General features: G+C 55.5%; 195 protein-coding genes, 11 tRNA genes, 2 pseudogenes and 1 riboswitch (2 of these 209 cut by a window edge). Of the genes and pseudogenes, 127 read left to right on the top strand and 81 right to left on the bottom strand.

Going from position 1 to position 230,686, the window contains the following annotated elements; genetic code table 11:
- The 5 genes from HC757_RS02005 to HC757_RS01985 form a co-directional block, all read left to right on the top strand.
- Positions 1-294, top strand: the 3' portion of a protein-coding gene (locus tag HC757_RS02005) for an SCO family protein (RefSeq protein ID WP_169562591.1). 381 nt of this gene lie to the left of the window's left edge; only the last 294 of its 675 coding nucleotides appear in the window; the start codon falls outside the window, past its left edge; it ends in the stop codon at positions 292-294.
- A gap of 165 nt (positions 295-459) precedes the next feature.
- Positions 460-1,053: a hypothetical protein gene (locus HC757_RS02000; protein WP_169562589.1), complete on the top strand. Its 594-nt coding sequence runs from the start codon at positions 460-462 to the stop codon at positions 1,051-1,053.
- 229 nt (positions 1,054-1,282) lie between these two features.
- A complete protein-coding gene (locus tag HC757_RS01995; protein WP_169562587.1) occupies positions 1,283-1,660 on the top strand; it encodes a Tse2 family ADP-ribosyltransferase toxin in 378 nt (125 codons plus the stop codon).
- Positions 1,657-1,890, top strand: coding sequence for a hypothetical protein (locus HC757_RS01990; protein ID WP_169562585.1), 234 nt, complete (start codon positions 1,657-1,659; stop codon positions 1,888-1,890). Before HC757_RS01995 ends, HC757_RS01990 begins: the two co-directional genes overlap by 4 nt.
- Before the next feature lie 705 nt (positions 1,891-2,595).
- On the top strand, positions 2,596-3,165 hold the full coding sequence (locus HC757_RS01985) for a pyridoxamine 5'-phosphate oxidase family protein (RefSeq protein ID WP_169562583.1): 570 nt from the start codon (positions 2,596-2,598) through the stop codon (positions 3,163-3,165).
- 641 nt (positions 3,166-3,806) lie between these two features.
- Here HC757_RS01985 and HC757_RS01980 read toward each other — a convergent pair.
- From HC757_RS01980 to HC757_RS01970, 3 genes are all read right to left on the bottom strand, one after another.
- Positions 3,807-4,109, bottom strand: a complete 303-nt coding sequence (locus tag HC757_RS01980; protein ID WP_169562582.1) for a hypothetical protein — start codon at positions 4,107-4,109, stop codon at positions 3,807-3,809.
- Positions 4,110-4,681: 572 nt separating this feature from the next.
- Positions 4,682-5,974: a tyrosine-type recombinase/integrase gene (locus HC757_RS01975; RefSeq protein WP_169562580.1), complete on the bottom strand. Its 1,293-nt coding sequence runs from the start codon at positions 5,972-5,974 to the stop codon at positions 4,682-4,684.
- Positions 5,975-6,683: 709 nt separating this feature from the next.
- Positions 6,684-7,181 carry a hypothetical protein gene (locus tag HC757_RS01970; protein WP_169562578.1) on the bottom strand — a complete coding sequence of 166 codons (498 nt, stop codon included), beginning with the start codon at positions 7,179-7,181 and terminating at the stop codon, positions 6,684-6,686.
- Positions 7,182-7,406: 225 nt separating this feature from the next.
- On the opposite strand from HC757_RS01970, the gene ccoN reads away from it, so the two are divergent.
- The 11 genes from ccoN (at position 7,407) to ttcA (ending at position 17,543) form a co-directional block, all read left to right on the top strand.
- Positions 7,407-8,843: a cytochrome-c oxidase, cbb3-type subunit I gene (gene ccoN, locus HC757_RS01965; protein WP_169562576.1), complete on the top strand. Its 1,437-nt coding sequence runs from the start codon at positions 7,407-7,409 to the stop codon at positions 8,841-8,843.
- 12 nt (positions 8,844-8,855) lie between these two features.
- Positions 8,856-9,482 carry a cytochrome-c oxidase, cbb3-type subunit II gene (ccoO, locus tag HC757_RS01960; RefSeq protein WP_169562575.1) on the top strand — a complete coding sequence of 209 codons (627 nt, stop codon included), beginning with the start codon at positions 8,856-8,858 and terminating at the stop codon, positions 9,480-9,482.
- A 12-nt stretch (positions 9,483-9,494) separates the two neighbouring features.
- The gene (locus tag HC757_RS01955) at positions 9,495-9,671 is read left to right on the top strand and encodes a cbb3-type cytochrome oxidase subunit 3 (protein ID WP_169562573.1); all 177 of its coding nucleotides are present in this window, start codon (positions 9,495-9,497) and stop codon (positions 9,669-9,671) included.
- Positions 9,671-10,627: a cytochrome-c oxidase, cbb3-type subunit III gene (ccoP, locus tag HC757_RS01950; protein WP_169562571.1), complete on the top strand. Its 957-nt coding sequence runs from the start codon at positions 9,671-9,673 to the stop codon at positions 10,625-10,627. Before HC757_RS01955 ends, ccoP begins: the two co-directional genes overlap by 1 nt.
- A 108-nt stretch (positions 10,628-10,735) precedes the next feature.
- Positions 10,736-11,215 (top strand): FixH family protein, encoded by a 480-nt coding sequence (locus HC757_RS01945; RefSeq protein WP_169562569.1) that lies wholly within the window; start codon positions 10,736-10,738, stop codon positions 11,213-11,215.
- Between the two features lie 7 nt (positions 11,216-11,222).
- The gene (locus tag HC757_RS01940) at positions 11,223-13,685 is read left to right on the top strand and encodes a heavy metal translocating P-type ATPase (RefSeq protein ID WP_169562567.1); all 2,463 of its coding nucleotides are present in this window, start codon (positions 11,223-11,225) and stop codon (positions 13,683-13,685) included.
- Entirely contained in the window at positions 13,682-13,906 is a 225-nt protein-coding gene (gene ccoS / locus HC757_RS01935; protein WP_169562566.1) for a cbb3-type cytochrome oxidase assembly protein CcoS, read from the top strand. The genes HC757_RS01940 and ccoS overlap by 4 nt, the downstream gene beginning before the upstream one ends.
- Entirely contained in the window at positions 13,903-14,595 is a 693-nt protein-coding gene (locus HC757_RS01930; protein WP_169562564.1) for an urease accessory protein UreH domain-containing protein, read from the top strand. Before ccoS ends, HC757_RS01930 begins: the two co-directional genes overlap by 4 nt.
- A gap of 65 nt (positions 14,596-14,660) precedes the next feature.
- Positions 14,661-15,413, top strand: coding sequence for an electron transport transcriptional regulator EtrA (etrA, locus tag HC757_RS01925; RefSeq protein ID WP_169562562.1), 753 nt, complete (start codon positions 14,661-14,663; stop codon positions 15,411-15,413).
- A gap of 157 nt (positions 15,414-15,570) precedes the next feature.
- Positions 15,571-16,503 (top strand): universal stress protein UspE, encoded by a 933-nt coding sequence (gene uspE / locus HC757_RS01920; protein ID WP_169562561.1) that lies wholly within the window; start codon positions 15,571-15,573, stop codon positions 16,501-16,503.
- Positions 16,504-16,598: 95 nt separating this feature from the next.
- Entirely contained in the window at positions 16,599-17,543 is a 945-nt protein-coding gene (ttcA, locus tag HC757_RS01915; RefSeq protein ID WP_211164226.1) for a tRNA 2-thiocytidine(32) synthetase TtcA, read from the top strand.
- A 123-nt stretch (positions 17,544-17,666) separates the two neighbouring features.
- Here the strand turns inward: ttcA and HC757_RS01910 are convergent, their stop codons facing one another.
- Together HC757_RS01910 and HC757_RS01905 are read right to left on the bottom strand one after the other, a co-directional pair.
- Positions 17,667-18,287: a DUF2987 domain-containing protein gene (locus tag HC757_RS01910; RefSeq protein WP_169562559.1), complete on the bottom strand. Its 621-nt coding sequence runs from the start codon at positions 18,285-18,287 to the stop codon at positions 17,667-17,669.
- Positions 18,265-19,092: a glucosaminidase domain-containing protein gene (locus tag HC757_RS01905; protein ID WP_169562558.1), complete on the bottom strand. Its 828-nt coding sequence runs from the start codon at positions 19,090-19,092 to the stop codon at positions 18,265-18,267. Before HC757_RS01905 ends, HC757_RS01910 begins: the two co-directional genes overlap by 23 nt.
- Positions 19,093-19,302: 210 nt before the next feature.
- Between HC757_RS01905 and yvcK the strand changes: the two genes are divergently transcribed.
- On the top strand, positions 19,303-20,208 hold the full coding sequence (gene yvcK / locus HC757_RS01900; RefSeq protein WP_169562557.1) for a uridine diphosphate-N-acetylglucosamine-binding protein YvcK: 906 nt from the start codon (positions 19,303-19,305) through the stop codon (positions 20,206-20,208).
- A 95-nt stretch (positions 20,209-20,303) separates the two neighbouring features.
- Here the strand turns inward: yvcK and HC757_RS01895 are convergent, their stop codons facing one another.
- The 5 genes from HC757_RS01895 to HC757_RS01875 all read right to left on the bottom strand — a co-directional run bounded on the left by HC757_RS01895 (position 20,304) and on the right by HC757_RS01875 (position 23,810).
- Positions 20,304-21,497 (bottom strand): amino acid aminotransferase, encoded by a 1,194-nt coding sequence (locus tag HC757_RS01895; RefSeq protein ID WP_169562556.1) that lies wholly within the window; start codon positions 21,495-21,497, stop codon positions 20,304-20,306.
- 303 nt (positions 21,498-21,800) lie between these two features.
- Positions 21,801-21,887, bottom strand: a tRNA-Leu gene (locus HC757_RS01890).
- A 46-nt stretch (positions 21,888-21,933) separates the two neighbouring features.
- Positions 21,934-22,007 (bottom strand) — tRNA-Cys (locus HC757_RS01885).
- Between the two features lie 29 nt (positions 22,008-22,036).
- A tRNA-Gly gene (locus HC757_RS01880) sits at positions 22,037-22,112 on the bottom strand.
- A gap of 261 nt (positions 22,113-22,373) precedes the next feature.
- Entirely contained in the window at positions 22,374-23,810 is a 1,437-nt protein-coding gene (locus HC757_RS01875; RefSeq protein ID WP_169562555.1) for a glyceraldehyde-3-phosphate dehydrogenase, read from the bottom strand.
- Between the two features lie 257 nt (positions 23,811-24,067).
- On the opposite strand from HC757_RS01875, the gene HC757_RS01870 reads away from it, so the two are divergent.
- Entirely contained in the window at positions 24,068-24,850 is a 783-nt protein-coding gene (locus tag HC757_RS01870; protein ID WP_169562553.1) for a DUF2989 domain-containing protein, read from the top strand.
- A 256-nt stretch (positions 24,851-25,106) separates the two neighbouring features.
- The gene (gene gap, locus HC757_RS01865; protein WP_169562551.1) at positions 25,107-26,117 is read left to right on the top strand and encodes a type I glyceraldehyde-3-phosphate dehydrogenase; all 1,011 of its coding nucleotides are present in this window, start codon (positions 25,107-25,109) and stop codon (positions 26,115-26,117) included.
- Between the two features lie 299 nt (positions 26,118-26,416).
- On the opposite strand, the gene nadA is transcribed toward gap, so the two are convergent.
- The 5 genes from nadA to astE all read right to left on the bottom strand — a co-directional run bounded on the left by nadA (position 26,417) and on the right by astE (position 32,563).
- Positions 26,417-27,484, bottom strand: a complete 1,068-nt coding sequence (nadA, locus tag HC757_RS01860) for a quinolinate synthase NadA (RefSeq protein WP_169562550.1) — start codon at positions 27,482-27,484, stop codon at positions 26,417-26,419.
- Positions 27,485-27,623: 139 nt separating this feature from the next.
- Positions 27,624-29,198 carry a dihydrolipoyllysine-residue acetyltransferase gene (locus tag HC757_RS01855; protein ID WP_169562548.1) on the bottom strand — a complete coding sequence of 525 codons (1,575 nt, stop codon included), beginning with the start codon at positions 29,196-29,198 and terminating at the stop codon, positions 27,624-27,626.
- 9 nt (positions 29,199-29,207) lie between these two features.
- The gene (locus tag HC757_RS01850) at positions 29,208-30,185 is read right to left on the bottom strand and encodes a transketolase C-terminal domain-containing protein (RefSeq protein WP_169562547.1); all 978 of its coding nucleotides are present in this window, start codon (positions 30,183-30,185) and stop codon (positions 29,208-29,210) included.
- Between the two features lie 3 nt (positions 30,186-30,188).
- Positions 30,189-31,367 (bottom strand): thiamine pyrophosphate-dependent dehydrogenase E1 component subunit alpha, encoded by a 1,179-nt coding sequence (locus tag HC757_RS01845; RefSeq protein WP_169562545.1) that lies wholly within the window; start codon positions 31,365-31,367, stop codon positions 30,189-30,191.
- Positions 31,368-31,528: 161 nt separating this feature from the next.
- The gene (astE, locus tag HC757_RS01840) at positions 31,529-32,563 is read right to left on the bottom strand and encodes a succinylglutamate desuccinylase (protein ID WP_169562543.1); all 1,035 of its coding nucleotides are present in this window, start codon (positions 32,561-32,563) and stop codon (positions 31,529-31,531) included.
- Positions 32,564-33,061: 498 nt separating this feature from the next.
- Between astE and msrA the strand changes: the two genes are divergently transcribed.
- Positions 33,062-33,541 (top strand): peptide-methionine (S)-S-oxide reductase MsrA, encoded by a 480-nt coding sequence (msrA, locus tag HC757_RS01835; protein ID WP_169562542.1) that lies wholly within the window; start codon positions 33,062-33,064, stop codon positions 33,539-33,541.
- Between the two features lie 91 nt (positions 33,542-33,632).
- Here the strand turns inward: msrA and pgm are convergent, their stop codons facing one another.
- Both pgm and seqA read right to left on the bottom strand, forming a co-directional pair.
- Positions 33,633-35,276 carry a phosphoglucomutase (alpha-D-glucose-1,6-bisphosphate-dependent) gene (gene pgm, locus HC757_RS01830; RefSeq protein WP_169562541.1) on the bottom strand — a complete coding sequence of 548 codons (1,644 nt, stop codon included), beginning with the start codon at positions 35,274-35,276 and terminating at the stop codon, positions 33,633-33,635.
- A 148-nt stretch (positions 35,277-35,424) separates the two neighbouring features.
- Positions 35,425-35,964, bottom strand: coding sequence for a replication initiation negative regulator SeqA (gene seqA / locus HC757_RS01825; protein ID WP_169562539.1), 540 nt, complete (start codon positions 35,962-35,964; stop codon positions 35,425-35,427).
- 293 nt (positions 35,965-36,257) lie between these two features.
- Between seqA and HC757_RS01820 the strand changes: the two genes are divergently transcribed.
- The 12 genes from HC757_RS01820 (at position 36,258) to HC757_RS01765 (ending at position 44,295) form a co-directional block, all read left to right on the top strand.
- The gene (locus HC757_RS01820) at positions 36,258-37,037 is read left to right on the top strand and encodes an alpha/beta fold hydrolase (protein WP_169562537.1); all 780 of its coding nucleotides are present in this window, start codon (positions 36,258-36,260) and stop codon (positions 37,035-37,037) included.
- Between the two features lie 102 nt (positions 37,038-37,139).
- On the top strand, positions 37,140-37,361 hold the full coding sequence (locus HC757_RS01815; RefSeq protein WP_169562535.1) for a DUF2788 domain-containing protein: 222 nt from the start codon (positions 37,140-37,142) through the stop codon (positions 37,359-37,361).
- A 10-nt stretch (positions 37,362-37,371) separates the two neighbouring features.
- On the top strand, positions 37,372-37,644 hold the full coding sequence (ybfE, locus tag HC757_RS01810; RefSeq protein ID WP_169562534.1) for a LexA regulated protein: 273 nt from the start codon (positions 37,372-37,374) through the stop codon (positions 37,642-37,644).
- A gap of 61 nt (positions 37,645-37,705) precedes the next feature.
- Positions 37,706-38,233: a flavodoxin FldA gene (gene fldA / locus HC757_RS01805; RefSeq protein WP_169562533.1), complete on the top strand. Its 528-nt coding sequence runs from the start codon at positions 37,706-37,708 to the stop codon at positions 38,231-38,233.
- 210 nt (positions 38,234-38,443) lie between these two features.
- The gene (gene earP / locus HC757_RS01800; RefSeq protein ID WP_169562532.1) at positions 38,444-39,622 is read left to right on the top strand and encodes an elongation factor P maturation arginine rhamnosyltransferase EarP; all 1,179 of its coding nucleotides are present in this window, start codon (positions 38,444-38,446) and stop codon (positions 39,620-39,622) included.
- 45 nt (positions 39,623-39,667) lie between these two features.
- On the top strand, positions 39,668-40,228 hold the full coding sequence (gene efp, locus HC757_RS01795; protein ID WP_169562531.1) for an elongation factor P: 561 nt from the start codon (positions 39,668-39,670) through the stop codon (positions 40,226-40,228).
- 297 nt (positions 40,229-40,525) lie between these two features.
- The gene (locus HC757_RS01790) at positions 40,526-40,885 is read left to right on the top strand and encodes a cyanovirin (protein ID WP_169562530.1); all 360 of its coding nucleotides are present in this window, start codon (positions 40,526-40,528) and stop codon (positions 40,883-40,885) included.
- A gap of 395 nt (positions 40,886-41,280) precedes the next feature.
- Positions 41,281-41,691 (top strand): hypothetical protein, encoded by a 411-nt coding sequence (locus tag HC757_RS01785; RefSeq protein WP_169562529.1) that lies wholly within the window; start codon positions 41,281-41,283, stop codon positions 41,689-41,691.
- 235 nt (positions 41,692-41,926) lie between these two features.
- Entirely contained in the window at positions 41,927-42,604 is a 678-nt protein-coding gene (locus HC757_RS19000; protein ID WP_169562528.1) for a glutathione S-transferase family protein, read from the top strand.
- On the top strand, positions 42,591-42,824 hold the full coding sequence (locus tag HC757_RS18995; protein ID WP_169562218.1) for a MarC family protein: 234 nt from the start codon (positions 42,591-42,593) through the stop codon (positions 42,822-42,824). Before HC757_RS19000 ends, HC757_RS18995 begins: the two co-directional genes overlap by 14 nt.
- 257 nt (positions 42,825-43,081) lie before the next feature.
- The gene (locus HC757_RS01770; protein ID WP_169562527.1) at positions 43,082-43,642 is read left to right on the top strand and encodes a hypothetical protein; all 561 of its coding nucleotides are present in this window, start codon (positions 43,082-43,084) and stop codon (positions 43,640-43,642) included.
- Positions 43,643-43,917: 275 nt separating this feature from the next.
- Complete coding sequence (locus tag HC757_RS01765) at positions 43,918-44,295, top strand: hypothetical protein (RefSeq protein ID WP_169562526.1); 378 nt, start codon at positions 43,918-43,920, stop codon at positions 44,293-44,295.
- Positions 44,296-44,512: 217 nt separating this feature from the next.
- On the opposite strand, the gene HC757_RS01760 is transcribed toward HC757_RS01765, so the two are convergent.
- From HC757_RS01760 to HC757_RS01750, 3 genes are all read right to left on the bottom strand, one after another.
- Positions 44,513-45,484 carry a heme-binding protein gene (locus HC757_RS01760; RefSeq protein WP_169562525.1) on the bottom strand — a complete coding sequence of 324 codons (972 nt, stop codon included), beginning with the start codon at positions 45,482-45,484 and terminating at the stop codon, positions 44,513-44,515.
- Positions 45,485-46,103: 619 nt separating this feature from the next.
- Positions 46,104-47,483, bottom strand: a complete 1,380-nt coding sequence (locus HC757_RS01755) for a Na+/H+ antiporter NhaC family protein (RefSeq protein ID WP_169562524.1) — start codon at positions 47,481-47,483, stop codon at positions 46,104-46,106.
- 472 nt (positions 47,484-47,955) lie between these two features.
- Complete coding sequence (locus HC757_RS01750; RefSeq protein WP_169562523.1) at positions 47,956-48,156, bottom strand: hypothetical protein; 201 nt, start codon at positions 48,154-48,156, stop codon at positions 47,956-47,958.
- 25 nt (positions 48,157-48,181) lie between these two features.
- On the opposite strand from HC757_RS01750, the gene HC757_RS01745 reads away from it, so the two are divergent.
- The 3 genes from HC757_RS01745 to HC757_RS01735 all read left to right on the top strand — a co-directional run bounded on the left by HC757_RS01745 (position 48,182) and on the right by HC757_RS01735 (position 51,479).
- Positions 48,182-49,396, top strand: a complete 1,215-nt coding sequence (locus tag HC757_RS01745; protein WP_169562522.1) for a pyridoxal phosphate-dependent aminotransferase — start codon at positions 48,182-48,184, stop codon at positions 49,394-49,396.
- 158 nt (positions 49,397-49,554) lie between these two features.
- Positions 49,555-50,142 carry a 5'-deoxynucleotidase gene (yfbR, locus tag HC757_RS01740; protein ID WP_169562521.1) on the top strand — a complete coding sequence of 196 codons (588 nt, stop codon included), beginning with the start codon at positions 49,555-49,557 and terminating at the stop codon, positions 50,140-50,142.
- 8 nt (positions 50,143-50,150) lie between these two features.
- On the top strand, positions 50,151-51,479 hold the full coding sequence (locus HC757_RS01735; RefSeq protein ID WP_169562520.1) for an anti-phage deoxyguanosine triphosphatase: 1,329 nt from the start codon (positions 50,151-50,153) through the stop codon (positions 51,477-51,479).
- A gap of 87 nt (positions 51,480-51,566) precedes the next feature.
- Here the strand turns inward: HC757_RS01735 and HC757_RS01730 are convergent, their stop codons facing one another.
- Genes HC757_RS01730 through zwf form a run of 4 tightly spaced genes read right to left on the bottom strand, consistent with a single transcriptional unit; the run spans position 51,567 to position 56,247 of the window.
- On the bottom strand, positions 51,567-52,208 hold the full coding sequence (locus HC757_RS01730) for a bifunctional 4-hydroxy-2-oxoglutarate aldolase/2-dehydro-3-deoxy-phosphogluconate aldolase (RefSeq protein WP_169562519.1): 642 nt from the start codon (positions 52,206-52,208) through the stop codon (positions 51,567-51,569).
- Between the two features lie 21 nt (positions 52,209-52,229).
- Positions 52,230-54,056: a phosphogluconate dehydratase gene (edd, locus tag HC757_RS01725; protein WP_169562518.1), complete on the bottom strand. Its 1,827-nt coding sequence runs from the start codon at positions 54,054-54,056 to the stop codon at positions 52,230-52,232.
- Between the two features lie 9 nt (positions 54,057-54,065).
- Positions 54,066-54,764, bottom strand: a complete 699-nt coding sequence (gene pgl / locus HC757_RS01720; protein WP_169562517.1) for a 6-phosphogluconolactonase — start codon at positions 54,762-54,764, stop codon at positions 54,066-54,068.
- A 10-nt stretch (positions 54,765-54,774) separates the two neighbouring features.
- Complete coding sequence (gene zwf / locus HC757_RS01715) at positions 54,775-56,247, bottom strand: glucose-6-phosphate dehydrogenase (RefSeq protein WP_169562516.1); 1,473 nt, start codon at positions 56,245-56,247, stop codon at positions 54,775-54,777.
- Between the two features lie 302 nt (positions 56,248-56,549).
- Here zwf and HC757_RS01710 point away from each other — a divergent pair, with 302 nt between their 5' ends.
- Both HC757_RS01710 and pyk read left to right on the top strand, forming a co-directional pair.
- Entirely contained in the window at positions 56,550-57,404 is an 855-nt protein-coding gene (locus tag HC757_RS01710; protein ID WP_169562515.1) for a MurR/RpiR family transcriptional regulator, read from the top strand.
- A gap of 183 nt (positions 57,405-57,587) precedes the next feature.
- Positions 57,588-59,027, top strand: a complete 1,440-nt coding sequence (gene pyk, locus HC757_RS01705) for a pyruvate kinase (RefSeq protein WP_169562514.1) — start codon at positions 57,588-57,590, stop codon at positions 59,025-59,027.
- Positions 59,028-59,105: 78 nt separating this feature from the next.
- Here pyk and HC757_RS01700 read toward each other — a convergent pair whose 3' ends face one another.
- Both HC757_RS01700 and psrA read right to left on the bottom strand, forming a co-directional pair.
- A complete protein-coding gene (locus tag HC757_RS01700) occupies positions 59,106-61,382 on the bottom strand; it encodes an acyl-CoA dehydrogenase (RefSeq protein ID WP_169562513.1) in 2,277 nt (758 codons plus the stop codon).
- Complete coding sequence (gene psrA, locus HC757_RS01695) at positions 61,379-62,035, bottom strand: TetR family transcriptional repressor PsrA (protein ID WP_169562512.1); 657 nt, start codon at positions 62,033-62,035, stop codon at positions 61,379-61,381. The genes HC757_RS01700 and psrA overlap by 4 nt, the downstream gene beginning before the upstream one ends.
- A gap of 196 nt (positions 62,036-62,231) precedes the next feature.
- Between psrA and HC757_RS01690 the strand changes: the two genes are divergently transcribed.
- From HC757_RS01690 to HC757_RS01680, 3 genes are all read left to right on the top strand, one after another.
- A complete protein-coding gene (locus HC757_RS01690) occupies positions 62,232-64,091 on the top strand; it encodes a M2 family metallopeptidase (RefSeq protein ID WP_211164223.1) in 1,860 nt (619 codons plus the stop codon).
- 337 nt (positions 64,092-64,428) lie between these two features.
- Positions 64,429-64,998, top strand: a complete 570-nt coding sequence (locus HC757_RS01685; RefSeq protein ID WP_169562511.1) for a YybH family protein — start codon at positions 64,429-64,431, stop codon at positions 64,996-64,998.
- Positions 64,991-65,464 (top strand): YchJ family protein, encoded by a 474-nt coding sequence (locus HC757_RS01680; protein ID WP_169562510.1) that lies wholly within the window; start codon positions 64,991-64,993, stop codon positions 65,462-65,464. Before HC757_RS01685 ends, HC757_RS01680 begins: the two co-directional genes overlap by 8 nt.
- Positions 65,465-65,619: 155 nt before the next feature.
- On the opposite strand, the gene HC757_RS01675 is transcribed toward HC757_RS01680, so the two are convergent.
- Entirely contained in the window at positions 65,620-67,806 is a 2,187-nt protein-coding gene (locus HC757_RS01675) for an EAL domain-containing protein (RefSeq protein WP_169562509.1), read from the bottom strand.
- A 196-nt stretch (positions 67,807-68,002) separates the two neighbouring features.
- Complete coding sequence (locus HC757_RS01670) at positions 68,003-68,491, bottom strand: VC2046/SO_2500 family protein (RefSeq protein WP_169562508.1); 489 nt, start codon at positions 68,489-68,491, stop codon at positions 68,003-68,005.
- A gap of 125 nt (positions 68,492-68,616) precedes the next feature.
- Here HC757_RS01670 and HC757_RS01665 point away from each other — a divergent pair.
- The 4 genes from HC757_RS01665 (at position 68,617) to HC757_RS01650 (ending at position 70,372) form a co-directional block, all read left to right on the top strand.
- Positions 68,617-68,701 (top strand) — tRNA-Tyr (locus HC757_RS01665).
- A 41-nt stretch (positions 68,702-68,742) separates the two neighbouring features.
- Positions 68,743-68,827: transfer RNA gene (locus HC757_RS01660), tRNA-Tyr, on the top strand.
- Positions 68,828-68,853: 26 nt separating this feature from the next.
- Positions 68,854-68,938, top strand: a tRNA-Tyr gene (locus HC757_RS01655).
- Positions 68,939-69,310: 372 nt separating this feature from the next.
- Positions 69,311-70,372, top strand: coding sequence for a PLP-dependent cysteine synthase family protein (locus tag HC757_RS01650; protein WP_169562507.1), 1,062 nt, complete (start codon positions 69,311-69,313; stop codon positions 70,370-70,372).
- Positions 70,373-70,475: 103 nt separating this feature from the next.
- Here the strand turns inward: HC757_RS01650 and queE are convergent, their stop codons facing one another.
- Positions 70,476-71,144 carry a 7-carboxy-7-deazaguanine synthase QueE gene (queE, locus tag HC757_RS01645; protein WP_169562506.1) on the bottom strand — a complete coding sequence of 223 codons (669 nt, stop codon included), beginning with the start codon at positions 71,142-71,144 and terminating at the stop codon, positions 70,476-70,478.
- A 188-nt stretch (positions 71,145-71,332) separates the two neighbouring features.
- Between queE and queC the strand changes: the two genes are divergently transcribed.
- Both queC and rrtA read left to right on the top strand, forming a co-directional pair.
- Positions 71,333-72,013, top strand: a complete 681-nt coding sequence (gene queC / locus HC757_RS01640) for a 7-cyano-7-deazaguanine synthase QueC (protein WP_169562505.1) — start codon at positions 71,333-71,335, stop codon at positions 72,011-72,013.
- Positions 72,010-72,633, top strand: a complete 624-nt coding sequence (rrtA, locus tag HC757_RS01635) for a rhombosortase (RefSeq protein ID WP_169562504.1) — start codon at positions 72,010-72,012, stop codon at positions 72,631-72,633. Before queC ends, rrtA begins: the two co-directional genes overlap by 4 nt.
- A 52-nt stretch (positions 72,634-72,685) precedes the next feature.
- On the opposite strand, the gene uvrB is transcribed toward rrtA, so the two are convergent.
- Positions 72,686-74,695 (bottom strand): excinuclease ABC subunit UvrB, encoded by a 2,010-nt coding sequence (uvrB, locus tag HC757_RS01630; protein ID WP_169562503.1) that lies wholly within the window; start codon positions 74,693-74,695, stop codon positions 72,686-72,688.
- A 919-nt stretch (positions 74,696-75,614) separates the two neighbouring features.
- On the opposite strand from uvrB, the gene HC757_RS01625 reads away from it, so the two are divergent.
- The 13 genes from HC757_RS01625 (at position 75,615) to gloA (ending at position 83,745) form a co-directional block, all read left to right on the top strand.
- Positions 75,615-75,690, top strand: a tRNA-Asn gene (locus HC757_RS01625).
- 76 nt (positions 75,691-75,766) lie between these two features.
- Positions 75,767-75,842 (top strand) — tRNA-Asn (locus tag HC757_RS01620).
- A gap of 58 nt (positions 75,843-75,900) precedes the next feature.
- Positions 75,901-75,976 (top strand) — tRNA-Asn (locus HC757_RS01615).
- A 35-nt stretch (positions 75,977-76,011) separates the two neighbouring features.
- Positions 76,012-76,087 (top strand) — tRNA-Asn (locus HC757_RS01610).
- A gap of 35 nt (positions 76,088-76,122) precedes the next feature.
- Positions 76,123-76,198 (top strand) — tRNA-Asn (locus tag HC757_RS01605).
- Between the two features lie 253 nt (positions 76,199-76,451).
- Positions 76,452-77,030, top strand: coding sequence for an electron transport complex subunit RsxA (rsxA, locus tag HC757_RS01600; RefSeq protein ID WP_169562502.1), 579 nt, complete (start codon positions 76,452-76,454; stop codon positions 77,028-77,030).
- Positions 77,031-77,600 carry an electron transport complex subunit RsxB gene (rsxB, locus tag HC757_RS01595; RefSeq protein WP_169562501.1) on the top strand — a complete coding sequence of 190 codons (570 nt, stop codon included), beginning with the start codon at positions 77,031-77,033 and terminating at the stop codon, positions 77,598-77,600.
- The gene (rsxC, locus tag HC757_RS01590) at positions 77,594-79,855 is read left to right on the top strand and encodes an electron transport complex subunit RsxC (protein WP_169562500.1); all 2,262 of its coding nucleotides are present in this window, start codon (positions 77,594-77,596) and stop codon (positions 79,853-79,855) included. The genes rsxB and rsxC overlap by 7 nt, the downstream gene beginning before the upstream one ends.
- Before the next feature lie 3 nt (positions 79,856-79,858).
- On the top strand, positions 79,859-80,911 hold the full coding sequence (gene rsxD, locus HC757_RS01585) for an electron transport complex subunit RsxD (RefSeq protein WP_169562499.1): 1,053 nt from the start codon (positions 79,859-79,861) through the stop codon (positions 80,909-80,911).
- 12 nt (positions 80,912-80,923) lie between these two features.
- Positions 80,924-81,562 (top strand): electron transport complex subunit RsxG, encoded by a 639-nt coding sequence (gene rsxG / locus HC757_RS01580; RefSeq protein WP_342343025.1) that lies wholly within the window; start codon positions 80,924-80,926, stop codon positions 81,560-81,562.
- Complete coding sequence (locus HC757_RS01575) at positions 81,555-82,250, top strand: electron transport complex subunit E (RefSeq protein ID WP_169562498.1); 696 nt, start codon at positions 81,555-81,557, stop codon at positions 82,248-82,250. The genes rsxG and HC757_RS01575 overlap by 8 nt, the downstream gene beginning before the upstream one ends.
- A gap of 30 nt (positions 82,251-82,280) precedes the next feature.
- A complete protein-coding gene (gene nth, locus HC757_RS01570; protein WP_169562497.1) occupies positions 82,281-82,922 on the top strand; it encodes an endonuclease III in 642 nt (213 codons plus the stop codon).
- A 412-nt stretch (positions 82,923-83,334) separates the two neighbouring features.
- Positions 83,335-83,745, top strand: coding sequence for a lactoylglutathione lyase (gloA, locus tag HC757_RS01565; RefSeq protein ID WP_169562496.1), 411 nt, complete (start codon positions 83,335-83,337; stop codon positions 83,743-83,745).
- A 73-nt stretch (positions 83,746-83,818) separates the two neighbouring features.
- Here the strand turns inward: gloA and HC757_RS01560 are convergent, their stop codons facing one another.
- The 7 genes from HC757_RS01560 to HC757_RS01530 all read right to left on the bottom strand — a co-directional run bounded on the left by HC757_RS01560 (position 83,819) and on the right by HC757_RS01530 (position 94,944).
- A complete protein-coding gene (locus HC757_RS01560) occupies positions 83,819-86,368 on the bottom strand; it encodes a TonB-dependent receptor plug domain-containing protein (RefSeq protein WP_169562495.1) in 2,550 nt (849 codons plus the stop codon).
- 723 nt (positions 86,369-87,091) lie between these two features.
- Positions 87,092-88,096 carry a Holliday junction branch migration DNA helicase RuvB gene (gene ruvB, locus HC757_RS01555; RefSeq protein WP_169562494.1) on the bottom strand — a complete coding sequence of 335 codons (1,005 nt, stop codon included), beginning with the start codon at positions 88,094-88,096 and terminating at the stop codon, positions 87,092-87,094.
- A 15-nt stretch (positions 88,097-88,111) separates the two neighbouring features.
- Positions 88,112-88,729: a Holliday junction branch migration protein RuvA gene (gene ruvA / locus HC757_RS01550; RefSeq protein ID WP_169562493.1), complete on the bottom strand. Its 618-nt coding sequence runs from the start codon at positions 88,727-88,729 to the stop codon at positions 88,112-88,114.
- Positions 88,726-89,247, bottom strand: coding sequence for a crossover junction endodeoxyribonuclease RuvC (ruvC, locus tag HC757_RS01545; protein WP_169562492.1), 522 nt, complete (start codon positions 89,245-89,247; stop codon positions 88,726-88,728). Before ruvC ends, ruvA begins: the two co-directional genes overlap by 4 nt.
- 20 nt (positions 89,248-89,267) lie before the next feature.
- Complete coding sequence (locus HC757_RS01540; RefSeq protein ID WP_169562491.1) at positions 89,268-90,014, bottom strand: YebC/PmpR family DNA-binding transcriptional regulator; 747 nt, start codon at positions 90,012-90,014, stop codon at positions 89,268-89,270.
- Positions 90,015-90,102: 88 nt separating this feature from the next.
- Positions 90,103-91,905, bottom strand: coding sequence for an aspartate--tRNA ligase (gene aspS / locus HC757_RS01535; RefSeq protein ID WP_169562490.1), 1,803 nt, complete (start codon positions 91,903-91,905; stop codon positions 90,103-90,105).
- A 186-nt stretch (positions 91,906-92,091) separates the two neighbouring features.
- Positions 92,092-94,944 carry a transporter substrate-binding domain-containing protein gene (locus HC757_RS01530; RefSeq protein ID WP_169562489.1) on the bottom strand — a complete coding sequence of 951 codons (2,853 nt, stop codon included), beginning with the start codon at positions 94,942-94,944 and terminating at the stop codon, positions 92,092-92,094.
- A gap of 150 nt (positions 94,945-95,094) precedes the next feature.
- On the opposite strand from HC757_RS01530, the gene cmoA reads away from it, so the two are divergent.
- From cmoA to HC757_RS01490, 8 genes are all read left to right on the top strand, one after another.
- Positions 95,095-95,826: a carboxy-S-adenosyl-L-methionine synthase CmoA gene (gene cmoA / locus HC757_RS01525; RefSeq protein ID WP_169562488.1), complete on the top strand. Its 732-nt coding sequence runs from the start codon at positions 95,095-95,097 to the stop codon at positions 95,824-95,826.
- Positions 95,823-96,815: a tRNA 5-methoxyuridine(34)/uridine 5-oxyacetic acid(34) synthase CmoB gene (cmoB, locus tag HC757_RS01520; protein WP_169562487.1), complete on the top strand. Its 993-nt coding sequence runs from the start codon at positions 95,823-95,825 to the stop codon at positions 96,813-96,815. Before cmoA ends, cmoB begins: the two co-directional genes overlap by 4 nt.
- Positions 96,816-96,838: 23 nt before the next feature.
- Positions 96,839-97,600 carry an ATP-dependent zinc protease family protein gene (locus HC757_RS01515; protein ID WP_169562486.1) on the top strand — a complete coding sequence of 254 codons (762 nt, stop codon included), beginning with the start codon at positions 96,839-96,841 and terminating at the stop codon, positions 97,598-97,600.
- 8 nt (positions 97,601-97,608) lie between these two features.
- The gene (locus tag HC757_RS01510) at positions 97,609-99,114 is read left to right on the top strand and encodes a UUP1 family membrane protein (RefSeq protein ID WP_169562485.1); all 1,506 of its coding nucleotides are present in this window, start codon (positions 97,609-97,611) and stop codon (positions 99,112-99,114) included.
- A 2-nt stretch (positions 99,115-99,116) separates the two neighbouring features.
- Positions 99,117-100,073, top strand: a complete 957-nt coding sequence (locus tag HC757_RS01505) for an alpha-L-glutamate ligase-like protein (protein WP_169562484.1) — start codon at positions 99,117-99,119, stop codon at positions 100,071-100,073.
- Positions 100,036-101,844 carry a M2 family metallopeptidase gene (locus tag HC757_RS01500; RefSeq protein WP_169562483.1) on the top strand — a complete coding sequence of 603 codons (1,809 nt, stop codon included), beginning with the start codon at positions 100,036-100,038 and terminating at the stop codon, positions 101,842-101,844. Before HC757_RS01505 ends, HC757_RS01500 begins: the two co-directional genes overlap by 38 nt.
- The gene (locus tag HC757_RS01495) at positions 101,798-102,892 is read left to right on the top strand and encodes a DUF3541 domain-containing protein (protein ID WP_169562482.1); all 1,095 of its coding nucleotides are present in this window, start codon (positions 101,798-101,800) and stop codon (positions 102,890-102,892) included. Before HC757_RS01500 ends, HC757_RS01495 begins: the two co-directional genes overlap by 47 nt.
- A gap of 133 nt (positions 102,893-103,025) precedes the next feature.
- Positions 103,026-103,943: a LysR family transcriptional regulator gene (locus HC757_RS01490; RefSeq protein ID WP_169562481.1), complete on the top strand. Its 918-nt coding sequence runs from the start codon at positions 103,026-103,028 to the stop codon at positions 103,941-103,943.
- Positions 103,944-104,051: 108 nt separating this feature from the next.
- Here the strand turns inward: HC757_RS01490 and HC757_RS01485 are convergent, their stop codons facing one another.
- Positions 104,052-104,360: an Hsp20/alpha crystallin family protein gene (locus HC757_RS01485; RefSeq protein WP_342343024.1), complete on the bottom strand. Its 309-nt coding sequence runs from the start codon at positions 104,358-104,360 to the stop codon at positions 104,052-104,054.
- A 776-nt stretch (positions 104,361-105,136) separates the two neighbouring features.
- Between HC757_RS01485 and HC757_RS01480 the strand changes: the two genes are divergently transcribed.
- The 14 genes from HC757_RS01480 to HC757_RS01415 all read left to right on the top strand — a co-directional run bounded on the left by HC757_RS01480 (position 105,137) and on the right by HC757_RS01415 (position 121,185).
- Positions 105,137-105,568 carry a CBS domain-containing protein gene (locus HC757_RS01480; RefSeq protein ID WP_169562480.1) on the top strand — a complete coding sequence of 144 codons (432 nt, stop codon included), beginning with the start codon at positions 105,137-105,139 and terminating at the stop codon, positions 105,566-105,568.
- 163 nt (positions 105,569-105,731) lie between these two features.
- The gene (locus HC757_RS01475; RefSeq protein ID WP_169562479.1) at positions 105,732-106,100 is read left to right on the top strand and encodes an NADH-quinone oxidoreductase subunit A; all 369 of its coding nucleotides are present in this window, start codon (positions 105,732-105,734) and stop codon (positions 106,098-106,100) included.
- A gap of 4 nt (positions 106,101-106,104) precedes the next feature.
- Positions 106,105-106,746: a NuoB/complex I 20 kDa subunit family protein gene (locus HC757_RS01470; RefSeq protein ID WP_169562478.1), complete on the top strand. Its 642-nt coding sequence runs from the start codon at positions 106,105-106,107 to the stop codon at positions 106,744-106,746.
- A 1-nt stretch (position 106,747) separates the two neighbouring features.
- Positions 106,748-108,556, top strand: coding sequence for an NADH-quinone oxidoreductase subunit C/D (gene nuoC / locus HC757_RS01465; protein ID WP_169562477.1), 1,809 nt, complete (start codon positions 106,748-106,750; stop codon positions 108,554-108,556).
- 26 nt (positions 108,557-108,582) lie between these two features.
- Positions 108,583-109,140, top strand: a complete 558-nt coding sequence (gene nuoE, locus HC757_RS01460) for an NADH-quinone oxidoreductase subunit NuoE (RefSeq protein ID WP_244622999.1) — start codon at positions 108,583-108,585, stop codon at positions 109,138-109,140.
- Positions 109,141-109,194: 54 nt separating this feature from the next.
- Positions 109,195-110,526, top strand: coding sequence for an NADH-quinone oxidoreductase subunit NuoF (gene nuoF / locus HC757_RS01455; protein ID WP_169562476.1), 1,332 nt, complete (start codon positions 109,195-109,197; stop codon positions 110,524-110,526).
- A 22-nt stretch (positions 110,527-110,548) separates the two neighbouring features.
- Complete coding sequence (gene nuoG, locus HC757_RS01450) at positions 110,549-113,599, top strand: NADH-quinone oxidoreductase subunit NuoG (RefSeq protein WP_169562475.1); 3,051 nt, start codon at positions 110,549-110,551, stop codon at positions 113,597-113,599.
- A complete protein-coding gene (gene nuoH / locus HC757_RS01445) occupies positions 113,592-114,545 on the top strand; it encodes an NADH-quinone oxidoreductase subunit NuoH (protein ID WP_169562474.1) in 954 nt (317 codons plus the stop codon). Before nuoG ends, nuoH begins: the two co-directional genes overlap by 8 nt.
- A gap of 22 nt (positions 114,546-114,567) precedes the next feature.
- Entirely contained in the window at positions 114,568-115,083 is a 516-nt protein-coding gene (gene nuoI, locus HC757_RS01440) for an NADH-quinone oxidoreductase subunit NuoI (RefSeq protein WP_169562473.1), read from the top strand.
- Positions 115,080-115,733: an NADH-quinone oxidoreductase subunit J family protein gene (locus HC757_RS01435; RefSeq protein WP_211164221.1), complete on the top strand. Its 654-nt coding sequence runs from the start codon at positions 115,080-115,082 to the stop codon at positions 115,731-115,733. The genes nuoI and HC757_RS01435 overlap by 4 nt, the downstream gene beginning before the upstream one ends.
- Entirely contained in the window at positions 115,730-116,245 is a 516-nt protein-coding gene (gene nuoK / locus HC757_RS01430) for an NADH-quinone oxidoreductase subunit NuoK (RefSeq protein ID WP_169562472.1), read from the top strand. The genes HC757_RS01435 and nuoK overlap by 4 nt, the downstream gene beginning before the upstream one ends.
- A gap of 1 nt (position 116,246) precedes the next feature.
- Complete coding sequence (nuoL, locus tag HC757_RS01425) at positions 116,247-118,079, top strand: NADH-quinone oxidoreductase subunit L (RefSeq protein WP_169562471.1); 1,833 nt, start codon at positions 116,247-116,249, stop codon at positions 118,077-118,079.
- The gene (locus HC757_RS01420; RefSeq protein ID WP_169562470.1) at positions 118,076-119,632 is read left to right on the top strand and encodes a complex I subunit 4 family protein; all 1,557 of its coding nucleotides are present in this window, start codon (positions 118,076-118,078) and stop codon (positions 119,630-119,632) included. Before nuoL ends, HC757_RS01420 begins: the two co-directional genes overlap by 4 nt.
- A complete protein-coding gene (locus HC757_RS01415) occupies positions 119,629-121,185 on the top strand; it encodes an NADH-quinone oxidoreductase subunit N (RefSeq protein WP_211164220.1) in 1,557 nt (518 codons plus the stop codon). Before HC757_RS01420 ends, HC757_RS01415 begins: the two co-directional genes overlap by 4 nt.
- 3 nt (positions 121,186-121,188) lie before the next feature.
- Here HC757_RS01415 and HC757_RS01410 read toward each other — a convergent pair whose 3' ends face one another.
- The 3 genes from HC757_RS01410 to HC757_RS01400 form a co-directional block, all read right to left on the bottom strand.
- Positions 121,189-122,001: a tRNA-uridine aminocarboxypropyltransferase gene (locus HC757_RS01410; protein ID WP_169562469.1), complete on the bottom strand. Its 813-nt coding sequence runs from the start codon at positions 121,999-122,001 to the stop codon at positions 121,189-121,191.
- Positions 122,002-122,146: 145 nt separating this feature from the next.
- Positions 122,147-123,460: a CDP-diacylglycerol--serine O-phosphatidyltransferase gene (pssA, locus tag HC757_RS01405; protein WP_169562468.1), complete on the bottom strand. Its 1,314-nt coding sequence runs from the start codon at positions 123,458-123,460 to the stop codon at positions 122,147-122,149.
- A gap of 10 nt (positions 123,461-123,470) precedes the next feature.
- Positions 123,471-123,803 carry a DUF1904 domain-containing protein gene (locus HC757_RS01400; RefSeq protein WP_169562467.1) on the bottom strand — a complete coding sequence of 111 codons (333 nt, stop codon included), beginning with the start codon at positions 123,801-123,803 and terminating at the stop codon, positions 123,471-123,473.
- A 375-nt stretch (positions 123,804-124,178) separates the two neighbouring features.
- On the opposite strand from HC757_RS01400, the gene dacB reads away from it, so the two are divergent.
- Positions 124,179-125,780, top strand: coding sequence for a D-alanyl-D-alanine carboxypeptidase/D-alanyl-D-alanine endopeptidase (gene dacB, locus HC757_RS01395; protein WP_169562466.1), 1,602 nt, complete (start codon positions 124,179-124,181; stop codon positions 125,778-125,780).
- Positions 125,781-125,857: 77 nt separating this feature from the next.
- On the opposite strand, the gene HC757_RS01390 is transcribed toward dacB, so the two are convergent.
- The 10 genes from HC757_RS01390 to aroA all read right to left on the bottom strand — a co-directional run bounded on the left by HC757_RS01390 (position 125,858) and on the right by aroA (position 135,865).
- Entirely contained in the window at positions 125,858-127,615 is a 1,758-nt protein-coding gene (locus HC757_RS01390; protein WP_169562465.1) for an acyl-CoA dehydrogenase C-terminal domain-containing protein, read from the bottom strand.
- A 171-nt stretch (positions 127,616-127,786) separates the two neighbouring features.
- Positions 127,787-128,332: a DUF2058 domain-containing protein gene (locus tag HC757_RS01385; RefSeq protein ID WP_169562464.1), complete on the bottom strand. Its 546-nt coding sequence runs from the start codon at positions 128,330-128,332 to the stop codon at positions 127,787-127,789.
- Between the two features lie 56 nt (positions 128,333-128,388).
- Positions 128,389-129,192: an SDR family oxidoreductase gene (locus tag HC757_RS01380; protein WP_169562463.1), complete on the bottom strand. Its 804-nt coding sequence runs from the start codon at positions 129,190-129,192 to the stop codon at positions 128,389-128,391.
- A gap of 75 nt (positions 129,193-129,267) precedes the next feature.
- Positions 129,268-129,975 (bottom strand): orotidine-5'-phosphate decarboxylase, encoded by a 708-nt coding sequence (gene pyrF / locus HC757_RS01375; protein WP_169562462.1) that lies wholly within the window; start codon positions 129,973-129,975, stop codon positions 129,268-129,270.
- Positions 129,976-130,030: 55 nt separating this feature from the next.
- Positions 130,031-131,191 carry a lipopolysaccharide assembly protein LapB gene (gene lapB / locus HC757_RS01370; protein ID WP_169562461.1) on the bottom strand — a complete coding sequence of 387 codons (1,161 nt, stop codon included), beginning with the start codon at positions 131,189-131,191 and terminating at the stop codon, positions 130,031-130,033.
- A gap of 1 nt (position 131,192) precedes the next feature.
- Positions 131,193-131,468, bottom strand: a complete 276-nt coding sequence (locus tag HC757_RS01365) for a LapA family protein (RefSeq protein WP_169562460.1) — start codon at positions 131,466-131,468, stop codon at positions 131,193-131,195.
- A 122-nt stretch (positions 131,469-131,590) separates the two neighbouring features.
- Entirely contained in the window at positions 131,591-131,878 is a 288-nt protein-coding gene (ihfB, locus tag HC757_RS01360; protein WP_169562459.1) for an integration host factor subunit beta, read from the bottom strand.
- Positions 131,879-131,952: 74 nt separating this feature from the next.
- The gene (rpsA, locus tag HC757_RS01355; protein WP_169562458.1) at positions 131,953-133,620 is read right to left on the bottom strand and encodes a 30S ribosomal protein S1; all 1,668 of its coding nucleotides are present in this window, start codon (positions 133,618-133,620) and stop codon (positions 131,953-131,955) included.
- A 101-nt stretch (positions 133,621-133,721) separates the two neighbouring features.
- Complete coding sequence (cmk, locus tag HC757_RS01350) at positions 133,722-134,417, bottom strand: (d)CMP kinase (RefSeq protein ID WP_169562457.1); 696 nt, start codon at positions 134,415-134,417, stop codon at positions 133,722-133,724.
- Between the two features lie 167 nt (positions 134,418-134,584).
- On the bottom strand, positions 134,585-135,865 hold the full coding sequence (gene aroA / locus HC757_RS01345; protein ID WP_169562456.1) for a 3-phosphoshikimate 1-carboxyvinyltransferase: 1,281 nt from the start codon (positions 135,863-135,865) through the stop codon (positions 134,585-134,587).
- A 480-nt stretch (positions 135,866-136,345) separates the two neighbouring features.
- Between aroA and HC757_RS01340 the strand changes: the two genes are divergently transcribed.
- On the top strand, positions 136,346-137,536 hold the full coding sequence (locus HC757_RS01340) for an amino acid aminotransferase (RefSeq protein WP_169562455.1): 1,191 nt from the start codon (positions 136,346-136,348) through the stop codon (positions 137,534-137,536).
- A 259-nt stretch (positions 137,537-137,795) separates the two neighbouring features.
- Complete coding sequence (locus tag HC757_RS01335; RefSeq protein ID WP_169562454.1) at positions 137,796-138,017, top strand: hypothetical protein; 222 nt, start codon at positions 137,796-137,798, stop codon at positions 138,015-138,017.
- Between the two features lie 294 nt (positions 138,018-138,311).
- On the opposite strand, the gene HC757_RS01330 is transcribed toward HC757_RS01335, so the two are convergent.
- The 3 genes from HC757_RS01330 to HC757_RS01320 all read right to left on the bottom strand — a co-directional run bounded on the left by HC757_RS01330 (position 138,312) and on the right by HC757_RS01320 (position 142,268).
- A complete protein-coding gene (locus HC757_RS01330; protein WP_169562453.1) occupies positions 138,312-138,602 on the bottom strand; it encodes a YkgJ family cysteine cluster protein in 291 nt (96 codons plus the stop codon).
- 493 nt (positions 138,603-139,095) lie between these two features.
- Complete coding sequence (locus HC757_RS01325; RefSeq protein WP_169562452.1) at positions 139,096-141,171, bottom strand: protein-disulfide reductase DsbD family protein; 2,076 nt, start codon at positions 141,169-141,171, stop codon at positions 139,096-139,098.
- A 29-nt stretch (positions 141,172-141,200) separates the two neighbouring features.
- Entirely contained in the window at positions 141,201-142,268 is a 1,068-nt protein-coding gene (locus HC757_RS01320; RefSeq protein WP_169562451.1) for a TlpA family protein disulfide reductase, read from the bottom strand.
- A 287-nt stretch (positions 142,269-142,555) separates the two neighbouring features.
- Between HC757_RS01320 and pdxR the strand changes: the two genes are divergently transcribed.
- The 12 genes and pseudogenes from pdxR to HC757_RS01260 all read left to right on the top strand — a co-directional run bounded on the left by pdxR (position 142,556) and on the right by HC757_RS01260 (position 153,871).
- Positions 142,556-143,926, top strand: coding sequence for a MocR-like pyridoxine biosynthesis transcription factor PdxR (gene pdxR, locus HC757_RS01315; RefSeq protein ID WP_169562450.1), 1,371 nt, complete (start codon positions 142,556-142,558; stop codon positions 143,924-143,926).
- A gap of 1,273 nt (positions 143,927-145,199) precedes the next feature.
- Positions 145,200-145,520 carry a hypothetical protein gene (locus HC757_RS01310; RefSeq protein ID WP_169562449.1) on the top strand — a complete coding sequence of 107 codons (321 nt, stop codon included), beginning with the start codon at positions 145,200-145,202 and terminating at the stop codon, positions 145,518-145,520.
- Positions 145,521-145,665: 145 nt separating this feature from the next.
- Positions 145,666-146,385, top strand: a complete 720-nt coding sequence (locus HC757_RS01305; RefSeq protein ID WP_169562448.1) for a hypothetical protein — start codon at positions 145,666-145,668, stop codon at positions 146,383-146,385.
- Positions 146,386-146,493: 108 nt separating this feature from the next.
- Positions 146,494-147,039 (top strand): hypothetical protein, encoded by a 546-nt coding sequence (locus tag HC757_RS01300; RefSeq protein ID WP_169562447.1) that lies wholly within the window; start codon positions 146,494-146,496, stop codon positions 147,037-147,039.
- A 93-nt stretch (positions 147,040-147,132) separates the two neighbouring features.
- The gene (locus tag HC757_RS01295; protein ID WP_169562446.1) at positions 147,133-147,597 is read left to right on the top strand and encodes a hypothetical protein; all 465 of its coding nucleotides are present in this window, start codon (positions 147,133-147,135) and stop codon (positions 147,595-147,597) included.
- A gap of 79 nt (positions 147,598-147,676) precedes the next feature.
- The gene (locus tag HC757_RS01290; RefSeq protein WP_169562445.1) at positions 147,677-148,654 is read left to right on the top strand and encodes a transposase; all 978 of its coding nucleotides are present in this window, start codon (positions 147,677-147,679) and stop codon (positions 148,652-148,654) included.
- Between the two features lie 262 nt (positions 148,655-148,916).
- A pseudogene (locus HC757_RS01285) lies at positions 148,917-149,675 on the top strand (transposase); the annotation flags it as partial.
- 518 nt (positions 149,676-150,193) lie between these two features.
- A complete protein-coding gene (locus HC757_RS01280; protein WP_169562444.1) occupies positions 150,194-151,462 on the top strand; it encodes a hypothetical protein in 1,269 nt (422 codons plus the stop codon).
- 172 nt (positions 151,463-151,634) lie between these two features.
- Positions 151,635-151,721, top strand: a pseudogene (locus HC757_RS18990) (transposase); the annotation flags it as partial.
- A 265-nt stretch (positions 151,722-151,986) separates the two neighbouring features.
- On the top strand, positions 151,987-152,868 hold the full coding sequence (locus tag HC757_RS01270; RefSeq protein WP_169562443.1) for a sulfurtransferase: 882 nt from the start codon (positions 151,987-151,989) through the stop codon (positions 152,866-152,868).
- A 286-nt stretch (positions 152,869-153,154) separates the two neighbouring features.
- Entirely contained in the window at positions 153,155-153,505 is a 351-nt protein-coding gene (locus tag HC757_RS01265; protein WP_169562442.1) for a PDZ domain-containing protein, read from the top strand.
- Between the two features lie 150 nt (positions 153,506-153,655).
- Positions 153,656-153,871, top strand: coding sequence for a DUF6500 family protein (locus HC757_RS01260; RefSeq protein WP_169562441.1), 216 nt, complete (start codon positions 153,656-153,658; stop codon positions 153,869-153,871).
- 127 nt (positions 153,872-153,998) lie between these two features.
- Here the strand turns inward: HC757_RS01260 and serC are convergent, their stop codons facing one another.
- Entirely contained in the window at positions 153,999-155,096 is a 1,098-nt protein-coding gene (serC, locus tag HC757_RS01255) for a 3-phosphoserine/phosphohydroxythreonine transaminase (RefSeq protein ID WP_169562440.1), read from the bottom strand.
- Between the two features lie 85 nt (positions 155,097-155,181).
- Positions 155,182-157,887 carry a DNA gyrase subunit A gene (gene gyrA / locus HC757_RS01250; protein ID WP_169562439.1) on the bottom strand — a complete coding sequence of 902 codons (2,706 nt, stop codon included), beginning with the start codon at positions 157,885-157,887 and terminating at the stop codon, positions 155,182-155,184.
- A gap of 393 nt (positions 157,888-158,280) precedes the next feature.
- Here gyrA and ubiG point away from each other — a divergent pair, with 393 nt between their 5' ends.
- The 5 genes from ubiG to yfaE all read left to right on the top strand — a co-directional run bounded on the left by ubiG (position 158,281) and on the right by yfaE (position 163,953).
- Positions 158,281-158,991 (top strand): bifunctional 2-polyprenyl-6-hydroxyphenol methylase/3-demethylubiquinol 3-O-methyltransferase UbiG, encoded by a 711-nt coding sequence (ubiG, locus tag HC757_RS01245; protein WP_169562438.1) that lies wholly within the window; start codon positions 158,281-158,283, stop codon positions 158,989-158,991.
- Between the two features lie 22 nt (positions 158,992-159,013).
- The gene (locus tag HC757_RS01240) at positions 159,014-159,682 is read left to right on the top strand and encodes an HAD family hydrolase (RefSeq protein WP_169562804.1); all 669 of its coding nucleotides are present in this window, start codon (positions 159,014-159,016) and stop codon (positions 159,680-159,682) included.
- Between the two features lie 459 nt (positions 159,683-160,141).
- Positions 160,142-162,430 (top strand): class 1a ribonucleoside-diphosphate reductase subunit alpha, encoded by a 2,289-nt coding sequence (nrdA, locus tag HC757_RS01235; RefSeq protein ID WP_169562437.1) that lies wholly within the window; start codon positions 160,142-160,144, stop codon positions 162,428-162,430.
- Between the two features lie 67 nt (positions 162,431-162,497).
- Entirely contained in the window at positions 162,498-163,628 is a 1,131-nt protein-coding gene (gene nrdB, locus HC757_RS01230; protein ID WP_169562436.1) for a class Ia ribonucleoside-diphosphate reductase subunit beta, read from the top strand.
- The gene (gene yfaE / locus HC757_RS01225; protein WP_169562803.1) at positions 163,615-163,953 is read left to right on the top strand and encodes a class I ribonucleotide reductase maintenance protein YfaE; all 339 of its coding nucleotides are present in this window, start codon (positions 163,615-163,617) and stop codon (positions 163,951-163,953) included. The genes nrdB and yfaE overlap by 14 nt, the downstream gene beginning before the upstream one ends.
- Positions 163,954-164,090: 137 nt before the next feature.
- On the opposite strand, the gene HC757_RS01220 is transcribed toward yfaE, so the two are convergent.
- The 8 genes from HC757_RS01220 to HC757_RS01185 all read right to left on the bottom strand — a co-directional run bounded on the left by HC757_RS01220 (position 164,091) and on the right by HC757_RS01185 (position 172,629).
- Positions 164,091-164,372, bottom strand: coding sequence for a chemotaxis protein (locus tag HC757_RS01220; RefSeq protein ID WP_169562435.1), 282 nt, complete (start codon positions 164,370-164,372; stop codon positions 164,091-164,093).
- 108 nt (positions 164,373-164,480) lie between these two features.
- The gene (thiH, locus tag HC757_RS01215) at positions 164,481-165,605 is read right to left on the bottom strand and encodes a 2-iminoacetate synthase ThiH (protein WP_169562434.1); all 1,125 of its coding nucleotides are present in this window, start codon (positions 165,603-165,605) and stop codon (positions 164,481-164,483) included.
- Positions 165,602-166,378, bottom strand: coding sequence for a thiazole synthase (locus tag HC757_RS01210; RefSeq protein WP_169562433.1), 777 nt, complete (start codon positions 166,376-166,378; stop codon positions 165,602-165,604). Before HC757_RS01210 ends, thiH begins: the two co-directional genes overlap by 4 nt.
- Before the next feature lies 1 nt (position 166,379).
- A complete protein-coding gene (thiS, locus tag HC757_RS01205; RefSeq protein WP_169562432.1) occupies positions 166,380-166,583 on the bottom strand; it encodes a sulfur carrier protein ThiS in 204 nt (67 codons plus the stop codon).
- Between the two features lie 4 nt (positions 166,584-166,587).
- The gene (locus tag HC757_RS01200; protein ID WP_169562431.1) at positions 166,588-167,382 is read right to left on the bottom strand and encodes a HesA/MoeB/ThiF family protein; all 795 of its coding nucleotides are present in this window, start codon (positions 167,380-167,382) and stop codon (positions 166,588-166,590) included.
- Positions 167,373-169,046, bottom strand: a complete 1,674-nt coding sequence (locus HC757_RS01195; RefSeq protein WP_169562430.1) for a bifunctional hydroxymethylpyrimidine kinase/phosphomethylpyrimidine kinase — start codon at positions 169,044-169,046, stop codon at positions 167,373-167,375. The genes HC757_RS01200 and HC757_RS01195 overlap by 10 nt, the downstream gene beginning before the upstream one ends.
- 3 nt (positions 169,047-169,049) lie before the next feature.
- A complete protein-coding gene (thiC, locus tag HC757_RS01190; protein ID WP_169562429.1) occupies positions 169,050-171,041 on the bottom strand; it encodes a phosphomethylpyrimidine synthase ThiC in 1,992 nt (663 codons plus the stop codon).
- Between the two features lie 195 nt (positions 171,042-171,236).
- A riboswitch (TPP riboswitch) is annotated at positions 171,237-171,335 on the bottom strand.
- Between the two features lie 169 nt (positions 171,336-171,504).
- The gene (locus tag HC757_RS01185; protein WP_169562428.1) at positions 171,505-172,629 is read right to left on the bottom strand and encodes a hypothetical protein; all 1,125 of its coding nucleotides are present in this window, start codon (positions 172,627-172,629) and stop codon (positions 171,505-171,507) included.
- 306 nt (positions 172,630-172,935) lie between these two features.
- Between HC757_RS01185 and trhA the strand changes: the two genes are divergently transcribed.
- Positions 172,936-173,640 carry a PAQR family membrane homeostasis protein TrhA gene (trhA, locus tag HC757_RS01180; RefSeq protein WP_169562427.1) on the top strand — a complete coding sequence of 235 codons (705 nt, stop codon included), beginning with the start codon at positions 172,936-172,938 and terminating at the stop codon, positions 173,638-173,640.
- On the opposite strand, the gene HC757_RS01175 is transcribed toward trhA, so the two are convergent.
- Complete coding sequence (locus HC757_RS01175; RefSeq protein ID WP_169562426.1) at positions 173,637-174,182, bottom strand: DTW domain-containing protein; 546 nt, start codon at positions 174,180-174,182, stop codon at positions 173,637-173,639. The genes trhA and HC757_RS01175 overlap by 4 nt on opposite strands.
- Before the next feature lie 138 nt (positions 174,183-174,320).
- Positions 174,321-174,812, bottom strand: a complete 492-nt coding sequence (def, locus tag HC757_RS01170) for a peptide deformylase (protein ID WP_169562425.1) — start codon at positions 174,810-174,812, stop codon at positions 174,321-174,323.
- Positions 174,813-175,052: 240 nt separating this feature from the next.
- Here def and HC757_RS01165 point away from each other — a divergent pair, with 240 nt between their 5' ends.
- Both HC757_RS01165 and HC757_RS01160 read left to right on the top strand, forming a co-directional pair.
- The gene (locus HC757_RS01165) at positions 175,053-175,409 is read left to right on the top strand and encodes an MGMT family protein (protein ID WP_244622997.1); all 357 of its coding nucleotides are present in this window, start codon (positions 175,053-175,055) and stop codon (positions 175,407-175,409) included.
- 32 nt (positions 175,410-175,441) lie between these two features.
- On the top strand, positions 175,442-176,254 hold the full coding sequence (locus HC757_RS01160) for a DUF3108 domain-containing protein (RefSeq protein ID WP_244622996.1): 813 nt from the start codon (positions 175,442-175,444) through the stop codon (positions 176,252-176,254).
- 36 nt (positions 176,255-176,290) lie between these two features.
- Here HC757_RS01160 and HC757_RS01155 read toward each other — a convergent pair whose 3' ends face one another.
- Positions 176,291-177,070: a class II glutamine amidotransferase gene (locus HC757_RS01155; protein WP_169562423.1), complete on the bottom strand. Its 780-nt coding sequence runs from the start codon at positions 177,068-177,070 to the stop codon at positions 176,291-176,293.
- Between the two features lie 242 nt (positions 177,071-177,312).
- Between HC757_RS01155 and fadE the strand changes: the two genes are divergently transcribed.
- The 4 genes from fadE to HC757_RS01135 all read left to right on the top strand — a co-directional run bounded on the left by fadE (position 177,313) and on the right by HC757_RS01135 (position 184,949).
- Positions 177,313-179,763, top strand: a complete 2,451-nt coding sequence (fadE, locus tag HC757_RS01150; RefSeq protein ID WP_169562422.1) for an acyl-CoA dehydrogenase FadE — start codon at positions 177,313-177,315, stop codon at positions 179,761-179,763.
- Positions 179,764-180,138: 375 nt separating this feature from the next.
- Positions 180,139-182,073, top strand: coding sequence for a PrkA family serine protein kinase (locus HC757_RS01145; protein WP_169562421.1), 1,935 nt, complete (start codon positions 180,139-180,141; stop codon positions 182,071-182,073).
- Positions 182,074-182,132: 59 nt separating this feature from the next.
- Positions 182,133-183,401: a YeaH/YhbH family protein gene (locus HC757_RS01140; RefSeq protein ID WP_169562420.1), complete on the top strand. Its 1,269-nt coding sequence runs from the start codon at positions 182,133-182,135 to the stop codon at positions 183,399-183,401.
- A 9-nt stretch (positions 183,402-183,410) separates the two neighbouring features.
- Positions 183,411-184,949 carry a SpoVR family protein gene (locus tag HC757_RS01135; protein WP_169562419.1) on the top strand — a complete coding sequence of 513 codons (1,539 nt, stop codon included), beginning with the start codon at positions 183,411-183,413 and terminating at the stop codon, positions 184,947-184,949.
- A gap of 117 nt (positions 184,950-185,066) precedes the next feature.
- Here the strand turns inward: HC757_RS01135 and fadR are convergent, their stop codons facing one another.
- A complete protein-coding gene (gene fadR, locus HC757_RS01130; RefSeq protein WP_169562418.1) occupies positions 185,067-185,783 on the bottom strand; it encodes a fatty acid metabolism transcriptional regulator FadR in 717 nt (238 codons plus the stop codon).
- 306 nt (positions 185,784-186,089) lie between these two features.
- On the opposite strand from fadR, the gene nhaB reads away from it, so the two are divergent.
- The 4 genes from nhaB to HC757_RS01110 all read left to right on the top strand — a co-directional run bounded on the left by nhaB (position 186,090) and on the right by HC757_RS01110 (position 190,903).
- Positions 186,090-187,676 (top strand): sodium/proton antiporter NhaB, encoded by a 1,587-nt coding sequence (gene nhaB / locus HC757_RS01125; RefSeq protein ID WP_169562417.1) that lies wholly within the window; start codon positions 186,090-186,092, stop codon positions 187,674-187,676.
- A gap of 87 nt (positions 187,677-187,763) precedes the next feature.
- Positions 187,764-188,270 (top strand): disulfide bond formation protein DsbB, encoded by a 507-nt coding sequence (dsbB, locus tag HC757_RS01120; protein ID WP_169562416.1) that lies wholly within the window; start codon positions 187,764-187,766, stop codon positions 188,268-188,270.
- A 297-nt stretch (positions 188,271-188,567) separates the two neighbouring features.
- Complete coding sequence (locus HC757_RS01115) at positions 188,568-189,557, top strand: ABC transporter substrate-binding protein (protein WP_169562415.1); 990 nt, start codon at positions 188,568-188,570, stop codon at positions 189,555-189,557.
- The gene (locus HC757_RS01110) at positions 189,554-190,903 is read left to right on the top strand and encodes a sensor domain-containing diguanylate cyclase (protein WP_169562414.1); all 1,350 of its coding nucleotides are present in this window, start codon (positions 189,554-189,556) and stop codon (positions 190,901-190,903) included. Before HC757_RS01115 ends, HC757_RS01110 begins: the two co-directional genes overlap by 4 nt.
- 11 nt (positions 190,904-190,914) lie before the next feature.
- Here the strand turns inward: HC757_RS01110 and msrQ are convergent, their stop codons facing one another.
- On the bottom strand, positions 190,915-191,547 hold the full coding sequence (gene msrQ / locus HC757_RS01105) for a protein-methionine-sulfoxide reductase heme-binding subunit MsrQ (protein ID WP_169562413.1): 633 nt from the start codon (positions 191,545-191,547) through the stop codon (positions 190,915-190,917).
- Positions 191,544-192,575, bottom strand: a complete 1,032-nt coding sequence (gene msrP, locus HC757_RS01100) for a protein-methionine-sulfoxide reductase catalytic subunit MsrP (RefSeq protein WP_169562412.1) — start codon at positions 192,573-192,575, stop codon at positions 191,544-191,546. The genes msrQ and msrP overlap by 4 nt, the downstream gene beginning before the upstream one ends.
- A 255-nt stretch (positions 192,576-192,830) precedes the next feature.
- Between msrP and rmuC the strand changes: the two genes are divergently transcribed.
- The 9 genes from rmuC (at position 192,831) to HC757_RS01055 (ending at position 211,469) form a co-directional block, all read left to right on the top strand.
- A complete protein-coding gene (rmuC, locus tag HC757_RS01095) occupies positions 192,831-194,387 on the top strand; it encodes a DNA recombination protein RmuC (protein WP_169562411.1) in 1,557 nt (518 codons plus the stop codon).
- A gap of 75 nt (positions 194,388-194,462) precedes the next feature.
- Complete coding sequence (locus HC757_RS01090; RefSeq protein WP_169562410.1) at positions 194,463-196,382, top strand: transglycosylase SLT domain-containing protein; 1,920 nt, start codon at positions 194,463-194,465, stop codon at positions 196,380-196,382.
- An 80-nt stretch (positions 196,383-196,462) separates the two neighbouring features.
- Positions 196,463-197,371 carry an AAA family ATPase gene (locus HC757_RS01085; protein ID WP_169562409.1) on the top strand — a complete coding sequence of 303 codons (909 nt, stop codon included), beginning with the start codon at positions 196,463-196,465 and terminating at the stop codon, positions 197,369-197,371.
- Between the two features lie 11 nt (positions 197,372-197,382).
- Positions 197,383-198,477: a DUF58 domain-containing protein gene (locus tag HC757_RS01080; protein WP_244622995.1), complete on the top strand. Its 1,095-nt coding sequence runs from the start codon at positions 197,383-197,385 to the stop codon at positions 198,475-198,477.
- A complete protein-coding gene (locus tag HC757_RS01075; RefSeq protein ID WP_342343023.1) occupies positions 198,474-200,630 on the top strand; it encodes a transglutaminase TgpA family protein in 2,157 nt (718 codons plus the stop codon). The genes HC757_RS01080 and HC757_RS01075 overlap by 4 nt, the downstream gene beginning before the upstream one ends.
- Before the next feature lie 91 nt (positions 200,631-200,721).
- Positions 200,722-204,279 (top strand): exodeoxyribonuclease V subunit gamma, encoded by a 3,558-nt coding sequence (gene recC, locus HC757_RS01070; protein WP_169562407.1) that lies wholly within the window; start codon positions 200,722-200,724, stop codon positions 204,277-204,279.
- Between the two features lie 3 nt (positions 204,280-204,282).
- The gene (recB, locus tag HC757_RS01065; RefSeq protein ID WP_169562406.1) at positions 204,283-207,999 is read left to right on the top strand and encodes an exodeoxyribonuclease V subunit beta; all 3,717 of its coding nucleotides are present in this window, start codon (positions 204,283-204,285) and stop codon (positions 207,997-207,999) included.
- A complete protein-coding gene (gene recD / locus HC757_RS01060) occupies positions 207,996-210,047 on the top strand; it encodes an exodeoxyribonuclease V subunit alpha (protein ID WP_169562405.1) in 2,052 nt (683 codons plus the stop codon). Before recB ends, recD begins: the two co-directional genes overlap by 4 nt.
- Before the next feature lie 405 nt (positions 210,048-210,452).
- Positions 210,453-211,469 carry a D-alanine--D-alanine ligase gene (locus HC757_RS01055; protein WP_169562404.1) on the top strand — a complete coding sequence of 339 codons (1,017 nt, stop codon included), beginning with the start codon at positions 210,453-210,455 and terminating at the stop codon, positions 211,467-211,469.
- 108 nt (positions 211,470-211,577) lie between these two features.
- Here HC757_RS01055 and HC757_RS01050 read toward each other — a convergent pair whose 3' ends face one another.
- From HC757_RS01050 to yoaA, 11 genes are all read right to left on the bottom strand, one after another.
- The gene (locus tag HC757_RS01050) at positions 211,578-212,168 is read right to left on the bottom strand and encodes a GNAT family N-acetyltransferase (RefSeq protein WP_169562403.1); all 591 of its coding nucleotides are present in this window, start codon (positions 212,166-212,168) and stop codon (positions 211,578-211,580) included.
- 190 nt (positions 212,169-212,358) lie between these two features.
- Entirely contained in the window at positions 212,359-212,601 is a 243-nt protein-coding gene (locus HC757_RS01045) for a hypothetical protein (RefSeq protein WP_169562402.1), read from the bottom strand.
- A gap of 177 nt (positions 212,602-212,778) precedes the next feature.
- Complete coding sequence (locus tag HC757_RS01040) at positions 212,779-213,771, bottom strand: hypothetical protein (RefSeq protein ID WP_244622994.1); 993 nt, start codon at positions 213,769-213,771, stop codon at positions 212,779-212,781.
- Positions 213,772-213,877: 106 nt separating this feature from the next.
- Positions 213,878-214,093 (bottom strand): GDCCVxC domain-containing (seleno)protein, encoded by a 216-nt coding sequence (locus HC757_RS18985; protein ID WP_169562401.1) that lies wholly within the window; start codon positions 214,091-214,093, stop codon positions 213,878-213,880.
- Positions 214,094-214,357: 264 nt separating this feature from the next.
- On the bottom strand, positions 214,358-217,720 hold the full coding sequence (locus HC757_RS01030; RefSeq protein ID WP_169562400.1) for a hypothetical protein: 3,363 nt from the start codon (positions 217,718-217,720) through the stop codon (positions 214,358-214,360).
- 263 nt (positions 217,721-217,983) lie between these two features.
- Complete coding sequence (locus HC757_RS01025) at positions 217,984-218,778, bottom strand: hypothetical protein (protein ID WP_169562399.1); 795 nt, start codon at positions 218,776-218,778, stop codon at positions 217,984-217,986.
- Positions 218,779-218,920: 142 nt separating this feature from the next.
- Entirely contained in the window at positions 218,921-219,181 is a 261-nt protein-coding gene (locus tag HC757_RS01020) for a hypothetical protein (protein WP_169562398.1), read from the bottom strand.
- A gap of 990 nt (positions 219,182-220,171) precedes the next feature.
- Positions 220,172-220,477 (bottom strand): hypothetical protein, encoded by a 306-nt coding sequence (locus HC757_RS01015; RefSeq protein ID WP_169562397.1) that lies wholly within the window; start codon positions 220,475-220,477, stop codon positions 220,172-220,174.
- Between the two features lie 278 nt (positions 220,478-220,755).
- Positions 220,756-221,763 (bottom strand): lipase family protein, encoded by a 1,008-nt coding sequence (locus HC757_RS01010; protein ID WP_211164217.1) that lies wholly within the window; start codon positions 221,761-221,763, stop codon positions 220,756-220,758.
- 183 nt (positions 221,764-221,946) lie between these two features.
- On the bottom strand, positions 221,947-222,543 hold the full coding sequence (locus HC757_RS01005; RefSeq protein ID WP_169562395.1) for a DUF6795 domain-containing protein: 597 nt from the start codon (positions 222,541-222,543) through the stop codon (positions 221,947-221,949).
- 435 nt (positions 222,544-222,978) lie between these two features.
- Positions 222,979-224,904 (bottom strand): DNA repair helicase YoaA, encoded by a 1,926-nt coding sequence (gene yoaA, locus HC757_RS01000; protein WP_169562394.1) that lies wholly within the window; start codon positions 224,902-224,904, stop codon positions 222,979-222,981.
- Between the two features lie 515 nt (positions 224,905-225,419).
- Between yoaA and hisG the strand changes: the two genes are divergently transcribed.
- The 6 genes in view from hisG to hisA are tightly spaced (at most 58 nt apart) and all read left to right on the top strand, a layout consistent with a single transcriptional unit that may run on beyond the window.
- Complete coding sequence (hisG, locus tag HC757_RS00995; protein WP_169562393.1) at positions 225,420-226,319, top strand: ATP phosphoribosyltransferase; 900 nt, start codon at positions 225,420-225,422, stop codon at positions 226,317-226,319.
- 2 nt (positions 226,320-226,321) lie between these two features.
- Entirely contained in the window at positions 226,322-227,641 is a 1,320-nt protein-coding gene (gene hisD, locus HC757_RS00990) for a histidinol dehydrogenase (RefSeq protein WP_169562392.1), read from the top strand.
- A 46-nt stretch (positions 227,642-227,687) separates the two neighbouring features.
- Positions 227,688-228,767, top strand: a complete 1,080-nt coding sequence (gene hisC / locus HC757_RS00985) for a histidinol-phosphate transaminase (protein WP_244622993.1) — start codon at positions 227,688-227,690, stop codon at positions 228,765-228,767.
- A gap of 58 nt (positions 228,768-228,825) precedes the next feature.
- On the top strand, positions 228,826-229,905 hold the full coding sequence (gene hisB, locus HC757_RS00980; protein WP_169562390.1) for a bifunctional histidinol-phosphatase/imidazoleglycerol-phosphate dehydratase HisB: 1,080 nt from the start codon (positions 228,826-228,828) through the stop codon (positions 229,903-229,905).
- Positions 229,906-229,913: 8 nt separating this feature from the next.
- On the top strand, positions 229,914-230,621 hold the full coding sequence (gene hisH, locus HC757_RS00975) for an imidazole glycerol phosphate synthase subunit HisH (protein ID WP_169562389.1): 708 nt from the start codon (positions 229,914-229,916) through the stop codon (positions 230,619-230,621).
- On the top strand, positions 230,618-230,686 hold the 5' end (the start) of the coding sequence (gene hisA / locus HC757_RS00970; protein WP_169562388.1) for a 1-(5-phosphoribosyl)-5-[(5-phosphoribosylamino)methylideneamino]imidazole-4-carboxamide isomerase. Its footprint extends 669 nt past the window's final position; only the first 69 of its 738 coding nucleotides appear in the window; its start codon is at positions 230,618-230,620; the stop codon falls past the right edge of the window. The genes hisH and hisA overlap by 4 nt, the downstream gene beginning before the upstream one ends.

Raw genomic sequence — 230,686 nt, 5'->3', positions numbered from 1 at the left:
GCTTTCTTCGGCGACAAGATCACCGGTATTCGCCAGGCGCGGCTGCCCTTGGCGCAGGTATTCGAGCAGGCGCTCGGTATCAAGGCCCAGATCCGGGTGAATAATGCCGGCCCAGAGGAATACAGGGTCAGTCATGGGGTGACCTTGTACCTCATCAACCCCAGGGCCGAGCTGCAGGCGGTGTTCACCCCGCTGAAAACGCCGCTGGGAGTGAGCCATTTCGATCTCGAGCGCCTCTTCGAAGACTACCTGACGGTGCGCAGGGATTACCTGTCCGAGACAGGAAAGAGCTGACAAGGGAAAGCCTTGATATTGCCGCTATGTATTCCATAATCTGACTGAATAACTTTCAGTGGATAATTTTCACTGGTTATTATTTACTGGAGATGATTCACTGAAGCTTGTCAGGACGCCGGTCATAAACTTTATTATTTCTTCATTAGACTAAGGAAGGTACCAATGAAACAGCTCACGTTCGCCGCAATGGCAATACTCCTCTCGGGTTGCAGCAATAGCTATAACGCGCCGGGCAGCACAGATGGCTCCCGTATGGCCGACACCAACAAGATCACTCAATGCCCGGGCACCACGGCATTGCCGCCGGCCTTGGCCGATAAGTTTATCCCAGTCGACGACCCCGAGCTGTTGGCGCAATCCTTGGGGGAAACAGATCAAGGCAAGCTCTGCCAGGGCCAGGTTTACCGGGTCAAGGAAGACACTGAAATCCCCCTGTATCGTGCCTGGAACAGCACCAATCCCAACAGCAAGATGGGGAACTGGTGGGCCTTCAGTGTGCCTGCCGGCTCATCGAGTCAATATCGCCAGCAGTATGAGATCTGTTATCAGTGGTCACCGCTGGATCGCATGAGCAGCTGCACCCTGAAAGCCAATACCAAGGTCGTGGTCGGCACTGGGCAGAGCGCCACTTGCTCGGAATACCTGACTTATCCCACCTCGGTCGAGCAACAGATCTACATCGACCAGGCCGACACAGCCCTGGAAGAGTGCAATACCTTCACGGGTCATTTCGACTGGCAACCGATGCCGCAATAGCGACAACGAGAATTCATTGCCGCCATTCTCAAGGGCCCACAGTTGTTAAGGGCCCAGCATTCTTTAAAAAATAGCCATCGGAGATGGGCCCATGCCTGTTTCGCTTTGTGTTTCAACAATGCATGAGACATGGGCAATCTGGGGCTCCTGAGTATAAGAACAGGGTCAGCCTGGCTGATTGCTGATTAGCTTAAACGTTAACTTTTTTATCAACGATATGGAGATCATTATGTATCCAAAGGAATTTTACATCCTACCCGAAGAGCTTTTCCGTCTGGGAAATGCCTCAAGTCCTCGTTTATCTAATGTTCGAGCTCGCGATGTTGATGTTACAATCATAAATGGAATTAAGGTTATCATCGCGAACGGAAAAGGAATCAGCGTGTTCGACAGGGAAGGCATCAACAACGCTCCTATGACAGGTTGGATTTGGAGGTTTCCGCCGAACACCCAGCCTCCTCATGGATTAAAAATGGTTCAAGATAAGCCTCACCATTATTGCATTTCTCCCGCTCAGAACATGCCGGTGGATAAGTTCAAGGGATTGCTCGAAGAAATGGCTTTGAAAGCATCTCGTGTGTTCAAGAAAGAAGGAAAAATTGTATGAGCCAGTTCAAGCTTGAACTTGCAGAATCAGAATTGAAGTACGTGCTTGAGGGCCTTATGGCGCTTGAGCTACAAATGGCCGAAACCTGTGAAACCTCAGATGATCCAGATGAGATTGCAGATGTCGGCAATGACCTAATTGAACTGCGCTTGTTACTCACCCCACTAAAAGAAAAGGCTATCAGCCAGTTCGGAGCAGGTATCACTGATTTTTCGCGAGACGAGTTATAAGTTAACAAGGCCGTGAAGGGCGCTTTGCGCCATGGGATGGCAACTACGACATGGCGGAGCTGCTGTTGCCACCCCTTACGGCAGCGTTGATATTATTCTCCCTGTCAATAGGTACAAAGGTGTCCGTGCCGGACATTAAAAAAGCAGGCAAGGACATCCTGATGAAGTGCCTTTGGCGAGTAAGTGTCGCGGTTGACCTTGCATTCTCTGCGGACACTAGTCAGCGGGTTTGGGTATACGCCGGATGTAACACAAATCTTGTTTGCGCAGTTGGAGCTTGGCTTTGATGGCGATAGTGCCGCAATAGGTTACAGTATCGCCAAATAGTGTCAGAAACCAGAGCAACATCAGTCGTTTCCTTGTGTACGTCCAAACGGCGTTGTTGCCTAAATAGGTGAACCTTCTGCTCCTGATGCGATCAGATCCTGTGAATAGCACACCGGAACCGATACAAAATGGGCAAATCCAAGCATCGCAAATGCTAGTCAAGAGCCATTTCCTCCCAACTCTTGTGGGCGGCACTGTCATTTCCGAAATGCACTATATGCGCCGTATCACGTCAATGAATAGAATGGGTCGGGCAGGGGAATGAGATTAGGTTTAAATTCACAGCTTTAGTGTGGGGAGATACTGAATCGAGGTATTGAGTCAAAAGTAATAAGATGAGCATGATGCCTTTTATCAAAAAATAGGGAGATTAATCCGATGGGAAAGCAATTTTCAGAACTCTCAAGTAAACACATAGCATTTATCGAGCAGCAAAAAATCTACTTCGTCGGCACTGCTGCCGAAACCGGCAGTGTGAACTTGTCACCCAAAGGCGGTGATTCATTACGAGTCATCAGTCCAACAAAGATCGCTTGGCTAAACCTGACAGGCAGTGGTAATGAATCTGCTTCCCATGTGCTCAAAAATGCGCGTATGACCATCATGTTTTGTGCATTTGAAGGCTCGCCGCTCATTCTGCGTGTCTATGGCCAAGCTGAGGTGTTGCATTCCAGGGACGCAGATTGGGCGCAATATTCTCGGCTTTTTCCCGAAAGTGTCGCAGCCCGGCAAGTCTTTGTATTGGATATTGCCATGGTTCAAACTTCATGCGGCATGGCCGTTCCTTACTTCACATACGAAGACGATAGAGACGATCTGGCTAAATGGTCAGAGAAGCGAGGCTCCGAGGGCATTGAGAAATACTGGCTTAACAAGAATCAACAAAGTATCGATGGCTTTGCTACCGAGATAGCCGAGCGCAGTGGCATCACAGAAGCTGCAAGCTGAACCGCAACACTGGCATAAGTGGTTAACTCATAAACGGGTCGAAACCGAAAGTCCTGCAGCAATCACCAAAGGGCTGTCTTGGCATTAAGCCTTGCGTAAGCTAATGGCAAGGATAGGGAGTAGTGGCTGCGCCGGTACGGGTAAAATCTCACATGCGGCACAGTCTCAACTGGAATGGCAGCGGCCACCAAGCATGCAGCCTATCCGATAGCCATAAACCTTATTTAACATAATATACATTGTGCGCATAAAGATGTTTATGTTAAACAATGCTGGGGATTAGCGGGATTACCTGGCATTTGTTTAGCGCTAGCCGAGCCTGCCATAAACCCGGCAAGCATACAACTAGCGCATGCCATGGTCTCAGTTGCCATATTTTACAATCCAACACTTCAACACTTTCTCTGATAACAAAGTATGAGTTTAACTGTGCGCCGAGGAACGTTCGATAAAAAAGTTTCGCCATCTAATGTGCTTTCCAGAGCTGGCCGGCTTCAGACATACCGCCAAATGACAGCAAGCCGATCGTATCGCAGCCGATGGATTAGCTATTTAAATTGATAGCCTGAACTCTGAACTGCCAGCAACCTTGGGCTGCCAGTGGCTTTAACTGTCAGCGGCTTGAGCTGATGAAGCAATAGCTACTTGAGTTTGATGCTGACTTCGTTGCCAGTCGGAACCGAATCCAAGACGACCGTTTTTCCCGGGTTCGATTTCATCAGTGCCGCGGCTTTTTCAACATGCAGCCCTAACAATACACTCTCGATAACCCAGGCATTGTGGGTGATTTCCAGACGATAATTGCCGCCACAATAGGCAATACCGAAGCAAACCGGGTCTTCCCGCAGCGGATCATAGGGATCCCGCTCGAATGTGACCGGGTAGAGTTCCTGATTGAGCAAGGCAATGTGCTTGTCTGCTTTCATTTGCTCTCTGGTTTCCATAAACAACTCCGTCTAGCCAAGGCCGGCGTGTGTAGAGCTAGAGTATAGCAAGCAAATCCGATCCGCCTCTTGATGCCGATAAGTCACATTATCGGCATTAACCCATGCCGCTTCCCGAGCAACCCAAACATGGCAACTGCAACCAATTTGGCGCTATTTACGATTCATCCTGGCCCGAACATCCAAGCATCAAACCATCCAATGTTTGCTATGCTGCCTGATATTGCGCTTCAGCCATTGAGGACAGAATATGAGCCTTTGTACTGCAAGGCTGATTGCTATCATAGAGCTGGTATCGACATACCATCCGAGTGGCGAACAACAAGATGAAGCGCAATTGGGTTGGTTTAGCACCCTGGATATTGTGAATTGAAGACAGGCTCGATAACATCCCCCCTTCGATTGAAGCACTTAATCAATTGCTGGAACCATTGACTAATTGCATACGCCAGTCAGCTACAGAGTGGGAAAACCAGAGAAAACGGCCTGAAACCACCGCTATTGCCCGAATAGTAGCTCGCGTTTGGGCTCATTCGGCAGTATCAAGAATACTACGTCATCACCCTCCCCCATCAATCTATCCCCTGCAGCCTATCCAGGGGTTTGCCGTAGGCGCTCTCGTGCCTCTCTATCTGGCTGGTATGCAGGTATTGCGAAGTGGTGTCTATGCTCTCATGGCCGGCATCGGCCTGCACATGGGACAAGGGGCGGCGGTTGATGTTGATGTCGTGGGTGATCCCCGTGTGACGCAGATTGTGGGCGGTCAGCTTGCGCATTTCTATCGCGTCCTGCACGAAACCATCGGCTTCGGCCTGAGCGGCCGCCAACAGAATAAGCTGCTGAATTTCCTCTCTTATCTGCCGAATCCCAAGATTGGCGTTCAGCAGCCCGGCATCACGGCCCCGCCCCGCCGCTCTGTGACGCACGAATAATGGCTGTTGTTCGTTCGCCGCTGGATAGTCGGACAGGCCGAGGAAGCGACGGTACTCGACCAGGCCGTCGAGCAGCGCCTTGGAGATGGCGACGCTGCGGCGTTTCCCGCCCTTACTCTGGGGGATGTGAAAGCTCCAGATGCCTGTGTCGCGATTCTGCCGGAACTGGCTCATCACAGGGGCATAACCGGCGCGGGCCGAGACATCTGAGACCCTCAGGTAACAGCAATAGATGAGCTTCACCAGAAACAGGCTGCGCTGATGCAGTTCCGGCTCCTGCTCGGCCAACTGCGTCACGCAGGCGATCACATAGGACCATTGCAGCTGAGTAAATGCCTGGCAGTTGTCTTCGTCGTCGGGGGCGCGAAACTGACGCTTGCCGGAGAAACGGCTGTGATTGAGCCAGATCTGCGCCGGATTGCGCTCGCAGTATTCCTCGCCAACCAGGTAGCTATAAAAGGAAGAAAGGATCGCCATCTTGGTCTTGAGAGCATTGTCGCTCAGGCTGTACTCCTGTTCCTGGCCGAGGATTTTCTTGCCGACGAAGGGCCGCCATTGGGGATTGGGGCGTCTGTCCCTGGTCTCCTTGTCGTCTTTGAACTGGGCCACGTTGAAGTAGCCGATGAGCGCTTGTGGCGGCTGGCGACAATAATCCACGTAGCGACCCATATCCTTGCGGGTCAGCGCCGTCGGCGACATGGCGGCAACATCGAAGCACCAATGCAGGAAAGTCGTCAGCTCACTCCTGTAGGCCTTGTAGTTGTTTTCATTGTGTTGCTGCTCATACAACCAGTCGGTGGCGTGCTCCATCACCAGGCCGGCATCTGTCACCTTATTGAGGCTGACTTGGGTCAGATATTGATTCACATGGCAGTTGCCCAGTTGAATGCTGTCGACGGTATCGAACAGCGGCATGACGGGTGGGTATGACATAATAAGATGGATGGGCCTTAGCGATAGCATGATTTATAAGCAAGCATTTTCAATATGATAGCCCTTAATAATCCAGAGCGATAAGCATATTTTGGCTATGCCCCTGAGTCTGGCATGGCCCGGCCCGGATAACCGGGCTAGGCGATGCGGGAGGCGTGATGATAACGTTGCGTATCATGGGCCCCTGGGTTCTTGTCAGGGATTGTGTCATGACGCCGGTGAGCCGGGTCATGCTCACAAGCACCACAAAGGTCACATGCTCCCAACTGCCGACAGTGGTTGAGGCACATCTGCCATACCTGGCGCTTGGATCCTGCGTCGAGACAACCAAAATCGGCGGCACACAAGTGTCCCTGGGCAATTAATCTGGCGAGTGTATCCGCCGCTATGCTTAAGTTGACCCTGGTTTGCATCGCGCTGCCCTCCCTTTTCCCTGAAAAAAGCCCTTAAGATGAGTCATGAAAACAAAGCTCTGAAAATGAGCCCTGAAAACGTGTCCTGAAAAGAGCCCTCAGAATGAGTCCTGAAAATGAGGCCAGACAATCAATCCTCAAAATAAGCTCTGCCCTCGGCCCAGATAATAAGATACCTTAATGAGAATAATTATCAATAGCGACGATGCGATTTAGTGGCGCTGCATGGGGTGAATGCGCCGGTTAGGGGACATAAATGAGGAAGGTGCAAAGTCGTCAACAGATTTACGCCGGGGTCAGGCGTCATTGTCCGCGAGGAAGTCAAACACCAAGGTATGCATCTTCCCCCGATAGTCGAAGCTGATGAATGCCGACCACACCATATAGCCACTGCTGCAGGAGCCGTAGATCACATCGGCACTGTATTGGGTCCCGGACACTTGTTTCAGCTTAACAGGAATGATCCCCATGAACATGTCGCGGCCTTCGAGTCGTACCTGCACCGAGGTTATTGGCTCTGATGCCGTCAGCGACAACTGCAGCGGCCGTTCGCTCGGCGCATCGACGGGGGATAGTGCCAGTTGCAATTCGACCCCGTCCAGGTTTTTGCGACAGCTGCCGGTGGCAAATTGGCAGAGTGAAGGATCGCTTATTTTCGTGTCGGCGATCGCATTTTCAGTCGCTTCTTGAACCCGGTCACAACCCCCGGCAGACAGCAATAATGATGCATAAAAAATCGGCAAAAAAAATCGGTTAAGCACAAAAAATGACCTTATATGGCAACGTGTTAACATTCTATGTAGCCGCTTGATCCAGATCAACTTTCTATTGGCCTCTCAGGTATCTTTTTCCATGGGTCTACAGTATTATTAAGCGTCCTTAGGCTCACCCCAGAACCTACGGATTATCGCTTTGGCACAGGAACACCACTTATTTGAGTGGCTTTTTTGTACCATAAATAACAGGTAAAGCCCGTCTTTACTAAAACTATATGTAAAAGTAATAAGCAGTGGAAGCAAATGATGAACCATTCCCAGCCTACAGGCGCTGATTACAATTACACCGTTGTCCGCCAATTTGCCTTAACCACAGTTCTGTGGGGCATTGTTGGTATGTCAGTCGGTGTGTTAATTGCGGCTCAGTTAATCTGGCCACAGCTGAACTTCGATACACCTTGGTTAACGTATAGTCGCCTGCGACCATTACATACCAATGCGGTGATCTTCGCGTTCGGTACATCAGCCCTTTTTGCCACATCCTATTATGTTGTTCAACGCACCTGTCAAACCCGACTCTTTGCACCCAAATTGGCTGCATTTACGTTCTGGGGCTGGCAAGCCATCATTCTCGCGGCAGCCATCACTTTACCTCTGGGTATCACCCAGGCTAAAGAGTATGCCGAACTGGAATGGCCCATAGATATCGCAATCACCATAGTGTGGATTTCCTACGCAGTGGTGTTCTTCGGTACCATCATCAAGCGAACCACGTCGCATATCTATGTGGCTAACTGGTTCTTCGGTGGATTCATCATCACCGTGGCCGTATTGCACATAGTGAACTCCATGGCGATTCCGGTCAGCCTGTGGAAGTCATACTCAGTGTATGGCGGCGCCGTAGATGCCATGGTGCAATGGTGGTATGGCCACAACGCGGTAGGCTTCCTGCTGACTGCGGGCTTCCTGGGTATGATGTACTACTTCGTGCCTAAACAAGCCGGTCGCCCCGTCTACTCATACCGTCTGTCTATCGTTCATTTCTGGGCGTTGATTGCATTGTATATCTGGGCCGGTCCACACCACTTGCATTACACCGCCCTGCCAGACTGGACTCAGTCCCTGGGTATGGTGATGTCACTGATCCTGTTCGCACCTTCTTGGGGTGGCATGATCAACGGTATCATGACCCTGTCGGGTGCCTGGCATAAACTGCGTACCGACCCTGTGCTGCGCTTTCTGGTTGTCTCTCTGTCTTTCTACGGTATGTCTACCTTCGAAGGCCCTATGATGGCGATCAAGACGGTTAACGCCCTGTCACATTACACAGACTGGACCATAGGCCACGTACACTCAGGCGCGCTAGGCTGGGTTGCCATGGTCTCTATCGGTTCTCTGTATCACCTGATCCCGGTACTCTTCGGCCACGGCCGCATGTACAGCACTAAGTTAGTCAATGTGCATTTCTGGTTAGCGACTATCGGCACAGTGCTGTATATCGTTGCCATGTGGATCTCGGGTGTGATGCAAGGTCTGATGTGGCGCGCGGTTAACGCCGACGGCACCCTGACTTACAGCTTTGTGGAAGGATTGGAAGCCTCTTATCCATTCTACTTTGTACGTTTCATCGGAGGATGTTTCTTCCTCACAGGTATGCTGATCATGGCATATAACGTGATCCGTACAGTTAAGGCCCCTGATAATACGCTGCCAGCATTGGCTGAAGCAGAAGCGGCATAAGGAGCAGACTCGATGAAATTTAATCATGAGATAGTCGAGAAAAACATCGGTCTGTTAGGGATTTTCACCGTTATCGCTATCAGTTTCGGTAGCTTGGTGGAAATCACCCCGCTGATTTTCCAGAAAGATACCACTGAGCCCGTCGAAGGCTTGAAGCCTTACACTGCCCTGCAGATCGAAGGCCGTGACATCTATGTTCGTGAAGGTTGTTACAACTGTCACAGTCAGATGATACGTCCGCTGCGTGCCGAAACAGAACGCTATGGTCACTACTCAGTTGCCGGCGAGTCCGTTTGGGATCACCCTTTCCAATGGGGTTCCAAGCGTACGGGTCCGGATCTGGCACGTGTCGGTGGGCGTTACAGCGACAAGTGGCATGAAGTTCATCTGATAGATCCCCGCGCCGTTGTGCCTCAGTCAAACATGCCAGGTTTCCCCTGGTTGGCCGAGAACAAGCTCGATGGCAAGTTGACAGGTGACAAGATGACCATACTGCGTAACCTGCATAAAGGCGGTTACAAGGGACATGATCTCTACACAGATGAAGAAGTTGCTGGCGCTCAGAAAGCTGTCGAAGGCAAAACAGAGCTTCAGGCCCTGATCGCTTACCTGCAGTCTTTGGGTCTTGCACTCAAATAAGGAGGCAAATTTATGGATTACGGCACATTGCAAGGAATTATTACCATCATTGTAATGCTGACCTTCGTCGGTATATTTGCTTGGGCATACAGCTCGCGTCGTCAGAAACAATTCGACGAAGCGGCTAACCTTGTGTTTTCTGATGAAGAAGGCAGCAAGGCTACTAAGGACTCAGGAGAGCATAAGTAATGACCAGCTTCTGGAGTATTTGGATTTCCGTTCTCAGTTTGATCGTCATCGCCGGTTGTCTGATTCTGCTCAGGTTGTGTTCCAAGAACACCACGGGTGTAGAAGAAGGCAAGTCGATGGGTCATAGCTTTGACGGCATCGAAGAACTGAATAACCCACTGCCTAAATGGTGGAGTTATATGTTCTACATCACGATAGTTTTCGGTTTGATCTATCTGGCCCTCTATCCGGGTTTGGGTAACTACAAAGGCCTGCTGGGCTGGAGCAGTTCCAACCAGGGTGTGGTGTCGATAGCAGAATCGAAGGCCGCTACCGAGTCAGCCACTAAAGATGGCCGTTGGGTGCAGTATGACCAAGAAGTCAAACATGCTAACGACAAGTTTGGTCCTATCTTTGCGGCCTACGCGGCAACCCCGCTGGAAGAGTTGGTCAAGAATGAAGAGGCGCTGAAAGTCGGTGGCCGTTTATTCCTGCAAAACTGTGCCCAGTGCCATGGTTCAGACGCGCGCGGCAGCAAGGGCTTCCCTAACCTGACCGACAGCGACTGGCTCTATGGCGGTGACCTGGCAACCATCAAGACAAGCATAATGAATGGTCGTCACGGCATGATGCCGCCCAAGGGTGGTTTACCTATCGCCGACAGCGAAATTCCAGCCCTGACTGAGTATATCGTTAGCTTGTCCGGTCGTGAACACGATGCGGCCAAGGCGGCACAAGGCCAAGCCTCCTTCATGAAGGGGTGTTTCGCCTGTCATGGTATGGACGCCAAGGGCAATAAGTTCATGGGTGCCCCTAACTTGGCGGACAACATCTGGTTATATGGCGGCAGCCGCGGCATCATCGAAGAGACCATTATCCATGGTCGTGGTGGTGTGATGCCTGCGTGGAAAAACGTTCTCGGTGAAGAGAAGGTTCACGTGATAGCTGCTTACGTATATAGCTTGTCAAACAAGTAGTTACACTTGAGTAACATAAAGGCCTCGACTGTTCGGGGCCTTTTTTTTAAGTGCTAATCCCCCCCATTAACGGTAAAATGCTGCCACTTACAACTATTGGTATCGAACATGAGTCAACAACAAGCCTGGTATAAGCAGTTCTGGCCTTGGTTCTTAATTATTCTCCCCGCCTGTGCCGTCGTCGCCAGTTTAACCACCCTGAAAATTGCCTTGGATAATTCAGACTCCCTGGTGGCCGAGGAATACTACAAGGATGGTAAAGCCATCAACATGGATCTGCGTAAGGTCAAGTATGCCCAGCAGCTGGGAATGCAATACTCTATGGAATTGAAGGGCCAAGAGATACTCCTGTCACAGGAAGGCGGCCCCGTCTACCAGGCAGCACTGGACGTGCAGTTCTACCATCCGACCCAGGCCGAGAAAGACTTCCAGCTCAAGGCCACCGCCGACGCCAAGGGTGTCTACCATATTCAGCTGGACAAGCCGCTAGCGGGAAATTGGGAAGTGCGACTGGAAAGCTATGACAGCAAATGGCGCATCCATAAGCGTCTCAACTTGAAAGACGCGACCCAATACTGGTTAAACTGAGAAGGCCATGACCCAAGTCAGCTGTTTTCACTGTGGTGAGCCGGTATTGACCGGCACTCAGTTCGTTACCCGTATCCAGGACGATGACAGGGCCATGTGCTGCCCCGGTTGCCAGGCGGTATCCCAGGCGATCCTGGATGCCGGGCTCACGAGTTATTATAAGTTCCGCACCGAACCCGGTGCCCGCCAGACCGCGCTGGTGCCCGACGCCCTCAATGCCTTCAGCGGTTATGATCTGCCCGAGGTACAGCAGGACTTCGTCCACAGCGAAGCCGGGATGGACTCAGTCTCTCTGTCTATCGAAGGCATAACCTGCGCCGCCTGCGCCTGGTTGATTGAACATAAGGTCAAGCAACTTAAGGGGGTCCAACAGATCTTGGTCAATTCCACCACCCAGAGGGCATTGATCAGCTGGGATAAACAGCTCATTAAACTCAGTGATATTCTCGGGCAGATAAGCCGCATAGGTTACCAGGCTGCGCCCTATCAGCTCGACGACCAGGAAACACTCAGCAAGCAGAACAGCCGTAAGTTTCTGCTGCGCCTGGGGTTGGCAGGCTTTGCCACCATGCAGGTGATGATGTTCGCCCTGGCACTCTATACCGGCTACTTTACCGATCTCGATACCGAGATCCGCGACTATTTCCGCTGGGTCAGCCTGCTGTTCGCCGCCCCCGTGGTCTTCTACTCGGCGCAGCCCTTCTACTTCAGCGCCATCCGCAGCCTGCTCAGTGGCCGGCTGAACATGGATGTGTCCGTCTCCATTGCGATTTGCGGCGCCTATATTGCCAGCGGCATCGCCACCCTCAACGGCACGGGGGAAGTCTATTTCGAATCCGTGTCCATGTTTACCTTCTTCCTCTTGCTCGGGCGTTATTTCGAACAAAATGCCCGCCAGAGCGCTTCGGTCAGCTCGAGTAACCTGCATAAACTGGTGCCTTTGACTGCCCATCTGATGACGGCCACGGGCTTGGAGGCCATTCCGGCCAAGAAGTTGAAAGTCGGCGATATCATTCTGGTCAAACCGGGTGAAGCCATTGCCGCCGATGGTGAGATCCGTGCCGGTCACTCGAGTATCAACGAGGCCATGCTCACGGGTGAACAGCTGCCGATTGAGAAACGCAGCCAGGACAAGGTATATGCCGGCACCATCAACCTGGAGCAACCCCTGGAAGTGCGCGTCACCGCCCTGGGGCAAGATCAATTGGTGGCCGAAATCATTCGCCTGCAGGAGCTGGCGGCCGCCACCAAGCCAGGCATCGCCCTGTTGGTCGACAAACTGGCGCGCTATTTTTCCGCCACAGTGCTCAGCATCGCCGCCCTCACCTACCTCGTCTGGCACCAGCTGGCGCCCGAAGATGCCTTCTGGGTTACCCTGTCCGTGTTGGTCGCCACCTGCCCCTGCGCCTTGGCATTGGCGACACCGACGGCCGTTACCTGCGCCAATGCCATCTTCACCCGTCTGGGGATCATCACCCGCAAGGCCGGGGTATTTGAGAAGTTGCCGACCATCACCCATGTGGTATTCGACAAGACAGGCACCCTCACCTGCGGCAGCCTGTCGCTGCAAGGTGTCACCCTGTTGGCCGAGCTCGGCGAGCCCGAGGTGCTGGCGATCGCCGCCGCGCTCGAGGCAGGCTCCCTGCATCCCATCGCCCAGGTGTTTGTCCCCCACAGGGATAACGCCCTGACAGTGACTCAGGTGCATCATGAGGTAGGCCAGGGGATAGCAGGCAAGATTGCCGGCGTGTCTTACCGCATAGGCAAGGCCGACTTTTGCATGGCCTCGGCGGCACAATCCCCCGGCGCTTCGCCCCAGCTACATAAGTCACAGGCTACTCAATCACAGGCTTCTCTGTCACAAGAGTACCAGTCACAAGAGTATCAGACTGTCTTTCTGGCCGACGCCAGCCGGCTGATAGCCACATTCGAGATAGCCGACACAGTGCGTCCCGACAGCAAGAGTACGGTAGCGGCGCTCAAGCGCCGTGGTTGCCAGGTCAGCATTGCCAGCGGTGACAACTCGGCGCATGTACAGCAACTGGCCGCGAGTCTGGGCATAGACCAGGTGCATGCCGGCCTGAGCCCGGCAGATAAACTGGCGCTGGTAAAACGCCTGCAGCAAGAGCACACTGTGGCCATGTTTGGCGATGGCATCAACGACGCCCCTGTGTTGGCCGGCGCCGACATCTCGATCGCCATGGGCAGCGGCACCGCCATTGCCAAGAACAGTGCGGATCTGATCCTGCTTGGCGATCATCTGAGCCGTTTTACCCAGGCACTCGACGTCGCCCAGTTCACGACCCGCATTATCCGTCAAAACCTGCTCTGGGCATTGGGGTACAATCTGCTGATTCTGCCCTTGGCGGTCACGGGCCAAGTGCCCCCCTATATTGCCGCCATCGGCATGTCGGCCAGCTCACTTATCGTCGTCAGCAACAGTCTCAGGTTACTTAGGATACGTCTATGAGCATTATTTATGTGTTGATCCCCATTGCGATGATTTTCGTGATAATTGGTATCGGCGTCTTCTTCTGGGCGGTCAAGTCTGAACAATTTGACGATCTCGAACGTCAGAGCATGTCTATCTTGTTCGATGAAGATGCCCCCAAGGCCGTCAACCCGCTCGAGCCGGCGTCAGCCAAAGCGGCAGCCCCCCAAACCACAGCCTCTGAGGTGAACAAGGGGTGATAGAATACAATGTGACAGGGGCATTTCTGGTGGGACTGATGGGCGCCGCCCATTGTTTCGGCATGTGTGGCGGCCTGGTGGGCGCCTTCTCGACCCAGTTGCCCAAAGCTAGCTCGGGCAATGCCCTGGCCCATCAACTGGGTTTCTTGCTCAGTTACAATCTGGGACGGATCTTGAGTTACAGCCTGGCCGGCGCCTTGGTCGGCGGCTCGGCGGCGGCCCTGGGACAGCTGTTCGATATCGACACCTATCTGTTGGTGCTCAGGGTGCTTGCCGGCTTGATGATGATAGCCACAGGGCTGTATATCGCCAAGATCTGGGGCGGCGTAGTACAAATAGAGAAAGTCGGCCAGCTCATTTGGCCCCACATCAAGCCCTTGGCGCAGAAGGTGCTGCCGCTGCAACGCAGGCGTCAGGCCCTGGTGGCCGGTCTCCTGTGGGGTTGGCTGCCCTGCGGCCTGGTCTACAGCACTCTTACCTGGTCTGTGGCCTCGGGGTCGGCGTTAACCGGCGCCTTGATCATGCTGGCCTTCGGCCTGGGTACCCTGCCGGCCCTGCTCAGCGCAGGGATCGCCGCCAGAACCCTGGCAAACTGGGTGCAGAAACGGGCCGTCAGACTGGCCAGCGGCCTGCTGCTTGTCGCCTTTGGTGTACAAACCTTGGTTATCGCGCTGGCACAACTCGACTGACACGACTGGCCCTGGCGGGATAATTGTTTTAACATGAGCGATAACATCTCGTTACGGGTATGAAAATGTCTATAGTTCAGAACAATAAACCACGTACAGCCTCCGGCGGTTGCGCCATTCATTGCCATGACTGCAGCATGAGCACCCTGTGTATTCCCTTTACCCTGGATGCCGGGGAACTGGACAAACTGGATGATATTATCGAGCGCAAGAAGCCTATCCAGAAGGGAGAGCTGATCTTCAAGTCGGGGGATCCGCTCAAGTCTCTGTTTGCCATACGCGCCGGCACTGTGAAGAGTTTTACCATCACAGAGCAAGGCGACGAACAGATCACAGGCTTTCATCTGGCCGGCGACGTCATCGGCTTCGACGGCATTCATGCCCACACCCACCAGAGTTTCGCCCAGGCATTGGAAACCGCCATGGTGTGTGAGATCCCCTTCGAGACCCTGGATGACTTATCTGGCAGCATGCCGAAATTGCGCCAGCAGATCATGCGCCTGATGAGTAATGAGATCATGAGCGACCAGGAAATGATCTTGCTGCTGAGCAAGAAAAATGCCGAAGAACGACTGGCGGCCTTTATCAGCAACCTGGCGTTCAGGTTCGGCAGCCGAGGTTTTTCCGCCAAAGAATTCCGCCTCACCATGACTCGGGGCGACATAGGCAACTACCTGGGCCTGACGGTCGAAACCATCAGCCGCTTGCTCGGACGCTTCCAGAAATCGAATTTTATCGAAGTGAATGGCAAATACATCATCATTACCGATGCGCCGGCACTGGCCGAGTTGGCCGGCAATGCCAGGATCGCCCGCTAACAGTCCACATCGAATTCACCGCCGGCCCTTAGCCGCTAATGGGCCGGCAGCCAAAATAAGTCCTCTACATGTAGTTAAGTGCAAATTGATCTAGCACAAAGCAAATCATAGGCATAAGCTCAATATAGTGTTAACAAACTACATTAGGAGCATTTCCATGAAGGACTTTCAAAAAATACTGGTGGTCGCCGACCCTACTGCCGAGCATCAGGTTGCACTGGCCCGGGCGGTGGAGTTAGCCACCAAGAGCCAGGCCAAGATCACCGTATTCTTGTCTATTTTTGATTTTTCCTACGAAATGACCTCGATTCTCTCCAGCCAAGAAAGGGAAGCCATGCGCCAGGGGGTCATAGACCAGCGCAACGCTTGGCTACTGGACGTGGTTGCCGCCTATAAGGACAGAGGTCTGGAGATTAACACCCAGGTGGTATGGCATAACCGTCCCTTCGAGAGTGTGATCAACCAGGTCATAGCCGAACAGTACGATCTCATCGTCAAAGGCACCCATCATCACGGTAAGCTCAAGGCGGTGATCTTCACCCCAACCGACTGGCATCTGCTGCGCAAATCCCCGGTTCCCGTGCTGATGGTCAAGGAACATGACTGGCCGGTTGCCGGCAAGATCCTCTGTGCCGTCAATGTCTCAACCGAAGACGAAAGCCACCAGGCGCTCAACGGCAAGATCATAGAACACGGCAAGGCCCTGGCCGAAAAATTTGCCGGCCAGGTTCATCTGGTCAATGGTTTTCCCGGCACCCCGGTGAACCTGGCAATCGAGTTACCGGATTTCGACGCCCACAGCTACAACGAAGCCATCCGCATGCAGCACGAGCTCAGGGTCAACTATCTGGCCAACGAATACGGTATTCCCATCAACCAGTGCCACGTCAAGGAAGGCTTACCCGAAGATGTGATCCCTGAGCTCGCCGAGCAACTGGACGCCGAGCTGGTCATCCTGGGCACAGTCGGCCGTACCGGCTTTTCCGCCGCCCTGATCGGCAACACGGCCGAGCATGTGATCGACAGCCTGACCTGCGACTTGTTGGCAATCAAGCCGGATGACTACAAATCCCCCTTGGATGAGTCCTGATCTTACACCTTAACCTTTACCCAGAGTCTGTTAGCTGGAATAATACGCGCCCTGAAACTGTGTGTTAATGGGCGTCTATTCTAATGTCGGAAGTTATGTCAGAAGCTTTATCGGAAGAAATCAGTAAGAAACAAGTGACCCGTCTCAATAAATTGCAGAAACGCCTGCGTCGTGAAGTCGGCAGTGCCATCGCTGATTACAATATGATTGAGGAAGGCGATAAGATCATGGTCTGCCTGTCTGGCGGTAAAGACAGTTATGCCATGCTCGACATTCTGATGAACCTGCAACAGCGGGCCCCCATCCGGTTCGATATCATAGCCGTCAACCTGGATCAGAAGCAGCCTGGCTTTCCTGAGCATGTGCTGCCCGCCTATCTGGATAAGCTCAATGTGCCCTATCACATACTCGAAAAAGACACCTATTCGATAGTGAAGGACAAGATCCCCGAGGGCAAGACCACCTGTTCCCTCTGCTCACGCCTGCGCCGCGGTACCCTATACGGCTTCGCCCAGCGCATAGGCGCGACCAAGATAGCCTTGGGTCACCACAGGGATGACATAATAGAAACCTTGTTTCTGAACATGTTTTTCGGAGGCAAGATGAAGGCCATGCCGCCGAAACTCTTGTCGGATGATGGTGCCAACATGGTGATCCGCCCTCTGGCCTATTGCAGAGAGAAAGACATTGCCGAATATGCCCAGTTGAAGGAATTCCCCATCATTCCCTGTAACTTGTGTGGCTCGCAAGAGAACCTGAAGCGGGCCGCAGTGAAAGACATGCTCAAGCAATGGGATAAGCATTATCCCGGGCGTATCGAAACCATATTCACCGCCATGCAGAATACCGCGCCGTCACAGGGCGTCGACAGGGAACAGTTCAACTTTGTCGATTTGCAACGTAACCCGGATGCGCCCATGAAGGGTGACGTCGCCGAAGCGGATCTGCCGGCATTCGACTTCCTAGATATCGCCAACAATGGCCATATCGACCTGGATGCGGCCCAGCGCATCGACATAGTCAACAGCTATCAGCCTTGAGGCCTTTGCCTCAACCCCGGCTAACTAGATGAAACAAAAAAATCGGCAATGCCGATTTTTTTGTTTGTGCCCGGGTTCAGCAACCGTCCGTTGACAGCAGCTTATGATACCCGGGCATATTTATCATTGTACCCAAGGACTGACGACCTTGGGGATCAGGTTGAAGCTCAGGCTCTTGAGCTCGTTCAGGGCTTGCAAGCTCAATTGAAAACTCCCCCGAGTCTCGGTGCGCACGCCGTCTAGGGTCACGGTCACGGGAGCCTCAGCGGCGAACTCGAAATTGAGTCCCGTGATAGGGGCGCGGAAATAACGCATGGGAAACCCTTGCATCGCATCGAGCAAGTTGTCCATCTCTTGCCTTATCTGGATTAACTCTGCCTGGGAATAATCAGTCTGAGTCTGCTTGGTCCTGAGCTGCACCGCTATGCCACAGTCTTTGGCGTCACCTTCTATGTCGAGCTTGACCAAGGCCCGCTCCGTCTTGAGTGCATCATCGAAGGGAATAAACAGCCGCTGGTCTTCGGTATAGGTGAGTGGGTATTGAACCGACTCTGTGGCTATGTTGCCGCCGAGCAGGCGGCACCCGGCCGTCTTGGGCACACTGAAGGCAAGCTCAACCAATTGATAATGGCCCTTGTTGACCGTTTTCAATCGACCATAAAAATCACCATAGCCGAGGGAAACTTCGGCGGCGCCGGCCGTCGCCGACAGCAGGAGTAAACTAAGCAGCAGGGGTTTGTGCATGGGTATCCACCAGGAATTGTTCATTGTGACGTAACATATCGAGCAGCTCATCTACGTAAGCCTCTTGCCGCTCGGAGTAATTGACCAGGCCATAGATAAGCTGTTCAGCTTCCGGTTCTATATTCTGGGATCTGAGATCGGCACGAATAGAGCGGAACAGTGAATAAGCGGCGTTCGAATTCAAATTGCGCATGTAAGAGGCCACCGACGCTTCGACCGTGTTAAACACTTTCACCTCATGGTTCATGTTGTCGTTGCGCGACAAAGGTACCAGACCGCAGCCGCTGCTGAAACACCATTGGCCGAAGAAATTCAGTCCTTCCCTGGCGAAGCGTGAACTGCCCCACCCCGTCTCATTGGCGGCCTGGATCAATACCATGGCCTCGGGGATGATATCGACCCGCTTGAGCAAGCGCGTCAGCGTCTTGGCATCGTAGAATTTGCTGCTGTACTGGTATTTGGCGGCAATTTTGCGGATCCTGAACTCTTCGGCCTCGGTCAGCGGATGCGCGTTCTCCAGATTGGCCAAGCTAGACTCGAGGAAACGCCGCTCGTCGGCAATGATGGCATTTTGTTGCCTGACGGTCGGCCTTAGGAAGTCGAAGAACGCCTGTTTCTTGGCGGCGACATCATTTATGGCCGAAAAATCCGGCATTAATCCGGGATTGGGCCTGTTCTTGGTGATGAGCGCGACGGTCGTGTCGGGTTTGTTGTCGGCAGGGATCAACCACACCCGCAACGAGAAAACAGCACAGATCACTATTGCGAGTGCCAGTGTAAAGGAGCCTATTCTTCCAATTTTCAAATACTTATCCTTCTTTATAGCCACAGACTCCATGCATTGAGCCGGCGCATCGGCCGCAATTATATGTCAATTTGTCATTTTTATGAAATCAGTCGCAGATCTCGGTTACAGTTGAGCTACAATTGCCAGCGCTGCGGTCATCCTGGCCGTAGCGCCATTAGCTTAACCGACACAAGTTTAGCCTTGGGTATTCAGGGAGGAAGGGCCCGCATGCAACATCATAACTTGAATCAATATCATAAGATCGTCGCCATAGGTGGCGGTCATGGCCTTGGACGGGTATTGTCGTCACTGGCCTTCCTGGGGTCACGGGTCACTGGCATAGTCGCCACCACGGACAACGGTGGCTCGACCGGTCGCTTGCGTGCCAACCAAGACTGTATCGCCTGGGGGGATCTGCGCAATTGCCTCTCGCACCTCGCCGGCCGCCCTTCCATAGGTTCCCTGTTGTTCGAGTATCGCTTCGAAGGCGACAGTGAGCTCAGCGGCCATAACTTGGGTAACCTCATACTGCTGGCACTGGATCAACTCTGTGTCAGGCCATTGGAAGCGGTAAATCTGATCCGTAACCTGCTCAAGATAGAAACCCGCTTGATCCCCATGTCGGAGCAACCCACGCACCTGGTCGCCCTGAGCACCCGTGGTGACAGGATTTTTGGTGAGCTCAATGTCGATGGCATGAGCGAAGCGCCGATCGCCCTGTCACTGGAGCCCCAAGTCGATGCCACCTGTGAAGCCTGCGTGGCGGTGCAACAGGCGGATCTCATCATTCTCGGCCCAGGCAGCTTCCTGACCAGTGTGTTGCCGCCACTGCTGATGCCCAAATTCGCCCAGCAACTGGCTGCCAGCCGCGCCGAAGTGATCTTCATAGATAATCTGGCACAGGAGTGTTCCCCCGCAGGGACCATAGACCTAGAGCAGAAACTGGCATGGTGCCATCAGCTCATAGGCAAGCCGGTGATCACTAAGGTGTTGTGCCATGGGGAACAGATACGGATGGACGGTAAGATAGGCTATTTCCCGCTGCGGAGCAAACATAGCCCTGGACTGCATGACAGGGCCGCACTGGCCGATGCCATCGCCGCCCTGGTCACCAGCCCCCGTCTCATCGCCTGACACCCGCTTGACGCCGAATGCAAAGAAGCAAATGAAAGGCCAAATGAAAAAGGACAGCCTGGGCTGTCCTTGATGCTTTCATCACCCCAGGCTCCTTAGAGCACGCAGGCGATCGCCTTGCAGATGGCATCCATGTTGGACTTGGTCATACCTGCGACACTGATCCGCCCTGAGCCCACGATATAGACCCCAAACTCGTCCCGCAGCCGATTGACCTGTTCCTTATTCAGGCCCGAGAAACTGAACATGCCATTCTGCCTCGAGATGAAACTGAAGTCCTGGGTCACGCCATGGGCCTTGAGACTGCTCACGAACAGAGTGCGCATCTCGGCGATACGGTTGCGCATCTCGGCCAACTCGGCTTCCCACTCATTCCTGAGCGCCGCATCCGTCAGTATGGTGCTGACAATCAGGGCGCCGTGCGCCGGCGGATTGGAATAATTGCTTCTTATGGTACGTTTGATTTGACTGAAGGCGGTGACAGCCGTCGCCTTATCCTTGGCAACCAGAGTCACGGCACCTATGCGCTCATTATAGAGGCCGAAGTTTTTCGAGAAGGAATTGGCCACAAGCAATTCAGGCACCAAGGCGGCGACCAGGCGCAGTCCTTGGGCATCTTCTTCGATGCCGGCACCGAAACCTTGATAGGCAAAATCAAACAGGGGCAGCAGTGATCTGTCGCGGCATAGCTCGGCGACGGCCTGCCATTGAGCCGCATTCAAATCTATGCCGGTCGGGTTATGGCAGCAGCCATGCAGCAAGACTACATCCCCGGCGGCCGCCTGGCTGAGATCTGTCATCATGGCGTCGAAATCTATGTCATGGCTCTCGGCGCGATAATAGCCGTATTCCTTGACGGTCAAGCCGGCGGTGTCGAAGATATTCTGGTGATTGGCCCAGGTCGGGTTGCTGATCCAGATATTGCGGGCGTGGGTATTGCGCACCAGGAATTCGGCAGCGATCCTCAAGGCACCCGTTCCCCCCGGCGCCTGGGCCGTCATGGCACGCTCGGCGGTGACCAGCGCACTGCCGGTGCCAAACAGCAAGGTCTGCACCGCGCCGTTGTAGGCCTGCACCCCTTCGATCCCCAGGTAATTCTTGGTCGTTTCTTCGGACAATAACTTAGTTTCGGCCTTTTTTACCGAATTGAGCACCGGAGTCTGCCCCGCCTCATTCTTATAAATACCCACCCCTAGATTGACCTTATCGGCGCGGGGGTCCGCTTTAAAGGTGTCTGTTAAGCCTAAAATAGGGTCGGCCGGCGCCAAGGCTACCTGAGAAAAAATCATAGAAACTGTCCTAATGTGTGCTGACGGGAAAATTCGCCTATTTATACCATTGTCATAGGAACGCGAGTAGCGCAATTCCCGGATTATTGTTGAAATTATTGCGTGATTGACGAATGTTGAAAAAAGCCTGGCGCTAGCGGCGGCATCTGCAAGCCATGGGCCGTTTCGGCCTTCAAACCCGCCGGGTAACAGCGATGGGCGAGCAGCGACAAGCTGTAACAGCTGGCCAACATCGCTGGATATGGTCATTTAGCGAATTGCGGATACAAAAAAGCCCCAACATAAATTGAGGCTTAACTGTAATGGTACCCGAGGCCAGACTTGAACTGGCACGCTGTTACCAGCGAGGGATTTTAAATCCCTTGTGTCTACCGATTCCACCACTCGGGCAAACTCTGTATCTCAACGACGGGAATCGTGTCACTGAGATTTAATATGGAGGCGCGACCCGGAGTCGAACCGAGATCGACGGATTTGCAATCCGCAGCATAGCCATTCTGCCATCGCGCCATGTGTTTAACACTTAGGAGAACTAAGATTGGAGCGACATATCGGGTTCGAACCGATGACCTATACCTTGGCAAGGTATCGCTCTACCAACTGAGCTAATGTCGCCTACCTATTAAAACACCGCATCGTCATCCGAAAGCGACTCGCTTTCCCTGACTGCGGATTGGCATTCTACCGATTTAAGCCCTAGTGTCAATCTGATATTCTCAAATCCCGGCTAAATCCAACGCGTTTGCTGGATAATTCGGCAGCAGCCGAAGTTCTGGGTAAATAGCGTGCGAAAATATGCAGTTAGCTGCAGTATTCCTCTCGCTTGGCAAATAAAAAACGCCCCATGGGGGCGTTCTATTATTCGGCCTACTGAGCTTAGGCGTTCGGCAAGGACAGATACTCAAGTCCCAACATCTTCTGCATCACACCTACTACCTGGCAGCTGTAGCCAAACTCATTGTCATACCAGACATAGAGGATGGCCCGTTTGCCTTCGGCAATCGTCGCCTGAGAGTCTACGACTCCGGCGTAACGAGACCCTACCAGATCGCTGGAGACTATTTCGGTCGACTCGGTGAAGTCGATCTGATTCTGCAGGGCGGACTGCAGGGCGACATCTTTGAGGTATTCGTTGATATCGTCTTTGCTGGTCTCTGTGTTCAGGTTCAAACTGATGATTGCCATAGACACGTTAGGCGTTGGCACGCGAATAGCATTGCCCGTCAGCTTGCCGGCCAGTACAGGCAAGGCCTTGGCCACTGCCTTGGCGGCACCGGTTTCCGTGATGACCATGTTCAGGGGCGCACTGCGACCGCGGCGATCGGCGGTATGATAGTTATCGATCAGGTTCTGATCGTTGGTATAAGAGTGAATCGTCTCAACATGACCATTCTCGATACCATACTTGTCGTTCACCGCTTTCAGCACGGGAGTGATGGCATTGGTGGTACAGCTGGCCGCCGAGACGATGGTGTCTTGTGGCAGTATGTCACCCTCGTTGACACCATAGACAATGTTCTTGATGGCGCCTTTGGCCGGCGCAGTCAACAACACCTTGGTGGCACCTGGGCTCTTGAGGTGCAGGCCCAGACCCGCCTCGTCTTTCCATATGCCCGTGTTGTCCACGACCAGCGCATCGTTGATGCCATATTGGGTGTAATCGACTTCATCGGGTGAGTTGGCGTAGATCACCTGGATGTAAGTCCCGTTGGCTATGATGGCATTGTTCTCTTCGTCCACTTCGACCGAACCATTGAAGGGACCGTGTACCGAGTCACGACGCAACAGGCTGGCACGCTTTTCCAGGTCACCCTTCTTGCCACCACGCAACACTATGGCACGCAATCTGAGCTTATTGCTCTTGCCTGTCTTCTCAATCAACAGACGCGCCAGCAAACGACCTATGCGACCGAAACCATAGAGCACCACGTCGCGCGGAGCCACATCGTCGCCGTAGCCGATAGCGCTGGCCAAGGCCTCTGCCATATAAGCTTCAATGCCCGAGGCATCGCTATTGTCACGCCAGTAATTTACCGCTAACTTCCCTATGTCGACCTTGCACTGCTTAACGGCCAGTTTGCTCAATGCTTCGACAAAGGGAAAGCTTTCACGCAAACGTAATTTTTCACCCACATGACGGCGCACCAGACGATGTGCTTTAATGATTTCTATGGTGGAGGCGTTTAACAGGGGCTTACCATATACAACAACCTCTACGCCTTGGTTTCGATACAGCTTCCCCAGCATAGGTTGCATGGCTTCAGCCAATTCGAAACGTTCTTGCCAGCTTTGCAGGTGTTTATCAGCGCTCATTTGTAGATCCTTTATCTCACATTTCGACAATTTTTTGCAGAAAGGTTTGAGTAACAAAAAGAAAAGACCAATAATCGATAAAATATCAGGGATTAAGCCCTTTTGGTCGGCGCCATTGTAATGAAATAATGGCTTTCACACCAGCAAGATGTTTTTGGTAAATCTGTAATTTTATTAGAGAAAATACCAATTTGGAGCGGGTTTTGCGGTCGAATTTTGTAATAATTACATCATTTAGTCTGATTCTGTGCACTTCCATGCTTTTCGGTTGTGATTACAGCGGAAATAGCGACGCCATTTGTAAAAATAATCCTGAAATTTGTACCGATTTGCACCACGATAGCTGGTGTTTCTACGAAAAAGGCGACCTGATCCGCCAGCGCTATGAACTTAAACACACCCCATCACCGACCGGCAAGCAAGTTTACCGCCAATTGACCCTGCTCGAAGACTATAATCACTGCATAGAATTGGCCGCCGGCGTGAAGCATATCATCCACAAGGAACGCACCAACGACAGGGCCAGAGCCTTCGGCTTATCCTCCCAGAGTTTGGCACGGCTGCAAGAATCGATTCAGAACAGTCAGGATCCCTACCTGGCCTATTATCGTTGGTCACGCTTCAACGATCAGGCGGCGCTCAACCTCTTGTTGACGGCGCAGGCCGAAAGTAAGATCACAGATCCTCAACTCTTGGCGCCAATGGCTGCCTATTACCTCAAGTCTGACCCTGCCAAAGCCAAGGCCCTCTATCTCGAGATATTCTCCATCGCCAGTCCCAGCGAGTTCGATCCCGATTGGTTGTTGGGGCTGGCCAGCCTGTATCGTCAGCAGCAAGATCTGGAGAAGACGTACCTGTTGTCCAAGGCCAATGTCCTGATGAGCAAGCAGAAAGTGTCCCAGCCGCAGATGCTGGCGTTGCTCAACGGCAATAAGGAGTTGGCCCAGATGCTGGATCAAGAGGCGCAGCAGCTGGTCGACAGCATCGGCAGCGGCGACTTCAAGCACAGTCGTTTCCTGACCCTGCTTGCCAAGGATTGAAGCAGCAAGCATGTCTGCTGCCTGGCTTTGGGTACATGATAATGGGTATAAGATAATGGGTACAGGATCGGGGCAGCAAAGTTAACCCGGCATGGCGTGGACTCGGCTAAAATAGTACTAAAATGTCAAAAATGCGCGCTATAGTGAAATCAAGACCAAAAAATACCGTAAAATAGCGATATAACTTGACGAACACTGTCATTTTGGTAATTTTACTACCATATTAATCTTTTCAATATCACCAGAGGGATAAGAGATGACTATCCGCGTTGCAATTAACGGCTATGGCCGTATCGGCCGAAACGTCTTACGTGCGCTGTATGAAAGTGAGAAAGCTTACCCAATCAAGATCGTTGCCATCAACGACTTGGGTGATGCCGCCATCAACGCTCACCTCACCAAGTATGATTCTGTCCATGGACGCTTTGCAGCCAAGGTCGAACACGATGAGGAAGCGATTTACGTTAACCAGGATAAGATCCTCACTTTCCAGGAGCGGGATCCGGCCAATCTGCCATGGGCCGAGCTGAACGTCGATGTGGTCTTCGAGTGTACCGGTATTTTCACCTCCAAAGAGGCGGTACAGTCGCACCTGCAGGCAGGCGCCAAGAAAGTCATCATCTCGGCACCGGGCAAGAACGTCGATGCGACCGTGGTCTACGGGGTCAACAACCAGGTATTGACCTCAGACATGACAGTCATCTCCAATGCCTCTTGCACCACCAACTGTCTGGCGCCTATCGCCAAGCCGCTCAATGACGTGCTGGGTATCGAATCCGGTCTGATGACCACAATTCACTCTTATACCAACGATCAGCGTTTGTCGGACGTGTATCACACAGATCTGCACCGCGCCCGCGCCGCCGCCCTGTCGATGATCCCGACCAAAACCGGCGCCGCCGCCGCAGTCGGTCTGGTGGTTCCCGAGCTGCAGGGTAAGTTCGATGGCCTGGCCGTGCGTGTGCCTACTGCCAACGTGTCTTTGGTCGACCTGTCTTTCATCGCGGCACGCGATACTACGGTAGAAGAAGTCAACGCCATCATAGAAAATGCGGCCAACAGCGCGCCTATGAGTGAAGTGCTGGCGGTGAACAAGGAGCCCTTGGTATCCATCGACTTCAACCACAACGCCTTTTCATCCAACTTCGATGCCACCCAGACCCGCGTCATAGGCCGCATGGTGAAAGTCATGTCCTGGTATGACAACGAATGGGGCTTCAGCAACCGCATGCTGGATAACGCTGTCGCCCTGATGACGGCGAGATAACCCTTCATCATTAAGAAGCCCCGCCCTTGCGGGGCTTCTTGTTTCTATGCCCTATTGGTTTCTGCGTCCAAAATCACTTAAATCACTTAAATCACTTAAGTGACCTACATGATCTAATGATCTGAGTTGCTTGAGTTGCTTGAGTTACTTGGGTTATTTCAGCGATCCCGCGAGCCTATTGCGTTAGCCAATAAAAATCCCTGTGCTCTTACGAACCCAGGGATTTTTTGTACTGCGCCTTTATGAACGGCTCGTGCCCGCCTAAAGCTTAAGGGCTTAAGGCTTAAACTCCAGCAGGTTTAAGCGTTGCCCTTGACTTGCATGTTCAACTGCTTGGCGAAGTCCAACATACGGGTCAGCGGTACCAAGGCGTCGACCCGCAGGGCGTCATCGACGAAGATCTCATGCTGACTCTTGTCGGCATCACTGAGTGCGGCTTCGATCGCCTGCAGGCCATTCATCGCCATCCAGGGGCAATGGGCACAGCTCTTACAGGTGGCGCCGTTGCCGCCGGTAGGGGCTTCTATCAGGGTCTTGCCCGGCGCCGCCTGTTGCATCTTGTAGAAGATACCGCGATCCGTGGCGACGATGAAGGTCTGATTGTCCATGGTCTGGGCCGCCTTGATCAGCTGGCTGGTGGAGCCTACGGCATCGGCCATCTCAACCACACTGGCGGGAGACTCGGGATGCACCAGCACCGCGGCCTCAGGGTATTGCAGCTTCAATTCCCGCAGCGCCTTGGCTTTGAACTCGTCATGCACTATGCATTCGCCCTGCCACATCAACATCTCGGCGCCGGTTTGCTTGGCAATATAGCTGCCCAGGTGTCTGTCCGGTCCCCAGATGATCTTCTTGCCTTCACTGTCCAGGTGTTCAACGATTTCCAGCGCTATGCTGGAGGTCACTACCCAGTCGGCACGGGCCTTGACCGCCGCCGAGGTGTTGGCATATACCACCACTGTATGATCCGGATGGGCGTCACAGAAGGCACTGAACTTATCTATGGGGCAGCCGAGATCCAGCGAACAGGTGGCTTCCAGTGTCGGCATCAGCACGGTTTTTTCCGGGCTGAGGATTTTCGCCGTCTCGCCCATGAACTTGACCCCGGCGACGATCAACGTCTTGGCCGGATGATCCCGGCCGAAACGGGCCATTTCCAGTGAGTCGGACACACAGCCACCGGTTTCTTCCGCCAGCGCCTGGATCTCAGGATCCGTGTAATAGTGGGCGACCAATACGGCGTCCTTCTCCAGCAGTAACTGCTTGATCCTGGCCTTGTATTGGGATTTTTCCAGATCGGAAAGTAACGCAGGTTTTGGAGGAAACGGGTATTCTATGGTTTCTATGCTTGGTGCCAACAGACTCATAACAGGCTCAACAATCTATCTAGGTCCAGGAATTATACGAAATTGCGACCAAAAGATTAACCCATTTTTTTAGCCAATAAAAAAGGACGCCGGAGCGTCCTTTCTCTGCCTGCCAGGCTAATCAGGCTCTCTGACCCATTTAGTGCATGGCCAGCAACATTTCCTGTGGTTGTTCCAGGTAATGTTTCCACAGGTTGCAGAATCTGGCTATGGTGCCACCGTCGATCACCCTGTGATCCCCTGACCAGCTTACCTGCATGATCTTGCGGGCTTCAACCTCACCCTTGGCATTGAAGCGGGGCAAGACCTGCAACTTGCCCAGCGCCACGATCGCCACCTCGGGTTTGTTGATGATGGGGGTCGCCACTGTGCCACCGAGCGCGCCTATGTTGGAAATCGAGATGGTGCCTTCCTTGAGATCCGCAGGTGACACCCGGCCACTGCGGGCGGCCTGAGTCAAGCGGGTGATCTCGGCGGCGATCTCCAGAATAGACTTATCCTGCACATTTTTAACATTAGGCACCAACAGGCCGACCTTGGAGTCGACCGCCATGCCTATGTTGTGGCTCGCCTTGTAGGTCAGTTCGCTGCAGTCGGCATTCACCTGAGTGTTGAGCACAGGGAACTCTTTCAGCGCCAGCGACATGGCTTTCATGAAGAAAGGCATCATGGTGAGCTTAAGCTCATCGCTGGAGTATCTGGCCTTCATGCTCTCACGCAGGGCAACCAGGTCCGTCATGTCCAGCTCTTCACAGTAGGTGAAGTGCGGAATGGTGGAAACGGACTCTGTCATCATGCGCGCCATCACGGCCTGGACGCCGCGTATGGGCTCGACCCTGTCTGCGACGCCGCCAACACTTGGCTGCGCCACAGGCGCCTGGGTTGCAGCCGTCTTGGCCGGAACCGCTTGGGCCCCTGCCTGGTGGCGCTCGATATCTTCCTTGTAGACACGGCCATGCTTGCCGCTGCCGGCCACCTGGGCGATATCTATGTCCAGGGCTCTGGCCATGCGCCGTACCGCGGGGCTCGCCAACGCCTTGCCCTGAGGCACGGGCGTTGCAGGAGCCTGGGTGTTGCTTGTCTGAGGCGATTGCACTTGGGCCTCTGTGACGGCCGCAGTCGCAGTGCCTTCGACTTCGATGGCGAACAGCGGCTCATGCACTCGTGCCAATTGTCCCTTGCGATAATACAGCTTGGTGATCTTGCCCGCCTTGATCGCCGGAATTTGCACTAAGGCCTTGTCCGTCATCACATCGGCTATGGGTTGATCTTCAACGACCGTATCGCCCTCGGCCACCAGCCATTCGACCAGCTCACATTCGACTATGCCTTCGCCTATGTCCGGCAACAGGAACTCTTCTATCTGACGGCCGGCTGGCTCGGCTTGAACCGGGACTGCCGCTTGGACCACAGGCGCAGCGGCTTGCATCTCGGGCGCTGCAGCTTGGGCCACAGGCGCCTCGTTGCCGCTCTCATCCTGCAACTCGACCGCATACAGGGGCGCATGCACCTTGGCGATATCGCCCTTGGCGTAATACAGCTTAGTGACTTTGCCAGCGTGGGGGGCCGGGATCTGCACCAGGGCCTTGTCCGTCATCACGTCGGCTATGGGTTGATCTTCAACCACGGTATCACCTTCGGCCACCAGCCATTCGACCAGCTCGCACTCAACCACACCCTCGCCTATATCAGGCAAAATGAAATCTTTAATCATCCCAGGCTCCTAAAACTTGACTGACGCTTTGATGGCTTCGAAGGTCTTGAGCGCATCTGGCATGTATTCTTTCTCGTGGATCAAGGGGTATGGGGTATCCAGACCGCAGACCCTGGCGATGGGTGACTCCAGCGACAGGAAACATTCCTCTTGGATGGTCGCGGCAATTTCACCGGCGAAGCCACCGGTCAGCGGGGCCTCATGGTTGATCAGCAAACGTCCCGTCTTGGTGACGGACTTGGCGACTGTGTCCACATCCCAGGGAGACAAGGTCCGCAAATCGATGATCTCGCAGGAAATCCCTTCTTTCTCGGCCATATCGGCGGCCTTCTCGAGGATTTCCATCTGCGCGCCCCAGGCGAGCAAGGTGATGTCTTTACCCTGGTGTATCACCTCGGCCTTGCCCAGCTCAAGCTGGTAATCGCCGGCGGGCACTTCGCCCACGGAAGCACGGTACAGCCGCTTGGGTTCGAAGAAGATCACCGGGTTGGGATCGCGGATAGCGGCCAGCAACAAACCTTTGGCCTGTTCCGGATTGCGGGGCACGACCACTTTCAGTCCGGGCGTCTGGGTGAAATAGGCTTCCGGTGACTGGGAGTGATAATGGCCGCCGGCGATGCCACCGCCATAGGGGGTTCTGAAGGTCAAACCACCGACGTCGAACTGGTTACCGCTGCGATAGCGGAACTTGGCACTCTCGTTGACTATCTGATCGAAGGCCGGAAAAATGTAGTCGGCAAACTGAATTTCGGCGACCGTTGTCATGCCGTTGGACGCCAGACCATTGGCGAAACCGGCAATCCCCTGCTCCGTCAACGGGGTGTTGAAGCAGCGCTCACGGCCAAACTTCTCCTGCAGACCCGAAGTGGCGCGAAATACCCCACCGAAGTGGCCCACGTCTTCGCCAAACACCAACATACGCTCATCGGCTTCCATCGCGATCGACAGCGCATCATTGATGGCGTGTAACATATTCATTTCTGCCACGGCTTATAGCCTCCCTGCGCTTTTGGGATAAGATTGCGGATATTTTTTGACATGCTGTTTGAGCTCGGTCAGCTGCTTCTTCAGCAGCGGCGTTGGCGTGTCGTAGACATCTTCGATGATCTCGTCGAGCATGGGCACGGGCAGCTTCTCGGCCACCTTCACCGCTGCCAGCACTTCTTCGCGATAGCGCTCCTGCAACTTGGCATCCGTGTCTTCCGCCAGCCAGCCCTTGTTCTGCAACCAGAGCTTGAAGCGTTTGACCGGATCGTGTTGTTGCCACTTGGCCTCCTCGTCCTTGGAGCGATACCCCGAAGGATCATCGGAAGACGAGTGGGCGCCGAGACGATAGGTCATGGCTTCGATGAGCACTGGGGCGTTATGTTCCAGCGCATAGGCACGGGCCTGCTGGGTCGCTGCCAATACCGCCAGCATGTCGTTACCGTCGACGCGTATGGTATGCATGCCATAACCCACACCGCGACTGGCGATGCCATTGCCGGCATACTGCTCTTCGGTCGGGGTGGAGATGGCGTAACCATTGTTGCGGCAGAAGAAGATGGTCGGGCTCTTGAGCACGGCTGCCATGTTGAGTCCGGCATGGAAGTCTCCTTCCGAGGCAGCTCCTTCGCCGAAATAGCAGATGGCGACGTTGCGCTTGCCCTGCATCTTGAGGCTGTAACCTACGCCCGTTGCCTGGGGGATCTGCGTGGCCAATGGCGAGGAAATGGTTTGATAATTCAGCTCGGCGGTGCCGTAGTGGATAGGCATCTGCCGACCCTTGCCCAGATCTTTCTCGTTGCTGAACATCTGGTTCATAAACTGTTCTGTGGTGAAGCCCCTGAATCTCAGGGCCGCATGTTCGCGGTACTGAGCCAGGATCACATCACCCGGCTCCAGTGCGGCGCAGCTGCCGACGATGGCGGCTTCTTCGCCGGTACAGGTCATGTAGAAACTGATCCTGCCCTGACGCTGGGCGCCGAGCATGCGCTCGTCCAATACCCGGGTAAACACACAGGTATCATAAATTTTTTCCGCCAGCGCCTGGTCAATGACAGGTAACACGGCGGTTTCATAGGTGGTACCGTCGGCCTGAAGGATTTTTAGGGTAGGAATATGTAGCGATTCCTTATCTAAAAAGCTGACACGGTGCACTGTTTCTGTATTCAGTGTTGCGTTGCTCATATTCTGCTCTTGTTATCTCGTGGCGGCCGGAAAGCATCGGCCAGCCCAATTTATGCTAATATGCAGGCGAACATTACGTTAACGTAAACTACCTATCAACTGTTACATCCCCGCTTCGCGCAAGTTAGCCCTCATCGCCTTGTATATATTGGTTTACAAGCTTAGCGCACATCGGCGTTGGTGGCGGGTATAAGGCAAATCACAGTACGTTGCCCCACAGGCACCTTGGCGTTGGGAAAGACTATCGCTTCGCTGTCATGCTCGACTTTTATCTCCTGCCCGCCGTCGCGTGCCAGCACATAGCCCTTGGGAAATGCACGGAAGTTCTCCACATCATCGGCGAAGGTAAACTCGAAATCCTCATGCTGCTTATTGATCACCCGGCAGACCTGATACAGGTTAACCTGGGTAGCGTCGAAGCGCGCCAATTCCAGCGGCCGATCACAGATGAGCCGTGAAAGCATTTCATAGGTGGCCACGAAACGCGTCATGTCATTCTGTCCCATGGGATAAACCTTACCCAGCTCTATGGTGAAGGCATCGGCACCATAGAGGTTGGCCGAGGCGTAACTGAAAGTGGTTGTCGGCTCATGATGGAACAACACTGTATCTACCCCGCTGGCGGCGAGAAACATGATCTGTTCCGCACTGTAGGCCCTGTCCGGGGTATAGGGGTAGATGGCGAACTTTTCATGTTTGGAGGCGCGGATGGCGGTATGCAGATCGTAATGAATGCGCTGGCAGCCGGCTTGGCTGTCGTTAAAGAAACGCGCGACATAGGCTTCCAGTTTCTTGGCCCTGACTCGCTCAGGGTTCACCAGCCCAGGCCCGGTGGAATGCGCGCCACTGAACAGGCGGTTCATGTTTTCTTCGACTATGCGGGTGCCATTGTTGATCGCATCCGGGTTGCCGAACAGGAACATGACGCGCTGTTTTGCTATGATTTTTTCTGATAGCAACTCGGCTATCAGGCGATTGCATAACTCTATCGGGGCCGTCTCGTTACCATGCACCCCGGAGGACAATATGATGTCTTTCCTCTGGCGCTCCTTGGGCTCGAACACTATGACGCCCGTGTCCCAAATATCTACCCGGGTATGCTGACCCAAGGCGAAAGACAGAGGCTGGTCCAGTTGCTCAGGGTTGGCCAGGGTGAGTGCTAAAAAATCCTTCGATGCTAGCAGGGTTTGTAACACGGCATGCTCCTTAATCTTATTCTGGTTCCTGTGTGCGTCGCTTTGTACGTAGCTTTTGCATAGCTTAACTCAGGCTCTGCCTGAGTGCCGCCGCAGAAGGCTTTACACCATGAGTTCGGGGATCCGATATCCCCAAAACTGCCGCTAATACTAACACATGTTTTTCAAGAACATCTCAGGCAAATGTGCTATCCGCTAACGGCGGTTTATCTTTGGCGATGAGGATCTGTGCAATCCCCTAGCCTGCTGCCGGCGGCGCAGTTCTATTTACTGCGAAGCCCTATCTACTGCAATCTTCTATCAACGGCGCTGTGCCTGTTCATGCCAGAGCACCGGCTAGCGCCGTTTTGGGTGCGAGCCAGAGCCACAGGTGCAAACATAAACCCCAAGCTCGACAGTCTTTGAGAATTATTGGTTCTCGATAGCCTTTTAGGGCTTGCTTTTATGGCGGAGTTAAATCACAATCTTTAGCCATCTAGACTTCTATATTGGTGGATTATGGCGTTAGCAACTTTCGGTGCCGGTTGTTTCTGGGGCGTGGAATATTTTTTCAAGCGGGTCGAGGGCGTCAGCCGGGCGACCTGTGGCTACATGGGCGGCAATGATCAGGCGACCAGCTATCAGGAGGTCAAGACTGGCACTACGGGTCATGCCGAAGTGGTGCAGGTGGAATTCGACCCCGAGCGGGTCAGCTACGACAGCCTGTTGCAGGTCTTCTGGCAGAATCATAATCCCACCAGCCTGAACATGCAGGGGGGTGACATAGGCACTCAATACCGCAGCACCATTTTCTTCCATGACAAGGAGCAGAAGGCGCAGGCCGAAGCCTCCAAGCTGGCACTGGCCCGCAGTGGCAAATGGGGCCAGAGGCATCTGGTGACCGAGATAGTGCCACTGCAGCAATTTCACGAGGCCGAAGAATACCACCAGGATTATCTGGACAAGAATAACCTGCCCAGTTGCCACCTGAGCTATTGAGTGGCATACGGGCATTGAAGCTGCCTGCGTAAGCCGATAAACATAAGGCCCTCATTCGAGGGCCTTATTGCATTAGACTAACACAGCTACCTCACCCCTTGAGAGCGGCGCCAATCAGCTCCTGGGCTTCACTCAGTAACAGTTCCAGATGGGTCTGACTGATGAAGCTCTCGGCATAGATCTTAAACAGGGCTTCCGTGCCCGATGGCCGCGCCGCAAACCAACCGCTCGCCGTGGTGACCTTGATGCCCCCTATGGCGGCGCCATTGCCGGGTGCCTGGGTCAGCACATTCTCTATCTTCTCACCGGCGAGACTATCGGCATTCAAACTCTCGGCATTCAGACCGGCAAATTTTGCCTTCATCTTGAGGCTGATGGGACTGTCTATCCTGCGGTAATAGCTGGTGCCAAATTGCGCCGCCAAGGCCTGGTAACGCTCGGCCGGAGTCTGACCCGTGACCGCCAGGATCTCCGCCGCCAGCAGCGCCAGGATGAAACCGTCCTTGTCTGTGCACCAGGTGCTGCCGTCACGGCGCAGGAAGGCCGCTCCGGCACTCTCCTCGCCCCCGAAGGCCAAGGTGGCATCGCCCAGGCCGGCGACGAACCATTTGAAGCCGACAGGCACTTCCACCAGCTTACGCCCGTGATGGGCACAGATCTTGTCGATCAAGGCACTGGAGACCAAGGTCTTGCCTATGCCCAGCTCGGGTGACCATTGAGGCCTGTGGGTCAGCAGATAGTCTATCGCTACCGCCAGATAATGATTGGGATCCATCAAACCACTGCCGGGGCAGACTATGCCATGGCGGTCGTAATCGGGATCGTTGCCGACGCAGAGATCGTATTCATCCTTATGGGTCAGCAGGCCCGCCATGGCATAGGGCGAGGAGCAATCCATGCGAATTTTGCCGTCTTTATCCAGCGGCATGAAGCCGAAGCAGGGATCTACACTGTCGTTGACCAGACTGATGTCCAGGCCATAATGCTTGGCTATCGGCTGCCAGTAATAGATACCCGAACCGCCGAGGGGATCCACCCCAAGGCGCACCTTGGCAGCGGCTATCGCCTGCATGTCTATGACCTGCGCCAGGTCCTCCACGTAGGGAGTCACAAGATCGCTGGCCTGCACCAGGCCTGTGCCCATGGCGATACCATAGTTGACCTTGCGTACCCCATCGAGCTGCCGCTCCAGGTAATGATTGGCGCGCTGCTCTATCCAGGCGGTGATCTCCCCTTCTGCCGGGCCGCCATGGGGAGGATTGTATTTGATGCCGCCATCCTGTGGCGGGTTATGTGATGGGGTGATGATAAGCCCATCACATAAGCCAGCTTTGTGCTCCCGATTGGCGCACACTATGGCGTGGGATACCACAGGCGTTGGGGTGAAACTTTCCCCCTGCTGCACTATCACCCGAACCTGATTGGCGCACAGGACTTCGATGGCGGAGATATAGGCGGCATAGGACAGCGCATGGGTATCCATGCCCAGCACCAGCGGCCCAGTGATCCCTGCGTTATGTCGATAATCCACCACGGCCTGGACTATGGCCCAGATGTGTTGCTCGTTGAAGCTGGCGCTGAAGGCCGAGCCCCTATGACCCGAAGTCCCGAAGCTGACGCGCTGGGTTACTTCTTTGGGATTGGGAACAACCCGAAAATAATGGCTCATCAGCTTAGGAATATTGATCAGATCCTTCTGTAACGCCTTTTGTCCCGCTCTTTGATGAATGGTCACCGTCTGCTCCTGTATTATCTGCAACCTTGATGCACTGAAGTTTGTTGTTCGAACCACATACCTGGACTGGAAAGCAATGAGGGCAAGCCTGCCGGCTCGCCCTCGTCTATGCCAGCAATCCAGTGGCAACCCGTCTAACCAGAGACGATTAGATCTTGGCCGCCAGCTGTTCAGCCGTCCCGGCATCACAGCCAAACTGCACTAACACTTCCGATAAAATGGTGCGCTTCTTGGCGGTATTATTATTGGTCGTCACCCAAAAGCCACTCTGGCCAATTTCTTTAGGGTTCGCCGAAGGGCTGGCCTCGAGCAGGGCCTGCTTGGACTGGCCGAAATACAACCTGCCGCGGCCCTGAATGTGCAGCACCTGGGCAAACTGCTCCGGTACCCTGGCATGCAGGCTCTCCAGCATAAACAGGAAACGCCCCACGGCGCCTTTCTGCTGGCTCAGGGCATTGTCATCCATAAAAGTATTGAAATCGTTCAATGGCGCAGACGCCGGGACGCCGACAACAGGGGTGACCTTTTCCAGGCTGGGCTCACTGACGGCCAGCGGCGTGGTCTGCACCACAGGCTCGACACTCAAGCCGAGTAAACGGCGGATAATATCGGACGCGCTCTCACCTATCCGCTCCGTCTTGCCGGCAATATAACGATAGAGCTCTTCATCGACCTCGATATATTTCATACCTTTATCTATCCTTCCATTCGCTAATGTCTCGATTCGGGAAAGTCTATCACAGAGTGCGGCAGATCCCTGAATTTATCATTGCGCCCAGTGTATGCTATCTATAGGCGTTTGATAAGGCGACATTAATCTAAAATCGACCAAAAATCCCCTGCGCCAGCCCTCTGTGGCGGTAATTGCTGTAAAAGCGTACAAGCCGGTTCCCGGAAAGGTTTCATGGCTTGTCACTGGCCCGCAATTGCAGGACAATTCGCCCAAGAGTGAAATTGGGCGCGCGTCGCCAGGAAATCTTTATGCATTATGTTTCTTCCGGTCAAGGCTCTGCCGTCGTCTTGATCCACGGTCTCTTTGGCAACCTGGACAACCTCAAGGCCCTGGGGCAGCTATTGGAGCAACGCCACAGGGTCATACGCATAGATGTCCCCAATCACGGCTTGAGTGAACATTGGCAACAGATGGATTACCCTGGGTTGGCAGCCGCCATGACGGCCCTGCTCGATAGCCTGGACTTGCCCAGTGCCCACCTGGTCGGCCATTCCATGGGCGGCAAGATAGCCATGGCCACGGCGCTGGCGGCCCCCGAACGCGTCAGCAGTCTGGTGGTCGCAGACATTGCCCCAGTAGCCTATTCTCCCAGGCACGATACCGTCTTCGATGGCCTATGCAGCTTGCCCTTGCAGGGGCATAGCGACCGCCGCTTCGCCTTGAATCACTTGCTCAGTGCCGGCATAGACGAAGCCACGGCACAATTCTTGCTGAAAAACCTGCAAAGAACAGACACAGGCTTCGGTTGGAAAATGAACCTGGCGGGCCTCAAGGCCAACTACCCAAAACTCATCGGCTGGCATAACAGCGACAGCAGTTACTCTGGCCCCAGTTACTCTGGCCCCAGCCTCTTCGTTCGCGGTGGCGACTCGGATTACGTGACCGCCGCCCATAGGGAGACGATTTTGGCTCAGTTCCCCGGGGTGCAAGCCAAGACCATAGAAGGTACGGGTCATTGGTTGCATGCACAAAAACCGGCGATCTTTAATCGTATAGTGTCTGAATTTATTGACAAACAAGAGGTTTGAGTCAGCTCACATAGGAAGGTAAAGCATATGGCAGAGCCAGGGGCTTATGTGGTATATTCGCGCCTCTTTTGGCCTTAGACGATTCTGGGGAATAGAAAAAGTATGTTAGCTCAGTACATGGAACAAATTGAAACCATAGGGTTAAACCTGTTTTTTGCCGCGATATTTTTCTTTATCGGCATGGCCATCCACGATGTGCTGAAACAGGGCAGTGTGCCTAAATTTGGTCGATATATTGTTTGGTTAGTGTTATTCCTCGGCTGTGCCGGGTTTATTGCAAAAGGTATTATCCAAGTGTCCTGGGAAGGCTCGGGGCTCGGATAAACAATAAGAAATGGCAAAAGAAACAACTGACAGAACCACCATTGACCTTTTTGCCAATGAGAAGCGCCGGGGCCGGCCACGCAGCAATCCCCTGTCCCGCAGCCAACAGCTCAAGGTCAACAAGCGTAATCAGATCCAGCGTGATAGAGCAAACGGATTGAAACGAGTAGAGTTGAAAGTGTCACTAGATCTATATGACGCCTTGAACGAGCGAGCTTCGGCCAGTAACATCAGCCGCAGCCAACTAATCGAATTGATCTTGCAACAGCAAATTCAAGCTTAGTCCCTGGACTGGCGAGGTTTGTATACAAATTAAGTTCAGCATGACAGATAAAGGATAGACAATGGCAACTGTAGGTCTTTTTTTCGGTAGCGACACAGGCAACACCGAAGCCGTCGCCAAGATGATCCAGAAGAAACTGGGCAAGAAGATGGTTGAGGTGAAAGACATCGCCAAGAGCACCAAGGAACAAATAGCCGAGTACGATCTGCTGTTGTTCGGCATTCCTACCTGGTATTACGGCGAGGCTCAGTGTGACTGGGACGATTTCTTCCCCGAGCTGGAACAAATCGATTTCACCGACAAACTGGTCGCTATCTTTGGTTGTGGTGATCAGGAAGATTATGCCGAGTATTTCCTCGACGCCATGGGCATGGTAGGTGACATAGTCCAGGCCAACGGCGGCATCATCATAGGCCACTGGCCGACAGAAGGTTATCACTTCGAGGCCTCTAAGGGCCAGATCGACGATAAACACTTCATAGGTCTGGGCATAGATGAAGATCGCCAGCCCGAGCTGACCGAAGAAAGGGTTGATGCCTGGGTGAAACAGATTTACGATGAGATGTGCCTGGCCGAATTGGAAGATTAATCTTCACTGCCAACGCAAGGAAAAGCGGTCTCTCTGAGCCGCTTTTTTTATCTCTTGCAAAGCCTATCCTCGGGCGCTGGCAAGAGGCGGCGATGTGCAACTTAAGATGAAAAGTAACTTAAGATGAAGAGTCGCTTAAGATGAAGAGTCACTAAAGATAACAGTTGAACTCAGTTAAACCACACTCAGTTAACCCACAAGTCCGAACCTATGACACCAACGCAAGCCTCCAGCCATTGGGACATCTTCTGCACCGTCGTCGACAATTATGGCGACATAGGTGTCACCTGGCGTTTGGCACAACAGCTCGCCGGCGAATACCGGATTAGCGTCAATTTGTGGGTCGACGATCTGCATAGCTTTTCACACATATTGCCGCAACTGGATCCCGGGTTAAGCTCGCAGACGTTCGCCGGCGTCACCATATTCAAGTGGAATACCCCGCTGGATATTGGCTTCACGCCGGGTGCCGTGCTCATCGAGTCCTTCGCCTGCGAGCTGCCCGAAAAGATCAAGGCGCAACTGCTGGCCCAACACCAATCTGCCGAGCAGGCCCCGCCGCTGTGGCTGAACCTGGAATACCTGAGCGCCGAAGACTGGGTAGACAATTGCCATGGGTTACCCTCACTGCAGGCGAGTGGACTAAAGAAATTCTTCTACTTCCCCGGGTTTACGCCGAAAACAGGCGGGCTTATCTGCGAGAAGAATTTATTGACGCAGCGGGCGGAATGGCAATCCTGTGCCGACAACAGGCTCGGGCTGTTTGCCGAACTTGGCCTGACCGGCATAGCGCCCCAAGATAAGGTCATCAGTGTGTTCAGCTATGAAACCCGCGCGCTGGCGGCGCTGTGTCAGCTGTGGCAAGTGTCGATGCCCAGGGTGCACGCGCTGATCCCCAAGGGGCGCAGCCTGAACAGCCTGACCCAGTTGTTGCCCTGCCCCATTGCCGACCTGGTCCCGGGACAACGGATAGTGCATGGCAACTTGACCCTGCATATCCTGCCCATGACAGATCAACAAGCTTTCGATCGCTTGCTTTGGAGCTGTGATTTTAATATTGTGCGGGGTGAGGACTCTTTCTTACGCGCCCAATGGGCTGCCAAGCCGTTTATTTGGCACATTTATCCGCAAGAAGATGATTATCACCTGGTAAAATTAGAAGCTTTTATGTCGCTTTACTGCGATAATCTGACGCCAGAAATTGCCAAGCCTTGGGCTGAATTGAATCTTGCATTCAACCAGGAGCAGCAATCCGCCGTGAACCTTCACTGGCAAGAACTTGATTCTGTTGATTTGCCTTTGTTGCAACACGCTCAACAATGGCCAATTGATGCATTAAATGATGCAGATCTCGCTAGCCGACTGGTTCAATTCGTCAAAAATAGCTAAGATACTGCACTGAAACAGAAATATCCAAACATAGGAAAATTAGTAATGAAAACTGCTCATGAAATCCGTCCTGGTAACGTGATCATGTTGGATGGCAGCCCATGGGTTGTTCAGAAAACTGAAACAACTCGCTCAGGCCGTAACGCTGCTATCGTTAAACTGAAGTTGAAAAACTTGCTGCTCGACTCTGGCACCGAAACCACCTTCAAGGGTGAAGACAAGCTGGAAGACATCATCCTCGAGCGTCTCGACTGCACTTATTCATACTTCGCCGATCCTATGTATGTCTTCATGGATGCCGAGTACAACCAGTACGACGTGGAAGCCGAAAACCTCGGCGATGCAGCGGCATTCATAGTCGACGGCATGGAAGAAACCTGTCAGGTGACTTTCTACAATGAGAAAGCCATCTCTGTCGAACTGCCAACCACTATCGTACGTGAAGTGACCTACACAGAGCCTTCTGCCCGTGGCGACACTTCAGGTAAAGTCATGAAGCCTGCGACCATCACAGGTGGCGGCACCGTCACAGTGGCTGACTTCGTTAAAGTCGGCGACAAGATCGAAATCGACACCCGTACCGGCGAGTTCAAGAAGCGCGTCTAACCGCCCTTCCCAAGCCAGTAACGAGTCAGTAAAAAGGCCAGCGCAAGCTGGCTTTTTTATTGCCGAAAATCTCCTGTCTATCGGCACAGACGAGTCATGGTCATGGCAAAGTCTGTCATCGCCTCAGCGTCTTTTGTCTTTTCGTTTGCCTTGTCGGGCTCTTTTGTAGTCTGCATCCTGTAATGGCGTTGTAATGGCAATGACCAGCCAATCGACTACCCTCTATAGGGTATGCGAAGCCTGGCATCACCTGGCTTGAGCATACGATGGACTTCAACGTGAAAAAAGGACTTGAACATGAGCCAATATGTACCGGAAGGAAGCTTCACAAGAACCTCACGCAATATTAAATCCACCCTGTATGCTCAAGCGCAGAAAAGGGATCAAAGCTGGATCCCTGCAGGCCTTGACATCACTAACTTGAACTCGGCAGAAGTCACCAATCTGGATGGTTTTTTGGTCAATACCGGCAACCATGGTGCTCCCAGTGGTTATGTGCCCTCGGGCAGCTACACCAAAACATCCCGCGAGATCACAGTTATTCTGTCGGCCGAATGCCAAAAGAGAGACCAAAGCTGGCAATACTCAACCTTAGTGATCAGCAATCTGGAAAATGTCAGCATTTCCAATATCGATGGTGTGCTCACCCTAGACTAAGCTGACGAGTATCAACCAATGCCAGGATTTGACATTGGTTGATACCCCTCCCCCAGGCAAGGTGGCGCAATCGCTTGGCGATGCTCACCCTGCCCCAACTCTCCCCGGTTCTGCCCGGTATCACCATCAGCAGTGTGCCTATGGGGCTCGACGTCGACGAAATACCTCCATGCACAAGTGCCAGCTCGCCATGCCGCCAAGGGTACTGGCACAACAGTGTTTGCTTTGGAATAACTATATATCCCTAATAGGGAGGTACAAACGCGCATTGCACTAAAACTGAACTTAATGCTTTATACAGCAGCAACTTGTGATAATGGTTTGCATTGGACTAATGTATAGATGCGCATACGGGCAGCGCTGTTGCCGCTCAACAAACCTATGCAGGTGAGAATATGGAAGTTCAATCAATCGAAATAGTAGCACTGGTAAATATAACATTTGAGTTTGTTCATTTTGTGAACACTTTTTGGGGAGTTTTTGCTACTGTGTCAATCGCGTTATTAGGTTGGATTTTCACTAGTACTAAACCTTGGGGGATAATACAAAGACTGTCACTATCCATATCCTATTTAACCATTGCCGCCATAAATTGTTTGGCTCAACTGCGTTTTAATGGGCTAATAAACGCAGCTTTATTAGATATAAACTGTGCTGCTAAAAATGTGAGCAACATTCCCCATTTAGCTAAACAGCTGGACAGTGTTTCTACACTACCAACACCAGCTGTAGTGTTAATATACGTCTTTATTAGTGCAGCAATAGTTACTATTGTTCTTAGACATAATAAGTTATCTTCTAAGTAACTTTGCCTAAAGATTGGCTTCGCTATTCATGGTCATGGCAGTTGGTCGCCGTCCCTCTTTCCCGAGCCTGACGCGCGACTGCACGGCTTTGGCATCACTCGACGTATCACGCAGCATCACGCAATGAAATGGCACCCGTTATAATGTTCAGGTGAGATGTCGATTTACGCTTTCAGCGTTCGACTATTGATTGGGTGTTACTGCGCAAGTTACTGCGAAATTGACCAGGAGGAATATGATGCTCCCAACCATAACGGCCTTTGCACAGTCACCCGATCGTGGCCAGGGACTGGCGCGTGATACAAGGGTACGCTGGGCACTTGAAGAAGTGGGTCAAGCTTATGAGGTTCGCCTGGTTTCATTCCGTGAGATGAAGGAACCCGCACATCTGACGCTTCATCCTTTCGGCCAGATCCCAACTTATGAGGAAGGCGCTTTAATACTTTTCGAGTCAGGAGCGATCATTTTCCACATAGCAGAACGCCATGCAGGCCTGCTGCCAGACGATGCCAATGCCCGCGCCCGTGCGCTCATGTGGATGTTTGCGTCGGTCAACACTGTGGAGCCGCCGATACTTGAACTCGCAAACGCCAGGTTGCTGGAGAACGACAGGCCCTGGAATACGCAGCGCTTGCCTTTAGTCGAGGAACCCGTCCGAAATCGTTTGCAACAACTTTCCGCTTACCTTGGCAAGGCCGACTGGCTCGACGGTGCATTCAGCGCGGGGGACTTGATGATGGTGTCAGTGCTACTGCGATTGAGATCATCCGGCATTCTGGATGAATATCCAAATCTCTCGGCCTATGTCGCCCGCGGCGAAGCGCGGCCCGCCTACCAACGGGCTTTTGCCGCTCAGTTGGCGGTTTTCACTGGTAAGCATCCCAACCAAGAAGCAGGAGATGACGAAGAATGACAACCTGGCTTTCTGGCTTTCTGGGACCTATGCAGCTTTGCAGCTCCTCTGCTTCATAACCTTTATTTGTTTTGTATCCAGCTCGGGAATCGTAGCCAAAATAGGTGAAAACGGTCTGGGGATAGTCACCCGCCTGATGGGGCTTATTCTGGCCGTCATAGGGGTACAGATGCTGATCTTTGGGGTGACTGCCGCCTTGCCATTTGACACTCGGGGGTAACATGACCTCGATGCCTGCCCTCGCCTCTCTCACCTCAGGGCCAGGATAAAGCCGAATGGTTCGTCCTTAAGAGCTCGTCCTTAAGATGAACAAATGTGACATGCCGGTCTGACAAGCACCTATAATAAAAAATAAGCCAGCAACGACGAAATCATTGGCTAACAAGGCATTGTTCCCTCAGCCGTTTTTCTCTAAACACCAAACCAGCCGCTAAGCGCTGTGTTAGCCCTCTTAAGCCAGAGAAGGAGAATGACATCATGTTCAATAATGAGCAGTTTATCCAGGATTGCATCGAGGCCATGGCCGAAGGGAAAGAGGCTGTGCGTGAGATTGTCGCAAAAGCCGTTTCCGATACTGCAAGCCTCCTGTCTGTGCTTGGCGAGCAAGAACATGCCGGCATATACCCACTGTACCGATCGCCTGAACTCACCATAATCAACTTCACCTGGGCCCCGTGCATGTGTCTGATGCCGCATAACCACCAGATGTTTTCAGTCGTTGGCATATATTCAGGCAGGGAAGACAATATATTCTGGCGAAGAACGGAAACCGGCATTGAAGCGGCCGGGGCCAAATCTCTTGGCGCCGGCGACGTAGTTGCACTCGACGACAGCAGCATACATTCGGTGCTTAACCCAATTGGCAAGATGACAGGTGCAATACATGTCTACGGTGGGGACTTTTTTGCCCCCCATGAACCCAGGAGCCAGTGGGATCATGAAACACTGATAGAACAGCCCTGGAACATAGAGATGGTAAAATCACTGTTTCGAGAGGCAGAGGCCAGATTCAACTCCACCTCACACGTCATAGTCTAACTAGCTGTTCCGAATTACAGATACTTGCTAGGACGAGCAGGGTATCGCCAAGCAGGCCCTCTGCACCAGAGATGGCGCGCTGTAGCCTCAGGGAAGAGTTCATGGCGAGCCTGCGTGACTGTGCGGTTGTTGCCCCCCATAGGTTGGGTTGGCCTAATTGTTGGTGGCGTCGCTGTAGCAGGCTACGCAGCAGCAACATCAATTGGGGGAAATCAAATAGTTAAAGAAGATGCAGGTGAGATTTATGACTCAATAATGAAACTGGTTGGCTCATTATGACGGATAGGGCTGTTTACGTCGGCATTCTGATCGTTGCCGCTGTCCTGGTGAGTATGCTCTATATTGCATTTGGCCAGCTGACGGTAAAAAGGCTTAGAAAAAACCCAAAAACTAAAGACGCGCTCGGCTTGGAATATGTGAGTGGTTGGGACATTATTAATGTTGCTCAGGCTCTAGCCTTGCCCAGAAATTGGAGTAAGAAGCTTGAAGAAAGATCACGTTATTTTATGCACGCAAAAGCGAGTTTGCTGCTGGAAAATACTAACAAGTTTGATCGTCTTCTTGGGTCTGTGTTCTATTGGCTATTAATTATTACAGGTCTTTCCTCTGCCTTGTTAGTTCTACTGAATTCAATCGGTATTTTCCGGCAGTGATGCCTGGAAAAAGGCTACCCAGTAACTATCACCGGCATGGCGAGGGCTCCCCTATTCCCATCGAAACGGTTTGGAGCAGAGCAGATAACTTCGCCTTTAAGCGCCAGTCACCACAAAGACAGGGGCGGTACCATTAGCCGCCCCGAACATTCGCGCCAGATCCGGTTGCCGGGTACCAAACCCAGGCAACCGCACTCTTGTCAGCCCTCCCCGGCTCCTATTGCTTGACCATGGTATTGATGGTGACATGGGGCCAGGTGATGAGATTGGTCGGATCCTCCTGACCGAACTTGAGGTGGAACGCCAAGTCGATGATCTGGGTATATTGCAGCTGATCGAATTCCTGGCCCGTGTTGTTGTTGCGCACCTTTTCGAGCCAGAACACCGCCTGCATCCGGGTTGCATTGGCGTGGTGCACGATAAAGGGAATGTTGTTAATGGCCCCTGCGTTGTTCGAATCCAATATCAGGGTCTGGGTCTGCAATATTTCAAAGCCTTCGCCTGCCTGCAGCTCGAGATCCCTTCTCAGGTTGGCATTCGGGTTGCTGACGTTGATCTCGGGGTTCGGCACCAAATAAGGATCCAGGTAACCCAGGGGAGCCGGCGAGCCGATATCCGGTGGCAAGGTGGAAATATCCGGAATATCCGGTGCTCCAGCCTCGGTGAGCGGCAGCTTGCTGAGCAGCATGATCGAATCCCCGTGGGGTATGGTGCCACTGCGAGCGACACTGTATTCGGGTAAGGGTTGGTTCTGATTATTGTTGTTGACGATTTCGGACAGGTTCATGAACATGCCATTTTCGACGTGCAGCCCCTCACCTGTGTCGCGGTTGAACACCCTCTGCTGGTATTTCAATGCCGCAACAAACTGATCTACGCTGCCGCCGCGGTTGCGCGCCGGTGCGCCGGCATCGATGAAGCTGAGGGTTTCCGCGTAAGGGGCGACCAGAAGTTTAAAGTCGCCCTTGCTGGTCGGGGTCGAACCCTGGGACGGCACGGCTATGATGTTCCACCCCTTGCTGCCGAACCAGTCGCCTTGCAGATCGTTGAAAAACTGGGTGGTTTGCTGCTCAGGGGTCAGGCTGGCCGACGGGGTTTTCTCCAACAACGCCTGGCCGGGATCGTGGCGCAGGCGTTTGCTCGATGCACCACTGAGGCGCTGAAACTCATTGATATCGAATTTTTTCATGATTAATTCCCTTTATTTCAGATCGACGTAGAAAGGTTAGCCGAGCCGGGCATAGGAGCCGGCCATAGCGTGACCCACGACCAAAGCCTGCATGGCTTAGCTGCACTCCCTCCTCCGGGCAAGATGCCCTTGAGGAAGCTCCCGGCAAGGGTGTTGAATGAAGCGATACACTCCGTTTTTGAATGGATACAAGCGCTTAATATAGCAGCCGAAATCGACCTCGCCAGGATCCAGGCGGCACAAAACCCGCAGTCTTGGCTAGTGATTTGATTTCCAAAGTGATTAATATTTCATTACGGCTGCGGTCCTGCACAGGGCCGTCGGCTGAGTTTCACTACTCGTCGCAGCTGGGCAGCTAGGCAGCGAAAAACACCAACCGGGATGAATGACAGGGTATGAAGAGGAAGATATCGAAGGTTGTCATGTCCCATGGCCGAAAGGCGAGCCTCTACTGCGTAGCCCCGGTCGCACTTCGACATTCGATATTTGACATTTGGAGTTAGTAGTTTGGGGTTAGGAGCTGGGCGCGCTGCAATGGCTGCATAGCGCCCATGGCCATTTTTCCTGCAGTCATGCCTGCGGCCTTCCATGGCCAGCAGGCATGACTGCAGGAACATCCTCAGGCGATGAGGATAAAACCGACGAAGGCCAGAGCCGCGGCGATCAAGGCATAGGGCAATTGCGTCACTGCATGGCTCATCAAGTTACAGCCCGAGCCCTGAGCGGCCAGCACGGTCGAGTCAGAGTAGAAACAGGCCTGGCTGCCAAAGGAGGAAGCCGACAGCAAGGCGCCAATCACCAGGGGGATATCGGCGCCGACCGATTGTGCCAGTGGCATGACTATGGGTATGGTCACGGCGAAGATGCCCCAGCTGGATCCCGTGGCGAATGCCAGGATCGCCATCGCCAGGAAGACCACCGCCGGCAGCAGCTTGGGGGTCATGAAGGGACTGAGGGACTCGATCACATATTGGGGCAATAACAGCTGATCGCATACCTCCTTGAAGATAAACGCGGCGATCACCGTGCCTATGGCAGGCAGCATGCTCTTGAAGCCGTCGATCATCTGCTCCATCATTTCCGCCAGCGGCATCAGCCGCTGCACGCCATAGTATGGCAAGGTGATGGCCAGTGTCGCCAACAGCCCCTTCCACACATCGATATCGAAATAGACGGTAAAACCGACCAAAAGCACTATGGGCACCAGGAAATTATGCAACTTACCCTGATGATCCGCATGTTCGAACTCTTCCTCTATGGCTTTGACCCCATAATCGTCCGGGGTCTGCACCTGTTCCGGGGCGGACTCCAAGGCGGGGATCCCCTGGGCCGCCAACTGCTGGGCCTTCTTCATCGGCCCCAGCGCCGGCACTATGCCAAGCACCACCAGCAGCACCATGCCGACGGCCAGCCAGGCGTAAAGCATATAGGGGATCGCCTGCATATAGACGGCAATGCCCTGGCCTTCGGCGGCGACACCATTGTCCACCAGCAGGCCACCGAAAAATACCGCCCAGGTCGACAGGGGCACGAGTACGCACACGGGCGCCGCGGTAGAGTCCACCACATAGGCCAGCATCTCACGGGAGATCTTGAACTTATCCGTCACCCGCTTCATGGTCTCCCCCACGGTCAGGGCATTGAGATAATCATCGATAAAGATCACTATCCCGAGGACAAAGGTCATGAACAACGAAGACTTGGGCCCCTTGGCCAGGGACAAGGCGTTGCGGCCAAAAGCCAGCGCGCCGCCGGTACGCACCAGCAGCGCGATCAGGGCACCGAAACTGCCACAGACCAGGATGAGCCAGCCTATGGTCTCGTCGGCCATGACCTTGAGCGAGGCCGAGGCAAAGTTGTTCAGCACCTGGCCCGCGTCGAGCAGCAACAAGCCGGCTATCGCGCCTATGATGAGGGAAAGTATCGGGCGGCGCAGCCAGATGGCTAACACCAGAACCACCAGAGGTGGAACCAGACTCAAGGCAGTCGCTTCAGACATGCATTCAGGTCCTCTATAAATAGCCTATCCAGGCAAAAATGAGAAAGATGTCTGCTACCCATGGCGGCAACACACCCTACTGCTGTTTTATTATTGACATAGAGCATCTCTACCAGGATTGACTCTGGCTCATGCCGGCGTCGCGCCAAAACATCGGCGCTGAAAATAAAGCGCATCCAATAGTGAGTCAACCTTAAATTAACATTCAGCCAAAAATTTCTGCCAAAAAATAAGCAAAGTGGCTATAACACTGTTTTCTATACGGCTATCTGGCACATTTGCAAAGCTGAACCTGGGGCGCAGCAAATATTCATGCACTCTATCCAGCTAAATCCAGCCAAGCATCCCCGCGGCTCTCCGGGACATTTAGCCCAGCTTCCGGCTTGGATACCGTTGCCCTGTTGGAGCAAGCTGTTTGGGTAAGCTGTTGGCGCAACCCGGCCCTTGGCTCTGGGAAACCAATAGCCGCAGTTCACGCTATGACAGAGACAAAACCCAAGAGCAAAACATCAAAAACCAGAGCGCAAACAAAATAAAATGCCAAACCGCGAACAGATAACGGCACCAAAAAGAGGAATAAGCTGGATCTGCTTGAAAAAAAGTTGGGTTTTAACGCCGCCGGGCCTTCCTTATCTTGGGTAATTTCGATATGGTTCGCTAACTTATGTTTCATTCTTCCAGCGTATTTTGAGGTATAGATGCGGCCTATCATTAAATCGAATAAATTAGATTCAGTCTGTTACGACATTCGGGGGCCGGTACATAAGGAAGCCAGACGCCTGGAAGACGAAGGCCACCGCATTCTCAAGCTCAACATAGGCAACCCGGCGCCCTTCGGTTTCGAAGCCCCGGAAGAGATAGTCAGGGACGTTATCCTCAACCTGCCCAGTGCCCAGGGGTACTGCGAGTCCAAGGGGCTGTTCTCGGCCCGCAAGGCCATAGTGCAACATTATCAGGCCCAGGGGATCTTCGGGGTCGACATCGAAGACATCTACATAGGCAATGGGGTGTCCGAACTTATCGTCATGGCCATGCAGGGCCTGCTCAATACCGACGATGAGATCCTCATCCCCTCGCCCGATTACCCCCTGTGGACCGCGGCGGCCAACCTCGCCGGCGGCAAGGCGGTGCACTACCGTTGCGATGAGGAGGCCGATTGGTTTCCGGATCTGGATGACATCAAGCGCAAGCTCAGTTCCCGTACCCGCGGCATAGTGCTGATCAACCCCAATAACCCCACGGGTGCGGTTTACAGCAGGGAACTGCTGCTGCAAATCGTCGAGTTATGCCGCCAGCACCAGCTGATCCTGTTTGCCGACGAGATTTACGACAAGATCCTCTACGATGAGGCCAGCCATATCCCGGCTGCCAGCCTGTCGGACGACATCTTGACCGTGACCTTCAACGGCCTGTCCAAGACCTATAGGGCGGCGGGTTTCAGGGTGGGTTGGATGATGCTCTCGGGGAATCTGAAGGCGGCCAAGAGCTATATCGAGGGCCTGGAGATGCTGGCCTCCATGCGCCTGTGTGCCAATGTGCCCAATCAGCACGCGATCCAGACCGCACTCGGGGGCTATCAGAGCATCAAGGAGCTGTTGCTGCCCAATGGGCGTCTGACGGTGCAGCGCGATGCCTGTTATGAGCTGCTCAATCAGATCCCCGGGGTCAGCGTCACCAAGCCCAAGGGGGCGCTCTATGCTTTCCCCAAGCTGGACATGAAGAAGTTCAACATACGGGACGATGAACGTCTGGTGCTGGACTTGCTCAGGGATAAGAAGATCCTGTTGGTCCAGGGCACGGCATTCAACTGGCCAGAGCCGGATCACTTCAGGGTGGTGTTTCTTCCCCATAAGGAAGATCTCATCAGGGCGCTGTCCGAGTTTGGCGACTTCCTGACCGACTATCGCCAGTAACTTGGCGCCGGCCCCATTTTATAAGCTCTTCTATAGCAAGCTTAAAAAGATGTTCAACAGCGACCCCAGGGTCGCTTTTTTTGTCTGGAATATTTGCCGTCGCCCCCCGGCCCTGTGCTAAGGTAGCAAGGCAAAGGCTAAATTATGGAAGTATGTTTATGAGTCACCTGTTCGCCCATCTGGCCAGAATGAAACTTATCCAACGCTGGCCGCTGATGTATAACGTTCGCCCCGAGAATGTGCAGGAGCATTCGCTGCAGGTCGCCATGGTGGCCCATGCACTGGCGATCATCAGCAATAAGAAATTCAATACCTCGCTGGACCCCAATCAGGCCGCTACCATGGCCATATTTCACGATGCCAGTGAAATTCTCACGGGCGATCTGCCTACACCTGTGAAGTACTTCAATAAAGAGATCGAAGCCGAATACAAGAAGATCGAGGCCATCGCCGAACAGCGCATGCTGGAGATGGTGCCGGAGGAGTTCAAGGACGACTATCGCAGTCTGTTCGACAGCCAGGCGGCCGATCCCGTCTACAAGACGCTGGTCAAGTCGGCCGATACCCTATGTGCCTACCTCAAGTGCCTGGAAGAGAATCGCGCCGGGAATAGCGAGTTCAATACCGCCCGCAAGCGCCTGGAAGCCATGTTGGAAACCAACCCTGAACCTGCGGTGAGGTATTTCATCGATTGCTTCATCCCCAGCTTTAAACTCAATCTCGACGATATCAACAAGATGTTTTAAGGATGGCTATGACAACACCAGTGTGGCAGGAACGCCGCTTAGGCGAGGATAAACACAGGCGGGACGATCACCGCAGCCCTTATCAGAGAGACAGAGCCAGGATCTTGCATTCCGCCGCCTTCCGGCGCCTGCAAGCCAAGACTCAGGTGCTGGGTGTCGGCATGAATGACTTCTATCGCACCCGTCTGACCCATTCACTGGAGGTGTCACAGATAGGCACAGGCATAGCCGCCCAACTGAAACAGAAATTCCCCCAACACAGGCATCTGCTCGGCTCCATGAGCCTGCTGGAATCCCTCTGTCTGGCCCACGACATAGGTCATCCGCCTTTCGGCCACGGCGGCGAGATCGCCCTCAATTACATGATGCGCCTGCACGGCGGCTTCGAAGGCAACGGCCAGACCTTCAGGATCTTGACCCGGCTGGAACCTTATACCCTGGACTATGGCATGAACCTCTGCCGCCGTACCCTGCTGGGCATTCTCAAGTATCCGGCGCCCTATTCCCAGCTGCATATCCCGGGGGATACCGCCGCCATCACCAATCATAGGCAGCTAAAACCCGCACAATGGCCGCCGGTTAAGGGTATTTTCGACGACGATCGCGACATTCTCGATTGGGTGCTGGAGCCTCTGTCGCTCGACGACAAGATGTTATTCCAGAGCCACTATGACACCCAGAGTCATCACCGTACCCGTTTCATTTCCTTCGATTGCTCCATCATGGAGCTGGCCGATGACATAGCCTATGCGGTCCACGATCTGGAGGACGCCATCGTCATGGGGATCGTCAGTGCCGGACGCTGGCAGCAGGACGTGGCCCAGGTGTTGGCGCTCAGCCAGGATGCTTGGATCAGCAAGGAATTTGCCGCCATAGGGGATAAGTTATTCTCCCACCAACATCACCTGAGAAAAGATGCCATAGGCACACTGGTCAATGGCTTCGTGACCGCCATTTCCGTGGTCGAAAATACCGAGTTCAACGAGCCTCTGCTGCGCTGCAACGCCTGTCTGGCGCCGGCCTTTGCCGAGGCGCTGCAGGTGTTGAAACAATTCGTGTTTAAGTACGTGATCCGTAAGCCGGAAATCCAGATGCTCGAATACAAGGGACAGCAGCTGGTGATGGAGCTGTTCGAGGCCTTCGCTTCGGATCCCGAACGCCTGTTGCCGCTCAATACCCAGGAGCGCTGGCGGGAAGGCCAGGAAGCGGGCTTGAACGGGCATAGGGTGATAGCAGATTATATTTCCGGCATGACGGACGAGTTTGCCGGCCGGCTGCATCAACAGCTCTTCAGCCCCAAATCCGGTGCCATCATAGACCTGAGCCGGGAACTTTAGCCACCAGGCTCAACCCGGCGGCAAGAAAAAAGCCACCCTGGGGTGGCTTTTTCATTGGCTCTAAAGCCCTGTGTATCGAAAGCCAACTCAGAGCCCTTCGATGGCTTCCTTGCATAGGCGGGTGATCCTGTCCCAGTCGCCCTGCTCCATCGCATCCGTTGGGGCTATCCAGCTGCCACCGATACAGTCGACATTCTTCAGCGCCAGATAATCCTTGTAGCTGCTCGGGGTGATGCCGCCGGTCGGACAGAAACGTATGTCCGCCAGGGGACCCGAGAACGCCTTAAGCGCATCGACACCGCCGGAGGCTTCAGCCGGGAAAAACTTGAAGTTGCGATACCCCAGCTCCATGGCCGTCATCACCTCTGAGATGCTGGCGACGCCTGGGATCAAAGGTACAGTGCCCTTCATCGCCGCCTTCAGCAGCTCTGTGGTCGCCCCCGGAGTGATGATGAACTGGGCACCGGCGGCAACCGCCTGCGCCAGTTGCGCCTCATTCAACACAGTGCCGGCGCCCACCAGGGCCTCGGGCACTTCCTTGGCTATCTTGGTGATGGCTTCCAGGGCACAGGGGGTGCGCAGGGTCACTTCCAGGACGCTGATCCCGCCGGCAACCAGGGCCTTGGCCAGCGGCACAGCATGCTCTATCTTATTGATAACCATTACAGGAACAATAGGGCTGCGATTAAAAATATCTTGTGGCTGCAAAGACCAGTTATTCTCAAACATTGCGTCATTCTTCCTTAATAATTAGTAAAGTTCGTCGATGGCACTGGTGCTTCGTGCACCCGTCTCAGGACTGCTTAGGTTCGCCCTGAGCGCACCGAACAACTCGCGGCCCATGCCGTAGCGGGAGTGATGCAGATCGACAGCTTCGGCCTCCCGGGTCGCCAGTTCGGCCTCGGACACCAGGAGTGTCAGTTCGCCAGTCATGGCATTGACCCTGACTATGTCGCCGTCCCTGACCTTGGCGATCAAGCCGCCATCCAGCGCTTCGGGAGTCAAATGTATGGCCGCAGGCACCTTGCCCGAGGCACCGGACATGCGGCCATCGGTCAACAAGGCAACCTTGAAGCCCTTATCCTGCTGACTGCCGAGCATGGGGGTCAGTTTATGCAGTTCTGGCATGCCGTTGGCCTTCGGCCCTTGGCCCTTGACCACCACCACACAGTCTCTGTCCAGGGCTCCGGCCTTGAACAGGGCATCGAGTTTATTCTGATCGTCTATCACTATCGCCGGTGCTTCGACAATCCTATGCTTTTCCTGTACCGCAGACACCTTGATCACCGCCCTGCCCAGGTTACCCTTGAGCAGTTTGAGACCGCCGTTGCTCTGGAATGGCGCGGCGACGCCGGTCAAGACATCGGTATCCAGGCTCTGTGTCGGACCATCGACCCAGCGCAGTTCCCCGTCGAGCAATCTCGGCTCCTGGGTGTAGCGCCTCAGGCCCATGCCTGCCACTGTGTTGACATCTTCATGCAACAGGCCGGCATCGAGCAATTCCTTGATCAGGAAGGCCATGCCACCGGCGGCGTGGAAGTGGTTGATATCGGCCTGACCGTTGGGGTAGACCCGCGCCAGCAGAGGCACGGCATCGGACAATTCGGAGAAATCATCCCAGTTGACCAGGATACCGGCTGCGCGCGCGGCGGCGACGATATGCATGGTCAGGTTGGTGGAGCCGCCGGTGGCCAGCAGCGCCACTATGCCGTTGACCACGGACTTCTCATTGACGACTTCGCCTATGGGGGTGTACTGACTGCCCATCTCGGTCAGACGGCATACCTGTTTGGCGGCCACCGAGTTGAGCGCGGCCCGCAGCGGATCGTCCGGATTGACGAAGGAGGAACCCGGCAATTGCAGGCCCATGACTTCCAGCATGAGTTGGTTGGAATTGGCCGTGCCGTAGAAGGTACAAGTGCCGGCGCTATGATAAGACTGAGACTCGGCTTCGAGCAGCTTAGCCCTGTCGACCTTGCCCTGGGCGAATTGCTGCCGCACCCGTGCCTTTTCCTTGTTGGGAATACCGGATCTCATCGGCCCGGCAGGCACGAACAGCATGGGCAGATGGCCGAAGCTCAGGGCACCGATCAGCAGTCCTGGGACTATCTTGTCGCAGATCCCCAGCAACAGGGCGCCATCGAACATGTTGTGGGACAAGCCTATGGCGGTCGACATGGCGATGATCTCGCGGCTCAACAGGCTCAGCTCCATCCCGGGTTGTCCCTGGGTCACCCCGTCACACATGGCAGGCACGCCACCGGCGACCTGGGCCACGCTGCCGACTTCATGGCAGGCCTGCTTGAGGATAGCCGGATAGTCGCCGTAGGGCTGGTGCGCCGACAACATGTCGTTGAAGGCGGTGACTATGCCTATGTTGGCCTTGGTCAGATGACGCAGGGTGTTTTTATCATCCGGATTACAGGCGGCAAAACCATGGGCCAGGTTGCCGCAACTCAGGGAGCTGCGATGTACGCCCTTGGCTCTGGCATCGCCGAGCGCCTTCAGATAACGTTCACGGGGACCCTGGCTGCGGGCTATGATTCTGTCGGTAACAGCTTGGACTACTGAATGCATTGTGACTCCTTAAGCGCTCCAGAACACATCGACCGGGGTCTTGTGTTGGGCTAGTACGGCTCGGATTGGCATGGCTTTCACATCGTCACTCTCCAGGGCTTGACGATACACGGCAAGTTTTTGCTCCCCCACCAAGTGCAGGTAAATCTGCCGGCTATTCAAGATCCCGCTCTTGGAGAGGGTGATCCGCGGATGGGGCGCAGTGCTGGGATTAACGGCGGCGCAGAGGGCCTGGGTCGACAGCGCCAGCTCCAACTCGGCGGCGCACGGGAACCAGGAACAGGTATGGCCGTCATTGCCCATGCCCAGCACTACCACGTCGAAGGGCCGCGGGAAGTTGGCCAGGGACTCGGCGGCCATGTCACAGCCCAGCTCAGGGGTGGCAAACATGTTCTTCAAGCCACGAAACTTGGCATTGGCGGCTCGGTTCTGCAACAGATGCTCACGCACCAAACGCTCATTCGAATCCTGGGCATCGGCCTCGACCCAACGCTCATCGGCGAGGGTGATATAGACGTCACTCCAGTCTATGGCCTTGAGGCTCAGCTGTTGGAATAGCTTCAGCGGCGTCGAGCCCCCCGAGACCACCAGGCTGGCCTTGCCCCGGGCGTCGACCGCATGTTGCAGCTGACGGGCAATCCGCTCGGCCAGATCCTGCTCGAGTGCGGCGGGATTGGCGAAGGATTTAAAGACGGTTTCTTTTGGCATGTTCGGCTCCTTACTCATCCCAGGAACGGCCATCTTTGGTGATCAGGGCGACGGACGCCACGGGTCCCCAGGTGCCGGCAGGATAAGGTTTAGGCTTTTCATTGCTGGCTTCCCATGACTGTATGATGCCATCGACCCAGGTCCAGGCTTGCTCCACTTCATCGCGGCGCACGAATAACGCCTGGTTGCCCAGCATGGCTTCCAACAGCAGACGCTCGTAGGCGTCGGCGATACGCTCATTCTTGAAGGTATCCGAGAAACTCAGATCCAGCTTGGTGGTTTGCAGGCGCTGTTTCTGTTCCAGCCCAGGCACCTTGTTCATCATCTGGATCTCGACCCCTTCATGGGGCTGCAGACGTATGGTGAGCTTGTTCGGCGGCAGATTACGGTAGCTGGAGCGATACAGGTTATGGGGTGGATTCTTGAAATACACCACAATTTCCGAACTCTTGAACGGCATGCGCTTACCGCTGCGCAGGTAGAAAGGCACCCCGGCCCAGCGCCAGTTGTCTATGTCGACCCGCAGCGCCACGAAGCTCTCAGTGTTGGATTGCGTGTTGGCGCCCTCTTCTTCCAGGTAGCCAGGCACAGGGCTGCCCTTGAGGAAGCCGGCACTGTACTGACCGCGAACCGTATTCTCGTAGACGTTGTCGGCCGTGATGGGACGCAGCGACTTGAGCACTTTGACCTTCTCATCGCGGATGCTGTCGGCATCCAGATTCACCGGCGGATCCATGGCCACCAGGGTCAGGACCTGCAGCAGGTGGTTCTGGATCATGTCGCGCATCTGCCCGGCCTTATCGAAATAGCCCCAACGGCCTTCGATGCCCACCTCTTCGGCGACCGTGATCTGCACATGATCTATGGTGCGGTTATCCCACTTGGAGGCAAACAGGGAGTTGGCGAACCGCAGGGCGATCAGGTTCTGTACCGTCTCTTTACCCAGGTAATGATCGATGCGGTAAATCTGGCGCTCGCTGAAATAGGTCGACACCTGGTCGTTAATCACCCTGGAAGACTCGAGATCCGAGCCTATGGGTTTTTCCAGCACGACCCGGGTATCGCTGTGAATGAGATTCTGCTCATGCAGGCAACGGCCTATGTCGCCGAATATCGAAGGTGGCGTGGCGAAATAATTGACCATGACGCGCTTGGATGGCTCGAGTAACTCATGGAAGGCGCTGTAGCCGGCAGATTCGGTGAAGTTGGTGCCGATATAATGGCAGCGGGATAGGAAACGTTGGAGTGTGTCTTCGCAGAGAGATTCCTTGACGAAGGTGTTTAAAGCAAGCACCACTAACTCTTTGAACGCTTCCTGAGTAAACTCGTCTTTGGCGACACCTATGACCTTGGTGTCTACATTGAGTAACCCGGCTTTATCCAGCTGGTATAGAGAAGGTAACAACTTACGCCGCGCCAGGTCACCCTTGGTACCAAAGAGTACGAAGTCACAAGCTTTGGCTCCCGATGTTGTTTTGCCCATTGCTTTAAACTCTCCTTTTATTACTGCCCTGCTTCATCACAATGAAGATAAGCACACTTTTGTTGTAATATAACAACAGAAATTGTTAAATGCATCTAGAATTTGAAATTATTCATGCCGGGCTAAACTAGGCATTATCGGCATAAATCTGATATGCTTTTTGTGCTTAAATTACGATATCCGGTCAAAGCTTAGATAGAAAAGTTACTACATTCAGTTTTGGCCAGGTGTTTTTTACACTGCCTTGGTTTAATCCGAATTAATAAATAAAACAACAACTCGATTTCAGCGGACGTATGCGTATGAATACCTTAGAAAAGGTTCAAAAAAGCCTCACCCATTTCAGTAAGTCAGAACGCAAAGTTGCGGAAGTGATCCTGGCGTCACCGCAAACTGCCATCCATTCCAGCATAGCCACTCTGGCCAAGATGGCCGATGTCAGTGAACCCACAGTGAATCGCTTCTGCCGCCGCCTGGACACCAAGGGCTTTCCTGATTTTAAATTACATCTGGCACAAAGTCTTGCGAACGGCACTCCCTATGTGAGCCGCCACGTCGAAGAAGACGACTCCACAGACTCATATACGACAAAAATATTCGAATCTTCAATGGCTTCGCTCGACACTGCCAGACAGAGCTTAGACACGGCAGCAATAAACAAAGCCGTTGATATTCTGACTCAAGCTAAGACGATTTCCTTCTTCGGCCTGGGCGCCTCGGCCTCGGTCGCCCACGACGCCCAGAACAAATTTTTCCGTTTCAATGTCCCCGTCATTTGCTTCGATGATGTGCTGATGCAGCGCATGAGCTGCATCAACAGCAACGAAGGTGACGTCGTGGTGTTAATCTCCCACACAGGTCGAACTAAATCATTGATTGATATAGCAAGATTGGCGAGAGAGAACGGCGCTGCCGTCATAGGGATCACGGCGCGCAATTCACCTCTGTCGATGGAGTGCACCCTGCCCGTCACCATGGAAGTGCCGGAAGACACGGACATGTACCTGCCGATGGCGTCACGCCTGGCACAGCTGGTGACCATAGACGTGCTGGCGACCGGCTTTACCCTGCGCCGCGGCCCGCGTTTCAGGGACAACCTCAAACGGGTTAAGGAAGTGCTGAAAGAGTCCCGCATCAATAAAGATCCGATACTGTAATTCACTTTCCGGGCGTTAAAGCGCGGCTGTCATCGACGACAGCCGCTTTTTTTCGACTATTTTTCCCGTCATGACGCTAAAAATTTCCCGCTCGTGAAGATCATTTTGTTTGTAACTTTCCTACAAAAAGCGCTATTGTCTGCTAGTATATAAACAGAATTTTAAAAACTAACGGAGTATCCCATGTTCCGCAGAACCAAAATCGTCACTACCTTGGGTCCAGCGACCGATCGTGATGACAATCTACGCCGCATCATAGCTGCCGGCGCCAACGTTGTACGCCTCAATTTTTCCCACGGCTCACCGGAAGATCACCTGCAAAGGGCCAACCAGACCCGCGCCATCGCCAAGGAGCTGGGAGTGCATGTGGCCATTTTGGGTGACCTGCAGGGCCCCAAGATCCGGGTTTCCACCTTCAAAGACAATAAGAAGGTGCAACTGGACTTGGGCCAGGCCTTTATTCTCGATGCCGAATTGGCCAAGGGCGAAGGCGATGAGACTCAGGTGGGCATCGACTACAAAGAGTTACCCGATGATGTCAGGATAGGCGATATCTTGATGCTGGACGATGGCCGGGTGCAACTCAGGGTCGAGCGGGTCGAAGGCCGTAAGGTGTTCACCACGGTAACTGTAGCCGGTCCGCTCTCCAATAACAAAGGCATCAACAAGCAAGGCGGCGGCTTAACCGCACCTGCGTTGACCGAGAAAGATAAGGCCGACATACTCACGGCCGCGATGATCCAGGTCGATTACCTGGCCGTGTCCTTCCCGCGTACCGGTGCGGATCTCGATCTCGCCCGCGGTCTGGCCGAAGCTGCCGGCAGCAAGGCTCTGATAGTCGCCAAGGTGGAACGCGCCGAGGCTGTCGCCACGGATGCCGCCATGGACGATGTGATCCTGGCATCCGATGCCGTCATGGTGGCCCGTGGCGATCTCGGCGTCGAGATAGGCGATGCCGCGCTGGTGGCCGTGCAGAAGAAGCTCATCAGCCGCTCGCGTCAGCTTAACAAGACGGTGATCACCGCCACCCAGATGATGGAGTCGATGATCTCCAGCCCCATGCCGACCCGCGCCGAAGTGATGGACGTGGCCAACGCGGTACTCGATGGCACAGATGCCGTGATGCTGTCGGCCGAAACCGCCGCCGGTGATTTCCCCGAGGAAACCGTCAAGGCCATGGCCAATGTGTGCATCGGCGCCGAGGCGCACCCGAGCGTCAAGGTGTCCAAGCATAGAATGGATCAGAGCTTCACTTCGGTGGAAGAAACCATCGCCATGTCGACCATGTACGCCGCCAACCACCTCGAAGGCGTCAAGGCGATCATCGCCCTGACGGAATCGGGCGCGACGCCACTCATGATGTCACGCATCAGCTCGTCACTGCCGATTTTCGCCCTCTCCCGCCACCAGACGACCCTGGCCAAGATGGCACTCTATCGCGGTGTCATGCCTGTCTATTTCGACACCACTGTCCATGCGGCCGAGGAAGTGGCCCAGAAGGCGCTCGACTCATTGTCCGAGGCGGGTTTCCTGCAGAGCGGTGACATGGTGCTGATGACCAAGGGCGACGTGATGGAAACCATAGGCGGCACCAACACCTGCAAGGTGCTGATCGTTGCCTGATAGCCGGCTCGCCAGCTAGACCGCTGCATAAAAAAACCACCTCAATCGAGGTGGTTTTTTGTTTCTCAGCTAGGGCGATTACAACTTATCGAAATCGTCCACCAAGATGGCCGCCAGGCGCAGGGCATCGGCCGCCAGCAACTGTGTATGTTCTTCCTCTGTGATCACCGCCTGCTCCAGCGCAACGTCGAACAGGGTCAACATGGGCACTTTCGCCGGCAGCGCGCCACTGCGCTGGGCCTTCTTCAACTTCTTGTGCAAGCCCCTGCTGGCGTACTGGGCCAGGAAAGCCTGTTCCACCTCGGCTACGCCACCCGTGTCACCGGCAAAATCGGGACAGAGGAAAGTGAGCCTTTCTCTGGCGGGTCCGGGTTTCATCATCCCCTGGACCAACTCTGTCACTTGCTTGTCCGACGGGGCATTGAAGTGGTTGCCCAGAGGGAAGATCAGCACCCTCAACAGCCAGGCCACCGGGCGATTGGGGAAGTTGCGGATAGTATCTTCCAGGGCCTTGGCCGCCAGGTGCAGCCTCTGGGTCATGACATAACGCACCGCCGGCAGATCATCCTGTTGACGGCCATTGTCCTCGAACAGTTTCACCGTTGCCGAGCCCAGGTACAGCTGGCTCAGCACGTCCCCCATGCGGGCCGACAGCATTTCCTTGCGCTTGAGATCGCCGCCCATGATCAACATGGACGTATCGGTCAACAGCGCCAATGCAGCCGAGATCCGCGACATGTCTTTATAATACTGCCGCGTCTCGCCGCATACAGGGGCCGAAGCGAAGCGGCTGCCGGTCAAGGCGTTGGCCAGCGCGGAAAAGGCATTACGACAGGCATAACCCATATGGCCCAGCAGCAGCGCATCGAATCTTTCCTCGGCCTGCTCCTTATCCTCCATTGCCGCCGCTTCCATTTCGGGCAAGACGTAAGGGTGGCAGCGGGTTGCCCCCTGGCCGAAGATCATCAGGGAACGCGTGAGTATGTTCGCGCCCTCGACGGTAATAGAGATGGGGTTGGACATGTAGGGATGGCCCAAATAGTTCTTCGGTCCCAACTGAATGCCCTTGCCGGACTGGATATCCATGGCATCGTTGATCACATCCCGGCCCAGTTCCGTCATATGGTACTTGGCGATGGCGGTCACCACAGAAGGTTTAACCTTGAGATCTATCCCTGTGGTGGTCAGGCGGCGTGCCGCCTCCAGCTGATAGGTATTGGCAATGATGCGCGCCAGGGCTTCCTGCACCCCTTCGAAATGACCTATGGAGAGACCAAACTGCTGACGCACATAGCTATAGGCAGTCGTCGTCTTGGTTGCCATGTGGCCGGACGCCGTCGCCAGCGCCGGCAGGGAAATGCCGCGGCCGGCCGACAAACACTCGACCAGCATACGCCAGCCCTTACCGGCAAACTGGGGCCCGCCGATGATCCAATCCAGGGGAATGAAGACTTGCTCACCCCGGGTGGTGCCATTCATGAAGGCCATGTCGAGCGGATTATGCCTGCGGCCTATCTCGACTCCCGGGTGATCTGTGGGGATCAGCGCGCAGGTAATGCCCAGATTCACCTTATCACCCAACAAGGCATCGGGATCCTGCATCTGGAACGCCAATCCCAGCACAGTCGCCACCGGGGCCAGTGTGATATAGCGTTTGTCCCAGGTCAGTTTGAGGCCGAGCATCTCTTCACCATTGAAGCTCTCGCGACACACGATACCGACATCGGGAATGGCGCCGGCGTCCGAGCCGGCTTCGGGGCCGGTCAAGGCGAAGCAGGGAATCTCATCACCCTTGGCCAGCGCCGGCAACCAACGCTCCTTCTGCTCAGTGGTGCCATAGTGGGTCAGCAGCTCTCCCGGACCGAGCGAGTTGGGCACCATGACGGTCACCGCCGCGCTCACGCTGCGACTGGCCAACTTGCTGACAATGGTCGAGTTGGCATAGGCAGAGAAGGCCTTGCCGCCATACTTCTTGGGGATGATCAGGGCGAAGAAGCCTTGCTCCTTAAAGTATTGCCACAGCTCAGGCGGTAAATCCTTGCGATTATGCACTATGTCGAAATCGTCTATCATGGTGAGCGCTGTCATCACCTGATTGTCGATGAAGTCTTTCTCTTCGGCCGTTAGCGCCGGCTTGCCATAGCTATGCAGGGTATTCCAGTTGGGTTTGCCGCGAAACAGCTCCCCTTCCCACCAGACATCGCCGGCTTCCATGGCTTCTTTTTCCGTGTCAGACAGGGGCGGCAGCACTTTCTTGAAGAAAGAAAATACCGGCCGGGTGATCACTTGCATCCTGACGGCTGGTACGGCAAACACTATCACTATGGCTAACAATACAAGCAGTAGGATACTCATAGCAGACCTTTTTCATTGTTGATGACGGGAACGGCAACACCGGCTGCCATGTAGGGGATCACTTTTCTGATCACGGCTTCAATATCATTATGTTCGCCAAAATCGGCGGCAGCAATTTCGGTCAGGGCGTCGGCCGAGGCCATGGTAAAGACCACAGTGCCCAAGGTGAAATGCAAGCGCCAGAACATCTCGGCCGACGGAATATGGGGGACACTGGCCTGTACTGCCTTGACAAACTTGGCCAAGGGCTCGCCATAGTGAGTCGTGATAAACCAGCGCAGATGGCCCTGGCTCTCTATGTAACCCCGTCCCAGCAGCTGCAGGAAGATAGTCGTGCCTTCGGCGCGCAACTTGTTGAGTTCGAGCAGTGGCGCCACCAGCGCGGAAAAAATCTCATCGAGCGACGCCTGATTCGGCGCCGTATGCAGCCGGCTGATTTCTTTGGCCGCCGCCGGCATGAAGACATCCAGATAACGGGCCAACACGGCACGGATCAACTCTTTCTTCGAGCCGAAGTGATAATTGACCGATGCCAGATTGACTTCTGCCTTGCTGGTGATCAGCCTCAGGGAGGTCTCGGAGAAGCCCCGCTCGGCGAACAGTTTCTCTGCCGCATCGAGTATTCTTGTTTTTGTATCGGATCGACTTGCCATTCACAGCCCTTGAATTGATTTAAAACACTCGTTTAAATTAAACATTGCCACAGCATAAGTCAAACTAAAAATCCCTGTAACAACTGAGACTCACCGCCATAAAATGCGTGGTTTTCAACTAAGACTGGGGCGCCAATGTACAAAACTGCCCTGGCTTGGCTACACTGGACAACACCAAAACCCACAAGGACGAATAATGATAACCCTCTCTTCCCCTGCCACTTCCAAGCTGGCGCTGCTGGTGGCGCTCGCCCTGGGCTTAACCGCCTGTAACCGGGACAGTGCCGAGCAGCCACAGGCGGCCAAGCCCATGGCCGTCAAGCCCGTCGACCAGGCCGAAGCCTTAAGCTTCATCAGGGATGCCGAAACCGATCTGGCACAACTCTCCATCGAAGCCAACCGGGCCGAATGGATCTACAGCAATTTCATCACCCAAGATACCGCCGCCCTGTCGGCCGTCGTTGGCGAGAAACTGACGGCCAGCTCGGTAAAATATGCCACCCAGGCGGCCAAATACGCTCAGCTGCCACTGGATCCTGTCAATGCCCGCAAGCTCAAAATCCTCCGCAGTGCCCTGGTCCTGCCGGCCCCCCTGGATCCGCAAAAGAATGCCGAGCTGGCCAAGATCAGCTCGGAACTCAATGGCCTCTATGGCAAAGGCAAGTATTGCTTCGGCGATGGCCGCTGCCTGACCCAACCCGAGCTCTCCAGCATCATGGCCGAATCCCGGGATCCGGCGCAACTGCTCGAGGTCTGGCAAGGCTGGCGTAACATAGCCAAGCCCATGCGCCCGCTGTTCGAACGTGAGGTAGAGTTGGCCAATCAAGGGGCTCAGGATCTGGGTTATGCCAACTTGTCCGAATTGTGGCGCAGTCAATATGATATGCAGCCGGACGACTTCTCTGCCGAACTCGACAGGCTCTGGGGCCAGGTCAAGCCCCTGTACGAGTCCCTGCATTGCTATGTGCGCGGCGAGCTCAATGCAAGCTACGGTGATGAGACAGTGCCCAAGACAGGCCCTATCCCGGCCCATCTGCTGGGCAACATGTGGGCCCAGCAATGGGGTAATATCTACGACATGGTCGCCCCCAAGGACGCAGATCCCGGCTATGACGTCACCCAACTGCTGGCAGAGCATGGCTATGATGAACACAAGATGGTCAAGCAGGCGGAAAGCTTCTTCACCTCCCTGGGCTTCGATGCCTTGCCTGACAGCTTCTGGACACGCTCGCTATTCGTGCAACCCAGAGACAGGGACGTCGTCTGCCACGCCTCCGCCTGGGATCTGGACAATGAGGAAGATCTTCGTATCAAGATGTGTATCCAGAAAACGGCCGAAGACTTTAGCGTCATTCACCACGAGCTAGGGCATAATTTCTACCAGCGCGCCTATAAGGATCAGCCCTTCATCTTCAAGAATAGCGCCAACGACGGCTTCCATGAGGCCATAGGCGATACCATAGCCCTGTCCATCACCCCGAATTACCTCAAGCAGATAGGTCTGCTCGATGAGGTGCCCGATGCCTCCAAGGACATAGGCTTGCTGCTCAAGCAGGCGCTGGACAAGATAGCCTTCCTGCCCTTCGGCCTGATGATAGATCAATGGCGCTGGAAGGTGTTCAGCGGTGAGATCAGCCCGGCTCAGTACAACCAGGCCTGGTGGGAAATGAGGAATAAGTATCAGGGCGTGAGCGCGCCCGTTAGCCGCGATGAGACAGACTTCGATCCAGGGGCCAAGTACCATGTGCCGGGCAATGTCCCCTACACACGTTATTTCTTGGCCCATATACTGCAGTTTCAGTTCCATAGGGCCCTGTGTGATATTGCCGGCGATACAGGCCCGGTGCATCGCTGCAGCATCTATGGCAATAAGGACGCCGGTGCCAAGCTCAACCAAATGCTGCAAATGGGTCAGAGCCAACCCTGGCCCGACGCCTTGGCCACTGTGACCGGCAAAAAGCGCATGGATGCCGAGGCGGTATTGGATTACTTCGCGCCACTGCAGACCTGGCTGGATGAGCAGAACCAGCAGGCCAAACGTCAATGTGGCTGGTAGCCCTGCGGCCAGTCGGCTAAGGTCGGGAAAGCCACGACAGGCCTGGTTGTCATAGTCAAAACGCCCTCTGAGGGCGTTTTTTATGGGCGGTCAAGCTGGATCCTGAGCTCAAGACTCGGGCTCAAGTTACAGGCACAGGTTACAGGCTCTGGTTACAGATCCAGGCCCCAGCCCAAGTCGTGGAAAGCCACGCCCAGTGACCGGCTTAAGCTCATCCCCGGGCCGCAGCAGGCCCCGCCAGGCCGTGATGGAACACACTTTGTAAACATTCAATACTTTAGTTAATCAGGGTCATACATTATAGTTGCCCCTACGATAGCCAAGCAGACCCCATTTAATGAGATTTTTGTTACTCACCCTTAGTTTGTTACTCTGTTCCCTGGTGGTTGCCAAGGCAGCCCCCCCTTTGTCGGAAGATGATCAGGCGCTGAATCTCAACTATGACCAATTCGTGCTCGCCTTCAGTCAATTGGAGCCGCAAATCATAGAGAAGCTCTATGCCGACAACGCTTGTTATGTATCGGAAAACCAAGATAAAGGTATTGTAGAAGGCCGGGAAAACATACTGGCACTCTACAAGGCATTTTTCGGCAAGATCCGCGCCAAGAACGCCCAGATAGACATAGACTTCCGGGTGGTGAACCGCCAGATCGAAGACAAGAGCGCCACGGATGTCGGCTATTACCTGGTCAGGTTTTACCCCGCCGCCGAGACGGAAGAACCTGTGAGTGAATTTGCCGGCAAGTTTGTGATGATGGCCAAGAAACGCCCGGATGGAAAATGGCATCTGACGGTCGACACCAACAATCGCGCCGAACCCAGCTTCTATTTCAGTGCCAAGCCCAGTCAAAATTGGTATTTTGGTCGCCAATTCTCCCCCTTACCCCCCGCAGCAAAACATGATTAACCCAGATAAAAATTGCCCTTGCGGCACAGGAAAGCCTTACAACCTCTGTTGTCAGCCGTTCCATTCGGGCGACAGCCTGCCCCAGACGCCAGAGCAACTGATGCGTTCACGCTACGCCGCCTTTGCCTTGAAAAAATTTGATTACATCCTCGCCAGCCAGCACCCGGAGTTCCTTGGCGGCCTGACGCTGGCGGAATTGGCGCGGGAGCCATCACCCAGCTGGCTGGGCCTGGATGTCCTAGACTCGAGTCAGGAGCAAGATAGAGGCGAGGTCAGCTTCAAGGCCTGGTATCGGCTCGATGGCCGTCTGGAAGTGATCCATGAGCATTCGCTCTTCGTGCGCGAGCAGGGACGTTGGTATTACACCCAGGGGGAGCAGTTGGCGGCCAAACTTCCGGGTCGCAACGATCCTTGTGTCTGCCACAGCGGCAAGAAATTCAAACAATGTTGCGCCCGCACAGACTAACTGCACTTACTAACCTGCGCATACTAGACTGCATTTACTAAAAGTGACGCCCGCAGCTCCTGGCAACAGCGGCCAAGGCTTAGTGACAGCAGGAGTGCCAAGGCATCTGACTCTGATGCAATATGAGCGGTTCAATGAATAGTTCTATCGGTAGCTCAGTGGGTCGTTGCCGCCAATCGGCTGTTGGACTGAAACAGGAACTGGGCAAACTCTGGCTCGCGCAGGGCCGGACTGTACAGGAAGCCCTGGGCATGGTGACAGAGGTTATCGGCCAGGAATTTCTCCTGCTCCAGGGTCTCCACCCCTTCTGCCGTCAGGGAAATATTCAGCGCCTTCGCCATGGCAATGATGGCACTGACGATTTCCCGGCTTTCCCTGCTGACACTCAGATCTGAGATAAATGACCTGTCTATCTTGAGCTTGCTGATGGGGAACTGCTTGAGATAGCGCATCGAGCTGTAGCCTGTGCCGAAATCGTCTATGGCCAGCCCTACCCCCAGCTCAGACAATTCCTGACATAAATTAGTGGCATACCTTATGTCTTCCATCAGCTCTGTCTCGGTGATCTCCAGGATCAGGCTCTGGGGCTTGAGACGATAACGATTCAGCAGCTGCCACACCTGTTCGTACAGGTTACCGCTGAAAAACTGCCTTGCCGATACATTCACATGCATGGCCATATCCACATTATGCCGCTGCCACTGATCCAGCTGACGACAGGCGGCCTCGAGCACCCAGGCGCCTATGGTATTGATCAAACCGGACTGTTCGGCGATGTCGATGAACACCCCGGGATAGAGCACTCCTCGCTTGGGATGATGCCAACGGATCAAGGCCTCTGCCCCTATATAGGCATGGGTCTTGAGATCCATCAGCGGCTGATAATACAACTCAAACTGCCGGCCGCGTATGGCCCAATGCAGATCTTTCTCTATCTGGGCATCTTCTTTAAACGCCCTGAAGAGATCGCTGTTGAAAATCTGAATCGCGCTGCTCTGCTTCTTCTTGGCGTATTGAATGGCGATATCGGCGCAACTCAAGGGCGCAAACAAGCCGACCACTGAGGCGATATCGACTATGGCGATGGCGGGTTTGGGGTCGACCTGCTCACGGCCTATGAGCATGGGCACCGACAGCTGCTGGTGCAGACGAGCCGAGAGGACATCCAGCTCCAGGGCACTTATGTCACTTGGCAACAAGAGGGCAAACTCGTCACTGCCCACCCTGGCGGTCTCACTGGCTTTATTGAGTTCGGCAAAATGCCGCAAACGGCGCGCTATCTCACACAGCAAGGTATCCCCTTGCTCATGACCATAGGTATCGTTGAAGCGTTTGAAGCCCATGAGATCCACCAAGATCAGTGAGCCTTGGGCACTGCGGTCCAGCACCCGATTGAAATGCGCCCTGTTATAGAGGCCGGTTAAACTGCAACGCCAGGCCAGACGTTCCAACTCAGCCTGATACCTGTGCTCGGCGCTGTTGTCGTTACTGGTGACCAGCAGATAATGGCTGCCTCTGTCGGTAATAAAAGGATTGGCGTTGAACTTGATCCAATAGCTGCTGCCGTCCTGACGGCTCAGCTGCACCTCACCCCTTGCCATTTCGCCGCGGTGAATTTGGGCCAGCGACTGCTCGGCCAACTCAGGATGTTGCTTAAAATACTCCAATTCATGTAAACGACACCCAAGGACACTGTCGGCCGGCACCCCGGTAATGTCACTGTAAGCGCGGTTGATGTATTCCACAGTTTCGGTATGCAGGTTGATCAGCATGGTCACCTGCGACGACTGCTCGGCGGCATTACGGAACAGGGTCAGACTCTCGTCTTTGTCATGGGCATGCTTGGTCGCCAAGGTCAGTGCCAGTTGGTCCGCGAGCTGACAGGCGAGATGAATTTCACCCTCGCTCCAACGCCGGCCGCCCCTGAGCCGCTCCAGACATAAGACACCTTCAAGATGGCCATTGATCCTTATCGCCACTTCCAGGCTGGATTGAATTCCCCTGGGTTTAAAATAACCCGCATACAACTCGCTCAATCTGCTGTCGGTACTGGTATCTAAGGCATCGATGAAACGATGGGATCTGAGTTCGGCCAGATACTCGGGGAAGTCGATGATGTGTGCAGGACGGCTGGTGTCGTGGGTCAAGAGGGTGCCATAGTGGGCCGCGAGGATCTGCATCTGTTGATCGTCTGAAAATGACCACACGGCCACATCAGTGACCTGCAGATGCTGACTCAGGAGCTCGGTGATAAGCTCTGCCGTTTTCAAGAAGTCCCCCTGCTGCTTGGCAACAGAGTTGACTACGAGCGTTAGTATTTGTTGCTGCTGATGTCGCTTCACACTCACCCCCAAAAAACTGCAGTCCTGGGTGCAGACTTCCCTAAACACAGTAACAAATTGATTAATTTGGAATAGTGCTTTATTTACCCGAAAGGTTCAGCAGAATACACCATAGATCAATAAGTACGCAATATAAGCAACACTGTCTTGCAGCCCGGAGGCTGCATTAACACTGGTACAAGCTGTGGCGCCGGGTTTACAGCAGGTTAACCCGCTGGCCCCACTGCCGCTGCATGGTCAGCAGCTCGGCAAGATCCACAGGCTTTGACGCCGGCATGCTGAGTGCTGCCTTATGCCGTAAGCGGGTCAGGTGACCACAGTTGTTGAGGGCATCATTCAGCCCGGCCTCCCTTTGACCACGTATCACCAGCGCCTCGGGCGTCAGTGCCTGTTGCAACTGAAATCCCTTGATGCCATCGGCGCCGAAGACCCTGGCATTATCCACCACGGGCTGCTCGGCAGACAGATCCGCGACCAGCACCTCGGCCGGCGGCAACTGGAAGCTGCGTTGCAGTTTCTGTTGCTGATCCAATTCGGCTTGCCAATGAAACTGCGCCATGTCCCTCGCATCGGTCGACAACAAGGCCAACAGCAGGCCGAACTCACCACGACGGTCGGATTCGACCGCTAAGTTGAGTCGGCTGCCTATTTGGGCTTCGTTGACTAAAGGGACATCAATTTGCATATAAAAACATCAGGAAAACAATTCGTTGTTAGTTAATCGACCAGTCGATACATAACTTTAGGATTATTTTCATATTCGCCCTTTACATACAAATCTTTTGTGACTACTATTGCCGCCGCAATTGAGGAGGGGTTCCCGAGTGGCCAAAGGGATCAGACTGTAAATCTGACGGCTCAGCCTTCGAAGGTTCGAATCCTTCTCCCTCCACCATTTGCGAAGAAAAAATATGTTGTGCGAATAAAGATATTCGTGGAGGGGTTCCCGAGTGGCCAAAGGGATCAGACTGTAAATCTGACGGCTCAGCCTTCGAAGGTTCGAATCCTTCTCCCTCCACCATCTTTACTCTCATCTCATATATCAGTGGAGGGGTTCCCGAGTGGCCAAAGGGATCAGACTGTAAATCTGACGGCTCAGCCTTCGAAGGTTCGAATCCTTCTCCCTCCACCATTTTCTCCCTCGCTCCATTCCAGGCGTCAACGCCAGAATCCTTGTCATTGACAAAATCCCAGTTATCGTCAAAATCCTAGTTATTGCCAAAATCTTAGTTATCGTCAGTGCCTGGTTATCAGTGCCGATATCAGTATCAATAGCAGTACCAGCATCCACATCCAGTCTTTGCCTATATCCCTTTTCTGTCTCTCAGTTCATTCCATAGCGCTCGCACTGCATCCAAGCTCAAACTCTCGCCATGCATCTCCCTGCAAGCAGATCTGCTCTCATTAACGCCAAAGATTGCGGCCCGCCGCCAGCTTTCGCTACCCTTACTCATGCTTTTTAATTATGATTTATCTCTTTAAGTTATATCTCAGCGGAGACAACATGATCGAGCCATGGGTAAATCAAGCCATAGCGAAAATTGACGCCGACTTTCAGCGCAGCGCAGATACCCACCTGATTAAGCTGGAGCTGCCCGCCTTGCAGGGCATAGATCTCTATCTCAAGGATGAGAGCACTCACCCGACCGGCAGCCTCAAGCACAGGTTGGCACGTTCACTCTTCCTCTACGCCTTGTGCAATGGTTGGATCAAGGAAGGCACGCCTATTATCGAGTCATCTTCCGGCAGCACGGCCATCTCCGAGGCCTATTTTGCCCGTCTGCTGGGCCTGCCCTTCATCGCCGTGATGCCCAACTCGACGGCCAAGAAGAAGATAGAGCAGATCAGCTTCTATGGCGGTCAATGCCATTTCGTCGAACACTCGAGTCAGATCTATGCCGAATCTGAACGCCTGGCCCGTGAACTGAATGGCCATTATATGGATCAGTTCACCTATGCCGAACGCGCCACCGACTGGCGCGGCAACAACAACATAGCCAATTCCATCTTCGATCAGATGTCGCATGAGCCTCATCCCATTCCCAGCTGGATAGTCATGAGTCCGGGCACCGGCGGTACCTCGGCCACCATAGGGCGTTACATTCGCTACCAGAGGCTCAACAGCCGGCTGTGCGTGGTCGATCCGCAAAACTCTGTGTTCTTCGACTATTACCACAACAGGGATGCGGGTATCACCTGCTGCAATGGCAGCAAGATCGAAGGCATAGGCAGACCCAGGGTCGAGCCGTCTTTCATTCCCGGTGTCGTAGATCATATGTTGAAAATTGCCGATACCGCTTCGATAGCCACCATTCAATGGCTGGAACAGCTGCTCGGCCGCAAGACAGGCGCCTCCACAGGCACTAACCTCTACGGCGCCCTGTTGTTGGCGGCCGAGATGCAGGCCAAGGGACAGACAGGCTCGATAGTGACACTGATCTGCGATTCGGGTGAGCGCTACCTGGATACCTATTACAATCCCCAGTGGATAGCGGAGCAGCTAGGGGATCTGGGTGAGTATCAGGCCAAACTGGCCGAATTCAGCCGCAGCGGCAAGTTAACCTAGGGGTTGCTCCATAAATACAGCGGCATAAGCCTAATAAAAAACGCCGAATGCAGGACATTCGGCGTTGCTTTTATCAGGCCAGTGAGGCTGGGCCATGGCAGGTTCAGTCTATGTCGAGATACTTATGGGTCTGGATCGACAGCCGCCAGTTACGGGCGATGCACACCCGCATCGCCAGTGCCGTGGCCCTGGGCTTTTGGCTGATGGGCTGCAGGCATATGGTCTTGTCACTCAGATCTATCGGCGCCAACAAGGCATCCAGCTCGTCCAGGTGTTTTTCGGTGGCAATCGGATGCTTGATCTCATTGGCGCGTTCCAAGGCCTGGGTCAGCACCTTATAGCCGCCTTTCATATTGATCTTGGGAGAAACTGTCACCCAGGTCTCGTCGGCGCAATGCACTTCGAAGGTGCCACTGGTTTCTATCTGGGTCTGGTAACCTGCCGCATGCAGCGCCCGGGTCAGGTCGACAAGATCGTACAGGCAGGGTTCGCCGCCGGTGATCACCAGGTGACGGGCAGTGAAGCCCTTGGCCCCGAATGCGGCGATCAGGCTCTGGGGGGTGTGCTCGGCCCAACGGCCTATGCTGCCATCGACCCGGATCACTTGCTCCGGGCTCACCTTGTTTGCCGGCAGCAGTTCCCAGGTTTGCTTGGTATCACACCAAGCACAGCCGACGGGACATCCCTGCAGACGTACGAATATCGCCGGCACCCCGGTAAAGACGCCTTCGCCTTGTATGGTCTCGAATACTTCATTTACCGGATATTTCATGGGTTACCTTCAACACCTTCAACTATTGCACTTCTATTGCACTTCAGTCATGCGCCTGCGCATTCGTGGGGCGGCATTTATAGAGGATTTTATCAGGTGCTGCAAGTTTTTACGCCCTTTCCCTCAGGTTTAAAAGCCCCCGCCTCTGGGTTACACTAGAGATCCTTATGATCCTGTGATGCAAAATTATGTCAAAAGCTGTCGTTGTGTTTAGTGGTGGTCAGGATTCGACCACTTGTTTGATCCAGGCCCTTGGCCAGTATGATGAAGTCCATGCCATCACCTTCGACTATGGTCAGCGTCATAGTCAGGAGATCCAGGTCGCCAAGGACCTGGCCGCAGAACTGAAGATCAAGAGTCATAAAGTCATGGATGTCAGCCTGCTCAACGAGCTGGCGATCTCGGCATTGACCCGGGATGCCATTCCCGTGTCCCATGAGCTGATGGACAACGGCCTGCCGAACACCTTCGTCCCTGGCCGCAATATTCTCTTCCTCACCCTCGCAGGTATCTATGCCTATCAGCTCGGCGCCGATGCCATCATCACTGGGGTGTGTGAGACAGATTTCTCGGGTTATCCCGATTGCCGTAATGACTTCGTCAAGGCGATGGAATCGGCTCTGGTCCAGGGCATGGACAGAAAGCTTGAGATAGTCACCCCGCTGATGTGGCTCAACAAGGCCCAGACCTGGGCCTTGGCCGACAAGTATCAGCAACTGGAATTGGTTCGCAACCGGACGCTGACCTGTTACAACGGCGTCATTGGCGATGGCTGCGGCGATTGCCCCGCCTGCCTGCTCAGGCGACGTGGATTGGAAGACTATCTGCAGGATGCCCAGGCGGTGATGGCCTCGTTGGCACGCCAATGAAGGCTTTGTCCCGGCACCTGAACAGCCCCTATATGGCGGCCATCTTGCTGAGCCTGGTATGCCTGGGGCTGTATCTTGCCGGACTCCATTTCACCGGCTTGGATGCCGGGCTTGCCTACCGCAGATCCGAGATAGCCCAGGGCCAGTGGTGGCGACTCATCAGCGGTAATTTACTGCACACCAATCATTGGCACCTGCTGATGAACCTGGCCGGCCTGTGGGTGCTGCTCTTGCTGCACCATTTCCATTACCGGCTCAACGGCTTGCTCTGTCTGCTCGCCAGTCTCTGTCTGCTCGAAGGCCTGGGGTTATACCTCTTCTACCCAGGCCTGCTGGCCTATGTTGGCCTCAGCGGCATGCTTCATGGGCTGTTCGCCTATGGCGCCATCCAGGACATACGCACGGGCACCAAGTCGGGTTACCTGCTATTGCTCGGGGTGATAATAAAGGTCGCGAATGAGCAATTGTTCGGTGCCCCCGCCGACGTCAGCGCCATGATAGGCGCCAGGGTCGCGACCGAGTCGCACCTTGTCGGCCTGGTGTGCGGTCTAGGCTGTGGCGCCTTGGTCCTGGTCTATGGCCGCTGCAGAGCCGCTGCCATCATAAAAAAAACCGTCTGAGCGCTTAGCGCTCAGACGGTGTTCATCGCAAGTTAAAAGGGCCTGAGCCACATCAGGCCTTCATCAGCAGCTCACTCAAGTGTTTCACCTCATCGCGCAGCGCCGCCGCCTGCTCGAACTCCAGGTTGCGGGCATGCTCGTGCATCTGCTGCTCGAGCTTATCTATCCTATGGCTCAGATCGCCTATATCCAGTACCTGGTAGCTGGCCTGAGACTCTGCGACTCTGCCGTAGGGCTGGCGTTTGCCCTGCTTGCTATCGCCGAGATCCATCACATCCGTGATACGTTTCACCACGCCCTTGGGTACTATGCCATGCTCCAGGTTATACTGCCGCTGCTTCTCTCGGCGGCGTTCGGTTTCGCCCATGGCTTTGGCCATGGAGTTGGTTATCCTGTCGGCATATAGGATCACCTTACCGTTCACGTTACGGGCGGCACGCCCTATGGTCTGGATGAGTGAACGCTCGGAACGCAGGAAACCTTCCTTATCCGCATCCAGGATGCACACCAGGGAGACTTCGGGCATGTCCAGCCCTTCCCTGAGCAGGTTGATGCCGACCAGCACATCGAATACCCCAAGACGCAGATCGCGGATGATCTCGACCCGCTCGACCGTGTCTATGTCCGAATGCAGATAGCGCACCTTGACCCCATGCTCATCCAGATATTCGGTCAAGTCCTCCGACATGCGTTTGGTGAGCGTGGTGACCAGGACGCGTTCGTTGACCGCCACCCGCTTGGCAATTTCCGACAGCAGATCATCCACCTGAATGGCGACCGGACGCACTTCCAGCTCGGGATCCAACAGCCCGGTCGGTCGCACCACCTGCTCCGCCACTTCACCGCCACTCTTGTCCAGCTCGTATTGGCTGGGGGTGGCAGACACGAAGATGGTCTGGGGCATCAACTGCTCAAACTCCTCAAATTTCAGCGGCCGGTTATCCAGGGCCGACGGTAGGCGGAAACCGTATTCCACCAGGGTGGTCTTGCGGGATCTGTCGCCCTTATACATGGCGCCTATCTGCGGCACTGTCACATGGGACTCGTCGATGATCAACAAGCCATCGGCCGGCAAATAGTCCAGCAGGGTCGGTGGCCCCTCGCCGGCGGCGCGACCGGACAGATAGCGGGAATAGTTTTCTATGCCTGAGCAATAGCCGAGCTCGACCATCATCTCGAGATCGTATTGCACCCGCTCGCTGAGGCGCTGCTCCTCGACCAGCTTATGCAGCTCCAGCAGTTGCTGTTTGCGCTCACGCAGCTCGACCTTGATATGCTCCGTCGCCTCGAGGATCTTCTCTCTCGGGGTCACATAATGGGTCTTGGGATACACAGTGGTGCGGGCGATGCGTTTGTTGATATGTCCTGTGAGGGGATCGAACTCGCTCAGGCGCTCAATTTCATCGTCGAACAACTCGACTCTAATAGCGTCCCGCTCGGAATCCGCGGGGAAAATGTCTATCACCTCGCCGCGCACCCTGAAAGTACCACGCTGCAATTCCATGTCGTTGCGGCTGTACTGCAGTTCGCTCAGACGCTTGAGAATGTCGCGCTGGCCCATGGTATCGCCCTGGCGCAGATGCAGTAGCATCTTGAGGTAAGAGTCGGGATCGCCCAGGCCATAGATGGCGGATACCGAGGCGATCAAGACGACGTCTTTGCGCTCCAGCAATGCCTTGGTCGCCGACAGCCGCATCTGTTCTATGTGGGCGTTGACCGAGGCATCCTTCTCTATGAAGGTGTTGGAGGCCGGCACATAGGCCTCGGGTTGGTAGTAGTCGTAATAAGAGACAAAATACTCCACCGCATTATGGGGGAAGAACTCTTTCATCTCCCCATAGAGCTGTGCCGCCAATGTCTTGTTGGGGGCCATGATGATCGTTGGCCGGCCAAGCGTCTGAATGACATTGGCTACTGTGAAGGTCTTTCCCGAACCGGTAACGCCGAGCAGGGTCTGGCTCGCCAATCCTGACTCCAGGCCTTCGACCAGCTGTTTGATCGCCGCGGGTTGATCACCGGCGGGGGCAAATTGGGATTCGAGTTGGAATACTGATGCTGACACTCAAGCTTATCCTTTATATGACTTATGTTGAAACATGGGGCCTAGCCTATTCTGCCATGCTTGCCCTGGCACTGGAATGCCGAGCCGCGCATGTCAAACCCTACTGCAACTTGAGCCCATGATACCTTAATCCGGCCCTTGGCGATAAGTCCCCAGGCAATAGGTGGGCAATTGCCGGCCAGAGTTGCCCTAAGCGCCTGTCCTATGCTCCAGCGCGCCACAATGAAACTTTGCCACAGAAAGCGACAAACAGGATAAAGGTGCGTAAATCCCCCGCAAAACCATTGAAAATGCCAAATTAATACACAAGAGACTCAGCGCCAGGGTTACCATTTTGCAACCAGGATAACTTTGTTAGATGCGTCCTGGGCTTGAATTTTATCTATTTGTATTTACTTACTTTTATTTTAGACCCTCAAAATGGTGCAAATTAACTCCGGCGCCCTCCCGGCAAGGGTTTGCCGGCCGAAATTCGCCTTAACCCACAGGCTTATCCACAGATTTAGTGGATAAGTCGACACAAGCCAGAAACCACGCGGGTTAGCGGTCGGCGCCGTTCCGACTCCGGCCTCGACCTGGCTTTGGTAAGTTTATTACATTTGAAAGTCGCCGCCCTTGGCCCTTTATGCCCGCTATTTATGCTCCCTATTTATACCCCCTATTCGTGTCCTCTATTGCGCCGTCCGTGACAGGGCGAACGCCATCCCAGGCCGCAGTCGCCTGAATTTACTGGAAGAAATAATCCACGCCACAGCGTCATTTCCCTGATTTGCAGGGCAAAATGCCGCTTTCTGCAGCACCATGCACATTAGATGAGCACTTAACACTATAATTACACTTTTTTTTATAACTCGAGTTGACTCGTCTGAGCGGGCGTTTTACTATGCGCTCCGTTCTCAACGACAGGTTGCGAAACGATTCCCCAGTAGTTCAGTCGGTAGAACGGCGGACTGTTAATCCGTATGTCACTGGTTCAAGTCCAGTCTGGGGAGCCAATTTATTACATTGCTTAATATAATCAATGAAATAAACGCAAAACTGTATTAAGAACATTGAATGTTAATTGTGTATTCCCCAGTAGTTCAGTCGGTAGAACGGCGGACTGTTAATCCGTATGTCACTGGTTCAAGTCCAGTCTGGGGAGCCACACAAATTAATACTCAACTTTGTTTGTGACATGAATGAGTTCAGGTCAAAAAATTAATTCCCCAGTAGTTCAGTCGGTAGAACGGCGGACTGTTAATCCGTATGTCACTGGTTCAAGTCCAGTCTGGGGAGCCAATTTTTAACAAGCAAAACAGCAGCAATATCTCTATTCCCCAGTAGTTCAGTCGGTAGAACGGCGGACTGTTAATCCGTATGTCACTGGTTCAAGTCCAGTCTGGGGAGCCAATTTTTAACAAGCAACACCTCAGCAAGATCCCTACTCCCCAGTAGTTCAGTCGGTAGAACGGCGGACTGTTAATCCGTATGTCACTGGTTCAAGTCCAGTCTGGGGAGCCAATTTATCGAACCATACCCACACCCGTTTGCTTCCCTATTTCCCAAGCCATGGCCCAGGCCACCTCAACGCCACTGCGCCATCTCCCAGCCTATTGGTCCTATAACCCTGCCCCCGGCTCCTCTCCCCTGAGTCTTGGTCTCTGGGCCATAGCTGCAATTTGCGCCAAAGATAGTTAACCCTGCATTCTATATGTTGTTTATGGCGTCGGAAAAGCCGATAATACCGCTAAGATCGGATTAGAAAAGTATCGGGATGAGTGAATATCTCCTGTTGTTGATAGGTACCGTGCTGGTTAACAACTTCGTATTAGTAAAATTCCTTGGGTTATGCCCCTTCATGGGCGTGTCGAGCAAGCTGGAGTCTGCCATTGGCATGTCCATGGCGACGACCTTCGTGCTGACCCTGGCCTCAATTCTCAGTTATTTAGTCAATGAATATCTGTTGCAACCTTTCGGTCTCAGTTATCTGCGCACCATGAGCTTCATCCTGGTGATCGCCGTAGTAGTGCAGTTCACCGAGATGGTGGTGCAAAAAACCAGTGCCTCGCTGCACCGCGCCCTGGGGATCTACCTGCCGTTGATCACCACCAATTGTGCCGTGTTGGGGGTCGCCTTGCTCAATGTCAATGAAAAGCATGACTTCATCCAGTCGGCCGTCTATGGTTTCGGTGCTGCCGTCGGTTTTTCATTGGTATTAATTCTGTTTTCCGCCATGCGTGAGCGTCTGGCGGCGGCTGACGTACCGCTTCCTTTCAGAGGGGGCGCCATCGCCATGATCACCGCCGGCCTGATGTCACTGGCCTTCATGGGCTTCACCGGATTGGTGAAGTAGATGTCCGAGATGTTTATCGCCGTTAGTCTGTTGACCCTGCTTGCGCTGGTGTTTGGGATTTTACTGGGTTTTGCCGCCCAAAAGTTTAAAGTCGAAGGCAATCCCATTGTCGATCAAATAGATACTCTGTTACCTCAGACCCAATGTGGTCAGTGTGGCTACCCTGGCTGCAGGCCCTATGCCGAAGCCATAGCCAATGGTGACAAGATCAACAAATGCCCGCCCGGCGGCACTGCCACCATGGAAAAACTCGCCGAACTCATGGGCGTCGATCCCGAACCTTTGAATGCCAGCGCCGAGACACAGGTCAAGAAAGTCGCCTATATACGCGAAGATGAGTGTATCGGCTGTACCAAGTGTATTCAGGCCTGCCCTGTCGATGCCATCATAGGTGCCGGCAAACTGATGCACACAGTGCTGACCTCAGACTGTACGGGTTGCGACTTATGTGTCGAACCCTGCCCGGTCGACTGTATCGACATGATCCCCGTGACACCTAATCTCAAGAACTGGAACTGGCAGCTCAACGCCATTCCGGTCACGCTGTTGGATGAGGAAAAGCCGTGCTGACCTTATTAGATCAACTCGACCAGGGTACCCTTTGGCGCTCACCCGGTGGCATACATCCACCGCAAGAAAAATCCCTCTCCAACACCACAGCCATCGCCAGGCTCGCCTTGGCGCAGCAATATCTGGTGCCCGTGCCTCAGGTCGGCGAGAGTTGCACCCTGAGCGTCAAGGTCGGCGACAGGGTACTCAAGGGCACGCCCCTGACCCAAGGCACCAGCCTGCAGCACTTGCCGGTACACGCCCCGACGTCGGGCACCGTCATCGCCATAGAGCCGCGCCCGAGCAATCATGCCTCGGCCCTGCCGGTCAATACCTGCGTCATAGCGGCCGACGGCCAGGATAGCTGGTGTCCCCTGCAGCCGAGTGATCCGGCCGAACTTAGCCAACAGCAGATACTCGATAAGGTGCGCTCCGCCGGCATAGCGGGTCTGGGTGGCGCGGCATTTCCGAGTCATATAAAGCTCAACCCCGTCAGTGAGATAGAGTTGGTCATCATCAATGGTGTCGAGTGTGAACCCTATATCACCTCGGACGACAGGCTGATGCGTGAGCATAGCGATGACATCCTCGCCGGCATCGCCATCATTCACAAGCTGGTGCAGCCGCAGCGGATAGTGATCGCCATAGAAGACAACAAGCCCGAAGCCGCCGAGGCCATGACCCAGGCAATTGGCCGCAGTCAATTACCGGTCGGCAGTACCAGGGTCACTGTCATTCCGACCAAATACCCTTCCGGCGGCGAGAAACAACTGATCCAAATCATCACGGGCAAGGAAGTGCCCGCCGGTGCCATCCCGGCGCAACTCGGGGTCCTGGTGCATAACGTCGGCACTGCCTATGCGATTCAGGCGGCGGTGCTGCAAGGTCAACCTCTGGTCGAGCGGGTGGTGACTGTGACGGGTCAGAGTATTGGCCGGCCGGGGAACTACTGGGTGCCTATTGGCACGCCTGTGACACATCTGCTCGAGGCCAGCGGCTCCACGGCTTTTGCGGGACAGAAGATTATCGTCGGCGGTCCCATGATGGGCCATGCCTTGCCGCAGACGCAAGTGCCCGTCCTCAAGGGAACCAACTGTATCCTGGCACCGGGTGCCGCGGAACTGGCCACTGAGGTCGAAGAGAAGGCCTGCATCCGCTGCGGCGAATGCGCCCAAGCCTGCCCGGCACAGCTGCTGCCCCAGCAATTGTTCTGGCATGCCAAGGCGGAAGAATATGATAAGGCGGCCGGCTTTAACCTCAAGGACTGCATCGAATGCGGTTGCTGCAGCTATGTCTGCCCGAGTGACATTCCCCTGGTGGAATATTATCGGGTAGCCAAGTCGGCATTGCGCCAAGCGGCGGAAGATAAATTGCAGGCCGAGCGCGCCAAGCAGAGATTCGAAGCCAGATTGCAGCGACTCGAAGAAGAAAAACTCGCCCGCGAGGCCAAGGCTAAGGAAGCCGCCGAACGCCGTAAGGCCAGCATGAGCCCCAAGGACAAAGACGCAGTCGCCGCCGCCATGGCCCGCATTCAGGCCAAGAAGGCTGCCACAGAAACTGCGGCTGTTAGCCCGGATGCCCAGGCCACAGAAGCGGCCGGCGGCAATAAATCCGCCGCAGTCGCCGCCGCAGTCGCCCGCGCCAAGGCCAAGAAGGCCCAACAAGCCCAGACGGATAGCCCGGCCGCAGTACGGACAGAAGTGCAAACCGAAGTGCAGACAGAAGTGCAACCTGCCGCAGCCGACGACAAACAAGCCAAAATCGCCGCCGCAGTCGCCCGCGCCAAGGCCAAGAAGGCTCAACAAGCCCAGGCGGATAGCCCGGCCGCAGTGCAAACTGAAGTGCAGGCAGAAGTGCAGACGAGAGTGCAGACAGAAGTGCAACCGGCCGCAGCCGACGACAAACAAGCCAAAATCGCTGCCGCAGTCGCCCGCGCCAAGGCCAAGAAGGCTCAACAAGCCCAGGCGGACAACCCGGCCGCAGTGCAAATAGAAGCACCAACAGAAGTGCAGACGAGAGTGCAGACCGAAGTGCAACCGGCCGCGGCCGACGACAAACAAGCCAGGATCGCCGCCGCCGTTGCCCGCGCCAAGGCCAAGAAGGCCCAACAAGCCCAGACGGACAACCCGGCCGCAATGCGTACAGAAGTGCAAAACGAAGTGCAGACAGAAGTGCAACCGGCCGCAGCCGACGACAAACAAGCCAGAATCGCCGCCGCCGTTGCCAAGGCGAAAGCCAAGAAAGCCGCCTCGGCAGCAAAGCAAGATAAGGAATAATAGATGGCGTTCAAAATAGCCTCATCCCCCCATGTCAGCCGCAACCTGCATACGGCGACCGTGATGCAGAGAGTGATCTTATGCCTGCTGCCCGGCTTGGTGGTCCAATGCGTATTTTTCGGCTGGGGAACCCTTATCCAAGTGATGCTGGCGATTGCCGTTGCCCTCGGCAGCGAAGCGGCCGTCATGAAGTTGAGACGCAGGAATCCTGCCGCGGCCCTGGGTGATAACAGTGCCATGTTGACCGCTGTCTTGCTCGGGGTCGCCATCCCCCCCCTGGCGCCTTGGTGGCTGATAGTCATAGGCACAGTGTTCGCTATCGTGATTGTCAAACAGCTGTATGGCGGCCTGGGACATAATCTGTTCAATCCGGCGATGGCCGCCTATGTCCTCTTGCTCATTTCCTACCCGGTGCAGATGACCAGCTGGGTCGCACCCAGCACTGTGGCACAACAGGCCCCGGATCTGCTGGCGAGCCTGCAGGCCATCTTCGGCAGCCTGGCAAGCAGCGAACTCAAGCTCTATAGCCTGGGCATAGACGGCGTATCCATGGCGACGCCACTGGATACCTTGAAGACAGATCTCGCCTTGGGCCTGACCAGCAGTGAAAGCCTGAGTAAGCCCATATTCGATGGCAGCACGGGTGTCGGTTGGTTCTGGGTCAATCTGGCCTATCTGGCGGGCGGCTTGGTTTTGCTCAAGCTCAAGGCGATCCGCTGGCAGATCAGCACGGGAATATTGGTGGCGCTGTTTGTCTGCGCCAGCGTCGGCTGGATGCTCGGGCCGGATAACCACGCCAGCCCACTGCTGCACCTGTTTTCCGGCGCCACCATGCTGGCGGCATTTTTCATCGCCACAGATCCCGTCACCGCGGCGACCAGCAATCGCGGCCGCTTCCTCTTTGGCGCCCTGATTGGCATGCTGGTGTATTTCATCCGTACCTTCGGCGGTTACCCGGATGCCTTCGCCTTCGCCGTCTTACTGGCGAATCTGTGTGCCCCCTTTATCGATTATTATGTTCGTCCCAGGACTTATGGCCACAGGGCCGGCAGCTAGCAGGAGACAGATGTGAAGAATGCTATGATGAAAAATGGCCTGCTGCTCGGCCTGTTTGCCTTGCTCTGCACCGGCCTGGTGGCACTGGTTAACCAGCAAACCGCCGCCAAAATACAGCAACAACAGAAGCATGAACTGATGCGGGTGTTGCATCAGATAATCCCGGACGCCATGCACGACAATGAACTGACATCCCAGTGCACCTTGCTGCAGGACAAGGAGGCGCTGGGCACCGACAGTCCCCTGCCCGCCTATATAGCAACTCAGGCAGGCCAGGCCGTCGCCATTGCCCTCGAGACCATAGCGCCCGACGGTTATAACGGCCAGATAAAGCTTATCGTCGGCATCTCAGCCGAGGGTACTGTGCTCGGGGTAAGAACCCTATCCCACCAGGAAACCCCTGGTTTGGGTGATAAAATAGAACTGAGAAAATCCGGTTGGGTATTGAGTTTCGCCGGCAAGGAACTCGGCGACGAAGCCGATGAGCGTTGGCGGGTCAAGAAAGATGGCGGGAGTTTCGATCAATTTACCGGCGCCACCATCACCCCCAGAGCCTACGTCAAGGCAGTAAAGCGGGCCCTCTGGTACGTTAAGCAGCATCAGCAAGCCATCTTCAGGCAACCACGCAATTGTGAGGCACAGCATGACTAATTTCCGCGAAATCGCCTGGCAGGGACTGTGGAAGAATAACCCTGGTCTGGTGCAGCTACTTGGGCTATGCCCCCTGCTGGCCGTCACCGCCACTATCACCAATGCCCTCGGGCTCGGGCTGGCGACCCTGCTGGTGCTCATAGGCTCGAACGTGCTGGTGTCCCTGGTACGCGACTTCGTCCCCAAGGAAATACGCATTCCTGTGTTTGTGATGATCATCGCCGCGCTGGTGACCGCGGTACAACTGCTGATCAATGCCTATGCCTATGGTCTCTATCTGTCGCTGGGGATCTTTCTGCCGCTGATAGTGACCAACTGCGTGATCATAGGCCGCGCCGAGGCCTTCGCGTCACGCAATAGCCTCATCAGCTCTGCCTTCGACGGCTTGATGATGGGGCTGGGGTTCACCTCCGTGCTGGTGGTGCTGGGCACGGTACGTGAACTCTTGGGGCAAGGTACCCTCTTCTACGGCGCCGAGCAGCTGCTCGGTCCCTGGGCCGAATCACTCACCATTCAGGTTTGGCAGGTAGATACCCCCTTCCTGCTGGCCATGTTGCCACCCGGCGCCTTCATCGCCATGGGTTTGCTCATCGCCCTGAAGAATGTCATCGACAGAAAACTGGCGGAAAGACAGCCTAAGATAGAAACCGCCACTGTGACCCGGGCGCGGATCACTAAGGTCAACTGAGCATGATGGCCAGGAACGAGAGTCAGACTTATGAACAATGAAAAACGGCGTCAGATCTTAACCCGACTGCGTGACAACAATCCCCATCCACAGACAGAGTTGCACTTCTCCAGTCCGTTCGAACTCCTGGTCGCCGTGACTTTGTCGGCACAGGCGACGGATGTCAGTGTCAACAAGGCGACCGCTAAACTCTTTCCCGTCGCCAATACCCCCAAGGCCATCTATGCTCTGGGCGTCGATGGGCTTAAGGACTACATCAAGACCATAGGCCTCTATAACAACAAGGCCATAAACGTCATCAAAGCCTGTGAGATCTTGCTGGAAAAATATGACGGCGAGGTGCCCGAAGACAGGGAAGCCCTGGAGTCTTTACCCGGTGTTGGTCGCAAGACCGCCAATGTGGTGCTCAATACCGCCTTCGGCTGGCCGACCATAGCGGTCGACACCCATATTTTTCGCTTGGCCAACCGCACCAAGTTCGCCCCCGGCAAGAATGTGCAAGAGGTGGAAGAGCGTATGCTCAAGGTAGTGCCGGCCGAATTCAAGGTGGATGTCCACCATTGGTTCATACTCCATGGCCGTTATACTTGCCTGGCACGCAAACCCCGTTGTGGCAGCTGTATCATAGAAGATCTGTGCGAGTTCAAAGACAAGGTCTACCCGGAAGAATAGCCTTAGGGCTGAAATGCCGGCCAGCCCTCTCCCAAACAACTGGGAACAAGCCTAAAACATCATAAAAAAGAACACACTCAGGCCTAAGGCGATGATCAGGCTAATCGCCAATGCCATCTTAAGTTCGGTATTCATGTTTGCTCTCCATGTGTGACGTCCCTCGTGTGCCCCAGCGTGGGCAGCCAGAGTCTGCCTCTTCAGATGGCCACTCTCTGTTACTCTACCTTAATCCCTGCAACTTGGGCCAGCCTAGTGCATCTGGCTGTCGCCGTTATCCCCCTACTGCAGGCCATGCTATGTGCCGGCCCAGGAGCCCTATTTTCGCCCCCCCTCACCAGAAATTTGCTATAATGCCAAAGCCTTAACGCCTCCAGCTCCATGAGGCCCATTTCAGCCCCAAGATGAGAATCCTATGTCACAACTCTTACATACCATGCTGCGTGTCGGCAATCTGGAACGCAGTATCGCCTTCTATACCCAGGTTATGGGCATGAAACTGCTGCGGACCTCGGAAAATCCTGAGTACAAGTATACCTTGGCCTTCGTAGGTTATGCCGATGAATCCTCCGGCCAGGCCGTGGTCGAGCTGACCTATAACTGGGGTACCGAGAGTTACGACCTGGGCACCGCCTTCGGCCATCTCGCCATAGGCGAAGACGACATCTATGCCCGTTGCGAGGCGATCGCCGCCGCCGGTGGCAAGATAGTCCGCGCCCCTGGTCCCGTTGCCGGTGGCCGCACGGAAATCGCCTTCGTCGAAGATCCGGACGGTTACAAGATAGAGCTGATCCAGATGAAGTCTGCCTCGAACGGCTTGGGCTGATCGCCGGCATATTGAAGCCCACACACAAAAAAAGCGCCTTACGGCGCTTTTTTATTTTTAGGCTACAACAAGCTTAGAACTTGTAAGTCACGCCACCATAAATTTGACGACCTATAGTGTCGTAAACTTCTGGTACTGTGCCGCCATCGCTGCCGTTACTCACTGTCGATGGCTTCTCGTCTGTGAAGTTCTTCACGCCGACGCTCACTGTCAATGCATCCGTTGCATGGTAAGTACCGGAGATGTTGTGATACAGCACTGAGTCAGACTGACGAACCGCGGTAAATGGCTCATCGTTGGCGTCATAATCCGTGTAGATATCATCCATGGAATCGATGAAGCGGTTGAAGTAAGTGACACTCCAATCGCCCTGCCCCGCCTGAATGCTGAAGTTATTACGGATCTTGGCGTAGGCACCGAAGTTGCCGTCAACAGTACCAGTGTAGTCTTCGCTGTCTTGCTCGAAGTTGAGCAGATAAGTCATGTCGTTGCTGATTTTCCAATCCAGACCCAAGGCTTCGAAACCATAGGCCAGGTTGAAGTCGATACCACTGGTATCCTGAGTCCCTACGTTGGTCAAAGGATTGGTGAAATCGTCCAGGTTACCGTCCAAGGTGATCTTGAAGGTTTCACAGGCTGTAGCATTGCCGGCGAAACACTCGTTCAGACCGGTTTGCGCGTCCAGACGCGTGATGGCGTTAGTGACCTTGAAACGCCAGTAGTCCAGCGTCACAGACATGCCATCGATGAAGCCAGGTGAGTACACCAGACCCGCGGTGTAAGACTCAGACTCTTCAGGCTTCAGATCCGGATCCGAGGTGTAGTTAACCTTGATCTGTGGATCTTGCTCATTGCCCCAAGGATCGTCTAGGTAGTCGAATGAACCTGTGTTACCGCCGAACAGCTCGCTCACGTTAGGTGCGCGGAAACCGGTCGCAGCCACGGTACGAAGCATAAGCTCATCGCTCGCTTCATAGGTCAGGCCTATCTTCCAGGTGGTCGCCTTGCCGAAGGTAGAGTAATCGTCGAAACGCAAGGCAAATTCACCGGTCAATTTCTCGGTGAAAGGCACGCTCACTTCCTGGTAGAAAGAGATAACGTTGTAGTTGCCATCGGTAGGATCTTGCTGGGCTGAGGTGCTGTCACCGGCAACAACCACAGGATCCGGGTTGTAATAACCGCTCTCACGACGGTATTCGGCCCCGATAGCGAAACCTACGGCACCGGCGCTGAGATCGAACAGCTCACCGTTCAACACGCCGGCAACTGTGTGTTGCTCGTTGCCGCCATCGGCTTGCTGGAAGTAGCCTATATCACCCATGATGTCTTGAGTCAGAGGCTGACCGCTGAACCAGGCATCCTGGTTGGCGTAGACAGATTGTTCCATCTTGGTGGCATTGATCGAGTTGTCGACCGTGGACGACGCCTTGTTCTTGCCATAGGTGTAAGACACATCCCAGTTCATGCCTGTGTTGATATCCAGCGAACCGGCTAAGTCTACTGAAGCGCGGTAAGTATCTGTATCCTGCGAGCTGATACGCGGACCCACATCGTTGGTACGGCGACGGTATTCTACCCGGCCTGTCTTGTCGGCCTCAATGCCGCCGGCTGTCATGGCGCTGTCCAGGGTGATGCACTTGACGGCATCGGCACCAGGCGCACCACAGACGTCCAACATCACAGAGGCAGGCTGAGCCGCCATCTGTTGATTGGATTTACGCTTGGTGTACAGTATGTCACCTGTCAGCACCAAGTCGTTGCCCAGATCTTGGGTCATGTTGGCAAACAGACTGTAGCGCTCGCTTGGCGTCTGATAATAGCTGTCTTGGGTGAAGTCATAACCTGTTGTACGCTTAACCCAGTTGCCGTTGGCATCTTGTACCTTGCCGCCCAAAGTGCCGGTTGGGATGTAAGAGCTGCTACCCGCTTCGGTCCAGGCACGGTCAGATTGGATCACACTCTTGCGGTCCGAGTAAGCGGCACCCAAGGTGTAGTTACCAGAATCTGTGTTGACACCATACAGGGCGCTCATCTCGGCTGTTTGGCCGTCGCCTCTGTCGGTGCCGCTGCCATTAACGTCCAGCAACAGACCGTCGAAGTCTTTCTTGGTGATGATGTTCACCACGCCGGCGATAGCGTCGGATCCGTAAACGGCAGATGCACCGTCTTTAAGGATTTCAACCCGGGCAATCATGGCAACAGGGATGGAGTTCAGATCCACGGCGCTGTCGGCACCCGTGCCTGAGCTGACCATGCGGCGACCGTTGAGCAGTACCAGAGTACGCTCGGCACCCATGCCGCGCAGATCGACCTGAGCCGAGCCACCTGAGCCGTTGTTGGAAGTGGAGCCGATTGCGGCACCCGCCATGGAAGTTTGGGCCTGCAGCAACTGGTCGACTGAGGTGAAGCCTTCGGCGCGAATGGCGCTGGCGTCGATCACAGTCACAGGCGATGCCGTTTCCATGTCCTGACGTTGGATACGTGAACCTGTCACTTCGATGCGTTCAACTTTGGCTTCGCCTTCGGCGGCGACAGCAGTTTGAGAGGCAACGAAGGCTGAAGTTGAAAGCGATGCGATTAAGCCAAGCTTAACGGCATCGGCCAATTTGGTTTTCTTGATCATAGATAAAACTCCCTTACTACCTAGTTTATTTTTCTAATCATTCGACGTCTTATTAGTGCGTTAGCGCACGACGTTGCACGATACTGAAGTTTCACCTTTGCCCCGTCAATGACCCCAACCTTTAACCTGCGGAGAGCATTTTGTTACTAAAAAAGCTTCAATTTGTTAATCGACGAGAAACAGCCCGGCCTCACCTGGCTATTATTCATACGTCTCAGCATAAAGAGTCAGCCTATCTCTAAAAATGCAGTGATTCCTGCTTGTTAAAAGCCAACGAGTACGCAACATTGTAAAATGATGAAAACGTGACATGCGTCACAAAAAAATGCCATTTATCGAATGCGTCACTCGAAAAAACTGCATAAATAACCATCGAATAAGCTTTTGATACAAGGCGTTTACTTTCCCCCTGACAAGCCTGTGCCTGCCAGGCCAAGGCCCTGTGCGGCGCCAAGCCGGGGAAGCGATACCTTTGTTAATTTTTTGTTTACCGATTGAAGTGTGGAGGATAGGAAATGGCTGACAGACGTTATGCCAATACCCAGGCATGCACTATGAATATGCCTGCATGATAGGTATCTATAATAATGGGCAGCTACAGATGATGGAGACTGTGCTTAATGGGCATGGGATGCTAGCCGGCCGCTTGCCGGAAACAAGAAGAGAGCCTAGGCTCCCTCAGTCTTGCAACTCGACAATCCCCATCGACGCCTTGGCGGCCTGCTATTCCGGCTTGATTATCTCGAAGTGTTGATAGGCCCGCGAAGTGGCGATACGTCCCCTGGGGGTACGCTGCACGAAGCCCTGCTGAATGAGGAAAGGCTCCAATACATCCTCTATGGTTTCCCGCTCCTCACCTATGGCGGCGGCCAGGTTATCCAACCCCACAGGGCCACCACCGAACTTGTCTATGATGGCCAGCAAGAGTTTCCTGTCCATGTAATCGAAGCCCTCGGTGTCGACATCCAGCAAGTCCAGCGCCTGCTCGGCGACAAACTGGCTGACCTTGCCCTGGTGCTGCACCTCGGCATAGTCACGCACCCGGCGCAGCAAACGGTTGGCAATACGCGGCGTGCCACGGGCACGGCGGGCAATCTCCGTGGCCCCGCCGGCATCTATCTCCAAATCCATCACCTGGGCCGAACGGGTCACTATGGTGGTCAAATCCTTGAGGTTATAAAATTCCAGCCGCAGCGGTATGCCGAAGCGGGCCCGCAGCGGAGAGGTGAGCGCGCCGGCTCTGGTAGTCGCACCGACGAGGGTGAAGGGGGGCAAATCCAGCTTGATCGAGCGCGCCGCCGGCCCCTCACCTATCATTATGTCCAGCTGATAGTCTTCCATCGCCGGATAGAGGATTTCTTCCACCACTGGGCTCAAACGGTGTATTTCATCGATGAAAAGCACGTCACCGGCTTCCAGGTTGGTCAGGAGCGCCGCCAGATCGCCGGCCTTTTCCAGCACAGGACCCGAGGTGGACTTGATGCTGACCTCCATCTCGTTGGCAACTATCATCGCCAGGGTGGTTTTACCCAGTCCGGGAGGGCCGTAGATCAGCATGTGATCCAAAGCCTCGCCGCGATTCCTGGCCGCCTGGATGAACACCTTGAGCTGCGCACGGGTGTCGTCCTGGCCCGTATATTCATCGAGCAACTTGGGGCGCATGGCCCTGTCGATGGATTCGTCCAGGCCTATGCTCTGGGGCTGGATCAGTCTATCTGCCTCTATCATGCCGATTCCTTATGCCTACAACATTGACTTGAGTGCGGCTTTGATCAAAGTTTCGCTGTCCATGCCTTCCTTGAAGGCCGCGGACACAGACTTGCTCGCCTGTGGCGGCTTATAGCCGAGGGAAATCAAGGCCGCTATGGCATCCTCTTCGGCCGTATTGACAGTTTGAGCCGGGGTAAAGTTGGACTGCAGCACAAACTCACGCTCGGAGCCTTGTGATGCCGCCATCAGGCTCTTGAGCTTATCGCGCATCTCGACCAGCAAACGCTCGGCGGTCTTCTTGCCGACACCCGGCAGCTTGACCAGAGTCGCTATATCATCACGCTCGACGCAGCCGACAAATTCGCCCGCTGTCATCCCGGACAATATGGTTAAGGCCAACTTGGGGCCGACACCGTTGGTCTTAACCAACAAGCGAAATAGCGCCCTTTCCTGCTTGGTGATGAAGCCATAGAGCAGCTGGGCGTCTTCGCGCACCACGAAATGGGTGTAGAGCACAGCCGGTTGATTGATCTCCGGCAGCTCGTAGAAACTGGTGAGCGGCATCTGCAGCTCATAACCCACACCGCCGACATCCAACAATATTTCCGGCGCCTGTTTTTCCAGCAACACGCCCTTGAGTCTACCTATCATTTATACCTTCCGTATGTTCTGCTTCTCGCCCTGCCGCTCAACGCCACCAGGCTCTGGCCGGTATGATAATGGCATACCGCCACTCCGAGTGCATCGGCGGCGTCGGCCTGGGGGGCTGCGGGTAATTTCAACAACTGTTGGATCATATGCTGTACCTGGGCTTTTTCCGCCCGCCCAGTGCCCACCACTGCGCTCTTGATCTGAGTGGCACTGTATTCCGCCACAGGCAGATTGGCAACTGTGGCCGCCACTATGGCGGCCCCACGGGCCTGGCCCAGCTTCAACGCCGAATCGGCATTCTTGGCCATGAACACACGTTCGATGGCGAACTCATCGGGCTGGTACTGGCGAATAATTTCGGAGAGACCATCGAAGATCTGTTTCAGCCTGCCGGGAAGTTCATCGGAAGAGGTGCGGATACAACCACTGCCTAAATACAACTGGTGTCGTCCCTGGCATTGGATCACCCCGTAGCCTGTGATCCTGGATCCCGGGTCGACCCCTAAAATAATGGCCATAGGTTCCTTAATGACAGCCGCTATTCCAGGCTGTCCATGATTTCATCGGAGATCTCGGCGTTGTGATAGACTTCCTGCACATCGTCATGCTCCTCGAGGGTATCAATCAAGCGCAGAAACTTGGCCGCGGTATCGGCATCCAATTCCGCCTTGGTCGAGGCTATCATGCTTATCTCGTCGTGGGCAGGCACAAATCCTGCCGCCACCAGCGCATCCTTGACGCTGTAAAAATCGGCCGGTGGGGTAAACACATCGATAGACATGTCGTCGTTGGTGACCACATCCTCGGCACCCGCCTCCAATGCGGCGTCCATCAGGGCATCTTCATCGACGCCGCTCTCGTAGGAAAGCACCCCAAGTTTGGTAAACAGGTAGGCAACCGAGCCGTCTGTGCCCAAGTTACCGCCGGACTTGTTGAAGGCATTGCGCACCCCAGTCACAGTGCGGTTGCGGTTATCCGTCATGGTTTCGACCATCACGGCCGTGCCACCCGGGCCATAACCTTCATAGATGATGGTTTCCAGCTGCTGGCCTTCCAGCTCACCGGCGCCACGCTTGATGGCCCGCTCGACGGTGTCGCGGGTCATGTTGCCGCCCAGCGCCTTGTCTATCGCGGTACGCAAACGGGGATTGGCATCGGGATCCGAGCCACCTTCACGGGCGGCGACGGTCAACTCACGGATCAGTTTAGTAAACAGCTTGCCGCGTTTGGCGTCTTGTGCCGCCTTGCGGTGTTTGATGTTGGCCCATTTACTGTGACCTGCCATAATCATTCTCCTCTGTATCCCCTGTTGTCGACACTATTAACAGGGATAAAAACAGACCGAGGCTTGCGCCCCGGTTTATTTACACTTATCAGTCTTGGTGCTTCTGGTCACCCTGCTCATCGCTGGCAGCGACTTTTTTGACCACCTCTATGCCCAAATCGGACAACTGCAGCGGATTGGCAAATCCGGGCGCATTGGTCAGGGGACAGGCTGCCGTGGTGGTTTTCGGGAAGGCCATCACATCACGGATTGAGGTCGCCCCCGTCATCAGCATTATGATGCGATCCAGACCGAAGGCCAGACCCGCATGAGGCGGAGTACCGTAGCGCAGGGCTTCGAGCAGGAAGCCAAACTTCTCTTTGGCTTCTTCGTCGCCGATCCCCAGGATGCGGAATACTGCACTCTGCATATCCTGATTATGGATACGCACAGAGCCGCCACCGAGTTCACACCCGTTGAGCACCATGTCATAGGCATCCGAGACACGGTTGGCCGGATCCGCTTCCAGTTCTGCCGCCGTCACGCCACGTGGGGCGGTGAAGGGATGATGCACTGCGTGGAAGCAGCCATTGATCTTCTCGAACATGGGGAAGTCGACCACCCATAACGGCCGCCATTCACCTTCGAGCAACTCAAAATCTTCACCTGCCTTCAGACGCAGTGCGCCCATGGCTTCGGCAACCACCATGGCCTTATCCGCACCGAACAGCAGGATATCGCCACTCTGGGCGCAGGTACGCGCCAGGATGTCGCTAACGATCGACTCGTTGAGGAACTTGAGCACAGGCGACTGTATGCCTTCCATGCCGGCGGCCAGATCGTTGATCTTCATCCAGGCCAGACCCTTGGCGCCATAGATGCCGACGAACTTAGTGTACTCATCGATTTGCTTGCGCGACAGTGAGGCGCCACCCGGAATGCGCAGCGCAGCGACCCGACCCTCAGGGTCGTTGGCCGGACCGTTGAACACGGCAAACTCGACCTCTTTGAGCAGATCGGCAACGTCGACCAGTTCCAGCGGGTTACGCAAGTCCGGCTTGTCGGAGCCGAAGCGGCGCATGGCCTCGTCGTAACTCATGCGCGGGAACTCGCCCAGGTCCACATTCAGCAGCTCGAGGAACAGGCCGCGCATCATTTCTTCCGTCTTGGCCATCACCTGCTCAGAGGTCATGAAGGATGTTTCTATGTCTATCTGGGTAAATTCGGGCTGACGGTCGGCGCGCAAGTCTTCGTCACGGAAACATTTAACGATTTGATAGTAACGATCGAAACCTGACATCATCAGCAATTGTTTGAACAGCTGTGGCGACTGCGGCAGCGCGAAGAACTGCCCCTTATAGGTACGGCTGGGGACCAGATAGTCACGGGCACCCTCGGGAGTCGCCTTGGTCAGGATAGGAGTTTCTATGTCCAGGAAACCATTGCCATCGAGGAAACGTCGCACGGCGCTGGTGACTTTTGCACGGAAAATCAGACGCTCGGCCATCTCAGGGCGACGCAGGTCCAGGTAACGGTACTTGAGGCGTTGCTCTTCACTGTTATGCTGATGTTGGTCCATGTTCAGCGGCAACGGATCGGCGGCATTGATTATGGTTAACGCCTTGCCCAAGACTTCGATCTCACCGGTCTTCATCTGGGCGTTGACTTGGCTGTCGGGACGGGCGCGCACCAGGCCTTTGACCTGGACACAGAACTCACCGCGCAGCGTGCTGGCGACTTCGAAAACCTCAGGCAAGTCGGGGTCGTAAACGACCTGGATCAACCCTTCGCGGTCGCGAAGATCCAAAAACACCACGCCGCCGAGATCGCGACTACGGTTCACCCAACCCACCAGGGTAACTTCTTCTCCAACGTGAGACTTATTGACGTCCCCACAATAATGACTGCGCATCTAGCCCTATCCTTTGTTCCTGCAACCTGTGCTCTGGAAATGATCAAAACGAGATAAAAGCGGCATTATAATGAAATAATGCCGATTACCAAACTACTTAACGCTTAGGCGGCGAAGTATCAGACAGTTTTTTGTCCTTGGCCAGCGCCCGAGGCGGCCAACCCCAACGAGCGTTCAAAAAAACAGCTAACCGACCCGATAACAGCTGCCGCCACTCTCCTTGGCCAAGGAGCTGAGCTGCACCGCCCGCTTGAGGATGTCGATGGCGGTGTCGCCGTCCTTGGGATAGAAGGCCACACCTATGCTGGCCGAAACGGCATCCTTTCCCTGCAATAACTCCGCCGCCGTCGTCAATCCATGCAACAGGCTATCGACCAGCTGATACACTTGGTCGCGGCCATGGATCCTGTTGAGGATCAGCACAAACTCCTCGGTGCCGAAGCGAGCGACCGTATCCGACTCCCTGACCGCGTCCTGCAGCAAGCCGGTGACTATCAACAGTATCCTATCCATCTCCTTGGCGCTGCGGGCCTTGGTCAGGCGTTTAACTTCATCCAGCCCGACAAATACCAAAGCGAAACTTTCCTGCTCACGCCCATGCAGCAACACCGCCTGCTGCAACCTGTCATCCAATAAATTACGGTTTGGCAAACCCGTCAGGCTGTCGTGGTTGCCCAAGAGCTGCAGCTGTTTCTCTAACTTGCGCCGCAGTTGCGCTTCGGCGCCGTGACGGCGATAGATGAGTAACCCCACCAGGGCCAGGCCCAGACTCAAGAGGCTCACCAGCAAATAACTCAGCCAGCCTGGGATCTGTAGCGGCCGATGCCCGGCATCTGCCGTCAGCCAATGCTCGTAGATCCGCTGTTGTCTGGGTTTATCCAGCATGCCCAGCGCCATATCGATCAGCGGCACCAGCTCGGCATGCTTGGGGTTGATCCCCAAACGACTGTGCTGATCGGAAAAATCGGCCAGCAAAGACAACTTGAGTTCCCCGAAATGCCCCCCTTGCAGGCGCTGAGCCAGGGTGACCACCTTGTCGATAAACACATCGGCCTTGCCGCCGGCAACCGCCGCCAGACCGGCATCCGAGTCGGCCACCAGCACCAACTTGAGCCCGGGTTGCAGACTCATCAACAGGGGCACCAGGTGGTAACCTTCCACCACGGCGAGCCGCTGGCCCGAGAGTTGTTCCAGGTTAAAAACCGACACCTGCTGCAACCGGCTGACCAGGGCCCAAGGCGATGGCCAGTAGGGGGCACTGAACGCCAGGCTCTGTTTGCGCTCGGCCGTTTCGGCAACGCTGCCGGCAAGGTCTATGTCGCCGCGGAGCAACGCCTGGATGAGCGACTGCCAGTCATCGAAGGCCTGGGGCACTAGCTTGAGACCCAGCTGCTCGGTCAGCAGCTTGGCGACATCGCTGTTGATACCGGCGAACTTGCCGGCATCATCTGTGAATTCCATCGGCGACCAATGCTTGAGATAACCCATTTTCAGCTCGCCCAGACCGGCAAGATAGGCTTGCTGGCTGTCGTTGAGCGCCACCCGCTTGTCTGCCCCGGTGAAAATCAGATCCTGGGGATTCAACATCCACTTGCGTTCGATCGCCGCCAGTTCCTGCAGACTTATGCTGTTGAAGCCCGAGGCGACCCGTTGCGCCAGGCCCTTCTCATCTTCGCGGGTCAACACATAGTTATGGGTGCTGAACTCCAGCATGGACGCCTGGTGAAAATCCCCCCAGCCCTGGGTCAGCAACAGGTAATGTGACGTCAGCGCACCTGAGGCGACAAAGCCAGTGATGTCGCCCTTGCGCGCCGCCGCCGTCATGGCCGCCATGCTGTCGTAGAAACGGATCTGGGTCTCAGGCAGGGCCTGGCGCAACTGTGCCAGGTAGGGCGAGGTAGGAAACACGCCTATGCGTTTGCCCTTGAGCTCGCCCAAGTCCGTCAGTGACTGCTGGTACACGAACAACCGGCTCTTCATGGTATAGAGGTTCCATACCCGCTGCAGCCCAGAGTTGAGTTCATCGTTTTCCGGGTAACCTATCTGCACGTCCGCTATGCCATTGCGTACGTCTTTGAGACTGCCATTCATGTCGCTGGCAACGAAGTCGATGCTGATGCCGGTTTTTTCAGACCAGAGTTGCCAAATGTCGACGAACAGTCCGTGTGGCTGGCCATCCAGCCCAAGATCCCCGTAGGGCTCGGCCCCGAGCGGCATGGCTATGCGGATCCCCGCCTGTTGGCGCTGGTAACCCAACCAACGCCGCTCGGCTTGCTGAATGAAGCCCTTATCCAGTCGCGCAAAGCCTGAGTCGATCTGCGCCAGCAACTTTTGCTCGCCTTTGCGTACCGCCGCCCGGATTGGGGTCTTCTTGATGGCAATACGGATATTGGCCGGAAAGCCGTTCATTATGTCCTGCTGCAGCCCTTGATCCCTCAGGTAGCCTTCCATGCCGGCGAAGATATAGAGATCTCCCCTGGACACAGCCTCCAGCAGGGCCTCGCGACTCGGGTAGGTCTTGAGCATCAATCCGGGTTGCAAGCGTTGCAACTCTGGAATATGGGCCGAATCTGCCACCACGCCTATCTGGTAGGGCAGCAAATCCTTGAACTGTTTCTTGTCCTTAAGGCTCTTATGCAGGTAGAGATAGGTGCCGACTTCTGAGATGGGAGCGGAGAAATCAAACTCGCTGCTGCGTTGCACCGTTTTCCCCAGGCCGATATGCACCTGGGCGTGCCCTTGCCTGAGCTGCTCCATGGACTCGGACCAATGTCTGACCACGAACACCACAGGGGTCGCCGTGACCCTGGACCACTCCTGCCAGAGTTCGATCAACAAGCCGGCAACCTCTCCCCGCTCGTCAAGGAATTGAAATGGATAACTATCTTCCCCGGCAACTATGACGAGGGGCGGCGGATTGTGCCCGGCGTTGCCCTTGGCAGCGTCTATGGCAACATCCATGGCAGCAGCTTTCGCCGTGCTCTGCAGCACCAGCAAGAAGGTGCAAAAGATAACAACCAAGTGAATTACTCGCTTCAAGCGCTGTCCCTAGTACCCTAAGTACCTGTAAAAAATTTGTTGTTTCCAAGGTATTAGACAAAAATTTATCGCAAATTACCAGCAGGATACTTGCTGCTCCTCGACCTGATTGGCTAAAATGCCTAATTGAACCCACCCAATAACGCCCAGATGAACTCTACTCAAGATACTCTCTACGCTCAAGCGAGCGAACACATCAGTGACTTTCAGTTTGATAATAGGGTGGCCGGTGTATTCAGTGACATGATCCGCCGCTCGGTTCCGGGTTATACCCAGATCATCAATACCCTGGGCGACTTCGCCAAGAATCTGGTCACCCCCGACAGCCGAGTCTATGATCTCGGATGCTCACTCGGGGCAGCCACCCTGAGTATACGCCGGCAGATCCAGGGCAGAAACTGCCGCATCCTGGCCGTGGATAACAGTCAGTCGATGATCGAGCGCTGCCGGGAAAATCTCAACGCCTATGTCAGCGATACCCAGGTGGATCTCATTTGCGGTGACATACGGGATATAGAAATCGAAAACGCCTCCATGGTAGTGCTGAATTTTACCCTGCAATTTTTGCCACCCGAGGATCGCGATGCCCTGATTACCAAGATCTATCGGGGACTGAATCCCGGTGGTCTCCTGGTCCTGTCGGAAAAGCTATGCTTCGACGATGCCCCGATCCAGGCACTGCTGGAAGAGCGTCATCTGGACTTCAAACGCGCCAACGGCTACAGCGAACTGGAGATCAGCCAGAAGCGCAGCGCCCTGGAGAACGTGATGAAGCCCGATACCCTGGCCACCCATGAGCAGAGGCTCAAGGCCCAGGGTTTCAGCCATTTCAGCCTCTGGTTTCAATGTTTTAACTTTGCCTCTATGGTGGCCATCAAGTGATCAGCTTCAGTTCATTCTACCAACAAATCGCCGACTCCAATCTGCAGCACTGGCTGGAAACCTTGCCCTCACTCTTGGGGGAGTGGCAACGGGAACATAAACACGGCAACTTGCCCAAATGGGAAAAGGTGCTCAACAAGCTGCACTACCCGGAGGCCGATAGCCTAGACTTAGTCGACAGTGTCACCATAGGTTCGGGCAGGCAGTTGGCGGCGGGCCAGCAGGAAAAACTCGAGAATTTATTGCGCTTGTTTCAGCCATGGCGCAAGGGGCCATACCATATTCATGGCATACATATAGACACAGAGTGGCGCAGCGACTGGAAATGGGACAGGGTCAAGCCCCATATCGCCCCCCTGACCAACCGTACCGTGCTGGACGTGGGTTGTGGCAGCGGCTACCACATGTGGCGCATGCTCGGCGCCGGAGCCAAACGCGTCGTGGGGATAGACCCATCGCCGCTGTTTCTCTGCCAGTTCGAAGCGGTCAAGCGCCTGGCCGGTCAACAACATCCGGTGCACCTCTTGCCTCTGGGGATAGAGGCATTGCCACCGCTGGACGCCTTCGACACAGTATTCTCCATGGGCGTGCTATACCACAGGCGCTCGCCCATAGATCATTTGTTGCAACTGAGAGATCAATTGCGTACCGGCGGTGAGTTAGTCCTGGAAACCTTGGTGATAGACGGTGATGAGAACGCCGTTCTGGTACCCCAGGATAGATATGGCAAGATGAATAATGTATGGTTCATTCCTTCGGTTGCCGCTCTCATCCTCTGGTTGGAGAAATGTGATTTCACCGATGTCCGTTGTGTTGATGTCGATATGACCTCGCTCGCCGAACAACGCCGAACCGATTGGATGCCGAACGAATCGTTAGTCGACTACTTAGATCCAAATGATGTCAGCCGCACGGTAGAAGGTTATCCGGCCCCCAAGAGGGCGACCATAATAGCGGTAAAAAACCAACCGAATCATGACTTGATCTAGCCGGAATGCAAGAAGGAAAGACTATGTTAAAGCAGATGATCGCTATCGCTGTCACCGCCGGCCTGGCTAGCGGCTGCACCAGCACCCAGGCGCCCCCACAAGCCCCCATCCCCATAGATGCCGCCGCCTTGGAGACCGCCCTGACAAAGCAACAGAACGACATAATAGAAGAGGTGCAGCAGCACTGTCAGTCAGATCTTGGCCCCTTGAGCACTCTGACACAGGACGTACAACAGCAACTGAAAAAGTTGCAACGACAAGTCACCCAGTTGCAGAACACCCCTAAACCGCCCGAACTCGCTGTGCCGGACCAATGCGAAACCTCTCCCATCGGCGAGAAGTTTCTCTTGGGTGAAGTAGAGAGTGTGATGGTCGATGAGCTCGATGCCTATTTTGCGACCCGCATAGATACCGGCGCCGAGTCATCTTCCATCGACGCCCGCAACATAGTGGTGTTCGAACGCGACGGTCACAAATGGGTCCGCTTCGATGTTCTGACCCAAGGCAATGATGCGCCGCCGCAGACCTTCGAGTCCAGGGTAGTGCGTTTCGTGCGCATCAAACAAGACGCAGACACGGACGATGATCGCCGTCCCGTCATCCATGCCCATCTCAAGATAGGCAAGTATGCCGCAGAGACAGATCTCAACCTGACAGATCGCAGCCACCTGGACTATCCGTTGCTACTCGGGCGGAAATTCATGAAGGATATTGCCGTGGTCGATGTGGGTCAGAATTATGTCCATGGTAAAGCGAAGAACCAAGTGACATCGGCATCACAATAGGAGCCAGCATGCATTCACGTAAACCCTTTTACCTCTTCGTGGCACTGCTCTTCGCCCTCGGGCTCAGTGCCAGCATCTACCGTGGCATAGAGCATCACGTCCCCTTCCTGCCCGGCGAACAGGTGCAGAGCTGGACGGTCGATGCCAAGGTGAGCTTTCAGGGCAAGGGGGTACCGGCCGAAGTCTCCTTTTCCTTGCCACAGGACCCGGCATTCGAGATCTTGGTCGAAAATACCACCTCCCCTGGCTATGGCCTGACCATAAGCAATAACGAACACGACAGGCGCGCCGTCTGGTCGACCCGAGACGCCATAGGCAAACAGGATCTCTACTATAAGGTAACGCTGATCCCTACGGGTCAAATCCAGATAGCCGCACCGGACACACCGCCAGCCGTGGAAGAGTATCTGTGGCCGGCGACCGAACAGACGGCGGCCGAAAAAGTGATCGAAGAAGTCTGGAGCCGCAGCGCCAGCAACCTGACCTTCGCCCAGCAACTCATGGCGGTGATCACCGGCAAGGACAGAAGCCAGAACGTGGAGTTACTGCTCTCGAGCCAGAGTCCAACCAAGTTGTTTGTCCGTATGCTGCACAGCAAAGGCATTCCGGCGATGGAAGTCAACGGCTTGTATTTGGAAGATCAGCGCCGACGCCAGCAATTGTCCAGTTTCGTCGAGGTCTATCATAAGCAGCAATGGGTGCTGTTCGACCTGAATAAAGGGACCCAGGGCCGCCCCAACAACCTGCTGTTATGGGAACGCACCGGCAGGTCGGTGCTCGATGTCATGGGCGGGGTCAATTCCCTGGTGAATTTCTCCATGTTACAGGACACACGTTCGGCGCTCGCGACCTCCATAGATCTGATGGTCAACAAGAATGCACTGGACTTCTCCCTGTATCAGTTGCCGCTGGAAGAACAGAGCCTGTTTAAGAGCATATTGCTGATCCCCATAGGGGTGCTCATGGTGGTGTTTTTGCGCGTCATCATAGGGATCAAGACCTCGGGCACCTTCATGCCTGTGCTGATCGCCCTGGCTTTCATCCAGACCACCCTCTTGACCGGCCTGATAGGTTTCCTGCTGATCGTCTCCTTCGGCCTGATGATCCGCTCCTACCTTTCTTACCTGAATCTGTTGCTGATCTCACGCATCTCGGCGGTGATCATAGTCGTGATAGGCATCATAGGCCTGTTCACCATGCTGGCCTATAAGTTTGGCCTGAGCGAAGGCGTGACCATCACCTACTTCCCCATGATCATCCTCGCCTGGACCATAGAACGTATGTCGATCCTCTGGGAGGAGCAAGGTCCCAAGGAAGTCGTCATGCAAGGCGGCGGCAGCCTGTTGGTCGCCACCCTGGCCTACCTGGCGATGAGCGCGACCTGGGTGCAACATTGGGTATTTAACTTTCTCGGCATGCACTTGGTGATCCTCGCGCTGGTGTTGCTCATGGGTCAATACACGGGCTACCGCCTGCTCGAACTCAAGCGCTTTAAACCTTTGGCGGGAGAATAAGCATGAAATACGCCTGGCCCTGGCAGTTGCGCCGTAATGGCGTGCTCAACATGAACATGCGCAATATCAATTATATTGGGCGTTATAATCCGCGGAAATACTATAAACGGGTCGATGACAAGCTGCTCACCAAGCAGCTGGCACTGGCCAATGACATAGCGGTGCCGGATCTCATCGGCGTGATACGTGAACAACACGAAATTGCCGACATTCCCGAAATGGTCCGCGGCCGCAGTGGTTTCGTGATCAAACCCGCCAAAGGGTCGGGTGGCAAGGGCATACTGGTGATCACCCATGTAGAACATCACCGCTATTACAAACCCAATGGCCATGAGATCACCCCGTCCGAAGTCGACCGCCATGTTTCCAACATTCTCAGCGGTCTATTCTCCCTCGGCGGCAAGACGGATGTCGCCATAGTCGAGGGGCTGATCGAGTTCGATCCCGTGTTCGACGGTTACAGTTACGAAGGTGTGCCCGACATTCGCCTCATCGTCTTCAAAGGCTTTCCCGTGATGGGCATGCTCAGGCTGTCGACCACGGCCTCGGACGGCAAGGCCAACTTGCACCAGGGCGCCGTCGGTGTCGGCCTGGATATCGCCACAGGGCAAGGCTTGCATGCGGTCCAGTTCGATTGCCCGCTCGAGCATCATCCAGATACAGGCAAAAGACTCATAGACATCAAGGTGCCCCACTGGGATACCCTGTTGCATACGGCCTCGAGTACCTATGAGATGTGTGAATTGGGTTATCTGGGTACCGACATGGTGTTGGATCAGCGCAAGGGTCCCTTGCTGCTGGAACTCAATGCCCGTCCGGGGCTGGCCATTCAGATAGCCAACGGTAAGGGTATTTTACCCAGGCTGAGACACATAGAGGCCATGAGAGGCCCCAGCATGTCACCAGAGGAAAGGGTGGCTTATGCCAAGACGCATTTTAGCAGCAGTTCTGTATCTTAGTCTGCCTGCGGTGGCCCAGACCACCAGCACGCCCATCAGCCTGCTGGTCGAGCAGTGTCTGCAACTGCCCCAGGAACTGCCCCCCGTCACTCCAGGGGCGGATCCCGACCGGCTGGCGCTGGCGTTCGAACGTCAGACCCTGGCACTCAATAATGTCAACGACAGGCTCAATTATTACCGAGGTTACCGACTCTCCCCGGACGACAGTCAGGCGCTGCTGCAATGTCAGCTGTTCCTCGCCGACACACTCCAGGGGCTGCTCGCGAGCCATGAACTGACTGATTTGAGCCTGGCGCTGGCTGAGGGTGATCAGGCCCAGCGCCGGCTGGGCAAACATCTGGCCTTGCTGCAACAGCAAAGCTGGCCGCGGGAGCGTAAATCGCAGCTGCATACGGCTCAGACAGGCATAAGGCAAAACCTCGACAGCCAGGATCTGAGTCTGGTGATCGCCGCCGAGCAATGCCAGTTACCTTCGCCTGTCCCCTCAGGCCCGGCGCCAGAGATGGCCTCAACCGCCGAGCCCCCGGCTGCCGATGCCCCCCAAATGAGCAAGCAGGTGAGCAAGCAGGCGAACAAGCCCAGCTTAGATGTCAGCATCGCCGCTTATCTCATGCATCAGAGCGATGACCTATGCCGCTTCAGGGTGTGGCAGGCTTATCAAACGCGGGCCACTGAGCGTAACCGCCAGGCGTTCGAGCGCATCCTGGCGCTCAGTGCCTCCCAGGCCGAGGAAGCGGGATTCAGCGACTTCAGCACTTATCGCCTGGCAGGACAGCAACTGCATACCCCGGCACTGGTCAAGGCCTTTCTCGATGGCCAAACCCGGCGGTTAACCGTCAGCCCCTGGGATCTCGGACGGGCACTGGCAACAGCCCCCAAGGCAAATCCGGCCGGGTTGCAGGAGAGCACGGGACAGGGCCTGCTCGAACAGAGCTTCGAGGCCATGAACGCCCTGGGGCTGAGCTTCGAGCCTGTGGCCGAGCGGCTCATCCGCGTCTGGCATAGGGGACGCTTATTGGGCGAGCTATTCCTGGCGCCTGACGCGAACAGCCAAGACAGCAACAGCTACCGGCTGATGCGTCAGGGGGTGCTGGGGCAACAATTCGGTCAAGGGTCACTCAGCCTCAAGTCCAACCTGTCCTCGCTCAGGGATAGGCGCGCAGCCCTTGCCGCCATAGCCCAGGCGGTGACGGCGCTGGGAAAGAGCGGCCATGCCTATCTGCTCAATGCGCAGGGCAGCTCCCTGGACAGCAACCATGTCCCTGCCCTATGGCTGCAATACTACCTGGAAGCGGCATTGGGCCTCTCAGCGCCGGCTGAGTCCGCCTCCGAGCCCAGCCGTGAGGCATTGGCGCTGAGCTATAGCGAGCAGCTGAACGTATTTCGCGCCAAGGTGGCACTGAGCAGCTATCAGGCGGATGCGGCCAAGAGCTACCCGGATCTGGCGGCGCAGTTCAGCGCCAGTTTCGCCGCAAACTGGCCCTCGGTCGAAGATTATCCCTACAGTTTCAGTGCCATCGCCTTCGAGGGGCCGCTCTATTATCAGCGTCTCTGGCAACCGGCACTGGCCAAGCTTATTTATACCGAGACCAAAGAATGTCTGGAACCGGCCCGGGTCTTCGCCATCCTGACCATCAACGAGCCCGGTCTGTCCCTGGAGCAACAACTCGGCAGCTTGATAGGTGAGCCCGTCGAGCCTGCATCCTTAATAAGGAGAGTCAACCATGTTTCAGCCAATCAAAACAGTCAGTCTGGCACTTGCCCTCATTAGCTGTGTCGTGTGTGCCGAGCCGCCACAGAGGATGCTCCCGCACGACCCAACCCCCGTCTATAAACAGATCCAGGCCAATCTGGAGCAACACCTGTTTCAACTGCCTCCCAGGGTGCAGGGACATTATGGCATTCGTCTCTATCGGATGACCGGCGATCCTCAATATGCCAATGCCGCGCTGGTGGATTTGCTGGCGGTGACCGAGGCGCAAAGTTACTACGCCTGCCAGTTGGAAAACCCTGAGTTCGTCCGCCGCGAGGCCGCCGCCGCGATTGCCGCCCTGGGGGATGATCCCAGAGGCGTCGCCCGCAGACAGGCGATGGCTCCCTTCCCCGAGTTCATCTTTTATACCGAATTCTTGTTGCGCTTCGCCAGCCGCACCCAGGCGTTGGGCTTCACGGGGCCATGCCATGACAAGTTGCTCAGCGCACTCAAGCGAACCGACTTAACCCAGGGACTGACGGACGAAGCCATGATCCGGGCCTGGGCGGCACAACTGGTCAACTACGCCTATTGGGCGAAGCAACTCGGGGTGGGTGATTACCTCGCCGACTATAAGCGGGCCTTCATCGCGACCTACCCAAACGATGACGACATACACTTGTCCCAGGCGCAATTTCGCAACAAGCTCTATGGCATGACCCACTTCATCTTCGCCGCCAGCGAATATTACCAGCATACGGTTGACGCCAAGGAGTTCGCCTGGATTCTGGATTACTTCAGCGGGAACATAGAGCGCATTCTCAAAGATGCCACCGAAGATATCATCGCCGAGGTCGGGATCTGCTTCCTGCTGGCTGAGCGCTACGACAGTGAGACAGTGACTCAAACCCGGGACTTTATCACCAAGGCATTCGTGCCCGGCAGCCGGATGATCCCCTCGCCGACGGGGGATACAGATCTTGCCAAGGGCGAACACAGAAACGTATTGGCCATGATGTTGCTCAACTGGCCACAGCGACTGCATCCAGGCCCCTACCTGAGCCGGCTGCCTGTCACTCAAAAAAATCTGCCCAAGCAAGTCACGCCACTGGAGGCCGCCCACTGAGGCCCGGCTAAGGGGCTGGTTCCGACTCGCCTGCCATCCCTGGCCGCGAGCGGACAAAAGGTTTGAAAAAATCGTAAGAAAGCGCCATTATCTTGCTCTACCCGGCCATTTTTTAAGACAATCATTCATCACTATGACCCGAGCCAAATCTACCTTAGAGCAATGGCGCATCCTGCAGGCCGTCGTCGATCATGGCGGCTATGCCCAGGCGGCGGAACAATTGAATAAGAGCCAATCGTCACTCAATCATGCCGTCGCCAAGTTACAGCACCAGCTGGGCATCCAGCTGCTGGAGGTCAAGGGGCGTAAGGCCTATCTCACCAAACAGGGTGAAGTCCTGCTCAGGCGTTCACGCCACCTGACCCAGGCCGTCGGCGAACTGGAGCAATTGGCCAGCAATCTGGAGCAAGGTTGGGAGCCGGCACTGACCATAGCCAGGGAGATCATCTATCCCATGGAGATGCTGGTGGCAGCGCTCAAGGCCTTCCTGCCCGACAGCCGCGGCACCCGGGTCACAGTGCTGGATTCGGTAATAAGCGGTACCCAGGAACTGATACTGGCGCAGAGCGTCGACATCGCCATCAGCGCCAGCACGCCCAAGGGCCACATAGCCGAGCCCTTGTGTGAACTGGAGTTCTATCTGGTATGTCACCCGTCCCATCCACTGGCCGAGGGCGGCGGGATCGAAGATGATAAGCTACTGGCACAACATCTGCAGTTGGTGATCAAGGACACGGGGCCGCGCTCGGATACCGACATAGGCTGGCTCAAGGCGGAACAGCGCTGGACAGTATCCAACTTTCACGAAGCCAAGGTGATCCTCGGCCAGGGCATAGGTTTTTGCTGGATCCCTGCCCCCATGGTTGAAGCCGAGCTGGCCAACGGCAGCCTGAAGCGACTCAAATTACAGGGCAGCAGCAGCCGTAAGTTGGTGCTCAGCCTGGTTGTCCCCAACAGAGACAGGCAGGGGCCGGCATGCAAGTTGTTGGAAGAGCTGATCCTGCAGCAACACGGAGGCGGCGGTGCTGCCGGCAGCTGTGACTTGGTTTAACTGGCTCAGCGACTGTTGGTATGCTGTCACTGAGGGAGGTCATCGTCGGCGATACGCGCAATAAAATACGAGGACCTAATGGCATAGGCCCTCGCCGTCTGAACCAAGTTATTTAATGGCGATTCTGCGTTTCTCTTCCGCTACGGGGTGAGCCTTGGGCGCAGTCAGCTTCAGCAGACCATTGTCGAAACTGGCGCTGATTTCATCGGCGGTAACATTGGTGCCTATATTGAAACTACGGCTGAAGTAACCGATTCTGCGTTCTTTACAGATAACTTTATCTTTTTCAGAGGTTTTTTCTTCGACGACTTGTGCTTCTATGGTCAACACACCTTCTTCTAACTGTGCGTTAATGTCGTTTTTCTGCCCCCCTGGCAGCTCGGCAATGATTTCGTAATGATCCTCTTTCTCAACCACATCGACCCTTGGCCGGAAAAAGTTGGCATCGTCACCATTGCGCTTCAGAGTCAGTGGCAGTGGTAGAAAATTGTCAAAGATGCGATCTACAGCTAGCTGGGGATCAGGTTCATGTTGTCCTCCTTATTCTTGTTGATTGAAGCTCACACCGAACTGAAGGAAAACACCTCCTTCACTCCTAACAATAGCCCGAATAGTCCTGGGCAAGCCGGCAAAAAGCGGCCAGCTGTAGATTTTATTGTACAAAAATAGCCGCCAGGCAAAGGCCATCCGAGCGCCAAGTTGACAGGCCTTGCAGGACTAAATCTCGAGGTGCAATTTTGTTGGCCTGTGCCCTGAGGAGAACAAAAACACGGCTCAGTGCGCCCCTGCGTAAAAAACAAGCTACAACCCGACTGACAGCCTTGGCGTCACCGACACCCAAGCCCGGAGGTGGCTCTTGCCCAAGATGCCGGCAACTGACTGGTGATGACACATGAACTGCCTGCCCGGCCATGTCTTCATAGGCCGGTCACCTGCCCTGGGGCGGTTTCCAAGCCGCGAATCTGACGGCAAGATAGCGCCGGGCCTGAGGCCATTGTTTCTGTTTAAATATTTTTCATTTTTTGTCGAACAAACGAAAAAATCCCGTCTAATCTTAATATTAACTCTGGGACTGAGACATCACACCATGGATGTCACACCATGGACGCTACACATGAACCTACACTTGGTTCGAATCGCCGGCCCGACTCAGATGGCGTCTGAGTGGACTTATTGCAATGCAGGAGATGGGTATGGAATCGCTCAAAATATCCGACTATATGAATAGACATCCGGTCACCTTCACCACCGACATGACGGTGGCCCAGGCCGTTGAACTGTTTCTGAAGGCCAAACAGATAGGCGGCCCTGTTATCGACGAGCACAGGCATGTGATCGGCTTCCTGTCGGAGCAGGATTGCCTCAAGAAGATGATCGAGGCCACTTACCTCAACGAATACCATGATGTGGTCGGCGACGTAATGCACCTGGAGCCCTTGACCGTCCACGCCAATGGCTCGGTATTGGATATCGCCCAACAGATGACCCACGCCAAGCCGAAGATTTACCCGATACTGGATGAGAATGAGCAATTGATCGGGGTGATCAACCGCTCGGATGTCCTCAGGGCGATAGATAATCAACTCAAATCCATGTATGAGAAGGGCCATACCCGCATGGTATGAAGGACTGCGGTTTGGCCCCGGTACAGGTTTGAGACTGTGGCTCCAGGGCAAAGGCCGACAAAAAAACCATAAAGTCAATTATCTACTATGCTTTAGCCGAGCGCGTTAGTTGCATCATGCGTTGCTATTTTGGGAAAGGACACTATCAAGAAGGCGCGAATTCATGCTCCCAGCCAGCTTTGTGTTTTATGCGGTTGCCATCGTTATCCTGACGCTAACCATGTTGTTGGTATCCCATGTGCTGAACCCCCTTACACCAACCAGAAGCAATAATTACCCGTTCGAATCGGGCATAGTCCCTGTGGGCAACACCGACATACGTTGGAGCGTGAATTACTTTCTGATCGCCATCTCCTTCGTGATCTTCGACATAGAGGCGGTGTTCCTCTATCTATGGTCGCTGGTGGTGTTGGATACGGGCTGGCCAGGGCTATTCACCGCGCTCTTCTTTATCTGTGCCCTGCTCATCGCCCTGCTCTATGAAACCAGGCAACACGCCTTCGACTGGGGAAAAAGGATGACAGGAGTATAACAAGATGCGCTGGCAGCTCACTCAACCCGAGATAATCCCGACACACACGGAAACCCTGCAAGAAGTGATCGAGAAGAATATTCTGGTCACTCGCCTGGAAGACTTAGTCGCCTGGGGCAGAAGCAACTCGCTCTGGCCGTTCAACTTCGGTCTGTCCTGCTGTTATGTCGAGATGGCCACGGCCTTCACCAGTCGCCACGATATCGCCAGGTTCGGCGCCGAAGTCATACGGGCCACGCCCAGGGAAGCGGATCTCATCGTCATCTCTGGCACGGTGTTTCTCAAGATGGCACCGGTTATCAAACACTTGTATGACCAAATGCTCGAACCCAAGTGGGTCATCAGCATGGGCTCCTGTGCCAACTCAGGCGGCATGTACGATGTCTACAGCGTGGTACAGGGCGCGGACAGCTTCCTGCCGATAGACGTCTATGTCCCTGGCTGCCCACCAAGACCCGAAGCGCTGATGTACGGCCTGACCCTGCTGCAGCAGGCGATAAGAGAGGGCTATTCGAGACAGCAAAGACCGCTGAAACGGGTCGTGAGTGCCGAAGAGATCCAGGCCTTCGCCTGTCGCAGCCTGCGCGACGAGAAAACGCCGCAGCGCGTCCGGGCCGACAAGCTGGCACCACCGGATGGAGTCTGAGATGCGGCCAGCCAAAGCGGAAGTCTCCCAAGCAGGTACGTCCCAAGTTCGGCATGAATGGCGCCAGGAGCTGACCCTGGCCGATCTCCCCGAACTCGAGCGGCTGCTCGGCGACCGCCCGCCCCGGCAGCAGAGCACAGCGGATAAGATACTCACCCTCTGGATAGCCAAAGACCAACTGCTCGCCGCCATGCAATTGCTCAAGACCCAGAGCGGGCCGTTCAACTTCCTGTTCGATCTCTATGGTGTCGACGAGCGGCTCAGACAAGATCGTCAGCTGCTACCGGCGCAGGACTTTACCCTCGTCTATCATCTGCTGTCGCTCGAGCGCAACCAGGATCTGCGACTCAAGGTCGCGCTCGAGGAAAGCGAGCTGCATATGCCCAGCCTGTGTGCCATCTGGCCTTCGGCCAACTGGTACGAGCGGGAAGCCTGGGATCTGTATGGCATAGTCTTCGATAATCATCCCAACCTCAGGCGCATCCTGCTGCCGCCGACCTTCAAGGGCCACCCGCTGCGCAAGGAATTCCCCTGCCGGGCGACCGAGAATGCCCCCTTCGCACTGGATGAACAGCGCCAGAGCGACGAGCAAGCGGCGCTGAAATTCGATCCCCGGGACTGGGGCATGACGGCCGAGAAGGCAGATCATGACTACCTCTACCTCAATCTCGGCCCCAATCATCCCAGTGTCCACGGCGTATTCCGTATCGCCCTGCAGCTCGATGGCGAGCACATAGTCCAGGCGGTACCCGACATAGGCTTCCATCACAGAGGGGCGGAGAAAATCGCCGAACGCCAGACCTGGCATGGCTTCATTCCCTACACCGACAGGATAGATTACCTCGGCGGGGTGATGAATAACTTCCCCTATGTGCTGGCCATAGAGCAATTGGCGGGCATACGGGTCTCGGCGAGAGTCGAATGCATCCGGGTCATGCTGGCCGAATGCTTTCGCATTCTCAGTCACATGCTGTTTTTCGGCACCTTCGCCCAGGATGTCGGCCAACTCTCCCCCATCTTCTACCTGTTTATCGACAGGGAGAAACTGTTCGCCATCATAGAAGCCATCACGGGTGCCCGCATGCATCCGAGCTGGTTCAGGATCGGGGGGCTGGCCCAGGATCTGCCGAACGGCTGGCATACCCAGATGCAGGAATTTGTCGACTACTTCCCCAAGCGCCTGGACGAGTACCAGGTGATGGTGATGAACAACAGCATACTCAAGCGCCGTACCAAGGGCATAGGCCAATACAGCACGGCCCAGGCGCTGGAGTGGAACATCTCGGGCGCAGGCCTGAGGGCCACGGGCTTGAGTTGGGATCTGCGCAAACAGCGGCCCTATTCAGGCTATGACAACTACCAGTTCGAGGTGCCAACGGCAGAGGGCGGCGACGCCTACGATCGCTGCCAGGTGCGGGTCGAAGAGATGCGCCAGAGCATCAAGATAATACAGCAATGTATCACCCATATGCCTGCCGGCGACTATAAGGCGGATCATCCGCTCACCACCCCGCCCGACACCCGCCGCAGCAAACAGGACATAGAAACTCTTATCCAGCACTTTCTCAACGTCAGCTGGGGCCCGGTGCTCCCCAAGGGTGAGTCCTGTTTCGCCGTGGAGGCGACCAAGGGGATCAATGCCTATACCCTGATCAGCGATGGCAGCAACAGCAGCTACCGCACCCGGATCCGCACCCCCTCATTCCCCCATCTGCAGATGATCCCTGTGTTGGCGAAGGGGCTGATGGTGGCCGATCTGATCGCAATACTCGCCAGCATAGATTTCGTGATGGCGGACGTCGACAGATGAGTTAGCGACAAGGAGGCAGGAGAGAGATGACGTCAAAATATGCGCAATACCAGCCGATCCCGATACGCCAGCTGCCGATGGATGAGGCGACCGGTGAGCTGTCGCCCCAGGAGAAACACCAGCTGGATCTGCTGCTGGCAGCGGCGCCGCAGCCATCGGGGATCAGCATAGATGCGCTCAAGCTGCTGCAGGCCAGCCGTGGCTGGATAGGCGACGATACCCTGCTGGCTCTGGCCGAATATACCCGGCTCCCCCTAGCGGCACTCGAAGGCGTCGCCACCTTCTACAACTTGATCTTCCGCCGCCCCGTCGGCAAGACGGTATTGCACCCCTGCGATGGCATCAGCTGCGATCTCATGGGCGGGGCCGGCTTGCGCCGTCGCCTGAGCCTCTACCTCAACCTGGTTGCCGGCGAAACCACGGCAGATCACAAGTTCACCCTCATTCCCTTGCCCTGTCTCGGGGCCTGTGACAAGGCGCCTGTGATGATAGCCAACCAAATCTTGTTCGAGCGATTGAACGAACAGGAGATCCCGGCGCTGCTCGAGACATTGGCCGCCGAGCAGGGGGGCGAAACCTTATGAGTACCTCTTATGAATGATGAGCCTGTGAGCAACGAGCCTGTTAGTGATGAGCCTATGAATAATGCGCCAGTGGATACCGCGCCGCCAACCAAGCCCCTGACCCGCTTCATTCGTCCGGGTGAGGCCTGCTGGACCTTGGCCGCCTACCTTGCCCAGGGCGGCTATCGGGGACTGGAGAAGGCGCTTGGCCAGAGCCAGGAGCAGCTGCTGGAGCAGATCACCGCCTCCAAACTCAGGGGCCGGGGCGGCGCCGGTTTCCCCACAGGCCTCAAGTGGAGCTTCATGCCCAGGGGAGCCTCCGCCCCCAGTCCAAAATACCTGATAGTCAACGCCGACGAGATGGAACCCGGCGCCTTCAAGGACAGGTATCTGCTGGAACAGACGCCCCACCAGATCATCGAAGGCCTGTTGATCGCCGCACAAACCCTCGACGCCGACACGGGTTACATCTTCCTCAGGGGCGACTATTACCTGGCGCAGCAGCGGCTCACAACCGCCTTGGCCGAATGGCAGGCCCATTGCCTCGAAAACCCGGCCCTCGGTCCCCTTAACGCCAAGTTCAAGATCCATATCCACACCAGTGCCGGGCGTTACATCTGCGGCGAGGAAACCGCGCTGATCAATGCCATGGAAGGCAAGCGTGCCAATCCCAGGGCCAAACCGCCCTTCCCCCAAGTCGCCGGCCTGTGGGGCAAACCTACCATAGTCAATAATGTCGAAACCTACTGCAACCTGCCCCACATCATCAATTTCGGTGTCGACTGGTATCTGAGTCTAGGGCTGGGCCAAGACAGCGGCACCAAGATCTTCGGTGTCAGTGGCAGGGTCAAACGCCCTGGACTGTGGGAACTGCCCATGGGCACCCCCATCCGCGAGCTCATCGAAGTCCATGCCGGCGGCATGTGTGACGGCTACTCGCTCAAGGGCTATCTGCCCGGCGGCGGCTCGACCGACTTTCTCACCCAGGCGCATCTGGACACCCCCATGGATTATGATGCCGTCGGCCGTCAGGGCAGCCGTCTGGGCACCGGCACCCTGATAGTACTGGATGACAGCTATTGCCCGGTCGCCATGGTGCTCAACCTGATCCGTTTCTTCGCTCAGGAATCCTGTGGCTGGTGTACCCCTTGCCGTGACGGCCTGCCCTGGGCCGAAGTACTGCTCAATAAGCTGGAATCCGGCCTGGGCGAAGCCAAAGATCTCGACCAACTCGAGGCCTTATGCCGTTTCGCCGCGCCCGGCACCACCTTCTGCGCCCTCGCCCCGGGCGCCGTCGAGCCGCTGCAGAGCGCCCTCAAGTACTTCAGGGCAGACTTCGAAGCCCACATCACCCAGGGTTGCTGCCCCTATAACCATTCTGCCGCGGGGGAACAGCACTATGGTTGACAAACACAAGGTTGACAAAAGCATGGCCGACAACACAAAGGCCGACCGGGTCGGCATCATAATAGATGGCTGCCGCTATGAGGTAGATGCCGGCGAAAACCTGTTGCAGGCCTGTGTCAGCCTGGGCTTGGACTTGCCCTATTTCTGTTGGCACCCGGCGCTGGGGTCGGTCGGCTCCTGCCGCCAGTGTGCCGTCATCCAATATCAGAATGACGAAGACGACAGCGGCCGGCTGGTGATGGCCTGCATGATCCCCGCCAGCGAAGGGATGCGCGTCTCGCTGCAACAGGAAACGGCGCGCCAATTCCGCAAGACCAACATAGAAGCCCTGATGACCAATCACCCCCATGATTGCCCCGTGTGCGAGGAAGGCGGTAACTGCCACCTGCAGGACATGACACTCATGAGCGGCCACATCAAGCGCGGTTATCCAGGTACCAAGCGTACCCATAAAAACCAGCAGCTGGGGCCCTTCCTCAACCATGAGATGAACCGCTGCATCGCCTGTTACCGTTGCGTGCGCTTCTACCGCGACTATGCCGGCGGCACGGATCTGGATGTCTTCGGCTCGAAAAACCACCTCTATTTCGGCCGCGCCGAGTCTGGGGTGCTCGCCAATCCCTTCGCCGGCAATCTGGCGGAGATCTGCCCGACCGGGGTGTTCACCGACAAGCCCTATTCGCGCCACTATGTGCGCAAGTGGGATCTGCAGACGGGCGCCGCCATCTGCAGCAACTGCAGCCTGGGCTGCAACATCAATGTCGGCGAACGGGACGGTCTGGTCCGAAGGATCAGCAACAGATACCACGCCGCCATCAATGGCCACTTCCTCTGTGATCTCGGCCGTTTCGGCTACGAGCATGTCAACCTGGGCCGGAGACTCGAGCAGCCGCTGCAACGCAACAACGCCGAACGGGCGACCGAGAGACTCGGCGCCAAGGCCGCCAAAGCCTTGCTTACCGAGATAATCAATCAAAATAGTTCACACCAAGGTGAAACAGATAACACCCAGACCAAGGCGGGCTGCATCGCCCTGGGTTCGGCGCGCAGCGCCATAGAGAATAACGCCGCCCTGTTGCGACTGGTGGGGAAAGACAACTTCTACCTCGGGGTGCCTGATGCCCAGGCCGCCATGCTGAGGCAGCTCTGTGACGCCTATAGCCAAGGACGGGTCAAGCCAACCAGCATGAAAGATATTGAAGCCTCGGATGCGGCCTTCATCATAGCCGAAGACATAAGTCATACGGCCCCCAGGCTGGCTCTGACGTTGCGGCAGATGAGCCGCAACGCCGGCAAGGCCAAGGCTCTGACGTTTGGGGTGCAGATATGGCAGGACGATGCGGTGCGCAACCTGACCCAGAGCCTGCGCTCGCCGCTGCATATCCTCGCCAGCCACGAGACAGAGTTGGCCGATGTCGCCACACAAAACTTAGTCTTGCCACTCGAGGGGCAGCTAAGGCTGTTGCGGGCCGTGTTGGCGCTGCTGACGCAGACGCCCCCTACGGAAACCCATACAGAAACTCAGATTGACCCGGATCCACTGTCCGGCCAGGCCGGCGAGATAGTCGCAGATCTGCTCGCGGCCCGAAGGCCTGTGCTCATCTGCGGCACCCAGAGCAACGAGCCGGAACTGCTGCGCCTATGCCTGGAGATTGCCGAGCGGCTGCAAGCGCGGCCGCAACATGACAAGGACCAAACGGGTTTCTATGGCGTCACCCGGCACGCCAACGATCTCTTCCTCGGCCTGATAGCCCAGGCCCAATCACTGACGCCAAGCCCCCTGGGCATAGATGCCCTGTTGTCCCGACTCGCCGACGAACCGATTGAGACGCTGATCATACTGGAGACAGATCTCTATCGTTACTGCGACAAAGACCGACTGGATAAGCTGCTGGACAGGGTAAAACAGCTGATAGTCATAGAGCAGCAGCTGACGCCCACGGCGCAGATGGCGGATCTCCTGTTGCCCGCCAGCTCGTTCGCCGAGTCCCAGGGCTGCTGGCTGAGCGCCGAAGGCAGGTTGCAATTCTCCTTCGCTGCCATGCCGGCCATCGAGGGCCGCGCCCAGGCCTGGCAATGGCTCAGCGAGGCACGGGAGCAACAGGCACACACTCAGACACAGACTCAGACACAGACTCAGACTCAAACACAAGCTCAGGATGAGCCGCGCGGCAGATCTGAACTGATCGCCTGGGTGGCACAAGCACTGCCGGCATTGGCCGCCATCAATGCCTTCGCCGCCCCCCTGGAGTTCAAGACGCTGTCGCCCTTTCCCATCGCCCGCCAACCACTGAGAGCCAGCGCCAGAACCGCGATCCATGCCGGCCAGCATGTCAGGGAGCCGCAACCCCCTGCCGACCCAAACAGTCCCTATGCCTATTCCATGGAAGGGGTCGCAGGTTTTCGCCAGGCGCAGACGCAAATCATCTCTGTGTTGCCGGCCGATGCCTGGTCCCCCAAGTGGAACTCGGATCAGGCGGGCAGTCTCCGCACTGCACTGCTGCAAAGCCCCCAAGATAGCGGCCTCGGCCTGTCCGAAGGGCCGCCGGAACCAGGGACAGTTCCGGCACCGGGTGCAGACCCGGGAGCTGATGCCCAGGCAAGCGACTGCTGGCGCCATGGCATCTGCATTTTCAGTCAAACAGAGCCGGGGTCCATTCCCGTCACAGTGTCAGCGCCTGAGGCAACCACTGCCGCCCAGTCTGTTGCCGCTCAGTCTGCTGACGTTCTGCCCGCCGGTGTCTGGCCGCTGGCACCCGATGCCAATCGTTATGCCGACGCCGAGCTGGCCTGCCTGGGCGACGCCATCCGCGCCGCCATGCCCGAGGCCCGTGTCCGTCTGCATCCTGAGTCTGCCGACAAGCTGGGCCTGGTCCAGGGCGATGACATACGCCTGAGTCGCTATCCGAGTCCCGAGGACTGTGAGTCGGCCGACGTCTGCCTGAGCTGCACCTTGGATGCCGCCGTGGCCAGGGAGCAGCTGTTGGTGCCGACCCCCGTCTTCATGCGACTGGGGCACCTTGCCAGGGTCATTGCGGGTCCCCATGGGACACAGGGAGGCGAGCATGACTAGTCTGAGCCAATTCATCCCCCCACTGGTGATCTTAGTCTTGCTCCTGCTGGCGGCGGCCTGGTCGACCTGGCTGGAACGACGCATCCTGGGACTATGGCAGGACAGACTCGGACCCAACAGGGTCGGCCCCTTCGGCCTGCTGCAGGTCGTCGCCGACATGATAAAGATATTTACCAAGGAAGACTGGATCCCGCCGTTCGCCGACAAGGTGGTGTTCGTGCTGGCACCCATGATCCTGATGATCAGCATGCTGCTGGGGTTCGCCATCATTCCCTTCGCCCCGGACATACAGATCGCCAGCTTCGACAATGCCCTCTTGTTCGTGCTCGCCCTGAGTTCGATCTCCGTCTACAGCGTCATGCTCGCCGGCTTCTCCTCCAACAGCAAGTATGCCCTGCTCGGGGCTCTGAGGACCGCGGCGCAAATGCTGTCCTATGAGGTCTTCATGGGACTGGCGCTGATGGGCATAGTCGTTCTCAGCGGCAGTTTCAGCCTGAACGAGATAGTCGCGGCCCAGGAGGAGCAATGGTTTATCCTCAGTCAGCCCCTGGGCTTCGTGCTGTTTCTCATCGCCGGTGTCGCCGAGAGCCACAGGGCGCCCTTCGATCTGCCGGAGGCCGAAACCGAGATAGTCGCCGGCTTCCACACTGAGTATGCCAGCATGAAGTTCGGCATGTTCTTCATCGGTGAATACCTGGGGGTGATCTTCGTCTCGGCCTTCATCAGCACCCTCTATTTAGGCGGTTGGCAAGGCCCCTGGCTGCCGCCACTGGCCTGGTTCATCCTCAAGACAAGCCTGTTCGTCTTGCTGTTCATCCTGCTGCGGGCGGCACTGCCCAGACCCAGATACGATCAGCTGATGCGTTTCGGCTGGTCCGTACTCCTGCCGTTGGCGCTGGTCAATCTGCTGCTCAGTGCCCTGTGGCAACTGTCTGTCGGTCATTGAGGCAAATCATGAGGAGCGATTTATGTTAAGCCAAATCAGAACCTTAATTACTGTCTTCAGACATACCTTCACCAAGGCTGATACGGTCCAGTACCCTGAGGAAAAGCCCTACCTGGCCCCCAGATACCGGGGCCGCATCGTCTTGACCCGGGATCCCGACGGCGAGGAGCGCTGTGTCGCCTGCAACCTCTGTTCGGTCGCCTGCCCCGTCGACTGCATCTCGGTGCAGAAGACCGAGGCCCCGGATGGCCGCTGGCTGGCCGAGAGCTTCAGGATCAACTTCTCCCGCTGCATCCTCTGCGGTCTCTGCGAGGAGGCCTGTCCGACCCATGCGATTCAACTGACCCCGGACATCGAAATGGCCGAATACGACAGACAGAACCTGGTGTACGAGAAGGAACACCTGCTGATCAGCGGGCCTGGGAAATACCACGACTATAACTTCTATCGTCATAGCGGCAAGGCCATCGCCGGCAAGGGAAAGGGCGCCGCCGTGGGTGAGCGGGCCCCGATAGATACCCGGAGCCTGTTGCCATGATGGAGTCCTTGTTTATTGTCGCCGCCGGGCTCGCCCTGCTGGCCGCCTTGCTGACCGTCAGCGCCCACAATGCCGTGCATGCCCTGCTCTACTTGCTCACCATGATGCTTGCCCTGGCATTGATCTTCCTCATGCTGGGCTCGCCCTTCGCCGCGGCGCTGCAGGTGATCATCTATGCCGGCGCCATCATGGTGCTGTTCGTTTTCGTCACCATGATGCTGCACAGGGGTGAGCTCAGCCTGTCCGAGGAACGCAGGCTGTTTTACTTCAACATGGCCCGTGGCCCTTTGCTGCTCTCGGCAGTCTTGCTGCTGGAGCTGCTGGTGGTAATCACCCAGCTGCCCCCCGAATATGGTATGCAGGCACAGGCAACTGGCGCCCTGAGCGACGGGGCCGGCGCCACCAGTGCTTTGGTGGCGCCTGGCGACATCTCCGTCAAGGCCCTCGCCCGGCTGCTGTTCGGTGACTATCTGCTGCTGGTTGTCCTGGCGGCACTCTTGCTGTTAGCGGCGCTCGTGGCGGCCATACATGTCTCCCGCCTGCCACAGGCGGCCCCGGAGACAGCGACCGTAGCCGAGCCCCGGCCGATGCCATGCACTGGCACTGACACTGGCACTGGCAAGCAGACCAGCGACGAGGAGCCAAGATGAGCATAGAGAGGGTCTTATTGCTGAGCTTCGCCCTGTTCGCCATCGGGGTCTTTGGCCTGCTGAGCCGGCGTAACTTGATCTTCATGCTGATCTCCATCGAGATCATGCTCAATGCCATCGCCCTGCTCTTCATCGGCGCCGCCGGCTATCACGGCAACAACGACGGCCAGATCTTGTACCTGCTGGTGCTGACCCTCGCCTCCGCCGAAGTCACCCTGGGACTGGCATTGGTGGTACGCATGCACCGCCAACAGGTCCATGGCCGCCTCGGCCTCTCGAGCCTGGATGTCGACGCCCTCAATGAACTCACGGATGCCGCAGCCCAGGATTCGGGCGGAGTCTCGGACATGCCAGGGCCGGCACTGCCACAGACTGCCATGCCGGCTGGGCGCCTGTCTAAGGCAGACGCCATAGCCGCAGGCCCAAAGGTCGCTCCGGACATCATGAGGCCAAGAGCCACGGCACCGGACCCAGACCCAGACCCACAGAAAATGTCCCAGACGAGGAACTGATATGGACACTATGTTGCTCGCCATCCCCCTCTTGCCACTGCTGAGCTCACTGGCCCTGGTCTTGCTGCAGCCCGGCAAACGCACCACGGCTATCCTGGGCGTCGGCTCTGTGATGCTCAGCGCCATCCTGGTCGTCGGCCTGCAGCTACTGCTGTGGCAACAGACGCGCTTCGTCGAGACCGCCTCCTTCGGCACCTGGCTAACCACAGGCAGACTGGAGATAGGCCTGGGCCTGTACCTGGATGCCCTGTCGCTGGTGATGATTTCTGTGATCACCGGGGTCGGCGCGCTGATCCATCTCTTCTCCGCCAGCTATATGCGCGACGATCCCGACTACAGCCGCTTCTTCGCCTACCTGAACCTATTCGTCGCCGCCATGCTGATCTTGGTGCTGGCCGACAACTTGCTCCTGCTGTATCTGGGTTGGGAAGGCGTTGGCCTATGCAGTTATCTGTTGATCGGCTTCTGGTACAAGGTGCCGGCCAATAACGCCGCCGCCAACAAGGCCTTCCTCATGACCAGGATCGGCGATACCGCGCTCATGTTGGGGCTATTCCTGCTCTTCTATCGCTTCAACAGCCTGAACATCGCCGAGATCCAAACTGCAGCCACCGAGCTCCTGGGTGCCGGGGCCACAGGGGAGCCGCTGCTGGGCCTGAGTTGCCTGCTGCTATTCGCCGGCGCCGTCGGCAAGTCGGCACAGTTGCCGCTGCAATCCTGGCTGCCCGATGCCATGGCGGGCCCCACCCCGGTCAGCGCCCTGATCCATGCGGCGACCATGGTGACCGCGGGTGTCTACTTAGTGGCCAGAAACTACCCCCTATTCGAGCTGGCCCCGGCCGTGCTGCTGCTGATCGCCACCATAGGCTGCCTGACCCTCTTGCTCGGCGCCGGCTCGGCGCTGGTGCAAACGGATCTCAAACGCGTGCTGGCCTATTCGACCATGAGCCAGCTGGGCTACATGTTCCTCGCCTTGGGGATCGGCGCGCCCGCCACGGCGATCTTCCACCTGATGACCCATGCCTTCTTCAAGGCCCTGCTCTTTCTGGCCGCGGGCTCGCTCATCTACAGCCTGCAGCACCAACAGAACATCCTCAAGATGGGCGGCCTGTGGAACAAGCAGCCGCTGCTGCTCGTCGCCTTCGGTGCCGGCTGCGCCGCCCTGGCCTCCCTGCCTATGACCTCGGGATTCTTCAGCAAGGAAATGATCCTCGAAAAGACCGCCGAGTCGGGTCATCCTCTGCTGTGGCTGGCGGCGGTGACTGGCGCCTTCATCACGGCGCTCTACAGTGCCAGACTCTTCTACCTCATCTTCTTCGGTCGCCAGCAGACCCAGCTCAGCCACGACTTGCCCGGGAGCATGACCTGGGTATTGCTGATCTTGACGGCGCTGGCGCTCCTGGGGGGCATAGAACCCCGGGGCTTGAGTGTGCTGCTGCCGGGATCGATTGCCACCCCAGAGGCACAGCTTGGCCCGCTGCAGCACTGGCTGCCGCTGCTACTGCCGCTGCTGGGGATAGGACTCGCCTGGTGGCTGTTCAGCACTGGGGCGTTCACGCGTCCGAGCGGCCCAAGGCTGACACCCTGGGTGCTATTCCTGCGCGGTGGCTGGGGCATGGATACCCTCTACTTGAGGCTGTTTGTCGATCCCTTCGTGCGCCTCAGCCACCTCAATCGCCATGATGTCATCGACAAAGGCTATGGCCTGCTCGCCGGCACTACCTGTGCCTTGCACCGCCTGGCCGGTCGTTTGCAAACGGGCCAACTGCGCGGCTACGCCGCCAGCATCATTCTCTTCTGCCTGGCCGGCATAGCTTGGGGGATACTGGGATGATCTTACTCTGGCTCATTTTGCTCCCACTCATGGGTGGCGCCCTGGCCTGGTATGCCGAGCGCTTCGACGCCAGGCTGCCGGCCTGGATAGCCCTGGTTTCCCTGCTGTCATGCCTGGGGTTGCTGTTGCCGGAAGTGCTTGCCGACCCTGCGGCCGGGCTGCGGTATGGCCTTTGGCTGCAGGATGTCGCCTGGGAGTGGATCCCCAGGTTTAACATCCAGCTGCACCTGGCATTGGACAACATAAGTCTGCTGCTGGTGTTGCTGACGCTGTTGATGGGCCTGGTGGCCCTATCCTCCGCCTGGGAAGAGATCGTTGAGTATAAGGGCTTCTTCTATTTTAACTTTCTCTGGAGCCTGGCCGGGATCCTCGGGGTATTCCTGGCGATGGACATGCTGCTCTTCTTCCTGTTCTGGGAGGTGATGCTGGTGCCCATGTATTTCCTGATCGCCATCTGGGGTCATGAGAATCGCCGTTATGCGGCCATCAAGTTTTTCCTCTTTACCCAGGCCGGTGGCCTGCTGATGCTGCTGAGCATCATAGCCCTGGTGTTGGTGCATTATCAGCAAACGGGTCTGCTCAGCTTCGACTACCAACGCCTGCTGGCCGCGCCCATCACCTCGGCATCGGCCAGGTGGATCTGCCTCGGCTTCATCCTGGCCTTTCTGGTGAAATTGCCCGCCTTCCCCTTCCATTCCTGGCTGCCCGATGCCCATACCCAGGCGCCGACCCCGGCGAGCGTCATCCTGGCCGCCGTGCTGCTCAAGACTGGCGGTTATGGCCTGCTGCGCTTCGTGTTGCCCCTGTTTCCCAGCGCCAGCCACTACTTTGCCCCGCTGATGCTGACCCTGGCGGTCATAGGCATAGTCTATGGCGCCGTGATGGCCTTCAGCCAGACGGATATGAAACGCCTGGTGGCCTATTCGAGCGTCAGCCACATGGGCTTCGTGCTGCTGGGATGCTTCTCTTTCAATCTGCTCGCCCTGCAGGGGGTGATGCTGCAGATGCTGGCCCATGGGGTGAGCACCTCGGCGCTGTTCGTGTTGGTGGGCATGGTGCAGCATAGGCTGCATACCCGGGATCTCAATAAGCTCGGGGGCCTATGGCAATGCCTTCCCAGGCTCAGCGCCATGGGACTCTTCTTCGCCATCGCCGCCCTGGGGATGCCTGGGTTGGGCAATTTTGTCGCCGAGTTTCTGGTGCTGCTGGGCGGATTCGAGCAGCATGCCGGCTTCAGCATACTGGCGGCATCCGGACTGGTCCTGGGCGCCATCTATTGCCTGCGGATGATCAGTCAAAGTTTCTGGGGCCAGCTGCTGTTGCCCAGGGCCGCCGGGGCGCTGGCCTCGACCGGTCCCGACTCACAGACGCCGCCCAGCGGCACTTTGGCCGCGGCTGCAGGCACAAGCGCCATCCCGGCGGATCTCAACGCCAGGGAAGCCATGACCCTGGCGATGATGGCATTGGCGCTGCTGGGGCTTGGGCTGCATCCTCAGCCCCTGTTGAGCGAACTGAACGCCGTCCTGTCGGCGCTGCTGGAGGCTGCCTCATGAGTATCGAGCTGTTCACCTATCTCAGCCAGGAAACCGGGGCAGGAATCACGCCCCATTACCTGCCGGGGATCATCATCACGGCCGCCTCGCTATTGTTGTTGCTAACCATCTCGGTCAAACGCTCCCATGCACTGGCGGCTGCCATCACGGGCGCCGGACTCGTCCTCGCCGCCCTGGCACAACTTGCCCTGCTCCAGGCCCCTGCCGCTTCGGGTAGCCTATTCCACTTCGACGCCATCAATACCCTGTTGAGTCTGCTGCTCTTGTTGCTGCTCATCTTTCTCTGGGCGCAAATGCCCGGCTGGTTGGCGGGCCAGGAGGAACCCAAGGAGGAATATTATCTGCTGTTTCAGCTCGCCGGCCTCGGCGGTTGGGCCATGCTGGCCAGCAATCACTTTGCCAGCTTCTTCCTGGCGTTGGAGCTGATGAGCCTGTCGCTGGTGGGCTTAATCTCCTACAGGGCAAGCCTGTCTGACAGCCTGGAGGCCGGGATCAAGTATCTGGTGTTGTCCTCGCTCGCCTCGGCGCTCATCCTCATGGGCATGGCACTGCTCTACCTGCAGAGCGGCAGCCTGGCGTTCGACGCTGTTTTCACGCCTGTGTCGCAGGAGCCACAGGTATCGGCCTATGGCATCACGGCAGCCGTGTTCATCATCACGGGGCTGATGTTCAAGCTGTCTTTGGTGCCATGTCATCTCTGGGCGGCGGACATCTTCGAGGGGGCGCCATTGCCCAGCACTGCGCTGCTGGCCGTGCTCTCCAAGCTGGCGAGTTTTATTCTGCTGTGGCGCCTGTTCGGTATGGCGTTCTGGTATGACAATCCCTTGCTGATGCAGCTCATCGCCCTGGTGGCCGCCGCCTCCATGCTGCTGGGCAATATCTTGGCATTGCAACAGCGGCAGTTGCTCAGACTGCTGGCCTTTTCCTCCATCGCCCATTTCGGCTATCTGCTGCTGACGCTCTTGCTGCTCGGCCGCCCCGAGTCGGCCGGCCAGGCGCCAATAGCGACCTCACCCCTGCATGCCGGCTCAGGCATCAATGCCGGCATGGGCCTGGTGACCGAGGCACTGCTCTTCTATCTTATCGCCTACCTGCTGACGCTGACGGCGACCTTCTCGCTCCTGTTGCGTCTGCGGCACATCAGTCGCCTGGAGCAGCTCAGTGGTTTGTTCTGGTATAAGCCCTTGACCGCCGCGGCGCTGGCGATCCTCATGCTATCCTTTGCCGGTGTGCCCCTGACCCTGGGATTCGTCGGCAAGTTTTACCTGCTCAGTGCCGCCGTCGCCGGGCAGCTCTGGTGGCTGCTGTATGTCCTGGTCATCGCCAGCGTCATAAGCCTCTTCTACTACCTCAGGGTGATAATGGTGATGCTCGAGCGCCGGGGTGAACCCCGGGATCTCGGGAAGGCAGCGGCTGCCTATGGGGTGAGCCTGCCCATGAGGCAGACCGGCCTGGCAGAAACCTTGCTGAGCAGCCTGGTGATACTGCTCATCGTCGGCCTGGGCACTTTCCCAGGCCAACTGGCCACTTATCTCAACAGCCTCATCCCCTGAGCCCTATCGTGCCAAGGCATGGGCCTCTTGTGCCGTGGCATGGGCCTGTTCGAACGCCTCTATGTACTCTGTCAGGGGCTGCAACTGGGCATGGTTGCGCCTGTTGCGGCATAACAGCGAGGTCTCGATAAATAAGTCGAACCAGGCGTTCAGTGCCCTGGCGTTAGCCGCTTCCCCCATGACCGCCAGCGCCATGGCGGCCACTTCGGCGGTACCGAACTGGAAGTCACGACTGCCCTTGCGCAGCGCATAGGCCGCCACTGTGCCGGCATCGAAAGACAACATGGGCAAGTGCTGCAGATAAGGGCTCTTGCGAAACATTTTTATCGCCTCGCGCCAGCTGCCATCGAGCATGACAAACAAGGGCCGGGACACGGCCGAGTCTGTTGCAGGCCCTGTTGCAGGCTCTGTCCCCGACGCCGCAGCACGGGGCGCCGGCAGCCGGCTCAGCACAGGCTGATCTGGGTGGGCATATTCGCCGGGAAACACCAGGTAGGGCCGATATTGGGGATCTTGCAGTATCGCCAGCAGCTCAGGGGCAATTTGGGTCCGCGACCAGATGAAGGCGTGGGTATCGGGGATCAAGTCTGCGATCAGCCTGCCGCTGTTGCTCGGTTTCAACACCTCATCGTCATACATGATCAACAGGAAACTGGCGCCGCTGAGCAGCGGCTTGCGATGACTACAGATGCAGAAGGCCTGGCCCATCAGGCATTGCTGGCAACGGACCAGGTTTTTCCCCCTGGCGCCATAGGGCTTGGTCGACAGCGCCTTGCGATGCTGGTAGAGGCGATGAACCGAGTGTGCTGCTGCCATGTTGGCCTTCTATGTCACTGAATCTATGTCACTGAATCTATGTCACTGAATGTGATGCTGTCGATCTATTCGCTGTATTCAACAAGCATAGCCAAACTGCAGGCACCGCGGCGCTCAAGGGCCGCAATGCCGGAATGCACTTGGGTCAGAGGATGCGACGCAGCAGAAAATCCGCCTTGAGCCGCCGAATGCGGTTCATCAGCTTCTTCACCGGCGCCGGGTAGCTCTGCAGCGTCTCTATTTGGCTGTAGTGATACAGGCGCTGGGTATGCTCCAGTATATGGGCCTGCTCCTCGGCGAACCCCTGCCGCCAGCTGCCGGTTTCGTCCTGCAACAGCAGGCCATTTTCCAGATCCAATGCCCAGGCCCTGGGATTGAGGTTGGAGCCTGTGATCAGGTGTTTGTTGCCGTCGGCACTGATGCCCTTGAGATGGAAACTGTTCCTGTCATGACGCCACAGGTGGATGTTGAGCTGCCCGGAATCGACCGCCCACTGGTGCCGCTTGGCGAACTTTCGCAGCGACTGCTCATACATATAGGGCAAGGCGCCTATGGTGGAAAATTCCCGCTCCGGCGGAATATAAAAATCATTCGCCGTCTTGTCACCCACCACTATGTCTATGCGTTTTCCCTTGCGCAGATGCCGGGCCAACGCCCGCACCAGGATGTAAGGCGGATTGAAATAAGGAGTGCAGATGAACAGTGACTCCCTGGACTCGTCGATCAAGGCCAGCACGACCCTGTTCAGTGCATTGTGCTTGCGCCCCAGTCCCAGCAAGGGGGTGACTCTGTTGCCCGAGTGCGCCGCTTCGAAGTCATAATGCACCTGGGACAAGCGCAACTTAAGGCTGCGCACCTCCTGTTTGGGCGGCAGGACTTCATCGGCGGCGCTCTGGGTCAGGGAACTGACAGCCGTATCTTGCACCAGATGGGTCTGGACCATGGCGCGCATGCTGGCGGCGAGTTCGGCCGACTCGAGCAGATGATAGCGATCGAACCTGTATTTATCCTGTTGCTGCAGATAGATGTTGTTCAGGCTGGCACCGCTGTAGATCACCGCATCGTCTATGATGAAACCTTTAAGGTGCAGCACCCCCATGAATTCACGGGACTTCACCGGCACCCCCAGGATCTCGATCGGGTGCTCGGCCGCCGCCATGACACTGCGGTACATGAGATAGTTACCCGAATCGCCCTTATGGCCGATCAGACCACGACGGGCACGGTGAAAATCCACCAACACCTTGATGTCCAGCGCCGGATTGGCAGCCTTGGCAGCCATCAAGGCCGCCAAAATCTCCCGCCCCGCCTCATCATCTTCGAGATAAAGGGCGGCCAGGGTGATGGCCTTGGTTGCCTTGGCGATGCGCGCCAGCAGCTCGGCCTTAAATTGGCCCGGTGTTAACAGCCAGTTTAATGCACTGGCCTGTATGGGTATTCCACCTAGCTTCTCGAGCAAGGTATCCTCCTTAAAAATGCTGACCGTCTCGGTAGTAGGCACTGGGATCCAGGGTGACAAACATCACCGCCAGGCGTTCGAGTCCGGGATGCGCCCGGCCGACCGCCTGTCTGATAACCTGCTCCACCCTGTGATGTGTTTGCCTGTCTTTGGGAAACCAGAGCACTTCGACTTGGGTGAAGCCAAGCTCAAGCTCGCCGTGGCGATAACTGCGGCTGGGGATCCACTCCAGGGTAAAATTTTCCGCCTTGGCGCCACACAGGCTCGCCAATTCATCCAACAGATGCCGGCTGATGCCTGCGACCGCCTCTTCAGGCAAACCACGCATTCGTATATGGGGCATGAAACGTTTCCTTAGGCGCAGGCACAGGCTCTAGCGTGGCCGTCACCGACGTCGTCGAATAGAAAATCACTACCGAGAATCATGAGGGGATAGAAATTACCGACTTCACCGGCCGCGGGCAAGGCTTTTCTCGCTAAAGCGCAGGATAAGACCGTGGTTTTGCTTGTAAAATAGCCATGCCGCCCGCCGCAGTAGCCGGATGGCCCCAAGTTGAGCCGCCGCCGGCGTCCGGGTAAGGAAAATGTCACTCTCCCGGACGGGCATTTCAGGCTACACTCAAGGCATTCGACCCAGGGAAACTGAGATAACAATGACGCCGCGCCAATCGGCAACAGACCAGCCGGCATGACATAACAAACCAACAGGGACAATAATGTGACTCCAAAGCATCCCCGGACTCTGGCCTCGGCCTGCATCCTCGGCTGGGCACTGAGCAGCGGCTGGGCGTCTGCAGGCTCGACCCCGGATTTAAGCCGGTTATTGAGCGCCATCAATCCCCCCCAGTCGCAGACGGCACTCCTGGTAAGGCCAATGGCAGCCGGACACAGTGAAGCCATTCTCAGCCAGAATGCCGACACTCTGCTGCTGCCCGCCAGTACCCAGAAGCTGTTGACCGCCGTGGCGTCCATGGCGCAGCTGGGGAGAAACTTTCGCTTTCAGACCCAGATCTATGCCGATGCCCTGCCGAGGAAAGGCATACTCGAGGGTAACCTCTACATCAGTTTCAGCGGCGATCCCAGCCTGACCCGCGAGGATCTGCGGTTGCTGCTCAAACAAGTCACAGGGCCAAGGAGCCAGACTCCGACACCTGCACTGGCACCGGCTCTGACACCGGCCCTGAAACGCATCCAAGGCAATATCTATCTGGTCGGCAGCAAGCAGGCACAACTGCAGGCGCCGGGTTGGGTATGGGACGATCTCGGTATCTGCTTTGCGGCCCCTGTGTCGAGCTTCATCATAGACAAGAACTGCATCCAGGGACAGCTGCAGCCCAGCCATGGCGGCGGTCAGACCGGCAGTCCGGCCAGCCTTCCAAGCAGGGTGAGATTCGCCGACTATCTGCCGGTGCGCATCAGCAGCGATGCCGTGTTCGACACCCAGGCCAGGCGGCCCTTCTGCAACCTGGCGCTGCAGCGACTGGCGAACAACAGCTACCATATCGGTGGCTGCCATAAGGGCCGGCAACCCCTGCCCCTGGCGATCGCCGTCACAGATCCCGGGGTGTTTGCCCAGGAAACCCTGCTGCAACTGAGTCAGGCTCAAGGACTGAGCTTAAGCGGTCAACTGGGATTGTTGCAACGCCTGCCCAATGACGTCAGCCTGCTCGCCAGTCATAGCTCGGCGCCGCTGCCCGAGCTGCTCGATACCATGCTGCTCGATTCGGATAACCTCATCGCCGACAGTCTGCTGAAACAATTGGGCGAGAGTGTCTACCATCAGGCGGGAAATTTCGACAACGGCGTCGCCGCCATGCGCAAGATACTCACGGCCCTGGGCATAGATCTCTCCGGCGCCCAGCTCGTCGATGGCTCGGGCCTGTCGCGCTATAACCTGCTCAGCGCCAGCCAACTCGCCGCCGTGCTCGGCCTCATGTACACAGACGCCCGCTTCAAGGACTTGCTCGATTCCTTGCCTGTGGCCGGGGTCAGCGGCACCCTCAGATACGGCAGGCATTACACCAGGGCGCCGTTGAAACAACATGTCATCGCCAAAACGGGCTCCATGCAGGGGGTCGCCAATCTCGCCGGTTTCGTGCGCTTGGGGGCCAACAGAGATTATCTGGTGGTGGTGCTGGAGAATGGCCTCAGCCCCCAGGCGAAGCAGCAACAGCAGGCCCCATTCGGCGCCTTATTCCTGCAGGGGTTGATCGACTCGTTGGAGCATGACGATGGACATGACAGACGTCTTGGCAAGGTCGAAGCCGAGCGCCCAGGCAAGGCGCAAGACAAGCAACTGGGTCAGCCGGCGGCCGAATGACCCAGCCAACAGCGCCAGCCGCTCACGCCGACATAAAAAAGCACTCTAACGAGTGCTTTTTCGGTCAGGGCCAAAGATCAGAAGAATTCTGCCGGCATCGCCATGATGGCGCTGTCGCCCGCATTGACCTGAGCCAGATGCCAGTCTGCCTTGGGCAATAGCTTGTCGAAATAGAAATTCGCCAGATAGCGCTTCTGCGCGCCGAAGTCGGGGTCCGGATGAACCGCCGCCGCATCCGCCATCAGCAGCCAGTAGAAACCGTACAGGCTATAACCGAAGGCGTCGAGAAAATCGACGGCGCAGGCATTCACCAATGCCGGCTGGCTGCGCTTATGCCGATTGATATAGTCGGCGGCAGCGAGCAGGCTATCCAGGCGTTCAGTCACTGCCTGCTTGTGGGCCGGCTCGACCCGGCTGAGATCGCCAATCTGAGTCCGCAGATCGCCAACGAAGGCCGTCAGGGCCGCCAGATCGTCACCCGTGGTCTTGCGGCCGAGGAAGTCTATCGCCTGGATGCCGTTGGTGCCCTCATAGATCTGCGCTATGCGGGTATCACGCACCAGCTGTTCTATGCCTGTCTCGCGAATATAGCCATGGCCGCCAAACACTTGCTGCGCCATTATGGTGGCATCCAGGCCCCGATCCGTGAGGAAGGCCTTGGCAACCGGTGTCAGCAGGCCGACATTCGCCGCCGCCCTGGCCTGCAGCTCGCCTTCGCCATACTTGGCCAGATCCAATTGCTGGCCGGTATAGACGGCCAGCGCCCGACCGGCCTCGGTCATGGCGCGTATGGTCAACAGCATGCGCCGCACATCGCCATGCACCAGGATAGGATCCGAGGTGCTGCCGGTGGGAGAGCCGCCGGCGGCAATCCCTTGTTGTCTTTCCTTGGCGTAATCTGCCGCCATCTGATAGCCGGCCTGGGCACTGCCGAGCCCCTGGATACCTATCGCCAGACGCTCATAGTTCATCATGGTAAACATGCACACCAGGCCGCGATCCGCCTCGCCTATCAGGTAACCCCTGGCATCGTCGAAGTTCATCACACAGGTGGCCGAGGCTTTCAGGCCCATCTTATGTTCTATGGCGCCGACACTGACGCCGTTGCTGCCGCCGAGCTCACCCTTGGCATCGACGGTCAACTTAGGCACCAGGAATAGGGAAATGCCCTGAGATCCCGGCAATTTTGCCAATACCAGGTGGATCACATTGTCTGTCAGGTCATGATCGCCACCCGTGATGAAGATCTTGCTGCCATTGATGAGATAACTGCCATCGTCCTGGGGCACGGCGCGGGTGCGTATGTTGCGCAGATCCGAGCCGGCCTGGGGCTCTGTCATGTCCATGGCACCCGACCATTCGCCCGAGTAGAGCTTGGGCAGATAGGTTTGCTTGAGTGTCTCGCTGCCATGGGCCTTGATGCAGAGGGCGGCGCCCGCCGTCAGCGAGCCGTACAGGGTGAAGGCGTTGCAGGCGCTGTAGGCCATCTCGTCGACCAGGACGCCGAGCATCTTGGGCATGCCCATGCCGCCGAATTCCGGCTCGCCGCACAGGCCGACCCAGCCGCCCTGGGAATATTGCTCATACACGGCCTTGAAACCATCCGGGGTTATCACCTTATCGCCCTGATGCAACACCCCTTGCTCATCGCCGCTGCGATTGAGTGGGTGGATCAGCTCGCTGCTGATCTTGGCCGCCTCCTCCAGGATGGCCAGCGCTGTGTCCAGGTCGACGGCTTCGGCAACGGCGGGCAAGGCCGCCCAGGTATCGGGCGCGGCGAAGACCTGTTCTAACAGGAAACGCATGTCGGTCAATGGGGCTTGGTATGGATTCATCCTTCGGCTCTCAAACGGGAGATTTAAACAGTTGTTTTAATTTATACCAGTTCAGTCCATAACGCAATCCGGCAAGCCGCACAGAATGAGCCGCGCTAAAAGAAAAGCCCCGGGGAATACCCGGGGCTCGAGAGACACACTTACTGCATCAGCCTCATATGAGGCGGCGTCTTACCACATGAGATCGTCAGGAATGGCATAATCTGCATAGGGATCATCTTCGACCACTTGGGCCTGACTGTTATCCTCCTGGGTCCAGAGATAACCGCACCACTGAGGTACCAACAGCTTAACCCGCTCCGCCAATTTATGGGGCACCAGGTAGCTCTTGTCTTCATACCTGACTATGCCCAGCTGCCCCTTGAGCAATTCGCCTTGCAACTTGTCATCCAGATAGACGGAGTAAATCTTATTCTCCAGGGTATAGTTGAACTTGACCTCGGCATGACTGGGGAGCTTGATGGCAAACTTGGTGAATTCTGTGATGAGTCCCCGCACCTGGCCCTTCTCGCTCGCCTCGCGGAAACGTTGTTCGTTGAGCGCCTTATCTTTCTCGGCCTGCTGCTGCTTACGGGCGGCAATTTCCTGCTTCAATGCCGCCGAGCCATCGTCGACCTTGGATTTCTTGTCACGGCGTTTCTGGGTCTTCACGTCCCGTGCTTTCTGTTTACTCGCCAGCCCAGCCTTGAGCAGCTGTTCCTGTAATGCATTGGCCATCTTTATTACCTATCTCAATAAACTATTTGTGTCCGCTGTGCGCTATTTTATCACAGTTATTTGGCCGCCAAAGCCCCCAATGCCGCCATGGCACTGCTGGCGCCACCCAAAGACCAGCCGCCGTCGACCGGCACCACAGCCCCCGTGATATAGCTCGCCAGATCCGATGCCAGAAACAGCGCCGCATTGGCTATATCATCCCCTGTGCCGTTGCGTTTGAGCGGCACGCTCTGGGCCACCTGAGCTTGCAATTTCTCACCCGGCGCCAGGCGATTGAAACCTTCGGTCCCGGCAATGGGGCCAGGCACTATGGAGTTGATGCGCAAGCCTTCGGCGCCCCACTCCATCGCCAGGGTGCGGGTCAGCATGTCGACCCCGGCCTTGGCGGCACACACATGGACCTGCATCGGCATGGCGATGAAAGCCTGGGGCGCCGAGATCTGTATTATGCAGCCCTTGGGCCGCCTGAGTAGGGGATAGGCCTGCTTGAGCACCTGGAAACTGCCGAGCAAGTCTATGTCCATCACAGACTTGAAGCCATTCTCCGACAGGTTGGCCGCGCTCGCGGGAAAGTTGCCGGCGGCGCCGCTGACGAGCACGTCTATGTGGCCGAAGGCCGCGGCTATGTCGGCAAAGCCGGCCTTGAGGCCCTCGAGATCGCGCACATCCAAACTGACCCCGAGATGGTGACCGTTCGGATTCGCCAGTTGCAACTGGGCTAAGGCGGCATCGACCTTGGTCTGGCTGCGACTGGCCACGGCGACGCTGGCGCCGGCCCCGGCGAAGGCCAATGCGATGGCGAGGTTGATGCCGCTGGTGCCGCCTATGACGACAACTTTCTTACCTTGGTAATCAAACATCTCAGTCTCCTTGTCCCTTGTCCCTACCGCCAGCTATGAGTCTAGCGGCCCAATGCCCTGACCGACAGCGGCTGCCTAACTCAATGATCTATGTATGGCATTCAATGCCGCCAGTGGATCGGCTGCCTTGGTGATGGGCCTGCCTATGACCAGATAATCCGAGCCTGCCGCTATGGCCTGTGGCGGCGTCATCACCCTATGCTGATCACCCACCTCGCTGCCCACGGGACGGATCCCCGGGGTGACGAGCTTGAACTCACGGCCAAACCGGGATTTCAGCAAGCTCGCTTCCTGCGCCGAGCACACCACGCCGTCGAGCCCGGCCTGCTGGGTCAAACCCGCCAGTCTCAGTACCTGCTCCGCGGCCGGCACTTCGATGCCGATAAGCTTGAGATCGGCATCGCTCATGGAGGTCAGCACAGTGACGGCGATCAGCAATGGCGCGTCTTTGCCGTAAGGTGCCAAGGCGGCCTTGGCCGCCTGCATCATGGCCAGGCCGCCGCTGGCATGGACATTGGTCATCCAGACGCCAAGCTCGGCCGCGGCCGCTACCGCCTTGGCGACGGTATTGGGAATGTCATGAAACTTGAGATCCAGGAACAAGTCGAAGCCCCTGTCATGAATGTCTCTGACCAATTGCGGCCCAAACAGGGTGAACATTTCCTTGCCAACCTTGAGACGACACATGGCAGGGTCCAACTTGTCACACAACTGCAAGGCGGCCGCCTTATCATCATAATCCAGGGCTACCAGAATGGGCTTGTCTGTCGTCTTGTCTATCATCTTGTCTCCAGCGGGATATCTTGTATGTTGTCGTTAATTGCAGGCATGTCTTGCGCTATTCACCATCGAGTCCACGTATTCGCTTGATACTGCCCCAGTTCTTGCAGGAAGGACAATGCCAGTAAAGCGCATGGGATGGGAAACCACACTCCTTACAGCGATAACCAGGACGGTACTTGATCTGTTGCTCGACCAAGTGTTCAAGCATAGTCAAACTTTGCTTGGCCTGGCCATCTTCCGCCTGACGCAGGTGCATCTGCATCAGGTGCTGAAACCCCTTCATGGTCGGGTGACGGTAGAGAGAGTCCAGCACCAGGGTCTCGGCGGCCTTGGGCTCGCCCTTGGCGATCAGGTGCTGCGCCAATGCCACCACCACAGAAGCGCCGGCGCCGGCAACCATGGCAGCGGCCAATAACTCCTGATAACCTTCGTCATCCTGAGTGTCACGGTAGACCTGTTTGGCCGTGGCCAAGGCGTCGCCGAACAGATCTATGTCGGCACTCTTGAGCGCCTGCAGCATCTGCTTGCACTGGGTGTAGTCTTGGCTCTCCAGGCACGCCTTGGCCAGGGACAACAGGGCCCGGCCACAGGCGGCATCCTGTTTCAGCGCCAGTTGCAGCTTCTTCAGCTTGTCGGCCTTATCCGTCGCCTCATCGGCCAGCTGGCAGTAGAAATGCGCCGTGATGGGCTTGAGGGTCTGTTGCCGCTTGCGGCTCAGCCGCTTGGTGATGTCTATCGCCTTCTGCCATTCCTTGGTGACCTGGTAGATGGCGATGAGTTGGGTCTCGGATTCTTCGCTGTGATCTTCCTGGCTGACCAGGTTGAGAAAGATTTCCTCGGCCCTGTCGTAGAAACCGGCGGCCAGGTAATCTTTGCCCAGCTCCATCATGGCGACATCGCGCTGATCGTTGGTCAGGCTGGGTCTGGCGATCAGGTTTTGGTGGATCCGGATGGAGCGGTCGACCTCGCCACGCTTACGGAACAGCGAGCCGAGGGCAAGGTGTGTGTCTATGGTCTCGTCGTCGACATCCAACATGCTGATGAAGAGGTCGACGGCCTTGTCCGATTCGTTGGACAGAAGGAAATTCAGACCGGTGAAATAATCCCGGCTGAGCTTTTTACGCTGATTGGTCTGATTCTGTCTTATGCTCCGTCGCCCCATATACCAGCCATATCCGGCGGCTATGGGTAACAACAGAAAGAGGATCTCTAGCATATTAAGCTGCCGTGTCCTTGGGATCCTTAGCCTCTAAGACTTGGATTCTTTTCCTGGCGGCCCTCAATGCCAGCTTCATGCGGGTGATGTAATAGAAGGCGAATAACCAACTGATGGCGAAGCCGGCCAGGAAGACACAGGCGAGCACCACGGGTAATCTGTACTCTCCCTGAGCGACAAAGTAACTGATGGTCACCAGCTGCTCGTTGCGGGCGCCGAAGATCAATGCCAGAAAGAATAACAAGGCCACCAACACAGTTGCGACAAATGATTTCACGCCACACTCCCTACACGCGTTTCAATACGATGATTATCCAAGAAATTTACTGAGCTGACCAGCTTTGCCTTTCAATAGGCACAAAAAAGCCCCCTGACGGAGGCTTTTTTTATTGGCATTAATCACTGATTAACAGCATCAACCCGTTCGCGCAGTTCTTTGCCTGGCTTAAAGTGCGGGACATACTTGCCATCCAATTCGACAGAGGTACCTGTCTTGGGATTGCGGCCGGTACGAGGTGCACGATAATGAAGCGAGAAGCTACCAAAGCCACGGATCTCGATACGATCTCCGCCTTCCAATGTCGTCGCCATTTGCTCCAACATCTCTTTGATGGCCCCTTCAACCTCTTTCGCCGACAGTTGCGACTGCCTGGTGGCGAGTTTTTCGATCAGTTCGGATTTAGTCATCCTAGCTATCCCCTATTATCAAGCCAAACACAGTCGCCTAAATGGGGAGAAGTCTCTCCCCACACGACAGGCGATTATTTACGGGCTGCTTTAAACGCTTCAGCCATTGCATTGCTGATAACGGCATCGTCTTGTTTGTTCAGAGTCGCCATTACTTCTTTCTCTTCAGCTTCGTCTTTCGCTTTGATTGACAGGCTGATAGAGCGGTTCTTACGATCAACACCCATGAACTTGGCTTCGATCGCATCACCTACATTGTAGACGGTAGATGCATCTTCGATACGCTCACGTGAAATGTCGGCTACACGGATGTAACCTTCAACAGTGTCGGCCAGTTCAACAGTCACACCTTTGGCATCAACAGCAGAAACAGTACCGTTTACGATGGTACCTTTCTTCTTGTCGGCCAGGTAAGCGTTGAATGGATCGTCTTCAGTTTGCTTAACACCTAAGCTGATGCGCTCACGCTCTGGGTCAACAGACAGAACCACGGCGTGGATTTCGTCGCCTTTCTTGTATTCGCTAACAGCGTCTTCGCCGGTACCGTTCCAAGAAATGTCAGACAGGTGAACCAGACCATCGATGCCGCCGTCCAGACCGATGAAGATACCGAAGTCAGTGATTGACTTGATCTTACCGGAGACTTTGTCACCTTTGTTGTAACGAGTTGCGAAATCATCCCATGGGTTGGTCTTGCATTGCTTCAGACCCAGAGAAATACGACGACGCTCTTCGTCTATGTCCAGAACCAGAACTTCAACTTCATCACCTAAGTTAACCACTTTAGATGGGTGAATGTTCTTGTTAGTCCAATCCATTTCAGAAACGTGAACCAGACCTTCAACGCCTTCTTCGATTTCGACGAAGCAACCGTAATCAGTCAGGTTAGTAACGCGACCAGTCAAACGTGTGTTTTCTGGGTAGCGCTTGCTGATTTCCAACCATGGATCTTCGCCAAGTTGTTTCAGACCCAGAGACACACGAGTGCGCTCACGATCGTACTTCAGTACTTTAACGTTGATTTCGTCACCAACATTGACGATTTCAGATGGGTGCTTAACACGCTTCCACGCCATATCTGTGATATGCAGCAGACCGTCAACACCACCTAAATCTACGAATGCACCGTAGTCAGTCAGGTTCTTAACGATACCCTTAACTGCTTGGCCTTCTTGCAGATTTTCGAGCAGTGCATCACGCTCAGCGCTGCTTTCAGACTCGATAACAGCACGACGAGAAACCACAACGTTGTTGCGCTTCTGGTCCAGCTTGATAACTTTGAATTCTAATTCTTTGTACTCTAAGTGAGCGGTGTCGCGAACTGGGCGCACATCAACCAGAGAACCTGGCAAGAAGGCACGGATACCGTTTAATTCAACAGTGAAACCGCCTTTAACTTTACCATTGATGATACCGATTACAGTTTCAGCATCTTCGTACGCTTTTTCCAGAACGATCCAAGCTTCATGACGTTTCGCTTTTTCGCGAGACAGTTGAGTCTCACCGAAGCCGTCTTCAACAGAGTCGAGGGCTACGTCAACTTCGTCGCCAACTGCAATTTCCAAAACGCCTTGAGCGTTTTTGAACTGTTCAGCAGGGATTGGGCTTTCAGACTTCAGACCAGCGTCAACCAGTACCATACCGTTTTCGATGGCAACAACAGTACCACGAACGATAGAACCTGGACGGAACTCCAGAGTTTGAAGGGATTGTTCAAATAGATCAGCAAAAGATTCAGTCATGTTTAGGTTACTTTCTTTAATAAACCACTGTTCATCCTGAACGTGGAGTCAGTCAAATTATCCGTATCATCCTTAATACGAATACCACCCGATAAACCGGCCTACTGGCCGATCCCGGATATCTTGGTTTCGATGTGTTTGAGCGCTAACTCGAGCACTTCGGTGATGCCTTTACCGCTGGTATCTATGACCAACGCATCCTCGGCCGGGACTAGAGGAGCCACCGGGCGATTCATATCGCGATCGTCACGTTCGATAATTTCGGCTAAAAGGCGTTCGATGTTAACATCGAAGCCCTTGTCCTGCAACTGATTATAGCGCCTCTGGGCCCTTTCCTCAGCCGAAGCGGTTAAAAATAATTTGGCCGGTGCCGTGGGGAAAACCACTGTGCCCATATCCCGTCCATCGGCAATCAGACCCGGGGTGGTCTGAAACGCCCGCTGACGCCTGAGCAAGGCTTCCCTCACCCGCGGAAATGCCGCCACTTTAGAGGCGGCGTTGGAGCACTCCTGGCTACGAATACTGCTGGTGACATCTTCGCCTTCGAGTACGACCTTGATCGCATCCTTGTCGTCACCCGTTAAGAATTGCACATCCAGATGTGCCGCCAACAAGGTGATGGCTTCTTCGTTTTCCAGCTCAACATCGTGATGTATAGCGGCTAGAGCAAGCACACGGTATATGGCACCACTGTCGAGCAATTGCCAGCCTAAATGCTGAGCCAATAGCTGACTGATTGTACCCTTACCCGCACCACTTGGGCCGTCGATTGTGACTACAGGAGCCCGTTCAGACATAAATTCCTCCGCAAAAAATAACCATCTTCCCTGTGTCCCCCTGTTGGAGCCACCGAAAATGAGCGCGCGGTATTGTACATCACAAGCAAGTAAAGATCCGTGGAAATTTTCACAGCCGACCGGACCGCCATCCGGCGGCCCGGTTTTTAACCTACGGGGTGGGAGGACTAACCCGCCAGGGCGGCAAACTGGCGGAAGTAATCGGGGAACGTCTTGGAGGTGCAGTCGGGATCATTGATTGTGATGCCGCAAGCGGCGAAGGCCAGCATGGAGAAACACATGGCCATGCGATGGTCGTTGTAGGTGTCTATCTCGGCCGTGTTGAGCACGACAGGCGGAGTGATGCAGATATAATCCTGCCCTTCCTCGACCTCGGCGCCGACCTTGCGCAGCTCGGTGGCCATGGCGGCCAGGCGGTCGGTTTCCTTGATGCGCCAGTTATAGATGTTGCGGATACGGGTGGTGCCCGTGGCAAACAGCGCCGCGGTGGCGATGGTCATGGCGGCATCCGGGATATGGTTCATGTCCAGGTCCACAGCCGTCAAGGGTGCGCCGCGGGCTATGATGTAATCGTCGCCCCATTCTATCTCGGCGCCCATCTGCGCCAGCACATCGGCAAACTTCACATCCCCCTGGATGCTCAGGCGACCGACACCTGTGACCTTGACCTCGCCGCCCTTGATGGCACCGGCCGCCAGGAAATAAGACGCCGACGAGGCATCGCCTTCCACCAGCACCTTGCCCGGAGACACATAGGCTTGGCCGGCAGGAATTTCGAAGCGGCCATAGTCGTGGTTGATCACGTCGACGCCGAATTGCGCCATCAGCTTGATAGTGATGTCGATATAGGGCTTGGACACCAGCTCACCCTTGATATTGATATTCACCGCGCCCTTGGCGAGCGGCGCCACCATCAGCAACGCAGTCAGAAACTGGCTGGACAGATCGCCGGCAATCTCGACCTCGCCGCCGTCGAGGCCGGTCGCCGTGATGGTCAGTGGCGGAAAGCCCTCGTTCTTGAGGTAATCGACCCTGGCACCCAGTTGGCGCAGGGCATCGACCAGATCGCCGATGGGGCGCTCTTCCATGCGCGGCTCGCCCGTCAGGGTGAACTCGCCCTGCCCCAGGGTCAAGGCGGCGCACAGGGGACGCATGGCGGTGCCGGCATTGCCCAGGAACAGGGTCTGTGCCTGGGTGGCAGACAAGGGGCCGCCGAGGCCTTCGACCTCACAGACAGTCTTGCAAGCGGACAACTGATAGCCGACACCCAGTTGTTTCAACGATGCCAGCATGTGGCGGATATCATCCGAGTCGAGCAGATTGGTCAGGGTCGTTTTCCCTTTGGCCAGGGTGGCCAGCAATAAGGCCCGGTTGGAGATGCTCTTGGAGCCGGGAATGTTTACCACCCCGTTGACACTTTGAATTGGCTCGAGACGTAACTGTTTCATTGACTGGGTCTTCTTCCATTTAGGCGCCGAGTGTGTGTCGGTCGCAAGTTGATCTACGCTGATAGCATAAAGACAGTGGCAACCTGACGCTACATGGCGTCAAGTTAACATTCCAAAATTGAGGTTATTCAGACAGAATTGGCTGGTCGTGGTGATAAAGTTACCCATTGTCCGCCAGGATTCAACCGTTTTTTCGGCTAAATGCGGCATTTAGTCGAAATTTTCACCCTGATTTGGTACAAAAATGACAAAAACATAAAAACCACGCCGTTTTCTTGGGTTTTATGGTGCATTTCGGCAGTTAAATTTGCCGCCCCGGCCCGGGATAAATACATCATTTGTCTTTAATAAACGCCGGCATTCACGTTATGCTAACGGACAACTCGCAAAAACAGCTCACTGACCATCAATGGGTCGCCCTATCCGACACCAAGACGCAATCCATGGGTCACAGCAACTGATAAGAAGGTAGATGGAGCCATGTTTAACACCCTAACCGCTATGCCTGCAGATCCCATTCTGGGTTTGTTGACCAAGTACCGCGAAGACAGTCACCCCAACAAGGTGGATTTAGGCGTCGGTGTCTATAAAGATCCCCAGGGCCACACGCCTATCCTCAGTTGCGTCAAGAAAGCCGAACAATACCGCCTGGATACCGAAGACACCAAGGTCTACATAGGCCCTACCGGCTCGGCCGCCTTCAACGAGTTGATGACCCAGCTGGCCTTCGGCACTGATCATCCCGCCCTGCTGGCCAACCGCATCCGCACCGTATCTACCCCGGGCGGCACGGGCGCATTGAGGGTCGCCGCCGACTTCATCAAACGTTGCAATCCCAATGCCGTGCTCTGGGTCAGCGATCCGACCTGGGCCAACCATACCGGGCTGTTCGAAGCGGCGGGCATCAAGGTCAAGACCTACCCTTACTATGATTACGACAGCAAGAGCCTCAAGTTCGACGAGATGCTGGCCACCCTGACGCAGATAGGCGCCGATGACGTGGTGTTGCTGCATGCCTGCTGCCATAACCCCAGCGGCATGGATCTGTCCACGGAGCAGTGGGATAAGGTCGTAGAAGTCACCCGCCAGCAGGGCTTCACCCCGCTCATCGACATGGCCTATCAGGGCTTCGGCGACGGCGTGGATGAAGATGCCTATGGGGTGCGCAAGATGGCGGCGGCCGTCGACAACATGATCCTCTGCAGCTCCTGCTCGAAAAACTTCGGCCTCTACCGTGAGCGTATCGGCGCCTGCTCCATCATAGCCAGAGACAGTGCCACGGCCAACGTGGCCCTGTCGGTGCTGCTGTATGTGGTGCGTTGCATCTACTCCATGCCACCGGCCCATGGTGCGGCGATAGTGGAAACCATCCTTGGCTCGGCCGAACTGAAACAGGAATGGCTGGACGAGCTCAAGGTCATGCGCGATCGCATCAACGGCAACCGCGCCATGCTGGTCGACAGACTCAAGGCCAAGGGCGTCGACCGCGACTTCAGCTTCATCGCCCGCCAGAAAGGTATGTTCTCCTTCCTCGGCGTCAATCCAGAGCAGGTCGCCAGACTGCAGAGCGAGTTCAGCGTCTACATGGTAGGTTCCAGCCGCATCAGCATCGCCGGCATCAGCGAAGCCAACGTGGATTACCTGGCAGAGTCCATCGCCAAGGTACTCTAAGCGCACAAGACTCAGTGCTGGGCACTGAAAGTGGTAAGTTGTAAATTGTAAATTGTAAATTGTGAGCCTTAAGCACTGAGGTCGACTGGAATAAAAAAGCGAATGCCCAGGCATTCGCTTTTTTGTCCACACTTGCACATTGTGGACAATATTTCCAAGCAAAGCCCCGGGAAAGGCCAAGTCTATCGGACAGGTGCGAGCACTCATTTTGGCACGCCACGATCTCTCACCCTAGTCACCTTCCCGGCATATTCAGCGTATGAGAACACTCTATCGTGAACGCCGGGAATTAACCGCCAGAGTCTTTAACCAAGTGTCAGGTGCCAAGATCTCTATTGAAGCCCAACCTGGCGGCATGCACATGCTGGTAAAACTTATCGATCCAAGTATTGTTGATGCCGAACTCGCCAATAAGATGGTGCAGGCCTGTTTGCCCAGAGGTTATCTCAGTGGTCATCAAGACCCGTTCACCCGAGCTTAATTCTCAGCTTTACCAATATCGGCACCGAAGAAGCATGCCGGGAATTGCTCTTCGCTTAAAAAATGTCATGGATAAGTGTCAGCTCCCCTATGATGAATAGGTCTTGCCCTAAAGAGTTTGGGTGACTATGCGTAACCTAGATCTCAGCAATATGTGACACAGCTATCTAACTATGTTGGTGTCTACGTTGGTGTCTACTACATAGGCACAAGTTCGCCGTCGGCTTGAGCAGCAAACCATGGTCATCATAGCTGACAACCAATTAATTTAAATTGAAAGTTAATGCCACCAAACTCACATCAACTCTTTCCTTTCATCGCGACATTCGTATGAACCCATTGCAAATTCTCGACAAATCCAAGGTCGATTTTCATAAATGGTACACATCAACGTTTCTCTGTCTAACGCGGAGCACCAACCATCGTCTAGGCGCAACATGGTTTCACCACCTCGTTCATCGAAAGCGATATGCTGCTCAGGAACGCCTGTGTCAGTAATGAGCATCACCTCTAAACGACAGCAACAAGCCTGACAATTTGAACAAGAAATTTCAGGGTTGGTTAAATTTTTAATGGGAATAGTCATGGGAATCTACAATCAGTGCGATTGCAATATAGTACTCCAAATTGAGTAATTTTATCAGAATGCCTGAGCCCTTCACTTCGGGAGCCATAACCTTCCTACCTAAGCGTCAACCAAGTAACAATTTTAAATTCAATGTGATAGGCAATGAGTGGGACATATATGGTCACCTCCAGCCGCATCGCCGGGATCAGCGAAGCGAACGTCGACTACCTGGCAGAATCCATCGCCAAGGTGCTGTAAGCGTTCAGGTTTAAAACATAAAAAAAGCGAATGCCCCGGCATTCGCTTTTTTGTCTGTAGCGGAAAATCAGCACAGTGAAAATCAGCATTGTGAAAATGAGTGCGAGCACCCGCTGTGACGGTCGCTTAAGGTAGTGCAACTCAGCCAGCTTCTTGGCATTTCCCCATTTTAAAGTGCTGTTCTGGCTCAAGGTGTTGAAACAGCTAAAGTCTCACTGTCAGCATGCAGTACCCAAGATCCCCCCGCCTGTGGCTAGCTTTCGGCCAGGTCGATCAGTATCGAGGGTGACAAGATCTGCGGCAGCACTATGGGCTCATCTGTGCCCTTTTTGTACCACAAGTACAAAGGGACACCCGAACGCTGATGTTGTGCCAAGAACTCGGTGATCCGGCTGTCACCCCGGGTCCAATCGCCAATCAGGGTCGCGACATTGTGTTGTTTAAACGCCGCTTTGACTTCTTGGCGCGCTATCGATGTTTGCTCATTCACCTTGCAGGTTAAACACCAGTCGGCCGTAAAATACACAAACACATCCTGTTGCGCAGCTAACAATTTGAGCTGTTCCTTATTAAAGACAGTCACTTCCGAGGCATCTTCCGGCCCATGCTGTGGAGCCGTATTCGCCTGTGGAACCCAGTAAATGAGGGCCAGCAGAGGCAATAGGGTCAATAACAAGCCCGGCCACCACTTGCCTTTATGCTGCGAGTGTTGCCACAGACCGGTAAGCCACAGACCAAAGGTGGATAACATGGTGGCTGCAAGCACAGACAAGACATAAGCATCGTTTGATTGACGCATCAGAATCCACACCAGGCCTAACGCAGTAATGAACATGGGCAAAGCGAGGATCCGCCTTGCGGTGACCATCCAGGCCCCGGGCTTGGGCAAGCACGTACGTAATGCCGGGATATAACCCACCAACAGAAACGGCAAGGCCATGCCGAAACCCAAACCGGCAAAAATCATGAATGCCACCGCCGTCGGTAATACCAGGGCTGCGCCTAAGGCCGTCGCCATGAAGGGGCCGGTACAGGGGGTAGCGATGAATGCCGCTAGCACCCCGGTCCAGAAATCCCCCATGGGACCTTTCTGATCTTGCAATCTGGAGCCTGAGGTTAATGTCCCTATTTCGAATAAGCCCGCCAAGTTAAACCCGATTGCGCTCATCAAGAGGATCAAGCCGGCAATCACGGCGGGGCTTTGCAACTGGAATGCCCAGCCGACTTGATGCCCCCAGGCTCTGAGACCCAATATCACACCGCCCAAGCAGACACTGACCAACACGGCACCCAAGGTATAGGCAACCGAGCCCATTCTGGCGTCTTTCTCCGAGCCTGAGTGTGACAGGCTCAAGATCTTCAGGCTCAGGATAGGGAACACGCAGGGCATGACGTTAAGCAATAAGCCGCCTAAAACCGCGCCGAAAAAAGCCGTGATACCCACCACAGTGACACTGGGGGACCAGCTGCCCTGACTGCCGGAGTGCTGTTCCTTTATCGATGGCGCGGCAAAGGCGCTGGCGTCAGTTTTATGGGCATCGAAGCTCAGTGCCGTACCATCGCTCAACACCAAGACACCCTGAAACAGTGCCACCGACGCATCGCCCGCTTGAGTCTGCATACTAAGCACATCGCCTTCATGGGTCAGTGTCTGCTTGGCATTGTTTACCAAGGTATTATTGACGATGGGGTAGATATGCGCATCACTGCTATCGACCGAGGCGGGCAGCGGCAAAGCAAGCCTGAATACCTTGTCTTCGATTGCAAACCGGCCATTAACAGCCAATGGCCTGGGCAACATTTGCCGCCATTGGCTAAATTGCTGCTGCTCATCCAGCCCAACCTTGGCATCACCCAGGGTGAAGTGTTGCGTGATAATTTGTTGCTCTGGTAAACAACTGGTGGGATCACACACCAGATAGCCGATATCGAGTGTTATGGGCAGCGAAGTGCCAACGGCGATGCTGTTATCGACGGTGACAGGTGCAAGCAAGGTATATTCGCCGTGATAAATGTAATTCATGATATCACGGGTCACCAGCCGACTCGGGGCCGGGTATTGCACCTCTCCTATCGTCACACCCTTTGGCAGCTGCCAATTGAAACGTGTTGGGAAACCTGCATCTCCCGGATTCAGCCAATACCCATGCCAGCCCTTTTGTGGCCTCATGGTGATGGCCAATTCCCGGGTGCCTGTGACCGTCTTTCCGGACGCCAGCATCATGGAAATGGCAATCAGGTGCTGCTTTTCATTAACCTCATCGGCAATGACCTGCAATGAACTTATCAGGATAATCAACCCGGCAACAAACTTAATTAACTGCTTCATGTTTAACCTTTGGTTTCAAGATGGCGGGCTTATTTCAATGTTGAAATTGCGTGTAAGGCGGCATCGAAATCCTCATCCTGAATCGAAGATTTCAGGCTAACCTTACCGTCGGCATCGATTAAGGTAATGCTCGGCACTTGATTAACACCAAATTGCTTGAATAAGTCCCCTTCCTTATCGAACACTATTGGCATGCTGGTGCCATAGCTTTTACGGTAGTCATCAAGCTCGGCAACCGATGACCATAAATTGGTCGATACCGTCACCCATTGCACCGAGGCCGCTTGGGATTTTTGCTCAAGCAGCTCACGCACTTGAGTACAGGCCAGCGAGGTCTTGGGCTCCGTTTTCTCCAAATACCATTCACACCAAGGGCCGAAGAACACCAGGGCCAGTTTTTTACTGCCGTCGGTATTAAATGTAAACTTGAGCGGCTTTTCATCTATGGTTGAGAAAGCAAGCTCCGGCACTGTATCACCCAGGTTATAGCCTGAATCCTTAGCGACAAAGGTCGGATTGGCTAAAGGCTTGCCACTGGCTTTTTCGGCGATAACCTTATCCAGAGCCTGATGGAACTCTGTATCATCCCTATGGCCGAAATAGGCAAATTTACCATTTTTATCAATCAGCAAATGTTGAGGGGTAACACGCAAATGAAACGCACGAGCCAGCTTGCCATCGTCTATGGTAATGGGCATGGACAATCCCATTTTCTTGCTGAACTCGGTGACGGATGTTACGGAATCGCTGATCCCTGTGTTCACCGCGATCACTTGGATCTTGTCAGCATATTTCTTATTGATATCTTCGAAGCCAGGCATTTGTTCACGGCAGGGTACACACCAGGTTGCCCAGAATTTAATATAAACCGGCTTTTTACCATAAAGCTCGGCAAGATCTATGGTCCTGCCATCAAGGGTTTGGAACTGCATTTGAGGGGCCGGCGTCCCCACTAAAGACTCCCCTGCCGATTTTGCTCTTCGTTCCCCCTCGGCCGAATAGTCATCGTCCGCGCCGTGGGCAACTTGAGCCAAGGTCAATAAACATAAAAATGCGATCAATGGCGTTTTTAACAAGGTGTTAAAGCCTGTCTTCATAACAATTTTCCTATCGTGATTTTTACTGCAAGAATAAAAACTGAAAGAGTAAAAACTTTAGAGGTTGAGGAGGCTGGCTGTTGCGGGCTGCAGTTGATCACTAAAACGTTCATATTTTCACCCTACAGATAAGCACTGGCATGTACCGGTTTCACCCTTTGCGCCGATATGATACAAATAGCCATGGCTCACAATAAGATCCATAAATTGACTATTTTTATAGACCATTCTTATAAACCACAGCGACAGATGCATGTCGCTCATACCTTGGGCCCGGGAGCAGATAAATGACTAAAGTCTTGGCCTATAAGCAAGTCTATCAACGAATTCATACGGCAATTATGCAAGGGATACTCAAGCCCGGAGAGCGGCTCCCCTCGGCCCGTACCCTGGCCAAGGAAATGGGCGTCGCCCGCGGCACGGTAGAGGAAGGTTATGCCATCTTGAAAGCCGAAGGCTACATTGAGTCTAGAGGCCAAGCCGGCACCTTGGTCAGTCAGCACTTGTTCGAACCCTCCAAGCTCAAACCCAGTCAGGTAAGCACACGTCAACCCGGCTTTGACACTGAAGTAGAAACCTCCGTCGTCCTCCCCTTTCAATTGGGTATTCCGGCGTTGGATGCTTTTCCCAGGCAAGCCTGGGCAAGGATGGCGGCAAGGTGTGCCCGCAACATCAACCTTGATGATCTGACTTATCCTTCCGTTTATGGCAGCCCGCAACTCAGAATCGCCATAGCCCAGTATTTGCAACTTGCCCGTGGGGTTCAATGTGAGCCCTCCCAAGTGTTTATCACCTCCGGATATGTCCATTCCATTAACTGGATAGCCCATGTACTGCTCAGGCCACAAGCCAAGGTCGCAGTGGAAGATCCAGGTTACCCCCTGACCCGGAAAATCCTCGCCAATCATAACGTCAATATTGTGCCGATAGCTGTCGATGGCGAAGGCATCAATCTGCCGCCGAACACCCAGGCCACTGCCGTGATAGTGACGCCGGCGCACCAGAGCCCAACCTGCGTGTCCTTATCACTTCAACGCCGGCAGGTATTACTCGATTGGGCCGAGCACAACCAAAGCTGGATCATTGAAGACGACTATGACGGCGAATACCGACACACAGGGCAGCCACTGCCTGCATTAAAAAGTTTGGATACACAGGACAGGGTTATCTATTCGGGCACCTTCAGTAAGGTGCTGTTTCCCGGTTTGCGCATGGCTTATATAGTGGTGCCAAAAAGCCAAATCCCGGCATTTGAGCAATGCTCCGAACTCTATGGCGGCAATGTATCTGGATTAACTCAAGCTTGCGTGCAGGCCTTTATGCAGGAAGGTCACTTTTCCCGGCATATTCAGCGTATGAGAAAACTCTATCGTGAACGCCGGGAATTAACCGCCAGAGTCTTTAAGCAAGTGTTGGGTGCCAAGGTCTCGATTGAACCCCAACCCGGTGGCATGCACATGCTGGTAAGGCTTACCGATCCAAATATTGTTGATGCTGAGCTCGCCGATAAGATGATGCAGGCAGGCCTGTTTGCCCAGGGGTTATCCCAGTGGTCATCGAGACCCGTTCACCCGAGTTTAATTCTCAGCTTTACCAATATCGGCACCGAAGAAGAATGCCGGGCATTGGCTATTCGCTTACGAGATATCATGGGTTAACCCCAAGTACCTCTGCATTGCTGAAGACATCAAAGGAAGCAGCGCCGTCCTGGTCGACAGACTCAAGGCCAAGGACGTCGACCGCGACTCCGGCTTTATCGCCAAGGTGCTGAGCACACACAGCTAAACTCTGCGATGCTCTCCCTGCCGCCAACGGTCCCTGACGTGACAATGCCTGTACTTGTGTCCCATGTGGCATCAAAGTCCAACCCAAGGTGACCATATATGTCCCAACTCTCCGTCCCAACTCTCCATATCCCAGCTCTCATGCTCTATCTCCACGCCACTACTTGTTAAGCCACTGTTATTTCTGTAATCTTGATCCCGGTTGTGTGCGGCCGGCGTCCGCAGACATAAGGCCAAGGACACAGATTCAGGGAAGATAACCAACAAAACTGCCAATCCCCCCACGTCTTTGTCCCGCCACGCAGCCGCCCTGTTGCAGGCCGCCTTCACAGCTTGCCGACAAAAATGCCTTAACCGCTGATTGTTAAAAATCCAGATGCCATGCAATAACCATGGCGTCCTGCGGTAGCCATGGCCTCCGGTTTTGCCTTTCTCGTGTGACCTGACTCAGCAGAGACTGGCCGGCCGACTGACGCTACCGTCATAATGCTGCCGATAGATGCTAGGTTGCAGCCTTGGGCGTGCTCATCAATGTATCGCGCATGCGCTCTGTTCAGGATGTTTTATGACAGGGCAAGAGTGTTTAAGCTGTCTTTATCCTTTTACATGATGTCGGTTCGCCAGGTAGGACAGAAATGCCATGACCTCCGGTGCCCCCATAGTGTCAGGATGCTCAAAGACAATGGAAACGTATCTAGCATGTGATCCAATACAGGTAGGTTTTTCTGTCCGCAGCCAGTAGCCCCGCAATCTGAGACTCTCACTTATTTGAGTGAGAAAGCGGCTCTTGAACATAAAATTTATTCGCATGAGTTATTGCACTGGAGTACTGGATGTTTATCCAGTTGATTTTTTGGTTTTAGCCTAAAACTGCCGCGTTTGCATGAAAAAGTATCTGAGCGATGCGCATTTGCACAAGAGTGTCACGAAATAACTATTATAATTCAGTGTGTTACATGAATACTGTATTGGAATAACGAGATCTCGTTATTTGTGTAAACGCGCATGCGCGTTTAGCCGGAAGACATTGGACTAAAACCAAACCTAATGCTTTACACAACAGTAACTTGTGATAACGTGGTTTGCATTGGACTAATGTACATATGCGCATGCGCACTATTAAAATGTTAACTATCAAAGGAATAATATGAAGTATTTAGTGGTATTTTCATTACTATTAGTAAGTTCTCTATCATGGTCAGAGAGTTACTCCAATGTATCAATAGTCAAGGGGCTAACGATTGGAGCAACGCATGCGCGCGTGCAGCTAGAGTCAATGAAACTCGCGGAAGGGTGTTCAAACATTAAATTTTATTTTCTAGATATACAAAATAATAAGGAAATGTTTTCTTCAATATTAGCCGCAAAAGCGAGTGGGCAGAAAGTATCTTTCCAGCTTTTAGGTTGTGAAAATGATACAGCTAAAATATCGCATGTATATTTATGTGATACACAATTTTGTAGCTAATAGTTAACAAAGCTAGCCATGTTCACCAGCTAAAGCTGGTTGGACCTCCGCTGCGTCGCTTGCTTTGTGCTGAATAGCACAACGCAATCAACTACGCTACGGCCCATGCTAGCGGCGTTATACATGCTAGGAGCAACGTCCCACAGTGTCTGAAATTTGGCTTAATCCAGTATTTTTAAAGTGGCCTTCTTATGATGCGAGTGGAGCCTACTTCGATGGTACCTTTACAAGATCGTATGAGCTACTTGAAAGAGCTGGCTCTTTTATTCAGTCGGATAGCTCGTGTGAATTTGATCGAGGAGATTGCATTTCTTGGCTAAAGCGGTCATTAAATGCCAGGCTTCAACTCATTGAGAAAAGCTATAATTTAAGTTGTATTCCCAACACAAAAGTTAAAGGTGCAATCGAGCTTCTGGAGTGTTTTGGGCTTGTTAAGCCCATGATGCTAAAAGAACTTCTTATTATTCGAAATAATATTGAACATAATGATGTTACTCCACCCTCCATAGAGAAGTGCTCAGAGTGGTTAGAGTTAATTTGGTATTTTTTACGTTCAACAGATGAAATCGCTAAAAATCTCAAAAATATAGTTAGTTTTGACTGTTATGACGATCATAGCCCCAAAGATACTCTAGAAATCGAAATAGAATTTGGCCAATCACCAATGTTTAAAGTTCATGGTGAATTAAGTCAGTTTAACTACAGTAATAAAGTTAATAATGAATGGCCCTGTGTAAAACTTTCAAAGAAAATGGAGCTACATATAAGTGTAGGTCAGCAACTAAGCTTCAACGGGGAGTTATTTATTAAAGATCAACATAGAGTTAACCTCGTAAAAGCGGCTTTAGTTGGGTCGCATGTATAACAATCTGTTTAAAGCGGACAAAATTACGTTGGCTTGGTTTCGCTCCGCTTCACATTATAGCCAACTAAATTTTGCCCATTAACAAGGGCGTTAGACGAATTTATAGCCATGGCATCTATCAACCTAAATTGGAAATGGCTCTATTGGAGCTACGGATTTACTTGGGCAAATGACTTACTGCCTCAAATACTAGAAAATGGCTTAAAAGAAAATCAACTAGATAGATCTGTCTATGTCATTCGACTGAATGGGCCATTTGCAATTCAGTACCCTTACAGAGCCACATCGCTTTTATATATCGGCGAAGGAAATTTTAAGCAGAGAATAAACTCCCACACAAAGGGGTGGTTAAATGACCTCTGGGAAATCATAGAGAACCATGGATTGACCATTGGAGTGGCAACACCACGTGTTCGAAATAATTTATCGGCCTATAAAGATGTAGAGGCCGCATTGATCCATGAGTTCTCAAATCTCTACGGCACAGCACCGATTAACAACAAGCAGTATGAATACAGTAGGCTTGATCATAACTTTGAGGTCAAAGAACTGCGTGAAGCACTAACAATTGGCCGAGGAATCAAACATAAGTGGGCAATTTCCCCGATGAAGGCAAACAAGTTCTATCATCACTACCATAGAACCCACGTCTAACAAATGGTTCAAATCGTTCGCTTCGCTCACTGAGACCGGCTAAAGCCGGCCCCTTAACCAAACGTTATATGCTTTTCTTACTTTTGGAGTCACATGGAAGTTTTTTATAATTTAATGATGAATCAGGGCTGGGGCGATATTTTAGCCAAAGCGAAATCTGATCAAACTAACTTGAGAAAAAACTCTGCTGAATGGACAAATATTTGTTCGATACTGCAAAGTGAATTCATCAAATACGCTACAGATGAAAAGCCTGTACTTGTTTCAAAATTATGCTTTGAATATCTTAAACTAAAAATGGCTGGTTACATTACCCTAACTGACGAAAATACCTTAGCAATTGAAGAGCTAGGGATTAAGGCTTTTGAGGCACAAGAAAGTCCTGAATTAAATTCGTTTATTGAAATTTGTCAGTTTTCACCTTTAGCTCAACAGATCACTGAAAGTAACTCTTCAACTGAAGAAACTAGTAGTTCAAATACCCAAAGAAGAATCAAACACCCGAGGACTGATTGGTTAAATCCACTCTTTAAAAGTGCTGAATCAGGCAAGTGCTGAATCAGGCCACCCACAGTAAATGGCGTGATCCAGCGGCCTCTCCTAGACTGAGATAAATTGTCGATGTTGGAGTCTTGCCATGCCGCGTCCCAGAAGAACTCAGATCAGTGTCGAAGACACCCCTTTCTACCACTGCTGCAGCCGGGTGGTGCGTCGCGCCTTCCTCTGTGGGGATGATCGATACTCGGGTAATAACTATGACCATCGCCGGGGCTGGGTAGAGTCATTGCTGTTTGAACTTGAAGCGGTGTTTGCCATTGATGTGGCTGCTTTTGCGGTGATGTCGAATCACCTGCATGTGGTGTTGCGAATTGATCTCGACACGGCCAACCGTTGGAGCGACGCAGAAGTGCTTGAGCAGTGGCATAAACTGTTTAAAGGCGATGAATTAACCCGTAAATTTGCCCAGGGTGGGCTGGTTGAATCTCATGAAGTGATCCATTTAAAGCACTCCATCGCGACCTATCGCAGCAGGCTATGTGATATATCGTGGTTTATGCGTTGCCTCAATGAACCGATAGCCAGGCAAGCAAATCAAGAGGATAACTGCTCAGGCAGATTCTGGGAAGGCAGGTTTAAGTCGCAGGCGTTATTGGATGAGGCCGCAGTATTAACCTGTATGGCCTATGTCGATTTGAATCCCATCAGAGCCAAGATGGCGGCTACCCCAGAGCAATCCAATCACACCAGCATTCAACTGCGAATTCAGGCAGCCTTGAAAGGCGAACAACCACCAAACCTACTGCCTTTTATTGGCAACGAACGCGATAATCAGCCCAATGGCATCGTGTTTTCGCTCCAGGATTATCTTGAATTGATTGATGATACAGGGCGTATTATTCGAGATGACAAGCGTGGTGCTATCGGAGAGAACAGCGCTAAGTTACTAACAAGATTGAATATCGAGCAAGAGAGTTGGTTAAAAATCACCACTGAATTTGGCAAGCTGTTCCATGGTCCCGTGGGAACGCTGCAAGAACTCAGCAGCTATTGTGAACATTTAGAGAAGCGACGACGGCATTTCTCCGCCTGTTGTCAGCACCTCAACGCAGGCTGACGTTAACTTCATTGTTTAAAGCGATACCTTTCAGGACCCTATGAATGGAAATGGGTTGGGTAACTGACGCCAAAAATCACTGTTTTTGAGTGAAGTAGACCTGTTTTATCAATCCTCATCCATTTTGCATCATGTCCTGTCGACTCTTTATCGGTTAAATCACTTTCCCTAGCTTGAGCCCTAACTGAAAGTGCATTATGTTATTGTTTTAACATGGCTGGCCTGATTTGTGTGTTCATGGCTGGCCTGATTTGTGTGTTGTGTGGTGTTGCGAATTGATCTCGACACGGCCAACCGTTGGAGCGACGCAGAAGTGCTTAAGCAGTGGCATAAACTGTTTAAAGGCGATGAATTAACCCGTAAATTTGCCCAGGGTGGGCTGGTTGAATCTCATGAAGTGATCCATTTAAAGCACTCCATCGCGACCTATCGCAGCAGGCTATGTGATATATCGTGGTTTATGCGTTGCCTCAATGAACCGATAGCCAGGCAAGCAAATCAAGAGGATAACTGCTCAGGCAGATTCTGGGAAGGCAGGTTTAAGTCGCAGGCGTTATTGGATGAGGCCGCAGTATTAACCTGTATGGCCTATGTCGATTTGAATCCCATCAGAGCCAAGATGGCGGCTACCCCAGAGCAATCCAATCACACCAGCATTCAACTGCGAATTCAGGCAGCCTTGAAAGGCGAACAACCACCAAACCTACTGCCTTTTATTGGCAACGAACGCGATAATCAGCCCAATGGCATCGCGTTTTCGCTCCAGGATTATCTTGAATTGATTGATGATACAGGGCGTATTATTCGAGATGACAAGCGTGGTGCTATCGGAGAGAACAGCGCTAAGTTGCTAACAAGATTGAATATCGAGCAAGAGAGTTGGTTAAAACTCACCACTGAATTTGGCAAGCTGTTCCATGGTCCCGTGGGAACGCTGCAAGAACTCAACAGCTATTGTGAACATTTAGAGAAGCGACGACGGCATTTCTCCGCCTGTTGTCAGCACCTCAACGCAGGCTGACGTTAACTTCATTGTTTAAAGCGATACCTTTCAGGACCCTATGAATGGAAATGGGTTGGGTAACTGACGCCAAAAATCACTGTTTTTGAGTGAAGTAGACCTGTTTTATCAATCCTCATCCATTTTGCATCATGTCCTGTCGATTCTTTATCGGTTAAATCACTTTCCCTAGCTTGAGCCCTAACTGAAAGTGCATTATGTTATTGTTTTAACATGGCTGGCCTGATTTGTGATGATAGAACGGTGTGTCTTCCTGACTCACCAGGCAACATCTCGGCCTTGGCATGGCTTCCTTTCCTCTTTCAAAGACTCCAGTAAAGCCTAAACAAACGAGCCAAAAGCTGCCAATAATTATGAGTGTTTCACTTGTTCATCCGTTTAGCCGAAAGGCATTGGACTCAAATCGAACTTAATGCTTTACACAACAGTAACTTGTGATAACGTAGTTTGTATTGGAACCTAAGTTATACATATTTACAACTTGCGCAACTACCTAAAAATTAGAAGGATCTACCTACATGTGTATAAATAACAAGTTACTGTTAATGCGAAAAAGATATTTATTTTCTCTTATATTGTTAGTTTATACAAATCACTTATATGCTAAAGAACCAAGCGAGTTAGGTTTTTTGTATAAGCAAGTAATAGATGCGCCAAAAAACAAATCATACAATGATGCAATAAGTAGAGTAATTGAAGTAAAGGATAAATATAAAGGTGATCAGCAAAGCCAGTTTGCCGTAAATCAACCGTTAGCAACGTTATATTCATATGTGGGTCAATATGAAAAGGCAATAAGTTCTCCAACTGATGCCCCAATTATTTCCGAAGACGTCATTGACAATCTTTCTCCTATATCGGCAGTTGACAAAATTCAAACAATGTCCAAAGAAACTCAAATTGTTATGATAAATGAGGCTCACCACATAGCTCTTCATCGCACTTTAACAGTTTCTTTACTGCAAAAATTATGGAGTAGTGGGTATCGTTATTTAGCAATTGAAGCTCTATCAAAGAGAGATGTTGATATCAATATTCGAGGGTATGCTATTGAACGCTCTGGTGCATATTCTAACGAACCCATATATGCCGAAATGATCAGAACAGCTAAGAAACTTGGTTATCAAATTATAGCGTATGATGATTCTGGTAGTGAAAGGGAGAAGAAAGCAGCTGAAAATATATTTAATGCTACTTTTTCTATTAACAAAAATGCCAAAGTTATAATACATTGTGGCTATAGTCATATTTTAGAAAAAAATATTAAAGACAAAAGAATCTGGCTAGCAAACGAATTGGCTAATCTTACCGGTGTCAATCCGCTTACAATTAGTCAAACTAATTTAATGGAGTCGAAAGCGACAGAATTTGAAAATCCTATTTACAACAAAATTTTAAACAAATTCAACCCGAAAGAGCCCATTGTTCTAACTGATGATTTTGGGGCTGTATGGTCAACCATGCCAGGACAGCATGATGTTGATGTCATTTGGCCGAGAACGACATACACGAATACTCGACCAGACTGGTACATTAAAAATTACGAATTAATTTCATTTGAAGGTAGATGGTGTAGAAATAAATATCCATGCATTATTGAAATAAGAAGAGAAAATGAGTTAAACGCTGTACCATTTGACCGACTACGTATTGAGGTAGAGCCAAACAAAAAAATCGCATTACGTTTACCTTCCCATAAAGCTGTTATATTTGGTTTCAATGAAAACGGAGAGCAAGCCTTCAAAGAAAAAACAAATCTTAGTAATGTCAGCGGTGATCTTAAATAGATTTGTCGCAGCTTAAAACCCGAATTAAAACATACCACTCAATCATGGTTAACGCTATATATGTTTAAAATTCATTTAATATCAAGTATATGAGAACATCCAGGCCTTTTTGCGCTTTTTGGTCTGTCTGGCCAGGCTGTGGGATATCCCCTTTTGCCTGTCGAGGCTTGCCATGACCACAGCCCATCGCCAGTTAATTGATGCCGAAAGTACGCCCTTCTACCACTTGATTAATCTCTGTGTCCGAAGGGCATTTTTGCGGTGACTGAGGTTTATCAGGGCACTCGTGCACTCAATCTTTGGCACATCAGCCATCTTAATCCCCGACAATCTTAGCTTTGATGCGTTTGCTACCCCGTGACCTATATGATCTATGAATCAGTGACTGACGGACTCTGTTCAGGACGTGTTATTACCGGGCGAAAGAGTTTAGCTGTCCTTAATAGCTCTTGTCCTTATAGCGCTTGTTATAATTCCTTATAGTTGGCGTTTAGACACTGGCGCGGAACCACTGGGAGATAGCCATGAGTGAGTTCAATCTGCAGGCAGCCGAGACGAGTGCCCTCCACCCGCTCGTCGAACCCGAGTGGCTGGAGAAACACCTGGACGACCCGGACCTACGCATAGTGGATGCAACTGTGCAAATCAAGCTCTGGCCATTCCCGCGTATCAGGAGTGGTAGGCGTGAGTTTAAGCGAAGCCACATCCCAGGCGCCACATTTGCAGATCTCCTGAAAATATCGGATCCGGGGCGACCTTCCCATACCTTTACTATGCCGACCGAAGAATGGTTCGCCGATCACATGGGCCGGCTTGGCATAGGAAAAGGCACACGTGTCGTGCTTTACGATGGGCGGGAGAACATGTGGGCCACGCGATTGTGGTGGATGCTGCGCACCTTCGGGTTCGACGACGCGGCGGTCCTTAACGGTGGCTGGACGGCCTGGCGGCTTGAAGACCGTCCTGTCTCTTCGAAACCTTGCGTGTACCCTGCTGCCACCTTCACCCCGCATGTCAGATCTGGGCTCATCGTTGGCAAAGAGGAGGTGTTGAGTGCAATTGAGGACTCGAAAACCTGCATAGTGAATGCGCTGGGCCGCCGCCAGCATCGTGGTGAGCGTAAAGAATATGGGGGACGTGGGCATATTCCAGGCGCAAAAAACGTGACGGCATGGGAAATCCTCGACCGGGAGACGATGCGCTATCGTCCGGCAGAAGAGCTGCGCAAGCTGTTTCGCCCAATGTTGGAGGCCGAGCGCGTTATTACCTACTGTGGCGGTGGCATTGCCTCTTCGAGCGATGCGTTTATCCTCCACTTGCTGGGGCATCAGAACGTGGCCGTTTACGACGGGGGGCTCATCGAGTGGTCGGCAGATCGCAGCTTACCCCTTGAACTCGGAGAATAGGACAGCCCAACCTTTTGGTACTTTTTGACCATTATTACTGGGCTTGAGATCTCTGGAATTCACCTCATAACTGTAAGCCATGCTCTTAGTGAATCAAAATTTAATGGTGAACCTTTATCAGCGCAATGGGTGCCCAGCCGGAAGGTTTAGCGGGACTGAGCAAACAGAATGCTTTACATAACAGTCTCTTGTGATAACCTGTTTAGCATTTAAACCATGTACATATGCGCATACGTACTATTAAGCCAGTTCGACGTTAACCCAGTTCGACTTACAAGGAAAGTTGATGAAAATATTCAAGCTATTAATTGTCCTAATCTCTGTCACGTCATTCGCTGTCCTGGCTAAAGAACCAATAAAAATCGGGATATTAAGTGATATTGAAACTGAAGGCTTTTTCAGCTCCACACTCACGTCCTTCACCATCCAGAAAGTGACCCCCAATTCTCCTGCTGAAAAAGCTGGGATCATTGCAGGTCAAAAAATCATTGCAATTGAAAACTGCCATATCCCTGGATGTGCCACAAGTGAGGCCAAGAAATTAATGAAAAAAGAGTCTGGAGAAACTCTAAACTTACTCTTGGAAAACAAGGATGGGAGCCATGTTCCCGTCAAAGTTGCTTTTAACGCTGGGTAAATTTAACAAGCCAAGTCTGCGGCTTTTACTCACAGGTCTCCGGCCAAAGCACTCGCAAGCCGCGGTTTGCAAAGCTGAAAACGTCTTCAAGGGGCAGTCTTTGGTCCGCCAAGGCGTTTTAAGCGTAAACAATGAAGTAATAAGGAATCGATGAGAGCAAGTTTAAGACAAAAAATCATCTCTGTGTGCGAGCAGAAAATAGCCAGCAAGGGCCCGAATGTTGGGCTGTCGTTCTATGCCTTTTTCGCCAATAAAAATGATGATCCTGCACTGCTCATGGAAGCCGCCGAGTGGTGGATAGAGACGCAGCGACTGGACCACTTCGAAAAAGCCGTCAAGATCAAGGCGCTGGTGCAGGCAGACTGATGCTTTAATACGACAGGTAAAAACAGGCAACGGATCGGACGAACCTGGGGCGAGCAGCCCCCCCTCCCCCCCCAAAAAAAAGCGAATGCCATGGCATTCGCTTTTTTGCTTTAGTCCAGCTGGGGTATCAAGCCTGGTTATGCTTGGCGGCAAACTCGTTCATGAAGTTCACCAGCACCTGCACGCCTTCGAGCGGCATGGCGTTGTAGAGGCTGGCACGCATGCCGCCGACTATCCTGTGGCCCTTGAGCGCCACCAGACCTGCGGCCTCGGCCTGCTTCAGGAACTCGGCATCCAGTGCCGGGTCGGCCAACTGGAAGGTCACGTTCATCCGTGAGCGGTTGGCGAGTTCCACGCCATTGCGGTAGAAGGCATTATTGTCGATGCAGGCATACAAGAGCTCGGCCTTGCGGCGATTGACGTCGGCTATGTGGGCCACGCCGCCAACGGACTTGAGCCAGGCGAAGACTTCGGCCGCCAGATACCAGGCGAAGGTCGGTGGGGTGTTGAACATGGAGTCATGCTCGACCGCGATGCGATAATCCATCACGGATGACTGCGGCAGCGACGGCAGTTTGAGCATGTCGTCACGCACTATCACCAACGACAGCCCGGACGGACCTATGTTCTTCTGGGCGCCGGCATAGATGAGGCCGTAACGGCTGACATCGATTTCGTGGGACATGATGGTCGATGACATGTCGGCGACAACAGGCCAAGGGCTGTCCAGCTCATCGAAAATTTCTATGCCATCGACTGTCTCGTTCGGACAATAGTGCACATAGCGGTAATCGGCATCGATTTTATGCAAGTCAGGCAAGACCACGGCGTTGAGCCCATTGTGTTTTTCAACAATGTTCAGGCTGTCGATCTGCGCCTCACCCGCCAGTTTCTTCGCCTCGGCTACCGCCGCCGAAGACCATTGACCGTTGACCAGATACAGGGCGCGGCCGTTGTCACCGAGGAAATTATTCACCACGGCGGAGAACTGACCGCGACCACCGCCATGCATGAAGAGCACATGGTAGTTGGCCGGGATCTGCATCAGCTCGCGCAGATCCGCTTCGGCTCTGGCCGTCAGCGCGATAAACTCTTTGCTTCTGTGGCTGATCTCCATCACGGAGACACCCAGACCATTCCAATCCAGTAATTCCTGTTGTGCTTTCTTCATTACGGCCTGAGGCAACATGGCAGGACCGGCACAGAAATTATAAATCGCGCTCACTTCTCTACTCCTTCAGCATCATAAATATTTGAATGGGGCTAAAAAAACGAGCGTCCAAATGGACGCCCGTTATCATGACACTCGCTTAGTCTTCGTCTTGCTCATCGTCAACAAGCTCGTCTTCATCTTCGTCCGGCTCTGCCTCTTCCTCGATATCATCATCGAGCGGCTCGTCGGCCAATTCGCCTTCGCTGACCGCCGCGGCAATGGCGACGGGCACTATCGGCAAACCATTTTCATCCAGCTCAACCTCATCGTCATCGCTCTGTATCTCATCGATACGTTGCAAGCCGACCACGGTTTCATCGCTGGCGGTGCGGATAATGGTCACGCCCTGGGTGTTACGACCTATGACAGACACGCCCACAGCCGGGGTACGCACCAGGGTGCCCTTGTCGCTGATCAGCATGATTTCATCATTCTCACCGACCTGCACCGCACCGACCACGGCGCCGTTACGCTCGCTGACCTTGATGGAGACCACGCCCTTGGTGGCACGGCTCTTGGCCGGGTATTCTTCCAGCAGGGTACGCTTACCGTAACCGTTTTCGGTCACGGTCAAGATGGCGCCATCTTCTTTCGGCACTATCAGGGAGACCACGCTCTGACCGTCTTCAAGCTTGATACCGCGCACACCCGTGGCCGTACGGCCCATGCCACGCACTTGATCTTCGCTGAAACGCACTACCTTGCCTTCGTCCGAGAACAACATGATCTCGTTGCTGCCATTGGTGATGTCGACGCCGATCAGCTGATCGCCGTCTTTCAGGTTCACGGCTATGATGCCGTTGGCACGCGGACGACTGTATTCAATCAGCGAGGTCTTCTTCACTGTACCGTGAGAGGTTGCCATGATGACATACTTCTCGGCGTCGTATTCACGCACCGGCAATATCGCCGTGATGCGCTCACCGTCGGTCAGAGGCAAGAGGTTGACTATCGGACGGCCACGGGCGGTACGACTCGCCAGCGGCAGTTGATACACCTTGAGCCAGTACATCTTACCGAAGTCGGAGAAGCACAGTATGGTGTCATGGGTGTTGGCGACCAGCAGCTTCTCGACGAAGTCTTCGTCTTTCACCTTGGTCGCGGCCTTGCCCTTGCCACCGCGGCGCTGGGCCTGGTAATCGCTCAAGGGTTGATACTTGGCATAACCCAGGTGCGACAGGGTCACTACCACGTCTTCTTCGTTGATAAGATCTTCCAGACTCATATCGACTTCGTTGGCATTGATCACTGTCCGGCGGGCATCACCGTATTCTTCGAGTATGAGTTCCAGCTCTTCCTTGATGACTTCCATCAAACGCTCTGGGCTGCGCAGAATAAACAGCAGGCCGGCGATGAATTCCAGCAACTCTTCGTATTCGGCGATGATCTTGTCATGCTCGAGACCTGTCAGGCGGTGCAGGCGCAGTTCCAGAATCGCCTGGGCCTGTTGCTCGGTCAGGAAGTACTGGCCATCGCGAATACCGAACTCGGGTTCCAGCCATTCAGGACGGGCGGCATCGTCACCTGCCTTCTCCAGCATGCCCTGCACATGACCCAATTCCCAACCCTGCTCGACCAGCTTGGCCTTGGCATCGGCCGGGGTCGGCGAGGCCTTGATGAGGGCGATGATGGGATCTATGTTCGCCAGCGCCACCGCCAATGCTTCGAGTATGTGCGCCCGCTCGCGGGCCTTGCGCAGTTCGAATACGGTACGACGGGTGACCACTTCGCGGCGGTGCAATATGAAGCATTCGAGCATTTCTTTGAGGTTGAACAGCTTGGGCTGACCATTGGTCAGGGCCACCATGTTAATCCCGAAAGAACACTGCATCTGGGTATGGGCATAGAGGTTATTGAGTACCACCTCACCCACTTCGCCACGCTTGATCTCGACCACGATGCGCATGCCGTCTTTGTCAGACTCGTCGCGCAGGCCGCTGATGCCTTCAATCTTCTTGTCTTTGACCAGTTCGGCTATCTTCTCGATAAGCTTGGCCTTGTTCACCTGGTAAGGGATTTCCGAGACTATGATGCGCTCGCGGCCATTGTCTTCGGTCTCGACGGCGGCCAGGGCGCGCATCACGGCGCGGCCACGGCCGGTCTTATAGGCGTCTATGATGCCCTTGCGGCCGTTGATGAGTGCCGCGGTCGGGAAATCCGGCCCCGGGATATACTCCATCAACTGTTCGATCGACAGTTCAGGCTCTTCAATGAGCGCCAGACAGCCCTTGACCACTTCGGTCATGTTATGGGGCGGAATGTTGGTGGCCATGCCGACCGCGATGCCCGAGGAGCCATTGATCAACAGGTTGGGCACCCGGGTAGGCAATACCGCAGGAATTTGCTCTGTGCCGTCATAGTTGGGAACGAAGTCGACTGTCTCTTTTTCCAGATCCGCCAGCAGCTGGTGCGCCAGCTTATCCATGCGGATTTCTGTGTAACGCATGGCCGCCGCCGAGTCGCCGTCGACCGAACCGAAGTTGCCCTGACCGTCGATCAGCGGGTAACGCAAGGAGAAGGGCTGCGCCAGACGTACTATGGTGTCGTAGACGGCAGAGTCGCCGTGGGGATGGTATTTACCTATGACGTCACCGACCACACGGGCCGACTTCTTGTAAGGCTTATTCCAATCGTTCTTCAATTCACTCATGGCAAACAATACGCGGCGATGCACTGGCTTCAAGCCGTCGCGTACGTCTGGTAATGCACGACCCACGATGACGCTCATGGCGTAATCCAGGTACGAATTCTTTAGTTCGTCTTCGATATTAATTGGCGAAATAGATGATGCCAGATCAGTCATAAACTGCTCGTTCCCCTGAAAAATAGCCGACAACACAGATTCCGTGTCATTGCCCGGCCCAAAAACGTGATTTGGCATTCTAACACAGTTATTTAATGTCGCCAGAGCTATCATTAATGATTTAAATAAGCGCTCGGGACAGCGGCCCTCGGCGCAGCAATTCCGAGCTATCTAGCTGAGTTGGCAGCAAAAAATCCAGGGCAATTCTGCCCGGCGATGGGGATTATTGGCTTTCTCGGCCGAAAAACCGCGGGAGTGGCCGTTTATTTGTGCAGCAATAACCCGGGTTATGCTGTTTTTTCAAACAAGTATCACCAATTGGGCCCGCCTGACTTTGCTTATCTGCACCGATCGTTATAATAGCGCCACAATCACAGCGCATCAGGTTATCCCATGCATCAGAATCAAAACGTCGATCCCCAGGAAATTGCCAAGTTTGAACGTATGGCGGCCACCTGGTGGGATCCCAATGGTGAGTTCAAGCCACTGCATCTGTTGAATCCCCTGCGTCTGAACTATATAGACAGCACCGCCGGCGGCATATTCGGCAAGAAGGTGCTGGATGTCGGCTGTGGCGGCGGCATCTTGTCCGAGAGCATGGCGCGCATAGGGGCCGAGGTCGATGGCCTGGACATGGGCGAAGAGCCGCTGGAAGTGGCCCGGCTGCATGTGCTCGAAACCGGAGTCGAAGTCAGGTATCTGAAAAATACCGCCGAGGCCCATCGCGAAAACCACAGGGACTATTATGACGTGGTGACCTGCATGGAGATGCTCGAGCATGTACCGGATCCCCAGTCGGTGATCCAGGCCTGTTGCGACATGGTCAAACCCGGCGGCACCGTGTTCTTCTCGACCATCAACCGCAACATCAAGTCCTATGTGCATACCATACTGGGCGCCGAATACCTGCTGAAGATGTTGCCGGTCGGCACCCATGACCATAATAAGTTCATCAAACCGTCCGAACTCATGGCCCTGATAGACAACACAGATCTCATCTGCAAAGACGCCCTGGGCATAGGCTACAACCCGCTGACCGGGGTGTTCAAATACACTCCCAAGGTAGACGTCAATTATATGCTGGCCACGGTTAAGGTCGACTGACATGCCAGCGACCCAGGATCCCCTGACATTGACCGGCGTTGCCGGGGTGCTGTTCGATCTCGACGGCACCCTGGTCGATACCGCCCCGGATCTGGTGCAGGCGTTGAACCTGGCCTTGGCGGATGCGGGCTTCGACAGCCAGCCGCTGGCGACCCTGCGTCACGCCGCATCCCACGGCAGTCTGGCGCTGGTCAGGGCCGCCCTGCCCCATGCCGAGGCAGACATGCAGCATAGGGTGCAGACGGGCTTGTTGGCCCACTATCAGCGCATCAACGGCGATCACAGCAGCCTGTTCGCCGGCGTCCCCGAGCTGCTGGCATTGCTGGAGCAGCAACAAAGGCCCTTCGGTATCATCACCAACAAGCCTGCGCGCTTTACCCGGCCCCTGCTCGACAAGCTGGCGCTGACCCCCAGACTCGACTGTATCATCAGCGGTGACAGCACCCGCTTCGCCAAGCCCCACACGGCGCCCATGCTGCTGGGGGCACAGCAACTGGGACATGCCCCAGGACGCCTGCTTTATATAGGCGATGCCGAGCGGGATCTGGTCGCGGCGCAAAATGCCTGCATGCAGGGGGCGATCGCCCTCTGGGGCTATATAGGCGCAGGGGACGATCCCCTGAACTGGCCGGCGATCGCCCGCTTCGCCCGGCCACAGGCGGTGACGACGGCACTCAGCTTCAAGGACTGAGCCCTGGACTCTTAACTCTGGGTCTCAGTCATGGGTCTCAGCCATGAGCCGGGACTGACAAGCTCGAGCGATCCCCCGGCGATCGCTGCTTATTTTGGCGATCGATTCGGGCCCATGATACTGAGCAAAAAACACCCTGACGGCTGCAGCGCCACCCAAATTTGGGCTCTAGGGTTAGCCACTACTAACGCCGGGCGTTATCCTCAAGATATCCACAAGATATCCCTGAAATTGATACTTGCAAAAGCCCCTCAACCTCACTATCTTGTAGTTAAGATTAAATTAAACACCATATCTTGTGTATAGGTAACAATCAGACACACTAGAAGTTCTCCGTTTAACTTAAGTGTTTTTTACAATACTTGGCGTCGTTAGCGGTATTTTGGTTGATTGTTTACAAGGAAGCGTACGGTGATCTAGCGTCACCCGAATAGATATTAGAACCAAGGCCTCTCTTCAATGAATAGCAATATGACAGTTACAAAGCGCTGTGGTGATCGCGAGCCGATCGATCTCGAGAAGATTCATCGCGTAATTACTTGGGCAGCCAAGGGATTGAAAAACGTTTCTGTATCTGAAGTTGAACTTCGCTCACACCTGCAGTTTTTCGACGGCATTCCAACGGAAGCCATCCACGAGACCATCATCAAAGCCGCTGCGGATCTGATTTCACCCGAGTCGCCGGACTACCAGTTCCTGGCAGCCCGCCTGGCCGTGTTCCATCTGCGCAAGAAGGCCTTCGGTCAGTTCGAGCCACCTGCGCTGTACGAGCACGTCACCCGCCTGGTGGAATTGGGCAAGTACGATCAACACATATTGCAAGACTACAGTCGTGAAGAGCTGGCGCAGATGAATGATTTCATCGACCACTGGCGCGACATGGATTTCTCCTACGCGGCGGTCAAGCAACTCGAAGGCAAGTACCTGGTGCAGAACCGGGTGACCCATGAGATCTACGAGAGTGCCCAGTTCCTCTATATTCTGGTGGCGGCCTGCCTGTTCGCCCGTTACCCGAAAGAGACCCGCCTCAAGTATGTCAAAGACTTCTACGATGCTGTGTCGACCTTCAAGATCTCCTTGCCGACCCCCATCATGGCAGGCGTGCGTACCCCGACACGTCAGTTCAGCTCTTGTGTATTGATCGAATGCGGTGACAGCCTGGATTCCATCAACGCCACCGCCTCCTCCATAGTCAAGTATGTCAGCCAACGCGCCGGCATAGGGGTCAATGCCGGCCGTATCCGCGCCCTGGGCAGCCCAATCCGCGGCGGTGAAGCCTTCCACACGGGTTGCCTGCCTTTCTACAAGTACTTCCAGACGGCGGTCAAGTCCTGCTCTCAGGGCGGCGTGCGCGGCGGTGCTGCGACCCTGTTCTACCCCATCTGGCATCTGGAAGTCGAGTCTCTGCTGGTATTGAAGAATAACCGCGGCGTCGAAGATAACCGTATCCGCCATCTGGACTACGGCGTACAGCTCAACAAGCTGATGTATCAGCGCCTGATCAAGGGTGAGAACATTAGCCTGTTCAGCCCATCGGACGTGCCTGGCATGTACGATGCCTTCTTCGAAGATCAGGATGAGTTCGAGCGTCTGTATCTGCAATACGAGCAAGATCCTGCCATCCGCAAGAAGACCCTCAAAGCGGTCGAACTGTTCTCGCTGATGATGCAGGAGCGCGCCTCTACCGGCCGCATCTATATTCAGAACGTGGATCACTGCAACACCCATAGCCCGTTCGATGCCAAGGTGGCGCCGATCAGACAGTCCAACCTGTGCCTGGAAATCGCCTTGCCGACCAAGCCGATGAACAACATAGACGACGAGCAGGGTGAAATCGCCCTCTGTACCCTGTCGGCACTGAACCTGGGCACCCTCAACTCGCTGGACGAGATAGAGCCGCTGGCCGATCTTGCCGTGCGTGCCCTGGATAACCTGCTCGACTATCAGGATTACCCGATCAAGGCGGCACAGATTGCCTCCATGAATCGCCGTACCCTGGGCATAGGGGTGATCAACTTCGCCAACTACCTGGCCAAGAATGGCGTCAAGTACTCGGACGGCAGCGCCAACAACCTGACCCACAGAACCTTCGAAGCCATTCAGTTCTACCTGCTGAAAGCCTCGATGAACCTGGCCAAGGAGCAAGGTGCCTGTCCTGCGTTCAATGAAACCACCTATGCCAAGGGGATCATGCCGACGGATACCTACAAGCGCGATCTGGACAAGATCTGTGACGAGCCGTTGCACCTGGATTGGGACGGCCTGCGCCAGGACATCAAGCAATACGGCCTGCGTAACTCTACCCTGTCGGCCTTGATGCCATCCGAGACCTCATCGCAAATATCCAATGCGACCAATGGTATCGAGCCACCACGCGGCCTCATCAGCGTCAAGGCCAGCAAGGATGGTCAGTTGAAGCAGGTCGTGCCCGACTTCGAGACCCTGAGACATAACTACGAGCTGCTGTGGCAGATGCCCAACAACGACGGTTATCTGCAATTGGTCGGCCTGATGCAGAAGTTTGTCGACCAGGCGATTTCGGCCAACACCAACTATGATCCGGCGCGTTTCGAAGGCGGACGTGTGCCTATGCAGACCCTGCTCAAAGACTTGCTCTCGGCCTACAAGTTGGGGGTCAAGACCTTGTATTATCATAACACTCGCGATGGCGCCTCGGATCAGTTCGACGATCTGACCAGCCTGGAAAAAGAAGACGAAGATTGCGCCGGCGGTGCCTGCAAGATTTAATCTGCCGCACTCATGTTAACGGTTTTGCAGGGATCCATTGGGGTCCCTGCTTCTTGGAAAATAGACCATGGCTTACTCTACATTTTGTCAAACCCCGAACAATGCCACCCGCGAACCCATGTTTTTGGGTCAGTCGGTCAATGTGGCACGTTATGACCAACAGAAATATGAAGTCTTTGAAAAGCTGATAGAAAAACAGCTGTCTTTCTTCTGGCGCCCCGAAGAAGTGGATGTCAGTCGCGACAAGATTGACTACAATGCGCTGCCGGATCATGAGAAACATATCTTCATCTCCAACCTCAAGTACCAGACGCTGCTGGACTCGATTCAGGGGCGCTCGCCGAACGTGGCGCTGCTGCCGCTGGTGTCTCTGCCCGAGTTGGAAACCTGGATCGAAACCTGGTCCTTCTCCGAGACCATACACTCGCGCTCTTATACCCATATCATACGCAACATAGTCAACGACCCTTCTGTGGTGTTCGACGACATAGTAGTGAATGAAGAGATACTCAAGCGGGCCGGCGACATAGCGCATTACTATGATCACCTGATCAAGCTGACCCAGATTTACCACCTGCTGGGCGAAGGCACCCATCAGATAGATGGCAAGGAGATGCTGGTCACCACCCGTGAACTGAAGCGTTCTCTGTACCTGTGCATGATGTCGGTCAACGCGCTGGAGGCCATACGCTTCTACGTCAGTTTCGCCTGCTCATTCGCCTTCGCCGAACGTAAGCTGATGGAAGGCAACGCCAAGATCATCCGCCTCATCGCCCGCGACGAAGCCCTGCACCTGAACAGCACCCAGCACATCCTCACCATAATGCAGGCAGGCAAGGACGATCCCGAGATGGCCGAAATCGCCAAGGAATGCCAGCAGGAAGCCTATGACCTCTTCGTCAAGGCCGCCGAGCAGGAGAAGCAATGGGCGACCTACTTGTTCAAGGACGGCTCCATGATAGGCCTGAACGAGCAGATCCTTTGCCAATACGTGGAGTTCATCACCAACCAGAGGATGAGGTCGGTGAATCTGCCACAGCCTTATCCGGAATCGAGCAATCCCTTGCCTTGGATGAAGAACTGGCTGGAGAGTGATGCGGTACAAGTGGCACCGCAGGAAGTGGAGGTCTCTTCTTACCTGGTCGGTCAGATAGACTCGGCCGTCGACGGCGACGAGTTCCTCGATTTTGATCTCTAAGTTATTTCGCAAGGCGCCCATAGTCAGCCTGAAAGGCCAGCCCGTGTTGTTGTTTACCCAGGAACACGGCAGCCTGCTGCAGGCGTTGGAATTCAAGAAGGTGAAGGTGTTTTCCGAGTGCCGCAATGGCTTTTGCGGCGCCTGCAAGACCCGGCTCAACAGCGGCAGTGTCAGCTACCTGACGCCGCCCCTGGCCGAGCTTGAGGCCGACGAATGTCTGCCCTGCTGTTGCATCCCGCAGACAGACATAGATCTCGAGTTATCCCCCAAGGGCGCCGAGGTGGTTATCCGGACTCGCCTGAACAAGAAAGAAGCCGCTATCTAAGCCTGCCCGCCTCTCTGTCCCTGCTTTTTGCCCCAACTTTTTGCAATAGCCTTTTGCAATAAGCCTTTGCGATGGCCTCTGTAGCAATATCTGCCATCCAAGGCATGCAAGACTCACACTTATTGCTATACCTCTTTCTATACTTCTAGGTCTATTATGCTGCCCAGCATGTCCGACGCGGCATCCACCACGGCCACCGCCGCCTCTCCCTGCTGCAACGACTCGACCGCCGAGACCAAGGCAGTGGTCTTATCCGTCGCCGACGCCAGAGACGTCGAATCGGCTGCGCCTGAGGCAGCACCCGAAGTGAGCGTCTGAGGCTCGCTGGGGCGGGCGACGTCCACGGTCGCCTGGGTCAGGCCGGATTGCGCCTGTTGCAGGCCCTGAAGGCCCGCCGAAAATCCCGCTTGAATTTGCATGAGTCGCTTCCTGTTCTCTGACGAATACGGCAATAAGAGGCCAATTATTAACCTCTTAAGTCAAGATGTACAGCATTGATGTACAGCATGAGTGTCGTCCCATGGCTGTCAATCCCGGCTCATGGCTGTCCAGGCCTGCTCCCAGTCTTTCCACACTGGGTTGAGCCCCTTCTGCCTCAGCCTGGCCGCGACCTCATCGACGCTGCGCTCATCGCTGATCTCGAATTGATCCAGCTGGCTGTCCGGGTGTTGATAACCGCCCGGTTGGGTCGAACTGCCGGCACTCATCTGAGTGATCCCCAGCGGCATCAGATTGTCCCTCAGTGCCGGGGTCTCCCGGGTCGACAGGCTGATGTCGAGCTGGGGATTGAACAAACGAAAGGCGCAGATCAGCTGCACCAGCCCCAGATCCGAGAGCACCACCTTGGGCGCTATGCCGCCGGTGCAGGGTCTGAGCCTGGGCAGTGAGATGCTGTAACGGCTGCGCCAATAGCGCTGTTCCAAATAACTCAGGTGATGCCCCATGAGCAAGGCGTCGAGGCGCCAATCGTCCAGCCCCAGCAGCACCCCCAGGCCTATCTTATCCACCCCGGCGCGGGCGGCCCTGTCCGGGGTGTCCAGGCGAAAGCCAAAGTCCCGCTTCTTGCCGCGGGTGTGATGCTGGGCATAGGTCGAGGGCCGATAGGTCTCCTGGTACACCATGACGGCGTCCAGTCCCAGGGCCACCAACTGGGCATATTCGGCCTCCCCCAAGGGCTGCACTTCCAGCGCGACTTGGCTGAACCTGCGCTTCACTTGGGGCAATACCGACTTGAAATAGTCTATGCCGACCTTGGTTTCGTGTTCACCCGACACCAGCAGTATGGAGTCGAAGCCCCGCGCCTTGATGATATCCATCTCGGCCGCCAACTCCATGTCATCGAGCGTCTTGCGCTTGAGCTTGTTGCTCATGCTGAAGCCACAATAGTCGCATTCGTTGGCACAGAGATTGGACAGGTAGAGCGGCAGATACAGGCCCACATTGGCGCCGAAGCGCTGGCGGGTCAAGGCCAGGGACTGCTGCGCCATCTGCTCTATGTAGGGCGCCGCCGCCGGCGACAGCAGCGCCCGCAATGCCGTCAGGCAGCCTGCGGGCCGTTGCAGCGCCCGCTCGACCTCGGCCGCCGTGGTGGAGTAGATCTCCAGCGCCAGCTTATCCCTGGGCAGCGCACCGAAGTGTTCAACGAAGCTCATGCCGGCGCTCCCGCTTGCAGGAAGCCGGTCAGGGGACTGGTGTTGACCGCAGTGGCGTTCACCTGTCCCAGGCCCGCCAGATAGGCGCTGCGGCCCGCACGAACCGCCTCGGCGAAACAGCGCGCCATCGCCTCTGGGTTGCGGCTGCTGGCGATCGCCGTATTGACCAGCACAGCGTCCGCGCCCATCTCCATCGCGCGGCAGGCCTGGGACGGGGCGCCGAGCCCTGCATCTATCACCACGGGCACATTGGCCTGCTCTATGATGATCTTCAGGAAGGCCTCACTCACCAGCCCCTGATTGCTGCCTATGGGACTGGCCAGCGGCATCACGGCGGCACAGCCCACCTCTTCCAGGCGGCGGCACAGGACGGGATCGGCATGCACATAGGGCAAGACGACGAACCCCGCCTCGCATAAATGCCTGGCAGCGCCGAGGGTTTCTATGGGATCCGGCATCAAGTACTTGGGATCCGGGTGGATCTCCAGCTTGATCCAATGGGTGCCCAGCATGTCTCTGGCCAATTCCGCGGCAAAGATCGCCTCCTTGGCGGTGCGGGCCCCGGCGGTATTGGGCAGGAGTTTTACCCCTGTCGCCCGCAGTGGCCCGAGTATGTCATCGGACGCCCTCGCCAGGTCCACCCTCTTCATCGCCAGGGTCACCAGCTCAGAGCCCGAGGCCGTCAGTGCCGCCAACATGGTGGCGGCGTCACTGAATTTGCCCGTGCCGCTGAAGAGCCGGGAGCCGAAGTCATGTCCTGCAATAGTTAACATATCAACCTCCGGCCACGGCGGAAAAGAGTTCCAGTTTATCGCCCGCCCGGCACCGGATGTGCTGCCAGCGGTTGCGGGGCACCAGCTCGGCGTTGAGTACCAGGGCGAAGGCGTTGGGATCCAGCCGGCGTTCATGCAATACCGCCGCCAGACTGGCGTGTTCTGGGACGGCCAGCGGCTCGCCATTGAGTTGAATCGAAATCATGGGATTAGCTCCATAGGGGACTGCAAACAGGGCAATCCGGGTCACGGGTTAACTTGGCATGCTGCCAGTGCAAGCTCTTGGCATCGAACCTATGCAGGTAGCCGCCGTCGTTGATGTCCAGCAAGAGGTTGAGCGCCTGCAAGGCCTGCATGGACGCCATCACCCCGACCGCAGGCCCGAGCACCCCAGAGGTGCTGCAGCTTTGACTCAGCCTGGTGTCGGCCGGAAACAGGCAGTGATAACAGCCGCTGGCGGCTAAGCTGCGGCCGTCGAGGCAGAAGAGCTGCCCCTGGAAGTGGGCCACGGAAGCACTGACCAGGCTCAGGCGGCGCTCGATACAGGCTTGGTTTACCCTCTGACGGGTCAGGAAGTTGTCGGTGCAATCCAGCACCAGGGCATGGGGCTCGGCCAGCAGAGGCGCCAACAGGTGCCCGGCATTGTCGGCATCGAATGCAAGGCAGTGGTGCCGCAAGGCAAGGCCGCCATGGGCCGCCTGCAGCTTGTTGGCGGCCACCTCGGCCTTGAACAGGCCGAGATCCGCCTCGCAGTAGAGTAATTGGCGCGGCAGGTTGGACAGCTCTATCCTGTCGCCGTCGATCAGGGTCAGGCGGCCGACACCCGCGGCGGCCAGATACTGGGCCGCCAATTGCCCCAGGCCGCCCAGTCCTATGATGACTATGTGGGCGGCGAACAGCCTTTGCTGCCCAGACTCGGACACTTCCGGCAAGAGGAGCTGCCGCGAATAACGCATGAAGTCCCTGTCGCTGAGCGACCCGGGCGGACGCTGAGTCATGGGCATACCGCCTCCGACCAGGCGAGGCTCAGGGCCAGATAGGCCGCGGCCGGTGATTCTGCCTGGGTGACGGCGCGCACCAGGGCGATGGCATCCACCCCTGTGGCTTTGACGGCCGCCAGGTTATGCCTGTCTATGCCGCCGATGGCCACCAGAGGGAAATGCCCCTCGAGCAGGCGCACATAGGCCCTGAGCTTGTCGAGCCCCTGGGGCGCCGACGGCATGCGCTTGGTGCTGGTCGGGAATATGTGCCCGAGGGCGATATAGGAAGGCGCCAACTGCCGGGCCAGCAACAGCTCGAAATAGCCATGACTCGAGATCCCCAGCGCCACCCCGGCCCTCGCCAGGGCACTCAAATCGGCGCCGGCCAGATCTTCCTGGCCCAGATGCACCCCGTAGGCGCCGTGTTTCAACGCCAGTTGCCAGTGATCGTTGATAAACAGCTGCGCTTGATGGTCGCGCCCCAGGGCGATGGCGCGCACTATGTCCGCCTCCAGGGCGGCGCCGGCCGCCGGGGCCATGCCGGTTTCAGTGCCGACGTCTAAACCAGAGTCAGAGCCACAGCCAGAGCCAGAGCCACAACCAGAGTCAGAACCAGGGTCTGTGTCGGTCTTCAACCTCAGCTGCAGGGTATCGACGCCAGCCAGCAGCAAAGTTTCCAACATGGCCAGGCTGTCCACCACGGGATAGACGCCTATGGGCCGTTGCAGGGGAGGAAAGGCCAAGGGGGCGGGATTGTCTCTGTCGAGATAACGCACCCGGGGGAAATCACTCAGGCGCTGTGGCCAGCCGCAGCGTCCCAACACCCCGGCACCGGCGCCCGGGGCATAGCCCTGCCCCAGACCCGCGTTAACATAGGCCTTGGCCAGCACCACGGCATCCTGCAGCACAAAACCTGCGGCGAGCGCCGACGCTATGGCGGCAGACAAGGTACAGCCTGTGCCGTGGTGATCCGCCGTCGCCACCCTGGGGCTCGTCAGGCTGAAACGGCAATGCTGGTGCAGCGGCGAGCTGCCCGCCACTTCATCCAGGATCAGTATGTCGCAGGACTCCTGCGCCAGCCAGCGGCCAGCGACATCGCCGCCCTTGGCCAGTACCCGGGTCTGCAGCCGCTGTGCCAGGCGCGCGGCGGCGGCCTCGAAGCCGGCGAAGTCCTCCACCTGGCTGCCATCCAGCAATGCCAGCTCGGCATAGTTAGGGGTGATGAGGCTGAGCAGGCCGGCGAAAGGATCGAAGCTGGCGCCGTCGGCCGGCGCCCGGGTTCCCAGGGGGTCACCGCAGCTGGCCGTCATCACGGGATCCAGGATCACGGCCACTGACGTGTGGCTGCGCGCCTGGTAGTCCGCTAACCGGGTGGCGAGCCAGTGGGCCAGCAGACTTACCTGCCCTGGGCCGAGCAAGCCTATCTTGATGGCCCTGGGCGGCATGTCGGCGAGCAAGGTGTCGAGCTGCGCCAGCAACATGGCATCCGATACGGACTCGACCAGGCTGACCGCCACCGAACTCTGGGCGGTGATCTGGCTGATGATGCTGCAGCCATGACAGCCCAGATCTTGGATGGTCGCCAGGTCGGCCTGAATGCCGGCGCCGCCGCCCGAGTCCGAACCCGCTATGGTCCAGACTATGGGGCGCGCGCCCACCGGCAGAGGGGCCGGGGCTTTGCTTGCCATAGGTTACTGCTCCGACTCGAGTGCCAGGGGATCCGCAAGCTCGCCTACCGGGTGGTAGATGGCCGCGCCCGAGGCCTTGAACTGCGCCGCCTTCTGCGCCATCGCCGCCGCTAATCCGGCCTGATTGTCAGGCTGATTAGCGGACAGGTTACCGGGCTGAGTCACGGAAATGTGTTGCGTGAGGGTTTGCGCCTCCTGGGCGGCGGCATAGTCGCGTACTTCCTGGGTGATCTTCATGGAGCAGAACTTGGGGCCACACATGGAGCAGAAATGGGCCACCTTGGCCGACTCCTGGGGCAGGGATTCGTCGTGATAGGCCCTGGCGGTATCGGGATCCAGCCCCAGGTTGTATTGATCTTCCCAGCGGAACTCGAACCTGGCCTTGGATAAGGCATTGTCGCGCACCTGAGCGCCCGGATGCCCCTTGGCGATATCGGCGGCATGGGCGGCGATCTTATAGGCGATCAGCCCCTGCTTGACATCTTCCTTGTTGGGCAGTCCCAAATGTTCCTTGGGGGTGACATAGCAGAGCATGGCACAGCCATACCAGGCGATCATCGCCGCCCCTATGCCCGAGGTGAAGTGATCATAACCTGGGGCTATGTCCGTGGTCTGGGGCCCCAGGGTGTAGAAAGGCGCTTCGTCGCAATGGGCCAGCTGCTTGTCCATGTTTTCCTTGATGAGCTGCATGGGGATATGCCCAGGGCCCTCGATTATGGTCTGGACATCGTATTCCCAGGCTATCTTGACCAGCTCTCCCAGGGTTTCCAGCTCGGCGAACTGGGCCTCGTCGTTGGCATCCGCGATACACCCCGGGCGCATGCCATCCCCCAGAGACAGGGACACGTCGTAGGCGGCGCACAGCTGGCAGATCTCACGGAAATGGGTGTAGAGGAAGCTCTCCTCGTGGTGGCTCAGGCACCATTTGGCCATGATGGAGCCGCCGCGGGAGACTATGCCCGTCAGGCGCTTGGCGGTCATGGGCACGTAACGCAGCAAGACGCCTGCGTGTATGGTGAAGTAGTCCACCCCCTGCTCCGCCTGCTCTATCAGGGTGTCGCGGAAGATCTCCCAGTTGAGCGCTTCGGCCACGCCATTGACCTTCTCCAGCGCCTGGTAGATGGGCACTGTGCCTATGGGCACGGGAGAGTTGCGCACTATCCATTCGCGGGTCTCATGAATGTAACGTCCGGTGGAGAGATCCATCACGGTATCGGCGCCCCAGCGGGTCGACCACACCAGCTTCTCGACTTCCTCCTCGATGGACGAAGTGACCGCCGAGTTGCCTATGTTGGCGTTGACCTTCACCAGAAAGTTGCGCCCTATGATCATGGGTTCGGCTTCGGGATGATTGATATTCAAGGGAATGATGGCGCGGCCGCGGGCCACCTCGTCGCGGACGAACTCCGGGGTGATCAGCTCACCGACGACGGCCCCGAAGGCCTCGCCCTGGGCTTTCTGAGTCAGCACCCCTTCTGCGACTTCGGCGCGGGCCATGTTTTCCCGAATGGCTATGTATTCCATCTCAGGGGTGATGATGCCCTGGCGCGCATAGTGCATCTGGGTGACACAGCGGCCGGGAATGGCGCGGCGCGGCGGGGACAAGGCCTCGAAACGCAGGTGATCCAGGCCGTCGTCGGCCAATCTCTGCTGGGTAAACTCTGAGCTTACAACCGTTAGCCGTTCTGTATCCTGGCGCTCGGCGATCCAGCCGTCACGCAGCTTGGGCAACCCCAGGCGCACATTGATGTCTGCGGCCGGATCCGAATAGGCGCCGGCACAGTCATAGACCCTTATCGGTGGATTCTCCTCCATGAGGGGGGCACTCTCGCTGCCGCCAATTAGGGTTGGGCTCTGGTGTATCTGCCGCATGCCGACGCGGAGATCCTCACGGCTGCCGCCGAGATAGATTTTCTCGGAATTGGGGTGCTGCAAAGGTTTCAGGGTATCGATAAAGGCTTGCGCCTGGGCACGGGTTTCACGACGATTTGACATAAGCAAGCTCACTTCTGAGTAAGTTGGAGTTGCTTGTCTGGAGACTTGAGTGGTTGATTAGCAGACGCAGCCAGGCAGTGCCTGTGCTGCGAAAATAACGCCTCTGGGTTCGAGGCCGTTTTCACGGCTCATCCGACTGCTTGAAAAACGCACCCGGAACGAACATCACATGAGTTTCATTACATGACTTTCATTGGCGTTATTACGCTTGTTTCCTTCGCAGGTATTAACCTGATCAGGTTCAACGGATCCCGAATAAACGGTCTCAGCCCTAAGGCACTCCGACAAGATGTGCCTCAGTATAGACAGAAGCCAGAGCCATGAACAAGGAAAATTTACTCGGCCTGAACAGCCATTCAATCAAAAAAATAGTCCAATCAAAACATTGTTTAATAAAACTTAAATTATTATTCGCATAAACAACATGCAATTTCGATGAATAAAATAGATGGTAATGACAGCATTATTTGCGCTGCTTGACATGCATCTGCGCCAATTTGGCATCTATGGCATCCTGAATATCCTGGTTCATCTTCTTGCCACTGCAGTCGAAGGGGTAACCCAGGTTTTCCGCATAGGGATTAAGTTGGTTACCCACCTTGACCACCCGGTAGCAGGTATCGCCCTTGCGCACGATACGGTTGGGATCCAGTTTGTTGCCCAGGGTCGTCGCTTGGCTGAAATCGTCGGCATTGGGCACCAGCAGCACTTCCAGCTCAGCATCCATCTCACTCATGGAACGCTTGGCGGTAAATGCATCCGCCTCCTGCCGTACCAAGGTGTCCAATGCCTCGCGGCGTTGACGCTGAAGATGACTCAGGGTGGAAACATCCCGGCTGAACAACTCCTGAGCCACTGTGTCTCTTGGGGGTGTCGGGGTAAATCCGGCCTCAGGCAGCAGCAGCCTTGCATCTGTCTCAGGCGGGGAAAATACCCAAGCTTCAGCTTCATACGGAAGCGGCACCGACGCGGCCGAATCATAGATAAAATGCGCCGCGGCAGGGGTTAACCCGGCGGTCTCATGTCCGGCTGCCTCAGGCTCGGCAGGCTCAGTTTCAATCGCCTGAGGCTCAGCAGCTGGCGTCTCTGCGGCCGGTCGGGTCCCTGTGGCCCGCCTCTCGGCAACATGAGTCTCGACGACCTGGTTATCCTGGATCTGGCTCTCGGCGGCCAGGCTCTCTGCAACATCAGCCTCGGCGGTTTGGCTCTCAGGGGGGACGGCCTGGCCGGCGGGCACTTTCGCGGGTGAATACAAGAGGTAAGCCTGGATCTTGGGCGGCTTGACCGCCGCGACCGGCCGCTCGGGCAGACGCCAATACGCCTGCGCCAGCCACAAGAGCAACAGATGCAAGCCAAGCGCCAGGGTGACAAAACCTATGCCCGAGATTCGGCTAGCCGGACCCAGGCGTATCAACCGCCCCAGGCCGCGGGCCGCCAGCGGCGCGCTGGCGAATGTTCGCTCTTCCCTCATGGCCTGTGTCGCCCGAGGATCCTGTGTCGTCAAAGGCTCCAATATCATCAGAGGATCCTGTGCCGCAACATCACAGCACTCGGGCACTCTCACCGAAGGCATTTCCATTTCTTGCATCCACTCCCACTCCCTGACCAATGCGTCTGTTAGAGGTGGCGAGTCGAAGAAAGTTCCGCCTGGTCAATCTCTTAATCCAAAGTTCCGCCTGGTCAATCTCTTAATCCGTCCCTTGAGCGGGCGGCTAATCGGCGCCCGGGACCGGAGCTGGCCCTCTATCCAGCTCAGCAAGGTGCCAATCCATGGACAGGCCGTCGGGTAACCCAGACAGGGAATTTAAGCTTACACTTGTACGCTTAAATCTGGTGTTTGATCGGCTCAGCTGCTAGACTCGCCGACATTCTAGCCAATACGGATGTTATCCCCATGCCCGAACAGAGCAACGCGCTCGACACCGCGACGCCCATCTCCCTGGAAGTCACCCCAGGCGCAGAGGTGCGCCCCGAGGCTTATAGCAGGGCCGAAGAGTTGGCCAACAGCATCAGCCATGGCCTGGGGGTCATAGGCGGCGTAATCGGCCTGCTCGCCATGCTGAATAAAGGCAGAGATCATCTGAGTGGGCTCGAATTGAGCGGGGTGGGCATCTATGGTGCCAGCATCATACTGCTCTTTCTCTGCTCCACCCTCTATCACAGCGTCACCGCGAGTCACTTGAAACGCAGGCTCAAGATCGCCGATCACTGCGCCATCTACTGCCTCATCGCCGGCACCTATACGCCGCTGATGCTGCTCGCCCTGCAGGGCACACAGGCGCTGGTGATCTTGACTGCCATCTGGTCATTGGCCCTCGGCGGTCTGGTGTTCAAGATGCTGTTCATTCACAGGTTCAAGCGCCTCAGTCTGGTGCTCTATCTGGCCATGGGCTGGCTATGTGTCACCGTCATTGGGGATCTCAGCGCCGCCATGTCGCCCCTGGGTTTCCGCCTATTGCTGCTGGGCGGGCTGTTTTACAGCCTGGGGGTGATCTTCTATGCGGGCAAGCGTATCCCCTTCAACCACGCCATCTGGCACCTGTTCGTGCTTGGCGGCGCCGTGAGCCACTTTCTCTGTGTCTACCTGACACTGCTCTAGCCTCGGGCTGCCTGCTCCCAACGGGCAAAATCGTCGCTCAGCCTGGCCGCCTCGGCCTTTAGATTGGCCGCATCGAACAGGGCTATGATGCACTCCAAGGTGCAGAGGCCTCCGGGGATTTGATTGCGACGCTGGGTGAACCTCGATGCCTGTGGCTGTGTCAGGGATCTTCTGGCGGCGGTGCGCAGATAAGGACTCTGACGCAACATCTTACGCGCCTCCTGCCAGGTGGCATCGAGGATCACTATTGTGTCGGGTTCGCAGGTTTCTGCCGCCTGAGTTGCGGGTTCGGCAGCCCAGGGATCCCTGCCTGCGGCTAGCCGGCTTGCTGGCGCGGGGGCAGCGCAGGCCTCAGACTCGGCGGGAAACAGCAGGCTCGCCTGCCCTGATTCGAGCATGGCCAACAGAGCGGCTTCCGGCCGGGTCCTGGACCAGATCACCCTGCGGCATAGTTCCGGGAAGGCGCGCAGAGCCAACTGGCCCGTATTGCTGGCGCGGTCCAATTCCCGCTCATGGGTCAATAACACTATCTGCACGCTCATTGCCCGTCTCGCCTCACTGACCAGAGCATCAGCCGCCAAGACGGCAAACTGTGGACAAGGCCGGTGAAAAATCAATAAAAAAACACCTCCCGCTCCGGAAGGTGTCTAGGATGTCGAAAGCAACTGCCATCAAGCGCCTCAGGCGTATTTGCGCACTTTCTTCAGGGCTATCTGTTGCTTGAGCGTGGAAAGGTGCTCGATAAAGACTTTGCCATGCAGATGATCTATCTCATGCTGCAACACTATGGCCAAGAAATCATCGGTTTCTATTTCTATGGCCTTGCCGGCGCGATCCAGGGCGGTGACTTTCACCTTCTCGAAACGGGCCACCTTGGCACGGTACCCGGGAATGGAGAGACAACCTTCCTCACCCACATATTCACCGGACTTCTCGACTATCTCGGGATTGACCAGCACCAGGGGCTGATCCCGGCCCTCGGACAGATCTATCACTATGATGGCGTCTTGGCTGCCGACCTGGGTCGCCGCCAAACCTATGCCATCCTCCGTGTGGTACATGGTCTCTATCAGATCGTCGATAAAGCCTTGCACTTGGGTCACGTCCTGCACCGGGCGAGCCTTACGTTTCAGACGTTCATCCGGGATGGTTAAAATATCGAGTACAGCCATGGGCAGTTATCATCTCTTTGCGGGTAAAAATTTCGCCGCTATTATGGACTAATTCGTGCAAAGACAAAACCCCATTGAGATGCGCCTATCCTCCGGAGGCGATTCACCCGGATGGGATTTAGCGCTATTATCCTTATTAGCTATTCTCACTGAATCGCGAGTCATGAGCCCGGCATCGACTGAGACTGCGGAAGATGAGACGGCGCCACTCGGGTCAATATAAGGCAAGGCAAAGACGCAATGATGTTAGAAAACCGCAGCTGGTCGCCCATGGAAAAAATCTGGCATATTATCACCATGATCCCGCCGGGCCGGGTCATCAGCTATGGCAAGGTCGCCGACTATGCAGGGCTGCCCGGCCGCGCCCGCTATGTCTCCAAGGCGCTGAAAACTGCGCCCGACGCCATGCAACTACCTTGGCATAGGGTCATCAACAGCCAAGGTAAAATATCATTCAAAGAAAATTCTGCCGCCTTTCAAGAACAAATGGAATTATTGAGACTCGAAGGAATTGAGGTCATACGGGGCAGAGTCAAACTGATGAACTACGAATGGCGCCCGGACATGGCGACGCTGGTGATGGCGATGCCCTTTTGAGTCTATTACCCGAACACATGAAGGAGTCCAGCTTGCGTACTATTGCCCGAATCATCTGTGGCCTGTTATCCCTGTCTCCCGGCCTGTGGGCGCAGGCGACCCCTACGCCCTTAACGGCGCAAACCGCCGAGTACAATGTCTATTATGGCAGCATAGAACTGGGTAAGGCCCGCTACCAGTTGCCCGCCAGCGACGACGGCCTCTATGTCTATCGTTTCGACAGCGCCCTGAGCCTGTTGCTGCTGACCGACGTACGCCATGCCCATAGCGAGTTTACCCGCGAGGGCGAACAGCTTATCCCACTGCGCTACATGCATGAGCGTTCGGGCACAGGCCCCGACTACAATGAACAGAGCGCCTTCGCCAAGGGCCAGGCGGTGGTGCATACCCGCTATAAGGATGAGAGGGGCAAACTGCCCTACGATGGCTTGCTCTTCGATCCCCTGATGCTGCAGCTGCAGCTGAGACTGGACATAAGTGCGGGCAAGACCCAACTGCATTACAACATGGTCAAAGACAATGAGATCGAGGAGTACGACTTCCGGGTCCTGGACAAGGAACGGCTGACACTCGACAGCGGCAGCTATGACACGGTCAAGATTGAGGTGATGAGGGATAATCCCAAACGCCAGACCTTCTTCTGGATGGCACCCGAGCTCGCCTATCTTCCCGTGCGTCTGACCCACTTCGAGAAAGGCAGCAAACAGCTCGACATCCAGCTGCTCAGCTATCAATTCAGTGAAGCCATGCCGCTGCCGGGCGAACAAACCACCCAAAGGGTCAAACCTGACGAACAGCCCGGGCTATCGAAGAGCGCCGACACAGGGGCCCTGTCGGCACACTGAACCAGAACAGGGAGCCAGAACCGCCAGGCCAACGACTCAGGCCGTCGGCAGCAATTCCCCCTGTTTAAACAGGATCCACTCCCCCGGCTGCAACAAATGCCAATGCTCGTTGTTGGTCAGCGGCCGGGTGGCGACCACAGTCACCACATCCAATGGCGTCGTTTCCTTGTCGAAGTCGATCACCACATCCGTGTCTATCAGGGTCGCCTTGCCGAAGGGGGCACGCCTGGTGATGTAGCAGAGATTATTGCTGCAATAGCTCATCAGATACTCGCCATCGCTGAGGATCATGTTGAATACTCCGAGTTGGCGTATCTCGTCGGCAAGCCCGGCAATGAAACGAAACACCACCTGCATGTCCTCCGGAGCCCGGTCACCGAACTTGTCGGCCACGCACTCCAAAATCCAGCAGAAGGCCCGCTCGCTATCCGTATCTCCGACCGGTTGGTAGCGGGCGACGACAAACTTATCCTGATAGTCGCTCAACTGACCATTATGGGCATAGGTCCAGTAACGGCCCCACAATTCCCGGGTGAAGGGATGGGTGTTTTCCAGCGCCACACATCCCCGGTTCGCCTGACGAATATGGCTGACCACCACCTCGCTCTTGATTGGGTATGACTGGATAAGCTTGGCTATCTGGGACTCGCTGCTGGGACAGGCATCCTTAAAGGTGCGGCTGCCCTTGCCTTCGTAGAAGGTAATGCCCCAACCGTCGACGTGCGGGCCAGTGATCCCGCCTCTCTGTGCTAAACCGGTAAAACTGAAGACAATATCGGTTGGCACGTTGGCACTCATAGCCAGTAATTCACACATCTATATGCCCTGAATGATCTAAAATAAGCAAGTAACCTAATTCTAACGAGTTGACGGAATTTGTGGAATCCTCGCAGTCGACAAATAATTTAAACAATTGTTTGAAAAATGCTTGTGTTCAAATTCGCTTAGGTTTAACTTTTACTGCGATACAGGTCTGACCACAGCCTATACTGTGTACAAGATAGATAAAAGTTATATGACCCGTGATGGACACAGCGTCATTTTTAAGGAGAACTACAGTGACTACCCTACTTTGGATCATCGCCATGATCTTGGTGCTGGGAGCCGTTGCATACCTCAGGGTATCTCTGCTCACAGCCACTATTGCCGCCGCAGTCGTCATGGCAACCGGATGGGCTCTGGATATCATAGGCCCAATAGGCGGGATAATCTTCCTGGCCATTGCCCTGCCACTGAACATCAGTGCATTCAGACAAGGCATACTCAGCCGCCCGCTGTTGAAGCTCTATCGCGGCATCATGCCCGAGATGTCTTCGACCGAGAAAGAAGCCATCGAAGCCGGCACCACCTGGTGGGAAGCCGATCTCTTCGCCGGCAAGCCCAACTGGAAAAAACTGCATAACTACCCGGTTGCCCGTTTAAGCGCCGAAGAACAAGCCTTCCTGGATGGCCCGGTCGAAGAAGTATGCCGCATGCTGAACCAGCATCAGGTATCCCATCAGTTGGCCGATCTGCCGGCCGAGATCTGGCAATACCTGAAAGACAACGGCTTCTTCGCCATGATCATCAAGAAGAAGTACGGTGGTCTGGAATTCTCCGCCTATGCCCAATCCAGGGTACTGCAGAAACTGGCTGGCCTGAGCAGCGAGCTGGCTTCGACTGTCGGGGTGCCTAACTCACTGGGCCCTGGCGAGCTGCTGCAGCACTATGGTACACCCGAGCAACAAGATCACTATCTGCCTCGCCTGGCCAAGGGCCTGGAAGTGCCTTGTTTCGCCCTCACCAGCCCGGAAGCAGGCAGCGATGCCGGCTCTATCCCTGACTTCGGCATCGTCTGCAAGGGTCAATGGGAAGGCGAAGAAGTGCTCGGCATGAAGCTGACCTGGAATAAGCGCTACATCACCCTGGCCCCGGTGGCAACCGTACTGGGTCTGGCATTCAAACTGCGCGATCCTGAGCACCTGCTCGGCGCCCAGGAAGAGCTCGGCATTACCTGCGCCCTGATCCCGACCGATGTCGCAGGCGTGGAAACCGGCCGTCGCCACTTCCCGCTCAACTGCATGTTCCAGAATGGCCCGACCCGCGGCAATGAAGTGTTCGTGCCCCTGAGCTTCATCATAGGCGGTCCCAAGATGGCCGGCCAAGGCTGGCGCATGCTGGTCGAATGCCTGTCCGTCGGCCGTGGCATTACCCTGCCGTCCAACTCGGCCGGTGGTGTCAAGACTGCCGCCCTGGCGACCGGTGCCTATGCCCGTATCCGCCGTCAGTTCAAGCTGCCTATAGGCAAGCTCGAAGGCATAGAAGAACCTATGGCACGCATAGGGGGTAACGCCTATCTGATGGACGCAGTGACTTCCCTGACCACCACAGGCATAGACTTGGGTGAGAAGCCTTCGGTCATCTCCGCCATAGTGAAATACCACCTGACAGACAGGATGCAGAAATGCGTCATAGATGCCATGGATATTCACGGTGGTAAGGGCGTCTGCCTCGGCCCCAACAACTATCTGGGCCGTGGCTATCAGGCCGCACCTATCGCCATCACAGTGGAAGGCGCCAACATACTGACCCGTTCCATGATCATCTATGGTCAGGGGGCGATTCGCTGTCATCCCTATGTCCTGGCGGAAATGGAATCGGCCTTCGATACCGATGCCAAGCGTGGTCTGGCGAACTTCGATGAGGCCCTGTTCGGCCACATAGGCTTCACCACAAGCAACCTGATCCGCAGCTTCTGGCTGGGTCTGACCTCGAGCCGTTTCTCCAACGCGCCTTATTCAGACAAGACCAAGCGTTACTATCAGCACATGAACCGCTTCAGTGCCAACCTGGCCCTGCTATCCGATCTCGCCATGGCGACCCTGGGTGGCAACCTGAAACGCAAGGAACGCATCTCTGCGCGTCTGGGCGACTTGTTGAGCCAACTGTACCTGGCGTCTGCCACGCTGAAACGCTACCAGGACGAAGGTCGTCAGACAGAAGATCTGCCACTGGTGCAATGGGCGGTAGAAGATGCGCTGCATAAGCTGCAGACCTCGCTGGACGATCTGCTGGACAACTTCCCCATGGGTCTGGGCGGCGTATTGCGCTTCGTCTTATTCCCCTTCGGCCGTCCACTGAAACGCCCGAGCGATGTGTTGGATCACAAGGTGGCCAAGATAATGCAGACCCCTTGTGCCAGCCGTGACCGTTTAGGCCAGGGCCAGTTCTGGGAAGCCTCGGAGCATAATGCCGTCGGTATCCAGGAACAGACCTTCAAGGACATACTGGCGTCTGAGCCGCTGTACGACAAGGTCTGCCAGGCCGCCGGCAAGCGCCTGCCATTCATGTGGCTGGACAAGATCGCCGCCGAAGGCAAGGCATTGGGTGTCCTCAGCGAGGAAGAGGTAGCCCTGTTGGAACGTGCCGAGATTGGCCGTATGAAGTCCATCAACGTCGATGACTTCGATCCACAGGAACTCAGGGCGCAGACGCTGAACAGCGACAAGACACAAGAACGCGCCGCTTAGTCTGACTTAGTCTGACTTAGTCTGACTTAGTCTGAGCAGACAAGCCTCTTAAAAACCGCTCCATGCCAGGAGCGGTTTTTTTATTCCCCTACGCGGCAAACCTTCCTCAGGCGACACAAGCCAAGGCCTGGCGCACTCGCGGCCTCACTCAAACTCAAGCCCATAGATCCATAGACCCATGGACACGCACCCTGCATCGCCCGAGCCTTAATCTCGAGATAAGACATGGGTGCAACTATTGCGTTTGCAACTATTTGTCTTTGATTTATTTGATTTTTTTACACGAACACACAATTTGAGTCTAAGATTAACTATAGGAGGCTGGTTTATCAGTTCATCCACACCATAACATCACTTGCGTTTCAGGGGGTTACTATGGGCATATTCGAGCATTATCAAAAGCGGTATGAACAAAAACTCGAAGAAGAATACACGCTGCAACAGTTTCTGGACATATGTAAGGAAGATCGCAGCGCCTATGCGTCGGCGGCCGAACGCCTGCTGCTCGCCATAGGCAAGGCCGAGGTCATAGACACGGCGAAGGATCCTGTGTTGAGCCGCATCTTCTCCAATCGACTCATCTCCAGATACCCGGCTTTCGGGGATTTCTATGGCATGGAAGAAGCGATAGAACAAATCGTCGCCTATCTAAAACATTCGGCCCAGGGACTGGAAGAGTCCAAGCAGATCATCTACCTGCTCGGTCCCGTCGGTGGGGGTAAATCATCCCTGGCCGATAAGCTCAAGGAGCTGATGCAGAAAGTGCCCATCTATGTGCTCAGTGCCGACGGCGTTCACAGCCCGGTCAACGATCACCCCTTCTGCCTGTTCGATCTGACGGAGGATGGTCAGCTGCTCAAGGAAGAATACAAGATCCCCGAACGCTACCTGAAGACCATAATGTCGCCCTGGGCGGTGAAACGTCTGCACGATTTCGGTGGGGATATTTCCAGATTCCGCGTGGTCAAGGTCTTCCCTTCCATCCTGAATCAAACGGCCATCGCCAAGACCGAACCCGGCGATGAAAACAACCAGGATATCTCCGCTCTGGTCGGTAAAGTGGATATTCGCCAGCTGGAGCATTTCGCCCAAAACGATGCCGATGCCTATTCCTATTCGGGGGCCCTGTGCCGCGCCAATCAGGGACTGATGGAATTTGTGGAGATGTTCAAGGCACCGATAAAAGTGCTGCATCCCCTGTTGACCGCGACCCAGGAAGGTAACTACAACGGCACCGAAGGTCTGTCGGCCCTGCCCTTCAATGGCATCATCCTGGCTCACTCCAACGAGTCGGAATGGCTGACCTTTAAGAACAATAAGAATAACGAAGCCTTTCTCGACCGTGTCTATATCGTCAAGGTGCCCTACTGCCTGCGTGTATCGGAAGAAATCCGTATCTATCAGAAACTCTTGGTTAACTCGGAACTGAGCCAGGCCCCTTGCGCCCCTGGCACACTGGAAACCCTGGCACAGTTCAGCGTACTTTCCCGGATCAAGGTCCCGGAAAATTCCTCTATTTTCTCCAAGATGCGCGTCTATAACGGTGAGAGCCTCAAGGACACAGATCCCAAAGCCAAGTCTTATCAGGAATACAGGGACTATGCCGGCGTCGACGAAGGCATGCACGGCCTCTCGACCCGTTTCGCCTTTAAGATCCTGTCGAAGGTATTCAACTTCGATCACAGCGAGATTGCCGCCAATCCCGTGCATCTGTTCTACGTGCTGGAACGTCAGATAGAGCAAGAGCAGTTCCCCAGCGATGTCAGCGAACATTATCTGGAATTTCTCAAGGGCTACCTGATCCCCAAATATGTGGAATTCATCGGCAAGGAAATCCAAACCGCCTATCTCGAGTCCTACTCGGAATATGGCCAGAATATTTTCGACCGCTATGTGACCTACGCCGACTTTTGGATCCAGGATCAGGAATACAGGGATCCCGAGACAGGCCAGTCGTTCGACCGGGGCGCGCTCAATGCCGAACTGGAGAAAATCGAGAAACCTGCCGGGATCAGTAATCCCAAAGATTTCCGTAATGAAATCGTCAACTTTGTGCTGCGGGCGCGTGCCAACAACGAAGGCAATAATCCGCTGTGGACCAGCTATGAGAAGCTGCGCACCGTCATAGAGAAGAAGATGTTCTCCAATACCGAAGACTTACTGCCGGTCATTTCCTTCAATGCCAAGACCTCGACCGACGATCAACGCAAGCACGATGATTTCGTCGATCGCATGATGGAAAAAGGCTACACCAAGAAACAAGTCAGGCTGCTGTCTGAATGGTATCTGAGGGTGCGTAAGTCATCATAGTATCGCCATGACACCTGGGCCTTAAACCCGAGGCCCAGCTTATGGTTGGGGAGGTGCGTATGGCGAATTTCATTGACAGGCGACTCAATGCTAAGGGAAAGAGCACAGTCAATCGGCAACGATTTATCACCCGCTACAAGCAACAAATCAAGAAGGCCGTCAGCGATGCCGTCACGCGCCGCAGTGTGACCGACGTCGACAAGGGGGAGAAGATCGGCATCCCCACCCGGGATATCAGCGAGCCCATGTTCCATCAGGGGCAAGGGGGCGTTAAGGAGCGAGTGCATCCAGGCAACGATCAGTTTGTCCGCGGCGACCAAATCGAGCGCCCCCCCGGCGGTGATGGTGCGGGCGCCGGCAAAGGCAAGGCATCGGATTCGGGTGAGGGCCAGGATGATTTCGTGTTCGAAATCTCCAAGGATGAGTATCTCGAACTCCTGTTCGAGGATCTTGAACTGCCCAACCTGCAGAAGAACCGCCTCAACAAACTAGTTGAATATCAAACCTATAGATCCGGTTTCACCAACGATGGGGTACCGGCCAATATCAACATCATACGCTCGTTGCGCTCATCGCTGGCGCGGCGTATCGCCATGTCGGCCAGCAAAAAGAAATTGCTCAAGGAATTGGAAGAAGAACTGCTGCTACTCGAGAATACCCCTGGCTCGAAAGCCGAAACCATCATGGAGCTCAAGAAACAGATTGACTTGCTGAAACAGAAAATCGCCAGCGTGCCTTTCATCGACACCTTCGATCTCAGGTACAACAACTATGCCAAGCGTGAGGTGCCTTCCAGCCAGGCGGTGATGTTCTGCCTCATGGACGTGTCAGGCTCCATGGACCAGGCCACCAAGGACATGGCAAAACGTTTCTACATTCTCTTGTACCTTTTCCTCACCCGGACATATAAAAACCTGGATGTCGTCTATATCCGCCATCATACCCAGGCCAAGGAAGTGGACGAACACGAATTCTTCTACTCCCAGGAAACGGGCGGTACCATAGTCTCCAGCGCCCTTAAGCTGATGCATGAGATCCAACAGGCGCGCTATCCCGCCAGCGAGTGGAACATCTATGCCGCCCAGGCTTCCGACGGCGACAACTGGGCCGACGACTCCCCCACTTGCCGCCAACTGCTGGATAAACAGATCTTGCCCCTGGTGCGCTACTTCAGTTACATAGAAATCACCAACCGCACCCACCAGACCCTATGGCGGGAATATGAATCCCTGCAACAGAAATATGACAACATAGCAGTGCAGCACATACGGCAGGCCGAAGATATCTACCCTGTGTTCAGAGAGCTATTCAAGAAACAAGCGGTTTAAGGGGGCATTATGGGGAACATAGCACGCACACCACTGAGTGATGGACCCGAATGGAGCTTCGAGTTGCTGCAGGAATATCTGGACGAAATCGAACGCATTGCGGCCCTGTATCGCCTGGAGACCTATCCGAATCAGATAGAGGTGATCACCGCCGAACAGATGATGGATGCCTATGCGGGTATCGGCATGCCGCTTGGCTACACCCACTGGTCATTTGGCAAACGTTTCATCGAGACGGAGCAAGGCTACAAACGCGGCCAGATGGGACTGGCCTATGAGATAGTGATCAACTCGAACCCTTGCATCGCCTATCTGATGGAAGAAAATACCATGACGATGCAGGCGCTGGTGATCGCCCATGCCAGTTTCGGCCATAACAGTTTCTTCAAGAATAATTACCTGTTCAAAGCCTGGACGGATGCCGGCTCCATCATAGACTATCTGGTGTTTGCCAAGAATTACATCAGCGAATGCGAGCAGAAGTACGGTGTCGAGCAGGTCGAAAATATCCTCGACTCCTGTCATGCCCTGATGAATTACGGCGTCGACCGCTATAAACGTCCCACAGAGATCTCCTTGAAAGAAGAGCAACTCAGGCAGGAGGAACGTGAGGAATACCTCCAGAGCCAGGTGAACGATCTATGGCGTACCATTCCCCTGTCTCCCCAGGAACAGGCCAAAACCAAGCCTCGACGCTTTCCGGCAGAGCCGGAAGAAAACATCCTCTACTTCATAGAGAAAAATGCACCACTGTTGGATCCCTGGCAACGTGAGATAGTACGTATCGTCCGTAAGATGGCACAATATTTTTATCCGCAGAAACAGACCCAGGTGATGAACGAAGGCTGGGCGACCTTCTGGCATTATACCCTGCTCAATCGCCTCTACGACGACGGCAAGGTCACAGACAGATTCATGATGGAGTTTCTCCAGAGCCACACAGGGGTCATAGCTCAACCCAGCTATAACAGCCCTTATTACAAGGGCATCAATCCCTATGCGCTCGGCTTCAACATGTTTGTCGATATTCGCCGTATCTGCGAGGAGCCTACCGACGAGGACAAGGCCTGGTTTCCCGACATAGCAGGCAGCGATTGGCTCGACACCCTGCACTTCGCGATGCAGAACTTCAAGGATGAAAGCTTCATCAGCCAATACCTGTCACCCAGACTCATCCGCCAATTCAAGCTGTTTGGCATACTCGACGACGATCAGAAAAACTACCTGTCTGTGTCCGCTATCCACGACGAGCAAGGCTACCATGACATAAGGCGCATCTTGTCCCAACAGTACAACCTGTCCAACATTGAACCCAATATCCAGGTGCATGAAGTCAAAATCAGTGGGGATCGTTCGCTGACGCTAAGATATGTGCCTTCGAACCACATCCCGCTGGCCGATACTTGCTCCGAAGTCATGAAACATTTACACAGGTTGTGGGGTTTCGCCGTCACACTGGAAGAAAAGGATGACGAAGACAATATCAACGTCATCGCCAAGTGTCCGGAACACCTGGAAGAGCGCCGCAAACAACCCAGCAGCATCTAGTCGGCAAAAAAAATCGCTTCGCCCAAAGGGACGAAGCGATGTCTTCTCAAGCCTCAACCACCCCAGCGGCAGATTGTGCATCTAAGCCGCCAATTGCCTGAGTTAATTGCCTGGTTGTTAATTATCCTGGGCTATGCCGGCCGGCATATCATCACGCAGTAACTGCCACATCTTGCCACTGTTGATGCCATAGGTGCGCATCAACGCCGGCACATTGCCATAATTTTTGGCCTTTGCCAGCACTTCCAATTCCTTGTAGAAGTTCAGCGCCAAGGCTCTGGCTTCGGCGCTGGAGAAATAGTAACGCCCGACCCGGCTGTACAGGCCTTTGAAACCATTGAGGATCAACACGTACAGAGGATTGCCCGAAGAGAAGGCCAGGGTGTGATGCAGCAAATAGTCATATTCGGCGAAAGACTCGGCAGTATCCTCCAACTGATGGATCTTGGATAAGACTTCCACCGCAGTATCAGGGTTATGCCTCAGGGCACCGCGAAAATAAATGGCACTGACATTGGTTCTGGCCGACAACAACTGATCGACCAACACGGGAAAGCCTTCTGGGTTCAGGTCCGCTATGGTCTCGAGTATGTTCAAGCCTGAGGTTTCCCAGAAATTGTTCACCCGCGTCGGTTTGCCATGTTGGATTTTCAGCCAGCCGTCGCGCGCCAGCCTCTGCAACACTTCTCTCAAGGTGGTGCGGGTTACGCCTATGAGTTCTGATAGCTCTCGTTCAGCCGGTAAAATAGATCCCGGAGGGAATTTATTTTCCCAGATCGATCTTACTATGTATTTCTCTGCAAAACTTGCAGGTCCTTTGGCATTGATTATCATCAGCCCACTTATCCAGTTGTTAAGCATAGTTATAGACTGATCATACCAGAGCGGGGACAAATGAAAACCATTGCACCGCAATACGTCCCGGCTTAGGGCATTAATCTGTGTTTTTGTACAAAAAACATGCTCTCCGGGCGGAGTTTTGTTGCAAATAACACCAGTTCCCACCGCCAGGATATTTTACCCCAAGGCCGAAAGCCAAACTTAGCGCATTGAAACCATCTTTGCACTGGACGGAAAGCCACAGACGTAGTACAAATCAAGGACTTCATAACATTAACAATTATATTAAGTGAGGGTGCCATGCCGGTGACAATGAGTCAGGCGTTTATTGGGAACTTCTTAGGCAATTCACCTAAGTGGTATAAAACCGCCATCCTGTTCTTCTTAGTGCTTAATCCTCTCGTCTTTTTCTATGTCAGCCCTTTCGCCGCCGGTTGGTTATTGGTCGTAGAGTTCATCTTTACCTTGGCCATGGCACTCAAGTGCTACCCCTTGCAACCCGGTGGTTTGCTGACCATAGAAGCAGTGATCATCGGCATGACCTCACCAGATCAGGTATTGCATGAGATCCAAGCCAACCTCGAAGTCCTGCTGCTGCTGATTTTCATGGTGGCCGGCATCTATTTCATGAAACAACTGCTGCTGTTTATCTTCACCAAGATGATCACCAAGGTACGCTCCAAGATAGTCGTATCGCTGATGTTTTGTGTTGCCAGTGCCTTCCTGTCCGCCTTCCTGGATGCGTTGACCGTGATTGCCGTGATCATTGCCGTCGCTGTGGGCTTCTATTCCATCTACCACAAGGTCGCTTCTGGTAAGTCCTACGGGGCAGATCACGACCATACCACAGAGACAGGTGGGCAACTCAATGAAGAAGAGTTGGAGTCGTTTCGGGGCTTTTTGCGTAACCTGCTGATGCATGCCGGCGTAGGTACCGCATTGGGTGGCGTCTGCACCATGGTGGGTGAACCGCAAAACCTGATCATTGCCGCCCAATCCGGTTGGCACTTCGCCGAATTCGCCATTCGCATGTCACCCGTGACTGTGCCTGTGTTCGCTACCGGCATACTGACCTGTTTTCTGGTCGAGAAATTTAAAGTCTTTGGCTATGGGGCACAGCTGCCTGAAGCTGTGCATAAAATACTTCACGATCATGCGACCTACATGGATTCGAGCCGCACCAACAAAGACAATGTCAAATTAATCATCCAGGCCCTGGTGGGCGTCTGGCTGGTCCTCGGCCTGGCACTGCATTTGGCTTCGGTGGGAATCATAGGTTTGTCTGTCATCATACTGACCACGGCATTCAACGGTGTCACGGATGAACATGCCCTGGGAAAAGCCTTCGAAGAGGCTCTGCCTTTCACAGCCTTGCTGGCGGTATTCTTTGCCATAGTGGGTGTCATCATAGATCAACACTTGTTTGCCCCTGTGATCCACTGGGCACTGAGTTACCAGGGCAATACCCAACTGGGGATCTTCTATATCGCCAACGGCCTCTTGTCTATGGTCAGCGACAACGTCTTCGTCGGCACCGTCTATATCAACGAAGTCAAATCGGCACTCAACGCAGGTCAGATAACCCGGGATCAATTCGACTTGCTGGCGGTCGCCATCAATACCGGCACTAACCTGCCCTCGGTAGCCACCCCCAATGGTCAGGCCGCATTTCTATTCCTCTTGACCTCGGCGCTGGCCCCCCTGATCCGCCTGTCCTATGGCCGCATGGTGTGGTTGGCATTGCCCTATACCATTACCATGTCGCTCGTCGGCATTCTCGCCATAGAGACGGGTTTCCTGGAACATATGACACAGTTTTATTATGACAGTCATCTGCTTATCCACCACAGTGCCAAGGAAGTGCTGGGCACAATGTCCGCACATTAATCTTGGGAAGCCATTGAACTTTACAGATGGCTGTCAGTCGAAAAAACGCCCCCGGGATAGTGGGCGTTTTTCATATGGAGAATCCTTTTGAACCCTGTCACTCGATTTGCTCATACACGCAATGCCTGGCTCATCCTGACCCTCAGCGCCCTGGCGCTGGAAGTTGCGGCCCTCAGTTTTCAGTATCTGATGAAACTCGACCCTTGTGTCATGTGCATCTATCAGCGGCTGGCCGTCTTTGGCCTGCTGGGTGCCGGTCTGATGGGACTGGTGGCGCCGGGCAACCTGCTATGCCGCTGCCTGGCGGCACTGGTTTGGGGGATAAGCGCGTCGTGGGGATTGAAGATTGCCCTCGCCCTGGTGGCGCTACAAACCGACCCTTCTCCCTTCGCGACCTGCGCCTTCTTGCCCGAATTCCCCAGTTGGATGCCATTGCACCAGTGGTTGCCCTCTGTGTTTATGCCAACCGGCATGTGCACCGACATCCCCTGGATGTTCATGGGTGTGACCATGGCCCAATGGATGGTGGTCGCCTTCAGTCTGTACCTCATCGCCCTGCTGATCTTCATAGCTCCGATAATGAGCAAGAAGTAGCCGACGATAACCGGCAAGCATAGCCATGAGCATAGTCCTGAACATAGTCCTGAGCATAGCCAGGCCGGGACTTAACACCTAAGCTCATCCGCCGGGGAAAACACTCAGCCGAACCCGATTCGGCAACCAAGCCGCTCTCGCCAGAGCGGCTTTTTTATGCCGCTTATCGGCAAAGATAGATGGCTCAGCGATAACAAGTTTTGCGATAAAAGCTGCCATCACAATGAAAACACAGACATTGACTACTACACTTTAGCGGTAAATCCGCCACAATAGCGCCCATCGGAAACCTCTACCATGAAGAAAGTCCTGCTCTTGTGTTTGGTCGTCGCACTGATCTGCATCCCGGCTTATTTATGGCTGCGACAGGAGCCACTTCAGCCTCCCGCCAGAAAGATCAGCATCGCCATCTCCACCACCCCCTTATCGGCCCCTTTCATCGTCGCCAAGGCCCGCGGCCTTTTCAGGCAACATGGCCTCGAAGTGGAGCTGCAGCCCTTGGATGGCGGCCTGCTCTGCTTTCAGAAGTTAATCGCCCGCCAGGTCTATATGGCCACCAGCTCGGAATCTGTGGTGATGTTCAACAGCTTCGAACATGATGATTTCAGCGTGCTGGCCAGCTTCGCCGAATCCGATAAGGACATCAAACTCCTCAGTCTCAAGGCCTCTGGCCTGAGTCGCCCGCAGCAATTGGCCGCTAAGCGCATTGGCATAGTGGAAGCCAGCTCCAGCGAGTTTTTCCTGTATGCCTATATGCTCTTATCCGGTCATGGCGATCTGGGCTTTACCCAAGTGAATATGCCCGTCCAGGAACTCGCCTCGGCGCTGCTGGAAAAGCGGGTCGATGCCATCTCTGTCTGGGAACCCTACGGCCATCAATTGCAAAGACTCATGCCCCAGGAGTGGCTGGAATTCGATACCAAGGGGGTTTACTCTTTGTCCTTCAACCTCCTGGGACACAAGACAGATGACCCGGAGGATCTCCGGACCAATACCAGGGTTCTGCGGGCGCTGGCACAGGCGATTGATGTCATGGATAGCGAACCGGCGCAGGCCAAACGCCTCGTCGGCCAATACCTCGACATGCCGGCCGCCGAACTGGACGCCCTCTGGCCGGACTATGTCTTCAAGTTATCCCTGGGCAATGCCCTGATCGCCAACCTGCAGATGCAAGCGCATTGGGCCATAGCGACGGGCCAGGTCAGGGCCGGCAGCACCCCGGACTTCAGGCGGCTGTTGGATCACCGCGCCCTGAATAGCCTGCCTCTGTTTGCGCAGACACTATGAAGTTATCCAGGCGCCTGCAAGTCTCGGTCCTGCTGTCCACCCTGCTGGTGAGCTTGATCTTGTTCACCTCGTTAAAGCAGGCACAAATTCAGGCCCTGGCCGATCATCAACTCGAGCGCATCATCCGGGTCCAGTTGCAGATAGATGCCCTGAGTAACCGGCTGTGGTTATTACAGCACTACCGGGACAGATCCGCCTTGGATGAGGCCTTGGCGGTGCAGGCAGAGTTGAACAAAAAGCTCTCCCTCACCCCCATGATCAATCCAGCGCAGCGGCGGCTCTTAACCAACCTGATCCGGCTCAATGGCAACCTGGGCAGCCTGATCCGGCTGGCGAGCCAACAGGTCACAGGCGTCGATGCCGCCCAGATGTTGCAGGCAAGGTTCACCATGACGATGCAAGCCATGGCGGAAGACAGCTACCGTTTTCAACTCAGTGCAATGCAACACAGCGAAAAGCAGCGCATTCGCATGCAGAGCCTGCTCTTTACCCTCCTGGTACTGAGCCTGCTCAGCCTGACACTCTTCACCCTGACCATCTTGAGGCGCTTCAGCTCGAGCCTCAAGTCCCTCAATCAGGGCATAGCCTCTCTGGCCCAAGGCGATCTCAAGAGTCGGCTCGAGGTCGACGACACGGATGAATTCGGGCCCTTGTCGCGCCGGTTCAACGACATGAAGCTGACATTGGATCAGATCACCATCAAGCGGGATCAGCTGCAATACGAGGTCGAACAGCAGACAAAATTATTGACCCAACAACAGAAGAAACTGCAGTTCCTGGCCGACCACGATGAGCTTACCCAGCTCATGAGCCGGCATGCGTTCAAGTTGCATATGGAACAGGGGCTCATCAGATGCAAACGCAATCTGACCTCGGCCGCCGTGCTCTACCTGGACTTGGACAAGTTCAAACCCATCAATGACAGCCATGGCCATAGCATGGGGGATTTGGTGCTGGTCGAGATAGCACAGAGGCTGCAACAGAGCATGCGCCAATCCGATATGGTGGCCAGGTGGGGCGGGGACGAATTTGTCATCTGGCTCGAACCGGTAAAATCCAGGGCAGAAACCCTGACCGTCATCCAGAAACTCATCCCCCTGCTCTGCTCGCCCATTTTCATTGACAAACACGCCTTCAGCATAGACATCAGCCTGGGGGTCAGCCTCTATCCTCAGGATGGCAAAGACGCAAACAGCCTGCTGCAGATAGCCGACAACAACATGTATCTGGCCAAGGGCCAGCCCGGCAGCAATTGTTATTTCAGTGCCAGGGACGCTGAGCCGTGGCGCAATGCGGTGCTCGGCCAGGGTGAACCCGACAGTGGCGGGCCCAAGTTGGTCAACTGAGGACAATAGCCTCAGTTGAGGCGCGCTATCAGGCTTTTGCTGCGCAGCCGCTGCAACCATTTGGCGAAGGGCATGCGCCACAGCAGCAGGCCCCCCAGGCCGAGCAAGTACAGGCTGGGCTCGATGATCTCGGATTTTACCGACCAGTAGAAGTGTATCGGGGCCAATAAGGCCACCAGATACACGCCATAATGCAGTTGCTGCCAGCGACGCCCCATCTTACGCTTGACCCTATTGAAGGACGTCAGCGCCAATGCCAGCACTATGAGATAAGCCGAGGCGCCCACCAGAATGTAGGGGCGTTTAACCACTTCCTGCAGCAACAGCGACCAGGCAAACAAGAGATCCAGGCTAAAGAACGCCAGGATATGCAGACTGGCATAGGCAAACACATACAGGCCCAGCAGGCGCCGGGTTTGCATCAGCAAGCCCAGCTTGAATCCCTTGGCCAGCGGCGACACCAGCAAGGTGGCCACCAGGGCATTCAATGCCCCCATCCCTGTGTAGTGGATTATGTATTGCACGGGATCGCCGCCGGCATTATCCGTAAGCACCTGCCACAACAGATAGCCCAGCGGCAGCAGCGCCAGCAAATGAAATAAGCATTTCAACCAGAACAAATGCTTAGCTGTCAGTCTGATCAATAGAACTTCCTCAGATCCATGCCCTTATACATATGGGCAACGTAATCGCCATAACCGTTGAAGGGCAAGGTGGCGATGCGCCTGGCCGAGAACAGCCCACCGGCACCTATGCGCCGCTCCGAGGCCTGGGACCAACGGGGATGATCCACCTCAGGATTCACATTGGCATAGAAACCATATTCATGGGGCGCCAGCAGGTTCCAACTGGTGGGAGGCTGCTTCTCTGTCAACCGTATGCGCACTATGGACTTGATACTCTTGAAGCCGTATTTCCACGGCACCACCAGGCGGATCGGCGCGCCGTTCTGTGGTGGCAGTGTCTTGCCGTACAGCCCGACGGCCATCAGGGTCAGCTCATTCATGGCCTCATCCAGCCGCAAGCCTTCGACATAGGGGTAATCTATGCCGCCGCCCACCATGCGGCTCCTCTGACCCGGCATCTGCTCGGGATCATAGAGGGTCTCGAATGCCACATACTTGGCCTTACTGGTGGGACCGACTTTCTTGAGCAGCGCCGCCAGCGGAAATCCCACCCAGGGAATGACCATGGACCAGGCTTCCACGCACCTGAGCCGGTAGATGCGCTCTTCCAGCGGCAACAATTGGGTCAACTGCGCCAGATCCAGGGTCATGGGGCGCTCGACTTCGCCATCTATCCTCAGCTGCCAGGGATCGACCGAGAACCTCTGGGCATTTTCCGACGGATCTTGCTTACCCGTGCCGAACTCATAGTAATTATTGTGCCGGGTAACCTTGTCGAAAGGCGTCGGCATCTCCTCCGCCTGGTAATTGGCATTGGCCGTGTAATCCAGCGCTTGGGTCACAAATTGAGGCCGCTTATCGCCAAACACGTCCAGCAGTCCGGCATGTACAGATCCCGGCAGGCTGGCACCGACGGCACCAAAACCCAATGCCTTGATGATTTGCCGCCTGGCCTGGAATACCGCCTCCGGGGTCACATCCTGCTCCCCTTGCTGCCATGGCAGCCGGGCCAGTATGCCCTTGGTAAATCGCTTCTGCTGACTCAATGGACACCTCTTGTGATTATTGACTCGATGTACAGAGTAGACAGTCCCGGGACGGAAAAACTTCCCGGGCAGAGGAAAAAGTCTGCTTTTACAGGAAAACCGGCAACGGAAACAAAACAGACACCTGAATTTAACCAGATTAAAACAATCGGGGCCCGCCAGGCAAAAGAGTACCCCAATCCGGGGCAAAGTGCTTGAAGCCCCAGTGCCGGCATGCCAATCTATGTCCCACCTCTCATCATGCTTGTATTCTTTATGCCATTACCTCTCGCATTATCTGTCCCCGAAATAGCGGCCCTGGTGGCCACGGCCTTCCTGAGTATCCTGATAGGCGCTTTGCTCAATCAAAGATTCACCCGCCAGAGATGGCAGCAGCTCAGAACCGAGCTGGAACAAGAACTGCTGCAAAGCCAAAAGATCACGGATGACACCCACCAGGCATTGCAACAACAGCGGCAACTGTTGGAGCATAAGGAGGAGCAGCTCAATGCCTGCCAGGAAAAATTGGAGCATAAGCTGGCCCTGCTGGGAAAAGCCGAGGCCCAGGCCGAACGTCTGCCCCCCTTGGAACAACAGCTGACCGAGCTGCAGCGCAAGCAGCTGGAAACCCAACTGGCGTTGTCCAAGTCCAACGCCATGCAACAGAGCATCCTGGCCAAGAGCGAAGTACAGCAACAGGCGCTGCAGGATAAGATCGCCCTGTTGGAGTCGGCCGAGAGCCGGCTGACACTGCAATTTGAAAACCTGGCCAATAAAATTTTTGAAGAGCGCAGTGAGAACTTCAAGAACCAGAATGTCAGCCAGCTCGATGGGGTGCTGGGGCCTCTCAAGCAGCAGCTGGAGGGCTTTCGTCAGCAAATCCGTGAATCCTACGGGCATGAACAGGCCGAGCGCAGCGCCCTGAAACATCAACTCGAACACCTGAGGGATCTCAACCTCAAGATGAGCCAGGACGCCATCAACCTCACCAAGGCCCTCAAAGGCGACAACAAGCAGCAGGGCAACTGGGGGGAAGTGATACTCGAACGGGTATTGCAGGAAAGCGGCCTGCGTGAGAGCCACGAATATCATATCCAGCAAGATCTGAAAGATGACGCGGGCAAACGCTTCAAACCCGATGTCATAGTGCATCTGCCCGACAACAAGGACGTCGTCATAGACGCCAAGATGTCACTCCTGGCCTATGAGCGTTATTTCAACAGCGAAGATCCCGAGCTATGCCAACAGGCCGTCAAGGAACATGTGCTGTCGCTGCGCAGCCACATCAAGGGCCTGAGCCAGAAAGATTACCAGAAGCTGCATGGCCTCAAGAGCCTGGACTATGTGTTGATGTTCATCCCCATAGAACCGGCATTCCTGCTGGCGCTGGAGCAAGATCCCAGCCTGGTAAATTATGCACTCGAGCATAACATAATGCTGGTTTCCCCGACCAATCTCCTGGTCGCGCTGAGGACCATCAACAACATCTGGCGCTATGAATATCAGAATCAACATGCCCAGACAATCGCCAAGCAGGCCGGTAAAATTTACGATAAGCTTTGTGGGTATGTCGAAGACATGGACAAATTGGGGCGGGCATTGGAAACCGCCGACAAATGTTATCAGGGTGCCATGAACAAGCTGGCCTCGGGCAGGGGCAACCTGATCCGCCAGGCCCATTTGATGCAGCAACTCGGGGTAGATACCAGCAAGCAGTTGGATAAGCAGCTGCTGGACAAGGCGCTCGATGACAGCCTGGACACCCAGGCAGAAATGTTAACCGAAGACAGACCAGAAATCCCCGCGACACAGATCAAGGCCGTCATTAGGTAGCAAAACGCCGTGGCAGCCTGGCCCGGCACCCGTGGTTAATCGATAAGGAAATCGAATTTTGGAGGCAAGTTGTTAATGCGTAAACCATTAATCAATATGGTTTTGTCGGCTTCTATTCTGTTGGTGACACTGGCGTCTGCCCCCCTGGTGCAGGCCTTGACCATCAAGCAACAGCAATATCTCGATGCCAAGAAGGCATTGGACAAAGGCAAGCGCAGCCAATACCAGAGGCTCAGGCGCCAGTTGGATGATTACCCACTGGCCGTCTATCTCGATTACCACGAGCACATAGACAAGCTGCTCAAGCAACCCGCCTCCTCGGCCAAGGCCGGCTTGGCCCCCTTCAAGGGCCTGCCCCTGTATAACAGCGCCAGATACAGGTACCTGATGGCCTCGGGCAGCCAGAGGCGCTGGCAGGACTTTTTGCAGTTCGCCGCCGAGCCACCGAACAACACCCAATTGCAATGTTTCTATTACAGGGCCAAGCTGGCTCAGGGTGAGCATGCCGCCGCTTACCGGGGAGCCGCCAGCCTCTGGCTCAACGGCAACTCACTGCCGCAGGAATGTGACCCCCTGTTTCATGCCTGGGCCAAGGCGGGTCAGCTCTCCCAGACCTTGATCTGGGAGCGCATGTTGCTCAGTTTCGATGCGGGCCAGGCCGGTCTGCTCGGCTATCTGGCGAAGAAAGTCACCACACACCAGAGCTATGCCAAGAAGCTCATCGCCGTCTACCGGGATCCCAACAGTTTGCGTCACCGCCAAAACTTCAGTGCCAAGGCCAGCATACTGGGCGACGTGGTGGCCGCTGGGCTGCGCAAGCTGGCCAGGAAAGATCTCGCCCAGGCGGTGAGCCTCTATGTCAAATACCAGCAAGCGGGCCGCTTCAGCGATCACCAGGGACGCCAGCTCAACCGTTATCTGGTGCGGCGGGCGTTGATCCGTCAGGAGTCGTCGCTGAAGGACCACATAGATACCATGTTGCCGCTGCTCGAATCCGATGATCTCTATGAGATGCGCTTGCGCTGGGCCATCAGGGAGCAGGATACCCGGAGCATAAGCCTGTATCTCGATCTGCTGAGCGACGCCACCCTGGCCAAATCCCGTTGGCAATTCTGGTACGCCCGGAGCCACGGGGCATCGCCGGCCACCGAGCAGACGCTGAGTGCGCTGAGCCGGGAGCGCGACTTCTATGGCTTCTACTCGGCGCTGTCCCTGGCCAATCCCATCTCACTCAGGCAACAACACGCGACCCGGGAGCCACTGCTGGTCGACAAGTTGGCCGATGACCCCGGCCTGGCCAGGGTCAGGGAACTGCTCGCACTGGAGAAACTGCCCGAGGCCAGGGGCGAATGGGTGCTGCTGCTGGGCCGCCATGACAATGACATGCAGGCACAGTATGCCTTATACGCCCTGCAGCAGGGTTGGGACGATCTCAGTGTGCAGGCGAGCATTCAGGGGCGCTTCTGGAATGATCTGCCGCTGCGTTTCCCCTTCGCCCACCAGCAGGGCTTCGAGCAGGCGAGCGAAAAATTCAAGGTGGACATAGACGAGATCCGGGCCATCGCCAGACGCGAGAGCGCCTTCTATCCCTATGCCACCTCCGGCGTCGGCGCCAGGGGCCTGATGCAGTTGATGCCGGCCACGGCGAAACAGACGGCCAGGAAACAGGCGCTGAGATACGCCGGTCCGAGCAGCCTCTACTCGCCGGAGCTGAACCTGCAACTTGGCAGTGCCTATTATGCCCAGCTGCTCGAGGAATTTAACCAGAACCGGGTGCTGGCGACCGCCGCCTATAACGCCGGCCCGCACAGGGTCAGGCGCTGGCTGGCTGACTCGCAGGGCAAGCTGGATGTCATGAGTTTCATCGAGACCATCCCCTTCACCGAGACCCGGGAATATGTACAGGCGGTGCTCAGCTATCGCCTCATCTACCAGGCACAACAAAACAAGCCCTTGTCCTTATTCAATGAGGCCGAACTCAATTTCGGCTATTGAGCCAGAGCCATTTTCCCCTGGCTTAAATGTACGGCAAGCCCCATAGTTAGCCACAGGAATAGCTTAGGAGGGGACAGCAAATGAGCCAGACTGCCATTCAGGGGATATTGCATCAACTCGAGTGTGTGCTACTCGGCAAGCCGCAGCAGATCCGCCTGGCCCTCGCCTGCATCCTGGCCAGGGGCCACCTGCTGATCGAAGATCTTCCCGGCATGGGCAAGACCAGCCTGTCCCATGCCCTGGCGCAAACCCTGGGGCTCAGCTACCAGCGCATCCAGTTCACCAGCGACATGTTGCCGGCAGACATACTCGGGGTGTCGATTTTCGACAAGCACCAGGCACAGTTCGTGTTTCATCCTGGGCCCATCTTCAAACAGATGATACTGGCGGATGAGATTAACCGGGCCAGCCCCAAGACCCAGAGCGCCCTGCTCGAAGCCATGGCCGAGCAGCAGATCACGGTCGACGGCATCACCCACAGTCTGCCGAGCCCCTTCTTCGTCATCGCCACCCAGAATCCGACGGATCAATCCGGCACCTTCCCGCTGCCGGAATCCCAGCTCGACCGCTTCATGATGCGCCTCTCCATAGGCTACCCCAATTTGGCGGCCGAGCTCGCCATGCTCAAGCAAGGCCACAGGGAAACGGCGCAGGTGCTGCCCCAATGCATAGATCCCATGACCCTGAGACAATTGCAGTCACAGGTAGAAGCAGTGACGGCCTCGGATGCCCTGCTGCAATACATACTGGCGCTGGTGGAACATTCCCGCGCCCAGACAGAGAGCTATGGCCTGTCCCCCAGGGCCAGCAAGGCCTTGCTGCAAGCCGCCAAGGCCTGGGCGCTGATCCAGGGGCGCCACTACGCCGTCCCCGAGGATGTGCAGGCGATCTTCTCCCCCGTGGCCGAGCATAGGGTCCGCAGCAGCAGCCAACTGCAGGGCGAGGCGATATCCGAGAAGATCCTCGCCCAAGTCAACCCGATACGCTGATCTGGGCCCGGATGATGGAATCGACATCGGCCCAGAGAACAGGGCAAACGGCCACCAACCGCCACCAAGCCCCCGGCAAGCACCGCCGGCATGGTGCCTGGGCGCTACGGCGCTGGTTCGGCGATCGTTGGCAACTCTGGTTGGCCAGGCGACTGCCGCCGGGCCCAAAGATCACCCTGGACCACAGCCGGATATTTATCCTGCCCAGCGGCTTCGGCCTGCTGTGGTTGCTGCTGGTCCTGGTGCTCTACCTGTTCGGCACCAATTATCAGAACAACCTGGTCATAGGCCTGAGTATCCTGCTATTCAGCCTATTCAATACCTGTATCATCTACAGCTACCGCAATCTCGCCGGTCTCACCCTGGCATCCCTGCCACCGCCCCAGGTCTATGCCGGCGACACCCTCACCTTTCCCATCCACCTGAGTTCGAGCCACTCCAGCCATGAGTTGTATCTCAGGTTTGGTGCCAATGCTGCCCACAGGGTGCCTGGGGTGACCCGGGAAAAGGTCCTGGCACGGGTCACCCTGGTGCATCCACGCCGCGGCCCGGTGCAACCCGGACGCCTGACCCTGGCCTCCAACTACCCGCTGGGGCTATGCCGGGCCTGGTCCCATGTGGATCTGGCGTTGCACCACTTGGTGTTTGCCGCCCCCCGCAGCCAGGCACTGCAACTCGAGCGCCGTCAAGACAGTGACGACAAGAGCCTGACCCAGGGCAAGTCCACCATGGGGGTCAATGAATTCAAGGGGCTCAAGAGCTATGTGATAGGCGAATCCCTCAAGCACGTCGCCTGGAAGCAATGGGCCCAGGGGCGCGGCATGCTCAGCAAGGAGTTTCATCAGTTGCAGGGCGTGCCACTCTGGCTGGAATTGGGCCCCCTGGCGCCCAATGGGCTGGAGCAGAGGTTAAGCGAATTGGCCTGGCAGGTCGACCGCCTCACCGCCGATGGCCAGAGATTCGGCCTCAGCCTGGGGCAGCAGCGTTTCGGACCGGGCGAAGGCGCGGCGCACCGGCTCTTATGTCAGCGCGCCATCGCCCTGTATCCTTCCGACTCGCAGGACTCGGCAAGCGCACCAGGCTCAGGGCCAGGGGCGACCCCGTGAAACCCGAGAGTACCGGCGCCGCGGCGGCCGGGTTGCCGCCTCTGGGTCAAGCTCCGCTTCAGGCTCGCGACCAGAGTCGGCCCCAGGCGGGAGACATCATAGGACGCCAGACCCTATTCTGGCTGCTGCTGACCTATATCGCGATACTGGGGCCACTCTACAGGCAATGCACCAGCTGGACCCTGGGCATCTGTGCCATCTGCCTGGTATGGCGAGTCGGCATCTATCTGGGCAAGGTGGCCAGGCCGCCGCGGCCCCTGGTCAGCACTCTGGCCATAGCCGCGGCCCTGACCCTGGCACTGGTGGCGATGGAGCTTGGGGTGCTGAACGCCCTGGTCAACCTGCTGGTGTTGGGTTATGGCCTCAAATACATAGAGATGCGGGAGAGGCGCGACGTCAAGAGTCTGGTACTGGTCGGTTACTTTCTCATAGGCCTGAGCCTGATTGAGCACCAGTCGCTCTGGTATTCCCTGTACCTGCTCGGCGTCAGTGCGCTCAACGCTTGTGTGCTGCTCAGCCTCTATCGCGAGCGCGGCGGCATACCCGACACCCTGGCGACCGGCCTGCGGCTCATGGGCCTCAGCCTGCCGCTGGCGCTAGTATTGTTCGTAGTGCTGCCACGATTTCCGCCGCTCTGGTTAGTGCCTCAGCTCAAGAGCAGCCAAACGGGCCTGTCGGACACCCTGGGCTTTGGCGACATTCGCCGCCTGACCCGCTCGGCGGCGCTGGCGTTCAGGGCCAGCTTCGACGGCGATATCCCGGCCAACAGCAGCCTCTATTGGCGCGCCCTGGTGCTGGAAGATTACGACGGCAAGCATTGGACCCAGTCAGCCAGCATCAAAATGCAGCAACACAAGGCGAGGCTATTGGCGACGCCCGCGGCAGATGACGCCCTTGGCCTCACCAGGCTCAGGAAACCCGGGCCGCGGCTGGACTATCTGGTGATTGCCGAACCCAGTCGCCAGCACTGGTTGTTCGCCCTGGATCTGGCCCAGAGCCAGGATGAGATCCTGGTCAGGCTGCCGGATTATCGCCTCTATTCGCTGCAGCGGCTGGAGCAGCGCCGGGTCTACCGGGTCAACTCCTGGCCCTCTGCCCGCCTGGGCATGAGCCTTGACGATGCCGCCAGGGCCCGTAACCTGCGATTGCCCGAGCATGGCAATCCCGCCACCCGGGCGCTGGCCGAAACCTTTCTCGCCAGTTACCCCGAGCCCAGGGCGCGCCTCAATGCCATGATGCGCTATTTCAATCAGCAACCCTTCTTCTACACCTTGAGCCCGCCCCAGGTCGGGCCGCAACAGCTGGACGATTTCCTGTTCGAGAACCGCGCCGGCTTCTGCGTCCACTACGCCTCGGCGCTGGCCTTCATGGCCAGGGCAACGGGCCTGCCGGCCAGGCTGGTCACAGGCTATCAGGGCGGTGAGCCCAATCCAGATGCGGGTTACTTGAGCGTTTACCAATACATGGCCCATGCCTGGGTCGAAGTCTGGCTCGACGACGGCGGCTGGCTGAGATTCGACCCCACTGCCATGGTCGCCCCGGAGCGGGTGGCGCAGGGTTTCGATGCCAGCTTCGCCGCCGCAGACAGCTACCTGAGTGACAACAGTTTCAGCAGCCTGAGGTTCAGAACCTGGCCATGGCTGAACGCGCTCAGGCTCAGCCTGGCCAGCATAGATTATTACTGGAGCCTCTGGGTGCTGGGGTTCGACACCCAGCATCAATATCGGCTGCTGACTAACCTGCTTGGCGATGTCAGCGCCACCCGGGTGGCACTCCTGATGCTGTTAAGTATTGGCGTCATAGGCCTGGCCATAGCCTACAGCGCGGGTCTGCTGCGCTTCCCCCGGGACAGAGACCCCCTCAAACTCGGCTACGACAGGGTCTGCCGCCAATTGGCGCGCAGGGGCCTGGCGCGACATCCAAGCGACGGCCCCGAGACCTTCGCCGCGCGTGTCGCCATGGCGGCACCCGAGTTTGGCCGCAGCTTCCATCGCTTCAGCCGCAACTACATAGGGCTCAAGTACGGCCCCGACAGCGATAACGACCGCAGCGACGGCAAAGAGAGCAAGCGCCGCCGCCAAGCCTTCACCAAACAGGCATGGCGACTGAAGCTGCGGCTCATGCTGTTATCACCCTGGCGGGGATTAAAATAATGCCGCTATCGGCATTAAGACAGGGCTGTTATGTTGAATGCGGTAAATCAAACACATAGAATAGTTTGAATTGCACCTTGCCGAGTCGCCCATGCTATATCTGCTCCAGTCCAACCAGATGGAATCCCTGTCGCAACAACTCGCGGCCATGTTGGCAACGACGCCCGGCGGCGCCAACCCCTTGGCTCAGGAAGCGATTCTGGTCCAGAGCCCTGGCATGTCGACCTGGCTCAGGCTGGAGATAGCCAAATACAATGGCATAGCGGCTGCGCTGGAATTCCCCCTGCCCTCGAGCTTCACCTGGCAACTCTGTCATGAGTTGCTGCCGGACGTGCCCAAGGAAAACGCCTTCACCAAGGCCGCCATGACCTGGAAACTCATGGCCCTGCTGCCCGACCTGCTGGATGACGAGGCCTTCAAGCCGCTGCGTCACTACCTGACCCCGGATGCCGTCCTGCCCCCGGATGCCGAGCTCAAGCTGTATCAGCTCTGTGGCCGCATCGCCGACATCTTCGACCAATACCTTGTCTATCGCCCCGACTGGATTCTCGGCTGGGAGCGCAACGAATCCCCGATCAAACTCGGCGCAGATCAAGCATGGCAGCCGCTGCTCTGGCGGGCGCTGATCCGGTTCAACGCCCAGGTGCTGGCCCAGAGTGGCTATCACAGGGCCAACCTGCATCAGGCCTTGATCGAGGCGCTCGACAACCAAGCCACCTCGCTCGCCGCCCTGCCGCAAAGGCTATTCGTGTTCGGGATCTCCTCCATGGCGCCACAGACCCTGGAAGTCATCTACCACCTGGCCAAGCGCATAGAGGTGGTGATGCTGAGCCTGAGTCCATGCCAACATTACTGGGGCGACATAGTAGATCCGCGCCAGCGTGCCCGGATGGCGCTGCAATACGCCGACAAGAAGCAGCTGGCCGAACATTGGCAGGACAAGCTGGAGGTGGGCAATCCCCTGCTGGCCAACAACGGCAAGATGGGCCGCGAATTGCTGGATCTGCTGCTGGAGTTGCCCGCCGAGCATACGGACTTCGGCTATGATCTCTATCGGGATCCCGGCGTCGACAGCCTGTTGCATGGGGTGCAACACGACATACTCGAGATGGAGACCCTGGGCCAGAGCCTGGGGCCGGACGCAGAGCTGTACCTGAATGTCCATGGCCGGCGCCCGTTGGCCAGTGACGATGACTCCATCACCCTGCGCAGTTGCCACAGCCCGCTGCGGGAAGTCGAGACACTGCACGATCACCTGCTGGCACTGCTAGAACAAGATCCCGGGCTGCAACCCAGAGACATAGTGGTGATGATGCCGGATGTCGCCGCCTATGCGCCTTACATAGATGCGGTATTTGCCGCCAAACAGGGGCAGCACTACATAGCTTACGCCATCGCCGACCGCGGCGCGGCTCAGGAATCGCCGCTGATCAACAGCTTCCTGCACTTACTCGGCATACACCAGAGCCGTTTCGGCCTGACAGACATCATCAGCATACTCGAAGTGCCGGCCGTGCTGCGCCGCTTCGATCTGCTCGAAGAAGAGCTGCAGCTGATCCGCCGCTGGCTAGACAGCGCCGGGGTGCGCTGGGGCCGCGACGAGCAGAGCCGAGTCGACCAGGGTCTGGCCGCCTTCGGCCAGAACTCCTGGGCCTTCGGCATCCGCCGGCTGATCTTGGGTTATGCCCTCAGCGACGATGCGCCCCTGTACCAGCAGCACCTGAGTGTCGAAGGCATAGAAGGCCAGGCCGCCCAGGCCCTTGGCAAGCTGCTCAACTTCATCGAGCGCCTCGACCAGCTGCAGCAACAGCTGAGCGTCAGCCTCGACAGCCGCAGCCGTCTGGTGCAGCTGGAACAGATGCTGGCGGATTTTTATGCCGTCGACGAGGATGAGCGCCCGCAACTGCAGGAGATACGCGAGGCCCTGGTGAAGCTAGGCACAGAGCTGGATGACGCCGGCCAGCAGGCGGATCTGGGCATGGCCGTGCTGCAGCACTGGTTCGGCAGCCACCTGAACGAATCCAGGGTCGGCCAGCGTTACCTGGCCGGCAGCGTCAACTTCTGCACCCTGATGCCGATGCGTTCCATCCCCTTTGGCGTCGTCTGTCTGCTGGGGATGAACGACGGCGTCTACCCCAGGGTACAACACCCGATCGGCTTCGATCTCATGGCTCACCAAGGGGCCCGCAAGGGAGACAGATCCCGCCGCCTCGATGACAGATACCTGTTTCTCGAGGCCCTGTTGTCGGCCCGGCGACAGCTGTACATAAGTTACCTGGGTCATAGCGAGCGGGATAACTCGGAGCGCATTCCCTCCATGCTGGTGTCTGAACTCATCGAGTATTGCCAGCTCTGCTACCTGCCACAGGGCCTTACGCCGGAGGTCACGCCTCAGGACGCCGAAGCGGCCCTGTTGCAACACTTGGTTTGCCTGCAACCCTTGCAACCGTTCGACGAGCGCCTCTACCTGCCCAACGGCGTCGACCCTGGCCAGAATGACTCTGCCGTCAGTGCCGAAGCCCAGCGGCTGCAACCCAGCTACAGCCGGCAATGGTGCCCGGCCGGTGCCAGAGACGCGACGGAGCCGCCCTTCATGGCAGCCGACGCCGGCATAGATCTGAGCGGGGATGACGAGCTGCTCGGCGAACAGGCAGCAGAGACAGACGGTGAGGCGCAGCCGATCGAACTGTCGGCCCTGGTGCGCTTCTTTCGCAATCCGGCGCAGTATTTCTTCAACCGCAGCCTCAAGGTGGATCTCGGGCTGAAGATCCAGGCCGAGAACAACGACGAGGCCTTCAGCCTCAATGCCCTGGAGCGGTATCAGTTGCAGCTCAAGCTGCTGGACGACGCCATAGGCCATCACAGCGAGCTCGTAGACGGCGAACTGCTCGAACGCCTCAAGGCCGGCGGCAGCCTGCCGATGGCGCCGTTCGATAACCTCTTGCTGCACCAATATCAAAGGGATCTGGCGCCGCTCATAGGCCGCAGCCTCTACCTCAGGGGCGAGGCAGGCAAGACCCGGCATCTGGACATAAGGCTGAAGCTGACGAGCCAGGATGATGGCAAAGGGATCACCTTGGTTGGCCGCATCGACGACCTAGCCGCCAAGGGGCTGGTCAACTATCGTCCGGGCACGGCCCATGGCCGGGACTTGGTGCGCCTGTATCTGCGCCACCTCTGTGTCAACGCCATGGGTCATGGCTGCCACAGTTATCTGCTGGATGTTGGCCATTTCCACGCCCTGGCCCCCCTCAGCCAGGAGATGGCCAAGGCCAACCTGACGCAACTGCTGGCGTTATTCATTCAGGGTCAGCAACGGCCGCTGTGCTTCATGCCGCGCACCTCGCTCGCCTATGCCGAGGCGGAGGGAGATCACCAACAGAGACTCCTGGCCGCCAAGGAGCAGTGGCTGGACGAACAGAGTCAGCTGGGCGAAGCCATGGAGCCCCATTACCAGAGGCTGTTCAGCTTCCCCCGGGATTTCAGCGAACAGGAGTTCGGCGGTCTCGCGCTGGCTATCTGCACCCCCTTGCTGAGCCTGTACCACAAAGACCCACTGGCCAAGCTCGGCGACTATGTTGACAATGCCGGGGGGGACAATGTCGGGATAGACAATGCCGGAATTGAAACCCGCGGGGGCGAGGAATAAGCCATGTCGACAGCACAAGTACTCAACCCCCTGACCCTGCCCTTCGGCGGCAGCCGCCTGATCGAGGCCAGCGCCGGCACAGGCAAGACCTATACCATCTCAGGCCTGTATCTGCGGCTATTGCTCGGCGACGGCATTCCCCAACCGCTCGGCTGCGAGCAGATCTTGGTGGTGACCTTCACCAATGCCGCCACCCAGGAACTCAGGGACAGGATAAGACGCCGCATCCAGCAGGCATTCAAGTGTTTCCTCGGCCTGCCGACCGAAGATGTGTTCATTCGCCAGTTGTATGAGTCCATCCCCGAGGCCGAGCGCGCCACCGCGCTCAAGCGCCTGGATTTGGCGATCAAGTCGCTCGACGAGGCCGCCATCTACACCATACATGGCTTCTGCCAGCGGATATTGTCGGACATGGCATTCGAATCCTCGCTCTTGTTCGAGTCCGAATTTACCCTGGACGACAGCGAATTTTTGCACCATGCGGTGCGGGATTTCTGGCGCGAAGCCTGCTACCCCCTGAGCGAAGAGCTGGCGCAGATCATCGCCAAACAATTCGGCGATCCCGACAACCTGCTGCGCAAGTTAAGGCCCTTGCTCGGCGCCAGCCAGGCCGAGCCTAAGCTGCAGCCCGTTGCCTTCGTCCCCCTGACCCAAGAACTGAGTCAGAGTCTGAGCCGCTTCAGACTGGTTTGGCCGAGGGAGCGGCAGGCCTTGCTGGAACTGCTGCATGAGCTGCCGCTCAACGGCGCCCGCTTCGGCAAGGCGGCGGACAAGTACCCCAAGCTCGGCGCCATGTTCGATGCCCTGGATAACTGGGTCAAATACGGCAACGGCCTGCCGGACGACAAGGTGCTCGATGCCCTGTCCCTGTCCGGACTCAAGCTCAACAAGGGCGGAGTGGTGCCGAGTGCTGACGAAGCGCCGCTGCTGGCCCACATAGAGCGGCTGCACCAGTTGATCGCCGCCGTGGCGCCGGCCTTCCTGGCCGGCGCCAGGGACGGCATAGACAGGCGTTTTCGCCAACAAAAACAGCAGCGCAACCTGCTGACTCCGGACGATCTGTTGCTGACCCTGAGCGAGGCGCTCGCGGCCAATCCGGCCAGTCTCGGCCAGGCGATCGCCAGTCGCTTTCCCGTGGCCCTGATAGACGAGTTCCAGGACACAGATCCGCTGCAATTCGCGATCTTCTCCGGCATCTATCAACAGCAACCAGCCGCGGGTACCCCCCTGAGCCTGCTGATGATAGGCGACCCAAAACAGGCCATCTATGCCTTTCGCGGCGCCGATATCCATACCTATATCCAGGCGCGAAACGAGACCCAGGCGCACTACTACCTGGAGACCAACTACCGCTCCAGCGCCAAACTTGTGACCTCAGTCAATACACTGTTCCAGCAGTCGGGCGATCCTTTCCTCAGCCAGGCCATCCCCTTCGATGCCGTCGCCACCCCGGCGAGCGCCGCCGGCAAGTGCCTGACGGAAAGCGGCAGCGACGGCAGTGCCTTGCGGCTGCGACTGCTCGCCGAAGACCCGGACAAGGGGCTCAACAAACTCACCGCCAGGGCCAGGCTCGCCGACGATGCCGCCGCCCAGATAGCCAGGCTCCTGACCCAGGCGCAGCAGGGCCAATGCCATATCGCCGGCCAACCGCTGAAGGCCAAAGACATAGCCGTGCTGGTGCGCGACAGAAACGAGGCGGCGGTGATGAAAGAAGCCCTCGGCCGCCGTTCCATAGGCGCCGTGTTCCTCAGCCGCGACAGCGTGTTCGACACCCTGGAAGCGCGGGAACTGGCATTGGTCCTGGCCGCGCTGGCCAACCCCAGGGACGAGCGGGCGCTGCGCAGTGCCCTGGCGACCCGACTGCTCGGCTTCGATGCGCTGCAGATCCACGGTTTCAATCGGGATGAAGAGCGCCGGCAGACCCTGCTTGGACAATTCTTCGAGCTCCATAACCTCTGGCTGCGGCGCGGCATAATGCCGGCGCTGCTGAACCTGGCCAACGATACTGGCCTCATCGGCCGCCTGCTGGCCAGTGACGACGGCGAACGCCGGCTGACGGATTTTCGCCACCTGGCCGAATTGCTGCAGCAGAAGGCCACCGAACTCGATGGCAGCAGCGCCCTGGTCAACTGGTACCAGCAACAGCTGCTGGAAAACAGCGGCACCGACGAGCAGCAGCTCAGGCTGGAGAGCGAGCAGAACCTGGTGCAGCTGGTGACCATACACAAGAGCAAGGGCCTGGAATACCCTGTCTGCCTGCTGCCCTTCGTCAGCCTCGCCAGGGACAATCGCCGCAAGCCGGCGCCCATGCTATACCATGAGGAGCAACGCCTGCTGTGGGACATAGAGGGCAGCGACGAAGGCTGGCAAGCCTACAAGCGCGAGGTGTTGGCCGAAGACATACGCCTCCTGTACGTGGCGCTCACCCGCCCCGTGTATCTCTGCTATCTCTATGTCGCCAACCACAGCAAGGTCACCAAGGTCGCCGGCCTCAGCAGCCAGCTGCACGAGACGGGCATAGGCTATCTGCTGGGCATAGACAGCAAGGACTGCGACTTCGGCCGCATCCAGGCCCAGACCCAGAGGCTCGCCAGTGAGGCCATCAGCATAGAGTCCATACCGGACGAGATAGCACAGACGCCACTGGCCGACAACCGCCCCGAACACGGTGAACTCGCGCCCAAGCCCCTGAACCGCCCTCTGAGCCGTCCATGGCGGGTCGGCAGCTACTCGGGTCTGGTGAAAAACCTGCCCCACGAGCGCACCAGCCCCGGGGCCGACGATGAGAGCTTCGATCCTGCCCAAGACCGGCTGCAGCCGCAGAGCCCATCCGAGGCTGAGCCCGGCTCGCAGGAGCAGAGCCGCTTCAGTTTCGAGCGCGGCGCCAATGCCGGCAGCTTCATGCACCTGGTGTTGGAGCTCATCGATTTTACCGCCGCTGACCCCGAGCTGGAGCGCCACCTGCCCCAGGCCATGGCGCAATACGGCATAGACCCCCAATGGCAACCTCTGCTCAAGGACTGGTATCTTGATCTGCTGCACACGCCACTCAGGCTGCACTGTCCACTCAGACTGCACAGCCCACTCAGGCTTCCCAGCACAGAGTCACAACAAGCCCAGACAGCAGACGAGCCGCTATGCCTGAGCCAACTCTGTGAGCGCCAGAAACTGGTGGAGATGGAGTTCTATCTGCCGCTGGCGCGCCTCGATGCCGGCGGCCTCAACGCCTTGTTGACTCAATTCGGTTATGGCGGCGAGGCCAACGGCTATCGCCACGAGCTCAGTTTCGATGAACTCGAGGGCATGCTCAAGGGCTTCATCGACTTGACCTTCGAACACCAGGGCCGCTTCTATATCTGTGACTATAAGTCCAACCATCTGGGCGACGACTTCAGCCACTACCGGCAGAGCGCCATGACCCAGGCCATCCGCAGCCACAGATACGACCTCCAGTACCTGCTCTACACCCTGGCACTGCACAGGTATCTGGGGGCCCGCCTGACAGACTATGACTACGACAGGCACATTGGCGGCTGTTACTACCTGTTCCTGCGCGGCATGTCGGTTGCACATCCGGATGCCGGCATCTTCTACGATAAACCGCCCAAGGCGCTGATCCAGGCACTGGACGCCCTGTTTAACGGCGAGCCGCCAACGTCTGTCGCACAGGAGGCCGCTCCCCAGGCCAATCCAGGCGCTCAAATGGAGTTCAAATTATGATCCACGCAGCCGCCCCCCTGCCCCAGCTGCTGTCCCAGTGGGAAGCCCAGCGACTGCTGACGCCGCTCGATCGCCACTTCGCCCTCGAGCTTGCCGCCGCCCATGGCGAGACAGAGGAATTATTCCTGCTCTTCTGCGCCCTCCTGAGCCGGCAGTTGTCCCAGCAGCATACCTGCCTGGTGCTGGCACAGGTGGATCTGGCCAACCCCATGCAGGAAAACCACAGCCAATGCCGGATCTTGCTCGAGCAAGATGCACTGCAACGGGTGCTGGCGGGATTCGCCGCCGTTGGCGATGCCGACAGTCACAGCCCCCTGATCCTCGAAGACGGTCGCCTGTATCTGCAGCGCTATCACCAGTTCGAGACTCAGGTGGCGGCCAGACTGCTCAGCCTGGCCAGTGGCACCATAGCCACAGAGCAGCACAGGCTGGCGCCGACCCTGGCACTACTGTTTCCCGCCCAGGCGCAAGGGCTGGACTGGCAGAAGATTGCCACCGCCACGGCGCTGACCAAGCAACTGGCGGTGATCACCGGCGGCCCAGGCACGGGCAAGACCACCACTGTCACCAAGCTGTTATTCCTGTTGCAACTGGAGCAGGAGCTCAACATCCGCCTGGTAGCGCCGACGGGCAAGGCCGCGGCCCGCTTGAGCGAGTCGATCAAGGCCTCCAAGGCCAGGCTCGCCTCTGAGCTGGAGCGCGATGGCGCCATCTTGCCCGAGTATCGCACCGCATTGCAGCGGATCCCGGAGCGGGCCGCCACCCTGCACCGCTTGCTGGGGGTGATCCCAGATTCCCACCGCTTTCGGCACCATAAGGGCAATCCGCTGCGGCTGGAGCTGCTGATCGTCGACGAAGCTTCCATGGTCGACTTACCCATGATGCATAAGTTGCTGCAGGCGCTGCCGGATGAAGCCAGGTTGATCTTGCTCGGCGATCAGGACCAGCTCGCCTCGGTGGAGGCCGGCGCCGTGCTGGCAGACATCTGCGCCGGCCTCAGGCTGTCGCAGCTGCAAGGCAAGGCCGGCACCCAGTGGCGCATGCGCTATTCCCAGGCCCAGGCCGAGCGCTTGTCTTCCCTCTGCGCGGCGGATCTGACGGCATTCGTCGACCCTGAGCCCAGGCTGGGCGACAGCCTTTGCATGCTGCTCCATAGCCACAGGTTCAGGGGCGATGCCGGCATAGGGGTATTGGCAACGGCAGTCAACAACGCCGACAAGGGCGCCATCATGCGCGCCTGGCAACATGGCTACCGCGAGCTTCACTGGTTCAACCATGAGTTTGGCGCCGCAGGCAACCCGGCCCAGAATGCTCAAGCGGCGAATAAGGGCCTGCAGCTGTTACTCGAACAGGCGGTGGCTGGCTATGGCCAGTATCTTGGCCTGATCCACGGGCGCGGCGCCGGGCAGGCCGACAACCTGGATGGGCAAGTCCCTGTCGCCGCCGTCAACAGGGACGCAGACACAGGCACAGACACAGGTGCCATAATAGAAACCTTCAACCGCTACCGACTGCTATGCGCCATGCGCGCCGGCGACTACGGGGTCGAAGGCATCAACAGAAGCGTTACCCAAGCCTTAACCCAGGCCAAGCTGATACAACCCCAGCAAGAGTTTTACCTGGGGCGGCCCATCATCATCCAGAGCAATGACTATAATCTCGGGTTATTCAACGGCGACATAGGGCTTGTCCTGCGGGACAACGACAGGCCCGAGCGGCTGATGGCTCACTTCGTCAAGGCCGATGGCAGCATACTCAAGGTATTACCCGCCCGCCTGCCGAGCCATGACACTTGCTTCGCCATGACGGTACACAAGAGCCAGGGCAGTGAGTTCGAACAGGTGGCCCTGGTGTTGCCGCCGAGCCCCAGCCCGTCCCAGTGGCAACTGCTGACCAAGGAGCTTGTCTACACCGCCGTGACCCGCGCCAAACAGAGTTTCAGCTGCCTCGGCAGTCAGGGCGTGTTCGAGCGCGCCTGCATGCAGGCGACCCAGAGGGCCTCGGGCCTGGCCCATAGGCTGTGGCAGCAGGAACAAGACGGCTGTTGAGGCAAAGCTTGGGGAAGCCAGTTAACATGGGGAAGGTGATAAAGAGGGTAGTTAAGAAGCCAGCTGAGAATGAGCACCGGGGAAAGTGCTACCGGAAGGTGTTAAAGAAGTTAGTTCTATGCCGGCGTTAAGCAAGGGCGCCTCTAAGCAAGGGCGCCGGGCCAACCTAGGGTAAGGGCGGGCACTATTTCGGCATTTACGCCCCAGGCCCTTGCGCTGTGGCGCCGAGGATCATTAAGATGGCGCCATAGCTTGCATATAGCGTTCGTATGACTTTTGCACTCTTGCTGACCCGCTGGTCCGCATGGGTGCGCTACTCGTATTTTTCACGGATATCATAACGTCACGGATAACCGGGCCGGATGGCCCTTCTCCCTTATCCGGACAGTCGACTCAGGAGTCACAATGTCAAAAATCAACCTGCTATTGCTCTGTGGTGGTGGCGGTGCCGAGCACGCTATCTCACTGCTTTCGGCCAATTTTTTCGAAACCTCGCTGGCAAAGTCCCCGTTATTCCAGGTGCTCAGGGTCGAGCTGGATAAGCAGGGCCATTACCATACCGCGGCGGGCGAGGGCTGCGAGCTGACCAACAGACGCGAAATCCGCTTCGAAGACGAGCATAAGGCCCCCTGGCCAGTGGACTATGTGATCCCCTGCATTCACGGTTTTCCCGGCGAAACCGGCGATATTCAGTCCTACTTCAACCTGATCCAACTGCCCTACTTCGGCTGCGAATCCGAGGCCAGCAGCAACTGCTTCAATAAGATCACCGCCAAGATGTGGTTCAGCGCCCTGGGGATCCCCAACACCCCTTATATCTTCCTGCATCAGAATGATGCCGAGGCATTGCAACAGACTCGGGCCGCCTTGGCCCAATGGGGCTCAGTCTTCATCAAGGCCGCCTCCCAGGGCTCGTCGGTAGGTTGCTACAAGGTCGATGATCCAGACAGGCTGGCACCCGTGCTGGCGGAAGCCTTCGACTATGCCCCCTATGTGGTGGTCGAGCAGACCATAAAGGCCCGCGAGCTGGAAGTGGCTGTGTATGAGTACCAGGGGGAAGTGATCGCCACCCTGCCGGGGGAAATCATCTGCGAGGCCAACAGCTTCTACAGTTTCGATGAGAAATACGCCAAGAATAGCAAGGCACGCACAGATGTGGTGGCTCAAGGCTTGGCCCCGGAAATCAGCGAGCAGATCCGCAGCTACGCCATCAAGGCCTTCAAGGGCATGAAGCTGCGCCACCTGTCACGCATCGACTTCTTCCTCACCCAGGATAACCAGATCTTGCTCAATGAGATCAATACCTTCCCCGGGCTGACGCCGATTTCCATGTTCCCCAAGATGCTGCAACATCATGGTCATGATTTTACCTATTACCTGGTGCAGACCATAGAGGCGCAGCTGGCCAACCCAGCCGGCTGAAGCGCCGCAGCGCCCAGTACAAACACTCAGGCCCGGCATCTGCCGGGCCTGTTCATGATTGAAGCCTGTCATGTCATCGCATGGCACTGTCACCCGCAGGCACTCAGCCTATGCCGGCTTGTCTATCTTCACCCGATAACAGACTTCCCTAAACCAATGTGACCCCATGGTCTTGCCATGCCGTATGCCTATGATAGAGGCGCCGAGATGCTCGAAGAAGCCTCTCGCGGAGCTATTGTCTTCATACACCCAGGTATACACATCGCTGCAGCCTCTGGCCGCCAACATGGCGAGTCTCCTGGCAAGCAAGCTGCGGCCCAAACCATAGCCTTGATACTCGGGCGTCACATAGCCACGGTATAGCTCCCCGGCATTGGGCTTGATAATGTCTCCCAGAGGCGGATTGTAGTCGAAACGGTACATGCCGCAGGCCCCGCAGGCGACTACCTCACCTTCATCCTCTATGATGATGGCTTCCTCTTCAGGCGCATTGAGCAGAATAGTGCGCCAGAGCTGCTCGAAGTGTTGCTGTGTTCCCTGTTTAAGGACAGGATCGGGCAAGAATGACTGAAAAGCCTTGAGCCAACTCGAGCGGGTGACGCTGGCCATTGCCATAACATCGGCCAACTTGGCCTCACGCAGGTGGTACGTCGACGCCCAGTCAGGCACTACCGAAAGCATTCTCGCTTGATTTTCCATGGCAAAATCTCCCTGTCTATCGCAATGACACTATAGCAAGCTACCCAGCTTCCACGTCACACTACCCCATTGCTTGATTGATGCGCCTGAGCGCGTAGTACATCTTGCAGCGACTCTTGCAGAGTTGCATCAAGTGAATTTGTTGTTGAGTTCCACGACTTCGGCTAGCGAAAGCCTGTTCTGGTACCCGTTATGCGTCCGGCTCTACCTTGAGCGGAGCGTTATTACTGCTGTTTTCCGCCCTGCCGAAATAGTAACCTATCACAAGACCGACGAAACCGGAAAATACCGACGAGAATGCCTTCAATATTTCTATCGCATCGTTGGTTTGAAGAAAGCCAGTGATCACCAGAGACACGGTCAAACAGGCAACCAGCGCAAAACCACCCACTAAAATAAAAGCCAACCAAGTTCTGGTACGTTCAGGATCCATAGTCACTGCCCTCTGAAATATCCATTTTTATCCCCACAAGTCTAAGTCCTCACACCTCACTTACTGTCCCTTGCAGCCACCTTCAATATAGCGCCATGCTCAGCATCCAAGACATTCGGCATAAGCCGCTTTGGGTCTCTGGCCTTTCAACTAAAATAACCCCGGCTCACAGCCGGCTTAAATCACCTTGGGTAACTGCAGGTAGGCATGCACAGCCAAATCCCTGAATGTCATATCAAAGTAGCACCCTTTTGTTCGGTAATCCTGACAATATTCGAGAGCGCCACCGCCACAGTGTAAAAAATCATTGGCAGTCAGTGGCTGCAAGGCCCGCTTCCAGCGAGCGGCAATGGACTCGGGTGGGGGCGGCAAATCCGCTAAGATGGCCTCGGAGACAGTAAATCGGCTCTCCATGGCTAACGCCAGCATGTCATCGTTAGCCGCGGCTAACCAACTGGCGTTGTTTTTGCCGACACAAAGCAATGGCAGCAACGGCGCAAGTGCCGGACATACCTCATTGCGGTAGATGTCGACCTCCCAATAGGCGCGGGCTATTTTAACAAATTGCCCGAAGCTGGTAATAGCCGCAAAACCAGAACCGGCCAGCGGCAATATCTCCACTTTGGGCTTATGCGGATGTACTGTATCGTTGGCCACGTCGATATACCATAGGTCTAACAGCATCGCGCTTTGAAAGTATTCGTCGCGCAGTGAGCCCCAGGCTTTTTTCAGCACGGCTCCCCTGTCCAAGCTTTGTTTAATCAGCGCCAGCCCAGGCCATTCAGGAGCGGCTATCTGAGCCAACAGCTCGCGATACACGCCATCGCGGATTTCCTTGCAGCGCCCCAGTGGATAGGCTTTACCCGCAAAATGCGGATACACAGGCGCAAGCTGTAAATCGACTCGCAGGCGAAGCCGGGTCAGATCTGAGGCTATGACCTGAATTTCCGCGGCTGTTAACCCCAGATTTGAAGATTGAGGCTCTCCCATCCCTGCCCCCCAATACTGATTTGGTTGAATGACATCCACCGCCGGCAACCGCCCTAACGGGCTGAGGCGACATTTCATGCGCACAAACTGATGCGCAAAAAGCGCGACAAATCCCTGAGTCGACTGCTTGGGCGCACTATAAGCACGCATAAACAATGGATTAAAGTAAATTGATACCATCAAAGCGACAGAGAAGAAAGCAGAAAGAAGAGAGGAAAGCTGAAGACACGCTGATTTGAATTTGAATTTGAATTTGAATTTGAATTTGAATCAGTTAATGCCGGCTCTATTCGTGCCGGCAAGCGCTCCCCTGCTGAATTGACGGACACTTGACCGAACCATAAGAACAGAAAACACAGCAATCACCCGCTTTAGGCCGCATCACGGTGGAACAGGACTCGCACTCATAAAAAAAGCGGCAGGAATCTGTCGGCATAGTTTCAGTTTTCATATGACCGCAAACCGGACATCTGATTGTCGATTCCAAAATGATCTCTTTCATCACCATACATGTCCTGTCTTTCCGGGTGAGACCAACCTTCTCATACCGTATTCAATACGGCCTACAGGTGCAAATATTTATCCAGTGGGAGGTCCATATACGTCCAATTCTCCGTTGCTGCCTCACATTTAAATTCAGCGGCCGGCAAAAGTGTAGCTTTTGACGACCGCAGGAATAAATTGTCAGGCCTATTGGATATCCGCGAATTTTCGGTTCTCATGCGGCGTCATACGGGAGCGTCCTATTGTGTACCTCGGCTGTGGTTCACCAACGATAGAGCAACAGGATAAGAAGCAGCACCAACGCGATCAGGAAGCCGAACAACAGACCTCTAGCGAAGGGCTTATTCGGCTCTGGTGGTATGTTGTCACAAGGTGCGCCCTCGCCGCCCGACCAAGGCAGTTGTGGAATAACGCCGTCCGGCGTTGCCGGCACGTCGAAGGGATTGCCGCCGAGTGCTTGCACCTTGGCGGCCAGCAGCTCGACATAGTGTTGCAAGACCTTGCGCCAGGGGCTTTTCCGTTGAACCAACGCCAACCGCCATTGCATGACCGACAGAATCCGCATTTGATCCAGCAGCATGTCTTTTTTGGTTGATACCGGCATGCCCAACTGGAAGGCACCAATGGTTTCGCGCCAGGTGCGCGAAGCAGCGCGCACCTTTTCGTCGGCGGTGGCATCCGGGTATTCGATGATCACGCCGTGCTCATTGGCCAATTCAAAGGCCGACAGATCTGTCATCAGCACACGGTTCTTACCTAGATTGAAGATGCCCGGTTTTGTCACGTCGTCACTGCTAGCCATGTTATCCGGCAGGTCCGCGATCAGCCTGTGTGCTTCGGCCAACGAAATTTGCTGTAGCTTGGGTTGCAGAGGCTTGGGACCACGACCGCGGGTGCTGATCTGGCGGACCGAGACATCGAAGCGCTGTCCTTTCTTTATGCCAAGCGGAAATTCCACCGAGATCACACCAATTTGCCTATGCAGGCTTTGCGGTATAGGTATGTAACGGATACCCCCGGCGGACATTTCGATGGTGTGCTCATCGATTGCCTCGATCTCGTTACGCGCATACAACTGCTCCGACAGCTCGGCCACCTTCCGCGCATTCCAGCCCGGAATATAGATGCGCAGCATAGTGCCTGCGGGCGTAGGTTCGGACCAGTCGAGCATTAACTCATCCGGCCACAAACTCGGGCTGACCGGGTTCGGGGTCGCCTCGATCTCGAAGGTATGCGACGCAGTGCGCGATGCATCCAGGCCAGGATTGGCGACCGGTAGGAATGCGATATTGCGCTGGGACAGCTTGTCCGAAGTCCACGGTGTCGAACCATTGGGAATCGGCGTCGAGGCATATTCGATTTGCGCAACCAGGCATTGATGTACGCCGTTGAGCAGCGAACGCAGCGACGGTTGTATCATTGCGCCGGGAATCAGGCCAGGATAGGGATCGTCCAGATTGTTGTCGAGCAAGGCGCCGAAAAACTTGAAACTCTCGGAGGCAAGGATGTCTTTCACATTGGCCGTGTCGTTCTGCGCGCTGGGCATCGCGTCGCGGCCGCTGGCGAAGCAGGGAAAAGAGATCCACTCACTGCCGCTGGCCACCTTGCCGGGCAAGGCGATAGGCGACACACCTGCTGTTTGCACATACCCCTCGATCGGCACGCCCGGCGACGATTCACGATAGGTCAATGCCGCCGTGGTCTGCGTGGTGAAAATGCGGAAGAACATGCGCACGTCATTGGCATCCGCGACGCTGCTGTTCAGCCGCACACGCGCCAATGCAAAATTGTAAACGCGCCGCCCGGTCATGGTGGTTTGCGGAAAGGGGCTCAGCGCCGAGGTTGCCTGGGAGCCGGACAGCGTGCTGAACTGTGCGGACGTAATGGTGTTAGCCAAACTGCGGATGAAGTTGAGTGCGTCCGTGCGCGAGGCCCCCATAGGCAAACTTGCTCCGCCTATGCCCGGGGCGCTTTCGCCCTCGACCACGTGGAATACCTTGACGTCGGAGCTGAGCCAGTTCGTTTCGTTGCCGTCGGCCAGATCAAGCATGAAGGGATTGGCAGACTTCACCAACTGAATGAAGGCCGAATCGGTCAGCGACGTAGAGGTCATGGTCGGCGACAACGAGGCATCGACCACGACATTCTGGACATCTTCCGGAAAACCGAACGCGTTGCCGCTAAAGCGCAGACGGAATTTGAAGGTGAAGCGCTGCACGCGATCTGACTGCGAGGGATCATCGCTGGCGACGAAGGTGGGCTCGATAACAATAGGCGCACCCGCTACCGTCACTATGGGCGCCCAAGGCACCGGACCGATAATAGCACCCGGCACCGGTGGACTGCCGGGAAACTGGCTCGGCTTTAGGCCATCGATGGTTACCAGGATCGCTTCGGCGAACTCCGTGCCGGAAGGCGCTTCGTCCTGGCTGAAAGTACTACGTTCGAGGATCAACTGCATCACAGGCCTGGGCCGGGCAATCCAATTGGTGATATTGACGTACACGGCCTTGATCGTATTGAGCACGGCAGGATTATCGTTAAAGCCGTGACCGTCTTGCGCGGTCGCAGTGGCGCGCATCATTGCCTGCGCCGTCGTCACAGAGGAATCGCCGTTCAGATTGATGTCGATATAGTGATGAAAGGTCGAGCCGGTGACGACGCGGCCAACGCCCGCGACCCGCCCGTCATATACGCTGAGCGTGTTCACAGTCTTCGGCGTCGCGATGGCATCGGCACCGGGCAAGCCAATACCCCCAAACGAAAACTCGCCCGCCGGCGACGACGCACGACGCGAGGCATTGCCGAGCACTTGACCTGTGGCTATCACCTTGGGTAATTCACGGTGACTGAGGTTGTCTTCACGAAACTCCGCTTTTGTTGTATCGCCGTAGGGCGAGTTTTGCGAATAGTCGTACCCAAGTACTTCGCCCAGCGTTTGGCCCTCGTGCATGTGGTCGGGATACACTACGACATCGGCATCGCCGTACCTCAGGATGGGATGAGTCGGCGCAATCGGCACTATGGGTTGCGGTAACGTATCGGACTGGTTTTCAAACCAGATAAAGGGTGCCGGAAATTCGCTATAGTCGCTCGCCGGGTTGGGCTGTGTGGTATCGGCTCTATTGGAGGTCAGTGGCGGAAAATTGCGCGGAAAAGCTGGCGGCAGGTGCGATGCGGCACTGTCCGCAGAGCCATACCAGCAACGCATCGCACGCACTCGCGGAATTTTTCCACACATCTCCGCACCCAGGCTATAGTGGTCACCGGTGGCAAACACGCCACCTTGGTTGTCCATGTAGTTGGCGATGGCCGTGAGCTCGGTATCGGGCAACGCGCCCGTCGTACCGCCCAGGCCTTCGGCCGATATGCCTTCATCGCCGATCATCCAGATCGCATCGAACTCGTCGAGCGTGTGTCCAGCCGGCAGTGCATCGAAGTGGAATGAATCCCAGCCCATTGTCGCCGTGTCGTCCGCACTACGATTTGCCTTGGTCACGTCCATGCCCGCCGCGACCAGCGTATCAACCAGGATGGTAACAGTGAAGTCGAGTATCCCCGCGGGAGTAGCGCCATCCGCAAATCGAAAGCCGCCGTCAACGGCTATGAGTACTTTGGTTGTCATGGGATGTCTCCTTGGACTTTTGTCACAGCTGCGAAAAATAATGGGAATGAGAAATCACCGCCGAGTTCGACAGTCTCAATGAACAAAGTGCTTGGTTTCAGGGCTTGCGGCTCTACTTGAGCTAGTGGCCGCCTGACTCTGACGATAGCCTTTCAGCTCCAGCTTGCTGCCAACTGCCGGAGTCGTCGCTCAAGCCAACGCCGTCAGTACGGGAGAGGAAACCAAAGCGAAGCGGCAGTTTTCACTTCCCGTGCATGGCTTTGTTACGTACTTACCCCAACACCAAAAATCAAATAGTTAGATTTTATTTCCTTGCTATTGTCTTTATTTATTAGCGTATTTTTTGTATACATGATTTTTGAAAAATCAACCTGATCTTCTGATTCTATAATTGCGTAAAAACCAGTTGAAAGCCTGTAACTTCCCGGAACGGTTGGTTTAGGATGTAGAGCTAGTGGCTCACTCCATAGTGGATCATCACCGACTTTATCCGAACCAAAAACATCTTGGATTCTGTTTGCGATATTAGAAGCGAGCATCAAATACTCTTTCGGGTTGTATGGACCAAGATCAAGTACTTCACCAACGCCAGTATCCTTAAGTAAATTCGCCAAACTGTTAGGGTCTACAACTTCATTATCAACCTCTGTTAGTTCAACATTGATGCTTAAAAAGTTTTTTAAAACTAAATTTGTAAACATGGCTTTATAAGTAAAACCACCGGCAGACTGATCCTTCTCCACATCAAATAATTTGTGATATTTTACTTTTATAATCTCTCCACTACTTTTGTCATTTCTCCCATGAATATGTGTTGGTGACATTGACACTAGAACTTCATATTTCCTATCAGCGCGCAAACCAAGAAGAGTTCTTCTTTCCGGTGCGTTACAGATATGAAGTCTCATCAATCCCATATCGACGCCTGATTTTAAGAGTTTTTCATCTGGAATAACTGAGGAGTCTTTTGCAGAAATTAAATTATACTCACCAGACAAACTATAGTTGGACAGACTGGCCTCTTTTACATATCCAATAGACAGCATTCTTGTAGTCATTACTTTATCCTCTGGTAATTTATTCCCTTAAACTACTAGATAGGGTTGGGGTGCCTATCCAACCGCATAACGCCCGCCACACGAGCTAGCAACCTATTGCTAGTCCAAATTCAATGTCTGCACTAAGTCACTTGTCAGACTTTTAATCACAATAATATACGCGAATTTTGTCAGGCGTTTTTCCATCACCTTTATAGGTAGTCCATCCTCCATTGCTACTACAAGAATCTCCATTAATTCTTGCCTCTAAATAATAACAGAGCTTACGAGTTTGCAACACCTTCAAATCTTTAGATAATGAACTAAGGTTTGACTCTAGCTTTAATATTTGACTATCCAAATTCCCTTTAGTCTTTTCAATTCCTTCAATCGCTTTTTTCGACGAGAGCTCAATAAGTTGCACAGCCTATTTTTATCCTCTTTGAGTGAAGCATAGTCTTTGTCATTTTCTATAGCTTATAATCTTCCGTCTAACTTACCTAAGTATAAGGCTCCTGAAACAATAGCTAAAAGAAGTGTTACAACAACCCCTATTTCAACTTTTGACATCAGCTTCTCCTTGTTGCCTAATATTATAGTAGTGCGCATGCACATTTGTACTTTTCAATAACAAGTACGATCCATCTCAAAGTCGAAGGAAAAGTCCAACACTGGATTGTTGCACCGGCGGCCTTGGGCGAAAGGGGTCTCTTCGGCATCCGTGCCCTGGCGATATTAGTGTATCCATGGATGCATTCGCGGCGGACTGCATGGCGCCTGATGCAGGGCATTGGCTCATATCCAGTCACGCTACCGCCCCTGATGCTGGGCTTCCAGATGCCGCGGTATGCTTTCGAAGATCTGAGTCTCTTATTGGTTTCGGCTGCATTTATGAATTTGATACTGGCTTATCTCAAATAACCAACGGCATACATAGTTGCAGCTAAGCAATCAGCCTTGACTGGCCGCAGCGGCAGGGTATCTACACAAGGAAAGGTAAATGAAAGGACGAAATCGAATAGATTGATGCTGCTATCATCCTGATAACTAACTTTCTTCCATGGTGATTGAATCGCCGTAGCGGGTGAGTAACCCCAAACCGAATTTGCTCTAATCAGGAGTATAGAACCAAGTTGACACTTTGCGAGCCAATCTTACAAAAACACATTTGGATCGGCTGATGCTGCCCAGCACTTCTCGCGCTATGGCACTGACACTATGGCTATCTATGACTATGGGCTTATGGGGCTATGGCACAGTGGGGAGTGAGTCTAATTGGGGCTGGCGCAGAAACCGAAATGCCTTGGCCGAAACTGAGGGAGGTGGAGAAGATGCGACAGGCAGGGTAACATCAGGCGCTATTTGTATCCCTGTCTGTTAAAGCTGAACTTTTTGAATCAACCGGCACGAGTCATTAGACTTTTTTCTCTATAAAAAACCAAATGTAACCAAAATATGCGGCCGTAAACGCCAATGGCATCACATACCAAAGATAGGCCATTTTGCTTGCGCCAAAATGATAGAACAGTATCCCAAGGATAGCGCTCATTACGCAGCAGGCCGGCAGTACGTAAATCGCAGAATTTAAAACAGTATAATCCAAGGGTGTCGGCCGATGACTCGTCCCGATAGCACTGAAACCCACAGCCACCATGAAAAATAAAACATAAGCCAACAGACTTTGAACAATTGTTCCGGCAATCACCCAGCTTAAATCCATAATTCATCCTCAGATCCATTAGGATCTTGCCTGAACACAATGCCCAGCTGCAGGAGTCGGCTCCCGCCATTGCACCGGAGTCAACGCAACCTGAGCCCCCTTAGATGCACGGGAAAAACATCAGATGTAAAGGCATAGGCTGTTACTCATGCATGGCATTCATCCCCCAGGCCTGGCGTGCAGGCGCAGGGGATGAGTTCAAAACCGATAAATGCGCTGTAACCCTTCCTGACTATGCTGTACAGCTAAAAGCGGCACAGGTAAGGGAATGGACGACACTAGCTTCTATGCACCCATGCCAATGCTTCTCTCACACCGGCATAAAGCCGCTTGAGCAGCATATCGAAGATGGTGCGTATGGTTTTATAGGTTAAATCTGCCACAGTGGTGACTACCGCACCGGCAAAAGCCAGCATATGCCCCAGCAAGCCCTTAACATCCGATGCGGCAGACTCACCGGCGCGGGCGATTTGTTCCAACGTCTGTGCCACCAGATCATAGAAGGTTGCACCGCCGCTGATCGCCGCTTGGACTGTTATCGCGGCCAGATGACCCGTTTCACGCAATATGGTGACTAACGCGGCGCTCAGACGTTCACACCAGTAATCACTGAAACTCGCCTGATGCCGGTTCGGGTACTTCAATTTTACCGGCTGCAAGAAATCACTCGCTCGGGTTCGCAGCCTTCCCCAATCCTCGGTATTGGCCGTTGAGAGATAGCCTGGAACGGCACCAGTTTTGGGATCCATGCCATGGGCCGCAATACTCAGGCCCTGGGAGCTGTCCAAACGGTACTCGACTCCTTTATAGGGCGAATGGATGAAGGGCCACAGCGGCACCTTAGGCACAAGATCGGCCCCATGGGTACACCTGAAGATCTTATTGACACTCGCCGTGTTCTTTATCGAAAAGCCGCTCAGGCCGACCCTGGGCGCACCGAAGGTATAGAGATTGACATTGTCTGTGTAATGGCCGGCGACCCAATCTGCGGTCAGGGTCGCAATGGCGCCGCCCAAGCTATGGCCGACGCAGTGCACAGCAGCGCCCGGGTTACTGCTGCGCCATTGATCCAAAAACACCTGAAATTGCGGTCGCAGCGATGAGAATGCCCGCTGAAAGCCCGCATGCACCGGCTGCTTATTGTCCGCCATTCGAAGGCCAATCTGGGCATTGGTACTCCAGTCGGCGGCGGAGGTAAATTGGGTGCCGCGAATCGCAATAATGGCATCGCCCTGGAATCTGTCTTTCCCCACGCCCATAGCCGCGAAGCCAGACTGCCTATCCAAGATAAAACCGCCGGTTTTACCTATACCACTGCGCTGAAACTCAAAATTATTTCTAATATACTGAGTACCAAATCCAAGACCAGATGAGTCGCCAATTAAGTCGTAAACACTGGATGATAGCTCAGAGGCCAATTTTGGGGAGAGCATAGCCATAAAACATTCCTTGTTCTGTTGTTGATTAACTTACCATTCACCGTATTTCTTACGCTTTTCGACTTCGATGGCTTCCAGTTCGGGCCAGCGGCAGATACTTTGAACTTCATAACGCACACTGCCATCGGGAAATTCTTCATCGATGATCTGATGCACCATTTCAGGATCGACCAAGTCGCAGTTGAGCCTTGCCAGCCGATCGACAAAATAGGCAATATGCTTGACCCCTCTCGACTTGGCTCCCCAGATGAAGGCATCTTCGTATGCTTTGTATCTGCCATCATCCAGCTTTATCATTTGAATTATTCTATTTTCTACGAATAACCTATTTGGATGTTTGGATTTCATCGTCAGTTCGGGAAAGGTAAAACGTCCCTCATCATCTGTGACCGTATAATCCCATGCCGTCTCATCCATGGCGTCAACATAATTGTATCCCCGCTTCAGCTTCAAGCCCGCGGCGGCCTGCCCTTGGTGGGTGATCCTGCCCGATACCGCAGGGAACACTTCAACCTCGACACTTTTCTTAAATAATCCCAACATGGACTCCTCCGAAAAACCGGTGGCGACAAACAAGAGCGCCGCCAATGGTAACAGCCAGACACTCATACGATACGGCATATGCATACTTAGCCTCGTTGCTCACTTCACCAAACCAACACTTTAAAAACAATGAATTGCACCTGATGCCTGGACTGAGTTCAGCTTCGGCCACGCCGGCACTGCGGCTCTTGCCTGCATGCCAGAGTACAAAAACCGACGCACTTACGACAGTCAAACATCAGGCACTCACCATAACTCAAGGTCATGACTGGCGACCAATGCCGTCAACAAAGCCGGCAACAATGAAAGCGCAAATCACGCTGTGCATGGAAGAAGATAGGAGGAATGAAACCAAATGGCTCTATGCTGCTATCTTCCTGACAGCCGGGGCGCTTCCATGCCAATATAATCACTGTTATTAACGGTTTATCCTAAAGGAAATTCGCCACTCTAGCAAGCATCGACTCGGGCAGCGGCCCCTGCAATTGCGGAGGGCCGCTCTGGCTAATGGAGCTGTGGCTAAGGGATCCGGCGCAGAAAGGTCAGCGCCTTGTCCAGATCCCGGGTGCGGGCCATGGGCGGCAGCGAGTTGAGAAAGGCCTGTCCATAGGGGCGGTTGACTATGCGGTTATCACAGAGGATCAGCACGCCTCTGTCCTTCTCGTCGCGGATCAACCGGCCGACCCCTTGCTTCAGGGAGATGATCGCCTGGGGGAGCGAGATCTCGGTGAAGGGATCGCCGCCATGGCGCGCCACGCTGTCGGCGCGGGCACGGTAGAGAGTGTCGTCCGGCGACACGAAGGGCAGCTTGTCTATGATGACGCAGCTGAGCAGCCGGCCCCGAACGTCCACCCCCTCCCAGAAACTGGCGGTGCCCAGCAGCACGGCATTGCCCAATTGCCGAAACTTGGTCAGCAGGCTCTGTTTGCCCGCCTGCCCTTGCACCAGCAAGGGATATTGGGTGCGGCTGCGCAGCGCCAACGCAACCTGCTCCAGCATCCTATGGCTGGTGAACAGTATGAAGGTGCGGCCCTGGGCGGCATCTATCGCCTGCAGACACACCTCCACCAGCTGTTTGAGTGCCTGTTGCTGGTTGCTGACGCTGCCCAGTTGTCTGGGCACGCAAAACAGTGCCTGGCGTGGGTAATCGAAGGGGCTGTCGAGAATGGCCTGCCGCGCCTTGTCTATGCCCATTTGCTTGGCGAAATGCGCCAGACTGCGGTCGACCTGCAGGGTCGCAGAGGTGAATACCCAGCTGGTATCAGGGTTGAACAGCTCGGCGCATTCCCTGGCAATCTCTATGGGTGAAATTCGCAGCACCACAAATCTGTTGCCAAGCTCTATGCCGTAGGCCGCCTGCGGATTGTCACAATGGAAAAACTGCGCCAGTTTGGCGTTGAACTCGGCCAATTTTACCGCGATATCATCCAGCTCCTCGCTGCGCCCCAGGTGGGCCGTGAGCAGTTTGGCCAGCGCCTGCAATTCATCCAAGAGCCCCCAGGACAAGGCGGCCAGAGCCTTATCGCCCAGCAACTGGCGCCAGTCGTTGGCGTCCCTGGCATAAAGGGCGTTATGCCAGTCTGCGAGCCTGGCGAGGCAGCGCTGGCTGAACTGGGCCAGCTGGCCCGTATCCCCCAGCTCGCTGCGGTACAGGGCCAACACTTGCTGCAACAGCGAGTCCAACACCCGGCTCGAACATTGCTGGCCGAAGTAGTTGACGCAGATATCCGGCAGCAGGTGGGCCTCATCGAAGATCACCACATCGGGATCGGGCAGCAACTCGGCGAAGCCCGTGTCCTTGAGCAGACTGTCGGCGAAAAACAGATGATGATTGACCACTATCACCCTGGCATCCATGGCCCTGGCGCGAGCCTTGCGGGTGAAACATTCGTCATAGAAATCACAACGTTTGCCTATACAGCTTTCCTTGGTGCTGACCAGCAGCGGCAAGGCGGGCGAGTTTTCCGCCACGCTGGTCAAGCCGCCTATGTCACCGTCCTTGCTGGTGCCGGCCCACTGGTTGACCTTGAGCAGATCGTCCAGCAGCCGCGCCTCAGTATGACTGGCTTCCCGCATCTGCTTATCCAGCCTCAGCTGGCACAGATAGTTGCTGCGCCCCTTGAGCAGTGCCAGCCTGGGCTTGAGCCCCAACATCTGAGTCAGTGCCGGCAAGTCTTTGTAAAATAACTGCTCCTGCAGGTTTTTACTGCCTGTGCTTATGATGATCTGCTTGCCGCTGAGCAGCGCAGGGATAAGATAAGCGAAGGTCTTGCCGACACCCGTGCCGGCTTCGAGGACCAGACTCGACCTGGCTGCTATGGCCTCACTGACAGCCGCAGCCATCGCCGTTTGGCTGTCCCGTGGGCTGAAACCTGTTACATGCCTGGCGAGTGCACCATCTGCGGCAAACACGCGGGCAACTTCGGTGGCTAGTCGGCTGGTCAAAATGCACTCGTCTGGTTAAGGCTCATCTGTTGCCCGGCATTATGCGGATTTCAGCCGAGACTACAAGCATCCGGCCTGGAAGCCTGTCTCGGTATGCCGTGCAACTTGGGTTATATCTAATGTCTTTATCGCATGCTGAATTTACTTCAACAAGCAAATTGTGGGTTGCAAAGCGGAGAAAAAGCGCATAGTTTAAAAACACAGCAAGGGCAAACAAGATAGATGAGCGACTGCCCGCCAACGAATTAGCATTAACCAACCAGGGCAAGGCCCACAGGAAATCGAGAACATATGAGCCAGATACTGAACGCTATCCATCATCACCACCACAAGCGGTAGCCTTCGGATGCTCACTGCCGGAGGACTGTTTCCTCCCGGTGGTTTGATTCAGCACAGTCAACAACCCCTGGAAGGAATTCCGGGGGTTTTTGCTTTCAGGGTTTAACAAGTTGTTTTTTTACCGATCTTGACAATTATTAAGCTAACCACTTTGAATCAAACTACAGGAACTTATCATGATTGAATCGAACCGCCTGCGTATCGCCATCCAAAAGTCCGGCCGCTTGTCGAAAGAATCTCAACAACTGCTCAAGAGCTGTGGGGTGAAATTTACCGTCAACGAACAACGCCTCATCGCCCACGCCGACAACATGCCGATAGACTTGCTCAGGGTGCGTGACGATGACATTCCCGGGCTGGTGATGGACGGCGTGGTCGATCTGGGGATCATAGGCGAGAACGTGCTCGAGGAAGAGCAGATAGAGCGTCAGACAATGAGCAAGCCCGCCGAATGTCTCAAACTGCGGCAGCTGGATTTCGGCTCCTGCCGTTTGTCACTGGCGGTGCCGACCGAGTTCTCCTACAAGAATGCCTCGTCCCTCGAAGGCCTGAGGATTGCCACCTCCTACCCCAACCTGCTGCGCCGCTACATGGAGCAACAAGGCATAGGCTACCGTGACTGCATGCTCAAGGGCTCGGTGGAAGTCGCGCCGCGGGCGGGCCTTGCCGACGGCATCTGCGATCTTGTGTCTACCGGTGCGACGCTGGAAGCCAACGGCCTGTACGAGACAGACGTCATCTACCGCTCCATGGCCTGCATCATACAATCGACCCAGACCCAAACGTCGGTCAAACAGGCCTTGATAGACAAGATACTGTCGCGGATCAACGGGGTGATCCGTGCCCGCGAGAGCAAGTACATCATGTTGCACGCCCCCAACGCGACCCTGGAGCAGATAGTCGCCCTGCTGCCCGGCGCCGAGCGCCCGACCGTGTTGCCATTGAGCCACGACAGCAACAGGGTCGCAGTACATGCCGTCAGCACCGAAGATCTGTTCTGGGACACCATGGAGCAGCTGACGGCGCTGGGAGCCAGCTCGATTCTGGTGATGCCCATAGAAAAGATGATGGGGTAAGCATGGACATTTTGACTTGGTCTACCCTATCAGACGACGAGCAACGCAGGGTGCTGCAACGCTCGCCGCTGGTTGCAGATGACAGCCTGGAACAGAGCGTACGCCAGATAATAGACGCGGTCGCTAGCCGGGGCGATGCCGCCCTCATGGAATTCAATCTGCGCTTCGACGGCGTTAGCACAGAGAGCCTGAGGCTGACCCAGGCCGAGATAGCTGCCGCCGGCACCCGGGTATCGCCCGAGCTCAAGCAGGCCATAGCCACGGCAACGGCCAACATAGAGGCGTTTCACGGCGCCCAGCAATTTCGCCCCGTGGACTTGGAGACCCAGAGCGGCGTGCGCTGTGAGCTGCGCAGTGAAGCGATAGCCAAGGTCGGCCTCTATATTCCCGGTGGCAGCGCGCCACTGATCTCCACAGTGATGATGCTGGCCCTGCCGGCGAAAATCGCCGGCTGCGAGCGACGTGTGTTGGTCAGCCCGCCCCCCATAGACGATGCCATAGTCTATGCCGCCAACGCCTGCGGCATCACGGAAATCTATCGAGTGGGCGGGGCCCAGGCCATCGCCGCCCTGGCGCTGGGAACCGAGACGATTCCCGCGGTCGACAAGATCTTCGGCCCGGGCAACAGGTATGTCACCGAGGCCAAGCGTTTGCTATCCCAGGACAGGCGCTGCACCCTCAGCATAGACATGCCGGCCGGGCCATCCGAAGTGCTGGTCATCGCCGACGGCGACGCCGATTGCGAGTTTATCGCCGCCGATCTCCTGTCCCAGGCCGAGCATGGTCCCGACTCTCAGGTGATATTGGTCACCGACTCGAGCGCCATCGCCGACGGCGTCAATGGGGCACTGACCCGGCAACTGGCACAGCTGTCACGCAGGGAGGTCGCCGCCCAGGCCCTCGCCAGCAGTCGCACCCTGCTGGTACAGGACATGCGCCAGGCGGCCCAGGTATCCAACCTCTATGGCCCGGAGCACTTGATCATCCAGACCCGCGCCCCCCGTGAGCTGCTAACCGACATACGCGCCGCCGGCTCAGTGTTTCTCGGTGGCTACACCCCAGAGTCCGTCGGCGACTATGCCAGTGGCACCAACCATGTGCTGCCGACCTATGGTTACAGCCGCGCCGTCTCCAGTCTGTCGCTGGCCGACTTCAGCCGCCGCTTCACAGTGCAGGAATTGACGGCCACCGGCCTGAATGCCATAGGCCAAACCGTGATGACATTGGCCCTCAGCGAAGGACTGGATGCCCATGCCAATGCCGTGAAACTGCGACTGGCGAGCCTGGCGGCAGTAAACCCGGCGCAGGCGGAGAATGACTGAAATGAATCGACAACTGACAACAGAGACGACACGAGTGGCAGCGCAAATGACAGATCCGGTAACAGACATAAACATTGAGGCCAAACGCCTGGCCGAGCGGTTGGCCCGGCCCGAGCTGCTGACCCTCTCCCCCTATCAGAGTGCGCGCCGCCTGGGTGGCCGAGGCGATATCTGGATCAATGCCAACGAATCGCCGTTCAATAACGCCGGGCTCGACAGGCTCAACCGTTATCCCGAGTGCCAGCCGCCCGAGCTGCTCCAGGCCTACAGCCGCTACAGCGGCGTCAAGCCGGGGCAAATAGTCGCCGGCCGCGGCGCCGATGAGGCTATCGAGCTGCTGGTCCGTACCTTCTGCGTTCCCGGCGCCGACAGCATCGCCTGTTTCGGTCCGACCTACGGCATGTATGCCATCAGCGCCAAGACCTTCAACGTGGCCGTCAAGGCATTGGCCCTGACAGATGCATACGACCTGCCCGAGGATTTCGCCACCCAGGTGAGCGGGGCCAAATTGGTGTTCGTCTGCAATCCCAACAACCCCACGGGCACAGTCATAGACAAGGCGCGCATAGAGGACATCATCCGGGCCTTGCCCAGTGCCTTGGTGGTGGTCGACGAGGCCTATATCGAGTTCTGTCCCGAGTACAGCGTGGCAGATCTGCTCGACAGCTACCCCAACCTGGTGGTGCTGCGCACCCTGTCCAAAGCCTTCGCCCTCGCAGGGGCCCGCTGTGGTTTCATGCTGGCCAACGAGGCGATAGTCGAACTTGTGATGCGGGTGATCGCCCCTTATCCGGTGCCACTGCCGGTCGCCGAACTGGCGATCGCAACCCTGAGCCAGGCCGGCATAGCCCGCATGGGTCAACAGGTGGCGGAGCTCAAACGCCAGGGCGCGCGACTGACGGCGGCACTCGAGGCCTATGGCGCCAAGGTGCTCCCCGCCAACGGCAATTACGTGTTGGCGCAATTCGCCAGCCTTGCCGAGCTAACCGCCATAGGCGCCAAGCTGCAAGGCGCGGGGGTGGTGGCCCGCAGCTATCAGGACCCGCGCCTGGCCCAGGCGATCCGTTTCAGCTTCAGCGATGCAGATGACACAGATGTACTGGTCACACTCTTGGGCGACCGCTGACCCAGGGTCAGACAACACCCTATAGGCACTGAATTTACTCTTTAGAAAGGTAGGCGTCATGCAACAGAACAAACCCCAAAAGCTCCTCTTCATCGACCGCGATGGCACCCTGATAGAAGAGCCTGTGACAGACAAACAGGTCGACAGCCTGGCCAAGCTGGTGTTCGAACCCCAGGTGATCCCGGCCCTGCTCAGGCTGCAACAGGCGGGTTATCGCCTGGTGATGATCAGCAACCAGGACGGCCTGGGCACCCCCTCCTTCCCCCAGGAAGACTTCGATGCCCCGCAGAAGATGATGATGCAAATACTCCAGAGCCAGGGAGTGAACTTCGACCAGGTGCTGATCTGTCCGCACTTCGACGATGAAAACTGCAGCTGCCGTAAGCCTAAGCTCGGCCTGGTGCAGGAGTTCCTCACCCAGGGCAAGGTGGATTTCACCCAATCGGCCGTGATAGGCGACAGGGAAACGGACATAGAGCTGGGCCGCGCCATGGGCGTGCGCAGCCTGCAATACGACAGAAATAAACAGGGCTGGAACGCCATCGCCGAGACGCTGCTGAGCCGCGGCCGCAGCGCGACCGTGGTGCGCACCACCAGGGAGACAGACATCAGGGTCAGTGTCGATCTGGACTCGACGGTCAAGGGCAAGATAGACACAGGCATAGGCTTCTTCGATCACATGCTGGATCAGATCTGTACCCATGGTAATTTCCGGATGGATGTCCAGGTGGATGGCGATCTGGAAATCGACGATCATCACAGTGTCGAAGACACTGGCCTGGCCATAGGCGACGCCCTGAGGCAGGCCCTTGGCGACAAGCGCGGCATAGCCAGGTTCGGTTTCAGCCTGCCCATGGATGAAGCCAGGGGCGAGTGCCTGCTGGATCTGTCCGGCCGGCCTTTCATCAAGTTCGATGCCAGCTTCGAGCGAGAAAAAGTCGGCGAGATGGCCACCGAGATGGTGCCGCACTTCTTCCGCTCCTTCGCCGATGGCCTGCGCTGCACCTTGCACCTGGCGACGGATGGCGATAACGATCACCACAAGGTCGAAGCCCTGTTCAAGGTGCTGGGCCGGGCCTTGCGCCAGGCGGTCAAGGTCGAAGGCGATGTCTTGCCATCGAGCAAGGGCGTGCTCTAGGAGGCCGTATGCAAGATCCAAGATCAAGTGCCAAGGCCATGGCGGCCAAAGGTGAAACCGGCGGCACGGTAATCATAGACACTGGCTGTGCCAACCTCAGCTCGGTGCGCTTCGCCTTCGAGCGCCTGGGAGCCGCAGTGACAGTCACAGACGAGCCGGGGCTCATCAAGGCCGCCACCCGGGTGGTGCTGCCCGGGGTCGGCAGCGCCGGCGCCGCCATGGCGGCACTCGAGGCCAAGGGGCTGGTCGAACTCATTCAGGGGCTGACCCAACCTGTGCTCGGGGTATGTTTGGGGATGCAGCTGCTCAGCCTGCTGTCCAAGGAACGCGGTGGCCGCAGTGAAGACTGCCGCTGCCTGGGGCTGATCCCCACCCGGATAGAGCCCCTCGCCGACAAGGGATTGCCGCTGCCGCACATGGGCTGGAACCAGATAGTGCCGACGGCGCACCCCCTGTTCGCCGGCATAGCGCCCGGCAGCTATGTGTATTTCGTCCACAGCTACCGCGCCCCCATCAGCGCATTTACCCTGGCCAGCTCGGAATATGGCGAAACCTTCAGCGCCGCCATAGGCAAAGACAACTTCATGGGCGTGCAGTTTCACCCTGAGAAGAGCGCCGCCGTCGGCGCCCAAATTCTGGCTAACTTTCTAACCATGGGCGCCGAATCATCTACCTCGGCCCAAGCAGACCAAGCGGCTAAGGAAGCCAAGTCATGATAATACCGGCAATAGATCTGATCGATGGTCAGGTGGTACGCCTCTACCAGGGGGATTACGACAAA

The organism is Shewanella salipaludis (assembly GCF_012911865.1).
Lineage (GTDB): Bacteria > Pseudomonadota > Gammaproteobacteria > Enterobacterales > Shewanellaceae > Shewanella > Shewanella salipaludis.
This window is presented reverse-complemented; position numbering and strand designations above follow the sequence as displayed.

What these genes read in the sequence shown, in the direction of transcription:
- hisG (WP_169562393.1), top strand. Translation starts at nt 225,420, where the DNA reads ATGATTGAATCGAACCGCCTGCGTATCGCCATCCAAAAGTCCGGCCGC.
- HC757_RS01410 (WP_169562469.1), bottom strand. Translation starts at nt 122,001, where the DNA reads ATGGCAGCAGCACACTCGGTTCATCGCCTCTACCAGCATCGCAAGGCG.
- efp (WP_169562531.1), top strand. Translation starts at nt 39,668, where the DNA reads ATGAAAACTGCTCATGAAATCCGTCCTGGTAACGTGATCATGTTGGAT.
- HC757_RS01135 (WP_169562419.1), top strand. Translation starts at nt 183,411, where the DNA reads ATGGGGAACATAGCACGCACACCACTGAGTGATGGACCCGAATGGAGC.
- HC757_RS01320 (WP_169562451.1), bottom strand. Translation starts at nt 142,268, where the DNA reads ATGAAGACAGGCTTTAACACCTTGTTAAAAACGCCATTGATCGCATTT.
- seqA (WP_169562539.1), bottom strand. Translation starts at nt 35,964, where the DNA reads ATGAAATATATCGAGGTCGATGAAGAGCTCTATCGTTATATTGCCGGC.
- nth (WP_169562497.1), top strand. Translation starts at nt 82,281, where the DNA reads ATGAACAATGAAAAACGGCGTCAGATCTTAACCCGACTGCGTGACAAC.
- HC757_RS01735 (WP_169562520.1), top strand. Translation starts at nt 50,151, where the DNA reads ATGACAACACCAGTGTGGCAGGAACGCCGCTTAGGCGAGGATAAACAC.
- HC757_RS01975 (WP_169562580.1), bottom strand. Translation starts at nt 5,974, where the DNA reads ATGTCATACCCACCCGTCATGCCGCTGTTCGATACCGTCGACAGCATT.
- HC757_RS01340 (WP_169562455.1), top strand. Translation starts at nt 136,346, where the DNA reads ATGTTTAACACCCTAACCGCTATGCCTGCAGATCCCATTCTGGGTTTG.
- HC757_RS01650 (WP_169562507.1), top strand. Translation starts at nt 69,311, where the DNA reads ATGATCGAGCCATGGGTAAATCAAGCCATAGCGAAAATTGACGCCGAC.
- HC757_RS01515 (WP_169562486.1), top strand. Translation starts at nt 96,839, where the DNA reads ATGTTAAAGCAGATGATCGCTATCGCTGTCACCGCCGGCCTGGCTAGC.
- HC757_RS18995 (WP_169562218.1), top strand. Translation starts at nt 42,591, where the DNA reads ATGACGAAGAATGACAACCTGGCTTTCTGGCTTTCTGGGACCTATGCA.
- HC757_RS01700 (WP_169562513.1), bottom strand. Translation starts at nt 61,382, where the DNA reads ATGAGTATCCTACTGCTTGTATTGTTAGCCATAGTGATAGTGTTTGCC.
- HC757_RS01085 (WP_169562409.1), top strand. Translation starts at nt 196,463, where the DNA reads ATGAGCCAGACTGCCATTCAGGGGATATTGCATCAACTCGAGTGTGTG.
- HC757_RS01040 (WP_244622994.1), bottom strand. Translation starts at nt 213,771, where the DNA reads ATGGTATCAATTTACTTTAATCCATTGTTTATGCGTGCTTATAGTGCG.
- cmoA (WP_169562488.1), top strand. Translation starts at nt 95,095, where the DNA reads ATGAACTCTACTCAAGATACTCTCTACGCTCAAGCGAGCGAACACATC.
- uspE (WP_169562561.1), top strand. Translation starts at nt 15,571, where the DNA reads ATGAAGGACTTTCAAAAAATACTGGTGGTCGCCGACCCTACTGCCGAG.
- def (WP_169562425.1), bottom strand. Translation starts at nt 174,812, where the DNA reads ATGGCTGTACTCGATATTTTAACCATCCCGGATGAACGTCTGAAACGT.
- ccoO (WP_169562575.1), top strand. Translation starts at nt 8,856, where the DNA reads ATGAAATTTAATCATGAGATAGTCGAGAAAAACATCGGTCTGTTAGGG.
- nuoE (WP_244622999.1), top strand. Translation starts at nt 108,583, where the DNA reads ATGACGTCAAAATATGCGCAATACCAGCCGATCCCGATACGCCAGCTG.
- recD (WP_169562405.1), top strand. Translation starts at nt 207,996, where the DNA reads ATGATCCACGCAGCCGCCCCCCTGCCCCAGCTGCTGTCCCAGTGGGAA.
- ruvA (WP_169562493.1), bottom strand. Translation starts at nt 88,729, where the DNA reads ATGATAGGTAGACTCAAGGGCGTGTTGCTGGAAAAACAGGCGCCGGAA.
- yvcK (WP_169562557.1), top strand. Translation starts at nt 19,303, where the DNA reads ATGCAACATCATAACTTGAATCAATATCATAAGATCGTCGCCATAGGT.
- HC757_RS01055 (WP_169562404.1), top strand. Translation starts at nt 210,453, where the DNA reads ATGTCAAAAATCAACCTGCTATTGCTCTGTGGTGGTGGCGGTGCCGAG.
- nuoC (WP_169562477.1), top strand. Translation starts at nt 106,748, where the DNA reads ATGCGGCCAGCCAAAGCGGAAGTCTCCCAAGCAGGTACGTCCCAAGTT.
- ccoN (WP_169562576.1), top strand. Translation starts at nt 7,407, where the DNA reads ATGATGAACCATTCCCAGCCTACAGGCGCTGATTACAATTACACCGTT.
- HC757_RS01290 (WP_169562445.1), top strand. Translation starts at nt 147,677, where the DNA reads ATGCCGCGTCCCAGAAGAACTCAGATCAGTGTCGAAGACACCCCTTTC.
- HC757_RS01050 (WP_169562403.1), bottom strand. Translation starts at nt 212,168, where the DNA reads ATGGAAAATCAAGCGAGAATGCTTTCGGTAGTGCCTGACTGGGCGTCG.
- HC757_RS01380 (WP_169562463.1), bottom strand. Translation starts at nt 129,192, where the DNA reads ATGTTTGATTACCAAGGTAAGAAAGTTGTCGTCATAGGCGGCACCAGC.
- HC757_RS01265 (WP_169562442.1), top strand. Translation starts at nt 153,155, where the DNA reads ATGAAAATATTCAAGCTATTAATTGTCCTAATCTCTGTCACGTCATTC.
- rsxD (WP_169562499.1), top strand. Translation starts at nt 79,859, where the DNA reads ATGGCGTTCAAAATAGCCTCATCCCCCCATGTCAGCCGCAACCTGCAT.
- HC757_RS01790 (WP_169562530.1), top strand. Translation starts at nt 40,526, where the DNA reads ATGAGCCAATATGTACCGGAAGGAAGCTTCACAAGAACCTCACGCAAT.
- thiC (WP_169562429.1), bottom strand. Translation starts at nt 171,041, where the DNA reads ATGTCAAATCGTCGTGAAACCCGTGCCCAGGCGCAAGCCTTTATCGAT.
- HC757_RS01495 (WP_169562482.1), top strand. Translation starts at nt 101,798, where the DNA reads ATGTTTCAGCCAATCAAAACAGTCAGTCTGGCACTTGCCCTCATTAGC.
- HC757_RS01855 (WP_169562548.1), bottom strand. Translation starts at nt 29,198, where the DNA reads ATGATTAAAGATTTCATTTTGCCTGATATAGGCGAGGGTGTGGTTGAG.
- HC757_RS01475 (WP_169562479.1), top strand. Translation starts at nt 105,732, where the DNA reads ATGCTCCCAGCCAGCTTTGTGTTTTATGCGGTTGCCATCGTTATCCTG.
- rsxA (WP_169562502.1), top strand. Translation starts at nt 76,452, where the DNA reads ATGAGTGAATATCTCCTGTTGTTGATAGGTACCGTGCTGGTTAACAAC.
- aroA (WP_169562456.1), bottom strand. Translation starts at nt 135,865, where the DNA reads ATGAAACAGTTACGTCTCGAGCCAATTCAAAGTGTCAACGGGGTGGTA.
- rrtA (WP_169562504.1), top strand. Translation starts at nt 72,010, where the DNA reads ATGAAGGCTTTGTCCCGGCACCTGAACAGCCCCTATATGGCGGCCATC.
- HC757_RS01575 (WP_169562498.1), top strand. Translation starts at nt 81,555, where the DNA reads ATGACTAATTTCCGCGAAATCGCCTGGCAGGGACTGTGGAAGAATAAC.
- HC757_RS01945 (WP_169562569.1), top strand. Translation starts at nt 10,736, where the DNA reads ATGAGTCAACAACAAGCCTGGTATAAGCAGTTCTGGCCTTGGTTCTTA.
- pyrF (WP_169562462.1), bottom strand. Translation starts at nt 129,975, where the DNA reads ATGATAGACAAGACGACAGACAAGCCCATTCTGGTAGCCCTGGATTAT.
- hisD (WP_169562392.1), top strand. Translation starts at nt 226,322, where the DNA reads ATGGACATTTTGACTTGGTCTACCCTATCAGACGACGAGCAACGCAGG.
- HC757_RS01990 (WP_169562585.1), top strand. Translation starts at nt 1,657, where the DNA reads ATGAGCCAGTTCAAGCTTGAACTTGCAGAATCAGAATTGAAGTACGTG.
- nuoG (WP_169562475.1), top strand. Translation starts at nt 110,549, where the DNA reads ATGGCCGACAACACAAAGGCCGACCGGGTCGGCATCATAATAGATGGC.
- queC (WP_169562505.1), top strand. Translation starts at nt 71,333, where the DNA reads ATGTCAAAAGCTGTCGTTGTGTTTAGTGGTGGTCAGGATTCGACCACT.
- HC757_RS01295 (WP_169562446.1), top strand. Translation starts at nt 147,133, where the DNA reads ATGGAAGTTTTTTATAATTTAATGATGAATCAGGGCTGGGGCGATATT.
- cmk (WP_169562457.1), bottom strand. Translation starts at nt 134,417, where the DNA reads ATGTCTGAACGGGCTCCTGTAGTCACAATCGACGGCCCAAGTGGTGCG.
- ihfB (WP_169562459.1), bottom strand. Translation starts at nt 131,878, where the DNA reads ATGACTAAATCCGAACTGATCGAAAAACTCGCCACCAGGCAGTCGCAA.
- recC (WP_169562407.1), top strand. Translation starts at nt 200,722, where the DNA reads ATGCTATATCTGCTCCAGTCCAACCAGATGGAATCCCTGTCGCAACAA.
- HC757_RS01270 (WP_169562443.1), top strand. Translation starts at nt 151,987, where the DNA reads ATGAGTGAGTTCAATCTGCAGGCAGCCGAGACGAGTGCCCTCCACCCG.
- queE (WP_169562506.1), bottom strand. Translation starts at nt 71,144, where the DNA reads ATGAAATATCCGGTAAATGAAGTATTCGAGACCATACAAGGCGAAGGC.
- HC757_RS01940 (WP_169562567.1), top strand. Translation starts at nt 11,223, where the DNA reads ATGACCCAAGTCAGCTGTTTTCACTGTGGTGAGCCGGTATTGACCGGC.
- HC757_RS01030 (WP_169562400.1), bottom strand. Translation starts at nt 217,720, where the DNA reads ATGACAACCAAAGTACTCATAGCCGTTGACGGCGGCTTTCGATTTGCG.
- HC757_RS01155 (WP_169562423.1), bottom strand. Translation starts at nt 177,070, where the DNA reads ATGTGTGAATTACTGGCTATGAGTGCCAACGTGCCAACCGATATTGTC.
- HC757_RS01760 (WP_169562525.1), bottom strand. Translation starts at nt 45,484, where the DNA reads ATGAAAAAATTCGATATCAATGAGTTTCAGCGCCTCAGTGGTGCATCG.
- hisC (WP_244622993.1), top strand. Translation starts at nt 227,688, where the DNA reads ATGACAGATCCGGTAACAGACATAAACATTGAGGCCAAACGCCTGGCC.
- HC757_RS01480 (WP_169562480.1), top strand. Translation starts at nt 105,137, where the DNA reads ATGGAATCGCTCAAAATATCCGACTATATGAATAGACATCCGGTCACC.
- HC757_RS01765 (WP_169562526.1), top strand. Translation starts at nt 43,918, where the DNA reads ATGACGGATAGGGCTGTTTACGTCGGCATTCTGATCGTTGCCGCTGTC.
- yfbR (WP_169562521.1), top strand. Translation starts at nt 49,555, where the DNA reads ATGAGTCACCTGTTCGCCCATCTGGCCAGAATGAAACTTATCCAACGC.
- msrA (WP_169562542.1), top strand. Translation starts at nt 33,062, where the DNA reads ATGGCGTTAGCAACTTTCGGTGCCGGTTGTTTCTGGGGCGTGGAATAT.
- HC757_RS01435 (WP_211164221.1), top strand. Translation starts at nt 115,080, where the DNA reads ATGATGGAGTCCTTGTTTATTGTCGCCGCCGGGCTCGCCCTGCTGGCC.
- HC757_RS01745 (WP_169562522.1), top strand. Translation starts at nt 48,182, where the DNA reads ATGCGGCCTATCATTAAATCGAATAAATTAGATTCAGTCTGTTACGAC.
- HC757_RS01690 (WP_211164223.1), top strand. Translation starts at nt 62,232, where the DNA reads ATGATAACCCTCTCTTCCCCTGCCACTTCCAAGCTGGCGCTGCTGGTG.
- rpsA (WP_169562458.1), bottom strand. Translation starts at nt 133,620, where the DNA reads ATGACTGAATCTTTTGCTGATCTATTTGAACAATCCCTTCAAACTCTG.
- HC757_RS01820 (WP_169562537.1), top strand. Translation starts at nt 36,258, where the DNA reads ATGCATTATGTTTCTTCCGGTCAAGGCTCTGCCGTCGTCTTGATCCAC.
- HC757_RS01090 (WP_169562410.1), top strand. Translation starts at nt 194,463, where the DNA reads ATGCGTAAACCATTAATCAATATGGTTTTGTCGGCTTCTATTCTGTTG.
- HC757_RS01995 (WP_169562587.1), top strand. Translation starts at nt 1,283, where the DNA reads ATGTATCCAAAGGAATTTTACATCCTACCCGAAGAGCTTTTCCGTCTG.
- HC757_RS01785 (WP_169562529.1), top strand. Translation starts at nt 41,281, where the DNA reads ATGGAAGTTCAATCAATCGAAATAGTAGCACTGGTAAATATAACATTT.
- HC757_RS01080 (WP_244622995.1), top strand. Translation starts at nt 197,383, where the DNA reads ATGATGGAATCGACATCGGCCCAGAGAACAGGGCAAACGGCCACCAAC.
- ubiG (WP_169562438.1), top strand. Translation starts at nt 158,281, where the DNA reads ATGCATCAGAATCAAAACGTCGATCCCCAGGAAATTGCCAAGTTTGAA.
- HC757_RS01220 (WP_169562435.1), bottom strand. Translation starts at nt 164,372, where the DNA reads ATGCAAATTCAAGCGGGATTTTCGGCGGGCCTTCAGGGCCTGCAACAG.
- HC757_RS18985 (WP_169562401.1), bottom strand. Translation starts at nt 214,093, where the DNA reads ATGAAAGAGATCATTTTGGAATCGACAATCAGATGTCCGGTTTGCGGT.
- rsxB (WP_169562501.1), top strand. Translation starts at nt 77,031, where the DNA reads ATGTCCGAGATGTTTATCGCCGTTAGTCTGTTGACCCTGCTTGCGCTG.
- hisH (WP_169562389.1), top strand. Translation starts at nt 229,914, where the DNA reads ATGCAAGATCCAAGATCAAGTGCCAAGGCCATGGCGGCCAAAGGTGAA.
- HC757_RS01510 (WP_169562485.1), top strand. Translation starts at nt 97,609, where the DNA reads ATGCATTCACGTAAACCCTTTTACCTCTTCGTGGCACTGCTCTTCGCC.
- ruvB (WP_169562494.1), bottom strand. Translation starts at nt 88,096, where the DNA reads ATGATAGAGGCAGATAGACTGATCCAGCCCCAGAGCATAGGCCTGGAC.
- rmuC (WP_169562411.1), top strand. Translation starts at nt 192,831, where the DNA reads ATGCCATTACCTCTCGCATTATCTGTCCCCGAAATAGCGGCCCTGGTG.
- nuoK (WP_169562472.1), top strand. Translation starts at nt 115,730, where the DNA reads ATGAGCATAGAGAGGGTCTTATTGCTGAGCTTCGCCCTGTTCGCCATC.
- ruvC (WP_169562492.1), bottom strand. Translation starts at nt 89,247, where the DNA reads ATGGCCATTATTTTAGGGGTCGACCCGGGATCCAGGATCACAGGCTAC.
- HC757_RS01910 (WP_169562559.1), bottom strand. Translation starts at nt 18,287, where the DNA reads ATGCACAAACCCCTGCTGCTTAGTTTACTCCTGCTGTCGGCGACGGCC.
- HC757_RS01815 (WP_169562535.1), top strand. Translation starts at nt 37,140, where the DNA reads ATGTTAGCTCAGTACATGGAACAAATTGAAACCATAGGGTTAAACCTG.
- nrdB (WP_169562436.1), top strand. Translation starts at nt 162,498, where the DNA reads ATGGCTTACTCTACATTTTGTCAAACCCCGAACAATGCCACCCGCGAA.
- HC757_RS01875 (WP_169562555.1), bottom strand. Translation starts at nt 23,810, where the DNA reads ATGAGCGCTGATAAACACCTGCAAAGCTGGCAAGAACGTTTCGAATTG.
- HC757_RS01185 (WP_169562428.1), bottom strand. Translation starts at nt 172,629, where the DNA reads ATGCAAGAAATGGAAATGCCTTCGGTGAGAGTGCCCGAGTGCTGTGAT.
- gap (WP_169562551.1), top strand. Translation starts at nt 25,107, where the DNA reads ATGACTATCCGCGTTGCAATTAACGGCTATGGCCGTATCGGCCGAAAC.
- HC757_RS01685 (WP_169562511.1), top strand. Translation starts at nt 64,429, where the DNA reads ATGAGATTTTTGTTACTCACCCTTAGTTTGTTACTCTGTTCCCTGGTG.
- fldA (WP_169562533.1), top strand. Translation starts at nt 37,706, where the DNA reads ATGGCAACTGTAGGTCTTTTTTTCGGTAGCGACACAGGCAACACCGAA.
- nuoF (WP_169562476.1), top strand. Translation starts at nt 109,195, where the DNA reads ATGAATAATGCGCCAGTGGATACCGCGCCGCCAACCAAGCCCCTGACC.
- HC757_RS01730 (WP_169562519.1), bottom strand. Translation starts at nt 52,208, where the DNA reads ATGTTTGAGAATAACTGGTCTTTGCAGCCACAAGATATTTTTAATCGC.
- HC757_RS01195 (WP_169562430.1), bottom strand. Translation starts at nt 169,046, where the DNA reads ATGGCAAGCAAAGCCCCGGCCCCTCTGCCGGTGGGCGCGCGCCCCATA.
- nhaB (WP_169562417.1), top strand. Translation starts at nt 186,090, where the DNA reads ATGCCGGTGACAATGAGTCAGGCGTTTATTGGGAACTTCTTAGGCAAT.
- HC757_RS01025 (WP_169562399.1), bottom strand. Translation starts at nt 218,778, where the DNA reads ATGACTACAAGAATGCTGTCTATTGGATATGTAAAAGAGGCCAGTCTG.
- HC757_RS01670 (WP_169562508.1), bottom strand. Translation starts at nt 68,491, where the DNA reads ATGCAAATTGATGTCCCTTTAGTCAACGAAGCCCAAATAGGCAGCCGA.
- fadR (WP_169562418.1), bottom strand. Translation starts at nt 185,783, where the DNA reads ATGATAATCAATGCCAAAGGACCTGCAAGTTTTGCAGAGAAATACATA.
- HC757_RS01165 (WP_244622997.1), top strand. Translation starts at nt 175,053, where the DNA reads ATGATGTTAGAAAACCGCAGCTGGTCGCCCATGGAAAAAATCTGGCAT.
- HC757_RS01005 (WP_169562395.1), bottom strand. Translation starts at nt 222,543, where the DNA reads ATGCATATGCCGTATCGTATGAGTGTCTGGCTGTTACCATTGGCGGCG.
- HC757_RS01500 (WP_169562483.1), top strand. Translation starts at nt 100,036, where the DNA reads ATGCCAAGACGCATTTTAGCAGCAGTTCTGTATCTTAGTCTGCCTGCG.
- thiH (WP_169562434.1), bottom strand. Translation starts at nt 165,605, where the DNA reads ATGAGCTTCGTTGAACACTTCGGTGCGCTGCCCAGGGATAAGCTGGCG.
- recB (WP_169562406.1), top strand. Translation starts at nt 204,283, where the DNA reads ATGTCGACAGCACAAGTACTCAACCCCCTGACCCTGCCCTTCGGCGGC.
- HC757_RS01210 (WP_169562433.1), bottom strand. Translation starts at nt 166,378, where the DNA reads ATGTTAACTATTGCAGGACATGACTTCGGCTCCCGGCTCTTCAGCGGC.
- HC757_RS01140 (WP_169562420.1), top strand. Translation starts at nt 182,133, where the DNA reads ATGGCGAATTTCATTGACAGGCGACTCAATGCTAAGGGAAAGAGCACA.
- edd (WP_169562518.1), bottom strand. Translation starts at nt 54,056, where the DNA reads ATGCATTCAGTAGTCCAAGCTGTTACCGACAGAATCATAGCCCGCAGC.
- HC757_RS01335 (WP_169562454.1), top strand. Translation starts at nt 137,796, where the DNA reads ATGAGAACACTCTATCGTGAACGCCGGGAATTAACCGCCAGAGTCTTT.
- HC757_RS01390 (WP_169562465.1), bottom strand. Translation starts at nt 127,615, where the DNA reads ATGAATCCATACCAAGCCCCATTGACCGACATGCGTTTCCTGTTAGAA.
- psrA (WP_169562512.1), bottom strand. Translation starts at nt 62,035, where the DNA reads ATGGCAAGTCGATCCGATACAAAAACAAGAATACTCGATGCGGCAGAG.
- HC757_RS01310 (WP_169562449.1), top strand. Translation starts at nt 145,200, where the DNA reads ATGAAGTATTTAGTGGTATTTTCATTACTATTAGTAAGTTCTCTATCA.
- HC757_RS01770 (WP_169562527.1), top strand. Translation starts at nt 43,082, where the DNA reads ATGTTCAATAATGAGCAGTTTATCCAGGATTGCATCGAGGCCATGGCC.
- HC757_RS01970 (WP_169562578.1), bottom strand. Translation starts at nt 7,181, where the DNA reads ATGTTAACACGTTGCCATATAAGGTCATTTTTTGTGCTTAACCGATTT.
- pgl (WP_169562517.1), bottom strand. Translation starts at nt 54,764, where the DNA reads ATGCCAAAAGAAACCGTCTTTAAATCCTTCGCCAATCCCGCCGCACTC.
- lapB (WP_169562461.1), bottom strand. Translation starts at nt 131,191, where the DNA reads ATGCTAGAGATCCTCTTTCTGTTGTTACCCATAGCCGCCGGATATGGC.
- pyk (WP_169562514.1), top strand. Translation starts at nt 57,588, where the DNA reads ATGTTCCGCAGAACCAAAATCGTCACTACCTTGGGTCCAGCGACCGAT.
- HC757_RS01470 (WP_169562478.1), top strand. Translation starts at nt 106,105, where the DNA reads ATGCGCTGGCAGCTCACTCAACCCGAGATAATCCCGACACACACGGAA.
- HC757_RS01145 (WP_169562421.1), top strand. Translation starts at nt 180,139, where the DNA reads ATGGGCATATTCGAGCATTATCAAAAGCGGTATGAACAAAAACTCGAA.
- HC757_RS01045 (WP_169562402.1), bottom strand. Translation starts at nt 212,601, where the DNA reads ATGGATCCTGAACGTACCAGAACTTGGTTGGCTTTTATTTTAGTGGGT.
- HC757_RS01300 (WP_169562447.1), top strand. Translation starts at nt 146,494, where the DNA reads ATGGCATCTATCAACCTAAATTGGAAATGGCTCTATTGGAGCTACGGA.
- HC757_RS01325 (WP_169562452.1), bottom strand. Translation starts at nt 141,171, where the DNA reads ATGAAGCAGTTAATTAAGTTTGTTGCCGGGTTGATTATCCTGATAAGT.
- nadA (WP_169562550.1), bottom strand. Translation starts at nt 27,484, where the DNA reads ATGAGTCTGTTGGCACCAAGCATAGAAACCATAGAATACCCGTTTCCT.
- earP (WP_169562532.1), top strand. Translation starts at nt 38,444, where the DNA reads ATGACACCAACGCAAGCCTCCAGCCATTGGGACATCTTCTGCACCGTC.
- HC757_RS01420 (WP_169562470.1), top strand. Translation starts at nt 118,076, where the DNA reads ATGATCTTACTCTGGCTCATTTTGCTCCCACTCATGGGTGGCGCCCTG.
- HC757_RS01415 (WP_211164220.1), top strand. Translation starts at nt 119,629, where the DNA reads ATGAGTATCGAGCTGTTCACCTATCTCAGCCAGGAAACCGGGGCAGGA.
- HC757_RS01200 (WP_169562431.1), bottom strand. Translation starts at nt 167,382, where the DNA reads ATGCCCATGACTCAGCGTCCGCCCGGGTCGCTCAGCGACAGGGACTTC.
- pdxR (WP_169562450.1), top strand. Translation starts at nt 142,556, where the DNA reads ATGACTAAAGTCTTGGCCTATAAGCAAGTCTATCAACGAATTCATACG.
- HC757_RS01280 (WP_169562444.1), top strand. Translation starts at nt 150,194, where the DNA reads ATGTGTATAAATAACAAGTTACTGTTAATGCGAAAAAGATATTTATTT.
- HC757_RS01505 (WP_169562484.1), top strand. Translation starts at nt 99,117, where the DNA reads ATGAAATACGCCTGGCCCTGGCAGTTGCGCCGTAATGGCGTGCTCAAC.
- ttcA (WP_211164226.1), top strand. Translation starts at nt 16,599, where the DNA reads ATGTCAGAAGCTTTATCGGAAGAAATCAGTAAGAAACAAGTGACCCGT.
- HC757_RS01540 (WP_169562491.1), bottom strand. Translation starts at nt 90,014, where the DNA reads ATGGCAGGTCACAGTAAATGGGCCAACATCAAACACCGCAAGGCGGCA.
- etrA (WP_169562562.1), top strand. Translation starts at nt 14,661, where the DNA reads ATGTCTATAGTTCAGAACAATAAACCACGTACAGCCTCCGGCGGTTGC.
- nuoH (WP_169562474.1), top strand. Translation starts at nt 113,592, where the DNA reads ATGACTAGTCTGAGCCAATTCATCCCCCCACTGGTGATCTTAGTCTTG.
- HC757_RS01175 (WP_169562426.1), bottom strand. Translation starts at nt 174,182, where the DNA reads ATGAGCGTGCAGATAGTGTTATTGACCCATGAGCGGGAATTGGACCGC.
- ccoP (WP_169562571.1), top strand. Translation starts at nt 9,671, where the DNA reads ATGACCAGCTTCTGGAGTATTTGGATTTCCGTTCTCAGTTTGATCGTC.
- HC757_RS01895 (WP_169562556.1), bottom strand. Translation starts at nt 21,497, where the DNA reads ATGATTTTTTCTCAGGTAGCCTTGGCGCCGGCCGACCCTATTTTAGGC.
- HC757_RS01750 (WP_169562523.1), bottom strand. Translation starts at nt 48,156, where the DNA reads ATGAAACATAAGTTAGCGAACCATATCGAAATTACCCAAGATAAGGAA.
- HC757_RS01980 (WP_169562582.1), bottom strand. Translation starts at nt 4,109, where the DNA reads ATGGAAACCAGAGAGCAAATGAAAGCAGACAAGCACATTGCCTTGCTC.
- HC757_RS01755 (WP_169562524.1), bottom strand. Translation starts at nt 47,483, where the DNA reads ATGTCTGAAGCGACTGCCTTGAGTCTGGTTCCACCTCTGGTGGTTCTG.
- nrdA (WP_169562437.1), top strand. Translation starts at nt 160,142, where the DNA reads ATGAATAGCAATATGACAGTTACAAAGCGCTGTGGTGATCGCGAGCCG.
- HC757_RS01015 (WP_169562397.1), bottom strand. Translation starts at nt 220,477, where the DNA reads ATGGATTTAAGCTGGGTGATTGCCGGAACAATTGTTCAAAGTCTGTTG.
- ybfE (WP_169562534.1), top strand. Translation starts at nt 37,372, where the DNA reads ATGGCAAAAGAAACAACTGACAGAACCACCATTGACCTTTTTGCCAAT.
- aspS (WP_169562490.1), bottom strand. Translation starts at nt 91,905, where the DNA reads ATGCGCAGTCATTATTGTGGGGACGTCAATAAGTCTCACGTTGGAGAA.
- HC757_RS01110 (WP_169562414.1), top strand. Translation starts at nt 189,554, where the DNA reads ATGAAGTTATCCAGGCGCCTGCAAGTCTCGGTCCTGCTGTCCACCCTG.
- HC757_RS01845 (WP_169562545.1), bottom strand. Translation starts at nt 31,367, where the DNA reads ATGAGCAACGCAACACTGAATACAGAAACAGTGCACCGTGTCAGCTTT.
- nuoL (WP_169562471.1), top strand. Translation starts at nt 116,247, where the DNA reads ATGGACACTATGTTGCTCGCCATCCCCCTCTTGCCACTGCTGAGCTCA.
- HC757_RS01870 (WP_169562553.1), top strand. Translation starts at nt 24,068, where the DNA reads ATGCTTTTCGGTTGTGATTACAGCGGAAATAGCGACGCCATTTGTAAA.
- zwf (WP_169562516.1), bottom strand. Translation starts at nt 56,247, where the DNA reads ATGGGCAAAACAACATCGGGAGCCAAAGCTTGTGACTTCGTACTCTTT.
- HC757_RS01260 (WP_169562441.1), top strand. Translation starts at nt 153,656, where the DNA reads ATGAGAGCAAGTTTAAGACAAAAAATCATCTCTGTGTGCGAGCAGAAA.
- HC757_RS01385 (WP_169562464.1), bottom strand. Translation starts at nt 128,332, where the DNA reads ATGGCCAATGCATTACAGGAACAGCTGCTCAAGGCTGGGCTGGCGAGT.
- hisB (WP_169562390.1), top strand. Translation starts at nt 228,826, where the DNA reads ATGCAACAGAACAAACCCCAAAAGCTCCTCTTCATCGACCGCGATGGC.
- HC757_RS01400 (WP_169562467.1), bottom strand. Translation starts at nt 123,803, where the DNA reads ATGCCCCATATACGAATGCGTGGTTTGCCTGAAGAGGCGGTCGCAGGC.
- nuoI (WP_169562473.1), top strand. Translation starts at nt 114,568, where the DNA reads ATGTTAAGCCAAATCAGAACCTTAATTACTGTCTTCAGACATACCTTC.
- HC757_RS01490 (WP_169562481.1), top strand. Translation starts at nt 103,026, where the DNA reads ATGACCCGAGCCAAATCTACCTTAGAGCAATGGCGCATCCTGCAGGCC.
- HC757_RS01330 (WP_169562453.1), bottom strand. Translation starts at nt 138,602, where the DNA reads ATGACTATTCCCATTAAAAATTTAACCAACCCTGAAATTTCTTGTTCA.
- HC757_RS01955 (WP_169562573.1), top strand. Translation starts at nt 9,495, where the DNA reads ATGGATTACGGCACATTGCAAGGAATTATTACCATCATTGTAATGCTG.
- thiS (WP_169562432.1), bottom strand. Translation starts at nt 166,583, where the DNA reads ATGATTTCGATTCAACTCAATGGCGAGCCGCTGGCCGTCCCAGAACAC.
- gloA (WP_169562496.1), top strand. Translation starts at nt 83,335, where the DNA reads ATGTCACAACTCTTACATACCATGCTGCGTGTCGGCAATCTGGAACGC.
- HC757_RS01115 (WP_169562415.1), top strand. Translation starts at nt 188,568, where the DNA reads ATGAAGAAAGTCCTGCTCTTGTGTTTGGTCGTCGCACTGATCTGCATC.
- HC757_RS01680 (WP_169562510.1), top strand. Translation starts at nt 64,991, where the DNA reads ATGATTAACCCAGATAAAAATTGCCCTTGCGGCACAGGAAAGCCTTAC.
- HC757_RS01560 (WP_169562495.1), bottom strand. Translation starts at nt 86,368, where the DNA reads ATGATCAAGAAAACCAAATTGGCCGATGCCGTTAAGCTTGGCTTAATC.
- HC757_RS01985 (WP_169562583.1), top strand. Translation starts at nt 2,596, where the DNA reads ATGGGAAAGCAATTTTCAGAACTCTCAAGTAAACACATAGCATTTATC.
- ccoS (WP_169562566.1), top strand. Translation starts at nt 13,682, where the DNA reads ATGAGCATTATTTATGTGTTGATCCCCATTGCGATGATTTTCGTGATA.
- trhA (WP_169562427.1), top strand. Translation starts at nt 172,936, where the DNA reads ATGCCCGAACAGAGCAACGCGCTCGACACCGCGACGCCCATCTCCCTG.
- gyrA (WP_169562439.1), bottom strand. Translation starts at nt 157,887, where the DNA reads ATGACTGATCTGGCATCATCTATTTCGCCAATTAATATCGAAGACGAA.
- HC757_RS19000 (WP_169562528.1), top strand. Translation starts at nt 41,927, where the DNA reads ATGATGCTCCCAACCATAACGGCCTTTGCACAGTCACCCGATCGTGGC.
- HC757_RS02000 (WP_169562589.1), top strand. Translation starts at nt 460, where the DNA reads ATGAAACAGCTCACGTTCGCCGCAATGGCAATACTCCTCTCGGGTTGC.
- HC757_RS01710 (WP_169562515.1), top strand. Translation starts at nt 56,550, where the DNA reads ATGAATACCTTAGAAAAGGTTCAAAAAAGCCTCACCCATTTCAGTAAG.